Genomic DNA, 226445 nt, shown 5'->3' on the forward strand with positions numbered 1-226445 from the left:
TGTCAACAGGTCGGCCGGTGGGATCGGGAACACCGGCGGGGCCGATGCCTCATTTTCTTTGCTAGCCCACCCGTCCGTTCGCCGGTCCCGCCCCGCGCCGCTCACGAGGCGCTCGCAGCAGTCAGCTCGACGACGTCCTGCACCTCGGGCGACTCGACGTCGAGGGGCACCGTCACCTCCGGCTCGAGCTCGTTGAAACCGGACTTCTCCATCACCTGCAAGGTTGCTCCCGGCAACTTGTCGGCCGGGAGCTCGACCACGAACGAGCCGCGGACCGGGATTCCCGGCGCGAGTTCGGCGCCGCTCAGGGCGGTCTGCTCCAGCCCGGTCCGGTTGGCGCCGAGATAGGCGACGCCGTCCGAGGTCAGGACCCGCACCCGCTTCAGGTACATCGGCTCCCGCAGCGCGGTCGCGGTGGCGTCGATCAGCACGAAGCTCGTCCGGCTCTCGCGGGCCTTCTCGTCGGGCTTGACCTGCAGTTTCTTGGCGACGCGGACGCCGTTGACGGTCAGCTCGAATCGAGGAGTCTTCGTTGCGCTGCCGACGATGCCGTTCACCGGGGTCGGGTCCTGGATGTCCTTCTGGGTCGGCGTGAAGCGGTAGAGCCCCACGATCGCGACCAGGACGGCCAGGGTGAGGCCGGCGTTGATCACCTTGTGTCCGGTCATCCGGCCTTCTTCCCCTTCGTCTTGTCCTCGACCTTGATCGTGCCCTCGGCGACCAGGTCGGTCGGCAGCCACTTCTCGTGGTGGTCCAGCACTGACTCGTCGTAGTGCTCGTAGCCCTGTACGGTCACCTTGACCTCGGCCGGGACCTCGGTGAGCTTGGGCAGTTTGAACACGTACACCAGATCCTCGGCGGCATCCGGCGTCAGGACCGGGGTGATCGTGTCGTCGCTCAGGCTGGCGGTTCCGACCGGGCGGTCGCTGTCCTTGGCGCCCGGTACGCCGATCAGCCGGATCAGGTCCGACGGCGGGGTGGCCCCGGTGTCGTCGGTCACCTTGAGTTTCGCGACGACTGCGATCAGTCCGCTGCCGGGATCCGCGCTGAACACCGGCTTGAAGTCGGGTACGGCGACCACTCGCTGGATCGTCACCTCGAACTGGCCCGCGTCCACCGCGGTGCCGGCCGTCAGTGGCGGATTCTCCGCGTTGGCCTTCGCCAAGCCGCCGAACGCCGCTGAAATCGCCAGGATCGTCGCACCGGCGCCGATTACCCAGGTCTTGACCGGTCGGCCCCGAACCTGGAGGTCCGCCAGCGCCGGAAGCTCCTCTTGCTCAGCGGGCTGCTGATGCGCCCGCCCCGGCGTTCCCATCTCCTGCACGGGGAGAAGCCTAACGAGCCGATGGGGCCAACCAGCACAATAGGTGTCGTGGACAACGGGCTGATCGTGCGACCGGGGGTGGTGGTACCCGAGGCGGAGCTGAGCTGGCGGTTCTCCCGGTCCAGCGGTCCGGGTGGGCAGTCGGTCAACACCACCGACAGCCGCGTCGAGCTGAGCTTCGACGTCGCCGGTACGACGGCGCTGTCCGCGGTGCTCAAGTCCCGGGCGCTGGAGCGGCTCGAGAGCCGGCTGGTCGACGGAGTGCTCACGATCGCCGCGTCGGAGTACAAATCGCAGTGGCGGAACCGGGAGGCGGCCAAGGAGCGCCTGGTCGCGCTGCTCAAGGAGGCGATCGCAGCGCCGCCCCGGCCGCGGCGACCGACGAAGCCGAGTAAAGGCGCGGTACGCCGGCGTCTGGACGACAAGAAGCGCCGCGGCGAGACCAAACGGCTCCGTGGCCGGCCCAACGACTAGCGGTCTGTCCGAGGGATGAAACAGCGGCTGGTGCGGAAAAACCACCGACGTACTCTGGTTTGTTGTGAGCCTAGGTCTGTGGGTGCTGGCCGGCGCGCTCGTCGCCGGAGTGCTGCTCAGCGTGCTCAAAGCCTGGTACGACGGCCGTTTTCGGGGGAAGGCAGAGGTGGACGACACAGTCTCCGCAGCCGAGCTGGGAGCTGAGCTCGGCGAGCGGGCCACGCTGTTGCAGTTCTCCTCCGCGTTCTGCGCCCCCTGCCGCGCGACCCGCCGGACGCTGGCCGAGGTCGAGGGCATGGTGGACGGCGTCCGCCACATCGAGCTGGACGCCGAGGCGCACCTGGAGCTCGTCCGTCGCCTCGACATCCTGCGGACGCCGACGACGCTGGTGCTGGACAGCACCGGAGCGGTCGTCAAACGAGCCAGCGGCGCTCCGCGCAAACCGGATGTGATCGCCGCCCTGGCCACCGCGATCGACCGTCAACCGTCCTAGCCCGCCGATATCAGCCTCCAGGCGGATGGCGGTTCGTCCGGCCGATGGGCGATGCTGTCCGCGTGAGCTTTCAAGCCGGTTGGTACGACGACCCCGAGAACCAGTCCCAGCAGCGGTACTGGGACGGCAGCGCCTGGACCGATCGGCGCCGTCCCAAGTACGGCCAACCGGCGCCGCAGCAGCCGCAAGCGGGCCAGCCGGTTCAGCACGGCCAGGTCTTCGGCGGCGCCCCGCAGCAGGACTGGCCGCAGTTCGGCGCGCCCTCCCAGTTCGGCCAGGCCCAACAAGGCCAGCCGCAGGGCCAACAGCAGTACGGCCAGCAGTACGGCCAGGGCCAGGGTTTCCAGGGCGGCTACCAGCCCTACCCGCAGCAGGCGGGCCAGGGCTACGGCGCCCCCGGCCAGAACCCGAACCGGGTCGCGACCCCGGACGGTCAGCCGCTGTCCGGCTGGTGGCGCCGCGTCTTCGCGTACATCATCGACGCCATCATCACCGGTCTGGTCGGGATGATCTTCGCCGGCTACTTCATGTGGAAGGCGGTGGAGGTGATGATGGACATCTACGGCCCGATATTCGAAGAAGCAGCAGAAGGCGGGCAGCCGACCGCCCCGACGACGCTGCCACCCGAGCTGTACAAGTGGCTCGTACCGGCCGCCCTGATCATCATGGTGATCCAGTTCGCCTACCAGTACTTCTTCCTGACCAAAGCCGGCGCGACCCCGGGCAAGATGCTGCTGAGCATCGCCGTCCGGCTGCGGGACCGCCCCGGGTATCTGCCGCCCGCCGCGGCGGCCAAGCGCGCCGGGTTCTACGTCGCGCTGAACCTGATCGGCTTCATCCCGTTGATCGGGCAGCTGACCAGCATCGTCATCCTGCTCGACTACTTCTGGCCGCTGTGGGACGACAAGAAGCAGGCGCTGCACGACAAGTGGCCGGGCACCCAGGTCGTCCGCACCTGAGCTATTCCAGGATGTGATCAGTTGTCTCAGTAAATGGGACAACTGACCACCCACCTCCCCGCTGTCCGTACTCTCGGAGGCGTGGAGTACACGACTTTGCTGACCAAGCGCCGCGCGGTGGACAACTGCCGCATGCGCTCGTCACTGTGTCGCTGCCGCTGACCAGGCGGCGTCCCGAGCGCTGCGAGACCGGAATCTGAGCCCGGTGTCGCGTACGTCGTCTCCCCGCACACCCGGGCGGGTCCGGCTCGAACCACTCCTTCCGATGGAGTCGGCATGTCCGAACAGACGGCGCCACCACCCCCTCAGGTCGATCCCCGTGGACTGCGGTTCGCAGCTGGGGTGACCGCAGTCCTGCTGGCGTTGACCCTGATCCTCGGGAGCCCGTGGATCCTGGCGGTGCAGACGCTGGTGTTCGCCATCGGAGTGGCCTTCGGCGTCCAGGCGTCGCCGTACGGCCAGTTCTTCAAGCGCGTCGTCCGGCCGCGGCTGGGGCCGCCGAAGGAGCTGGAGGACGCCGCACCGCCGCGGTTCGCCCAGCTGGTCGGGCTGCTGTTCGCGATCGTCGGCCTGATCGGCTACTTCAGCGGCGCGATCGTGCTCGGAGTGGTCGCCACCGGATTCGCCCTGGTCGCCGCGTTCGTGAACGCGGCCGTCGGGCTCTGCCTCGGCTGCGAGGCCTTTTTGTTGATCCAACGCATTCGTACGCCAACCACCGCTACCAACTGAGAGGCAGCACACATGAGCAGGGAATCCGCGCTTGTCTCGGCCGACTGGGTCGAAGAGCACAAGAGCGACGCCAACGTCGTCCTGATCGAGGTCGACGAGGACGTTTCGGCGTACGACGCCGGGCACATCGCCGGTGCGATCAAGCTGGACTGGAAGGACGACCTGCAGGACCAGGTCCGTCGTGACTTCGTGAACCAGCAGCAGTTCAGCGAGCTGCTGTCCAGCCGCGGCGTCAAGAACGACGACACCGTCGTGCTGTACGGCGGCAACAACAACTGGTTCGCCGCCTACGCCCTGTGGTACTTCAAGCTCTACGGTCACGGCGACGTCCGCCTGCTCGACGGCGGCCGCAAGCGCTGGGAGCTGGACAGCCGCGAGCTGACCGACGAGGTCGTCAAGCGCGAGGCCACGGAGTACGTCGCCCAGCCGCAGGACCTGAACATCCGCGCCTTCCGCGGTGAGGTCGAAGAGGCCATCGGCGTCAAGAACCTGGTCGACGTCCGCAGCCCCGACGAGTACGCCGGCCGGCTGCTCGCCCCGGCCCACCTGCCGCAGGAGCAGGCGCAGCGCGCGGGTCACATCCCGACCGCGGCCAGCATCCCGTGGAGCAAGGCGGCCAACGACGACGGCACCTTCCGGTCCGACGACGAGCTGAAGAAGCTCTACGAGGACGCCGGTGTCGACTTCGGCAAGGACACCATCGCGTACTGCCGGATCGGCGAGCGCTCGGCGCACACCTGGTTCGTGCTGCACGAGCTGCTCGGCCAGGAGAACGTCAAGAACTACGACGGTTCCTGGACCGAGTGGGGTTCGCTGGTCGGCGTTCCGGTTGCCCTCGGCGACGAACCCGGGCAGGCCTGAGATGTGCGGCGCGAAGAAGGGCGGTCTCGACCTCAAGGGGGTCGACATCGACAAGGAGGCCGTGATCCAGGGCCAGGTGCTGCGCGGCGAGGAGCCGATCGGCGGCGCGTACGTGCGGCTGCTCGACGCCTCGGGTGAGTTCACCGCCGAGGTGCCGACGTCCGCGACCGGGCACTTCCGGTTCTTCGCCAAGCCCGGCGAGTGGACGCTGCGCACGCTGGCCCCGAAGGCCGACCCGGTCGACCGTCAGGTGGTGGCGCAGTACGGCGCCGTCGCGGAAGTGGCCGTTACCGTCTGACTTCTCGCTCGTTACTGATGGTGCCGCCGTCGCCGGACGGCGGCCCACCCTGAAGTAGTTTCCGAAGGGCCCGGACCTTGCGCGTCCGGGCCCTTCGGCATGCCGGAACCCTTGGCGGGCAAGGGGTTTCGAGCCATCACCGCGAAGTTACGGGTGGCCCGGAGGAATCTCGGTCACCGAGCCCGCAGGTAACGGTTTGGTCTCGGAGCGAGGTCGAGTCGTTACCTACCGCAACTACCTGAGTTGTGTCTGTGTCCTGGCCCGCGCTACGGGTCATGTCATCACTCAGGGAGGAGGGGTCATGGGACCCCGCATCGGATACAAGAAGCTCGCCGCCGTCGGTGTAGCGGCGGTCGTCGGCGTTGCTTCTACGATCGCGCTGACCTCGGGCTCGGCATCGGCCAGCCCGGTCTTCGGTTACAACGGCTACGGCATCGCTGTCGAGGCCACCGGTGGCGTCGTGAACAGCGGCCCGCAGACGCTGAGCACGATCAGCTGCACCACGAACTCGTCGGCCGCCGACACGAACGATGTCGCGACGGCCAACGTCAACAACCACGCGATCGCCAAGACCGTGCGGACGAACACCCACGCGTTCAACAACAAGAACGGCAACGGTGTCACCAGCACCGCCACCGCTGTTGACGTCAAGATCGGCAACCTGCTGCACCTGACCGGTGTGAAGACCACCACCACCGCGGTGTACAAGAACGGCAAGCTGTCCTACACGGGCAACACGACGTTCGCGGGTGTGAAGATCGGCGCCGTCAGCGTTCCGTCGCTGCTCAAGCCGGAGCCGAACACCAAGGTCGCCGTCCCGGGCCTGGGCTACATCGTGCTGAACCGCGTCGGCGGCGTGAAGACCGAGAGCGGCATCTACTCGTACGCGCAGGGCGTCGTCGTCCACGCGAACGTGAAGAACAAGTACATCCCGGAGGGTGTCGACGTCGCGGTCCTCAAGACCCGCGCCGAGATCGCCAAGCCGGCCGTCGGCCTCGTCATCGGCGACGCCTACGTCACCAAGGCCAACGTCGACAAGCTGGTCGTCTCCGGCCCGACGTCGTACCAGGCCACCTGCAAGGGCACCGAGGGCAAGACCATCCGCGCGTCGGTCGGCGAGGTCGTGATCCCGAAGGTCGCCTACGTCGGCGCCGCGTACACCACCAAGAACGGCTTCCAGAACAAGGACAAGGCCGCCGTCCACTTCACCTCGCACGTCGCGGGTGTCAAGGTCGGCAACCTGGCCATCGGCGCGGTGAACTCCGAGGCCAAGGCGTGGAAGAGCAAGGACGGCAAGTTCGGCGTCAGCTCGACCTCGAGCATCGCGTCGATCAAGGTCGGCAACAAGGTCTACCCGGTCAAGACCGGTCAGAACGCCACGCTGGACATCCCGGGGATCGCCAAGCTGACCTTCAACCAGGTCGTCAAGCAGCAGCGCTACATCGCCGTGAACGCCCTGGTCATCGACGTCTACAGCCTGAACACCAAGGTTGTCGTCGGTCACTCGGCCGCCGGCGTCGTCGGCTGAACAAGCTGACAGTCACCGTCTGAGTCGAACCTCACCGTCTCAGAACACCGGCCCCCGGATCCGCACAGGATCCGGGGGCCGGTTCTTCTGTCAGGCCAGCAAGCGCGCGGCGAGCTCGGCGTTGCGCTGGGCAAACAGTTGCCAGGACGCCGGTGTCGCGGCCACCCGATCGCGCGCCGTCCGCTCGGTCATCGCCTGCTGCGTCCAGGTCCGGACCCGGCCGTCGCGCAGCCCGAACCCGACCAGGACGCCGTCCGCCCAGCCGAACACATCGATGTCGTCGGCAACCATCCGCGCGACCTTCTGCTCGGCGACGATCCACTCGAAGGCGGCCAACTCCTCCTGCAGTTTGGCCGCGAACTCGAACCGGAGCGCCGTCGACGCCTGGTCCCGTCGCCGGACCAGCTCCGCCCGGACGGCGGTCACCGCATCCGGCTCCCGAGCGAGGACGGCGTACGTCGCCTGGGTCATCGACTCGCGATCGTCGGGGCTGACGCCGAACAACCGGGCGAACTCGCGCAGCGAGCCGCTGGTGTCGGCCGTGTAGTGCAAGGGGATCACCCGCTGCAGGGCCGAGATCGCCTGCCGGACGCGCAGACCGCCGAGGTACGGGCCGAAGTGCTCGGCCGGCGGCGTGATGGTGTGGGTGAAGCGTGGGCCGCCGGGATCGAAGCGGATGTAGCCGACGACCTCCGCGCCGCCCTTGACCCGGTTCCAGCGGGGTTTGGAGTGTTCGAGCAGGTTTCGTTCGAGCCAGGCGGCCTCGTGTTCGGAGTCGCACCAGACGCTCTCGACCCGGGCGATCCGGTTCACCATCCGGCGCAGCCGGGGCCGGTCGCCCAGGTGAGTCCAGTACGACAGTACGCGGCGGCGCAGGTTCACTGCGCGGCCGATGTAGAGGACCCGGCCGTTCTCATCGCGGAACCGGTAGACGCCGGGCTCCTGCGGCAGTCGCCGAGCGATCAGACGAGCCGGCTCCATCAGGCGTCGAGGATGAGCGTGACCGGGCCGTCGTTGACCAGGGCGACCTCCATGTGCGCGCCGAAGCGGCCGCGCTCGACCTTGGCGCCGAGCTCCTCGAGGGCGGCGCAGAAGGCGTCGTACAGGGGTTCGGAGACCGGGCCGGGGGCGGCCGCGCTCCACGACGGGCGGCGGCCTTTGCGGGTGTCGGCGTACAGGGTGAACTGGCTGATCGCGAGGATCGGCGCCTGCTCGTCGGCGGCGGACCGCTCGCCGTCCAGGATGCGCAGCGTCCAGATCTTGGCGGCCAGGGCCTGCGCCGTCGCGGCGGTGTCGTCATGGGTGACGCCGAGCAGGACGAGCAGCCCCGGCCCGTCGATCGCGCCGACCACCGCGCCCTCGACCGTGACCGACGCGCTGCTGACCCGCTGTACGACTGCTCTCATAGGGCAATCCTGCCGTGCCGGAAAATATCCCGCCAGTTGCCTTCTCGACCGCTGAATCTCCCGGTCTGAGCGGTGTTCTGGCAAGATCTGTGCCATGGCCTCGACCCTGATCACCGTTGCCCCCACCGGCGCCGAGACCGCGAAGGCGGACTGCCCGGCGCTGCCCACGACCCTCGACGAGCTGGTCGAGACGGCGAAGCAGTGTGAGGCGGCCGGGGCCGCGATGATCCACATCCACATCCGGGACGACGAGCACCGGCCGACGCTCGACCTCGGTCGGCTGACCGAGACGGTGGCCGCCGTCCGGGCGAACTCCGGCCTGATCGTCCAGCTGTCCACCGGCGGCGCGGTCACCGACCCGTTCGAGCACCGGCTCCGGGTCCTGGACGCCGCGCCCGACTCCTGCTCGCTGACGATGGGCACGGTCAACTTCGGCGACGACGTCTTCATGAACCCGTGGCCGTTCGTCACCGAGCTCTACCGGCGCACGCAGGAACGCGAGATCGTGCCGGAGTTCGAGCTCTTCGATCTGGGACATGTGGCGGCGCTCGGTCGCCTGCTCGACAAGTTCGGCCTCCCGTACGGCGGACGCGTGCACTGCGACCTCGTGATGGGCGTCCCCGGCGGCATGCCCGGTACGACGGACGCGCTCGTCGCCGCGGTCAACGCGCTGCCCGCCGCCGTCACCTCCTGGTCCGCGACCGGAATCGGGCGGACGTCGCTCACCGTCGCGCTGGCCGCGTTGTCCAAGGGCGGTCACCTCCGGGTCGGTATGGAGGACACGTTGACGCTGGCGAAGGGGGAGCCGGTCAACCACAACGCCGAGCTGGTCGAGCGCGCCGCGGCCCTGGCGACGCTGGCTCAGCGGCCGCCGATGTCGTCGGACGAGGCGCGGGACCTGCTGAACGTGAAGCGCTGAACGCTGAACACGACAACCCCGATCGTCAGGATTATTGCTTCGAGCAACAACCAGTCGCGGAGATAGTTCCGGGGCAGGATCGTCGGATTGGCGCCCTTCCCCTGCCGCAGGAGCAGGGGGATCGCGAGCAATGTGGTGATGCCGACGTACAGGAGCGTCGTCCGCACGGATCCCACGAGGTGGGCGCGGTCGGGGCCGCTCGCCCAGCGAGTGAGGAGCCAACCGGCGCCGATCGTCAGCGGGACGAGGACGACGTCGTCCGCGACGACGGCCCCGCCGAGCCACAGGGGCAGGCGGAGCAGGGCGCGGGACTCCAGGGCGCTCAGCAGGAGCCAGAGGCCCCACAGGCCGAAGCCGACACCTGCCGCCCCGAGCGCGATCCGGGTCTTCATGTCAGGACCTCCAGGCGGTGCACCCATTTGGTTTGCAGGACGCCGGGGCGGTTCGGCGCGATGATGCGGGCCGGGAAGCCGTGGTCGAGTGCCAGCTCGTCGCCGTTCAGGCGGAGCGCGAGCAGGGTCAGGGGATCGGCGGCGAATTGGGGTGGCAGCTCGCTGGTGGCGTAGAAGCCGCCCTGTTCCATCGAGACCACCCGGACTCGCGACGAGGCGGGCGCACCGCAGAGCTGCAGCAGGTCGCGGATCCGGATGCCTTCCCAGCGGGCGCCCTGACTCCAGCCCTCGACGCAGGCGATCGGCAGGTCGGAGCGGTTCTGCGGGAGTTCGCGCAGCTGGTCGAGGCTGTACGACAGTTGCTGCGGGCCAACGACGGTGAAGCGCCAGGCGGCGGTGAGGGGAGTGATCCCGGCGTCGTGCGCCGTCCGATTCACTGGGAGCCCTTGGGGGCCGACGTCCGGCTTGCGGGGTGCCAGGACGGCCAGCGGGCCGAGTGCCGGGGCGGACTGGCCGACTGAGGTGATGCCGACCAGGGCGGCCGCGCCGGCGACGGTTCGGAACAGGCCGCGGCGGGTCAGACCGGTGCTTGCTGGAGGCAAAGGTTCTTTGCGCCACTGGATGACTGGGAGCTTGACGGCGATGTGGACGAGCAGCGCGCCGACGATGATCCAGCCGAGCGCGTAGTGCGTCTGCTTGAAGGGGAACGGCCACGGATACCACTGCAGCGTGTTCAGGTAGCCGATGAAGAGTTCCAGCGCGAGGGCCGAGACCAGCACGAGGATGGACAGGCGTTCCAGCAGCGTTCGCCGTGTCGGCTTCTCGAACAGCTTGGGGTAGACCGTCCAGAGCTTTGCCAGCAGCAACGGTACGGCGATCGTCCCGCTCAAGACGTGCAGGCCCTGGGTGACCCGGTAGAGGGACGCCGGGCGGCTCGGGATGGGCAGCCAGCCGGGGGTCTCCTGCTGGAAATGGCTGAACAGGCCGGTCAGAAAACAGACCAGGACGGCGACGCCGAGCCAGCGGCCCAGGACGGTCGCGACGCGCGGATGGTGCAGCGGCGACCGGAAGGACTGCGCCGTGGGCGGTGCCGGAAGCTTCATGTTTCCACTACAACGCAGATCGCGCCGGTTGAGCGGCGGCGAACGCTTACTGCTCGCGAACGGGATCCGTTTCCGTTTCCGGCACGTCTGTTCTGGGGGTGAGTGCGCCGTAGTGGGCTTAGGGTGGGTAACTCTGGGAGAGGAGTGGGTGGCGGTGAAGACGCAGCAGCGGTCGTCGGACGACGACGAGCGCGCGATGGCGGATCTGGCCGAGGTTTCCGACTGGAAGCCGGTCTGGGGTCCGCCGGGCGCCGGCCTGGAGGCGATTCGGGCGCGGGTCCTGCGCGTCACGGCGGCCACCGGCTGGCAGCCGTGGGCGCCGGGCAACATCGACCCGGAGCGGTTCACCTGGGGGCTGGTCACCCAGCGCGAGACCGTGATGCTGCTGCTGCCGGACGCCGTCCTCCCCGAGAGCCCGCGTAGTGGGTGGTCGGCGTACGAGATCGCGCCGTCCGAGGTCCCCGCCGCGGAAGAAGGGCTCGACGACCACTGGCCGGCCGAGGTCGAGCGGGCCCGCCGGCACTGGGGCGCTCCGGTCTTCGTCGGTCCGGGGGACGACCCGCGGATCCCGCCCGAGTGGCGCGGCCTCCGGCGGCACCTCGCGGTCTGGCTGCGGCCGGGCGCCGAGTTCCACCTGTACGCGACCCGGCCCGGCGCGGAGAATCCGCAGGCCGGGTTCGGGTACTCCGTTTATGCGAGTGAGGTGGCCTGATGCTCGAGGACGAACTGCTCGACGTACTCATCAAGCGGGCCCAGGTGATGATCAGTCACCTGGAGAAGGCGCGCGCGAACGCCAAGGGGGCGGCGTCACGCACGCTGATGCAGGACGTCCTGGATCTGCGCCGGCACCACCCTGATATCGATGAGGGGCTGCGCGGTCCGGCGCCGGCCGATCAGTACCAGCAGCTCGAGCAGCAGCTGCGCGAGGTGCAGCGGGAGCACGCCCAGCTGCAGGAGCGGCGCGCCGCGCTGGAGCGGGCGAACCAGGATCTGAACCGCGACGGTGAGCCCGATCGGTCGGTCAACGACCGGGGCGAGCGGGACGAGGTGACCGACGACCGCGGCGACGAGGACCAGCAGCGCGCCGAGGAGGAGCGCCGCCGGGAGGAAGAGGACCGGCGTCGCGAAGAGGAAGAGCGCCGGCGGCAGGAGGAGGAAGACCGCCGCCGCGAGGAGGAAGAGCGTCGTCGTCGCGAGGAAGAGGAGCGCCGGCGGCAGCAGGAGGGCAACCGGGACGGGCGCAGCGGCGAGCCGCAGGCGGAGAACCTGGGCGCCCCGGTGGCTGGAGCCGCCGCGGGAGCCGCTGCCGGGGCGGAGGCTGCGGAGGCGCGGGCGGAGTACGAGCGGACCGCCGCGCAGATGGAGGCCGAATTCGAGGCCAACGCCGCGCAGAGGCATCAGGAGTTCGAGGCGCGCAGAGAGCAGACGCGCGCGGACTTCGAGGCCAAGAGCGCGCAGATGAACGAGCGGTTCGAGCAGTTCTCGGAGCAGTTCCGGAACGAGGACGGCTCGGTGAACTCGTCCGCGCTCGGCGTCGACGAGCCGAACCAGGCGGACCGGCAGTTCACCCATGAGGACGGGACGGTCAACGAGGCCGGGCTCGGTGTGCAGGAGCCGCAGGCTCAGCAGGAGCGGGAGAGTGAGTTCACCCGCCCGGACGGCACGGCGAACCAGGCCGCGCTGAACGGCGAGGACCGCGCCGAGGAGAACACCGCCGAGCAGAACCGCGAATTCACCAACGAGGACGGCTCGGTCCGGCAGGAGGCGCTCGGCGTCGACCCGGCGCGCGAGGAGCAGACCCGCCAGTTCACCAACGAGGACGGGACGGTCAACCAGGCCGCGCTGAACGGCCAGGACAACGCCGCCGAGCGGGACCGCCAGTTCACCAACGACGACGGGACCGTGAACCAGGCCGCGCTGAACGGCGAGGGCCTGGATCGGCAAGACGAGCAGCGCGATCGGCAGGAGGCCGGGCCGACCGGCGGGTTCCCGACCGGGGGTGACAAGGCGGCGTCCGACCAGGTCGCCCAGCAGACCGACCAGGAGCAGCCGGTCGACCGCATCCTCGCCGAGCAGCGCGCCAACCGCGACAACCAGCGCGCCCCCCAAGAGGGCGGCCCGCGCTCACAGATGTCCCCCGAAGAGATGCGCGCCAACCAGAACGCCTACTCCGCCGGCACGGCCCACCCCACCGGCGCAGCCACCCGCCCCAACGAAGAAGCCCTCAGCGGCGCCCGAGGCGGCCAAACCCCCGCCCAGCGCCACGAAAAATCCGTCAACCGCACCGGCGGCCGCGAATCCGATTCCAACGGCCGCAGCCGCGAGTAACCACCGCGCACCCGCCCGGCCACCCGCCCACCCGCTCACCTCGGCCACCCGCTCACCCCGGGCGCTCACGCCGGGTGCCCGCTCGCCCCGGGCACCCCGGGCGGGCGCTCACGCCGGGCGGGCGCTCCGCGCCTTGAACTGCGCTCGGCTGAGCGCGCGCCTCGCTCCTGAACGGTGCCTGCACCGAGGTGCTCCCGTCAGCGCGGTGCTTTGCATCTCGCTCCGCCCGGCTCGCCCCGGGCGGGCGCACTCGACTTGCCGCGCGGAGCGCGGTGGTTAGTAGACGATTGCTTGGGTGTTGTCGGCGAGGATTTCTTCGGTGAAGGCGGGGGCGCCGGCGATCCGCGTGCCCGGTAGTAGATCGGCTTCGGTGAGGTCGCGGCGTTTGACGCACTGGGTGCAGGCGGTGAGTTGGCCGCCTTCGAGGATGGCGGTGAGGAGGTCGGGGAGGGGGGCTGCGTGCGGGAGGGTGAAGGTTTCGGCGTGGCCGGGGACGGCGAAGCGGACGGCTTCGCCGGTGAGCCAGAGGGAGACCTGGGCGCCTGCGGCGACGGCGGTGGCGGCGACGGTGAAGGCCTGGTTGGCGCGTTCGGGCTCGTCGGCGCCTGCGGTCAGTTTGATCACCAGCGTGCGGGACATCACGCCACGGTAGCCGAACGGCCCGGAACCATCCTCTAGACTGGCGAACGTGCTGCACGTCGTCTTCACCTCGCTGCTGGTCCTGGTCACGATATTCATGGGCTGGTTCTCGGCGTACGTCGTCTACCGGCTGTTCCGCGGCCGTAGCGCGAGCTGAGCGACCCGATGGCGTTCGAGATCCCGCAGAACCTGCACCCCGACCTGATGCCGCTCGCGTGGCTGCTCGGTCGCTGGGAGGGCCGTGGCCACGGCGACTACCCGACCATCGAGAAGTTCGAGTTCGGGCAGCAGATCGACTTCAGCCACAACGGCAAGCCGTTCCTGCACTACGTCAGCCAGACCTTCGTCGTCGGCGAGGACGGTAAGCGTGAGCGCCCGCTGGCCCTGGAGACCGGCTTCTGGCGCCCCAAGCCGGACAACAAACTCGAAGTGATCCTCGCGCACCCGACCGGTTTCGCCGAGATCTGGTACGGCGAGATCGACGGCGCCAAGACCGAGATGCGGACGGACGTCGTCGCCCGCACCGAGACCGCCAAAGAGGTCACCGCCGGCCACCGCCTCTACGGCCAGGTCAAGGGCGAGCTGATGTGGGCCTACGACATGGCCGCCGAGGGCCTCCCCCTCCAGCCCCACCTCTGGGCCACGCTCGTCCGCGTCTAACTCTCCGCGACCCAGCTGTACTCGACTTTCGGGCGGCCGCTGCGGCCGTCGTAGCGCTGCGTGCGCAGGGCCTGGCCCTGGTCGGCGAGGTGTTCGAGGTAGCGGCGCGCGGTGATGCGTGAGGTGCCGAGGGCGGTCGCGATCTCCTCGGCCGTCCAGCCCTCGCGATTACCGAGCAGCTGGACGACGCGGTCCAGGACCGAGCCCGCCAGCCCTTTCGGCACCGACGAAGTCCTTGCCGGATGCAACAATCGGTCGACCTCGTCCTGATCGGCGACGACCTGACCCGCTTCGGCGGCGCGGCGCTGCCGGGCGTACGCCGTCAGCCGGTCCCGCAATGTCTCGTAGGCAAAGGGTTTCAGCACATACTGGACGACGCCGATCCGCGCCGCCGCCTGGACCGCCGCGACCTCGCGGGCCGCGGTCACCGCGACCACATCGGTTTGGTTGCCCTGGGCCCGCATTCGGCGGACGACGTCCAATCCGTGGCCGTCGGGCAGGTTCATGTCCAGCAGGACCAGGTCGACGTCACCGCGGGTGAGCGTCTGCAGCGCGCGGGCCGCCGTACTGGCGATGCCGACGCAGGTGAAACCGGGAAGCCGGTCGACGTAGGTGCGGTGTGCCTCGGCCGCGACCGGATCGTCCTCGACCACGAGGACGCGGAGCTCAGGCACTCGCGCTCACCGCCCGCGGCAGCCGGACCCGCACGGTCAGCGCCGGCACCTCGTCCAGCTCGGAATCCGGATCGACCATCAACGTCCCCTGCCAGCGCTCGACGGTACTGCGGACCAGGACGAGCCCGAGGCCATGTCCTGGTTCGGCTTTCGTGGTCCAGCCGCGCTCGAACATGTGCGCCAGCTCGGCGGCGCCCAGCTCGGAGCCGGTGTTCGTGACGGCCAGGTCGATCGCGTCCGGCGACGTCCCGGCGCGGAGCTCGACCCGGCGGGGCGCCGGGCCGCCGCGGGCGGCCTCGATCGCGTTGTCCAGCAGGTTGCCGACCACGGTGACGACGTCCTGGGCGGGGAGCCGGGTGCTGAGCGACTCCTGGCCGAGGTCGAGGGTGAGCGTGACGCCGCGCTCCTGCGCCTGGGCCAGCTTCGCGAGCAGCAGCGAGGCGAGCACCGGGTCGCCGACCGTGCCGACGACGCGGTCCGTCATCGCCTGCGCGAACTGCAGCTCGGAGACCGCGAACTCGCGCGCCCGCTCGGGTTTGCCGATCTCGATCAGGCTGACGACCGTGTGCAGCCGGTTCGAGGCCTCGTGGTTCTGGGCCTGCAGCGACTCGGCCAGGCTGCGGATCGCGTCCAGCTCGCCGAGCAGCTGCTGCAGCTCGGTGTGGTCTCGCAGGGTCACGATCCGGCCGGCCCGGGCCGGCTGCTGGTTCACGACCAGGACGCCGTTCGCGCCCAGGTGCAGCTCGTCGTACGCCGTCCGGCCCGCGCGAAGCAGCTCGGCCAGCGGCGTCCCGAGGTGCAACTCCTCGATCGGGGTGCCGGGCGGCATCTCGCGCAGCCCGAGCAGCTGGCGGGCCTCGTCGTTCGCGAGCTGGACGCGGCCATCGGCGTCCAGGAGGATCAGGCCCTCGCGGGCGGCGTGCAGGACGCCTTCGTAGAAGTCGAGCATCCGGGCCAGCGACTGGGTGCCCATCCCGCGGGTGGCGCGACGGACGCGCCAGCTGACGAGCGCGTTACCGGCGATCGCGACGCCGAGCAGCAGGCAGGCGACCCCGAGCATCGGGCGGAGATCGATCCGAATCAGCTCCCCCCAGCCGGGCGGCGTCCGCCCCGCGATCGCCGCGTCGCGCTCCGCCTGAGCCCGGGTCCGGCTGACCAGCGCGATCCAGACCATCACGATGAGTACCGTGACCGTGCCCGTCTGCAACCAGAGAACCTGGCGACGAAGCTCCCACGGCCGGTGTTTCACAACCGACAGTCTGCCCGAGAGACGCACTGAGAACGATATGAACGAAATGCGCACTTCTCCTGTGCGTCACGTCACAGTTACTGAAGCTCTCCACAGCCCCGTTCTGCCCACGGCCGATACAGGAGTCCTACATGGCCACGACCGAACCCCGCCCGACTCCGGTCCGCAACGACCGGACGCACTTCCTTTACATCGCCGTCATCGTCGCCGCTCTGCTCGGTATCGGTGTCGGTCTGTTGTTCCCGAGTTTCGCGGTCGAGCTGAAACCGCTCGGCACCGGATTCGTGAACCTGATCAAGATGCTGATCAGCCCGATCATCTTCTGCACGCTGGTGATCGGTATCGGCTCGGTCCGCCAGGCGGCGTCCGTCGGCAAGGTCGGTGGCCTTGCGTTGATCTACTTCCTGGTGATGTCGACGGTCGCGCTGGCCATCGGCCTGGTGGTCGGCAACCTGGTCCAGCCGGGCTCCGGCCTGAACCTGACCGACAAGCTGCGGGAGGCGGGCCAGAAGCAGGCCTCCGGCGCGCACGAGTCGACGACCGACTTCATCCTCGGCATCATCCCGAAGTCGCTGCTGTCCTCGCTGACCGAAGGTGAGGTTCTCCAGACCGTCCTGGTGGCGCTGCTGGTGGGCTTCGCGCTGCAGGCGATGGGCTCGAAGGGCCAGCCGATCCTGAACGGGATCGGGCACATCCAGCGGCTGGTCTTCAAGATCCTGTCGATGATCATGTGGACCGCCCCGATCGGCGCCTTCGGCGCGCTGGCCGCGGTCGTCGGCGCGGCCGGCTCGACCGCGCTGGTCAGCCTGCTGAAGATCATGCTCGCCTTCTACATCACCTGCGCGCTGTTCGTCTTCGTCGTCCTCGGCGCCATCCTCAAGATGGTCACCGGGATCTCGATCTTCCAGCTGCTCAAGTACCTGGGCCGCGAGTTCCTGCTGATCGTGTCCAGCTCCTCCTCGGAGACCGCGCTGCCGCGGCTGATCGGCAAGATGGAACATCTCGGCGTCGGCAAGTCGGTCGTCGGTATCACCGTTCCGACCGGCTACTCGTTCAACCTGGACGGCACCGCGATCTACCTGACCATGGCGTCGCTGTTCATCGCCGAGGCGATGGACACGCCGTTCTCGATCGGTCAGCAGATCTCCCTGCTGCTGTTCATGATCGTCGCCTCCAAGGGCGCCGCCGGCGTCACCGGCGCCGGTCTGGCCACGCTGGCCGGCGGCCTGCAGTCGCACCGCCCCGAGCTGGTCGACGGCGTCGGCCTGATCGTCGGCATCGACCGCTTCATGTCCGAGGCCCGCGCCCTGACCAACTTCGCCGGTAACGCGGTCGCCACCGTCCTGGTCGGACATTGGGTCAAGGACTTCGACAAGGACCAGGCCCGCCAGGTCTTCGCCGGTGAGGATCCCTTCGACGAAGCGGCCTTCGCCGCCGGCGACACCCACGCCGGCGACGTCCCGCAGCAGCCCACGGCTCCCGCCACCACCCACTAGCCACCCTTCCCACCCCCCACACTGCCCGCCGGAGCCACAGCCCGGCGGGCAGTGTCATGCCTGCGCGAACGACAGGACGTAGTCGCCGCATCGCGGCGCTCTCGGCGCCTGCCCCCGCCTGGGCGGCGGCCTGCGTAGATGTGTACGTCCTGTCCTTCATGTCAACGACGTACTCTGGTGATATGTCATCGAAGCGCAGTCCGCTGTTGGACCGGCCCGCGGCAGTTGAGGCCGACGGGATCGACGCGGGGGTTGCCGCGCATTACGGGTCGGATCTGCGGGAGCAGCGGGCGATCGTGGCGGGGCAGGCGTTCGTCGACCTGTCGCACCGGGACGTGGTGACGATCAGCGGGCCGGATCGGCTGACGTGGTTGCACGCGCTCACGAGCCAGTTCTTCGAGGGGCTCAAGCCGGGTACGTCGACGACCGCGCTGCTGTTGTCGCCGACGGGGCATGTCGAGCATGTGATGTACGGCGTCGACACCGGTGAGACCTTCTGGCTGCACACCGAGCCGGGTGCGGCGGCCGCGTTGGTGGAGTGGCTGCAGAAGATGGTGTTCATGTCGCGGGTGGAGATCACCGACGTAACGGCGGACTACGCGATCGTCTGGCGGCCCGGCGCGGCGCAGGGCGAGCACGTGATGCGGAGCGGGGCGGATTCGCTGGGTGGGCACGAGGTGTTCCTGCCCCGGGCGGAGCTGGCCGCGCTGGAAGGGCCGGCGGCAGGAATCTGGGCGTACGAGGCGCTGCGGATCGAGGCCGGTCACCCGCGGTTCGGTTTCGACACCGACGAGCGGGCGATTCCGAATGAGATCGGCTGGCTGGGCATCGGCGTCCACCTGAACAAGGGCTGCTACCGCGGACAGGAGACGGTCGCGCGGGTGCACAACCTCGGCCGTCCGCCGCGGCGGCTGGTCCGCCTGCTCCTGGACGGGTCAGTCGACCACCTGCCGACGCATGGGTACGCCGTCCGCGTCGGCGAGAAGCAGATCGGTTTCATCGGCTCCGCGGCTCGGCACCACGAGCTCGGCCCGATCGCGCTCGCGCTGGTCAAGCGCAACGTCGACCCGGAGGCGCTGCTCGAGGTGACCGCCGACGAGCAGCCGACCGTGACCGCCACCCAGGAGCTGCTGGTCGACCCCGAGGTTGGGTTGCACGTCCGCGCCCGGCTGTGAGCCGGATCATCCGCAAGACCGCTTTTTGCTCCTGACATCCAGGCCGTACAGTTCAGCCGTGACCGAACCTGTGATCCTGGCCGACGTCGTCCGTAGTGGTTTCGTCGAGGGCCACCACCGTGGCTCCGTCGTGGTGACCGATCCCGACGGCAGTGTCGCGTGGTCGGCCGGGATCGTCGACGAGCCGATGTTCCCGCGCTCGTCGAACAAGCCGATGCAGGCGGTCGGCATGCTCCGGCACGGCCTCGACCTGGACGGCGAGCTGCTCGCGCTCGCCGGCGCCTCGCACTCGGGTGAGCCGTTCCACCTGGACGGCGTCCGCGAGATCCTCACTGTGGCCGGGCTCGACGAGTCGGCCCTGCAGACGCCGCCGGCCTACCCGCTCGAGGACGCCGTCCGCGACGCCTGGGTGCGGGCCGGGCACGGCCAGGAGTCGATCGCGATGAACTGCTCCGGCAAGCACGCCGCGATGCTGCTCACCTGCATCCGCAACGACTGGCCGATCGACACCTACCGCGCGGCCGACCACCCGGTTCAGCAGGCCATCCGAACCGCTGTCGAGGACATCGCCGGCGAGAAGGTCTCGTACGTCGCCATCGACGGCTGCGGAGCCCCGATCCTGGCGATCAGCCTGGCCGGTTTGGCCCGATCCTTCGGCCTGTTCGCCGCCGCCCAGCCCGGCACACTCGAGGCCCGCGTCAAGGACGCCTTCCGCGCGTACCCGGAGTTCGCCAGCGGCACTACCCGCGACGAGGCGGCCCTGATGCGCGCGATCCCCGGCCTGTTCGGCAAGGTCGGCGCCGAAGCGGTCTACGCCGTCGGCCTGGACGACGGTCGCGGTATCGCGCTCAAGATCGAGGACGGGACGCCGCGCGCCCGGGCGGTCGTGATGGCCGCCGTCCTGCGCAAGCTGGGGCTGGAGCACCCGGTGCTCGACGAGCAGGAGCAGTTCCCGCTGCTCGGCGGCGGGGAGCCAGTCGGCTCGGTCCGGCCGCACGCGCCGGCCTTCGGTTAACAGCGCATTACCCAGTGCGTGAGTGAGGTCACGGGCTGTCTGCTTGCAATTGCAAGCACGCTGCTAGCACACTGGGGACATGGCCAGGTTGAGTGATCGTGTCGCCGGATCGGTGGGCTCCGTCGGGGAGTACCTCGCCGAGCAGCGGCGGCAGGCGCAGTTGTCGTTGCGGCAGCTGTCCGACCTGGCCGGGGTGTCGAACCCGTACCTGAGCCAGATCGAGCGCGGCCTGCGGAAACCGTCGGCCGATGTGCTGCAGCAGCTCGCGAAGGCCCTGCGGATCTCCGCGGAGACCTTGTACGTCCGGGCCGGCATCCTCGATCCGGACGACAGCCCGGAGGGCAAGAAGGCCTCCGGCGTGGTCGACGCCGTCCTGCTCGACCCCGCGCTGAACGAGCGGCAGAAGCGCGTGCTGCTGGATGTGTACGCGTCGTTCGTCCGTGAGAACCAGACCCCTGAAGAGCCCGCGAAGGGCTCGGCCAAGTAACCCGTTCCTGCTGTGAAATCCCAAGGAGAAGCCTGATGGCTACCCGCACGCCCGTCACCCCGTTCTACGCGCTCGCCGGCGCCGGCGACCTCGCGGTCGAGAAGTTCCGCGCGGTCAGCGTGGACGTCACCGCCCGCGTTGCCAAGCTGGACCAGAAGACCGTCCAGGCCGAGCTGACCAAGCGCCAGAGCGAGCTGACCGCCGAGCTGACCAAGCGCCAGGCCGAGCTGACCAAGCGCTTCGAGGCGCTCGTCGCCGAGGCTCGCACCGCCCCCGCCAAGCTGCGTGAGCTGCCCGGCGTCGCCCAGGCCGGTTTCAGCACCGTGCTCGGCCAGGCCGAGGAGACCTACGAGGACCTGGCCGGCCGCGGCAAGGAGCTGGTCGACCGGATCCGCTCGCAGCAGGCCACCGAGGACCTCGAGGCCGCCGCGAAGACGACCGTGAGCAAGGCCAAGGCCACCCGGACGACGGTCAAGAAGACCGCCGACACCGCGACCCGCAACGTCAAGGCGACCACCACCGCCGCCAAGAAGGCCGCGAAGACCGCCGCCAAGGCGACCACCGACGCGGCCGCCAAGGTTGGCGACTGAGCGTAGTTTTCGCTCCCCGGAGGGTGAAAGTTCGCCCTGAGCAGCCTGCTCCTGTCCAGCACAGGGGTGGGCTGCTCGGTCTTTCGGCTAGGCTCGGTCCATGCTCCCACTCGCCTTCCCGAACCTCTTCCCGGGTTTCGCGGGCCCGTTCGAGATCATCTGGTGGGTGCTGCTCGGTCTCAAACTGGTGGCACTGGCCGACGCGGCGCTGCGCCCGCGAGCGGTGTTCCTCGCCGCCGACAAGCTGACGAAACCCGGTTGGGTGCTGATCCTGGCCGTGTTCTCGCTCAGCCAGATCTTCCAGGGCTGGCTCAGCTTCTTCGGCCTGATCGGGATCGCCGCCGCCGGCGTCTACCTGGTCGACGCCCGGCCCGCCCTGCGTGCCGCCACCGGCCGCGGCCGCGGCGGCTGGGGGATCCGCCGCCGGCGCGGCCCGCGCCCGCTGTAGTCCTACGAGCGGTAGACGATCACCTTGTCGCCGACCTTGATCAGGTCGAAGAGCCGCTTGATCTTGGCCAGGTCCCGGACGTTCACACAGCCGTGTGAGGCCCCGGCGTACCCGCGGGCGGCGAAGTCCGAGGAGTAGTGGACGGCCTGGCCGCCGCTGAAGAACATCGCGTACGGCATCGGGGAGTCGTACAGCTTCGAGACGTGGTTGCGGCTCTTCCAGCCGACCGCGAAACCGCCCTCGCGGGTCGCGGTCTTCACCGCGCCGAACCGGACGTCCATCTGCATCAGAACCTTGCCGTCGACGACGTACCGCAGTTTGCGGGTGGTCTTGTCGATGCAGAGCGCGACGCCGGTCGCGCAGCGCGCGTCCAGCTTCCGGCCGTCGACGACCGGGACCGGCGGGTACAGCTCGGTCTGCGTGGGCTCACGAGTCGCCGCGAGCAGCTGGTCCCAGGTGTTCTGGTCGACGTACCCCAGCGGCGGAATACCCTTGGACTGCTGGAACTTCTTCACCGCGGACCGGGTCATCGTGCCGTACTCGTTGTCCAGGTAGCGCTTCTCCAGCAGCTTCAGCTGGATCAGCCGCGCCTCGAGTTTGCGGACGGTCGTCCCCGTCGAGCCGTACCGGTACAGCGCCTTCGGGTAGATCGGCAGCTGCCCGCTCACCTCGAACGGCACCGGCTGCAGCTCGGCCGGCCGAGCCTGCGCCCGGACGCCGACGCCCGCGAGCACGGCGACGACCGCACCCGCGACCATCCCGGCCACCACGTTGCGAATCATCAGCACGCGCATCGGACACCCCTCGGTCGAACCCTGTCCTCATAGGACGTCCTGGTCCCCAGTTTTGTTGACTACCATCGTAAATTACCCACCGCGCCGCGTAGTGCCCCGGCACTAGGTGAACCAGTCCGCTCGCCCTATGTGACCGGGACGGCGGTTTTCTACCGTCGAAACCGTGATCAGACGACTCGCGGCGATCGGCGCGGTGGCCTTCCTGCTGCTGCTCCCGGCCGGCCTAGCCGCGGCGCACGGCGTCAGCCCGACCGCGGACCTCCAGCTCGCCCAGTCCTTCGCCGGCAACGAGCTGACCGTGGTGATCCGGCGGACGCCGGCCGTCCCCGGCCCCTTGTACGTCGACGTGATCGCGCACGACCCGGTCCGCCCGGTCACGCTGCAGCTCGGCGTCCGCGGGCTGGAGTCGCAGGCCGGCGGGTCCGTACGGCTCTACCGGCTCGGGATGCACTCGGCGCAACTCAGCGTGACGGCGGCCGGCGCCCATGACCTGACCCTGCGGGCGGACGACGAGGTCGCGGTGATCCCGTTCCGGGTGCTCGTGCCGAGTCCAGCAGGCTGGGAGTACTTCGTGTACGGCGGATTCGCCGCGGCCGGGCTGTTCACGCTCGGTGGGATCGCCTGCGCCGTCGTCCGGCGACCGGTTCTGCGGGCCCTCGCCGTACCGCAGGCTGTGCTGGTCGCGGTGGCCGTCATCGCGTCCGGTACGACGGCCGTGCTCTCCAAGGACCTGCCGCCCGCGCAACCGCGGGGTGCGCTCGACCAGCCGCGCGCGTACGCCGATCCCGTCGACGGCTCAGCGCCGAACGGACGCCCGTACGCGAACCTGAGCGTGCACGCCGCCAAGGCCCGCACGGGTGAGCCGTTCCGGCTGGTGCTGCGCGTGACCGACGGGAACACGGGCCGTCCGGTCGACGACGTCGTCGCGCATCACGCCGCGCTGATGCACCTCGTCCTGACCGACCAAGCCGGTAAGGAGTTCCGGCACGCCCATCCGGTCCGGACCGGGCCGGGTGTCTACGCCATCGAGCACACCGCTCGGACCCCCGGCCGCTGGTTCGTGCACGCCGAGTTCGAACGTGCCGACAGCGGCTCCCAACTCGTCACCGGCTCCTTCACGGTTACCGGTCGGCCGCTGCCGGCGGCCAGAACGACCCCGGCCGACGTCCGCCTCGAAACGACCCCGGCCGTTGCCGGTCGACCGATCACGGTTACCGCACGGGTCTCGGTGGACGGCAAACCGGCGTCCGATCTCCAACCCTGGTTGGGGATGGCCGGTCACCTGGTCGTTCGCGACGACAGCGGCGCGTACTTCGGTCATGTCCACGAGCTCACCTCGATGGCGGCCGCGCAGGGCCGCGATCCGGCGGCGGTGCCGGACGAGACCGTCGCCGCCGAGGGGCCTGACCTGCGGTTCACCTTCAGCCTGCCCACTCCCGGGCGGTACGTCGCCTGGGTCCAGTTCGCCCGCGGCTTCCGGATTCACACCGTGCCGTTCCAGATCACTGTCTCGGAGGGACAACCATGACCAAGACCCGCAGGCGCACGTTGGCCCTGGTGCTGACCGGAGTGCTGCTGGCTGCCGTCGCGGCGGTCGCGTACGCCGTCGGCGGCGAGGAGCGGGTGGCCGTCAAGGCCGCCTCGGACCGCTACCAGATCGAGCTGTACCTCGGCGAGCAGCGGACCGGCCCGATCGACGCCGAGCTCGTCGTCCGCGATCTCGAGGGCCGGCCGGCCGAACTCAAGGGCATCACGCTCGCGGGGGTGATGCCGAGTATGGGCCACGCGATGTCCGAGCTCGCCGCGACCACGACCGCCCCCGGCCGGTACGCCGTCCGCGGGGAGCTGTTCACGATGACCGGCCAGTGGGAGGTCGTCGTCCGCCTGGGTGGCTCGCACGAGATCACCGTCCCGGTCGCCGTCACCCGTTAGGAGCTGTCATGGAAGTGACCCGCACTCTGCCCAAGCGCGAGCAAATCGGCGCCTGGCTCCTGCTGCTGGGGACCAGCACGGCCATGTTCGGACTGGTCTTCGACGTGCAGTGGCACGCCGACGTCGGGCCGGACACGTTCTTCACCCTGCCGCACCTCATCCTCTACCTGGGCTCCGCGATCTCCGGGGTCACCTCGCTGACGGTGGTGCTGCTCGGCACCCGGGCCGCGCGGCAACCGCAGTACGCCGACGGAATCCGGGCGTTGACTGTCTTGGGCACGTTCCGGGCGCCGCTGCCGTTCCTGATCTGCGGATCGGCCGGAGCGATCGGGCTGCTGTTCGGGCTCACCGACCTGTGGTGGCACGAGGTGTACGGCTTCGACGTCACCCCGACCTCGCCGCCGCACGTCGGCATGTCGCTGATGTGGTTCTACGACTCGTTCGGGCTGCTGATGGCGTTCATCATGCTCAGGTCGACCCGAGCCGGGCGGATCGGGCTGCTCGCGGCCGCGGCCGCCATCGTCCCGGGGGCGGTCTTCCTGTCGTACTCGATGCCGACGCTGCCCGGCGTCAGCTCGTTCGCGCTCGCTATCGTTGCCGTCAGCACCCTTTTGTTCGGGCTGGTGGCCGGCTCCCTGCGGCGCCCCGGGCTGGTGGCGGCGATCGCGGCGGTCCAAGCGGTCTGGCATGCCGTGCTGTGGTTCTTCGCTCCGGTGGCGACGAAGTGGTATGCCAACAGCCTCGGCCTGGGACTGCGGGATTTCACCGACCAGCTCCCCGCCGTACCGGTGACGTTGCCGTTCGGGTTGCCGGTGGCGGCGTTGGTGTTCGCCGGGGGACTGGTCCTCGCCCGCCGATGGCCGCCGCGGGTGGTCCTGCCGGTCCTGGGCGCGGTCGCCGGGATCGTGGTCGGGGCCGGTTATCTGCTGATCCCGTTGAACTTCCCGGTCCTGACGGCGCTGGTGGCTGCGCCGGTCGGTGCGCTGGCCGCATGGCTCGGCTGGACGCTCGGCTCCCTGGGCCGGGCCGAAAGCTCCGACGTCACGATCGTCCCGCCGGCTACCCCGGCCCGTCTGGTTGTCTCGGAGGCCTGAATGCGTACCCTGCTTGCGATTCTCACCGCCGGCCTGCTGTTCACCGCTGTCGGTACGCCGGCCGCGGTCGCCGGCCCGCCGCCGGTTGACGTCGTCCACTCCGAGGTCACCCAGGTCGGGCCGTACCAGGTCCGGACGTCGTTCAGCGAGTGGCCCTTGCGCTCGGAACGGTCCCTCGACTTCCTGTTCGACCCGGATCTGGGGATCAAGGCGGTCAGCGGGCAGGTGAAGCCGATCGCGCCGTCCGGGAAGGTGCTGCAGCCGCAGTCCCAGTCGACGCGGGACGGCACCGGGTTCGCGCGGCATCCGCGGGCCTTGAACAGCTGGGGTTTCGACATCGTCGCGTTGACCGAGCCGGGGACGTGGCGGTTCGAGTTCGCGCTCGACGGGCCGCGCGGGCCGGGGCGAGGCGTGCTGGAGATTCCGGTCGGGACCCGGCCTGGACCGCCGTCCGAACTAGCCTGGAGCATCGGCCTGCTGCCGCTGGCTGCGTTGGTACCGATGGGAAGCTATCTCTGGTGGAGAACTCGACGGCGTCGCGACCTCAGTCTGAACGCGTGGTCCTGAAGGCCTGGCTGACCGGCCGGCTCGGGCAGGTGCCGGTCGGTCGGGTCCACCATTGGGTCACTGCGGCGATTCCGCTGCTGTTCTCCTGGCTCACGGTCCAGTCCGACGGTAGCGGGCTGGCGGGGGTCGGGTCCGGGCTGGCGCAGACTCTTGCGCTGCTCGGTGCGCGGCGGGCGCCGGTGCTCGCGCTCTTCCTAGTCGGCACGATCGACCTCAGTGCGGCGTACCTCGGTGCTGGTGTGGCTGGGCTCGGGCCGGTGCTGGCGATGTACTACGCCGCGGCCTGGGCCACTGGCCGGCAGCGCGTGGCGGCCGCGGGGGTCGGGTTCGTGTACGCCGTCGCCGTGGCGATCGCGGCTGGGTGGCCGCCGGCGGCGGTCATCGTCGGGCTCGGGCTGGGCGCGTTCTGGATCAGTGGGCTGTTCGAGGCCTCGCAGCGGGCCCGCATCAGCGAGCTGCACGAGCTGGTGGAAGAACGGGCGGTGACCGAGGAGCGGGCCGCCGAACGCGAGCGTGCGCTACTCGCCCGGGAGCTGCACGACATCCTCAACCACTCCGTCACCCGCATGGTTCTGGACGCCGAGGCGGGTGCTGAGACCGTGGCTGACCGGGAGGCGAGCGCCACCCTCCGCCGGGTCGCCGACACCGGCCGCGACTCCCTGGCTGAGCTACGGCGGCTTCTCGGCGTACTGCGGACGCCGAGCCCGGACGAACTGCGTCCACCGCCGCATCTGGGTCAGCTGGACGAGCTGGTCGCGCGGATTCCGGCTGGTGGGCCGCGGGTCCGGCTGGAACGGCGTGGCGACGTCCGTGCGGCGGACACGAGTATTGAGCTGGCCGGGTACCGGGTGGTGCAGGAGTCGTTGACGAACGTGGCCAAGCACGCGGGCGCCGTACCGACGTCCGTGCTGCTGACGTACCTGCCGAACGCATTGGAGATCTCAGTGACCAACGAGTTGCCGGCTGCGCCCAGCTCCGGTGCGCCGGGTACCGGGCTCGTTGGACTGCGTGAGCGCGTCGAACTGCTCGGCGGCACGTTGCACGCCGGGCCCCGCGGACGGCCGGCGTCCGAGTTCGCCGTCTACGCGACCTTGCCGCTGCGCGGTGGCCGATGACGATTCGCGTCCTCGTCTGCGACGACGAGCAACTGCTCCGCGAAGCCCTCGGCCGGATCGTCGACGTCGCGGACGACCTGGAGGTGGTCGGCCTGGCCGAGAACGGCAGCCAGGCCCTCGAGTTGGTCGCCAAACACTCGCCGGACGTCGTCCTGATGGACATCCGGATGCCGGTCCTGGACGGGATCGAGGCGACCCGCCTGATCGTCCGCGCGCACCCGGCGACCCGCGTCCTGATCCTCACCACCTACGACCTGGACAGCTACGTCTACGCCGCCCTCCAGGCCGGCGCCTCCGGCTTCCTCCTCAAGGACGCCCCCAGCGAACGCCTCCGCGACGGCGTCCGAATAGTTGCCGCGGGCAACTCAGTACTCGCCCCCGAAGCCACCACCCGGATGATCGAAGCCCTCCGCCCCGAGCTCCCCGACGAAGCCGACCAGCACCTGCTCGCCGCCCTCGAGACCCTCACCGACCGCGAACGCGAAGTCCTCACCCTCCTGGCCGCCGGCCACTCCAACCAAGCCATCGCCGACCACCTCCACCTCAGCCGCTACACCATCAAGATCCACGTCTCCAACATCCTCGCCAAACTCAACCTCCCCGACCGAATCCAAGCCGTCCTCGCCCACACCCGTCTCCGCCCCCACCTCTAAAAACAAACCAGCGGCCGAGGAGTAGCTCCTCGGCCGCTGGTGGGAAGTGCGGGGTGGATCAGCCGCTGTAGACGACGACCTTGTCGCCGATCTTGGTGGCGGCGAAGATCTTGGCGATCTTGGCCTTGTCGCGGATGTTCAGGCAGCCGTGGGAGGCGCCGCGGTAGCCGCGGGCCTTGAAGTCCGAGCTGTAGTGGACGGCCTGGCCGCCGCTGAAGAACATCGCGTAGGGCATCTTCGACTTGTAGAGCTTGGAGACGTGGTTCTTCGACTTGCGGTAGACCTTGAACTGGCCGTTCCGGGTCGGCGTCCTGGAGCCGCCGAAACGGGCGTCCAGGACGTAGATGGTCTTGCCGTTCACCAGGTAGACCATCTTGCGCGTCTTCTTGTTGGCGCACATGACGCGGCCCTTCATGCACCGCGGGTCCAGGTGGTAGCGACCGATGTACTTCGTCTTCGCGGCCGGCTTCTTCGCGGCGGCCTTGACGGCCGCGGCTTTCGGCGCGACCTGCGGCGCCGGTGCGGCGGCGTTGGCCGCCGTCGTACCGACAGTCAGAGCACCGACCCCGACGACGGCTACGGCGGTCATGGTGGCGCCGAGCTTACGCAGAATGCTCATGTCCTTCGTCCTTCCCCCAACTGATTTTTGCTTCTTCACAAGATCAGACGCCGTAACTCGGCAAGAGGTTGGTAACGACTTTGCACAACCTCTGCGGCGACGGGCCGAGGAACGGTGTATCACACCGCTGTGATTCCCGTCCCGCCGCCGAAGTGCGCGTTGCCGAACCGTGCTCTGAAAAGGCCTGTTACGCCTTGTTCTTGCGGCCGAGCTTGGCCCGCTCGATCTGCGTCAGCGCGACCTTGCGCATCCGGATCGCGTCCGGCGTGACCTCGACGCACTCGTCCTCGCGGCAGAACTCCAGCGACTGCTCGAGGGACAGCTTGCGGGCCGGGACCAGCTTCTCGAACTCGTCCGCGTTCGAGCGGACGTTGGTCATCTTCTTTTCCTTGGTGATGTTGACGTCCATGTCGTCGGAGCGCGAGTTCTCGCCGACGATCATGCCCTCGTACACCTCGGTGGTCGGCTCGACGAACATCGTGCCGCGCTCCTGCAGGTTGATCATCGCGTACGACGTCGCGACGCCCGTCCGGTCCGCGACCAGGGAGCCGCTCGGGCGGGTGCGCAGCTCGCCGAACCACGGCTCGTAGCCCTCGAAGACGTGGTGCGCGATGCCGGTACCGCGGGTGTCGGTCAGGAACTCCGTCCGGAAGCCGATCAGGCCGCGGGCCGGGACCAGGAACTCCATCCGCACCCAGCCGGTGCCGTGGTTGGTCATCTGCTCCATCCGGCCCTTGCGGACGGCGAGCAGCTGGGTGACGGTGCCGAGGTACTCCTCGGGGCAGTCGATGGTCAGCCGCTCGACCGGCTCGTGCCGCTTGCCGTCGATCTCGCGCGTGACCACCTGCGGCTTGCCGACGGTCAGCTCGTACCCCTCGCGGCGCATCTGCTCGACCAGGATGGCCAGCGCCAGCTCACCACGGCCCTGCACCTCCCAGGCGTCCGGACGCTCGGTCGGGAGCACCCGGATCGAGACGTTACCGATCAGCTCCTTGTCGAGCCGGTCCTTGACCAGGCGGGCGGTCACCTTGGTGCCCTTGACCCGGCCGGCCAGCGGCGAGGTGTTGGTACCGATCGTCATCGAGATGGCCGGCTCGTCGACCGTGATCAGCGGCAGCGGCTTCGGGTTCTCCGGGTCGCTCAGGGTGTCGCCGATCATGATCTCCGGGATCCCCGCGATCGCGACGATGTCGCCCGGGCCGGCCGAGTCGCCGGGGACGCGCTCGAGCGCCTCGGTGACCAGCAGTTCGGTGATCTTCACCCGCTGCACCGAGCCGTCGTGGCGGCACCAGGCGACCTGGGAGCCCTTCTTCAGCGTGCCCTCGTGCACCCGGACCAGCGCGAGCCGGCCGAGGAACGGCGAGGCGTCCAGGTTGGTCACGTGTGCCTGCAGCGGCGCGTCCTCGGTGTACTCCGGGGCCGGCACGTTCGCCAGGATCGTCTCGAACAGCGGCTCGAGGTCCTCGGAGTCCGGCAGGCCGCCGTCGGCCGGCTGGGTCAGCGACGCGCGGCCCGCGCGGGCCGAGGCGTAGACGACCGGGAAGTCCAGCGCGCCCTGGTCGGCGTCGTGGTCGAGCAGGTCCAGGAAGAGCTCGTAGGTCTCGTCGACGACCTCGGCGATCCGCGAGTCCGGCCGGTCGACCTTGTTCACCACGAGGATCACCGGCATCCGGCGGGCCAGCGCCTTGCGCAGCACGAACCGGGTCTGCGGCAGCGGGCCCTCGGAGGCGTCCACGAGCAGGACGATCGCGTCCACCATCGACAGGCCGCGCTCGACCTCACCGCCGAAGTCGGCGTGGCCGGGGGTGTCGATGATGTTGATCGTCACCGTCTCGCCGCTGGCCATCTTGTGCCGGACGGCGGTGTTCTTGGCGAGGATCGTGATCCCCTTCTCACGCTCCAGGTCACCGGAGTCCATCGCCCGCTCGTCGACGTGCTGATGCGCGCCGAAGGCGCCGGACTGCCACAGCATCGCGTCGACCAGGGTGGTCTTGCCGTGGTCGACGTGGGCCACGATCGCGACGTTGCGCAGGTCGTTACGGACAGGCATGGGGAAGCGCTCCAAGCAGTAGACTGGGTGTCAGGCGGTGGCTACGGCGTGTTCTGAATCGTGTTCTGAGTCACGGAATCGGCCACTCGACGCAAGGCACAGCCCTCATATCCTACCGGTGACCGAACGTATCGACGAAACTCGCAGCCGGTCAGCGCCCGTCCAGCAGTGCGTTCCCCGACCGCTGCGCCGCCCCGGCCGGTGCGATCCGCAACAGTTGGTCACGCAGCGTCAGTCCCCGCCCGAGATGCGCGCCGAACCGCGCCAGCTGCGCCGACCGCCGGACCAGTAACTGCGTACGCCGATACCGGGCTTCCTCGTAGCGCCGCAGCCCTACCGCCAGCTCGCCGTCCAGCCGGCCGAGCGCCACGCCGTCCTCGAGCGCGGAATTCGCCCCTTGGCCGAGCGTCGGCAGCATCGGGTGCGCGGCGTCGCCGATCAGGACCGTACGCCCCTGGGAGTAGCGCGGCAGCCTCTTCCGGAGTACCCAGACGTCATGCCGGATCAGCTCCTCCGCCCGGGTGGCCGCGATCCGCTCCCGGATGTCGGGAGCCCAGTCGGCCGTTTCGGCGTACGTGCCCCAGGAAACCCGCGCGCGGACGCCGCCGGGCGCCCCGGGTTCGACGGAGGTGACCCGTGCGCCGGTCACGAGATCCGCGCCGGCGGCGGCGTCCATCAGCGCCTGCTGCAGCCTCCGGCGATGGATGCCGACCATCCGCGGCGGATCCGAATCAGGTGCCCTGAGCAACCATTCGCCGTCGGCACGCCGGGTTCCGGCCGGGCGGACGGCGTACCCGGCGCGTACGGCTGTGGAGGTATCTCGGGAGCCTTCCGGTGGGGGATGTTCGGCGGCTGTGGCGACGCCAGAGTGGAGGGCATGGAGACCAAAGGTGTGACCAGGCGACGGTTGCTCGCCGGAAGTGCAGGAGTCGCGGCTGCGGCCGTGTTGGGGACCGGGACGGGCTTTGCGGGCGGCGGAGGGTCGGTTGCGGACTGGGTCCGGGCCAATGCGCGGCCGGTTGGCGACTTGCGGCAGCTGCGGCGGTCGATCGGCGGTGCGCAGATCGTGGGGCTGGGGGAGGCCGTGCACGGGACGGCGGAGCTCACTCGGCTCAAGCTGCGTGTCGTCCGGTATCTCGTGGAGGAGCTGGGGTTTCGGGCGATCGCGTTCGAGGACGACTGGTCGGTGGGGACACAGCTCAACGACTACGTGCTCACCGGCCGCGGGGACTTGCGGACGCTGGTCGGCCAGCTGAGCCGGGAGTCGCGGACACATGAGATCGGTGAGCTATTCGAGTATCTGCGGGCCTACAACGCCACCCACCGCGACAAGGTGCGGTTCGCGGGTGCGGAGTACTTCGCCACCCGCCAGCTCTCGTACGACGCCGTCGAGGACTACGTCGCGCGTCGGGCACCGCATCGGCTGGCCGAGCTGCGGCGCGATCTGAAGCCGATCATCCCGCATCTGACCGATATCGGCGCTTACATCCAGTGGTACCGCAAAGAGGTGCAGAACAAGGAGCTCTACATTCAGCGGGCCACTGCGGTCCACGCGCTCGTGCGGGACCTGCCCAGCAATCGCGAGCAGGCGGTCATCGAGCACCATGCGCGGCAGATCCGCTCGTTCTACACGGCGTTCAGCCTGCCGGACGCCGAGATCTGGGCGTACCGCGACGCCCGCGGCGCCGAGAACGTCCGCTGGTGGCAGGGGTTCACGCGCAGCAAGGTCATCTACTGGGCGGCGTCCGCACACACGGTGAACTCGCCGAACCTCTGGTTCAGCGTCGGCGCCGGGTTCAAGAACGTCGGGACCTACCTGCACGAGTGGTACGGCGATCGCTACCGCTCGCTGGGCTGCACCTTCGACCGCGGCACGGCTCTCGGTCCGGTCGAGCTGCCGCCGGCGGAGCCCGAGTGGTTCGAGCACCAGCTGGGCGCTTCGGCGTCCGAACAGTTCACGCTGGACCTGAGGGGGCCGCAGCCGCCCGCGGTCCGGGAGTGGCTGCGCCGGACCGCGCGGACGAGAGGCCTGCCTGAGGTGCCGGGGTCGTACATGACCGGTGACAGCCTCAGCAGCTGGTTCGACGTGCTGCTGCACACGCGCGAGGTGTCACCGACGCACCGCTACTGAACGCGGTGCACCTTGTGCTGCGCGGCCTGGGCGCGCGGACGGACGGTGATCCGGTCGAGGTTGACGTGCGGCGGGCGGGTGGCCACCCAGCTGACGATGTCGGCGATGTCGTCCGACGTGAGCGGCTCGGCGACACCGGCGTACACGGCGTCCGCCTTGGCCTGGTCGCCCTCGAAGCGGGTCAGTGCGAAGCCCTCGCTCTTGACCATGCCCGGTGCGATCTCGGTGACCCGGACCGGCTGGTCGAAGAGCTCCAGGCGCAGGGTGTCGACGACGGCCTTGGCGGCGTGCTTGGCGGCGACGTACCCGCCGCCGTTCTCGTACGCCACCTGGCCGGCCGTCGAGCCCATCACGATGATCGTGCCGCGCCCGGCGACCAGGGCCGGCAGCAACGACTTGGTGACCGCGGCGACGCCGATCACGTTCACCTCGTACATCCGCCGCCACGCGTCCAGGTCGGCGTCCGCCACCGGCTCTGCCCCGAACGCACCACCCGCGTTGTTCACCAGCAGGTCCAGCCGGTCGCCGACCGTCGCGGCCAGCGCCGCCACGTCCTCCGCCGCGGTGACGTCGCACTGGACCGCGCGGCCGTCGATCTCCTTCGCCAGCGCCTCGATGCGATCCAGCCGCCGCGCGGCCGCGATCACCTCGAACCCATCCCGGGCGAGGCGGCGAGCAGTCGCCGCCCCGATCCCACTGCTCGCTCCGGTCACCACAGCAAGAGGACGCTCAGTCATGCCCCGAGTCTCGCAAACTTCCCCAGGACGTCGGCAGCCTGTCTCATCAGACCGGAGTCGCGTGCCGCGCCCGCTCCGTGATTGGCGCGGTCAGCCGGGCTTTTCTGATCACCAGAGCGAGTGCTGAGCCGGTGAGGACGACGAAGCCGGCGGTCAGGGCCAAGGTCGGAGTGTCGAAGCGGATGACCGAGTGGCCACGGACGGCCTGGAACGTAGTGACGGTCATCAGACCGGTGTAGGCGAAGGCCGCTACGCCGAGGAGCTGGTGGCGGACCCGCTCCGGGCGCAGCCAGGTGATGCGGACGGCGAGCACGGTCAGCAGCAGGACGAGCGCGAGGAGTGCGTGCAGGGCGTGCATGCCGAAGAAGTGCGGGACGCGGAGGTCGCCGCCCTCGGTGCTCCAGCGGACGATCGGTAGTCCGGCGCCGCCGGCTTCGACGCCGACGCCGTGGCTGCCCATCAGCTCGACCGGGCGTCCTTGCGCGTCGGTCACCTGCTGCGGGTGCGCGTCGGCGCCCGACAGGTAGAGCGCGACGGCCATCCCCGCGAAGGCCAGGCCGACGCCGACGCGGATCGCGCGGGTCAGCGGCTTGTCGCCGATCCGCTGGAACAGCAGCGTGATCGCGATCACCAGACTGGCCGTGAACAGGCCCAGGACGCCGATCGAGAAGATCTGCTGCCCGACGGTGTTGAAGGTGTCGGTGTTGTTGTTGAAATGGCTGAACGTGCCACGGGCGGCCTGCACGGCGATGAAGCCGACGTCGATCAGGCCGGTGACCGCGAACGCCGTACCGAGCAGCCAGCCGAAGCGCTTCGCCTTCTGCAGCCGGGACAACAGCCAGGCCAGCGCCGCGCCGTACGCCGCGAACGACATCGCGAACTTGAGCGGTTTCAGCCAGACGGACTCGTTCAGGACTTCGCGGTCGTCGAGTAGCAGACCGACGCCGGCGACCGCTGTCAGCGCGGTCATGACAAGCACCATCAGTACGAGCGGACGGTGCCAGCTCCGTACTTCCCCCAAGACTGTTCGCATGGCTCAATGCTTTCGATCACGCGGTCGTTCGGCAGTGGGCCGAAGTCGCCTGATGAGGTGGTGGTAGCTCCACTTACACCTGTAGGGCAGGCGTACGCTGACCGGGTGACCGAACCGTCCGCCGTCCCTCCGCCGCGTCGGGTCGCGATGATCAGCCTGCACACCTCACCGCTCGACCAGCCCGGGACCGGCGATGCCGGCGGTATGAACGTGTACGTCGTGGAGCTGTCCAAGCAGCTCGCCGAGCTCGGCACCGAGGTGGACGTGTTCACCCGGGCGACGTCGTCCGCGGTACCGGCCCGGGTCGAGCTGATGCCGGGCGTGACCGTGCGCAACGTCGCCGCCGGGCCCTACGAGGGCCTCACCAAGAACGAGCTGCCCGCCCAGTTGTGCACGTTCGCCCGCGCGGTGCTGCGCGCCGAGGCGATCCACGAGCCCGGCTGGTACGACGTCATCCACTCGCACTACTGGTTGTCCGGCCAGGTCGGTCTGCTCGCGCGGGACCGCTGGGCCGTCCCGCTGGTGCACACCATGCACACGATGGCCAAGGTGAAGAACGCGAGTCTCGCGGACGGCGACGTCCCGGAGCCGCCGGCCCGGCTGATCGGCGAGGAGCAGGTGGTCGAGTCCGCGGATCGCCTGCTGGCCAACACCCCGGACGAGGCGCAGGAGCTGATCAGCCTGTACGGCGCGCAGCCCGCGAAGGTCGGAGTCGTCAACCCTGGCGTCGATCTGGAGGTGTTCGAGCCTGGCGACCAGGCGGCGGCCCGGCGCGCGGTCGGCGTACCTGTGGATGCGGTGGTTCTAGCGTTCGTCGGGCGGATCCAGCCGTTGAAGGCGCCGGATCTGCTGATCCGGGCGGCCGCGCGGATGCTGGAGCGCGATCCGTCGCTGCGGTCGCGGTTGGTGGTCGCGATCATCGGCGGGCCGTCGGGGAACGGGATGGAGCATCCCGAGGCGCATGCCGAGCTGGCGCGGGCGCTGGGGGTCGACGACGTCACCCGGTTCGTGAAGCCGATGGAGCGGGCGGGGCTGGCCGAGTGGTACCGGGCCGCATCGGTCGTGTGCGTGCCGTCGTACTCGGAGTCCTTCGGGCTGGTCGCGCTGGAGGCGCAGGCGTGCGGTACGCCGGTTGTCGCGGCTGCCGTCGGCGGGCTGACCACCGCGGTGGTGAATGGTCAGACTGGTTTGCTGGTCGATGGGCACCGGGTGGATGACTTCGCCGACGCGCTGGCGCGGATCGCGACGGATCCGTACACCCGCGAGACGATGAGCCAGGCGGCGGTCAAACACGCGCAGGGCTTCGGTTGGGAGCTGACCGCCCGCAGGACGCTGGCGGCGTACCGGACCGCGGCGGAGACGATGGCAGCTGAGGTGTTCTGAATGAGAGTGTCCGCGGCGGACGTCATCCGTCAGGTGCTGACCGAGAACGAGCTGGAGTTCACGGAGGCGACGCCGGGGGTGTTCACGGCCGACCTGCCGGGGGAGCGCAAGCTCAAGACCACGGTGTCGCTGACCGTCGGGGCGCAGGCCGTCCAGGTGCACGCGTTCGTGGCGCGGCATCCGGACGAGAACCACGCGGCGGTCTATCGGTGGCTGCTGGAGAAGAACCTGAAGATGTACGGCGTCGCGTTCGCCGTCGACCATCTCGGCGACATCCACCTGGACGGGCGGGTGCCGTTGCACGCGATCACCCCGACCGAGGTGGATCGGCTGCTCGGCGCCGTCCTGGAGTACGCCGACTCGTCGTTCAACACGATTCTCGAGCTCGGCTTCGCCTCGTCGATCCGCAAGGAGTACGAGTGGCGGGTCGCGCGCGGGGAGTCGACCCGGAACCTGGACGCGTTCAAGGGCTGGCTCGAGCGTCAGTAAACTGCGGGCATGACCTATCGCCTGATCCTGCTCCGCCACGGCCACAGCGACTGGAACGCCAAGAACCTCTTCACGGGCTGGGTCGACGTCGACCTGAACGCCCAGGGGGTCGAGGAGGCGCACCGCGGCGGTGAGCTGCTCCGCGACCGCGGCCTGCTCCCCGACGTCCTGCACACGTCGCTGCTGCGCCGGGCGATCCGCACCGCGAACATCGCGCTCGAGGTGGCCGAGCGCCAGTGGATCGACGTCCGCCGGTCCTGGCGGCTGAACGAGCGCCACTACGGCGCCCTGCAGGGCAAGGACAAGAAGCAGACGCTCGAGGAGCTCGGCGAGGAGCAGTTCATGCTGTTCCGCCGCTCGTACGACACCCCGCCGCCGGCGATCGAGCGCGGCTCGGAGTTCGACCAGGCCGGCGACCCGCGGTACGCGGCGCTGCCGCCGGAGATCCTGCCGGCGACCGAGTGCCTCAAGGACGTCGTCGCCCGGATGCTGCCCTACTGGTACGACGCGATCGTCCCGGACCTGCGGGCGAACAAGACCGTCCTGGTCACCGCGCACGGCAACTCGCTGCGCGCCCTCGTCAAGCACCTCGACGACCTCGACGAGCCGACCGTCGTCGGGCTGAACATCCCGACCGGCCTGCCGCTGCTCTACGAACTCGACGAGAACCTGAAGCCGATCACCCGCGGCGGCGAATACCTCGACCCGACCGCCGCCGCGGCCGCCATCGAGGCCGTCAAGAACCAGGGCCGTTGACCGCACGCTACGGCCTGCCGTTCGACGCCGAGCGCGCCGTGACCGAGGCGACCGAACTCCTGGTCGCCGACGTCCCGGCCGCCGGCCCGGTCACCGCCGCGGGTGACGCCGACGGCGAATGGGCCCACACCACCGGCCCCGGCTTCCGCCTCATCCCCCTCTGGGAAGGCGGCGGCCTCACCGGTCTCTACGGCCCCGAGTGGGACGCCGAGGTCGCGACCGCCACCGCCCACCTAGAGACCCTCACCAGCTCCTTCTCCGCCACTTGGGGACCGCCCCGCGAGATCTCCATCGACGGCCCCATGCTCCGCCACCAAATGGGCCACCCCGTCGACCCCCTCTACCAAGCCCTCTTCGCCCAAGACCTCTACGGCAACCTAACTCTCTGGGGCCCGATCCAAACCCGCTGGCTAGCCCTGGTCCTAGGCCACAGCGACGGCGACGCCCCCCTAGTCCTAGCCGCCCTAACCACCACCCAAGAAGTCCACCAACCCCCACCCCCCTAAACACAAGTAGCCCCCAGCAACCACCTGATTGCCGGGGGCCCCTTGTTTCACAAGCTGACGCGGGCCTAGCCCCCACCGCCATTGCGCCAGTCGCCTGTCGCGGCCGGGCCGTCCGCCGTGCCCACCCATCCAGCGGCCGCCAGAAGAGCGCTTAGCTCGTGCTTACCCAACCGTGGTTCTGCGCCGGGGGCTCGCCGCGTGGTGCGCTCGCCCCGCTGGGCTGGTTGGCCCGCGGGGCGTGCTGCCGGAGTGGGTTTAGTTGTTGCCGTTGGGGTTGGGGGTGGAGGCGCCGGCGCCGGAGCCGGCGGCGGTGCCGCCGATGGCTACGGGGAGCTCGCCGGTGACGAGGTAGACGACGCGGCGGGCCATGGAGACGGCGTGGTCGGAGATGCGCTCGTAGTAGCGGCCGAGGAGGGCGATGTCGACGGCGACCTCGACGCCGTGCGGCCAGCTGTCGTCCATCATCAGGCGGAACTGGTTGGAGCGGAGCTTGTCCATGTCGTCGTCGGTGGACTCCAGGCGGGCGGCGGCCTCGACGTCCCGGGTCTGGATGACGTCGCCGGCGGCGTCGACCATGGTGCCGGCGACGGTGCCCATCTCCTGGATGACGTCGTGCAGCTCGGCCGGGATCGCGGGCGCCGGGTAGCGCAGCCGGGCGATCTTGGAGACGTGCGCGGCGAGGTCGCCCATCCGCTCCAGGTCGGCGACCATCCGCAGCGCGGCGACCAGCATCCGCAGCTCGTTGGCGACCGGGGCCTGCCGGGCCATCAGCTCGAAGACCTTCTCCTCGACGCCCTCACCGGCCGCGTCCAGCTGGATATCGGCCGCGATGACCTCTTCGGCCTGCCGGATGTCGGCCTCCAGCAGAGCGGCGGTCGACCGGCGGACCGCGGTCGAGACGGTCCGGGTCATCCGCTCCAGCTCGGCCAGGATGTCGTCGAGCTGCTCGTGGTAACTGTCACGCATTGTGTTCGTTTCCGATCTGTGGTCCGGTGCCGGACAGGCCCGTACCCGTCCAACGGTGACCGTACGGCGTCGAGGTTGCCGGGCGGCGACGAGTGGTGAACGCCTGATGAACAGTTGAGACTTGTCCCGGTCAACTGGTGCTCATTCGGTCTTTCCCTGCTGGTTGCCCGCGTAGCATCGATTCCGTGGACCCCACGCTGGCTGCGGTGCTGGGCGGCGTCATCGGCGCGGCCCTGGCCCTGCTTTCACTCGGTGCGATGGTGCTCTCCGAGCGATCCCAGCGCAAGATCCCGGTCTCCCCGGATCCCGCCGTCCCGAGCGGCGTCGCGACCGTCCTGTCCGTCCTGCGTTCGTCCGCGGTCGTGATGGGCCCCGAGGACCAGGTGCTGCAGGCCAGCGCCCCGGCGCACGTGCTCGGCATCGTCCGCGGTGAGCGGCTGGTCGTCGACGACATCCTGACCATGGTCCGGGCGGTCCGCCGGGACGGCGAGATCCGCCAGCAGGAGCTGGAGATCGTCCGCGGCCGGCTCGGCGCCACGCAGTACGTGAGCGCCCGGGTGGCCCCGTTGGGCAGCCAGCTGGTGCTCGTCCTGGTCGAGGACCGGACCCGCGAGCGCCGCCTGGAGGCGATCCGGCGGGACTTCACCGTCAACGTCAGCCACGAGCTGAAGACCCCGGTCGGCGCGCTCATCCTGCTCGCCGACGCGGTCTCCGAGGCCTCCGACGACCCCGAGGCCGTCCAGCGGTTCTCGGACCGGATGCGGATCGAGGCGTCCCGGCTGAGCCGGCTGGTGAAGGAGATCATCGAGCTGTCCCGGCTGCAGGGCGACGACCCGCTCGAGCACCCGCACTCGGTCGACATCAACGCGGTGATCGACGCCGCCGTCGACCGCTGCCGGGTGGACGCCGAGGACCGCGACATCAAGATCGTGGTGAAGACCGAGCCCGAGCTGGAGGTGATGGGCAGCGAGGACCAGCTGTCCATTGCCATCGGCAACCTCGTCGAGAATGCCGTCAACTACAGCCCGGACGGGACCCGCGTCGCGGTCGCGGCGCACCCGATCGGCGACCTGGTCGAGGTGACCGTGAGCGACCAGGGCGTCGGCATCCCGACCGGCGACCTGGAGCGCATCTTCGAGCGCTTCTACCGGGTCGACCGGGCCCGCAGCCGGGAGACCGGCGGCACCGGGCTGGGCCTGTCGATCGTCAAGCACATCGCCTCCATCCACGGCGGCGACGTCCGGGTCTGGAGTGTCGAGGGCCAGGGATCGACCTTCACCGTGCGACTCCCGTTGCGGCTCGACCCCGCACCGGGCCAGACCGGCTCCCTCAGCCAGGAGGAGCCGGCCGTCACCCTGCCGCCTACCCCGTCAGGGCAGATCACAAAGGAGACAGCTTCGTGACCCGAGTGCTGGTCGTCGAAGACGAAGAGAGCTACAGCGACGCCCTGTCGTACGTCCTGCGCAAGGAAGGCTTCGAGGTCGCCGTCGCGGAGACCGGGCCGGATGCCCTGGACGAGTACGACCGGGCCGGCGCGGACATCGTCCTGCTCGACCTGATGCTGCCGGGCCTGTCCGGCACCGAGGTGTGCCGGGCGCTGCGCAGCCGGGGCAACGTCCCGGTGATCATCGTCAGCGCCAAGGACACCGAGGTGGACAAGGTCGTCGGCCTCGAGCTGGGCGCGGACGACTACGTCACCAAGCCGTACAGCCCGCGCGAGCTGCTCGCCCGGATCCGCGCCGTACTGCGCCGCGGCCAGGACGTCGAGCTGCTGCCGGACACCCTGGAGGCGGGCCCGGTCCGGATGGACGTCGAACGGCACGTGGTGACCGTCGGCGGAGCGGAGATCCGGCTGCCGCTGAAGGAGTTCGAGCTGCTCGAGATGCTGCTCCGCAACACCGGCCGGGTGCTCACCCGCGGTCAGCTGATCGACCGGATCTGGGGCGCCGACTACGTGGGCGACACCAAGACCCTCGACGTCCACGTGAAGCGGCTGCGCTCGAAACTCGAGAAGGACCCCTCGAACCCGTCGCATCTGGTCACCGTCCGCGGGCTGGGCTACAAGTTCGAGTCCTGACTCACAACCCGGGCGGCTCGTCAGGAGCTCGCGGGTTAGCTTAGGCTGTCCTTAGTTGAACCGAACTGAGGAGAGTTTCCCGTGTCCCGTCGACTCCGGGCGATCAGTGCGACCGCCGGCGTACTGATCGCGACCAGCTCGCTGGTGGCGTGCGGCCAGTCCGACGACGCGCAGCCGCAGGCGTCCGGAGGTACGGCGTCCGCAGGGTTCCCGGTGACGCTGAAGAACACCTTCGGCGAGACCGTCGTCCCCGCGAAACCGCAGCGGATCGTCACCCTCGGCTGGAACGCGCAGAGCATCGTGCACGCCCTCGGTGAGACGCCGGTCGCGATGCCGAAGGTGACCTACGGGCCGACGGCCGCCGGCGTCAGCGCCTGGGACGCCGACTGGTTCGACGCGTCGAAGACGCAACTGCTCGACACCGGCGACAAGTTCCCGTTCGAGAAGATCGCCGGCCTGAAACCGGATGTGATCCTCGCGCCGTACGAGGGCTTCGACAAGGCGACGTACGACACGCTGACCGGGATCGCGCCGACCGTCGCCTACCCGGGTAAGCCGTGGCAGACCACCTGGCAGGAGCAGACCCTGCTCGTCGGCCAGGCGCTCGGCAAGAAGACCGAGGCGGAGAAGCTGATCAGCGACCTGAACGCCCAGGTCAAACAGGTCGCCGCCGATCACCCCGAGTTCAAGGGCAAGACCATCTCCGTCGGCTCGTTCGGCACCGACAACTGGCTCTACATGCCGACCGACCCGCGGGTCCAGATCCTCACCGAGCTGGGCTTCGTGAACTCACCCGGCGTCGAGGCGCTGCAGAAGCAGAACGCCAAACAGGAGTTCGCCGTCCCGATCAGCAAGGAGAAGATCGCGGACGCCGAAGCCGACGTCCTGGTCGCCTACGTCGACGGCCTCGGCCCCGACAAGTTCGCCGCCGACCCCATCTACGCCTCCCTCGGCGCCGTCAAACGCGGCAGCACCTTCGCCTCCGCCGACCAGCAACTCATCTCCGCCATGAGCTCCGTCAGCGTCCAGAGCGTCCCCTGGGTCCTCGCCAAACTCGTCCCAGCCCTCTCCAAGGCCGCCAACGCCGCCAACTGAACGTCCGCCGGGACCTCGGCCACAGGCCCCGACGGTACGACGAACGGGCCGTCCCGCGCCGGGGCGGCCCGTTCGGCCCGTTCCGGCGCCGGTGACAGGGGGTGAGCCGGCTACTCCTGACTGCTAGCGTGATGCCCCGGTCGGAGCTGGGGGTTATGTGTGCTGGAACTGATGGCGAACGAGGCGGTCAAGCTGGTCGCAGCCGGCCTGGTGAGTGGCGCCGGGGACGCCGTACGGTCGGTGATCCGCCGCAAGCTGGGGAAGCGGCCACCCAACGCCGAGGCGATCGCCGCAGCGGCCGCATCGGATCCCGAGTTCGCCGCAGTGCTACAGACGGCGCTGTCGCACGTGAACACCGGTCCGGCTGATTCCGGACCGGCCGGGATCGCCGACTTCCGCGATCGGCTCGAGTGGCTCGCCGAGCCGCCGGAGCACGGCATCCGGCTGATCAGTGGCCCGCTGGGGTCCGGACGCCGTGAGCTCGCGCGCCAGTTCGCCGACGCCGCGCAGGATCGCTATCCCAGCCGCTTGATCGAGATCGACCTGGCCGAACTGCGCACCGGCGACGTCCTCGACCTGGCGCAGCTGAAGCAGCGCCTCCTGCGTGCGTTCGGGATTGCCGACGCCGAGATCCTGCCCGACGACGCGGGGCTCGACGAACAGGTCCGATCGGCGTTGGCGTCGCGGTCGCGCCGGATCATTCTGACCGAGGTGGTCAGCGCGCGGGATCTGAAGCTGTTCCTGCCTTTCCAGCAGCACAACCTGATCCTGGGCACCACTGCGGTCCTGGACAGAGAGTTCTACGCGGTCGACAGGGCGCCGATCGTCATCCGCGGTCTGGACGAGCCGGGCGCTACCGAGCTGCTGGCCGACCACTGCGGCGGCGTCGAGCTACCGGAAGGCCCGACCAGTGAGCTACTTGATCTGTGCGGCCGGACGCCCGCCGCCATCCAGCAGGTCGGTCGCACTCTGGCCTTGGCCAGCGGTGAGCCGCATCCGGTGGCTGCCTTGGTCGCGCATTACCGGCGCCTTGGGCTGGTCAACGAGGAGGCGGCGGTCAAAGAGCTGGTCCGCCTGCAGTTCGACCGGCTGCACCCAGATGTCGTGACCGGAGTCGTGCTGCTGGCAGCGTTCCCCGGCGGCTGGTTCACTCGCCGCACAGCGGCTGCGTACCTCGGCGACGACAGGCTCTTCGAGCGCATCGTCGATGCCCAGCTGACCGAGCTGCCCGAGGGGGAGTGGCATCGCCTGTCGCCGCTGGTCGCTCAGTACGCGGCTGATCAGGGTCTGGACGGCGAGCAGGCGTTCGCCCGGCTGCTGAAGTACCTCCGTGACCGGACGGTAGCGGCCGATCTCGCGGGTGATGAGCCCGGACGCCGGGGCCGGCTGCGCGAGTACGTCGTACCGGCTGGGCTTACGTGGCGTTCGGAGGACGGCGATCGGTTCGAGTGGCTCGACAGCCACCTGGTGCTGATCGACGCCGTCGTCCGGGCGGCGCACGTCCGCGGCAGGCACAAAGAGGTGTGCCAGCTGGTGGGTGCGATCGAGGTCCTCGTCAACCAGCGCGGGAGGTGGCGCGAGTACGCCGAGCTCAACCAGCTCGCCGTCGAATCGGCGCGAGCGCTGCCCGGTGGGGAGGCGTTGCTCGCCCGAATGCTGATGATGCGGGCCCGGACCAACTTCTTGGCGCGCTGGTTCGACACCGTGGCGGCTGACCTGGCGGAGTCGCGGGAGCTCATTGAGCGAGCCAACGTGTCGGACTGGCGCCGGCAGCGGTTGCAGGCGTCCGCTGCCGAGTTCGAGGCGCGGTTCCGGGAGGAACGGGCCGAGGTCTTCGCCGCGGAGCGGCCGCAGCTACTGGCCGAAGCCGAGACCTGGTTGCAGCTCGCCGTCGGGATCGACTGCGCCCTCGACGACTCTGTTGCCGAGGGCATCCATCGTCGGATGCTGGCCAACGTGCTGGTCGGGTCCGGGCAGCCGGATGCGGCGCTCGGGGAGATCGAGCGGGCGCTGACCGTGACGACCGGGCGCAATCGCGGCCGGGTCGAGATGGTGGCAGCGCGGGCCTGTCTGGCCCTTGGCGATCCGGCCGCGGCCCGGGGCTGGTGGGAACGGGCGCGGGACGGTCTGCTTGCGCTCGCAGCTCAGCAGTACAACTGGGAGCTCAGAGAGCTCGAAGCGTTCCTGCTCGCCGCCGAAGGTGCTGTGGACGACGCCCGGCTGGCCTGGGCGAAGCTGATCGACGACAGCTTCGCGTCGGCGCATCCGCGCGCGAACGAGTACCTCAGCCGGCTGCGATCGCTACCCGAATCACGTGGTCGCCGACGGCGATGAGTTCGGTCGGGCCGAGCTGCCGCAGGTAGCCGAGTGTGGCCAGGAGCAGTGGGTCGATCGTGCTGTCGTCCGCCGAGAGGATGTACGTCGATCCGTCGCGGAGCCGGAGGCGACAGTGGTCCGAAGCACGGGCGGCGACCAGATCGGCGTCCGGCCAGGCACTGAGGGTTTCGGTGGCCCAGGAGGCGAAGTCGGTGCTGTTGTCGGTGAAGACGATGGCCGCGCCGGACAGCTGCCGGAGCGAGGCTCGGGAGGCGTGGGCGACCACGTGCTGGTGGTCGAGCCGGTGCTGCGTCGATGTGGCTGGGTAGCGGACGATCGTGGTTTCGCGGTCACCGGGTCGCGTACCGACGATGAAGGCGGCGATGTCCGCGCCGGGATCGACGTACGGCGGATGGGTCGGGTACTCGGCTGCCTCGGCCGGCTCCGGTAGCCGCATCAGCTCGTAGCAGGCAGACCGGAGTACGGCGGCAGATCGGCCCGGCTCAGCCACCGCGTGGTCGACGATGAAATCGTAAGTCGGCTCGGCGGACGCGGAGCGGAGTTGCGGAGCCGGCTCGGCATCGACGTCCAGCCTGGGGAGGTGCGTGGCCAGGAGGGCTGCTGGGGAGCCGGGCAGGGTCGTGTCCGGGCTGCCGTCGGCCAGGAGTAGTGGGCGGCCGAGTGCGGCGGCGTACAGCGCTAGTGAGCCGGTGTCGGTGATGACGTGATCGGCGGCGATGAGTGCGGCCTGCCATCCGGCCTCGGGTGGGATGACGCGCAGGCCTGCCTGGCTAGCGGCGGCCTGCCAGGCGTTCAGCTGCCAGGCGCCGTGCGCGGCCGCGATCCCGGGGTGCGTCACGAGGCAGACGACGTACTCGTCAGTGGGGAGCTCGGCGACGAGCCGCAACGGCAGCTGGGGATGCGCGCCGAGCAAGGACGCCGGGCCCCAGGTCGAGGCGACGGTGACCACCTGTCGCCGTCCCGCGCCCAGGGCTGCGCGGTAGTCCGGACGCCGGTGCTGGCTCGCCAGGAGGCGATCGAGTCCCGGATCTCCGACCACCTGGGTGCGGTCCGCCGCGGCCGAGCTGACCTGCCGGACCTGCTCCACCTGTTCCGGGTGGCTGACGCCGATCAGAGCCGGGACGACGCGGCCGTCGGAAAGCAGCCGGTTCGGGTCCAGCCCGGCGACTGTCGTCGTCCGCGGGTAGTACTTCTGGAAGGTGACGCCGTGCGGCAGCAGGACGACCGGACCGTCCAGCAGTTGCAGCTCGTCGTTCTCACTGGCGGCCAGGATCAGGTCGAAGTGCCGGGTCACGGCCTGGCTCCAGGGGATGGCCGTCATCCCGAGTCGCTCGAGTAGGGCCGGCGTCCCGGCGCCGAGAACAGCCGGGCGGCGTTCGTCCACCGTGAACACGACCTGCAGGCGGTGGTCGTTCGCCAGCAGGGTCAGGACGTCGACCAGCCGGTTGAGCGTGGTCACGGTCCGGACCACGACCAGCACGCGGCGGTCGGACCGATAGGTCAGCCAGTCCTCGAAACCATCACCGAGCGCGACCGGCGCGGGCGGGATTCGCTCAAATCGTTCGGGGGGGGGTGCCCCGTTTTGAGCCGTCACCCTACCCACGCCGCCGGTCGATCAGTGCCCGCCTTCGCCCTTTTCGGCGTCGTCGCGGGGGGTGGGGGAGAAATGGTCCTCGGTGAGGACCGGGATGTGGGTGGTGATGGGGGCGGCTTTGCCGAAGGTGATGACGACGTCGATCATCGTGCCGGGCTTGCCGCCGGTGACCGAGAACGGCGCGGGGGCGGCGGTGCTCGGGGTGGTGGTGGGGGTGGCCGTCGGCGTGGCGGTGGGGGTGCTGGTCGGGGTGGCCGTCGGGGTGGGCTCGATACCGCCGGTCTGCGGCAGGTTGATCGAGTCGCCGAGGGCCAGCGGGACCGGCTCGAACTTGCCGAAGGTGACGACGACCGGGGCCGGGGGCTGCTCGCCCTCGGCGACCGGGGCGACCGGCTTCGGCGGGGCCTGGGTGATGGAGACCAGGGTGTCGGCGGCGGCGCCGTTGTTCACCAGGACGCCGTGCAGCTCGCCCTTGCCGTCTTCGCTCGCGATGACCAGGAGGTTACGGACGGCGATCCCGGCGGAGTCGGCGTTGGTGCCCTCGGCCGGCTGGTAGGGCTGCGCGGTCTGGGCGTTGAAGTTCGCGCCGCAGGCCCCCAGGACGATACTGAGCGTGGCGGCGGCGGCCGTCAGCGCGGTACGCCGGACGGACCGCGAGGACAACGTGATCGGCACTGGAATCCCTCTCCTGCAAGCTGTTTCGGGGCCCTCGGGCGATGCTCGGGTCGAGGACCCGGCGCACGGCCTCCGGCGAAGCACAGCGTAGTGCCCGGCCGCCCCGGGCCCGACGCCGGGTGGCCCCGCAACGATGTCCTGAGCAACGGTGCCCGCGCGCACGAGGCATGAGCCGTAGCGTTTGTCAAGGCGGGAAATGGCCTCTGACCAGCGCAAACGCCTCAACCGGACCACCGACTGCGTGGTAGGATAGGACTCGGAAAGGGGCACGTGACATATGACTTTCACAGTCGGCGAGACGGTTGTTTACCCCAACCATGGTGCGGCCGTCATCGAGGACATCGAGACCCGTCAGATCAAAGGTGAGGACAAGACCTATCTGGTCTTGAGGATCGTCGCTCAGAACGACCTGGTCGTCCGGGTCCCCGCGTGCAACCTCGATCTCGTCGGCGTGCGTGACGTCGTGGATCAGGCCGGTCTGGAGCGCGTCTTCGACGTGCTGCGGGCGCCGCACACGGAGGAGCCGACCAACTGGTCGCGACGGTACAAGGCGAACCTGGAGAAGCTGCACTCCGGTGACGTGATGAAGGTGGCCGAGGTCGTCCGCGACCTGTGGCGCCGTGAGCGTGACCGCGGTCTCTCCGCCGGTGAGAAGCGGATGCTGGCGAAGGCTCGCCAGATCCTGGTCTCCGAGCTGGCCCTGGCCGAGCACACCAACGAGGACAAGGCGGAAGCCATCCTCGACGAGGTCCTCGCGTCCTGATTCTCAGGTCGAGTCAACACCCGTGATCCTGCTGTCCTGCGTGGTCTCCCGATGAGTACCGCGGCAATCATCCCGGCAGCGGGGCTCGGGTTACGGCTCGGAGGCGAGACCCCGAAGGCGTTTCGAGAGGTCGGTGGCGATTCGCTGCTGGTCCACGCGGTGCGTGGGCTGAAAGCAGCGTCCGCCGCCGACCTCGTCTGTTTGGTGGTCGCTGTCCCGCCGGGCTCCGAGGAGTCGGTGGTCGAGGAGCTCACGCCGTACGTCGGCGGCGTCCAGCTGCTCGTGGTCGCGGGCGGGGCCGAGCGGTCAGACTCCGTGGCGGCCGCGCTCGCCGTCGTCCCGGTCGAGGGGATCGACTGCGTGCTGGTCCACGATGCGGCCCGGGCCTTCGTGCCGGTCGATGCGATCGAGCGGGTGGTCGCGGCGGTGCGAGCCGGCGCCGCGGCCGTCGTACCGGCGTTGCCGGTGACCGACACGATCAAGCAGATCGGGCCCACCGGCGAGGTCATCGGGACTCCGGACCGGTCGACGCTGGTCGCCGTCCAGACTCCGCAGGGGTTCGATCCCGGCGTACTGCGGCGCGCGCACGCGGCTGGTGTGGTCGGGGCGACGGATGACGCGATGCTGTGCGAGCGGCTCGGCGTGACCGTCGTGACGGTCGAGGGCTCGACGGACGCGTTCAAGGTGACCCGTCCGCAGGATCTACTGCTGGCCGAGGCGTTGCTGGCAGAGAGGCGATCGGTGTGAGAGAGAGCAGCTTCCCCCGGGTGGGCAACGGTATCGACATCCACCCGCTGGAGGCGGGCCGACCGATGTGGCTGGCCGGTCTGCACTGGCCGCGCGAGACCGTCGGCGCGGCCGGGCACTCGGACGGCGACGCTGCCGCCCATGCGATCTGTACGGCGTTGCTGAGCGCGGCCAAGCTGGGCGACCTCGGAACGAACTTCGGCACCGACGAGCCCGAGATGGCCGGCGCCTCCGGTGTGACGCTGGTGGCGGAGGCGGCCAAGCGAGTCCGCAACGCGGGCTACGAGATCGGCAATGTGACCGTTCAGGTGGTCTGTAACCGGCCGCGGTTCGCGCTGCGGCGGCAGGAGGCCGAGAAGGTGCTCAGCGACGCCTGCGGCGCCGACGTCTCGGTCAGCGCCGCCACCAGCGACGGCCTCGGCTTCACCGGCCGCGACGAGGGCATCGTCGCGATGGCCACCGCCCTCATCTACGGCCCGGCCACCGGGTCGAACTTCGGCCCTACCTTCTGACCGGCTCCGCGGAGAAGCGCGCCGTCCGCGGGTCCACCTCGTCGCCGCGGACCGTCAGCGGGCTGTAGAGCTCGGGACGGCGGCCGCGCATCCAGCGCTGCCCGGTTGCCAAGGGCACCAAGCCCAGGTCGAGGTCACCGGTCACGACGGCCTCGGCCGGGACCGGCGTTTCCGCGACGATCCGCCCGTACGGGTCGAGGATCATCGCGTTCCCCGTCCGGATCTCGTCGTCGTCCGGGCCGACACCGTTGCTGAAGACCACGAAGATGCCGTTGTCGTGCGCCCGGGCCGGTAGCCACCGCAGTAGCCACTCCCGGCCGTTGCGTCCGTTGGCGGCCGCCTCCGGGTCCTGCTGCCAGAGCCCACGCGAGATCGGCTTCATCCCGTGCGGACTGCGGGAGTTCGTTCCGCCGGTCTGATGCGGCGCCAGCAGGACCGTGGCCCCGAGCAACGCCGTGATCCGCACGTTCTCCACCAGGTTGTTGTCCCAGCAGATCAGGACTCCGGCCCGGAATCCCCACGGGGTGTCGAACACGGTGTACGACGTCCCACTCGAGATCGCCGGATGCTCGAACGCGTGGATCTTGCGGTGCACGTGTACGGCTCCGGTCGGCAGACAGACGGCGTACGAGTTGAACAGCTGTCCGGCGGCCGCTTCCAGGAACCCGACCCCGATCCCGGCGTCCAACTCCTTGGCCAGAGCAAGCACCTGCCCGATCAGCCGCCCGTCCGCCGGCACAGCCAGCTCTGCCAGCCGCTCGGCGCTCTGCCGCCGCAGATGCCAGTAGCCCAGTAGGCACATCTCCGGGAACACCACCAGCCGCGCCCCCTCGGCCACGGCCGCCCGCGCCAGCCGCTCCACCGTCGCGAGATTCTCCGCAGGCTGATCCGGGATCGCCTGAAACTGAACAGTGGCCACGCGAAAAGACGTCATACCGCCATCGAAACCCGGGCCCACCCATGCCGTCCAATGGATGTTTATCGACTTTCTATAGTCTCTGGTTATGGATCTGCGACTGTTGCGGGCGTTTGCGGTGGTGGCTCGGGTGCGGACTTACGGGGGTGCGGCGGCGGAGTTGGCGATGAGCCAGCCGGCGTTGACGAAGCAGGTTCAGGTGTTGGAGCGGCGGGTTGGGGCGGTGTTGTTCGTGCGGGGGCGGCATGGGGCGCGGCTGACGGCGGCGGGGGAGGCGTTGCTGCCGGACGCGCTGGAGCTGCTGGAGCGGGCGGAGGCGTTCGAGCGGCGGGCTGCGCAGGTGTCTGCGGGGCTGGAGGGGTCGCTGGCAGTGGGGTTCGGGTTGTCGGGGATCGAGCTGGCACCGCGGGCGGTGGCGCTGTTCCGGAGCCGGTGGCCGCGGGTGTCGGTGTCGTTGGAGGACATGTCGTCGGAGGTGCAGTACGAGCGGCTGCGGTCCGGGGCGCTGCAGGTGGGGTTTGTGCGGCTGCCAGTGCCAGCGGGGCTGGAGCACATGCGACTGCGCAAAGACCGGCTGGCGCTGGCGTTGCCGGTCGGTCAGGCCGTACCGCGCGACCTGGCCGGCTGGCTGGACGGACGGCCGCTCGTCCGACTCGTACCGGAGCGCGGGCCCGGCCTGACCGCACAGATCAACGGCCTGTACGCCGAGCTCGGCTGTCGCCCTGAGGTGCTGCAAGAGGCCCGTGACGTACAGACCCTGCTGGCGTTGACCGCAGCTGGTGCTGGGCCCGCCGTGGTTCCGCAGTCGGCCGAACGGATCGCCCCGGGGGAGGTCCGCCTCGTACCGCTCCCGGGCCGCGCAGCGAGCTGGTGGATCGGCGCAGCCTGGTCAACTCGGGCACCGCTGACGGAACGCTTCCTGAAGGCTGCTGCCGAGGTAGCGCGGACCTAGCGCTTACGCGCCCGCCGCGGCAGCGCAGGAAGCTCGTAACCGCCCAGCCAGACCGAGAACAGCTCCCGTAACGCCTCTTGGTCCGCTGAGAACTGCGCGGCCTGTGCGACGAAGTCAGCCGTGGTGACCGAGCCGTGCCGGTACTTCTTCGTCCAGCTGCGCAGGAGGTCGAAGAACGCTTCGTCACCGAGGTGCAGCCGCAGCGCGTGCAGAGTGATCGCGCCGCGCTTGTAGAGCCGGTCGTCGAACATCAGCTCCGGCCCCGGGTCGGACAGCAGGAGGTCCTGCGGCAGACCACGCAGCCGGGTGTGCGCCTTCGACACCTGCTGGTCGGCACTCAGACCGCCGGACTCCTCGGACCACAGCCACTCGGCGTAGCAGGCGAAGCCCTCGTTCAGCCAGATGTCCTTCCAGGCTGACGGCGTCAGACTGTTGCCGAACCACTGGTGTGCCAGCTCGTGCGCGACCAGCCGCTCCGACGTCCGCTTCCCGTCGACGTGGTTGCTGCCGAAGACGGAGACGCCCTGGGCCTCGAGCGGGATCTCCAGGTCGTCGTCCGTGACCACGACCGTGTAGCCGCCGAACGGGTAGGAGCCGAAGAGGCGGCAGAACAGCTTCATCATGTCCTGCTGGCGGCCGAAGTCGTGTTTGAAGTCGCGCAGCTGACCCGACGGCAGCAGCGCCCGCGTGGTGACCGGTGCGGTGGCCAGGTCGATCGCGTCGTACCGGCCGATCTGCACGGTCGCCAGGTACGTCGCCATCGGTGCGGCCTGGTCGTAGACCCACGTCGTCCGGCTGGCCTTCACCCTGCGCGACACCAGCCGGCCGTTGGCCAGAGCGTGGTACGGCGAGTCCGTGGTGATGGTGATCCGGTAGTGGGCCTTGTCGCCGGGGTGGTCGTTGCAGGGGAACCACGTGGCCGCACCGCTCGGCTGACTGGCGACGATCACCCCCTCGGTGAGCTCGTCCCAGCCGAGGCCGCCCCAGGGGCTGTCCTCGGGTTTCGGGTTGCCGGCGTACTGGATGTCGACGACGAACTCGGCGCCGTCCATCAGCGCGCTCGCCGGGGTGATGTGCAGCTTTCCGGAGCGCTGTGTGAACCGCTGGACCCGCCGGCCGTTGATCGTCACCTTGGACACCCGCAGGCCTGACAGGTCCAGGGCGAACCGGGTGAGGGCCTGCTCGGCCACGGCGGTGATGCTGGCCTTACCGGTCAGCCGGTTGCTGTTGACGCGGTAGTCCAGATCCAGCTCGTACGACTCGACGTGATAGCCGCCGTTGCCGTGGTTGGGGGTGTACGGGTCGCCTGCGGACGACGCTCCGGCCTGTCCGGTGGAACGGAAGACCATCAGCCCTGCCAGGGAGCGATCGGGTTCCCGGCCCAGCGCGTGCCGTCAGGCACACCTTCACCGCGCATCACGAGAGACACCGGGCCGATAGTAGCCCCCGCACCTACTGACGCCGCAGGCAGGACGATGCCGTGCGGTCCGAGCGTTGCTCCGGGCCCGAAGGTGACAGTGCTCATGGAGAGAACTCGATCATGAAACAGATGCGTCTGCAGCACACAACCGCGATTCACCGTTGCTCCGTCGCCCAAAGTGATCAGATCGGCCTCCGGTAACCAGTACGTCTCGCACCAAACGCCCTTGCCGATCTTGGCCCCGAGGGAGCGCAGCCAGAGCGCCAGCACCGGCGTACCGGCCGCGGCGTTCGCGAACCAGGGGGCGGCGACCAGCTCGACGAAGCTGTCGACGACCTCGTTCCGCCAGACGAACGAGCTCCACAGTGGGTACTCGACGGCGCGCGTCCGGCCGACGATGACCCACTTGGCCACCGTCGCCATCCCACCTGCGACCGCACCGGCGGCGAGAATGACCGCACCGGAGAGCAGCAGCGCCCACCACGGGCCCAGCCAGATGTCGAGCGCCTGGAGCGCGAACAGGACGCCGAGCGCGATCAGCACCGTGCACATCATCGGGACGAACCGGCACAGCTCCACCAGCGCCCGGGCGACCTTCAGCTTGAACGGCGGGTTGAACGTCCGGCTCTGGTCGCCGGCGACGGCCTGGCGACGCAGCTTCACCGGCGGCGAGCCCAGCCACGACGTACCGGCCTTGGACTTCTTGGGCGCTGCGGACAGTACGGCGACCAGACCGTTCTTCGGGACCGAGCGGCCGGGCGCAGTCATCCCGGAGTTGCCCAGGAAGGCCCGCTTGCCGACCTTCGCGCCGGCCACGTGCAGCCAGCCGCCGCCCAGCTCGTACGACGCGATCATCGTGTCGTCGGCCAGGAACGCGCCTTCACCGACCGTGGTCATCTTCGGCAGCAGCAGGACGGTCGAGGCCTCGACGTCCCGGCCGATCTTGGCGCCGAGCGCCCGCAGCCACCACGGCGTCGCGAGACTGGCGTAGAGCGGGAACAGCAGCGTGCGGGCGGAGTCCAGCAGGCGTTCGGTCGCCCAGACCTGCCAGCCGATCCGGCTGCGCACCGGGTAGTGGCCGGGCTTGATGCCGATACCGAGCAGCCGGACGCCGATCAGCGTCAGCACGGCCAGCGTCACGAAACCGACCAGGGTCATCAAGGGAATGGCGATCAGCGCCTGTACGGCCGCCTCACCGAGTGTCTGGGTGCCGCGCAGCGCGTTGCCCAGCACGAGCAGCGCAGCGGCCGCGGCGGCCACCGGCAACAAGGACATCAGTGCCGACTGCGCGCCGTACGCCGCCACCCACCAAGGTGCCCGGGCCGGGCGCTCCTCGGGCCACGGGTGCCGTGCGCGGCCGATCCGAGCAGCTGGGGAGCCGGACCAGCGCTCGTTCGCCGGAACCTTCCCCGAGACCGCAGACCCGGCCATGATCTCGGCGCTGCGGCCGACCTCGGCACCGGGGAGCAGCGTGCTGCGCGAGCCGACCACTGCGTCCGGGCCGACGCTGACCGCGCCGACGTGCAGCTGGTCGCCGTCGATCCAGTAGCCGGCCAGGTCGACCTCAGGCTCGATCGAGGCGCCGCGGCCCATGGTCAGCATCCCGGTGACCGGTGGCAGCGTGTGCAGGTCGACGCCCTTGCCGATCTTGGCGCCCAGTGCGCGGGCGTAGTAGGCGATCCAGGGCGCGCCGGCCAGGTTGGCCGCGCCGGCGGCGTCCGCCAGGTTTTCGGCGGCCCAGAGCCGGACATGCACGTTGCCGCCGCGCGGGTACACGCCGGGCTTGAGACCGCGCAGCAGGATCCGCGCACCGACGACGGCGATCCCCATCCGGCCCGCTGGGGTGATCAGCAGCAGCCAGCCGGCGAGGATCCACCACCACGAGACGGTCCGGACCCAGGGCAGCGGACCGGCGAACTCGGCCAGCAGGTTGTTCAGCGTGAACAGATAGACCAGCCAGCGGACGCCGACCACCGTCTGCAGCACCAAGGTCAGCGCGGTCTGGAGCAGCTGTGTGCCCTTCGGCGTCGGCCGGATGTCGCGTAGCTCGACCGGCTCGGCCTGGACCGGGGTGGACTCGTCCAGCCGGTCAGCCAGCGCACCGAGCCGCGGGTACTCGTAGATGTCGGCGACGGTCACCTCGGGGTAGCGCTCGCGCAGCGCGGACACCAGCTGCGCAGCAGCCAGACTGCCGCCGCCGTGCAGGAAGAAGTCGTTGTCAGGCCCAGTGACCGTCGCACCGAGCACCTTGGTCCACCGGTCGGCCAGCCAGCCCGCAGTCCCCTCCAGCTCGGCCGCAGGGCCGTCGCTCTCCATGCCGGGCAGCGGCCACGGCAGGGCGTTGCGGTCGACCTTGCCGGACGTGCGGGTCGGCAGAGTGTCGACGATCGCCAGCAACGGGACCAGCGCGGCCGGCAAGGCCTCCCGCAGCCGTTCGGTCGCCCCGGCCTTGTCGAAGGACTCCGGCTCCTCCGGTACGACGTACCCGACCAGCAACTGGTTACCCGCGGCACTCGACCGGACTGCGGCAGCAGCGCCGGAGACGCCGGGCAGCGCCTGCAGTGCGGCGTCCACTTCACCGAGCTCGATCCGGCGACCGCCGAGTTTGATCTGCTCGTCGGCGCGGCCTTGGAACAGCAGGCCTGCCGCCTCGTTCTTCACCAGGTCACCGCTGCGGTATGCGCGTTCCCAACCCAGGCTGGGCATCGGGGCGAACTTCTCCGCGTCCTTGACCGGATCGAGATAGCGGGCCAGGCCGACGCCACCGATGATCAGCTCGCCGATCCCACCCTCGGCAACTTCGTTGCCCTCGGCATCCACCACCGCCAGGTCCCAGCCGTCCAGCGGCAGGCCGATCCGGACCGGGCCCTCCCCGGTCAGCTGGGCTCCGCAGGCGACGACCGTCGCTTCGGTCGGGCCGTACGTGTTCCAGACCTCGCGACCGTCGACGGCGAGCCGCTCGGCCAGCTCGGGCGGGCAGGCCTCACCGCCGAAGATCAGCAGCCGGACCTGGTCGAGCGCATCGGCCGGCCAGAGCGCGGCGAGGGTCGGAACGGTCGAGACGATGGTGATGCCCTGCGCGACCAGCCAGGGGCCGAGGTCCATCCCGCTGCGGACCAGCGACCGCGGTGCGGGCACCAGACAGGCGCCGTGCCGCCAGGCCAGCCACATCTCTTCACAGGACGCGTCGAACGCGACCGACAGCCCAGCCAGCACCCGGTCGTCCGGGCCGATCGGCTCCTGCTGCAGGAACAGCCGGGCTTCGGCGTCCACGAAGGCAGCAGCGGACCGGTGCGACACCGCGACGCCCTTGGGGACGCCGGTCGAGCCGGAGGTGAAGATGATCCACGCGTCGTTGCTCGGCTCCGGCCCGTCCTGGCTGCGCACGGGCGCCGCCGTACCGGGATCGTCCATCCGAGCGGAGTACGGATAGTCGGAGTAGCCGTCCGCGTTGTCGTTGGCTGCGGCCGGTGCGGGCTCCGCACGCAGGACGGTGAGCTCCAGCTCGTCGCCTACCGTCGCAGCGACGTCCGCTTCGCCGAAAACCAGCTCTGCGCGCTCATCCGGGTCGTCGGCGTCCACCGGCACGTACGCCGCACCAGCCTCTAGCGTGCCGAGGATGGCGACGTACAGGTCGTTGTGCCCGGACGAGATCCGGACGCCGACGCGGTCGCCGGGGCCGATCCCCGCAGCGGTCAACCGGCCGGCGAACTTGGCCACCTGGTCGAGCAGCTCGCGGTAGCTCAGGCTGACGCTACCGTCGTCCAGCGCCGGCTCATCGGCGTACTTGGCGGCCGTGTCCTGCAGTACGTCCACCAGTGTCCGCGCCGCCGGCGCCAGGTCCCCGCGTCGCAACGTCACGGGCGGATCTTACGCCGCGAGGTTAACGCTCCAGAAACGCTGAACGACCAGTGGACTGCGGCTACTTCACCAGCTCGGCCGGTGCGGCGAACGTGTTGCAGGCCTTGTTGGAGCCGATGTTGAAGCCGTTCTGGATCCAGAAGCCCTGGCTGGTCGCCAAACCGTGGGTGCGCTCCTCTTCGGGCGTCTTGGGCGACTCACCGAAGCTGTTGCTGGACTGTTCCTTGAACTCGTCCATCCGTCCGGTCAGCGGGTACGACTTCTCAACGGCCTTGCTGAACACGCCGGCGTAACAGGACGCCTGCAGCTCGTTGCGGCGCGAGGAGTCCAGCTTCCGCTCGGGGTGCTCTTGCAGGTAGGCCATCCGGGCGTAGAACGTCCGGCTGATGCCCTGCACGTGGTGTCCGTACTCGTGCGCGATCGTCATCAGGTACGCGAGGTCCTGCTGCGGGCCGAAGGCCTTGTTCATCTGCTGTACGTCCGTGTACATCACGTTGTTGCCGTAGCAGTAGAACGCGAGCACGCGGCCGGACAGCGGCGCGAAACTGCCACACGGAGTGACGACGGGCTTGTCGAAGACCACGAGGCCCGGGTCGGGCTTCTCCTCGCCGATCTCCTTGAAGATCGGCCGCCACGCCTCGTTCATGCAGGCGAACAGCTTCTGGTAGTAGACCTTCTGCGCGGCCAGGCTGCCGTCGCCGAGCTTCTCGGCCTTGCAGTCCTGCTCCGGCAGCGGTCCGGTCCGGTAGATCTTCGCGTTCAGCAGGAAGTCCTCGGCGCTGCCCTGCTGCGGGTTCGTCGAGGGGGTCGGCACGATCGACGGACCGGTCACGCCCGGGTTGGCCGTCGAGTCGCCGCCGCGGCCGAGCAGGGCGCCGATGACCGCCAGCGACACGCCGACGAAGACCAGCATCACGAAGCCGAACACCAGCAGCTTGACCGTGTTGCTCCGGCGCGGCGGCGGCTGGAAGCCGTTGAACTGACCGCCGGGCGGCCCGTAGTACGGCTGCGCCCACTGGCCCTGCGGCTGCTGGAACTGCCCCTGCTGCTGGTACTGGCCCGGCGGCGGGAACTGGCCCTGCGGAGGCCCGCCGTACTGGCCCTGCGGCTGCCACTGGGAGGCCTGCGGCGGCGGGAGCACACCGGGTGGGGGACCGAGCCGCTGGTCCTGGGGACCGCCGTACGGGCTGCTCACCGGTCTTGTCCTCCTGTGACTGGGCTGTGGCTGACGATTTGCCTGGACGAACCGGCACGAGACTACTCTCAACCCATGTCACTGAAGCGCCGCCTCCTCCCGGCTGCCCTGCTGAGTTGCCTGACCGTGCCGATCGTTGCCTTCAGCACGTTGCCCGCGCACGCCGCGGACGACCGGATCTCGGCGTACTCCGCCCAGGCCACGCTGTCCAAGGACGGGAAGCTGACGGTCAAGGAGACCGTCGACCTGACCGCCGGCGGTTCGACGTTCAGCCGCACGCTGGCCACCCGGGTCCGCGCCGACTCCGAGCGGGACCGGACGTACGACGTCAGCGATGTCAGTGCGACCGTCAACGGGCAGCCCGCGCAGGGGCTGAGCAACGAGAGCACGGACGACGGCCGCCGGATCACGGTGAACGTCTCCGGTAAGGCCACCGTCGTCTACAGCTACACCGTGGACAACGTGGTCGCCGAGTCCACCGAGGGCCGCGAGGTGAGCTGGCCGATCGTCCAGGGCTTCGCGACCGGCGTGCCGCGGGCGCTGGTGTCGGTCAACGTGCCGTTCGCGACCTGGGTGACCTGCTTCGCCGGGCGCCCCGGATCGGGGATGCCGTGCACCTCGTCGCAGCTGGCCGAGTCGGCCGAGCTGGAGATCCAGCAGAACGGCGTACCGGCTGGTGGCCGGCTGACGTTCCTGACCGGGCTGAGCTCCGAGGCGACGGTTCAGGCCAATGCGACGTACAAGACGCGCTGGTCGCTCGGGAACGCGTTCACTGTCGACGCCAGCACGGTTGGGCTCGCAGTACTCGTCCTCGGCCTCGGTCTGCTCGGTGCGGCCGGGCTGTGGTTCCTGCGCGGCCGGGACGCGGGCAAGGTCGGTGAGGGCGCGCCGGAGCGTCCGGTGCTGGAGGGCGCCGACGGTCCGCAGTTCGCCGCGCCGGACGGGATCCGTCCCGGCCAGGTGGGCACAGTGGTCGACGAGACGGCTGACGTCGTCGACATCACTGCCACGCTGCTCGACCTGGCGGTTCGCAACTACCTGACCATCGTGGAGCTACCGCGGCAGTCGCAGTTCGGCCGGCTGGACTGGGAGCTGCACCGCCAGCACCAGGGCGGTCCGGAGCTGCTGTCGTACGAGAAGGCCTTGCTGGACGCGGTGTTCGCCGACGGTGACACGGTCGTCGTCTCCGAGCTGGGCGCCGCGCTGCGGCCGCGGCTCGGGCTGGTCCGTGAGCAGCTGTACGCCGACGTCGTCACGCAGGGCTGGTTCGCCAGCCGTCCGGACGCCGTGCGGAACCGCTGGACTACTGCGGGTCTGGTGCTGGCCGGTGCGGGCGTCGTACTGACGATCGTGCTGGCCATCGTGAGCAAGTTCGGTCTGGTCGGCTTCGCGCTGATGCTGGCCGGTCTGGCGCTCGCGCTGGTCGGCCAGGTCGCACCGGCGCGTACTGCGCGCGGTGCGGCGGTTCTGGGCCGGGTGGCCGGGCTGCAGCGCTACCTGACCGACGAGACCTCGTCCAGCCTCCCGCAGACGCACCGGCTCGAGTTCGCCTCCCGCTGCCTGCCGTACGCCGCCGTCCTCGGTCTGACCGAGAAGTGGGCGGCCGAGATCGCAGCGACCGATGACGACGACGACCCGGACGCCGGCATCGGCTGGTACTCCGGCCCGGCCGACTGGCACCTGTCCGACATCGGTGAGTCGCTCAGCAACTTCGTGACGTCGTTCGGCGGTTCGCTGGCGAGTGCGCGCCGGCTGTTCTGACCTGCTGAGTACGCCGAAGCCCGGGTCCCCCTCCGTGGGGTGGCCCGGGCTTCGTCGTGTTCAGACTCAGGCGACGCGGTCGCCGCCCGCCTTGAAGGTGTTGCAGCTGCCGGGGCGCTTCGTGTTGAAGCCGGCGATGTTCCACTGGTAGTTGCTCTTCGCGTTCCCGTGGTCGCGCGTGCGGGGGCGCGCGTACTCGTCACCGGTGTGCGAGATCAGGAACCGGTAGCTGGTCAGCAGCGGGCCGGTGATCGGCAGGAACGCGGAGTTGATGCCCAGGTACGCCGCACCGAGGCAGCTCGCCTGCAGCTCACGGCGGCGGCTCTCGGTCAGCTTGTCGGCCGGGGACATCGTCTGCGCGCGCTCGATGGACGCCGTCAGCACACCGGTCCGCTTCTGGATGTGGTGGCCGTACTCGTGCGCGAACGTGCTCAGCCTCAGCGCCCGGGCGTAGACCGGGTCCGACCGGTGGGCGCGCGCGTCGGGGGCGTACGGCATGTAGATGGTCTCGTTGACGCCGCAGTACGCCGCCCGGACGCCGCCCTGCCGTCCGCACGCGGTGTTGATCCGGCCGTTGTACACGGCAACCTTCGGCGCGCGGTACTTGACCTTGATCTTCTTCATCGCGACGCCCCAGGTGATGTTCATACACCCGAGCAGCTGGTTGTAGTAGCTCTGCGCGAGCTGGTACGACGTCGGCGCGAACGGGGGCTCCACGCACTTCGACGGGCCCAGCAGACCGACGCCGTACAGGTTGCTGTTCAGGACGATCGCGTCCTGCTTGGCCGTGGTCGGCGTGGGCTTGGGCGACGGCTGCTCGACCGGCGTGGTCGGTGCGGACGGCGTCGTCGGGCTGGGCGTCTCGCTCGGCGCGACCGAAGGCGAGTTGCCCGCCTGCGGCTCGTCGTCGCCGCCCAGACTGCCGACCAGCAGCGTGATGCCGGTGCCGACGATCAGCACTGCCAGCACGACCAGCCCGATCAACAACACCCGCGGCGTCTTGCGCGGCTTCTTCCGGCGTCCGCCACCCGGCGGCTGCGGAATCGGGATCGGCGGGTACTGCCAGGTGGGCGCCTGCTGCACAGGCTGTCCCATCGGCCCGAGCTGGCCCTTGTTCTCCGTCGGCCCCGGCTCACTAGGAGCCCACAAGTACGACCCCTGCGAGCTGGGCCCACCCTGCGGCGGGCGGCTGTGCGCGCCGGCCGACGGCTGGCTGGAGCCCGGCCCACGCGGAGGCACGCCACCACCCTGAACCGGACGAGACGGCGCCTGCGGCGCACCACCGCCCGGATACGTCGGCCGAAGCCCGCCTCCGTGTGCCGGAGGCTGTGCGCCCGGGTAGGTCGGCCGAGGGCCACCGCCGGTCGCCTGCGGGGCGTTGCCGCTTGTCTGCGATGGTCCAGGCGTACCGCCCGCCGGTCCGCCCTGAGGCGAGCGGGACGGCGCCTGCGGGGTGTTACCGCCTCGTGTGGGGCCTTGGGCGGGACGCGGCGGTTGGGGGGCGGAGTAGGGCGGGCCGGGAGGGGGTGTGGCGCCGGGGCGGTCCGGCTGGGCGTCTTCGGGGCGGGTGGTCCAGCCTTCGCCGAACCAGTTGTTGGGGGTGCGTGGGGTATCGGAGGCGGTCGGGTCCTGGAACTCCCGTTTCGCCTCGCTTCCGGTCCACCACCGGGGCGACTTCCCCTCCCGGCGCTCCGGCGGGCCGGCGGGCTCGCCGTCCGCCGGCTCGTTCCCCCGTGGTGGGTTCCCGCTGTCCGACATCGAAACTCCTCACGACCTTGCTGTGGGTAGCCGTCAACTGCTGCTTCCGGCGCTTCTCGGGGTGCCGAGGCCGCGCACGGTCGATCGGTCCCCCCAGAACACCGCCGTACGCCCCCGGGTCATACTCTGCGTGATCCTGGCGCACTGCGCCAGCCACCGCGGCCGGTCGTGCGTCACTGCACTCTCGGCGGCGACACCGCGAAGGTGTTGCACACGCTCGGGTTCCGGCTGTTCCAGCCGCGCAGTGCCCAGTACTTGTGGTTCACGCCGTCGCCGTGGTCGTTGTTGTGGTCGGTCCAGGCGCCGATCAGGAAGTTCCACTGGAACTTCGACTGCCCGGTGATCGGGTAGCTGCTCCGGTTCGCCCCGATGAAGATGTCACCGAAACAGGAGGCCTGCAGCTCCAGCCGCCGGCTCCACTCCAGCTCCTTGGCCCGGCTCGACGACTCGTACTGCAGCTGGTGGGTGGCGCCCATGATGCCGGTCACGTTCTGCACGTGGTGCCCGTATTCGTGCGCCAGCTGGTGCAGCATCCACATCCGCGCCCAGACCTTGTCGTAGTCGTTCGGCAGCGCATAGTTGCGGGTGTCCTCGGTGAGGTTCATGTAGATGGTGTCGTTGCTCGAGCAGTAGAACGGCGGCCCGGTGTCCGACCAGGCGCCGCACGGCGACTGGACCGTCCCGGTGAAGGTCATCAGCCGCGGCGGGCGGAACTTCACACCGGACCGCTGCACCAGCGCCGGCCAGGAGCGGTTCAGGCAGTTGATCAGGTTCCGGTAGTTCACCTTGGCCCCGGCAGCGGTGGCCGGTCGCGCCTTCGATTCCCGGCAGCCGACCGACCGCATCGTCCCGGCTGACTTGTAGAGCCGGTTCCGCGCCACCCGGTCCAGGTTGGACACCTGAGGTTTCTTCGGCTTCGCCTTGGTCGTGCGGGGCGCTGTCGGTCGGGTGAGCGTCGGCTGCGGCTTGGTCGTCGTCGGTGTGCTCACCGGCGTCGGCGGCCCGGCCGTCGGCGCGGTGGTGGACGGCGAGGTCGTCGGGCTGTACGTGTACGTCGGACTCGGGTCACTCGAGTACGACGAGCCCTTGTCCTTCAGCGCGGCCGACAGGCCGAACATGCCGGCGGCAGCGACCGCGATCACACCGAGCACGATCAGCACCGCAGCCTTGCCGCCGTTGCCCTTCTTCCGTGGCGGCCGCGGCCCCCAGCCGAACTGCGGCTGACCCGGCGGCGGCGCGAAATAGGCCGGCGGACCGCCCTGGTACGGCGGCTGTCCAGGCGGGAACTGGCCCTGCGGCGGCGGGAAATGGGCGGGCTGCTGCGGGTACTGCCCTGGTGGGGGCTGCTGCGGGTACTGGCCCGGCGGCGGGCCCCACTGGTTGCCTGACACGCGCCTGACGGTAGCGGAGCGCTGGCTCAACCTGCGCCCTCCCGCACGGTATGGTGCCTCGGTCAACTGACCCTCTCTTTACGGTGTGATTGGGCGATGCGTCTACGTCTGCTCGGGACTTCCCTGTGTGCTCTCGGTTTTGCCGCTCTCACCGGCGTACCGGCGGGCGCGACCGCTACCCATGCCTCGGCCGACCCGGTCGTGACCAGCTACAACGCCTCGGTCCGGGTCGAGGAGGACGGCCTGCTGCGCGTCGCCGAGACCTGGAAGCTGAGTGACGTGACCGGGACGTTCTCCCGGTTCCTGCTCACCCGGCGGCACCTGCCCGACGACGTCGACCACGTCCAGGAGCTCGGCGACGTCCAGGCGAAGGTCGGCGGCGCCGCCAAGAACGTGGAGCTGAAGGAGGACGGCGACGTCACGTCGATGGCGGTCGGCGACCTCCAGGGCAGCACCCAGCTGGACATCAGCTACACGGTCAAGGGCGCGGTGGCCAAGACGCTGAACGGCACCGAGGTGCAGTTCGCTCCGCTCACCGGGATCAACCTGACCATCCAGCAGGTGCATGTCGAGTACAGCACCCCGCAGGTCAGCCACGTCTCCTGTTTCGCCGGTGCGGTCGACAGCAACACCCCCTGCACGCTGGCGCAGATCGCCGAGACGGCCGGGCCGACGTTCGAGCAGACCGGTCTGCCGCCCGGCAACACGGTGCGGATGACGGTCGGCTTCCCCGCGGACAAGATCGCGGCCAACTCGATCATCGAGTACCGCAAGACGTTCAAGCGCTCCTTCTCCACCGACACCGCGCAGCTGTCGGTCGCAGTGGCGGTGCTGGTGCTCGGTGCGATCGCGCTGCTGCTCCTGTACCGCGTCCGCGGCCGTGACCAGATCGACCCGCGCCGCGTCGTGCCGGCGTCCCTGTTCAGCCTCGGTCCGGACGCTTCGATCGCCTTCTCCCCGCCGTCGGACCTGCGTCCCGGCGAGGTCGGCACGCTGATCGACGAGCGGATCGACCCGGTCGACGTGACGGCGTCCATCATCGACCTGGCCGTCCGCGGTCACCTGACGATCATCGAGCTCGAGCACCGCAGCGAGTACGCCCGTCCGGACTGGGAGCTGCGCCGCGTGGCGAACGCTCCCGCCGAGCAGCTGCAGCGGTACGAGAACGTGCTGATCCGCGCCATCTTCGGGGACTCCGACTCCGTGCTGGTCTCCGAGCTGGGCCGTCAGGTCCGGGCCAACCTCGACCAGGTGCAGGACGCCCTGTACGACGGTGTGGTCAAGCGCGGCTGGTTCAACGAGCGCCCGGACCGTACGCGCTCGCTGTGGGCCACCATCGGCATCGGGACGACCGTGGCCGGCGTCGTGCTGACTGTCCTGTTCGCACTGCTCACCAGCTGGGGTCTGCTCGGTCTGGCGATCACCGCGATCGGTGTCGGCCTGCTGGTCATCGGCCGCTACATGCCGGCCAAGGCGCCGGCAGCGGGCCGCGTGCTCGGTCAGATCGCCGCGGTCCGCGGTGAGCTGCAGGAGATGGACATCAGCGAGCTGCCGACCGACCAGCACGCCGTGCTGTGCGCGCGGGCCCTGCCGTACGCCGTCGTCCTCGGCGGCTCCGAGCGGTGGATCGACGCGCTGGTCGCGACCGACGACGACGCCGACGAGGACGAAGGCTTCTCCTGGTACCGCGGTCCGTCCGGCTGGCACCTGCAGCACCTGCCGGACTCGCTCCGCAACCTCACCACCAACCTGACTGGCGCTCTGTTCGCCCGCTGACGCCCTACTACCAGTTGGCCTGGGGGCCGTGCGGTGGCAGCGCGGTCCCAGCCGGGTGGATGACGTAGACGAGGCCGCCGGAGTGCGGTACCCAGGCGTTCTCGAAGGCTGCGCGGTCGTACGTCGTCCGCACCTCGTCGTTACTCGGGATGAGGTGCGACGCCGGGTCGTTCACGACCACATCGCCGTTCGGCGCGAAGCCGACGATTACCATCAGGTGGCCGTTCGTTCCGTAGCCTGCTCCGGGCAGATCGCCCTTCTTGAACGACAGCGAGGCCACCAGCGGGATACCGGCCTTGATGAACTGCTCAGCCTCGGTCAGTGACCGCAGCCGGGTGACGAAGCTGTCCAGACCGCGCGTACCGGCGTACGCCGTGTTGAACGGCCAGTTCCCGGCGCCGTCGTACGCGTAGTCGAAGACCTGCCGCGCGGCGTGGTCCACCTGTGGGTCGGCGTCCTCAGGGTCGACCCAGGCGGTTTCTGCCGGTGTCGGGCCCGCACCGTAGTAGTCGAGCACCATCGCGGTGGACGTCGCTGAGCACCACGCCTCCCCGCCGCCGTCCCACTGTGGGTAGTGGCCGAGGTGCGTCTCCTGTGAGTACGTCGGAACGTCCAGAGTGATCCCCTGCGCCCCGCCAAGCGGGCTCACGGCAACTTTCGACTCGGACGGCAGTCGGGACGCCATTGCGCCGACCGAACGGACCTGCGGCGCCTGAGTCGTGCCAGCGAGCCGGTAGAGCGTCACCTTCAGCTGCCAGCGGTCGATCCAGCGGTTCTTGGCCGCTACGAACGTGTCCACCGCGACTGAGCCGTTGGCGTCGCCCTGGCGCGGCACCGACGTCCGGTGCATCGTCTCGTCGCCGGCGGCCCAGCGGCCGAGCACGTACCACTTGGTGGCCGTGCCCTGGTCGGTCCGGCCAGCCATCGACACTTCGACCCACGTCCCGGGAGGCGTGTCAGCGTTCCAGGAGGCGATCAGCTCGGTCGCGCCGAAGCCGGTGCTCATCGGCGCCGACGTCCAGCTGGCCTGGTCGTAGCTGCGGGCGGTGCCGTCCCCGAACGGGTCGACGTACGCCGTGGTCCCGGCGGACTGGCCGAAGCGCAGCGTGCCGTCGGCGACTGTGGTGCCGGAGTGGGCTCCGGAGAGGAAGTCGGCGTCCGACGTCCACGTGTGAAAGGCGATCTGTCGCGGTGGGGCTACCTTGACGGCCGCGCTCGGCAGGACTGCGGAGCTCAGCACAACCACACCGGCGATCAGGGCGGCAGCGGTACGAGGGGCGGTCATCTTTCGACGGTAGGCCCGGAGCGCGCGGCTGTCGCGGTGAACGCGTGCCGCGCGCTCTGATTCGCTTGTCAGAAACTTACGAGCGTTTGTCCCACTCCTCGGCGAGCAGCGCGAAGACCAGCTCGTCGGTCCACTCGCCCTTGAGGAACTCGTTCCGGACGAAGTGCGCCTCCTTGCGCATGCCGATCCGCTCCAGCAGCTTCACCGAGCCGGTGTTGCGGCCGTCCAGCCGGGCGATCATCCGGTGGAACCCGAGGTGCTCGAACCCGAGCCGGAGCAGCTCGACCGCGGCCTCGGCGGCGTACCCGCGGCCACCCGACTCCGGGTGGAAGACGTAGCCGATCTCGCCGGTGTGGTGCTCGGTGCTGTTCAGGAACAGCGTGACCTCGCCCAGGTGGACGCCGGTCTCGCGCAGGATCACCGCGAGCGTCAGGGCCTGGCCGTCGGCGTCCAGCGGTACGTCGGCCAGCCGGGAGGCGATCGACTCCCGGACCTGCTCCGGCGTCTTCGCGTCGTACAGCAGGAAACGCGTCACGTCCGGGTTGGACTGCAGCTTCAGCAGGTCGTCGTAGTCGGAATCAAGGTAGCGGCGGATGGTCAGGCGGTCAGTCTCGATCGGCAGGGAATAGGTCACCGACCGAGACTAAGCGCCCATCAGGTTCATCGAACCAGTCGCGGACTGGCCGTGAAGGTGTTGCACTGACCGACGTTGCGCGAGTTGTAGCCGCGGTTCGACCAGTAGGGCTGGATCGCCTTGCTGCCGTGGTCGCGCTTGGTGTCGTACTCGTCACCGGAGTTCGCGTGGCTCCAGACGATCTGCTTGCGGACGGCGCTGGAGACCATCGTGGTGCGGTTCGCGCCGAGGAAGACCTGGCCGAAACAGGTGGCCTGGATCTCCATCCGCCGGTTGATCTCGAGCGCGTGGTCGCCCGTCCGCCGGTACTTGATGTTGTACATCGCGTCCAGGATGCCGGTGACCTCTTGCAGGTGGTGGGCGTACTCGTGCGTCGTCGTGTTCATGCTGGCCGCCCGCACCCAGGCGGTCGCGACCGGGTCCCGCGGGTACTTCTGCCACCAGTCGACCCGGGACTTCGCGTCCATGTAGATCGTCCGGTTGCTACCGCAGTAGAACGACCGCTGCACCATCGAGCCGCACGGGCTGTAGCCGGTTCCCCAGTAGGTGCTGGTGGACACCGGCTTCCATTCGAAGCCGGCCGCGCGGACCTGGGCGGGCCAGGCCCGGTTGAGGCATTTCACGATATCGGCGAAGTACGTCCGCGCGCCGGGCAGCGTGGACGGCCGGGACTTCGGCTCCCGGCAGTTCACCGAGCGCTGGACGCCGGTCGTGTAGAACTTGTTGCGCGCGGTCAGATCGGTGTCGGACGGCGGCGGTGGCGTGGTCTTCGTCGGGCTCGGCCGGTTGACGGTCGGGCGGGTCGGCTTCGGCACTGTCGGGCCGGTGGACGCCGAGGAGCCCGGACCCCAGGTCGGCGCCGGGGTGTTCGTCGTCGGCGTGTAGGCCGGCGTCGGGTTGGCGTAGTTGTCGCGCTGCTGCTTCTGCAGCATCGCGAACAGGTACAGCGACACCACACCGGCGACCAGGAGCACGATCGGCACGATGATGAACGGCGCCTTGCTGCGCTTGCGCTTCGGTGGGAAGCCGTTTCCGCCGAAGCCGAACCCCGGCCCGGGCGGCGGTCCCATCGGCGGGCCCATGGGCGGCCCCTGCGGCGGCGGGCCCCAGTACTGCTGCGGGGGCGGGCCCTGCGGCGGCATCCCCGGCGGCGGACCGTACCCAGGAGGTGGTCCAGGCGGCGGGCCGTACTGCGGCGGCGGACCGCCGTACTGCTGCGGTGGCTGGCCAGGCGGTGGGCCGTACTGGTTCGACAAGGGTCCTCCTGAGGGGGCTCTGCACCATATCTTGTCAAGGACCGGTGCCACTTCCCGTTACCCTTGACCGGTGACACTTCGCTTGTACGACACCGCGACAGCTTCAGTGAGGGATTTCGCGCCGGTCCGCCCGGGCCAGGTCGGGATCTACCACTGTGGGCTGACGGTGCAGGGTGCCCCGCATGTCGGGCACATCTACAAGGAGGTCGTCTTCGACGTGCTGCGGCGCTGGTTCGAGCGCTCCGGCTACCAGGTCACCGTGATCGCGAACGTGACCGACATCGACGACAAGATCCTGGCGAAGTCGGCCGAGCGCGGCGTCCCGTGGTGGGCGCACGCGTACGAGTTCGAGCGGGAGCTGCACTGGGCGTACGAGGTGCTCGGCTGCCGCCCGCCGACGTACGAGCCGCGTGCGACCGGGCACATCCCCGAGATGATCGAGATGATCGGCGAGCTGATCGAGCGCGGCCACGCGTACGCCGCTCCGGACGGCTCAGGCGACGTCTACTTCGACGTCCGGTCCTGGCCGGCGTACGGCGCCCTGTCGCACCAGAAGATCGCCGACATGGAGCCCGCCGAGGACGCCGACCCGCGCGGTAAGCGCGACCCCCGCGACTTCGCGCTCTGGAAGGGCTACACCGAGGGCACTCCGCGGACGGCGTCCTGGCCGACGCCGTGGGGTCGCGGCCGCCCGGGCTGGCATCTGGAGTGCTCGGCGATGGCCGGCAAGTACCTCGGCGACGAGTTCGACATCCACGGCGGTGGGCTCGACCTGCGCTTCCCGCACCACGAGAACGAGCTGGCCCAGTCGACCGCGGTCGGGCAGAAGTTCGCCCGCACGTGGATGCACAGCGCCCTCGTCACCACGGCCGGCGAGAAGATGTCGAAGTCGATGGGCAACGGCGCCGCCGTCCGCAATGTCGTGCAGCGGGTGCGGCCGATCGAGTTGCGCTACTACCTCGTCCAGTCGCACTACCGCTCGGTGGTCGAGTTCTCCTTCGAGGCGCTCGAGGAGGCCGCGAAGAGCTTCCAGCGCGTCGACGGGTTCGTCACCCGCGCGACCGAGGTGACCGGCGGGGTCGAGGCCGCGGCCGAGCTGCCGTCCGACTTCGTCGCCGCGCTCGACGACGACCTGGGGACGCCGGCCGCGGTCGCCGTCCTGCACAACACCGTCCGCGACGGCAACAAGTTGGTCGCCGACGGCGACTCGGCCGCGCTGCGCGAGAGCCTGGCCGCCGTCCGCGGGATGCTCGACGTCCTCGGGCTCGATCCGCTGGCCGAGCCGTGGGCCTCCCGGGCCGCGGCCGGTGACGAGCTCGCCGGTGTGGTCGACGGGCTGGTGAAGGCGTTGCTCGAGCAGCGCGCCGCCGCCCGGGAGCGGAAGGACTACGCCGCGTCGGACGCGATCCGTGATCAGTTGAAGTCCCTCGGCGTCGTCGTCGAGGACACCCCGCAAGGCCCGCGCTGGACGATTGCGGCGGCCTCGAACACCGAAGGACAGTGAAGTAGTGCCAGGCAGCAGTCGGCGCAAGGGCGCCATTCGTAAGAAGACGGGTAACCCGACCGCCGGTTCCGGCGGCCGGATCCGCCGTGGGCTCGAGGGCAAGGGCCCGACCCCGAAGGCCGTCGACCGGACCAAACACCCGGCCCACAAGCGGGCCAAGGCGAAGGCCCGCGCCGAAGAGCGGTCCGGCGCCCGGCGTCCGGCCCGCAAGGACGCCGACGCCACCGTCGAGTGGGTCTACGGCCGCAACCCGGTCGTCGAGGCGCTCCGGGCCGGCGTCCCGGCCGCCGCGCTGCACGTTGCCGAAGGCACCGAACGCGACGCCCGGCTGCGTGAGGCGCTGCTGATCGCCACCGAGCACGGCATCTCGATCCTCGAGGTCCCGCGCCAGGAGCTCGACCGCGTCACCGCCGGCGGCGCCCACCAGGGCCTGGCGATCCAGATCCCGCCGTACGAGTACGCCCACCCCGACGACCTGCTGGACCGCGCCTACAACGCGCACCAGGTCCCGCTGATCGTCGCCCTGGACGGCGTCACCGACCCGCGCAACCTCGGCGCCATCACCCGCTCCGCGGCCGCCTTCGGCGCGCACGGCGTCGTCGTCCCCGAGCGCCGCGCCGCCCAGGTCTCGGCGTCCGCCTGGAAAACCTCCGCCGGCGCCGCGGCCCGCATCCCGGTCGCCCGCGCCACCAACCTCAACCGCGTCCTCAAGTCCTACAAGGACGCCGGCCTCCTCGTCGTCGGCCTCGACATGGGCGGCGCCGTCGAACTCCCCGCCCTCGAGTCCGCCACCGAACCCCTCGTCCTCGTCGTCGGCTCCGAAGGCAAAGGCCTCGCCCGCCTCGTCCGCGAGAACTGCGACCTCATCGTCTCCATCCCCATGACGTCCGCCACCGAATCCCTCAACGCCGGCATCGCCACCGGCGTAGCCCTCTACGAAATCTCCCGCCGCCGCGCTTGACGCGCAGCAAACCGCGCCCCGAACCGGTCCGGTTCGGGGCGCGATTCTTTGTCCGGCGAGGCGTCTGTCAGTAGACGTTGACGCCGTAGCGGGAGAGGACTTCGGGGACGGGGTTGTAGTAGGTGGTGCCGCCGGTGGTGCAGTTGCCGGAGCCGCCGGAGGTTAGGCCGAGGGCGATGGTGTTGGCGAAGAGGGCGCCGCCGGAGTCTCCGCCTTGGGCGCAGACGTTGGTGCGGATGAGGCCGGTGACGGTGCCTTCGGCGTAGTTGACGGTGGCGTTGACGCCGGTGACGGAGCCGGAGCGGAGGCCGGTGGTGGAGCCTGAGCGGCGGACGGCTTGGCCGACGGTGGCGTTACCGGCGGAGGTGATGTCCTGGGTGGAGCCGTTGTAGAGGTTCACGACGCCGGGGTGGTTGGTGTAGGAGGCGGCGTACTTGACGATCGCGTAGTCGTTCCCGGGGAAGCTGGAGCCGGTGACGGTTCCGAGCAGCGTGGTCTTGGCGGAGTTCGCGTACCAGGTGGAGGCGATGTTGCCGCAGTGGCCGGCGGTCAGGAAGTAGTAGGCGCCGGCGTTGTCGCGGACGTTGAAGCCGAGCGAGCAGCGGTACTGCCCGCCGTAGATGGCGTCGCCGCCGGCGATGTACTTCGTCAGCTTGCCGGGAATCTTCTCGAGCGTGATCCGGCCGGCGTACCGGTCGGTGACGCGGGTCAGCGCGGTCAGCTTGGACGCCGTCACGGTGTCGTCGTACGACACGATGATCCGGCCGTCGGGGTTGGTCTGCCAGGCCGTGCCGGGGATGCGGGCGTCGGTGTTCAGCGCCGAGGTGATGTCGGCGGCGGACGGGACGACGGGGGCGGCGGATGCCGATCCGGTCAAGAGACCGGCGGCGACGAGCCCGGCGGTGGCCAGGATCGCGGTGGTGCGGCGGATGTGGTTCACGGTTTCAGCCTCCTCACGATGAGGACGCGCTCGGGGCGGGTGCGTCCTTGACTTCAACCAGGAGCACTCCTACCCGCAAACACCGCAGAGTATTCAACTGAACCCGGAGCGTGACCGATTTTCGGCCACGCCCCGGGCGAAACTCAGTAGACCGCGACGCCGTACGCCTGCAGGGCCTCGACGACCGGCTGGAAGTACGTGACGCCGCCCGGCGTCTTGCAGTCGCCCGTCCCACCGGACGTCAGCCCGTACGCGACCCGCCCGCTGAACAGCGGACCGCCGGAGTCGCCCTGCTCGGCGCAGACGCTGGTCCGGATCAGGCCGCTGATCGGGCCGTCGCCGTAGTTGACCGTCGCGTTCAGCCCGCGGACCCGGCCGCTGCGCAGCCCGGTGGTCGCGCCGGCCCGGTAGACGTACGTCCCGAACGCCGGAGTGGTCGCGCGGGTGATGTCCTGCGACTTCCCGTTGTAGAGGTAGACGCCGCCGCCGGGCTGCTTGATCCCGACCGGGTAGTTGATCAGTGCGTAGTCGTTCCCCGGGTAGCTGGAGTGCTGCCGCGTCCCGAGCTTGGACCGCTTGTTGACGTCGGCGTACCAGGTCGAGGCCTCGTTACCGCAGTGGCCGGCGGTCAGGAACGAGTAGCGGCCCTTGCGGACGACGTTGAACCCCATCGAGCACTTGTACTCACCGCCGAAGATCGACTCCCCGCCGGAGCGGTACTTCTGCAGCTTGCCGGGCAGCTTCTCCAGCTTCACGCCGTCCCCGAGACGGCGCGTCACCGAGGTGAGCTCGCTGAGCTTGGAGCCCGTGACGGTGGAGTCGTAGGAGACCAGCACCGTCCCGTCGGGCTCGGTCTGCCAGGCGGTGCCCGGCGTGTTGACGGTCTTGGTCAGTTTGGCGGTGATCGCCTCCGCGGAAAGCCGCGGCGGCTTGACCGGGTCGGCCTGCGCGGCCGGCAGGACGGCGACAGTGAGTGCGGCCGTGGCGGCGAGCGCCGCACTCCGGCGGATGGTCGAAGATCTCATGCGGATCAACCTCCCATAGCGAAGGGCCCACGGAGCGGTCGTGGCAACAACCGGTCGTCAAACGCTCGACTGAGGGTAACTCAGCGTGCGGCTCAGTATCTGTCGGTCACCGCGCAGCTCCGAGTGGTCCACCTCGACCGCCCACTGCTCACCGGACAGCGTCACGGTCATCGCGCCGTTGCCGAACCACGGGCCGTGCGCGAGCCGCCAGTCCGCCGCAACATCGCGGACGCCGGCCGATCGCGCGAGTCGATGCAGCAGCCACGTCATCCAGCGTGCGTCGAGCAGGTGGTTCGCCCAGCGCACGTGCCGCGGCACCGGGTTCCGGAACGGCGACATCGTCAGCTGCCGGATCGCCGTCCCAGGATGCTCGACGGCGCGCAGCGAGGCCTCAGCGACGTAGCTGCAGTGCACGTCCCCGGACAGCATCAAGATGGACGCCGGTGGGTCCTCAACGCTCACCAGCTCGGCCAATAGCTCGGTCACATCGTCGAACGACCTCCGGAACGACGCCCAGTGCTCCAGATCCATCCCCTGCCGGATCCGCTCGCCGACCCGCGCGCCGCGCGGCCCCCAGGCGCCGGAGGAGATGGCCTCGTCCCAGCCCTCCAGGTGATGCAGGCCCGGCGCGAGCAGGAACGGCAGCGTGGACGCGAGCAGCAGGTGATGGATCGGCCGGTTCGCCTCCAGCGTCACCTTCCGCACCCAGGCCCATTCGTGCGCGTCGACCATGGCCCGCTCGCCTGGCTCCAGATGCCGTGAACACCGCGAGTCCACCGCAAGCAGCCGGACGCCGCGCGCCGCCGAGCCGAAGTCGCGGTAGAAGCTCCACCTCGTCGACGCCGGGTCCTCGTCGGCGGTCCAGGCGAAGCTGTCCAGGTACGCCGTCCGTTCGTCGTCGTCCTCGATCGCCAGCATCGCCCGGTACGTCGCATCCTGGTCGAGCTGCTCGGGCGACAGGTTGCCGAGGTGCTGGTAGACCCAGTACGACGCGTACGCGCCGACGACCCGGTCCCGCCACCAGGGCTGCGCGGTGACCCAGCGCCGCCAGGTCAGCGAGGTGTTCCAGTCGTCACGCAGGTCGTGGTCGTCGAGCAGCATGCACAGCGGCACCGTCGAGAACAGCCACCGGACGGCGGGCTCGAGCCACGCGTCGTCGTACAGCCAGGTGTACTCCTCGAAGTTGCCGATCTCGTCAGCCACCTCGGAGCCCTGCCGCCCGCCATGCGCCTCACGCAGCTGTGCGAGGACGGCGTCCGACGGGTCGTCGGCGTACACCTGATCACCCAGCAGCAGGAGCGCATCGGGCAGCTCGTCCAGCCCGCCCGCGAGCGCGACCAACGCATCCGGCCCGAACCGCTTGAACCCCTCCGCGTCGAACGGCGCCGACCGCCGGCACGACCCGAACGTCACCCGAAACGTCCCGTCCGCCCGCGGCGTCCGAATCACACTCGGCCCGAACTCCGACTCCGCCAGCGGCCACACCACCTCGCCGTCCAGCCGCACCTCGTATGCCGTCTCACTGTCCGGCGCCAACCCCTCGACCCGCACCAACGCGTAGTGATGCCCATGCACCGACCAAGTCCGCGCCTCGTACCCCAACACCTCGACCGTCCCCGGCCCACTCGTCTCCACCCAAACCGTCGCCCGCGTCTCATCCACGTACCGCAACAACGGTCCCAACCGGAGCTCCATGGCGGAAAACTACAAGCTCAGTCCAAGCGCAGCGAATGGAGGACGAAGGAGGCTAGTTCTCGGTAGGCCTCGGCGTCGTTGAGGCCGGTGCGGCGGGCTATGTCGCCGCGCTGGATGGCTTGCATGGTGTGGGCGATCATCTCGGCGGCGAAGGCGATGTCGACCTGGCGGAAGGTTTTGCTGTTGATGCCGTCCTCGATGAGGGTGCGGACGCGGTCGGCGGCGATGCGGGTGTTGCGCTCGTAGACGGAGCGGGCGGGGGCGAAGGTGGCGACGTCGTCCAGGAAGGTGCGGCTGGCCGGGCGGAGGGCGTCGGCGACGGCGTTCAGGTAGGCGGCGATCCGGCGGTCGTGGCGGGTCTGGCGGGCGACCGCGGACTCGACCTGGGCGGTCGCGTTCTTGAAGTAGTGCTTGACCACCTCGACGGCCAGCTGCTCCTTGCTCGGGGCGAGCGCGTAGAGGGTGGTCTTGCTGCAGCGCAGCTCGGCGGCCAGGTCGTCGAGGGTGAAGCGGCTGAACCCCTGTTCGAGAAACAGCGACAGCAGGCGGTCGAGAAGTTCCGCCTGCCTGCGCGTTCGGCGCCCCGGGACGACTGTTGTCATATCGAGACAGCATAGAACGATACTGGGGTCTAGTCGTCAGTATCATTCCTGGTATCGTTCTCGCAGCCGTTGAGAGGGGTGCCTGATGGCTGTCGATCGTCTCCTGCCGACCGAGGAATCCACTGACCTGCTCGCGCTGGTCCGCGACCTGTGCGCGCACGAGCTCGCGCCGTACGCCGCCAAGGCGGAAGAGACCGAGTCGTTCCCGCGCGACGCCTTCCGCACGCTCGGGAAGGCCGGCCTGCTCGGCCTGCCCTACCTGGAGCAGTACGGCGGCGCCGAGCAGCCGTACGAGGTGTATCTGCAGATGCTCGAGGAGATCGCGTCCGCCTGGATGTCGGTCGGGGTCGGGCTCTCGGTGCACACGATGACCAGCTACGCCCTGGCCACCTTCGGGACGGACGAGCAGAAGTCCCGCCTGCTGCCCGGCATGATCGGCGGCGAGTTGCTCGGGGCGTACGCGCTGTCCGAGCCGCAGGCCGGCTCCGACATCACCGCGATGACGACGAAGGCCGTCCGGGATGGCGACGAGTACGTCCTCACCGGGACGAAGGCCTGGATCAGCCACGGCTCGCAGGCCGACTTCTACACGACCTTCGCGCGGACGTCGGACGATCCGAAACACGGTATCTCCGCGTTCCACGTCCCCGCTCCGATCGCCGGGCTGAGCTTCGGCGCGCCCGAGCGGAAGATGGGGATGACGGGGTCGACGACCACGCTGGTCAACTACGACGGCGTCCGCGTCGCCGCCGCGAACCTGATCGGCGCCGAGGGCGACGGGATGCGGATCGCGCTGTCCGCGCTGGACTCCGGCCGGCTCGGGATCGCCGCCTGCGCGGTCGGCCTGGCGCAGGCCGCGCTCGACGTCGCGACGGCGTACGCGAAGGAGCGCGAGCAGTTCGGGCGCGCGATCGCGGACTTCCAGGGCATCCAGTTCCTGCTCGCCGACATGGCCGCGACGGTCGAGTCCGGCCGGGCGACGTACCTGCACGCGGCCCGCCGCCGCGACCTCGGCCGCGGCTTCACCCGCGAGGCCGCGATCGCCAAACTGGTCTGCACCGACGGCGCGATGAAGGTCGCGACGGACGCCGTCCAGGTGCTCGGCGGCTACGGTTACACGCGCGAGTTCCCCGCCGAGCGCTACATGCGCGAGGCGAAGGTGACCCAGATCTTCGAAGGAACCAACCAGATCCAGCGGCTCGTCATCAGCCGCGACCTGCTAGGTGGTGTGGATCGCCGGCTGCTTGGCACCGGCGGCGCCCAGGCGGGCACATCGCGGCGTTAGAGGAGATGCCACGATGAACACCGCATCGAGGCACCTCCTCTGCCTTGCGCTGCACCCACCTGAACACCGCCGGCACTCAAGCATCCGACAATCCACACCACCAGGGAGTGCTTCATGAAGTTTGGCCCGACCGATGTCGCGCTCGTCACCGGCGGTGGTTCCGGGCTCGGCGAGGCGACGGTACGGCGGTTGGCCGCGGACGGGCTCGGCGTCGTGATCGTCGACCTGCCGTCATCCGCGGGCAAGGCGCTCGCGGAGGAGCTGGGCGACCGGGTCGTCTTCGCCCCGGCCGACGTGACCGACGAGGCCGCCGTCGCCGCCGCTCTGGATGCCGCGGCCGCCCTCGGCGACCTGCGCGTCGTCGTCACCTGCGCCGGTATCGCCACCCCCGGCCGGGTCGTCGGCCGCAAGGGCCCGTTGCCCTTGGCAACCTTCCGGCAGGTGATCGAGGTCAACCTGATCGGCACCTTCAACGTCGTCCGCCTGGCCGCCGAGCGCATGCTCACCCTGGACGCCGCCCCCGACGGCGACCGCGGCGTCATCGTCATGACGGCGTCCATCGCCGCGTACGACGGCCAGATCGGCCAGGCCGCCTACGCCGCCAGCAAGGGCGGCATCGTCGGCCTCACCCTCACCGCCGCCCGCGACCTCGCCGACAAGGCCATCCGCGTCGTGACCATCGCCCCCGGCACCATGGAAACCCCCATGCTCGCCGGCCTCCCCGAGGAAACCCGCGAGCAGCTCGGCCAGGTCATCCCGTACCCCTCCCGCCTGGGCAAACCCGCCGAGTACGCCGCCCTCGTCACCCACATCCTCGACAACCAACTCCTCAACGGCGAGGTCATCAGGCTGGACGGCGCCCTCCGCATGCCCCCGCGCTAACGCTTCGGCGGGGTGGTCGGGCCGGCCGGGTCATGCCACTGGCTCGGGTCGAACGGCCGATGCGCACCGCTCTGCAGAGCTCGGACGCCGGGGAGTTGGTTGACGACGCATGGGTCGTAGGAGAAGCGACCGGTCCAGCTCTTCGAGCCGGAGAAGAGCGTGACGACAAAGGTTCGAGCGCCTTTGTCGGCACAGCTGGGTTTCGGAGACGAAGGCTGAAGGTACGCCTCCAGCGCGAGCGAGCGGTCGAGCTGTGCGGCCTGTCTTGGTGAAACCTGTGACGAGGCCACGAGCTTGCCGTTGTAGTACTCGCACACGCTCGCGCGGTCGGCCGGATCGCTCGACGGCAGACTGGTGCGGAGCGTGTCCTTCGGCGTGCAACCGTAGGCATCGGCGCCAGTGATCGGTCGAGCCGTATCCATGATCTGCTGCCGCTGCTTGTCGGTCGGCGCGAGCACACTGACTTTCGTGCCACCGACCAACCGGGTCTCCTCGGACCAGCCGTCGTCGTACCGCTTCACCCCGGGCGCCTGAACGTCGTCGAACCAGACGTACGGCTGCCGTTGTGATGGCGGGAGGAACGCTACCGAGCAGGTGTACCGCTGCCGGTCCTGCCAGTCGTACAGCCGCCCGACCACCGGCTTGTTGTCCTTCATGAACGTGCACGGCGCCGGACCGGCGATGTAGTTCGTCCAGCCGACAGGCACCTGGACGGTCGCCGTCTTGTACGACTCCCACCGCCAACCGGCCTTGGCCGGGCCGACCTGTGCCACCACAGGCTCGCTGCGGAGGGTATTGGCGGCAGTGAAGGTGGTGGCGACGGCGGCTGCGGCCAGTACGGCGGCGCCCACGGCTCGGCCGGTGCTACGGCGGCGCCGACGGCCGTGGAAGCGCGTCAGCAACCCGTGGTCGGACGGCGCGTCGGCCGCGTGGCGGGTGAGGCTCTCCGCGACCTGCTGTTCGGAAACGTCCATCAGCGGTTGACCTCCTCGGTCAGCGTTTCGCGCAGGCTGGCCAGCGCGCGGTGGATCTGGGAGCGGACGGTGGCGGCTGAGCAGTCGAGGATGACGGCGATGTCGGCGTCCGGCAGATCCTCGTAGTAGCGCAGTACGACGGCAGCCCGCTGTTTGGTCGGCAGCGTCGCGCACAACGCCCAGACGGCGTCCTGCTCGGCCTGCGCCGACGCGTGGTCCGGCGTACTGCGTTCCGCCGTCTGCTCGACCGGCGTCTCGCGCCGGAAGAACCGCCGCCAGCGGGAGATGTCGGCGTTCACGATCGAACGCCGTACGTACGCCTCGGGGTCGCCGTCGCGGCTGATCTGCCGCCAGCGCGAGTACGTCGACAGCAGCGCGTCCTGCACCGCCTCCTCGGCCCGCGCGTGGTCGCGCGTCACCAAGTAGGCGAAGCGCAGCAACGCCGCACCCCGCTGGGTGACCCACTCGTCGAACTCAGGCCGTTCCATACCTGACAACACGCCGGACGGACGCCGGACGTTGCATCCGGCCTACGGGTTGTCGGGGACCGTCGGCAGCGCGAGCTTCTCGTCGGGCTTCGCGCTCAACACGTCCTCGACGTACGAGCGGGCCGCCTCCATGGTGTCGACCTCGTGACCGGCCTGCTCGGACAGGAACCAGCGGTGCTCGAGGACCTCGTGGAAGACCTCGGCGGGCTCGAGTTTGCGGTTCAGGTTCCGCGGGACCGAGCGGACGACGGGTTCGAAGACGTCGGTCAGCCACTGGTGGGCGACGATCTCCTCGTCCTCGTTCTGCTGGTCGGTGGCGGCGGCGTACGAGTCCAGGTCGTTGAGCAGCCGGCGGGCCTGGTTCTCCTCGACGTCCAGGCCGGTCAGGCGGATCAGCCGGCGGGTGTGGTGACCGGCGTCCACCACCTTGGGCTGGATGCGGACCTGGCTGCCGTCCCAGTCGGTGATGATGTCGATCTCGGCGACGTCGAAGCCGAGCTCGTTGAGCCGGCGGATCCGGGAGTCCAGCCGGTGCATCTCGTCGGTGGCGAACTCCTCGGGCGCGGTCAGCTCGGCCCAGAGCGCTTCGTACCGGTCCTGGATCGACTGGACGATTTCCTGCGGGTCGAGCGACTCGTCGAGCAGGCCGCCCTCCTGCAGGTCGAGCAGCTCGCCGAACAGGTTGATCTCGGCGGTGTAGAGGTCGTGCGCGCGCTGGCCGCTGGAGATCTCCTGGTGCAGCTCGCCGGTCTCGGCGTCCACCAGGTACGCCGCGAACGCGCCGGCGTCCCGGCGGAACAGAGTGTTGGACAGCGAGCAGTCGCCCCAGAAGAAGCCGAGCAGGTGCAGCCGGACGATCAGCGCGACCAGCGCGTCGATCAGCCGGTTGACCGTGTCGGGGCGCAGCGTGCTGGAGAACAGCGCCCGGTACGGCAGGGAGAACTGCAGGTGCCGGGTGATCAGGATCGAGTCGATCGGCTCGCCGTTGCGGTCGACGCGGTCGGTGATGACGCCGACCGGCTCGACGGACGGCGACTCCAGCCGCTCCAGGTCGCGGAGCAGCCGGTATTCGTGCAGCGCGAGGTGCTCCAGTACCTCCTTGATCGCGTACACCGTCCCGTTGACGCGGACGAAGCGGACGACGTGCCGCGAGATACCCCGCGGCAGCGCGACCAGCTGCTCCTCGGGCCAGTCCTCCAGCGGGATGTCCCACGGAAGCGACAGCAGACCGGTGTCCGGACGAGTGGCGACGAATCGAGGCACGCCCCCAGTCTGTCAGCAAGCTGACCCCTCAGGCAGCTGATTCCACCCAACGTAAGCCGGTGCAAGAATTTGCGTAGACGGGCGTATTGTTTGCGTCATGACTCGACGACTTGCAGAGGTGGCCAAGAAGGTCGGCGTCAGTGAGGCGACCGTCAGTCGCGTGCTGAACGGCAAGCCCGGGGTGTCCGAGGCGACCCGCGAGGCGGTGCTCACCGCGCTCGACGTGCTCGGGTACGAGCGTCCGACGCAGTTGCGCGGGGATCGCGCGCGGCTGGTCGGCCTGGTCCTGCCGGAGTTGCAGAACCCGATCTTCCCGGCGTTCGCGGAGGTCGTCGGGGGAGCGCTGGCGCAGCAAGGTTTCACCTCCTTGCTCTGCACCCGGACGGTCGGCGGCGTCTCCGAGGCGGACTACGTCGACCTGCTCCTGCAGCAGCAGGTCTCCGGGGTGGTTTTCGCCGGCGGGTTCTACTCGCAGGCGGATGCGCCGCACGGTCACTACGAGCTGATCCAGGAACGGAAGCTGCCGACCGTGCTGGTCAACGCGGCCGTCGACCACCTCGGCTTCCCGCAGGTCTCGTCCGACGACCACGTCGCCGCGGAGATGGCGATCGGCCACTTGCGCACGCTCGGCCACCGCCGGATCGGCATGGTGCTCGGCCCGCGCGACCACATCCCGTCGCGGCGCAAACTCGACGCCTTCCTCGCCTCCGACGAAGCGGATCCGAAGCTCGTCGAGCACACCATGTTCTCCCTCGAAGGCGGTCATGCCGCGGCCACCCGGCTGGTCGCCGCCGGTGTCACCGGCATCGTCTGCGCCAGCGACATCCTGGCCCTCGGCGTCATCCGCGCCGTCCGCCGCGCGGGTCTCGACGTCCCCGGCGACGTCTCGGTGATCGGGTACGACGACTCCGCGATGATGAACTGCACCGACCCGCCGCTCACCACCGTCCGCCAGCCCATCGACGCCATGGGCCGGGCCGCCGTCGAGATGCTGATGGCCCTGATCGAACGCGCCGCCGTCCCCGCCGACGAACTCCTCTTCGAGCCCGAGCTCGTCGTCCGCGCCTCCACTGCCCGGCCGCGCAACTAGCTACCGCCGGTAACGCCCCGCTCACGCAGGTGAGTGGGGCGTTTCTGCGTCCAGGCGTGACCACATGTTGAACTAAGTCACGTTTTTGCAATCTTCTCTTGAAGTCTTGCGCCCATGTGTCGACAACCCTACGGTGTGGCGCAGAGTCGAGGGAGAGGGTTGAAGATGACTACAAGGCGCCGCGGGCTCAGCCTGTTGCTGGTGGCGGGACTCGGGCTGGTGGCCGCGTCCTGTGGCTCGGGGGACGACAAGCCGGGGGCCCAGGGCTCCGGTGGAGCGGACGGCAAGGTGACCATCACGGTCGGCTGCCAGCCGCCGAAGAGCAATCCGAAGGAGCGGGAGGGCTGGGACGCCGACGTCGCCGCGTTCCAGAAGCTGCACCCGAACATCACCGTCGAGAGCAAGGATGCGTTCCCCTGTATCAACCCGGACACCTTCCAGGCGAAGCTGGCCGGCGGTACCCAGGAGGACGTCTTCTACGTCTACTACACCGACGTCCAGAAGATCATCAAGGCCCGGCAGGCCGCTGACATCAGCCAGTACGTCGGCGACGTCAAGGCCGCCAAGGACCTGCGCCCCGACGTCCAGGGCGTGTTCAAGGACGGCGACAAGACCTACGGCCTGCCGCGGAACAACTACAACATGGGCCTGGTCTACAACCGCAAGCTCTTCACCCAGGCCGGCCTGAACCCGGACGCCCCGCCGAAGACCTGGGCCGAGGTCCAGGAGGCCGCGAAGAAGATCGCCGGGCTCGGCGCCGGGTACACCGGCTTCGGTGAGTACTCCGCCGGTAACACCGGCGGCTGGCACTTCGCCGCCTCGCTGTACGCGCGCGGCGGGTCGATGGTCGGCGACGACGGCAAGACCGCCGCTTTCAACAGCCCCGAGGGCAAGGCGGTGCTGGAGAACCTGAAGAAGATGCGTTGGGACGACAACTCCATGGGCAGCAAGCAGCTGCTGCAGTGGGAGGACCTGATGCGGATGATGGGTTCGGGCAAGCTCGGCATGATGATCGGCGCGCCGGACGTCGTCCAGTCGGTGAACAACGACTTCCAGGGCAAGTTCGAGGACTACGGCGTGACCGCGGTCCCGGAGTCCGAGGGCAAGTCGTCGCTGAGCGGCGGCGACGGGTACATGTTCAACCCGAAGGCGTCGCCGGAGAAGATCAAGGCCGGCCTGCTGTGGCTGGAGTTCCACGAGCTGACGCCGGGGCAGGGGCAGTTCAACTACGCCCGCGCCAAGGAGCAGGGCCGCCCGGTCGGCCTGCCGATCCCGGACCTGTACGGCGATTCCGCCCCGGGTAAGGAAATTGTTGCCCTGCGCAAGCAGTTCGCCACCGTTCCGGTCGACCACTTCACGCCGTACGTGACCGCGCAGTCGACGATCACCAACAAGCTCGAGCCGCCGAAGGCGCAGGAGCTGTACGCCGTCCTGGACGTCGCGATGTCCGCGGTGCTGACCCGCAAGGACGCCGATATCGACAAACTCCTCGGCGACGCGGAGTCCAAGGCCAACAAGATCCTGGCGAAGAACACGTAATGACTGTCACCCAAGAGCGGGTACGCCGTCCTCAGAACCTGAGGGCGGCGGGCCCGCGCCCGGGCGAGGACCGGCGCGGCGCACTCCGGCGCGCGGTCGGCCGGAACCTGACCGCGTACGGGTTCCTCTGCGGGGCGCTGATCTGTTTCGCCTTGTTCTCCTGGTATCCGATGGTTCGCGAGGTGATCCTGAGCTTCCAGGAGAACAACTTCGTCGACCCCGGGAAGTGGGTCGGTTTCGACAACTTCCGGACCGTCATCGAGGACCCGGCGTTCCGCTCGGCCTGGCTGAACACCGCGGTCTTCAGCGGCCTGGCGCTCATCATCGGGTACGCCGTCCCGTTCGTGCTGGCCGTCGTCCTGAACGAGCTCAAACACGCCGTGGGCTACCTGCGCTTCGTCGTGTACCTCCCGGTGATGCTGCCGCCGGCCGTCGCCGTCCTGCTGTTCAAGTGGTTCTACGATCCGGGCGCCGGCCTGTTCAACCAGGTGCTGGGCGGCCTCGGCATCCCGCCGCTCGCCTGGCTGGACTCGACCAGCACGGCGCTCGTCAGCCTGGTCCTGGTGTCGACCTGGATGAATCTCGGCACCGGCACGCTCATCTACCTGGCCGCGCTGCAGTCCATCCCCGGCGAGCTGTACGAGTCCGCCGAGCTGGACGGCGCCGGCCTGTTCCGTCGCGTCCTGCACGTGACGATCCCGCAGACCAAGCTGATCCTGCTGGTGATGCTGCTCCTGCAGGTCGTCGCGACCATGCAGGTCTTCATCGAGCCGTACCTGCTGACCGGCGGCGGCCCGGAGAACGCGACCGTCACGGTCGCCTACCTGATGTACCAGTACGCGTTCAACTTCGGTGACTTCGGCGGCGGCAGCGCGCTCGGCCTGATGCTGATGATCGTGCTGATGGTCTTCTCCACCATCTACCTGCGGGTCTCCCGGGAGGCGGAGCGATGAGAACCCTGGTCTCCCCACTGGCCCTGCGGACGCCGCTGGGGCGCACGCTCTACTGGACGACGCTCGTCGTCGTGGTGATCGGATTCACCGGCGCGTTCGTGTTCCCGCTGTACTGGATGATCACCGGCGCGCTCAAGTCACCGGACGAGCTGGCGCAGATCCCGCCGAGCTTCTTCCCGCAGAACTTCGACTTCGGCGTCTACCTGGATGCCTGGGAGCAGCTCCAGCTCGGTGTCTTCCTGAAGAACACCGCCCTGTACGCCGGGGGCGCGTGGCTGCTCACCCTGGCGGTCGACGTCAGTGCGGCGTACGCGTTGTCGAAACTCCGCCCGGTGCTCGGGAAGCTGGTGCTGGGCGCGATGCTGGCGACGCTGATGATCCCGCCGATGGTGCTACTGCTGCCGACGTACCTGGTCGCGAAGGACCTGCCGCTGCTGCACTGGGACCTGCTGAACACCCCGTGGGCGATCTGGTTGCCGGCGGCAGCGAACGGCTTCTTCGTCTTCCTGCTCAAGCGGTTCTTCGACTCGATCCCACGGGAGCTGCTCGAAGCCGCCGAGATCGACGGCGCCTCGCCGCTGCGGATCCTCTGGTCGATCATCCTGCCGATCTCCCGCCCGATCCTCGGCGTCGTCTCGATCCTGTCCGTGGTCACGGTCTGGAAGGACTTCGTCTGGCCGCTGCTCGTCCTGCCCGAGACCGACAAGATGTCGATCAGCGTCGGGATCGCCTCGCTGTCCGCGCAGATGCCGCAGAACGTCCTGATCGCCTCCCTGGTCATCGCCAGCCTGCCCACGATCATCGTCTTCTTCATTTTCCAGCGCAGCATCATGGCCGGCCTCACCGCCGGATCCCTCAAAGGTTAAGGAGCTTCGATGGCAGCCGTTTGGTGGCGAGGTGCCGCGATCTACCAGGTGTACCTGCGGAGTTTTGCGGACGGGAACGGGGACGGGATCGGGGATCTGGCCGGGTTGCGGGCGAAGTTGCCGTATCTGGCCGAGTTGGGGGTGGACGCGATCTGGCTGAACCCCTGGTATCCGTCGCCGATGGCCGACGGCGGGTACGACGTCGCGGACTACCGGGCGATCGAGCCGGCCTTCGGCGACCTGGCCGAGGCCGAGGCGTACATCGCCGAGGCGCACGCGCTGAACATCCGCACCATCATCGACATCGTCCCGAACCACGGCTCCGACCAGCAGGACTGGTTCGTCCAGGCCCTGCAGGCGAAACCGGGGACGCCGGAGCGCGAGCGGTTCATCTTCCGCCCGGGCCGCGGTGACCGGCCGCCGAACGACTGGCAGTCGATCTTCGCCGGGCCGGCCTGGACGCAGGTCCCGGACGGGGAGTGGTACCTGCACCTGTTCGCGCCCGAGCAGCCCGACTTCAACTGGCGCAACCCGGAGGTGGTCGAGGAGTTCCACGACATCCTCCGGTTCTGGCTGGACCGCGGCGTCGACGGCATCCGGATCGACAGCGCCGCCGTCCTGTTCAAGGATCTGGACAGTGTTGAGGAGTCCTACACCGACCACGACGAGGTGCACGACGTGTATCGCGGCTGGCGCCGGATCACCGACACCTACGACGGCCGGTTCCTGGTCGGCGAGATGTGGATGCCGGACCAGGAGCGCTTCGCGCTCTACCTGCGCCCGGACGAGATGCACACCGCCTTCAACTTCGACTTCCTGTCCCGCCCGTGGGACGCCGAGGAGCTGAAGGCCTCGATCGACCTCACGCTCGCGACTCACATCCCGATCGGCGCGCCGCCGACCTGGGTGCTGTCGAACCACGACGTCACCCGTCCGGTCACGAAGTACGGCCGTCCGGACACGTCGTTCTCGCACCAGGACCGCAAACACGGGATGCCGACCGACCTGCTCCTCGGCGAGCGCCGGGCCCGCGCCGCGGCCCTGCTGGCGATGGCGCTGCCCGGCGCCGTCTACGTCTACCAAGGTGAAGAGCTCGGCCTGCCCGAGGTCGAGGACCTTCCCGACGCCCTCCTGCAGGACCCGATCTTCGCCCGCTCCAACGGCACCGACCGCGGCCGTGACGGTTGCCGCGTCCCGCTCCCGTGGTCCGGTCAGGAGCCGCCGTTCGGTTTCGGAGCCGGTACGCCGTGGCTCCCGCAGCCCGTCGACTGGAAGAACCTCACTGTCGAGTCCCAGCAGGCCGACCAGAACTCGATGCTCGCCCTGTACCGCAACGGCCTCCGGCTCCGTCGCCACCACCTGGGCGACGGATCCCTGACCTGGCTCGAGTCGCAGCCCGGCGTCCTCGCCTTCCGCCGCGACTCGGGCCTGGTCAGCACCACCAACCTGACCGACGCCCCGGTCGAGCTCCCCGGCACGCTCCTGTTGTCCAGCAACCCACTGGACGGCGGCCTCCTGCCGCCCGACACGACGGCCTGGACCCGCTAGCGATCGACGTCAGTCCGTCGGTGCCGCGAAGACGACCCGCAGGTGGTCGTTGAACGTCACCGACGGATCGGCGTCCCGCAGCTTCAGATAGTCCGCGAACCTGAGCTGCTCCCGCATCGAGCGCCCACTCCGGACGGCGGCAATCTGCCGCTGTTCCGTGGCGTGAATCGCCTCGGCCAGCTCGAACAGCTGCGGCACGCGATCAGCCGGCACGAAGATGACGCCGTCGTCATCCCCGAGGACGACGTCATCACTCGTCACCGTCCAGTCGCCGATCGGCGCCCTGGTCAACGCGTCAGCCGGCACCGCATCCAGCCGCAGCGGAGCACTCGGCATCCCGCCCAAACTGAAGACCGGCAACCCCACCGACCGCAACCCAGCCGTATCCCGGTGCAGCCCCCAGATCACGATCCCCGCCAGCCCGGCGCCCTGCCCCTCAATCGCGACCAGGTCCCCAACACACCCCTCATCGAGCCGCCCCTCATTACCGACGACCATCACATCCCCAGGCTGCGCCGCTTCATAAGCCTCGAGGAAAATATCGACGCTCCCCACATGCTGAACCGGTAACACCCGCCCAGCAACCCGCTCCCCGACCACCGCCGTCAGCGACAGATTCCGCACCGGCACCCCTGACCGCAAACAAGCATCCGCCATGTTCGCCGTCGTGAAGTTCGCGAACCGTTCCAGCATCCCAAGCACTCCCCAGGTCGTAGCGATGTTCTGCCCTTTCGACAGCCCACCCCTACGACCTGTGACAGCGCCGCCTAGCCGCCGAGGGGTTTGAAGGTTCGGAGGCGGAGGCTGTTGGAGACGACGAAGACGGAGCTGAGAGCCATGGCGGCGCCGGCGAGCATGGGGTTGAGGAGGCCGGCGGCGGCCAGGGGGAGTGCGGCCACGTTGTAGGCGAAGGCCCAGAAGAGGTTGCCGCGGATGGTTCGGAGGGTGCTGCGGGACAGGCGGATGGCGTCGGCGGCGGCTCGTAGGTCGCCGCGGACCAGGGTCAGGTCGCTGGCTTCGATGGCGACGTCGGTGCCGGTGCCCATGCTGAGGCCGAGGTCGGCTTGGGCGAGGGCGGCGGCGTCGTTGACGCCGTCGCCGACCATGGCAACGACGCGGCCTTCGGCTTGGAGCTGTTTGATCGCGTCGACTTTGCCGGCCGGTAGGACTTCGGCGATCACCTCGTCGATGCCGACCTCGGCGGCGACCTTCTGCGCGACGGCCTCGTTGTCGCCGGTCAGCAGGACCGGCCGCAGGCCGAGCGCTTTCAGGTCCTTGATCGCCTGTACGGACGTCGGTTTGACCGTGTCGGCGATGACCAGGACCGCACGGGCCTCCCCGTCCCAGCCGACGGCGACCGCCGTACTACCCTCGGCCTCCGCGTGCTCCTTGGCGTGCGCCAGCTCCTCGGGGAGGTGCTGGCTCCAGTCGGCCAGCAGCTGCGTGCGGCCGACCAGGACGGCGTGACCGTCGACAATCCCTTGTACACCAAGGCCTGCGACGTTTCCGAAGTCCTCGACGTCGGGCAGCTTGCCGGCCTCGAGCGCGGCCCGGGCGACCGCCTGGGCGATCGGGTGCTCACTGGAGTGCTCCAGCGCCCCCGCCAGTCGCAGCACCTCGGCCCGCTCCTGGCCCGGCGCGAGCAGGACGTCGACCAGCTCCATCCGGCCCGTCGTGACCGTGCCGGTCTTGTCGAGCACGACCGTGTCGACCTTGCGCGTCGACTCCAGCACCTCCGGCCCCTTGATCAGGATGCCGAGCTGGGCGCCGCGGCCGGTGCCGACCAGCAGCGCGGTCGGTGTGGCCAGCCCGAGCGCACACGGGCAGGCGATGATCAGAACGGCGACCGCCGCGGTGAACGCGACCTCCACCGGCGACCCGTTGCCCAGCCAGAAGCCGAGTGTCGCCAGCGCCAGCCCGATCACGATCGGGACGAAGACCCCGGACACCTGGTCCGCGAGCCGCTGGACGGCGGCCTTCCCGTTCTGGGCGTCCTCGACCAGCCGAGCCATCTGCGCGAGCTGGGTGTCCGAGCCGACCCGCGTCGCCCGGACGACGAGCCGGCCGCCCGCGTTCACGGTCGCGCCGACGACGGCGTCCCCGGCGCCGACCTCGATCGGGACCGACTCGCCGGTCAGCATGGACGCGTCGATCGCGCTGCTCCCGGTGACGATGACGCCGTCGGTGGCGATCTTCTCGCCCGGCCGGACGACGAACTCGTCGCCGACGACGAGCTGCTCGGCAGGGATCCGCGTCTCGGCGCCGTCGCGCAGGACGGCGACGTCCTTCGCGCCGAGCTCCAGCAGCGCGCGCAGCGCGGCGCCCGACCGGCGCTTGGCGCGGGCCTCGAAGTACCGGCCGGCCAGGATGAACGTCGTCACGCCGGCCGCGACCTCGAGGTAGATCTCCTCGGCGCCGCCGCCGCGGGACGGGATCAGCGTGAACGGCATCTTCATCCCCGGCTCGCCGGCCGAGCCCAGGAACAGCGCGTACAGCGACCAGCCGAAGGCGCTGATCACGCCGAGCGAGATCAGCGTGTCCATCGTGGCGGCGCCGTGCCGCAGGTTCGTCCAGGCGGCCTTGTGGAACGGCCAGGCCGCCCACGTCACCACCGGGAACGCCAGCGTCAGCGAGGCCCACTGCCAGAAGTCGAACTGCAGCGCCGGGATCATCCCGAACGCGATCACCGGGACGGCGAGCACAATGCTGGTGATCAGCCGGTGGCGCAGCGGCCGCAGCTCGTCGATCGCCACCTCGTTGCTATCGGCAACCTCAACGACCGGGAGCGACGCGGTGTAACCGGTCTGCTCGACGGTCGCGACCAGGTCGTCGGTGCTGATCCCTTCGGCGTACGTCACCTTGGCCTTCTCGGTGGCGTAGTTGACGGTCGCGGTGACGCCGTCCATCCGGTTCAGCTTCTTCTCCACGCGGGCGGCGCAGGACGCGCACGTCATCCCGCCGATGACCAGCTCCACCGAGTGGCTCATTTGTGCTCCGTCCCCTCATCGTGGCTGTGCGGCTCGGTCTCGGTCGGCAGTGCGGCCGGCGGGACGATCGTCTTGCCGTCGGTGCCGACGTCCACGGTGAACTCGGCCGTGTGGACGGCGCCCGCGTGCTGGAAGTCCAGGAACAGGCGGTACGTGCCCGCGGTCGGGAACGTCGTGCCGAACTTGATCTCCGGCCCGCCCTTCATCCCGACCTCCGCATGCTGGGTCGGATGGTTGTGCAGGTAAGCGAGATCGCCGCTGCGCAACGAGACCAGATGCCCGAAGGCGCCCAGGTACGGCTGCAGATCGGTGACCGGCTTACCGCCGCTGCTGACCTTGAACGTCAGCTCGGACTCCTTGCCCGCGACCGGCGTACCGGCCAGGGTGACGTCGTACGCGTGCACGCTGTAGCTGCTGGCCGGATCGTTCAGCGGGACGGGGATGTAGAGCCCGGAGACGTTCACATCCGTGCCCAGCGTGAGCGTCCGATCGAGACCGGCCGGCTGGAAGTCGGCGTACAACCGCCAGGCCCCACCGGCGGTGAAGCTGAACGGGATCGACCAGGTGCCACCGGCGTCCCGCGTCGGGTGGATGTGATGGAAGCCGGACAGATCCCGCCGGACGACGATCAGGTGCAACTCCTTCTCGTGGGTCGGCGTGTAGCCGGTGACCGGCTTCCCGTCCGGGCCCTTGATCTGGAAGCGCAGCACGGTCTTGCTGTTCGCGGTGAAGAACGTCGTCTCCGGCGCGAACGTGTAGCCGGCGTCGGACACCGCGAGCCCGGGCAGCTGCCCACCCGACGCACTGTGTCCGTCGCCGTGCCCGCCGCCCATCTCGCTCATCTCGCTGGCGGGTTTTTCCGGAGCGGCCGCCGCGATCGGGTCGACGTTCGTGCCGATCGCGAACGCCGCCCCGAAGGCCAGCGCGAGCGCACCGGCGAACGCGCCGAGCCGGAGCGCGACGGCCCGGCTCATGACGCCGCCAGCTCGTAGCCGGCCTCGTCGACGGCCGCGCGGACGGCGGCGTCGTCGAGCGTGGCCGCGCTCGTCACGTGGACGGCGGAGGTGCCGCCGGCGTTCAGGTCGATGGCGACCTCGGTGACGCCGTCCAGCTTGCTGAGCTCCTCGGTGACGGCGGACGTGCAGTGACCGCAGGTCATACCGTTGACGGAGTAGGTGGTGGTGGCCATATCGGGCTCCTTCAGGGTGGGTTAGCTACGGACCAGGCGGGCGATCGCGTCGGAGGCTTCGCGGACCTTCTCCTCCGCCTCCGCGCCGCCCTTCTGCGCGGCCTCGACCACGCAGTGCGACAGGTGTTCGTCGAGCAGCTCCAGCGAGAACGACTGCAGCGCCTTCGTGGCCGCCGACACCTGGGTCAGGATGTCGATGCAGTACTTGTCCTCCTCGACCATCCGCTGCAGGCCGCGGATCTGCCCCTCGATCCGGCGCAGCCGCTTCAGATGGCTGGATTTCTCCGAGGTGTAGCCATGGACGTGGTCGTCGCTCATTGGACAGCCCCTCTCTACCCCCATGGGGTATGTCGACACGCAAAAAGTACCCCCTCTGGGTATAGGAAGCAAATACCAAGAGGGGGTATGTGATCAGAGTCCCAGTTCGGTCAGCCCAGGGTGGTCGTCCGGTCGCGGTCCGGGAGCGTCCCAGTGGAACAGCCGGTCGGCCTCGTCGATCAACTGGTCGTTGATACTCGCGCGCCGGACCCGCATCAGGCCGTGTTCGTCGAACTCCCAGTTCTCGTTCCCGTGCGAGCGGTACCACTGGCCGGCGGTGTCCCGGCACTCGTAGACGAAGCGGACGGCGATCCGGTCGCCGGTGTAGGCCCACAGCTCCTTGATCAGCCGGTAGTCCAGCTCCCGGGCCCATTTCCGGGTGAGGAACTCGACGACCTCGGCGCGGCCGTTGACGAAGGTGTCCCGGTTCCGCCAGAAGGTGTCCGGCGTGTAGGCCAGCGACACCGCCTCCGGATCCTGTTTGTTCCAGGCGTTCTCCGCGGCCCGGACCTTCTGGACGGCGCTCGCTTCGGTGAACGGCGGGAACGGGGGTCGAGCATTCACGACGGACTCCTCTAATCGTCGACAGTATCCATTCAACATTGGACCACACTGCCGGGCGGGTTCGGTGCGAGGATGTGCCTTCGAACGAGAGGGGTGGCATGCCTGACCTGGCGATCAGTACGCGCGGGCTGCGCAAGACGTACCGGACGCGACGCGGCCGGACGGTGGTGGCGGTCCAGGGCCTCGACCTGGACGTACCGGTCGGAGGCGTGCACGGCTTCCTCGGACCGAACGGATCCGGGAAGACGACGTCGATCCGGATGCTGCTCGGCCTGATCCGGGCCGACGCCGGCACGATGACGGTCTTCGACCGGCCGGTCCCGGCGCAGCTGCCGGCGGTGGTCGGGCGGATCGGCGCGATCGTCGAGTCGCCGAAGTTCTTCCCGGCGTTCACCGGACGCCGCAACCTCGAGCTGCTCGCGGGCGCCATCGGCGCGCCGCCGGAGCGGGTCGGTGAGGTGCTCGAGCAGACGTCGCTGGCCGAGCGCGGCAAGGACAAGTTCAAGGGCTACTCGCTGGGTATGAAGCAGCGGCTGGCGATCGCGGCCACCCTGCTCAAGGACCCGGACCTGCTGATCTTCGACGAGCCGACCAACGGGCTCGACCCGGCCGGTATCCGGGAGATCCGCGAGACCATGCGCAGTCTCGGCGACCAGGGCAAGACCGTGCTGGTCAGCAGCCACATCCTGGCCGAGGTCGAGCAGGTCGCCGACACCGTTTCGATCATCGGGCACGGGCGGCTGCTGGCCGCCGGCACGGTGGCCGAGGTGATCGGCGGCGGGACGGCGGCCACCGTCAAGATCGGGGTGGCCGACCGGGAGGCGGCGGCCCGGGTGCTGGCCGCGGCCGGCGTCGCCGTCCGGGCCGATGGCAACTATCTGCTCGTCGACGGGGTGGAGCGGCCGGCCGAGCTGACCAAGTTGCTGGCCGACCAGCAGCTGTACGTGCACGAGCTGGTCCAGGTCCGCGCCGATCTGGAGTCGGTGTTCCTGGAGCTGACCGCAGGGGAGGGGCTGGCATGATCCGGCTGACCGGAGTGGAGCTCCGCCGACTGACCTGGCGCCGGATCACGGCGATCGGCGTGGTCGGGATCTTCCTGATCACGACGTTCATGCTGTTCGTGACGTGGCGGGAGGCGCGGCCGCTGTCCGAAGGTGAGCAGCGGGCGGCCCGATCGCAGTTCGAGATGGCCCATCGGGACTGGGTGGCCAACGCCGAGCGGAACGAGGCCGACTGCCGGGCGGGCTACGACCCGGCGTCCAGCGGCGGGATGTCGGTCGACGAGATGTGCGAGTGGCGTGAGCCCAAGCTCGAGGACTTCGGCAAACCGCAGGCGGTCTTCCAGCGGGTCGCCACGAATCTGCTGCAGGGCGCGTCGTACCTGTTGCTGTTCGTCGCGTTCCTGATCGGGGCGAGTTTCGTCGCGGCCGAGTTCAGCACCGGCGCGATCGGGAACTGGCTGACCTTCGAACCCCGGCGGCTGCGGGTCTACGGCAGCAAGATGCTCGCGGCCGGGGCGTGGTTCGTCCCGCTCGGGATCGTGGTCACCGGCGTCCTGGTCCTCGGCTCGTACCTGATCGCCGCGCGGCTCGGCAGCACCGCGGGGTCGGACTGGGGTGACGTCGTCGGCACGGCCGCGCGCGTGGTCACGACCACCGCGATCGGCGCCGTCCTGGGCGGGGTCGTGGGGCTGCTGCTGCGGCACACCGCGGCCGCGATCGGGCTCGTGATGGGCTACATCGTGCTGGTCGAGGGGATCTTCACGAGCTTCCTGCAGAACGCGCAGCCGTGGCTGCTCGCCAAGAACTTCGATGCCTTCGTGCTGCACGACACGACGTACTACCTGAACAAGTGCTCGACGCGGGCCGATGGCAACTACCTGTGCGACACCGTCGAGAAGACGCTCACCCTCGAGCACGGCGCCTGGTACCTCGGCGTCCTCACGCTGGTCGCCGTCGTCGTCGGCGGGCTGATCTTCCAGCGCCGCGACGTGAACTGATCCGGACAGCAGAAGGCCCGGGTGGACGAACCACCCGGGCCTTCGCGCGTCGTGCGGCGGATCAGGCCGTCAGGCGCTCCTCGGTCGAGGCCGAGAACAGGTGCAGCTTGTCCGGCTGCGCCTCGAGGTGGATCAGCGAGCCCTTCTCGACGTTCATCCGGGCGCCGATCTTGGCCACGATCTGCTGGTGGTTGCCGTCGTGCTCGGCGGTGCCGTAGAGGAACGCGTCCGCGCCGAGCTCCTCGATCACGGCGACCTTCACCGGCAGGCCGGTGTCGGAGACCTTGAAGGCCTCCGGACGGACGCCGACGGTCACGGTCTTGTCGCTACCCGTCTTGCCGAGCACGTCGCGCTCGATCGGGATGACGTAGTCGCCCAGCTTGGCGCCGCCGTCGACCAGGTCCGCGGTCAGCAGGTTCATGGCCGGGGAGCCGATGAAGCCGGCGACGAACTTGTTCTTCGGGCGGTCGTACAGGTTCAGCGGGGTGTCGACCTGCTGGAGCAGACCGTCCTTGAGGACGGCGACCCGGTCGCCCATCGTCATGGCCTCGACCTGGTCGTGGGTGACGTAGACGGTGGTGACGCCGAGGCGCTGCTGCAGCTCGGCGATCTGGGTGCGGGTCTGGACCCGGAGCTTGGCGTCGAGGTTCGACAGCGGCTCGTCCATCAGGAAGACCTGCGGGTTACGCACGATCGCGCGGCCCATGGCGACGCGCTGGCGCTGACCACCGGACAGGGCCTTCGGCTTGCGGTCCAGGTACTCCTCCAGGCCGAGCAGCTTGGCGGCCTCCTGGACGCGCTTGGCGCGGTCCTCCTTGGAGACGCCCTGCATCTTCAGCGCGAAGCCCATGTTGTCCGCGACCGTCATGTGCGGGTACAGCGCGTAGTTCTGGAAGACCATCGCGATGTCGCGCTCTTTCGGCGGCCGGTGCGTGACGTCGCGGTCGCCGATGTAGATCGAGCCCTCGTTGACCTCTTCGAGGCCGGCCAGCATCCGCAGGCTGGTGGACTTACCACAGCCGGACGGGCCGACCAGAACCATGAACTCGCCGTCCTCGATCTCGAGGTTCAGCTTGTCGACGGCGGGAGTGTCGCCACCGGGGTAGATCCGGGTGGCGGCCTTGAAAGAAACCGTAGCCATGACTGAGTACATCCCTTCACCGGCAGGAACGTGCCGGACGATCCGAGTAAAGGCCCCCGGGCGGGGGTGGGCCAATCCTCACCCGGCACGCTGCTCCTGACAAGGGATGTGTCCTGTGACGTTCACTCCCCGGACACCTGGCTGCAAGATCTTGCAGCATCTTGCTGCAATGTCAACGGGCGGTGGGTAAGGTTCCGCGCGTGAGTAGCAGAGCCAGGTTGGCCGATATCGCGGCCAAGGCGGGGGTCAGTGAGGCGACGGTCTCGCGGGTGCTGAACGGCAAACCGGGGGTCGCGGAGGACACCAAACAGTCGGTGCTGACCGCGCTCGACGTCCTCGGGTTCGAACGGCCGACGCGGTTGCGGCGCCGCTCGGCGGGGCTGATCGGGCTCGTGATGCCGGAGCTGCTCAACCCGATCTTCCCGGCGTTCGCGCAGATCATCGAGTCGGCGCTGTCCCAGCGCGGCTTCACGCCGGTGCTCTGCACGCAGTCCCCGGCGGGTGCGACCGAGGAGGAGTACGTCGAGATGCTGCTCGAGCGCGGCGTCTCCGGGATCATCTTCGTCTCCGGCCTGCACGCCGACACCGGCGCCGACCACGAGCGCTACCAGGCCCTGGTCGAGCGCAACCTGCCCGTCGTCTTCGTGAACGGCTGGCTGCCCGAGGTCTCGGCGCCGTTCGTCTCCTCCGACGACAACGCCGCCATGGAGCTGGCCGTCTCACACCTGGTCGCCCTCGGGCACCGCCGGATCGGCTTCGCCTCCGGGCCCGAGCGCTTCCTCGTCGTCCAGCGCAAACTGGCCGGTTACCGCACGATCATGAAGGCCCAGCTCGGCGCGACCGACGACGACCTCGACCCGCTGATCGCGTTGTCGATGTTCGGCGTCGAGGGCGGCCAGGCTGCCGCCCAGCAGCTCCTCGACGCCGGCGTCACCGCGGTCGTCTGCGGCTCCGACATGATGGCCCTCGGTGTCATCCGGGCCGCCCGGCAGCGCGGCCTCGCCGTCCCGGCGGACTTGTCCGTGGTCGGGTATGACGACTCCCCGATGATGGAGTTCACCGATCCGCCGATGACCACGATCCGCCAGCCCGTCCAGGCGATGGGGCTGGCCGCCGTCCAATCGCTGCTCGAAGAGGTTCGCGGCCATGCGACTCCGCGGACGGAGTTCCTCTTCCGCCCCGAGCTGGTGGTGCGGAACACCACCGGCCCGGCGCGGTAGCTCTCAGGAGCCGTGCAGGTCGGTCCAGAACTGCAGATGGTGCTCGGCGACGTAGTCGACCGGGCCGATCGCGTCTGGCTCCAAGGACTGGACGTACGGCACACGCGGCCAGCTCGGTAGGCCCGGGCGGTTGGGGTTGCCGGTGTGCGCGAAGCGGGTCCAGTACCGGATCATCTGGTCGGCCAGGTGACGCTGGGCGGCGGTGAAACGCGGGGTCTCGCCGGCAATCTCGTACAGGTACATCAGCTCCGCGCCGTGGTAGGCGCCGTACGGGAACGGCCCGGGCGGCATCGAGCCGAACAGCGGCGCGTCCCGATCGGCGAACTCGAAGGCGTACGTCGGCACCCGCTGGGCCAGGATTCGCTGGGCGTTCCGGGTCGTGTGCGCCCAGACGCGGTCCGTGCTCAGGTCGGCGTACCGCTGACCGTTGTCATTGGCAACGGCCGGGTACTCGCGGAGCACCTGGGGAGCGGCTGGTCCGAAGTCCTCCTGGAGCAGTCGGCGGTAGTCCGCGTCGGTGAGCGGATCGGGGACGGCGCCGATCAGTGAGATTCGGGATTCGTCCCGGTTGGCCCCGATCAGCACCGGGACGTGGTGGAATCGGCCGGCTTTCAGGGCGACGGCCGGGTCTTCGGGCAGGGTCGGCGTCCCGAAGGCCGGTCCGAACTCTTTCATCCCGCCGAGTAGCTCCGTGGCCGGTTTCGCGCGCAGGCAGGCGATCGTCCGGCAGTCGAGGTCAGCGGCAAATTTGGTGCCCCGGGCAACCAGTGTGTCGAGGGCCTCGAACGGTGTCAGGCCTTGGCCGGATTCGGCGTACGTCGGCCATTCGGTCAGGCAGGTGCCGCTCTGCATGGCCGCTTGCCGGAACAGGCCTTTCGCGGCCGGCGCGGTGAGGTGGGCGCAGGTGCTCATCGCGCCGGCGGATTCGCCGAACAGCGTGACGTTGGCCGGGTCGCCGCCGAAGGCCGTGGCGTTCCGCTTGACCCACTGGAGTGCGGCCTGCTGGTCTTGCAGGCCGAACGAGCCGGCGCCGTTCAGGCCGGGGTAGCCGAGGAAGCCGAAGACGCCGAGCCGATAGTTCGGCGTCACCACGATGACGTCGCCGGTCGCCGCCATCCGGCGGGCGTCGTAGTCGTTCCCTGCGCCTTGGAAGAAGCCACCGCCGTACAGCCAGAGCATCACCGGGCGCGGGCGGGCGCTCGGCCGGGCTGGGGTCGTGACGTTCAGATAGAGGCAGTCCTCGGACTGCGGGCCCGGGACGGCGTCGTCCGGTGCCTGGAGGCAGTTCTTCGCGGCCTGCCGGGCGTCTCGGATCCCCCGCCACGGCGCCGGCGGCTGTGGCGGGCGCCATCTGTTCACGCCGGTCGGGGGCGCCGCGAACGGTACGCCGCGGAACCGGCGGACGCCGTCCTCCGACGTACCGCGCAAGGCGCCGCTGTCGATCCTGACCACCGGGTCGGGACGCGCGGACGCCGACTGGGCCGCGCCGGCCGGGAGCGCGGGCGTGAGCAGGAGCGTGCTGACGAGGAGGGCGCCGATCGCTCGGATCTTGTGCATGGGGTCGTCCTTCCGTCGAAGTAGCACGAGTGTGCTACTTCGGAACAAAGTAGCACGATCGTGCTATAAAGGCTCCATGCCCCGGGTTGTCGACGCCGACGAAAGACGCGCTCTGCTGGTCGCCGCGGTCTGGCGGGTGATCCACCGCGAAGGCCTGGCGCACGCCTCGGTCCGCAAGGTCGCCGCCGAGGCCCAGGTCTCGATGGGCTCCCTGCGGCACTACTTCAGCACCCAGAACCAGCTGCTCCAGTTCTCCCTGCAAGCAGTCGGCGAACGCGTCACCCAGCGCCTCAGCGCCCTCGACCTGTCCGGCGACCCCCGCCGCACCGCCGAACTCGTCGCCCTCGAGCTACTCCCACTCGACGCCGACCGCCGCGCCGAGGTCGAGATCTGGATCGCCTTCTCCGCCGCCACCCTCACCGACCCCGACCTGAAAGCCCTCAGCGACCAAAGTCACGCCGCCCTCCACGCCCTCCTCCGCACTCTCGTCGCCGACCTCCTACCCCCCGACTCCCCAGACCTCGACCTCGAAACCGACCGCCTCCACGCCCTCATCGACGGCCTAGCCCTCCACGGCGCCACCACCCCCACCCAAACCACCCCCACTCGCCTCCGCGCCGCCCTGACCCGCCACCTCCACCACCTCGGCAGTGCCTAGCTGTAGGTCTGGCAGGCCTTGGACTTGAATTCGGCCAGCGTCCACACGCGATTCGGGACGTCGACGTCCTCCGCCGGGGTGTCGGTGGGCAGACTGACCAGCTCGCCCGGCCTCAGCTGCGCGAGTTCCTGCTGGCTGAACTCGAGGTGGGCCGCCGACCAGCTGTTGTCCCGCGTCCAGCCGTAAATGGCGTAGCGCTGCTTCGGATCCCGCGCCTTGAGCACCCCGTCGAGCCGCCAGCCGTCGCCGCCGTCGGTCAGGCTGAACTGCGAGAACCCCGAGACGGCCGGATCGGCGATCCAGCGGCCGAAGGTCTCGTCGTCCGGCTCCTCGCCCTCGGGGACGTCGGGGTCCGGCAGGTACAGCGTGGCGCCGTCGACATGGCCCTCGCACATCTGCACGACGGCGGTGCCGTCGTGCAGCATTCCGACGATGCCGCCTGCCGGCACACCGCAACTCGTCAGCGAGCCGAACCCCACAACCGCTGCCAACATGCCGCCAACCGCTCTCCGCATTTTGTGAGAGTAGGCGGGCAGTTGTCAGAAGGGGTAGTGGAGGGTGGGGGTTGGGTGGGTGGTGTTGGTGGTGGTTAGGGCGGTCAGGTCGGTGGGGGTTAGGGCTTGGGGGTAGAGGCGGAACTCGTCCAGGGCGCCGCGGAGGTTTTGGGCGCCGTCCAGGCGTTGGCCCAGGTGGATTTTGAAGGGGCGTTTGGGGCTTAGGGAGCCTAGGGGTGCTGTGGTGGTGGTTATGGGGGTGCCGTCGATGGCGAGGGTGAAGGTGTTGGCTTGGCGGATGAGGGCGAAGTGGTGCCAGGTGCGGTCGTTGTAGGGCTTGGGGGTGGTGAGGGTGATGGCGGTTTCGCCGCTCTGGACCAGGGCACGGAGGCGGTTCTTGGAGGGTTCGGCGCGGAGCCAGAGCTGGGAGTAGACGTCGCCTTGGTTGTAGGCCCAGAGGATGGGCTGGTCGGCGGTGCTCGCGCCGTAGTTGAACCAGCCGGCCCAGGTGAAGTCGCCGCTGCTGACGGCGAGCTTCTCGGCGAAGGGGAGCTGGACGTGGTCGTCCGAGCCGTCCAGGGCGATCGCCGTCCCGAAGCGGCCGGCGGTCGAGGTCGGGCCGCCGCGGAGGTAACCGGTCAGATTGTTGCCGGAGGCATCGGGTGTGGTCGGGACGCCGGTGGTGTTGCCGTCCGGCAGGCCGAGATCGGCCTCGGTGAACTTGGTGAACCAGATGTAGCCGTGTGACCAGTTGGCGGCGCGTTCGTAGGCGAGGCCGACGGTGTTGTCGTCCAGCAGGGTCATGTCCGTGTACGCCGCCATCCCGCCGTAGATGACGACGCCGCCGCCCGGGTCGACCCATTCGTTCCCGCCCTTGTACGTCGAGCGGATGGTCAGGTTCTCCCGGGTCTCACCCTTGCGGGTCTCGGTCGCCAGCAGAACGCGGTTGTAGCGATCGCCCTGATCGGTCGCACGCAGCTCCAGGGTCGACGCCTGAACAGTTGGTACGGCGAGGCTCTGCTCGGCCGCGCCCGCCCGGAAGCCCTGGGAGAAGCTCTCCCCGGCATCGCTCGAAACCGCGGCGGCCACCGTCGACGAGGTGTCGGTGCCGTTCTCGTCGCGGGCCAGCGCGAACAGCGAGCCGTCCGGCCGCTCGAACACCGTCAACTCCTGCACCTTCAGCGCCGGATCGGCCGCAGCGTCGTGCGCGCCCAGCTGCCAGCTGAGTCCGCCGTCATCGCTGTAGACGAGTGCCCCGCCCCTCGGTCCATCGTTCGCGCCCGTGAAATGCGTGCCGACGACCAGGCGCCCGGCGTGTGGGCCTCGGCGGAGCTGAATGCCGTGCGAAGGCCCGGTCGCGTAGCCGTCCCAGGTCGGCAGTTTCACCGCGCTGGTGATCTCGCGCGGCGCCGTCCAGGTCACGCCGTTGTCGTCGCTGTACTGCGACCAGACCGATTTGTACTGCCGTGTCGTCAGCAACGAGATGCGCCCAGTCCGCGCATCAACCACCGGCGCCGGGTTGTGCGCCGTCACCCCAGAGCCCGCGTGCACGACCTTCGGCGGACTCCAGGTCGCACCTCGGTCCGTTGACCGAACCATCACGACGTCATGCGCTCCGGTATCCCCGCAGGTCGGCTTCCGTCCCTCCGCAAACATCACCAGCGATCCGTCGGACGCCGTCACCAGCGCCGGAATCCGGAAGCAGTTGTAGCCGGCCGTTCCCGGCGACAGCACTGCCTTCCCTTCCAGCCCTACCCCGGACGCCGGCGCCGTCAGACAAGCCCCGATCAACCCCAGTACGACAATCGCCACCCCACGAAGTCTCATGCGGCCAAGTCTTGGCCAACTGGCCCCGGTGAACGATCGCTCACGGCGTGTCGTAGGACGTCCTATGCCTCCGGCTCGGCCCGCCCCCTGCCGGACAGGTCGAGCCGGAGAGCGTGGTTACCGGGCGACGTGGAAGGCGGCGTCCGGGAGGCTGGTCTTACCGTTGGCCCAGAGCTGGTTCACGCGGGCGCGCTCGTTGGCGTCCGGGTTCGGGTTGGTGCAGGACGGGCCGGGGCCGCCGCCGGACATCAGCTCCGAGCAGGGGCCGGAGTAGTGGTCCGGGAGACCGAGGACGTGACCGGTCTCGTGGGCGGTGATGCGCAGCGAGTCGTACTGCTGGGACTGGGCGTAGTCCAGGAAGATGTAGCCGCTGCCGTGGCCGTTGGTCGAGGCGTACGAGCCGCGCGGGTCGTTGCCCTCGGTGTAGTAGAAGTCGTAGTTGCTGCCCTCGACGAGCTGGACGTTGCCGACCGAGGAGTTCCAGATCTGCGTGCTGGAGTTGATCTGCGAGCGGAAGGTCGGCGCGTCGACGGCGTAGGTGACCGTGACGGCGTCCAGCTTCTGCCCGGCCTTGGCGGCCTTCGCCCGCTTGGCGGCGACGGACTTCATCACCGCGTCGTAGAACGCCTTGGTGGCGGCCTCGTCCTGCGGCGAGCCGGTGTACGCCGCCCGGGTGGCAGCGGTGGAGACCGACGAGTCGGCCGGGGCGGGAGCCGGCGCGGCCGTGGCGAGCGTCGGGACGGCGAGTGCGGCGGCGGCGAGCCCCGCGAGGGAAGTCAGGATGCGGCGATGCGACATGGGAGGGCCTCACTCCGGATCTGTGGCGGAAAGCGACCGGCGGATTACTGATCGCTACAGATCGGGAGCCTGCCCCCGTCACCGATTTTCCGCACGCCCTCGGGAAGAAGTCGGGGGTTAACCCGCGAAACCCGATCGCGGTTCTATGAGATGCATAACCGCGCGGTTATGAGCTCACTCGCCGGGGATCCCCACGTTCAGGATCCGGGCGCCGGGACCGCGGTCGGCGAGCCGGTCGGACTTGTTGTAGAGGTTGCAGCGCTGCAGGCTGAGGCAGCCGCAGCCGATACAGCCGTCCAGATCGTCGCGGAGCCGCTCCAGCTCGGAGATCCGCTCGTCGAGCCGGCTGCGCCACGTCTTCGACAGGCGGCTCCAGTCGGCGCGGGTCGGCGTCCGGTCGTCGGGGAGCGAGTCGAGCGCCTCCCGGATCTCGGCGAGCGCCAGGCCGACCCGCTGGGCCGCCTGGACGAACGCGATCCGCCGCAACGTGCTGCGCTGGTACTGCCGCTGGTTCCCGGCCGTCCGCCGGGAGCCGATCAGGCCCTGGTCCTCGTAGAACCGCAAGGCCGACGCGGCCACCCCGGACCGATGTGCGATCTCCCCGATCGAGAGCCAGTGCTCCTTGCTGGGAATGTTCTCCTCCGCCACGCCACCACCCTAGGACCGGAGGCCAAGGACTCAAGCACACTTGAACTGCGGTCCGCACACAGTTCGGGGACCAGTACGCCGACTGGTCTGCTGTCACCCACCGTGGTCAGGGGTGCGGCCCGGATCGGGTACACTTGTGGGGTGTCGGTGCGCGCGTCGCGTCACCAGAGTTCTTTCCAGGCGCTCCGACCCGTCGGTCTCGGCAACCGCTGAGAAGTCCGGCGCCGAGGGTGCAACGCGATAGCACCCGCAGGTCGATGCCTAATCTCCTGCCTGTATGTGACAGACCGGTCAGTTTTTGCTGACCGGTTTACGCGTGCGGGTCGTGCGGTGTCGTCCGCGATTTTTCGAGAGAGAGTTTAGTGAGTCAGCACCACCAGCAGGACGACCCGAAGTTCAAGAAGCCCCGCCACAAGAAGTTCCAGAACCAGTCGTACGGCGAGCGGATGGGCCAGAGCCCGTCGACCGCGCCGGCCGGCGGTGACAACGTGCGGGACGACACCCGCAACGAGCGTCGCGGCGGCCCGTCGCAGTACTCCGACCGCGGCACGCGCGGCGACGACCGCCGTCCGGTGAAGGGCTACCGCTCCGAGCGCGGCGGCCAGTCGCGCCGCGACGACCGTCCGTCGTACTCGCGGGACGAGCGTCCCTCGTACCAGTCGCGCGACGACCGCGGCTCGTTCCAGAAGCGCGACGACCGCCCGGCGTACGCCAAGCGCGACGACCGGCCGACCTACCAGCAGCGCGACGACCGCGGCTCGTACCAGAAGCGGGACGAGCGCCCGTCGTACCAGTCGCGGGACGACCGTGGCTCGTACCAGCGTCGTGACGACCGTCCGCAGTACTCGCGGGACGAGCGTCCGTCGTACCAGCGCCGGGACGACCGGCCGGCGTACGCCAAGCGCGACGAGCGCCCGTCGTACCAGCAGCGCGACGACCGCGGCTCGTACCAGAAGCGGGACGAGCGTCCCTCGTACCAGTCGCGGGACGACCGTGGCTCGTACCAGCGTCGCGACGACCGCCCGCAGTACTCGCGGGACGAGCGTCCGTCCTACCAGCGTCGCGACGACCGTCCGGCGTACCAGCAGCGCGATGACAAGCCGCAGTACGAGCGTTCCTCGTACCAGCGCCGTGAGGACAAGCCGTTCGTGAACCGGGAACGCCCGAACTACGTCCGTGACGAGCAGCCCGAGGACCTCGGGACCGTTGCCGCTGACAACAAGTTCGCCGCCCTCGGCCTCGCGCCGCGGCTGGTCCAGCGCCTCGCCCGGGACGGGATCGACGCGCCGTTCCCGATCCAGGCCGCCACCATCCCGGACGCACTGGCCGGTAAGGACGTGCTCGGCCGCGGTCAGACCGGCTCCGGCAAGACCCTCGGCTTCGGCCTGCCGACGCTGATGCGGCTGTCCGGCGGCCACACCGAGTCGCGCCGGCCGCGCGGGATGATCTTGGTCCCGACGCGCGAGCTCGCGATGCAGGTGCACGACGCGCTCGAGCCGCTCGCCCACGTGATGAACGTGTCGCTGAAGCTGATCGCGGGCGGTCTGCCCTACCCGAAGCAGATCGAGGCGCTGCGCCGCGGCGTCGACCTGCTGATCGCCACTCCCGGCCGGCTGATCGACCTGTGTGAGCAGGGCGCCGCCGACCTGGGCGCGGTCGAGATCGCCGTCCTGGACGAGGCCGACCACATGTGCGACATGGGCTTCATGCCGGCCGTCACCACGCTGCTGGACATGACGCCTGCCGACGGGCAGCGGCTGCTGTTCTCGGCGACGCTGGACAATGACGTCTCCACGATCGTGAAGACCTACCTGAAGGACCCGGTCACGCACTCGACCGAGTCCGGCCAGGCCACCGTCTCCACGATGGAGCACCACCTGCTCGTCATCGAGCCGGGTCACAAGCAGTCGCTGACGGCGGAGCTCGCCAGCCGCGACGGCCGGACGATCGTCTTCGTCCGGACCAAGCTCGGCGCCGACCGCGTCGCCACCCAGCTCCGCGACCGCGGCGTGATGGCGGCCGCGCTGCACGGCGGCCTGACCCAGGGTGCCCGGAACCGGACGCTCGACCAGTTCAAGGACGGTTCCGTCCCGGTGCTGGTGGCAACGGATGTCGCGGCCCGCGGTATCCACGTCGACGACGTCGGCCTGGTCGTCCAGGCGGACCCGCCCGCCGAGCACAAGGACTACCTGCACCGCGCGGGTCGTACCGCGCGCGCCGGTGGCAAGGGCGCCGTCGTCACGCTCGTCCTCCCGCACCAGCGCCGTGGCATGGTCCGCATGGCCGAGACCGCGGGTGTCGAGGCCGAGCCGGTCCGGGCCCGTCCCGGCGACGAGCTCGTCACCGGCCTGACCGGCGGCAACACGCCGTCCGGCTACCCGGTCAAGCTCCCTGCCCCCAAGCCCGTCCGCGGCGGTGGCGGCCGTCGCTTCGGCGGCGGCGGTAACAACCGCCCGGGCCGCGGCTACGAGGGCAACCGCGGGGGAGGCGGCCCGCGCCGTACCTCCTCCAACGGCCCCCGCAAGTCCTACCAGCACTAACCAGCGCCACCCAAAGCCCCGGTTCCCCTGTGTGCACAGGAGAGCCGGGGTTTTGTCATGTCAGGAGGGCCTGGAGGCGGGTGAGGATGGTGGCTAGCTCGGGGTCGGTGAGGGGGACGAGCTCGAGCATCAGTTCGTCGGCGTGGGCCTGGTCGGTCATGACGTAGATGGAGGGGCGGCCGGCTTCCAGCTCGGTGGCGATGCGCTTGGCGTCGGGGAGGTGGAGGCGGACTCGGGAGACCTGGAGGCCGGTGGGGTCAGGGACGACGTCCGCGTGGACGCCGGGGATGCGGGCGGCCGCGTCGGCGAAGGCGTTGACCTTCGCCAGTTGGTCGGCCTCCCACTTCATCCGGTCGAACGCCTGCCATTCCTCCAGGGCCGCGATGACGCCGATGACGGCTTCTTTGGTGGGCTTCATGGTCCGGCCGATGCCGTGCTCCTGGGCGCGGACGGCCTGGACGAGCGGCCGGCTGCCGGCGATCAGGCCGGCGGTGGGGGAGCCGAGGTATTTCTGGCCGCTGACCAGGACGAGGTCGGCGCCGGTGGCCAGCAGGTCGGCGATCCGGGGGAACTGGGCGGCGCCGTCGATGATGGCCGGGACGCCGCGGCGGTGCGCGGCCCGGACGGCGGCGACCAGGTCGATCGGGTCGCCGTGCGCGAGCCGGGAGGATACGAGGACCAGGCAACAAATGTCGGGGCCGTCGAGCTCGGCCTCCAGATCGGCAAGTGTGCAACGGGTTTCGGTGCCGGCCAGGTCGACGTGCGCGCCGGCCAGCCGGATGCCCTGCAGGTTGGAGTGCCCGTAGTCGACCACCTGGCAGGCCGGCAGCACCACCCGGTTGTGCAGATCGGTTGTGTCGGGCAACGAGGCGATCCGGCGTGGATCGGCGCCGGCCATCGTCGCGGCGACGGCGAGTGTCAGCCCGGCCGCGGTGCAGTGCACGACGGCGCCGGCCGGCGCGCCGGTGACCTGGGCGATCGCCTCACTCGCCCGGTCGCCGAGCTCGGCCATCACGAAGAACTCGGGTAATGCCTGTGCGACGGCCGCCGCCACCCCGTCGGAACTCCGTGACACCCCCAGCGGGGTGTAGGTGCCCCTGGCGTTGATCACCGCACTCAACCGATACCGATCGTGAATGCTCATGGTCCCGCCGAGCGTAGTGGTCACCGACAGCGATGGCGAGAGCTGAGTGACGAGATCTTGACCCAAAGCTACTAGTGAGTCATTCTCAGTTTCTCCGACCGAGGGAGGACTCCGTGCCCCGCCCCGCACCCAGAACCCGTGCCCTCCGGCAGACGATCGCGGCGCTCGCCGTCACCGCCGTGCTGGCCACCCTGCCCGCCACGACCACCCAGGCCGCTCCGGACGCCGCGCCACCCAAGCCGGCCGCCGCCGCGCCGCCGGTCGACTACTGCGTCGGGCAGTGCCGCGACATCCTGCCACCCGGCCAGAACGGCAACGCGACCTTCACCGACCTCCTCGGTTTCAAAGCCTTCGGCATCCGTCCGCCGCATTTCAGCGACACCGTGAAGCCCTACCAGGATCTGGTCTGGAACGCCCAGGGCATCACCGACGACGCCCTCGCGCCGTACTTCGACGACGCCTCCTTCGGCGTCAAGCCGAACGATGTCGCGAGCACCTTCCAGCCGCGCCCGGACGTCACGATCGTCCGCGACAAGTCGCGCGGCATCCCGCACATCACCGGCACCACCCGCCAGGGCACGATGTTCGGCGCCGGGTACGCCGGCGCCCAGGACCGCCTCTTCGTGATGGACGTCTTCCGCCACCTCGGTCGCGGCCAGCTGACGCCGTTCGCCGGTGGCGCGCCCGCGAACCGCGCGTTCGAGCAGGAGTTCTGGCGGACGGCGCCGTACACCGAGGCCGACCTGCAGCGTCAGTACGACGACGCCGACGAGCTCTACGGCGCCGAGGGCGTCAAGATGCAGCAGGACATCCAGGCCTGGGTCGACGGCGTCAACAACTACATCAACACGATCGGCATCGCGTACCCCGGTGAGTACGTCGCCCTCGGCCTCGACTGGCCGACCGCGCCCTGGAAGGTGACGGACGTCGTCGCCACCGCGGCCGTGGTCGCCGGCATCTTCGGCACCGGCGGCGGCTCCGAGGTGAACTCGGCCCTCGCCCTGCTCGAGGCCCAGGCCAAGTACGGCGTTGCCCAGGGCACCAAAGTCTGGGAGTCGTTCCGCTCCCAGAACGACCCCGAGGCCAGTACGACGGTGCACAACGGCGCGAGTTTCCCGTACGGCGTCACCGGCCCGAACCCGGCCGGTCGCGCGCTGCCCGACCGCGGCTCGGTCACCAAGGAACCCGAGGTGATCAACCAGACCGCCAACAAGAAGGCCGCTGCCAAGCCGGCGCCCAAGGGATCCGGCCGGCTCAAGGGCATCTTCGACGCCGGCGTCTTCCCCGAGGGCTTCGGCAAGAAAGCGATGTCGAACGCGCTGCTCGTCTCCGGCGCGCACACCGAGAGCGGCAACCCGGTCGCGGTCTACGGCCCGCAGACCGGCTACTTCGCACCCCAGCTGCTGATGCGCCAGGAGTTGCAGGGTCCCGGCGTAAGCTCGCGCGGAGTCGCCTTCGCCGGCCTGAACTTCTACACGCTGATCGGTCGCGGCCCGGACTACTCCTGGAGCGCGACGTCCGCCGGGCAGGACATCACCGACACCTTCGCCGTCCCGCTCTGCGAGCCGAACGGCGGCACCCCGACGAAGAACTCGACGTACTACGTGTTCCGCGGCGAGTGCACGCCGATCGAACGCCTCGAGCGGCACAACGCCTGGTACTCCAGCCTCGGCTCGTCCGAACCGGCCGGCTCGTACACGCTGGTCGCGCTGCGGACGAAGTACGGCATCGTCACCCACCGCGGCACGGTCGGCGGGAAGCCGGTGCTGTTCACCAAGAACCGCTCGACCTACGGTAACGACGCGGGCTCGGCGCTCGGGTTCATGCAGTTCAACGACCCGGACAAGATCAAGTCCGCGGCCGACTTCCAGAAGGCCGCGCAGAACATCGGCTACACGTTCAACTGGTTCTACACGGACAAGTCGACGATCGCGTACTACAACTCCGGTGACAACCCGATCCGCAAGTCCGGCGCCGACCCGAACCTGCCGACCTGGAGCACCTACGAATGGCAGGGCTGGAACTCGTCGACCAACCGTGCGACGTACACTCCGCCGAACGAGCACCCGCAGGTCGTCAACCAGGACTACCTGACCAGCTGGAACAACAAGCAGGCGCCGGGCTTCTCGGCGTCCGACGGACAGTGGGGTTACAACGGCCTCTACCGCGACCAGCCGCTCGACGATCGGATCAAGGCGGTCATCAACGGCGGGCAGAAGTTCACCCGCGGCAAGCTGGTCGAGGCGATGGAGACGGCAGCGACCGTCGACCTGCGAGCGGACTACGTGCTTCCGTACCTGCTCCGCGTTCTGAAGAGCGCGCCGATCACCGACCCGGCGGTCGCGGACGCCGTCGCCAAGCTGACCGCCTGGAAGCAGGCCGGCAGCCACCGCAAGTCGCCGAACGCGACCTCGAAGACCTACGACCACGCGGACGCGATCCGCATCCTCGACGCCTGGTGGCCGATCCTGGTCCCCGCGCAGTTCAAGGACCTGGGACCGGACCTGTACGCCGCTCTGGTCGCGAACCTGAAGATCGACGAGCGGCCGAGCGCGCAGGGTTCGGCGTTCCAGAGCGGCTGGTGGGGTTTCGTCCAGCGTGATCTGCGCAAGGTGCTCGGCGACCCGGTCAAGGCCGCGCAGCCGGTGACGTTCTGCGGCAGCGGCGCGCTCGCGGCCTGTCGCTCGGTGCTGACGGATTCCTTGCTGGCGGCAACCAAGGTGCCGGCGGCGACGACCTACCCGGGGTCCGCGGACTGCGCGGCGGGTGACCAGTTCTGCGCGGATCAGATCTCCCACAACCCGATGGGCGGGATCACGCAGGACCGGATGGCCTGGGTGAACCGGCCGACGTACCAGCAGGTGATCGAGTTCCCCGCGCGCCGGGGTGACGACGTCAGCAACCTCGCCCAAGGGAAGACGGCGACCGCCAGTAGCCACGAGACCGGCGCCTACAACTCACCGCCGCCGAACGCCGTCGACGGCAAGCTGAACACCCGGTGGGCCAGTGATTGGTCGGACGCACAGTGGCTGTCGGTTGACCTCGGTAGCACCCAGCAGGTCGGCCGGGTGGTGCTGAACTGGGAGGCGGCGTACGCGAGGGGCTACCGGGTCGAGGTGTCCACGGACGGGACGACGTGGCGGCAGGTTTACGCCACGACGACCGGGAACGGCGGGGAGGACGTCGTCCGCTTCCCGGCGACGCAGGCCCGGCACGTGCGGCTCGTGGGCACCCAGCGGGCGACGTCGTACGGATACTCGGTGTTTGAGTTCGGGGTGTTTCGCCAGTGATGTCAGGATGAGTGCATGACGCAGACCTTCCCTCCGAACCCGAACCAGCCCTACCCGCCGCAGCAGCCCGGTTACCAGCAGGGTCCGCCTCCTGGTTACCAGGGCCCGCCGCCGCAGCAGGGGTACCAGCAGGGGCCGCCGCCGCAGGGCTACGGCCAGCCGGCTCCGGGGTACGGGCAGGCGCCGGGCAACTACCAGACGGCGCCGCAGAACGCTCCGCACGTGGCTCCGCAGGGGTCGCCGTACCCGGTGCTGGTCTCGACCATGAACGACCTGCCCGGGTACACCGCGGAGAAGGTGTTCGGCGAGGTCTTCGGGCTGACTGTCCGGAGCCGCGACTTCGGGTCGAACTTCACCGCCAGCTTCCGCTCGCTGGGCGGCGGTGAGGTTCCGGAGTACACGCAGATGCTGGCCGAGTCGCGGCACGTCGCCGTGATGCGGATGTGCCAGATGGCGCAGCAGATGGGCGCGAACGCGATCCTCGCGATGCGGTTCGACTGCACCGAGATCGCGAACACGATGAGCGAGGTCGCGGCCTACGGGACCGCGGTGATCGTGCAGAAGACCGTCGAGCCGGCGCAGGACAAGACTGATGAGGACGATGCGGGTGACAGCTGAACTCTCCTTTCCGCCCGGATTCCGCTGGGGTGTCTCCACCTCGGCGTACCAGATCGAAGGGGCCGTGGCCGAAGGTGGCCGCGGTCCCTCGACCTGGGACACGTTCTGCGCCGAGCCCGGTCGCGTGCTGAACGGCGAGACCGGTGCGGTCGCCTGCGACCATTACCACCGGTACGCCGAGGACGTCGCGCTGATGCGGGAGCTCGGAGTCGACACCTACCGGTTCTCGTTCTCCTGGCCGCGGATCCAGCCGGACGGGACCGGCCCGGGGAACGCCGCCGGTCTGGACTTCTACGACCGGCTGATCGACACGCTGCTCGGCGCCGGGATCCAGCCGGCGCCGACGCTGTACCACTGGGACACCCCGCAGCCGCTCGAGGACGCGGGCGGCTGGCTGTCCCGCGACATCACCGACCGGTTCGCGGACTACGCCTCGGTGCTGGCCGCGCGGTTCGCGGACCGGGTGCCGCTGTGGATCACGATCAACGAGCCGATGGTGATCACGCTGATGGGCTACTCGCTCGGAGCGCATGCCCCGGGCAAGCAGTTGATGTTCGACGCGCTCCCGGTCGCGCATCACCAGCTGCTCGCGCACGGTCGCGCCGTCCAGGCGCTGCGGGCCGGTGGCGCTACCGGGATCGGGATCGCCTCCAACCACGCGCCGACCTGGGCGGCCAGCGACAGCGCCGAGGACGTCGAGGCGGCCGGCCTCTACGACAACCTGATCAACTGGCTGTTCGCCGATCCAGTCCTGCTCGGCAAGTACCCAGCGGGGTTCGAGGCCGCGATGCCGGGGCCGGTCGACGAGGACCTCAAGGTGATCTCCACGCCGCTGGACTGGTTCGGGATCAACCACTACGCGCCGGCCTCGGTCGGGGCGGCGACCGGTCAGGCCGACACCGCCGCGACCGACGGCATCCCGCTGCCGCCGGGGCTGCCGTTCGAGCCGAAGGAGCTGACCGGCTACGAGCGGACCGACTTCGGCTGGCCGATCGTGCCGGACGCCTTCGGCGAGATCCTGCGGACGTTCAAGCAGCGCTACGGCGATCGGCTGCCGCCGATCTACATCACCGAGAACGGCTGTGCGATCAACGACGTACCGGTCGATGGGGTGGTCGACGATCAGCGTCGGATCGCCTACCTGGATGGGTATCTGCGGTCGTTGCGCTCGGCAATCGACGACGGCGTCGACGTCCGCGGGTACTTCCAGTGGTCGCTGCTCGACAACTTCGAGTGGGCCGCGGGCTACTCACAGCGGTTCGGTCTGGTGCACGTCGACTTCGAGACCTTGGAGCGGACGCCGAAAGCGTCGTACCACTGGTTCCGCGACGTGATCGCGCAGCATCGGGGATGACCGCGCTCGCCGAGCCGACGGAGCGGGTCCGGGCCGGATGGACGGCGACCGTCGTACTGGCGAATGTCGGGGTGTTCGCCGCCTGGTTCGGGCCGATCCAGGTGCTGCTGGCGAAGCAGTCCGAGGCGGTCGCGCCGGGGAACAAGGAGTTCGTCTTCGGGCTCGTCACCGGGATCGGCGCGGCGGTGTCGGTCGTCGCTGCGCCGATCTTCGGCGCCGTCTCGGACCGGACGACGTCGCGGTTCGGACGCCGGCGGCCGTGGACGCTGGGTGGGGCGCTCGGGGCCGCGGCCGGGCTGCTGGTGCTCGCAGGCGCGCAGGGCGTTGCGTTGATGCTGGTGGGTTGGTGTCTGGTGCAGCTGTTCGGCAACGCCGTCCTGGCCGCGCAAACGGCGACGGTGCCGGATCGGGTGCCGGTTGAGCAGCGTGGCGTGGTTGGCGGCTGGGTCGCGGTCGCTCAGGTCCCGGGGGCGCTGGTCGGGACGGCATTGGCGACCGTTGCCGGTGGCATCGGCTTTGGGTACGTCGTTTGTGCGCTCTTCGTCGTGCTGTCAGTCGTGCCCTATGTCCTGCGTGGGAAGGACACAGCGCTTGCGGCCGCGCCGCCGCCGTTCGTCCTGCGGGAGTTCGTGCGCGGTTTCTGGGTGAGCCCGCGGCGCTACCCGGACTTCGGGTGGGCGTGGCTGACCCGGTTCCTGTTCAACGTCGGGAACTCGCTCGGTCTGCTGTACCTGTTCTACTACCTGCAGGACGAGGTCGGCGTCCCGGACGCGGCCACCGCCGTCCTGATCCTGACCGCGATCTACAGCGCCTGCGTGCTCACCACCGCGATCATCTTCGGCAGCTGGTCCGACCGGAGCGGCCGGCGGAAGATCTTCGTGATCGGCTCCGGCCTGGTGATGGGGGTCGCGGGGGTGATCCTGGCGGTCTGGCCGACCTGGCCGGGGGCGATCCTCGGCGCGGTCGTGCTCGGGATCGGCTTCGGCGTCTATCTGTCGGTCGACTTCGCGCTGATCACCGAGGTGCTGCCGAACGCGCGCGACCGGGCCAAGGATCTCGGCGTGATCAACATCGCCAACTCCTTCCCGCAGGTCATCGCGCCGGTGATCGCCGCGCCGATCGTCAAGCATTTCGGCGGCTATCCGGTGCTCTACCTGCTGTCAGGGCTGGTCACCGCGGTGGCCGGCGTCCTGGTCAGCAGAGTCCGCTCGGTGCGCTGACCTTTGCCAGGCCGAGCCACTCCGCCATCAGGCGCAGCTCGGCGGCCAGCGGCTCGGTGAAGTCGGGCGCGCCGGGCTCGGCGGTGACGGTGGGGACGACGAGAGTGGACGTCGCCCGGTCGGCCTTGAGGTCGACGCGGGCGACCAGGCGGTCGCCGAGGAGGAACGGCAGCACGTAGTAGCCGTGGATGCGCTCTGCCGCGGGGGTGTAGATGCTGATCCGGTAGAAGAAATCGAAGTAGTGCTGGGTGCGGTCGCGGTTCCAGATCAGCGGATCGAATGGCGAGATCAAGGCCCTGGCGTCGACGGGTGCGTCTGTCGCCGCATGCCAGCGGTAGGACTGCTGTTTCACACCCTCGACCTTGGCCGGGATCAGCTCACCGGCTTCGGTCAGCTCGGCGACGATCCGGCGCGCGGTGGCCGTCGGCAACTTGTAGTGCCCGCGGGCGCCGCAGAGGTCGGCGGCGGTCCCGATCCCGATACTGCGGGCCGCGATCCGGACCAGCTCGCGCTGCGGATCGTCGGGCTCCGCACCCGGCACCGGGAGGACTCGCTCGGTGAGGTCGTACTGACGCTCGAAGTTCTTCCGGCCGGCGATCGTCACGTGGCCGGCGGCGAACAGGTACTCGACGGCGATCTTCGCGTCCTGCCAGTTCCACATCTTGCCAGTGCCCGGATCCGGATCCGGGTCGGTGCGCTTACGGCGTACGTCGTCCGGGACGATCTGGCCGGCGGTCAGCGGGCCTCGCTCGGCGATCGTGGCCAGCACGCGCTCTACGAAGCCGGGCCGGTCCTTCTGAAGGCGTTGCATACCGACGACCACGGACCACGGCGCCGAACCGACGCTCCAATCCTGTTGCTGGGCGGCGCGCATTCGGTGCTGGAGCAACGGGAAGTATGCCAAGGGCAACAATGCGGCCTTGTGCGCCCAGAAGTACTCGAAGAGTTCGCGATCCGGGCCCCAGCTGAGCTGGTCGAGGCGGTCGCGGGAGTAGGCCCCGAGCCGGGAGAAGAGCGGCAGATAATGGGCGCGGGTCAGCACGTTGACCGCATCGACCTGCAGGACGCCGACGTCCGCGATGGCACGCCGCAGCTGCCGGACGTCGATCCGGCCCGCCGGGCGCCCGATCGCGAACCCCTGCGCCCCGAGCGCGATCCGGCGAGCCGCGGCGACCGGCACGTCGTCCCCGATCAGTCTCATGAACCGAAGCTACCGCCTGCCGCCGACAAGCGCGGCGGTTACGCTGGCAGGTATGGCCGTACTGCAGTCGTCGAAGCTTGCGAACGTCTGTTACGAGATCCGGGGGCCGGTGCTGGAGGAGGCTCAGCGGCTGGAGGCGGCCGGGCACAAGATCCTCAAGCTCAACACCGGGAACCCGGCCGCGTTCGGGTTCGAGTGCCCGCCGGAGATCCTCGAGGACATCGTTCGGCATCTGGCCGATGCGCACGGGTACGGGGACGCGAAGGGCCTGCCGGCCGCGCGGCGGGCCGTCGTCCAGCACTATCAGCCGTGGGGCGTGCATCTCGACATCGAGGACGTCTACATCGGTAACGGGGTCTCCGAGCTCATCCAGATGGCGGTGCAGGCGCTGCTGGAGGACGGCGACGAGGTGCTGATCCCGGCGCCCGACTACCCGCTGTGGACGGCGGCCGTCGCGCTCGCCGGCGGGAAGGCCATGCACTACCACTGCGACGAGCAGTCCGACTGGATGCCGGATCCGGCCGATATCGAGGCCAAGATCACCGACCGCACCAAGGCCCTCGTCGTCATCAACCCGAACAACCCGACCGGCGCCGTCTACGACCACGACCTGCTCGTCGCGCTCACCGACATCTGCCGCCGGCACGGCCTGATCCTGTTCGCCGACGAGATCTACGACAAGATCCTGTACGACGACGCCACCCACACCCCGCTCGCGTCGCTGGCGCCCGACGTCCTCACGCTGACGTTCAACGGCCTCTCCAAGGCCTACCGGGTGGCCGGCTACCGCTGCGGCTGGCTCGCCGTCAGCGGCCCCAAACACCATGCCACCAGCTACCTCGAGGGTTTGACGATCCTCTCCAACATGCGCCTCTGCGCCAACATGCCCGCCCAGCACGCCGTAGCCACCGCCCTGGGCGGTCACCAATCCATCAAACCCCTGGTCCTCCCCGGCGGCCGCCTCCTCGAGCAACGCGACACCGCCTACGACCTCCTCACCCAGATCCCCGGCGTCACCTGCGTCAAACCCAAAGGCGCCCTCTACGTCTTCCCCCGCCTCGACCCCGCCGTCTACCCCATCAAGGACGACCGCCAACTCGTCCTCGACCTCCTCCGCACCGAAAAGATCCTCATCGTCCAAGGCACCGGCTTCAACTGGCCCACCCCCGACCACATCCGCATCGTCACCCTCCCCCACAAAGACCAACTAACCGACGCCCTAACCCGCTTCGCCACCTTCCTCACCACCTACCGCACCCGCTGACCAACTCGCCAAAGGACACCGCTTCGCGGCGGCTGTCGGTTGGCACCCTGGAGCAGCCCGCAGTCCCACCGACGCCCTGACCCGCTTCGCACCTTTCTAACCACCTACCGCACCCGCTGACTCGCGATAACCGCGCACGCCGAGCACCGCGCCCGGCGGACCGATGAACGGGTAGTAGTCCGGTCATGGGGGTGGACTGCGGAGGGCGGCGGGGCGCCGAGCGCCACCTTTACCCGTTGGTCGGTGCGCCAAGAAGCAGGCGGGGCAGGTGAGCAGGATCAGGCGGGTTGTTTGGTGTGGGTGGGGAGGTGTTTGGAGATGAGGGGCCAGAGGAGTAGGGCGAGGATTGTGGCGTAGATGAGGTAGGAGAGGGGGCCGCCGAGGAGGCCGTGGGGGTCGCCGTTGGAGAGTTGGAGGGAGAGGCGGGCTTGGCGTTCGGCGATCGGGCCGAGGATGACGCCGATGATGAGGGGGAGGACGGGGAGGCCGAAGCGGCGGAGGGTGAAGCCGAGGAGGCCGAGGAGAAGCAGGAGGAAGAGGTCGAGGGGCTGGGCGTTGACGGCGTAGGCGCCCATGGAGGCGAAGAAGAGGATGCCGGCGTAGAGGTAGGGACGGGGGATCTGGAGGAGTTTGGCCCAGGCGGGGGCGAGGGGGAGGTTGAGGAGCAGGAGCATCAGGTTGCCGATGAAGAGGCTGGCGATCAGGGCCCAGACCAGGCGGGACTCGCGCTCGAAGAGCAGCGGGCCGGGCTGGATACCGTACGAGGTGAAGGCGGCCAGCATGACGGCGGCGGTGGCGTTGGTGGGTAGACCGAGGGCGAGCATGGGGACGAGGGTTCCGGCGGCCGAGGCGTTGTTGGCCGCCTCCGGCCCGGCGACGCCTTCGATGGCGCCGTGGCCGAACTCCTCGGGGTGCTTCGACAGCTTCTTCTCGGTCGCGTAGGACAAAAACGTCGGGATCTCCGCCCCGCCGGCCGGCAGCGCGCCGATCGGGAACCCGTACGCCGTCCCGCGCAGCCAGGGTTTCCACGACCGCCGCCAGTCCGCGCGTCCCATCCACGGCCGTCCGACCGGGATGACGGTGCCCGGCGTCCGCCGCAGGTGCGCGGCCACCCAGAGCGCCTCGCCGACCGCGAAGATGCCGACGGCAACCACGACGACATCGATGCCGTCGGCAAGCTGTGGGACGCCGAACGTCAACCGCTGCTGGCCGGTCACCTTGTCGATCCCGACCAGCCCGATCACCAACCCGAGCAGCAGCGCCGCGATCCCGCGGATCCGCGACGACCCGAGCACCGACGTCGCCCCGGCGAAGGCGAGCAACATGATCGCCAGGTAGTCCGGCGCACCCAGGCTGATCGCGAACCTGACCACCTGCGGCGCGACCAGCGCGAGTAGCAGCGTCCCGATCGTCCCGGCCACGAACGACCCGATCGCGGCCGTCGCGAGCGCCTGCGCGGCCCGCCCGGAGCGCGCCATCTTGTTGCCCTCGATCGCCGTGACCACAGACGCCGACTCCCCGGGAGTGTTCAGCAGGATCGACGTCGTCGATCCGCCGTACATACCGCCGTAGAAGATTCCGGCGAACAGGATCAGCGCCTGCACCGGCTCCAGCCCGTAGGTGATCGGCAGCAGCAGCGCGACCGTCATCGCCGGTCCGATCCCCGGCAGGACGCCGACCGCCGTGCCGACCGTCACGCCGAGCAGCGCGAGCAGCAGGTTGACCGGCGTCAGCACATCGGCGAAACCGTTCAGCAGGTCCATCACAAGATCCCTTGCAGTACGCCGGCCGGCAGGTTGACGCCGAGCCCGATCGCGAACAGATAGAACGTGGTCAGCGACAACCCGACGGCGATCAGCAGGTTGCGCAGGTGGTTCCGGCTGCCCAGCGCGTACGCCGAACCCCAGAACAGCAAGGCTCCGCTGATCACCCACCCGGCCGGCTCGATCAACACCAGGTTCACTGCGAACGCCGCGATCAGCAGCAGCACGGTCCGCCAGTCGACCGGCGAGGCCGGGTCGACGTCCTCACCGCCCTCGGCCTCGCCGGTCCCGCCGCGGGCGACGTCGACGGCGTACAGGACGGCGACCACGAGCAGCAGCGCGCCGAGCACGATCGGGATCGGCTTCGGACCGATCGGATCGTTGCTGTTGGCAATGTGCCGGATCCGCACCGCGTCGGCGATCACCAGGCCGCCCACGATCGCGAGGAACCCGCACACCCCGTACTGCGCCCGGTCCGCCCGAGCAGCCGTCACGCGGCCAGACCCAGCTTGGTCAGGACGTCGGCGACCGCCTTGTCCTGCTCGGCCAGGAACGTCCCGAACGCGTCACCGGTGACGAAGGCGTCCGTCCAGCCGTGTTTGACCAGCTCGGCCTTCCACTGCTCCGAGTCGTGCATCCGGGTCAGCGCGTCGATCCAGAGCTGCTTGTCGGCGGCGCTGATCTCCGGCGGCGCGACGATCCCACGCCAGTTGGTGAAGACCAGATCGATTCCGGACCCCTTCAGCGTCGGGACCGCCTTCAACGCGTCCACCGGCTGCTCGCTGGTCACCGCGAGCACCCGCAGCTGGCCGCTCTCGACCTGGTCGAGGAACTCGCCGAACCCGCTGGCGCCGAAGGCGATCTTGTGACCCAGCAAGGCGGGCAGGAGTTCGCCGCCGCCGTCGTAGGAGATGAAGTTGACCTGCTTCGGGTCGATCCCGACCGCCTGCGCGAGCTGCATCGGCAGCAGGTGGTCCGGTCCGCCGGGCGACGAGCCGCCGCCGACCGCGAACGACTTGGGGTCCGCCTTCCAGGCCGCGACCAGGTCGCCGATCGTCCGGTACGGCGAGTCCTTCGGGACGACGATCGCCCCGGCCTCCTCGATCAGCTTGGCCAGTGGGGTCGTCTGGGTCAGCGTCGCCTTCGACTTCGAGGTGTACGTCGCCCCGACCACGCCGAGGCCCATCTGCAGGGCCAGCTTTCCGTTGCCCTTCTCGTTCACCGTTCGCTGCAGGCCGACCGTCCCACCGGCGCCGGGCAGGTTGAACACCTGGACGCCGGTCGCGATCTTGGCGTCGTCCAGGACCTTCGCCGCGACCCGGGCCGTCGTGTCGTACCCGCCACCGGCCGTGTTCGGCACCATCAACCGCAACCCGGTCACCGGCTTGTCACTGCCGGTGGTCGCGGAATCGCCCTTCTCCGCCGTCGCTCCACAGGCGCTGACCCCCACCAGCGCCAGCGCCGCAATCCACACCTTGAACCTCATCAGCGGAGTCCTCTCATGCCGGGGATGTGGTCGAGATCGTGGCCGGGCAGGCGGGCCGCCGTCTGCGTTGTGGCCGCAGCGGAGGTTGAGTTCATTGTGGTCACGACTCGTTTCGCGTCGAGGGGTGGCCTCGGGGCGGCTCCAGCGGTGATCATGCGGCCGTGGCGTTGCGAATCGGAAGGCGGCCGACCCTGGCCGGCCAGCTGCTGGTGCTGCAGCTGGCGATCGTGGTGGTGGTGCTGGTCGCCGTCGCCGCGGTCTCGCTCGCCCAGTCGGCGGCCACGTTCAACCGGGTCGAGGGTCGCCGGGTGACCGCGCTGGCCGAGCAGGTGGCCGGGAATCAGACGCTCCGGTTCGGGATTCGGCATCCGGCCCCGGCCGAGGTGCTCGCGCCGCTGCTGCAGACCACGCTGACCCAGTCCGGCGTCACCTCGATCACGGTCGCGGACGCCGACGGCAAGATCATCGCCGCCACCAACCCGACGACGATCGGGAATCCGATCACCTTGGGTGATCCCGGCGTCGCGGCCGGTCGGGGCTGGTCGGGCGAGCTGCGGGTGGACGCCGAGCCGGAGCTGGTCTCCCAGGTCCCAGTGCTCAGCCAGGACACCGAGGACGGCTCGCTGGGCGCCCGGATCGGCACGGTGATGGTCGGCGAGCGGGTGCCGTCCGTCCTCGAACGGTTGCGTGGGGCATCGTCGTACCTGGCGATCTATCTCGGGATCGCCTGCCTGCTGGGCCTGCTCGGCTCCTGGATGCTTGCCCGGCGCATCAAACGCCAGACGCTCGGGCTCGAGCCGCGCGAGATCGTCGGCCTCGCCGAACACCGCGAAGCCATGCTCTACGGACTCGCCGAAGGAGTGGTTGCCCTCGACCCGCACCTGCGCGTGACGCTGGTGAACGACGTCGGCCGCCGGCTGCTCGATCTGCCGGACGACGCGGTCGGCCGCAGCCTCCGCGAGTTGAACATCGTCGGCCGGCTGTTCGAAGTCCTCGCCGGGGAGCACGAAGACACCCGGGACGCCGTCGTCGTCCGCCGTGGCCGGGTCCTGGTGATGAACCGGATGCACGTCACCAAGGACGGCCGCTCACTCGGCTCGGTCACCACGCTCCGCGACCGGACCGAGCTGGCCCAGCTGGAGCGCGAGCTCGGCTCGTTCCGGTCGTCCGCCGAGCTGCTCCGCGCGCAGACCCATGAGTTCGCCAACCAGCTGCACACGATCTCCGGCCTGATCCAGATCGGCGAGTACGACGAGGTCGTCACCTACGTCGGCGCCCTCAATCGCTACCGCGAGTCGCTCGACCTGACCGTCACCCGGCGCGTCCACGACACCGCTGTCGCGGCCCTGCTGATGGCGAAGTCGAGTGTGGCGGCCGAGCGCCGGGTCGAGCTGCGGGTCTCCGAACGCACCACGCTGCAACGCCTCGCGCCCGAGCTGTCCGCGGACGTCGCGACCGTCGTCGGCAACCTGGTCGACAACGCCGTCGACGCGGCCGCGCAGTCGGGGACGCCGTTGTCGCCCGCCTGGGTCGAGGTCGAACTGCGTCAGGACGCGAGCAGCGTCGAGATCGAGGTCCGGGACTCAGGTCCCGGGGTCGCGCCCGAGCTGGCGCAGGAGGTCTTCGCACACGGCTTCACCACGAAGGCCGCCGCCGAAGGGGAGCGCGGGATCGGGCTGGCGATGATCCGGCTGATCTGCCGGCGCCGCGGCGGCGAGGTCGCGGTCACCAACCTGGCCGACGGCGGCGCGGCGTTCGTCGCGCGGATGTCCGTCCAGCCGCTGCCCGAGGGGGCGAGATGATCAAGGTCCTGGTGGTCGACGACGATTTCATGGTCGCCCGGATCCATCGCGGGTTCGTCGACCGCGTGGACGGTTTCGAGGTGGTCGGGACGGCGAACTCCGGCGACCAGGCCCTGACCGCGATCCGCGAGCTGCGCCCCGATCTGGTCCTGCTCGACCTCTACCTGCCGGACATCTTCGGCATCGACCTGATCGCCCGCCTGCGGGCCGCGCAACCCGACTGCGACATCCTCGTCATCACCGCGGCCCGGGAGGCGGACGCCGTCCGCGGCGCCGTCCGGCAAGGGGTGGTCAACTACCTGCTGAAACCCTTCGGTTTCGAGGACCTGCGGGCCCGGTTGCAGCAGTACGTGCGGCAGCGCGCGAGCGTCCCCGATCAGGTGACCAGCCAGGCGGACGTCGATCGCGTGCTGACGCCGACCCGGCCGCCGGCCAATCGGCTCCCGAAAGGGCTGAGCCAGGAAACCGCCGTCCTCGTGGCCGCGGCGCTGCGGGGCGCCGACAGTCTGTCGGCGGCCGAGTGCGCGGAGCAGGTCGGGCTGTCCCGAGTCAGCGCGCGCCGCTACCTGGAGTTCTTCTGCACCCGGGACCAGGCGGCGGTCGCGTTACGGTACGGCACGACAGGCCGGCCGGAACGCCGGTACCACTGGCGCGCGTAGGCTCCGGCGTATGCCGCTGTTCTCGTTCGAAGGTAAGAGCCCGACCGTCCACCCTGACGCGTGGATCGCGCCGACGGCGACGTTGGTGGGTGATGTGATCGTCGAGGCCAAGGCCTCGATCTGGTACGGCGTGGTGATCCGGGCTGATCTGGGCACGATCACGATCCGCGCCGGCGCGAACGTGCAGGACAACTCGGTGATCCATTCCAACCGTGACGGCTGCGAGGTCGGGCCGAACGCTACGGTCGGTCACCAGTGTCTGGTCCACGACTGCGTGATCGGTGAGCAGGCGCTGGTCGGGAACGGCGCGATCGTGCTGGACGGCGCCGTCGTCGGCAGCCGCACGCTGATCGCGGCCGGGGCGACCGTGACACCGGGTTCGGTGATTCCGCCGGAGTCGGTCGCGATGGGTAGCCCGGCGAAGAAGATCGTCCCGCTGGCCGGGACGCCGAAGCTGTTCGTCGATCACAACGCCGCGATCTACCACGAGCTGGCTCGTCGGCACGCGGAGGGCGTCGTTCAAATCGACTGAAAATGTTGGAGTGGGACCCCGGGTATGAGGCAGCATCGCATCCGATGCGTCGCCCCACCCCGGGAGTCCCACTGTGGGCTGGCTGCTCAACCCGTCAGAACTCCAGTACCCATTGCGCTCCAAAGGACACAACGGAGGAAACGTGACCGAGATCGCGAACACCGGCGCCCATGTCATCAATCGCGCCAACGGCCAGGAGGACGGCGAAGGCTGGGAGGAGAACTACACAGAGTTGCCGGGCGGTGCCGGGGTGTCACTGATCCTGGAGTCCACCACGCAGGAAGGCGTCGGCCCGCGCCTGCACATGCACCCGTACGCCGAGACCTTCATCATCCGCCGCGGCTCCGCGACCTTCACCGTCGCCGACCAGCAGGTCGTCGGCCGGGCCGGCCAGATCCTCGTCGTCCCCGCCGACACCCCGCACAAGTTCCGTACCGGCCCCGGCGGTTACGAAGCGTTGCACATCCACGCCAACCCCAGCTTCGAAACCACCTGGCTGGAGTAGGTCACCCCAGCGTGAACGTCGCCGCGACCGGGAAGTGGTCGGAGGCGAAAGTGGAGGGGACGGACGCCGCCGTCGCCTTCAGCGCGGGGCTGTGGAGCTGGTAGTCGATGCGGCGAGTGGGGATCGGCACCGAGCTCGTGTTGCCGAGGCCGATGCCGACCTCGGTCCAGGTGTCCTTCCAGCGGGCCGTCAGCGTCTTGATCTCGGCCGCGCTCGGGACGGCGTTCAGGTCACCGACGAGCAGCGTCGGCTCGGTCGCGCCGCCGAGCAGGTTGACGATCGCGGTTGCCTGCTGCTGGCGCTCGGCCGGGGTCGCGTTGTTCAGATGGGTGTCGGCGAACCGCACCGGCGTACCGCCGACGTCGATCACGGTCTCGAGCAGCCCGCGCTGCTCCTCGGTTCCGACCTTCGGCAGCGGCGTGTTCCGCGAGTCCAGGATCGGGTATTTCGACAACACCAGGTTCCCGTACTGCCGCCGCGGCTTGCCGGGCTCCGGCGGATCCCAGTCCAGGTTGGGCGCGAACACGTAGTTCATCCCCAGCCGCGCGGCCAGCCAGGCCGGCTGGTCCACCCAGTTGCTCCGGGCATCGAAGAACTTGTCGACCTCTTGCAGGCCGACGATCCCGGCCCCGGAGGCCTCGATCGCCTTCGCGGTCCGCTCCAGGTCGAGCTTCCCGTCGCTGCCTTGCCCGTGGTGGATGTTGAAGGTCAGCGTCTTCACCGTGGTCGCCTGTTCCGCGGCCTGCGCCGTCGCCGGCGCAACCGCCAGCAAACAGCCCAGAACCACCGCTCCGATTCGTCTGTACACGGCGAGCAGTATTCAGCCCCCAAGGGCCATTACGGGAGCCGGATCGTCACCAGCTTGGTCTCGATCTCGCTGTCGACGAGGTTGCCCTGGACGTCGAAGGCGGCGGGCCCGTCGGTCATGCCGAAGTCGTTGTCGTTGATCACGGTCAGCGTGTGCCGCGAGGTGAGTGCAACGCCCTCGATCTTCTTCGGGATACCCGGGATCGTGTTCAGGTCCAGGAAGAGCTTCTTGGGCAGGACCGGGACGCCGGCCGCGGCCGGGTCGGGCAGGGACTCCAGCGACGGCGCAGTCGCGACGTCGTCCCAGCGGCTGCCGAGGACGTCGTACGACGACCGCAGGACGACGCGATGCAGCCGGGCCGCGTTGTCGGTGCGCTCCTGGACGAGCAGGGTCTCCGGGCCGGCGGCGATCACCGAGGAGATCTTCAGCTCGGCCGTCTCGTCCTCACCGGGGTCGACGACGCCGACCGGGTCGAACCGGTAGAGGTACTCCGCGGTGACCTTGCCGCGGCGAGGGGAGAAGCGGACCAGCCGGGTGGTGCGTGAGTTCTCGCCGACCTTCTTGGTCGGGTTCAGCAGCGGGCTCTGCAGGGCCAGCACGAGGTCGCCGCCGGGCAGCTGCGCGAGCCCCTCGAAACCGCGGTTGATCTTGCGGGTAAGGAAGATCGCGGGCAGGGCCTCGAGCACCGGGTAGTCGGCGCCGGTCAGCTTGAGCCCCTTCGGCACGTACCGGGCGAGCACCCGGCCGCGCGCCGAGACGTGCACCAGCGAGGGGCTGTACTCGTCGACCAGCCAGAACGTGCCGTCGTGGGCGCGGACGATGCCCTCGGTGTCCAGGCCGTTCGGGTTCAGGGCCAGCGGCGTCGCGGCGTCGTACGTGTACGGCAGTTCGTCGCGCGCCGCCTGGTTGGACAGGCCGGTCGCCGCGGCGCCGTGCCGAGTGGTGATCGGGATCGCCGACAGCACCCGAAGCTTGCGGCCGTCGACCCGCACCTTCACGATCGCCGGGTCGAATCCGGGAACGGGGAAGGTCCGCCGGTTCGCGCCGTCGATCTTGATCTGCCCGTTCGGCCCGCGGTCCGTCACGGTCCAGAACTCACCGGGCCGCCCGGCCGGGTAGAGGTCGCTGCCGATCCCGCCGAGGTCGACCTTGCGGTCGTTATGCACCGAGCCCCGGATCAGCGCGTTCGAGAACGCGCCGAGCGGGATGTCGCCCAGCGTCGCCGTCCCGATCACCTTCGGCTCGCTCGGCCGATGCGCCTGCGCCCCCGGCGTCACCAGCGCCGCGACCAGCACCGCCGCCGTCCCCACCCCAACCAGCCTCTTCACCATGCCGCGACCTTCGCCGCAAGGGATGAACGCCACCTGACCGACCGATGAACGACCGCGAAAACCCATCAGCCCTAGGGCAGGAGGAATTTCTGGCCGACGCCGGTGTGGCAGGTGTAGATGTTGACGGGGGTGCCGTCGGTGCTCTTGCCGTTGGCTGCGTCGAGGCAGAGGCCGGATTGTTTGTTCAGCAGGGTGCCGTCGGTGCGGGCGGTCCACTTCTGGCCTGGGCTGCCGTCGCAGGTCCAGACGGTGGTGGCGCTGCGCGGGGTGGTGTTGCGTGCGTCCAGGCACTTGCCTTGGGAACGCACGGTCCCGTCGTCCTGGGCGATCCACTGCTGTTGGGCGGTTCCGTTGCAGGTGAAGAGGCGGACGGCGGTGCCGGCCACGTCGACGCACTTGCCGGCGATCCCGGTGAGCGATCCGGTGTCGCCGTACACGCCGAACTCCCAGAGGCCGTTGTAACTTCCGGCCACGCCGCGTGCGGTGATGTTGATCCGGACGTAGCGCGCGTAGTTCGGAGTGAAGGCGACGCTGTCGATGAAGCCGTCGCCGGTTGTCGTCGAGTAGACCGTCTTCCAGGTGCGCCCGCTGCCGGAGACCTGAATCTGGTAGGCCTTCGCGTACGACGTCGACAGCCAACTCAGCAGCGCCCGGTCCACCAGCTCGACTCGGCCGAGGTCGACCCGCAGCCATTGCGGATCGCTGCGGGCGCTCGACCAGTACGTCGATGCCGAACCGTCGACCGCATTCGCACCCGGCCGGTTGAGGTAGACACTGGACGTCGCCACCGGTTTCTTCAACGCCAGATTGCGTTTCGGCACGTAGGTCGCGGTGTACGTCGTCGGCGCGTCCGGTGCGACGAAGTTGTGCACCCGCGCTCCGCCGTCCGACCAGGAGGCGAATCGGTGCAGGTTCGTGCCCACCGGCTGTGCCGCCTCGGCCGCTAATGTGCCGGTCGACCCGTTGATCGTCGTACCGATGGCCGGGGTTTTCACTGTGCGGTCGAGATACGTCAGTGACAGGCCGGACGGCTGGCTGGCGAAGGAGAGCTTGGTCGTCTTCGGGTCGAGCCGGACGCTCTTCACATCCGTGAGCTGACCGGCGTCCGTCGCGGTCAGCCGCAGCTCCAGGTACGACGGGTACTCGTGATCCGGTGCCGCGAAGGTGCCGCTCGTGCCGGTGAACGAGGTGATTGTGTGCTGATGGCAATCACTTGGGCAGTGATGCATGATCAGCGTCCATTTCAACGCCGACCCGGGCAGTGTGCCCTGCTCTGCATCGGACGCCGAACCGGAGAAGCTGATCGCATCGCCGACCTTCCAGGCCAAGGCTGGGCCGGGACCGGTGATCGTTGCCGTCGGCGCCGTGTTGCCGACGTTGATCCGGGTCGAGGTGGTCGCCGTCCCGCCCTGGCCGTCGCTGACCCGGAGGCGAACCGTCACCGGTCCGTTGGTCGGGTAGCTGCGCTGCACGGTCGCGGCGGTGGAGTCGTCGTACTGGCCGTCGCCGTCCAGATCCCAGGCGTAGCTGAGCGGATGGCCATCGGCGTCACTGGAGGCTCTACCGTCAAAGGTCACCTGCAGCGGCGCGTTGCCGCTGGCCGGATCGGCCTGGATGACCGCGGTCGGCGGGTTGTTGGTCGCGCTGTAGACGTAGCGGCGGATCGTGCCGGTGTCGTAGTCCACGGTGAACAGATCGCCACCCGGGCCGGTCTGCAGCCGGGTCGAGCCGTAGCCGGAGGCGAACTGGACGATCTTGGTCTTGTCCGGCAGGCCGTCCGCGCCCGGCAGCATCGCCCAGACGCACTTACGGCTGTAGTCGGAGAAGAACAGCGCGCCGTCGTACTCCGCCGGATAGTTGCCGCCGGCATAGAACGCCATCCCGGACAGCGACGAGCTGCCGACCGAGCAGGTCTCGTTCGCGGTGACATGGGCTCGGTGCTGATAGGCGAAGTACGGCGCGGCGACGGCCGGAGCGCCGGCGGCGTAGAGGTTCTCGCAGATGCTGACGTTGACCGAGTCGTACGCGTTCGAGCGGCCGGCGCCTTCGTAACAAGGCCAGCCGAAGTTCGCGACGCCGGTGGCGGGCAGGACGAGCCGGTTGATCTCCTCCCAGGCGGAGTAGCCGACGTCGCCGATCCACAGCTCGTTGGTGCCGGGGCGGAACGCGAAACGCATCGGGTTCCGCAGTCCTTCGGCCACGATCCGGCGGGCGTTCAGGTCGGCGTTGGAGAGCAGCGGGTTACCGGGCGCGGCCTGGCCGGTGTCGGGGTTGATCCGGATGATCGAACCGTCGAGGGTGACCGGGTCGCCGCTCGTCCGCAGGTCCTGGGCGCGGAGCGCGCCGCCTTCGGCCGTCGGGGGCGTGAGCTGCGCGCCGACCGGCGCCGTCCCGTCGGCACAGGCGTTGTCCGGTGTGGTGTCGGAGTCCGGGAAGCCGTCCTGGCCGTAGTCGGTGAAGGTGAAACTCGCGCCGTCGCCGCCACCGGCGTACAGCATGCCGTCCGGGCCGAACTCGATCGAGCCGATCGAGTGGCTCGGGTAGACCTGGCACCAGTCCTCGATCAGGACCTGCTCGGCGACGGCCGAGCCGGTCGACGTCAGGACCGACAGTCGCGCGCTGACCTGGCAGCCGTCGCTGGTCGGGCCGGGCGGTGACGGGCACGGGTCGTCGGAGGCGTTCGCCGTCCCCCACTTGGGCGCTTGCGCGCCGATCAGCGCGTCGTGCGTGTAGAGCACGTAGACGCGCGGATCGGCCGGGAAACCCGGGTGCAGGGCGAGGCCGAGCAGACCGCGGTCCCAGAAGTTGTGCACCTTGGTCCGCAGGTCGGCGAACACCCTCGGCGTCGGGTCGTCGAGCGAGTCGAAGACCTTGATCAGGCCGCTCTTCTCGGCTACGAAGACCTGGCCGTCCGCCGCGAACGCGACGTTCGTCGGGTTCGTCAGCCCCTCGAACACGGTCTGCTCGGTGAACCCGCTCGGCGTCGCGACAGCCCGAGCCGGCTCGGACGCCGTCAACGGCACGAGCAGTAGTACACAGATCACAACCAGCACACGCCGCAGCGCATCGGCGGAAAAACGCATGGAAATAAGCCCCCAGCCCCCACTCGGCCCCACCCCCGTGAGTTTCGCCAGGATGCGGCCTGGACCGGGATCTGCGCAAGAGTGCGTTTTACATTCGTTTCAAACGACCTGGGAGGAACGCATGACATTCGCGGACTGGACTGCGGTCACGAAGGCCCCCGGCAGGCAGCGCAGCCGCTCGATCAACGCCGAGAACCCGACCGGCGCGCCGGGGATGGCGGCGCGGACGGCGTCCGCCCTCGGACCGTCCCGAAAGGGCAGGCCCGCGATCGGCCTCGAGCCGGGGGAGACCGCCGTCCTGGCCGATATCGAGGGGCCGGGCGTGATCCGGCACATCTGGATGACCGTCCCGTCCGGCACGGCCGCCGGGCCGTGGGTCCTGCGGGATCTGGTGCTGCGGATGTGGTGGGACGACGCCGAGCAGCCGGCCGTCGAAGTACCGCTCGGCGACTTCTTCTGCAACGGCTTCGGGCAGCGAGCGTTGGTGACGTCGGTCCCGATCGTGGTCGCGCCGACCGGCGGGATGAACTGCTACTTCCCGATGCCGTTCCGCCAGCGGGCCCGGATCGAGCTGGCCAGCGAGCACCCGGGCCAGGTCGACGGCATCTACTACCAGATCGACTACACCGTGGGCGACGAGCTGGGCGACGACACCGCGGTCTTCCGCGCGCAGTGGCGGCGCAGCAACGCGTCCACCGCCCCGGCCGAGGATCACGTCATCTTGGACGGCGTCGTCGGCAGCGGCCATTACGTCGGCACCTACATTGGCCTGACCGCACTCGAGCGCTACTGGTGGGGCGAGGGCGAAGTGAAGTTCTATCTGGACGACGACGACGCCTACCCCACCCAATGCAGCACCGGCCTGGAGGACTACGCAGGCGGTGCCTGGGCCTTCCAGGACGCCCTCCGCGTCGACCCACCCCCAGTCGCCCTGACCTTCAGCGCGCCCTACTGCGGCTACCCGTTCTACTCCGCCGAAGACCGCACCGGCGCCTCTCCCTTCCTCACCAGCACCCTCCAGTCCCATGGCATGTACCGCTGGCACCTACCCGACCCAGTCATCTTCCACACCAACCTCAAAGTCACCCTCCAACAGATCGGCGCCTGGGACCACGGCCACTTCGAACGCTGCGACGACATCTCAACCGTCGCCTACTGGTACCAACCCCACCCCGACGCCAACCGCACGCCACCCCTCCCGCCCACCACCCACCGCCGTCCGCGCTGAGGGTCTTGATCCATGGGGAGCAGGTTCGCTGGGTGGCCGCAACTAATTCTTGACGTGGTGAAAACCACGAATGAGCGGGGGTACGGGCCGGTAGGCTGGCAGTGGCGTGGAAAGTGACCGTGATCGACTAGTGCTGTGGCCCGAAAGGGGTGGGGATCCGTCGTGGGGAGTAGCCGGAAAGGTGCTGCGGCGGCGGCCGAGGCGCGGTTGATGGAGCATGTGGATCGGCTGGGGGAGGAGCACCCGCCGATCCCGCTGGACAGCGCGGATTTCACGATGCGGCGGCCGGATCTGCTGGCGAGCCGCTTCGGCGGCGTCCTGGCGTACATGACGCGGGTCGAGCTGGAGGTCGAGCGGAACGTCCTCGAGCTGAATCTGCTGCTGCCCGATCCGCCGCCGGTCGACAAACACTTCTACGCCGACGTCTGGTCGCCGCAGGAGCTGCACCACGGCGTCCTGCTGGATCGGTTGCAGACCCTGGCCGGCCTGCCCGTCTCCGAGCCGAACGTCGACAAGATCTCCTTCCAGTTGCGCTTCCTGGGCGCGCTCGCGCACCTCAGCGCGATCCAGGACGTCAGCCGGATGCTCTACTACCTGACCGGTGTCGCGACCGAGCAGTCCGCGATCCTGGCGTACAACCTGCTGCACAAGGGGTTGCTGGAGCTCGACGAGCAGGCGGTCGCCTCGACGATCATCGCGCCGATCCGCCGCCAGGAGCCCGGCCACTTCGCCTACTACAAGATCGCCGCGCGTGGTCTGTGGAGCGAGATGGCGCCCTGGCAGAAGTGGCTGGTCCGGCTGTTGCGCAAACAGTCCTTCGAGGTCGTCGGCGCCTACAACAAGAGCCAGCGCGCCGAGTTCGGCGGCGTGATGGAGGCGCTGCACATCACCGACGGCGGTGACGAAGGCCTGCAGAAGTACGCCCAGCAGATCGGTCGCGTCGAGCTGGAGCTGCTCTGGGCGCAGAAGCAGGGGTTGCGCTTCCCCGGCTACGTCCTGGACTCGCTGCGCAGCTCGGTCAACCTCTACCGGCGCTGAGGCGCGTCAAGGCGTCAACCGGAGAACTCTGGGTTCCGAGCGGCCCAATTCTGATCGGATTCGAATTCTTTCGCTCGTGAAGTATGTACTGACGTGGGGTTGATCTGTCATGGTTCGACAGCGTTGTCTTCCCGCCCCGAAGGAGCGTCCATGACAGATCAGTCCCGTGTCCGCCGATTGACCCTCGGCGTGGTGATCGGCACGGCAACCTTGCTGGTGGCCACGACGGTCGCGGCCTACGCCGCCCCGCCGCCGAGCCTGCCGCAGAACGCGAACGGCTACGAACAGTCCTTCTCCCCGGCCTTCGACTACGACGGCGACGGCTGTTACGCCGTCCCGGCGATCGGCGCCGACGGCACCCTGAACCCGGGCCTGAACACGACCGGCGCCGTCAACGGCAACTGTCGCGACCAGTCCGACCTCGACAACTCCCAGACCTACGCACGCTCGAAGTGCAACAACGGCTGGTGCGCGGTGGTCTACGCCGCCTACTTCGAGAAGGACCAGGCCGTGGCCGGCAGCGGTCTCGGCGGCCACCGGCACGACTTCGAACATGTCATCTCCTGGATCAACCAGGCCAGCAACCAGGTTGAGTTCGTGACCACGACCCAGCACTCCAGCCAGGTGACCTACCCGCGGTCGCAGGTCCGCTTCGACGGCTCGCACCCCAAGATCGTGTACCACAAAGACGGCGCCAGCACGCACTTCTTCCGGCTTGCCAACGGCAACGACGAGCCGCCGGAGAACCACTACCACAACTGGCGCTACCCGCCGCTGGTCGGCTGGGACGGCTGGCCCAGCACCGGCCTGCGCGACACCTTGATGAACGCGAACTTCGGCTCCGCCACCATCAAGATCACCGACAAGGACGACCGCTTCCGCTACCTGCTCAACGTCTCCAAGCCCAGCGGCATCCCCTTCAACCCCTACGCCTGACGCCGGAACGCTTCGGCGCAGACGGGGAACCGGGTGACCTCCCGGGGCGTCAAGATGAGCAGCTCATCGACGCCCCGGAGAGGACCTGAATGCCCGAGTACGACGCCCGCCAGCGCGACCGTCTTCCCGAGGCGACCCGGCTGGCCGCAGAGGTCCGCGAGTTCGCCGCGTATCCGCAGGCCAAGGTGCTCGTGCTCACCCGCGACACCCCGGAGTGGCGCCGGTACCAGGAGCTCGCCGAGCGGGCCTTCGCCGACACCGACCAGCCCTTCGAGGCGGCGGCCAAGGGTCTCGGCGGATCGGCAGCTCACAAGGAGCGGAGCCCGGTCTGGCAGGCGCGGAACGCCGCGCTCGGGGTCTTCAACAGCCCGGCGCAGCACGCCGTCGTCGCGGCACTCGGGGACAGCAGTCTGTTCACCGTCGCAGGCTTCGAGCGCAAGGGCTCGGAGTTCCGGATCGTCGGCGCCGGGTCGACCCATCCGACGATCGGGGCCGATGGCAACCACGGCGTCCCGACGTCGGCGCACTTCGGCGCCGCCGCCTGGTACGCGGTCAACCATCTGGCCGCCAAGGAGTCGCGCGCGGTCGTCGAAGCCACGCCCTCGGCCACCTGGCGGGTGCCGGCGCCGGAGCCGATCAGCCTCGACCAGCCGATCATCATGAGGCTGAACACCGCCGCCGCGCAGACCCCTTGGAACGCCCTGGAGGTCGAGGACCTCGCGGCGTCCACCCGCAGTCGGCTGCCCGAAGAGCGGAACCCCTTCGAAGCGCTCGACCAGCCGTTGGACAGCAGTTCCAGCTACCGCGACTGGGCGCTGGACATCCGCCGCGCGCTCGACAGCGGCCAGACGACCACGGTGCTGTCGGTCGATGATCAGGGCGCCGTGGATCCGGACCGTGGCCAGAGCCCGCCCGGGCTGCGCGCGGTCATGGTCAACGACCCGAGCGGGACGCCTCAGATCACCGGCGTGGTCGGCCGCGCGGCCGATGGCCGGGTGGTGGTGCGGGATGTCGAGGGCGCCTCCCGGGACGCCCGGACCACGCTGATTCTGGTCGGGATGCGCGAGGCCGAGGCGCTCGGTGTCGGGCTCGATTTCCAGGGCGCGACGCCGTACCGGACGAGCGCCAACCTGGGTGAGCTGATGGATGACGTGAAGGACGTCCTCGGCCCTCGGATGGCGGAGATCCCCGGTCTCGGCTGGGAGAACGCCGGTACGCCGGGAGCGCCGCGGGCCGAGGTCGCCGCCGCCGTGACCCGATTCAGCGACGCCGGCGGCGACGTCCTGCAGTTCACTCCGGACGACCCGCGCTTCACCGCCCTCCGGGGCCAGGTCGCGGACCGGCTCACGGCCGCCCTGCAGGTCCCGATGGACGACGACGCACTCCGCCGGCTGGACGGCGCCGATGCGGCCGGCCGCGAGGTCGACCCCGAGCTGGCCGCCCTGTGGCAGGCCATGAACCCGTCGACCGGGACCGCCACCGAGACCGGGATCCCCGGTGCCGAACCGGCGTACGCCGAGGGCACGCAGGTCGCGGTGGCCATCGATCGGGACGGTACCCCGCTGGCGGCCGCGACCTTCCGCAAGACCGACGAACGGATCGAGCTCGGCGCGGCCGGCGGCCAGGCCGACGCGGTACGGGCTGCGATCGTCGACGGACCGTTCCGGCAGTTCGACAAGCCGGCCGGCGCCTTCGTCGGCGCCGACGTCGCGGAGACCTATCAGCAGGCCGGTGCGCGGATCGGCGGCACGCCGGCCCTCGACGCGGAATGGCTGACCAACGTCGAGGTCCGCCCCGACGAGGCGTCCCGGCTCTACTACGCCGCGGATCGCGCGCGGAACGGACAGACCCCGGAGCAGCTGAACGATCTGAACCGGCAGCTGACCAGAGCGCAAGCTGCCGGCACGGAGATTGTGGTACTCGATCATTCCGACCCGTCGGCGCGCAACCGCGCCGAGCAGCTCGCGGCGCGGATGCCCGGTTGTGTAGGTGCGGTCGAAGGCCCTCGGGACGACGCCCATCGGGCCACGATCGCCGTCGTCCAGGGCGGCCAGGTGAGCGCCTGGGCGACGGTCGACACCACGCCGGACCGGCCGATCGAGGTCGCCGAGCTGAGCAAGGGAATGACCGGAGAGCAGGCCGTGCCGGTTGAGTGGTGGGTGTCCAATCACCAGGAACGTCTCGACCGCGAGGTGCAGTGGTCGGAGCCGCTGGTCCGCGCGGTGTACGGGCCCAACGCCGACCCTTCGACGTATGTCTGGGACACCGACGGCAGCAAGTCCCGCATCAACGGCATTCACCATCGCTCCGGGGACAGCTTCGACGCCATGGTCGCCCAGGCCGGGAGTGAAACCCCCGGCCGCAGCGCGGACTCTCAACCCCAGCAGCAGGCAGCGCAAGGTGAAGCCGCCCAAGGTCAGCGCCCGGACACCCACCGCGGCCCAGGTACCCGAGGCCCCGACCGCGGCACCGGCCGCTGACCGCGGTACACACCGCGGTCAGCCGGCCCGCCGGTTACTCGGTGAGTCTCAGGTAGTCGAGGTTGAAGCCGCCGCTCTCGCAGTAGACGGTGATGAGTTGGTCGCCGGCCGGAAGAGTGACCGTCGTGTTGACGGACTGGTAGGTCGCCCAGCCGGTCGTGTCGGGGACCGAGACCTTGGTCAAGACGTTGCCTTCGGCATCCCGGATGGAGATCGCATCCGGGGCGACGGCGCCGGTGCCGTTGGCCACGCGCAGTTCGAGGTTGTACGTCGCGGCCTTGGCCAGGTCGACGCGGTACTGCAGCCATTTACCAGTGTCGGTCCAGCCGATGTTCTTGCCGCCGCTGGCCGAGCCGTTGCTCTCGACGAAGTTCGCGCCGCCCTCGGTCCAGCCCTGCTGGGCCACGTAGGACTCCGCTTCGACCCGCTCGCCGACCGGCGTCCCGTGCGGGGTGACGGTGATGTTGACGGTCGACTCGTCGTACGCCGCGCCGTCCGTCACGCGAACCTTGACGGTCTGCTTGCCGGCGGTGGTCGGGCGGAGGGTGAGCAGGCCGGTGCGGGCGTCCAGGGTGACGCCGCTCGGCAGGTCCTTGGCGTAGAAGGCGAGCCGGTCCCGATCGCGGTCGGTCGCGGACAGTTGGACCTGCGTGGTGGCGTACTGGTCGGCGGTCACGTCGGCGACGTCGCGCAGGACCGGCGCGCGGTTGTGGTGCGCCGAGGGGACGTCGCCGTGCCAGCGGTACGTCGCGAACGAGTTCGCCGGAACCGTGGTGGTGAAGGACTTTCCGGCCAGGACGACGCGCACCTTCTTCGCGACCGGGTTCGAGTTGCCGACGATCGCGACGAAGTTGTCCCGGCGGTCCTTGAAGGTCACGTTGCTGATGCCGTGCGCCGTCCCGCTGGACTCGACCCGGGTGTGCTCCGGCCCGAGGTACTTGGCGAACTGGCCCATCGCGTAGAGCTCGTCGCGGACCGTGAAGGTCTTGGACGTCGTGTTCACCTTGACCAGCCGGTTCGGCCACTTGGTGGTCCGGCCGACCTCGGCCCAGTCGAGGTTGTTGTCCCGGGCCGGCGTCCAGTGCAGCGTGCCGCCGTCCTGGTCGGTGGCTTGCGCCCACATGATGTACGACGACGCGTCCAGCCGGAAGTAGTCGAGGATCGTGGCCGGCGACAGATTGCTCGTCTCGGTCATGTGCACCGGCTTGCCGGTCTGCTCGTAGGCGTCCCGCATCACCGTCGGGTCACCCCAGTACGGGTGGAACGCGATCGCGTCCGAGGCCTTCCTGGTTGCCGGGTCGTTGAAGATCCGGTGGTAGTTCTTGGTCTCGGTGCTGTTCGGGTCGCGCCAGTCCCAGAAGTTGAAGTCGTGCACGTACAGCTCGGTCCGCAGCCCGGCCTTCCGCACCTCGCGCTTGATCGCGACCGCGAGTTTCTGCTGCTGCTCGATGCTGATGTCCATCGCCGGGTAGACGACGTCGATCCCCGGCTCGTTCAGCAGCGTCAGCGCGTCCACCTTCACGCCGAACTTGGCCATCGCCTGGATGTACTTCACGTAGTACCGCGCGAAGACGTCGATACAGTCGTCGCGCAGCTTGCCCACCTGGTAGTACGACGTGGTGCTGCCGGGCTTGAGCGCGACCTCGCCGGTGAACCGGTTGTTGGTCTTCATCCAGGCCGGTGCGCTCCAGGCCGAGGCGAAGAAGGTCGCCTTCGGGTTGTAGCGCTGGATCAGCTTGGCCGTCTCGACGATATGCGTCTCGACATCGCGTTTGATCGAGAAGTACTTCAGGCCGAAGTCCTCGGTGACGCCCGGCGGCAGCTCGTCGTACGACCAGAACGGCAGGTGCTCGATCAGGTCCGGGCTGCCGATCGTCAGCCGGAACCGGTCGAACCCGGCGCCGTGCTTGGGGTCGACGAGCAGCCGGATCGCCCGGTCGCGCTCGGCCGGCGTCAGCTTCCACAGGTTCGACACGCTGGTCTCGTCCAGCGAGAAACCGACGCCGCTGTACTGCTGGCGAAGTGTGCTGGGATCGATCACCACAGTGGCATCCGCGGCACCCGCCTGGTCGTTCCCGACGTACGTCGTCGGCAGCGGTTGCCACGCCTGAGCGGGGCCACTCGAATACGTCCCGGTCACGGCCGCACCACGGTCCGGCCGCCCTGCACTGGCCGGCAGTCCGACACTCACCAGTCCACCGGCGAGCGCCGTCAGTACGACCGCCACCCCAACAGTTCGCCTCACGAAGCCTCCTAGTTCCACGGAAAGCGCTTACTACTCGCGGACCCTACCTGCGGGAATACGCATGCACAGCCCCCTGCCGGTTCCGGAACTTCTTTTGTCGGCGGAACGCGCCATACTGCGGAATGTGCTGACCGTACGAGCTCTGGACGCCGAGACCTGGCCGGCCTTCGCCGCGCTCGCCGAGGCGAACAACGGCGTCTGGGGCGGCTGCTGGTGCGTCGGCTTCCACCTGAAACTCAAAGGCCGCACCGCCGCGGAGAACCGCGCCGAGAAAGAGCGCCGCGCCCACGACGGTACGACGCACAATGCCCTGGTCTTCGACGGCGACCAGTGCCTCGGCTGGTGCCAGTTCGGCTCGCCCGAGGAGCTGCCCGAGATCAAGAGCAAACGCCTGTACGACAAGGGATTGACCGCCCTGCCGGACTGGCGGATCACCTGCTTCTTCACCGGTAAGGGCCACCGCAACCAGGGCGTCGCCGACGCCGCCCTGGCCGGCGCCCTCGAGCAGATCGCCGCGCTCGGCGGCGGCGTCGTCGAGGGCTACCCCGAAGAAACCGACGACCGCAAACTCTCCGGCTCCTTCCTCCACACCGGCCCGATGGCCGCCTTCGAGAACCACGGCTTCACCAGAACCCGCCCGATCGCCCCCCACCGCTGGGTCGTCACCCGCAGGATCTGACCCGGGGGCGAGGCCAGGGAGTAACCCTGGTGCGATCGACGGCAGGCGCGCGCAGCGTGGAGACATCACTCATCCCGCGCTGCAGGAGGTTCTCATGGCGATCAGCACACAAGCCCCGGCCACCACCGACAGCAGGATCCGGCCGTTCCGGATCGAGGTTCCGCAAGCGGATCTGGACGATCTGCGCGCCCGACTGCGGGCGACCCGCTGGCCGGACCGGGAGACCGTCGCCGACCACTCGCAGGGGACGCCGCTGGCCACCGTCCGGAAGCTCGTCGACCACTGGACGACCGACTACGACTGGCGGCGCTGCGAGGAGCGGCTGAACGCGTTCCCGCAGTACCTGACCGAGATCGACGGGCTCGACATCCACTTCCTGCACGCCCGCTCGCCGCACGACGACGCGCTGCCGGTGATCGTCTGCCACGGCTGGCCCGGCTCGATGGTCGAGCAGCTCAAGATCGTCGCGCCGCTGACCGACCCGACGTCGTACGGCGGCGATGCGGCCGACGCGTTCCACGTCGTCGTCCCGTCGATGCCGGGGTACGGCTACTCGGGGAAGCCGACCGAGCCCGGCTGGGGGCCGGACCGGATCGCGGCCGCGTACGTCGAGCTGATGCGCCGGCTCGGCTACACCCGCTTCGTCGCCCAGGGCGGTGACTGGGGTGCGATCGTGGTCGACCTGATGGCGGTCGACGCCCCGCCCGAGCTGGCCGCGATCCACAGCAACATGCCGTGCGTCATCCCGGCCGAGATCGACCAGCACCTGGCCGGCGGCGGCGCCGTCCCCGAGGGGCTGTCCGACGAGGAGCGGACCGCCTGCGAGCAGCTGAACTTCTTCTACAAACACGTCTACTACGCCTATTTCATGGGCGATCGGCCGCAGTCCCTGACCGGGATCGCGGACTCCCCGGCCGGTCTGGCCGCCTTCATGCTCGACCACGACGCGGCCTCGCTGGCGATGATCGCGCGCAGTGTCGACGGCGTCCCCGAAGGGTTGTCACCGGACGACGTCCTGGACAACATCACCCACTTCTGGCTGACCAACACCGGCATCTCCGCGGCCCGCCTGTACTGGGAGAACAAGTTCCCGTTCTTCACCGCGAAGGGCGTCGAGATCCCCGTCGCGGTCAGTGTCTTCCCCGACGAGCTGTTCGAGGCGCCGCGCAGCTGGGCCGAACAGGCCTACCCCAACCTGGTGCACTACAACCGGCTCCCGAAGGGCGGCCATTTCGCCGCCTGGGAGCAGCCGGACGCCTGGGTGAACGAGATCCGCACCGGCTTCCGCTCGATCCGCTGAGCCGCGCCACCCCGCCGGGACAGTTGTCTCGGCGGGGTTGGGCGGGAATGCTGGTGCGGTGGCGGATCGGGAGCTGCGGGGACGGGCGCGAGAACTCGCCGTACTGGAGCGGTTGGTCGAGGCTGCTCGGGGCGGGCGTAGCGAGGTGTTGGTGCTGCGTGGCGAGGTCGGGGTCGGGAAGTCGGCGTTGCTGGGCGTTCTGACGGCGGACGTTCGGGGGTGCCGGGTGACTCGGGCCGATGGGGTCGAGTCCGAGATGGAGTTGGCCTACTCGGGGTTGCACCAGGTGTGTCAGCCGTTTCTGGAGCGGATCGGGCGGCTGCCGGAGCCGCAGTACGCCGCGTTGGGGACGGCGTTCGGGTTGCTGGTCGGGCCGCCGCCGTCGCTGTTCCTGATCGGGCTCGCGGTGCTGAACCTGCTGGCCGATGCTGCGGCGGAGGAGCCGGTGCTGTGCGTGATCGACGATGCGCAGTGGATCGATCTGATGTCGGCGAAGATCCTCGCGTTCGTGGCGCGACGGCTGGAGGCCGAGTCGGTGGTGATGGTCGTCGCCGTCCGGGAGGGGAGCGAACACGAGTTCGGCAGCCTGCCGGAGCTTGAGGTCGGCGGGCTCGCGGACGCCGACGCCCGGGCGCTGCTCGACTCCGTCCTGCCCGGGCCGGTCGATCCTCGGGTTCGGGACCGAATCGTCGCGGAAACGCACGGCAATCCGCTGGCGGTGCTCGAACTGCCGCAGGCCTGGACGGCGGCCGAGCTGGCCGACGGCCTCAGCACCGGCACGTTGACGAGCCGGATCGAGGACAGCTTCGTCCGACGCCTCGACGTCCTGCCGACCGACACCCGGATGCTGCTGCTGGCGGCGGCTGCGGAGCCGGTCGGGGACGCGACCGTATTGTGGCGGGCCGCTGAGCTGCTAGGGCTTGGCGACGGGCCGGCGGCGTCCGCGATCGAGTCCGGGCTGATCGACTTCGGGCAGCATGTTCGGTTTCGGCATCCGCTCGTCCGGTCGCTGGCCTACCGGATGGCGTCCCAGCCCGAGCGGCAGGCCGTGCACCGGGCGCTGGCCGAGGCGACGCCTGAGGCCGACCGCCGGGCCTGGCATCGGGCCCAGTCGACCTCACTTCCGGACGAGGAGGTCGCCGCTGAGTTGGAGCAGGCGGCGAACCAGGCGCGCGATCGCGGTGGCTTTTTCGCCGGGGCCGCGTTGCTGGAGCGAGCTGTGGAGCTGACACCGGACCCGGCCAGCCGGGCACGCCGCGCGTTGGCAGCCGCCGTCGGTAAGCATCGTTCCGGCATGCTGGAGTCGGCGCTCGCCCTGCTCGGCGGCGCCGCGGCTGGTCCGCTCGAACCGACCGAGGCCGCGGCGGCGGATCGGTTGCGCGGCGAGATCGCTTTCGACCAAGGCCATGCGCGCGAGGCGGCGTCCATCTTGCTGGACGCCGCGGGACGGGTCGGGCCGGCGGAGGCTCGGGACGCCTACCTGGAGGCGGTTTCTGCGGCGATCTGGTCCGGCGGTCCGGATACGGCCGAGCTGGTCGCGGCCGCGGTTGCTGCCGCGCCGCCGGTGACCTCGGCCGACCCACCGGCCGACCAGCTGTTGCACGCGCTCGCCGTCCGCGTCACGCGCGGGTATGCGGCCGCCGCGCCGCAGCTCGCGGCTGCCCTGGCCGGTGCGAGTACGGCCGAGCTCAGTACGGCGGACGCCGGGAGCTGGCTCTGGCTGGCGGGGAACCGGGCCGGTGGCATCGTCGCGGTCGAGCTGGCCGATCTCGAGACCGGGCTGGCTGTTGCCGCCCGGCAGGACGCGATCGCCCGGCGTACGGGCGCGCTCGTACAGCTACAGGTCGCGCTGGATTTCCGGGCCGGTTTGCTCTGCCTGGCTGGTGATCTGGAGACCGCGGCCAGACTGGTCGACGAGGACCGCCGGATCGCCGAGCTGACCGGGACCCATCGGCCCGGCGCCGGTCGGATGATCCTGGCGACGTACCGGGGTCACGAGGCGACCGCGCAGGAGCTGATCGCTGAGCTGTGGCGTACGGCGAACGAACAGGGCCAAGGCCGGTTGGCGTCGTTCGCGAGCCATGCGACCGCCGTCCTGCACAACAGCCTGGGGCACTACGAGATGGCCCGGGACGCCGCCCAGCGCGTCTTCGAGCAGGACGTCGTCGGGTACGGCGTCCTGGTCGCCGGAGAACTCGCCGAAGCCGCCTCGCGGACCGGCGACGTCAAGCTGGTCGAGGTCGCACATGCCTGGCTGACCGACCGGATCGCGGTCACCCCGACCGACTGGGCGCTCGGCCTGGCTGCGCGCGTCCAGGCGTTGCGGGACGGCGACGAGGCGGCGTACCTGCGCTCGATCGACCACCTGAGCCGGACGCCGGTGCGGGTCGAGACCGCGCGCAGCCGGCTCCTGTACGGCGAATGGCTGCGCCGGGAGGGGCGTCGCGTGGACGCGCGCGAGCAGCTCCGGCCCGCGCACGACCAGCTGACCGCGATGGGCCTGCAGGCGTTCGCTGACCGGGCTCGCCACGAGCTGCTCGCCACCGGCGAGACCGTCCGCAAGCGGACGCCGGACACCCGGACCGACCTCACCGCCCAGGAGGCGCAGATCGCCGGCCTGGCCCGCGATGGCCTGACCAACCCGGAGATCGCCGAGCAGCTGTTCATCAGCCCGCGCACGGTTGAGTGGCATCTGCGGAAGACCTTCGCGAAACTCGGCATCACGTCCCGCCGACAGCTGCGGACGGCGCTCGTCCGACGCCAGTGATTTCCCCTGGTGCGAAGACCCGTGCTCGAGCCCGACGCTAAAGGTCCATCAGCGAAAGGCGGACCATGGACGGCTCCCAGCTCGGCACCTTCGACCAGCGGATCGAGGTGCTGATCATCCCGGTCTCGGACGTGGAGCGGTCGAGCGCCTTCTACCAGAGCCTCGGCTGGCGGCTGGACGTCACGCCGCCGGGCGTCGTCCAGCTGACACCGCCCGGCTCCTCGGCGTCCGTCCAGTTCGGCGCGGGGCTGAATCCGGCTCAGCCCGGCTCGTCGTCGGCGTACCTGGTGGTGGCCGATCTGGTCGCTGCGCGGGCGGCGCTGGTCGCGGCCGGGGTCGAGGTGTCGGACTACTTCCACCGCGGTCCGGACGGTTTCATGCCGGGTCTCGACCCGGAGCGGCGGACGTACGCCTCCCGCGCGACCTTCGCCGATCCGGACGGGAACACCTGGATCCTGCAGGAGATCACCACCCGGCTGCCGGGCCGGGAGTGAGACGCTTCCTGGACAAACCGGCCTGTTTCCCCGGAACCTGGGTGCGTGCGCGGTAGTGAGGTAGAACTCGGTACGACGTATCTCGTCGAGGTCCCGCAGACGCTGGCGGACGATCAGCGCCTGACCTTCGGCGCGCTTCGCGGCGCCCGTTTCCCGCTGACCGTGACCGCGATCGAGGAGGCCGCGGTGGAGGGCATCCGCTCGGTGCTCAGCCCGACCACCGCGGTCACGCTGACGGCCGAGCAGTGCCGCGAGCTCGGCCTGCCGGACGGCGTCTACGAGATCATCGGCAACCTGCGCAAACCGGACGGCACCCCGATCACGCTGCCGCGGATCCAGACCCTGTCGGTGCCGATCGGCTGGCTGCTGCCGCTGTCCGACGAGCCCTCCGAAGGCCACTGGGACGCCACCGGCTCGCTCTGGTAACTCGGTGGCGCCGTCCGGGCCTCCTGGTTACCCTCGGCTCGTGCCGAAAACAGACACCGTGCGCCGTCGTCACGAGCGACGGCGCTGATCCCGCGACAACGCCGTCGCTCCTGACGCCCGGTCAGGAGCGCCTTCGCGGCGCTCGGATTTCTCATCTCCGGAGCGCATCTCGTGTTTGTCCTGTCTGTTCGTCATCGGCGGCGCGTCCTGTTCGCCGCCCTCGTCTCCACCGCGGTCTTCCCGCTGGCGATCACCGGCTCGACCGCCGTCGTCCCCGAAGTCACCGCCCAGCTTCCCGGCGCCGACGTCCTCGGCCCGTGGATCGTCCTTGGTTACAACGGTTTGTTCGCCGCTGCCCTGCTGCTGGCCGGTCTGGTCGCGGACCGGATGTCGCGGACGGCGTTCTTTGCCGTCGGCAACATCGTCGTCGCGGCGACCGGCGTCCTGTCCGCTTTCGCGCCGGACCTCGGCACGCTTGTCGCGCTGCGGACCGCGGCCGGGATCGGCGCCGCGATGTGCGCCGCTGGCGGCTCGTCGATGGTGCTCGCCGTCTACCCGCCCGAAGAGCGGCGTCGCGTCTACGGCTACACCGGCGCCGTACTCGGCAGCAGCCTGGCGCTGGGCCCGATCGCGGCCCAGGCCCTGATGTCCGTCGGTGGCTGGGAGCTCGTCTTCGTCGTACCGGCCGGCATCGCGGCGCTTGCCGTACTGAGCACGATTGGCCTGCCCAGCTTGCGGACCCGCCAATCTGGCGCTTTTGACCTCAAGGGCGCCGTCCTCTTCGGGGCAGTCATCGCCGCAACCGTGACCGCCTTCGGGTTCGCCTTACCCCTTTGGGGCACGCTTGCCCTGCTCGTCGGCGCCGTGGTCGGGTCCGTCGTCCTGCTCCGCATCGAGCGCCGGGCGGTCGAACCGGCGATTCCCGTTGATCTGCTGCGGATTCCGTCGTACCGGGCTTATGCGTTGGCGACCGGCGCCTTCATGGGCATGCTTGTGGTTGGTCTGGCCGTGCTTCCGCAGTTGGGCGCCGAGCATCGGCTGGGTGCCGGTGGCGCCGGGCTGCTGCTGAGCCTGCTGACGATCCCGTCGACGGTGTTGCCGTTGGTTGCCGTGCGCATCGCCCGTCGGTGGGCCGTGCAGCTCGTGCTCAGCACGCTGTTGGGGTGCGTCGTCACCGCGATCGTCTTGCAGGTCAGCGATTCCGTGGTGGTGCTCTTCGTTGGCGCCGCCGTGCTCGGTGTGTGTCTGGGGCTCACCGAAGGTGTGCCGGACGGGCAGGCCCTGAAACACGTCCCGTACGAACGTGGCGGTGCCGGGGCCGCGTTGTTCAGCACGACCCGGATGACGGTCGAGACGCTGACCCTGGCCGCCGCGATCGGGACGATCACCGTCGCCGGCTCCGCGGCCGGATTGATCGCTCCGGCGCTGGTCTGCCTGTTGGCAGCCGGCGTCCTCGCTCGCGGACGCTGAATTCCGCGCTTTGGTTGTTGTGAGCTTCGGCACGGGAGCTCACAGCAACTGGGAGCGTACTCCCGGGCGTCTCCCAGAGACATTTCGAAAGTTTCTGGGGGACTTTTCAATGAATACGCTGGAAGTGGTGCTGCCCGCTCCGGATCCGCTGGTCAAGCGGGTCTGGAAACATCCTCGGCTGATGCCCAGCCATCGCTTGACGTTCGGGGTGCTCGCGGTGAATCTCGCGGTCCTCGGCTGGGGGATTCTCGATGGTTTCCTGGGGAACGTCGAACAGCTCGCGCTGATCGCCCAGGTGAATTTCGCGGTAGGTATTCTGGTTCGCCAGCAGTATTTGGTGAACTTTCTTTCCCGGCTGGTGATGAGAGCGCCGAAATCCTGGCCGCTGCGGGTCCGGTGGGCGCTCGCGAAGGGGTATCACCTCGGCGGCTTGCACGTCGGGGGCTCGGTCGCCGGGACGCTCTGGTTCCTCGCGCTCGTCGTCGTGGCCGTCGGGGACGTCGGCTCGGATCTGATGGCGGTCTACTGCTTGCAGGCCGCGTTGCTGATCGGGATCGTCGTCACCGCGCGGCCCTCGATGCGAGCCAAGCGGCACGACCTGTTCGAGCGGGTCCATCGCTTCGGTGGCTGGGGTTTGTCGGCGCTGTTCTGGACGGGCGCCGTCCTGCTCGCCGAAGAACGCCGGGGGAGCGCGAGCCTGCTCGCCGCCCTGGCCGGTACGCCGACCGTCTGGGTGCTCGTGCTCACGACACTGAGCTCGGCACTCCCGTGGCTGCTGTTGCGCCGCGTCCCGATCGACGTCGTCCGTCCGTCCTCGCACGTCGCCCTGGTCCGCACCACCGGCCGCGGGACGCCGCTCGCCGGCTCGACCCGCTCGGTCGCCCGCCACCCGCTCAAGCAGTGGCACAGCTTCGCCGTCATCCCCACGCCCGGCCAACACGGCTTCCGGATGGCCGTCTCCCGCGCCGGCGACTGGACCGGCGACTTCATCGACAACCCGCCGTCCCACCTCTGGGTCCGCGGTATCGCCACCGCCGGCATGGCCAACTACGGCACCATCTTCACCCGCGTCGTCTACATCGTCACCGGCAGCGGCATCGGCCCCGTCCTCGCCCACATCCTCGCCAACCGCACCCCCGCCACCCTCGTCTGGGTCACCCGCGACCCCGTCAAAACCTACGGCCAGCCCCTGGTCGACGAGATCCGCGCCGCCCAACCCGAAGCCCACATCTGGGACACCGACGCCCACGGCAAACCCGACATGGTCAAACTCGCCTACGCCGCCTACCGCACCACCAACGCCGAAGCCGTCATCTGCGTCTCAAACAAAAAAGTCACCTGGTCCGTAGTCCACGGCCTGGAACAACGCGGCATCCCCGCCCTAGGCCCCATCTGGGACAGCTAGCCTGCACCGCATGGACAACGAGACGGCGAAAGACCTCGTCCGCCGCGGCTACGACGTACTCGCCGCTCGCTACGACGAAGCCTTCGGCAGCGAGACGAAGTACGCCGACTGGCTCGCCGATCTGGTCGCCCAGCTCCCGCCCCGCAGCCGGGTCCTCGACCTCGGCTGCGGCTCCGGCGTCCCCGTCGCAAGAACCCTCGCCGCCGCCGGGCACCAGGTTACTGGCGTCGACTTGAGCGACGTCCAGGTCGCCCGGGCGCGGGAGCGCGTGCCGGGTGCGACGTTCGTCCAAGGTGACATCACGAAGCTGGAGCTGCCGGCGGGTTCGTTCGACGCGGTGTTGTGTTTCTACGCGCTGATCCACGTGCCGGTGGATGAGCAGGCGGGGTTGCTGCGTCGGGTCGGGGAGTGGCTGCGGGCTGGTGGGTTGTTCGTGGCGACGCTTGGGACGGACGACTGGACCGGCTCGGAGGAGAACTGGCTCGAGGGTGGGGCCGCGATGTGGTGGAGTCATGCGGATCTGGCGACGACGCGTGGGTGGGTCGAGGCGGCCGGGTTGGTGGTGCGGCGGGAGGAGTTCGTGCCGGAGGGTTCGGGTGGGCACGGGCTCGTGTGGGCGACTAGATTGGGGTGACTTACTGACGCGAGAGGTGCCGCCCATGCATCGAGCTCTTGCTGTTGTGGTTGCGTTTTTGGTGGGGGTGGTTGGGCCGGTGGTTGCGGTTGCGGCTGATTCGGATGCTGCGCGGGGGGAGTTGCGCGGGATCGTGGAGGACGTCGCGGGGGCTACTGGGAAGCGGTACGACGTTCGGGACGATGCCGGGCATGTGATGGACACGGTGAAGATCGTGGCGGATCCGGCTGGGGGGTATCTGGCGGTTTCGCACCATTTGGCGGCGGACGGGAAGTTCCGGGTGAACCTGGCGACGTCGTCCGATCTGCTCAACTGGCATTGGGTTCGGGAGTTGGCGGGGAGCAACACCGGCCCGGCTTCGCAGCCGACGATCGCGCAGGCTTCGAACGGCGGATTCCTGCTCGCGTGGGAGCAGGAGCGGCCCGGCGGCGGTGACAACCATCTCGCGTTCCGGTTCTTCGCCAATCGGGCGGATCTGCTGGCGGGTAAGGTGCAGCGCGCGTTCGACGCGCCGCGCCGGTTGTCGTCCTGCGCGGAGGGGACGCCGAACATCTACCGGATCACGCTCGCCCCGAATATCGACCACTCGACGATCGACATCGGCGGCCACTATTGGTGGAACTGCGACCGCGACCGCCAGCAACGCGGGACGCTGACCAACTTCAAGACCTGGACGACGACGGCCCAGCCGACCTTCGACAACGCCTTGCTGCACTGGGGTGTCGGCGGCAATATCGGCGACCGCGACCAGACCACTTTCCGCGGTTACAGCTTCGGCCTGATCGAAGGCCAGTACACCAAGGGCGACTTCGGCTCCTGGCGCACGTTCGTCCACGACTACCAAACCGGGAACGCCGACCGCACCACGATCCGTACGGACGCCGGCAGCACGGCCTTCGCCAACCCGACCATCACCGCTCTCAAGGCCCCGAACGGCCGGCCGGCCTTCGTCATCACACTGTTCATCCCCAGCGAAGGCGCCGCCCCCGGCGAAGCCGGACAGCTGATCTACTACCGGACCTACTGACGGGTGAGGCGGTCGATGCGGTGGCCGTCCTCGCCGAAGATGTGCAGTTTGGCGGTGTCCACGGCCAGGCGGATGGGGTCGCCGGGCCGGAGGCCCTCGTTACCGGGGACCTCCAGGATGAGGTCGGCTCGGCGGTGAGCCGGGGCCGGGTCCTCGGGCGGAGGCTCGACCGGCGTCCGGCGGAGCGCGTGGCGGAGTTTGTCGAGAAGTGATTCGTGCTCCGCCGCGTGCCGGGTGTGACCGTTCTGCATCCGGCGGACGGCGGTCGGCGGCCGGACGCCGACGAGGTCGGGGTTGACCAGTTCGAGGCCGCACTCGACGAACGCGATCCACTGGTTGCCGTGGAACTCCAGCGTGCGCAGGGATCCGGCCAGCTGGGTGTCGGCGTCCTTGGTCAGCGTGAAGGCGTCCGAACGGGCGCCGACGATGACGCGGGCGCCGTCGTGCCGGTTCAGGATCAGCGACCGGCGGTCCGTCGGCGGGAGCGCGATCGACTGGGCGCCGAGGTCGAGCGTGACCCGGTGATGCGCGGTCACCTTGACGGTCGCCGACATCAGGTTGATCCGCGGGCTGCCCAGGAAACCGGCCACGAACGCGGTCGCCGGATCGTTGAAGACCTCTTCCGGCGTCCCGATGTCCTCGATCCGGCCGTCGCGCATCACCGCGACCCGGTCGGCCAGCGTCAGCGCCTCGATCTGGTCGTGGGTCACGTAGACGGTGGTGACGTCGAGGTCGCGGACCATCGCGCCGAGCTCCTGGCGCAGCTCGGTCCGCATCGTGGCGTCCAGGTTGGACAGCGGCTCGTCCATCAGGAACACCCGCGGCTGCCGGACGATCGCCCGGCCGATCGCGACCCGCTGCCGCTGACCGCCGGACAGCGTCCGCGGCAACCGGTCCAGGGTCGAGTCGATCTGCAGGATCCGCGCGACGCCGACCGCCTTGGCGTTCGCCTCGGCCGGCTCCTCCTTGGCCATCTGCAACGGGAACAGGATGTTCTCGCGGGTGGTCCGGTTCGGGTACAGGGCGCCGTTCTGGAAGACCAGCGCGACGCCGCGCTCCTTCGGCGGCAGCATGGTGATGTTGGACCGGCCGAACCAGATGTCGCCCGCGGTGATGTCCTCGAGGCCGGCGATCATCCGCAACAGCGTGGTCTTCCCGCACCCCGACGGGCCGAGCAGGACGAGGAACTCGCCGGCCGGGACCTCCAGCGAGACGTCGTCGACCGCGAGGTAGCGGCCGTCGTACACCTTCGTCACCGAGTCCAGTCGGATCCCGGTCATGCACACCTCCGTGGGGCGGGTCGAGGCGAGTACACAGCCCGGCGCGGAGCTTGTCCAGAGGTTGACGGCGTAACAGTAACGAGAACTACTCGTTGTGATTGGGTCCGTACGGGGCCTGACAGGAAGACATGACATGCGTCGTGAGCACGCGGAGAATCTGGTCGGAGAACTGTACGACTCGTTGGTGTTCGTGGCCTTTCAGGCCACTTCGTCCCGCCTGGGCCGGCATCGACGGGTGCTGATCGCGCACAGCGTCGTGCAGCGATTGCCCCAATTGGTCCACAACGACTCGGCCGCGGAGTTGTTCGGCGTCGCGATCCGGGAGGCGTTGCGGGCCGACGAGAAGCGCCGCTGGGTGCGGATCCGCGGTCTGCAGTTCTTCCCGATGAGCGAGGCGCTCGAGCCGCTGCAGATCGAGGAGAGCCTGCGCGTCCTCGCCCCCGAGGTGCGCGCGGCCTGGGCGCTCCAGCAGCGCGCCGGGGTGGACGACGGCACGGCGCTGGCGATCCTGCACACCGCCGGGGTGAGCGCGGCGACCGCCGTCCTCACGGCCGCGCGGCAGGTCTCGACGCCGATCGACCAGGTCTTCGACCCGTGCGCGGTCAAGCTGGTCCCCGAGTGGCAGCCGCCGAAGCGGCGCCGGCCGTGGATCCTCGCCCTGCCATTGGTGTTGATCGCCGGCGGTCTGAGCATCTGGGGCCTGTCGCGGGACGCCGACCGCCCGGCCACCGCCGCGGAGCCGGTAGCGCAGAAGTTCAGCACCACCCAGGCCGACCTCTGGCGGCGGACGTCGAAGCTCGACTTCAGCGCCTGGTCGACCCGCGGAGAGCTTGCCCGGGACAACGAGCTCCAGGAGCGCGTCTGGCGCTTCTGGCAGGCCGGAAAGGGCGTCACCTCCGCCGACGGGACGACGCCGTCCGCGCCCGCCGAGCGCCCCAACCTCCTGTACGCCGGTCGCGTGGGTAGCGCCCTCGTCGTGCTGATGTACGACGGCGCCCGGGTCGCCCGCTATCGCCAGACCGCCGCGGCGGAGGAGCTGCGCGTCGATCGCGTCGACTCCGCCGATCTGATGACGTCGGCCGCCGTCGTCCTGGAGCGGACGCCGGCGGGCCCGCGCTACCTGCTCGCCCCGTGGATCGCCGGCGTCGCCGTCCGCGATCTCACCACCCGCGGCGCGTCGCGACCGCTCGTCGTGAAGGACGGCGTGACCAGTGCCGTTCGGGACGGCGGCCGTGGTTGCCGCAGCCGGAACGTACTCGAGCTGCGCAGCTCGCCGGCCGTCGCGGAGAAGCATGCCTTCGTGCTCGCCGATCTGGGCGACCTGATGCCGGCGCATCTGACCTACATGCCATTGCCGAGCCGAGGCGCCGCCCGCTCCCCGCGCGAGGTGCTCAGCCGCGACGCCCGAGCGTCCTGGGCGCTGCATGCCTGCGGTCTGGATGCCTGGCACAACCGCGGCGTCCGCCTCGTCAACAGCTGGCACTTCGCCGAGCAAGAGCTGCCCACCGGCGGGACGGCGCGGTGGACCTGTCTACGCGTCGACGGCTGGTCGGGCCGCGGCGACGCGTCGATCCGGCTCGAGCCGCCCACCGGCCCGGCCCAGCCGGTCGCGACCGCGGCGAACACCAGCAATTGCAGCCGCTTTGCGCAAAACATCGCTGCGGCGACCATCTGGCGAAACTACGTCATCGCCGCCGGCAGCCGACATGTCTCCCAGCTACGTTTCGAGACCAGTCGCGGCACGAGCGCGCTCACCCCGCCCGCGGCCTTCCCGCTCCGGGCCGGGACGACGATCTCGTCCGTCCGGGCCCGGCTCGACAACGGCACCTCGATCACTGCGTTGACGAGCCCGGCGCTGCGGCCCTGAGCGCTCGCAGTTTGTCGGCGTCCACGCTGTCGGGGTCGGCGGTGAAGACCGCGAGGAATTGCGAGCGATCACTGTCGACCACGTAGTCGCTGTTCAGCTCCAGGGCGCCGACGGTCGGGTGGTTGAGATGCAGGCGTGGCCAGTCCTGTTCGAAGACCGGGTGCTCGGCCCAGATCTCGGCGTACTCCGGGCTCTTGGCAAGTAACTGCTCGACCAGGGCGCAAGCCTCGGGGTGCGTCGGGCCGGCGCTGTGGGTGGCCAGGACCTCGGCCACGATCGCCCGGGAGATCCGGGCGTGGTCCTGGGGCGCGTAGAGCAACCGCTCCGCGGGCTCCAGGAACCAGCGATACGCCCAGAACCGCCGGACGCCGCGGAACCGGGCGTGATCGCCGAAGACCGCGATCGACAACGCGTTCTGGTGCAGGGTTTCGCCGAGGTGGCTGCAGATCTGCGCCGGGGTGTGCTCCAGCTGACGAATCACCCGCAGGAGATGCTCGGCCGGCCGATCGTGCAAATGCCTTGGCGGATTGGGGAAACCGGCCAGCCGGAACAGATGATCGCGTTCGTCATCGGTCAGCCGGAGGCTGTCGGCGAGCGCGTTCAGCAACTGCTCGGACGGGCGTGGTCCGCGCTGCTGCTCGATCCGGCTGTAGTAGTCGGCCGAGATCCCGGCCAGCTCCGCGACCTCTTCGCGGCGCAGGCCGTTCGACCGGCGGCGCGGCGCGCGCGGCAGGCCGACGTCCTCCGGCTGCAGGAGGGCTCGGCGGCTGCGCAGGAAGTCGGCGAGCATCGCCCGATTCGGTGCTGTGCCCTGGATCACAGGACAAAGTATCCCTGGTAGCCGATCGGCGGCCTTGATTCGGTGGTCACCATGAAACGAATCCTGACGATGGTCGCGGCGGTTCTCCCGCTCGCCGTCCTGCTGCCGGCGCCGGCCGGCACGGCGGCAACGAGCACCGGCACGACTGCCGGTACCGCCTGCTCGAACCTGACGGTCGCACCGCCGTCCGGCGCCCGCGTGGACTCCGTGACCGCGGTCGACCGGCCCGGCGGCACGGTCACCTTCCCGCCGAACCCGCCGTTCCCGAACGAACCGGTCGACGGCGTTCCGGCGTACTGCGAGGTGACCATCCAGCTCAGCCACGCCGACGATCACGTCAAGACCGTGGTCTGGCTGCCGAAGACCGGCTGGAACGGTCGCTTCCAAGCCCTCGGCGGCAGCGGCTACTGGGCCGGCGAGTTCGGCGCGCCGTGGGCCAAGGCCGTCAAGGCCGGGTACGCCGTTGCCTCGACGGACGCCGGCGTCGGGCCGTCGCCGTTCACCGCGGACGACTGGGCCCTGAAAGCGGGCAAGGTCGACCGCACGCTGCTGACCAACTTCGCCTCCCGCTCCGCGCACGATCTCGCCGTCGTCGGTAAGGCCGTCACCAAGCAGTACTACGGCCGCGCGGCGTCGTACGCGTACTGGAACGGCTGCTCCACCGGCGGTCGTCAGGGGTACGTCGAAGCCCAGCAGCACCCCGACGACTTCGACGGCATCCTGGCCGCGTCGCCCGCGATCAACTGGGAGCGCTGGACGGTCGCCGCGATCTGGCCCGCCGTCGTGATGAATGCCGAGCGCAACTATCCGACCAAGTGCGAGTTCGACGCGTTCGCCGACGCTGCCCGCCAGGCCTGTGACAACGACCAACCGCAGAACTGTCGCTGGGCGCCCGAACGCCTGATCGGCAAGACGATCCTCTGCGAAGGCAAGCCGGTCACGATCACCGCCGCCGACGCCAAGGTCGTCCGCAAGATCTGGGACGGCCCCCGCGGCCTCTGGTACGGCCTCACCCGCGGTACGTCGTTCGACGGCCTGGCGGTCACCAGCGGCCAATCCGCCGTCCCGTTCGCCGTCCCCGACAGCTGGGTGCGCAACTTCCTCAAGCTGGACCCGAAGTTCGACACCAGCACTCTGACCTACACCCAGTTCGCCAAGCTCTTCCGCCAGTCCCAAGCCCAGTACAACCGCATCATCGGCAGCGACGACCCGGACCTGTCCGCCTTCCAGCGCTCCGGCGGCAAACTCCTCTCCTGGCACGGCCTAGCCGACAGCCTCATCCCCGCCCAAGGCACCATCAACTACCGCCAACGCGTAGAACGCGAACTCGGCGGCCCCACCCGCACCAACACCTTCTACCGCCTCTTCCTCGCCCCCAACGCCGGCCACTGCGGCGGCGGCACAGCCCCCACCGACCCCTTCGCCGCCCTGGTCACCTGGGTAGAACACAACAAACCCCCAGCAACCCTCCCCGCCGCCAACCCGGACGGCAGTGAATCCCGCAATCTCTGCGCATATCCGAAACACTGCCGCTGAGTTTTGCCGCTGAGTTTGCCGGTGGGCCGTCGTACGGGGGTACGACGGCCCGTTGGGTCAGTGGGGTGGGCAGATCCAGGGTTCGGTGTTGACGGTGGCGGTGAAGACGGGTTTTTCGGCTTGGGTTGCGGTGACTTGGACGACGGTGTGGTCGGTGGGGACGGCGGTGACGAAACAGGGCTGGTCGAATTCGACGTAGCGGAAGAACTGGGTGTCGAAGCCGGTGGTGGTGACCGGGATCGGTAGGCAGGCTTGGGCTGCTTGGGCGGCGGCCTCCAGGAGGACCATGCCGGGGACGTGGTCGTGGGGGTGGTCGAACAGGACGTTGTGGGTGGTGTCGACGCGGAGCTGCCAGGTGTGGGCGTCCTCGGTGGGCGAGAGGACGACGTTGCCGGTGTCGCCGCGGCCGACCAGAGCGGCGGGAACGGCTGCTGGGACGGCGATCGCGCGCCGGAAGGCGTCCTTGGCGTCGGCGTACGGGCCGCGGAGGCGGTTGTAGATGGCCGGCGGGTGCGCGCTGTAGTGGACTTCGGCGCCGCCGGCGTGCAGGCCGCCGATCAGCGCGTCGATCCGGGAGACGAGATAGGTCGAGCCGAGCCGGCGGCGGGTGACGGACGGGTGGGTGATCTGCAGGGTGACGACGTCGGCCTCGCCGACGACGAGCGCGGCCGAGTTGATCCAGGAGCGGATCCGCTCCCAGCCGAGGCGGTGCCCGAGCGGGATCTCGTGCACGTCGTGACTCAGTAACGCCAGCGCCTGGCGCAGGGTCTCGGTGAAGATCAGCGGGGTGTAGCGGTCCCCCTCGGTGTAGAAGCTGTGCCGTTGCGGCCAGCGCACGGTGACGTGCTGGACCAGGTCCGGAAGCGCGCGCCAGTCCAGCACCAGCGCTTCGTCCTGCTTTTCCTTACGGACAAGCGTTTGAATATTCATGACTTTCCCCCCTGTGGGCGACAGGTGTCTCTCGCGTATAAATTAAAGAATGTTGTTCTTTTCGTGAAGCCTGCAATTTGTGATCGCGGGATTTCAGCGAGTGACGGGCGAGAGAGGTGGGTATGGCGGGACGAGCGGTGAAACAGGCGCGCGCGGAGCGGACGCGCGCGGCGGTGCTGGAGGCGGCGGCCGAGGTGTTCGCCGAGCTGGGGTTCTCCGGGGCCAGCGTGATGAAGATTGCCGACCGGGCCGGGGTGACACTCGGCGGCGTGTACTTCCACTTCCGGTCCAAGGAGGAGCTGGCCCGGGCGATCGTGGCCGGCCAGCCGGAGTTCGTCGTCCCGCCGAAGGCCTCGACCGGGCTGCAGCGCGCTATGGACGTCACGCTGGTCTGGGCCGGTCAGCTCGCGGAGAGCCCGATGCTGCGCGCCGGGGCCCGCCTGGTCTGGGAGCAGGACCGGTTCATGGGCACCGTGGAGAACTCCCACGAGCAGTGGACGGCGATCGTGGCCGCCGATCTGCAGGCCGCGCAGGACGAGGGCGAGCTCCGTCCCGGCGTCGACGTCCAGGCGGTCGCCCGCCTCGTCGTGAACGCCTGTACCGGCGCGCAGATGCATTCCTACGTCGAGACCGCGCACAAAGATCTGCCCGAGCGGGTCGAGGAGATCTGGCGTTGCCTGCTCCCGGCCCTGAAGAACTGAGGGGACGACGCAGTGCGGAATCTGCTCGCGGACAAGACGATCATGATCACCGGGGCGTCGAGCGGGATCGGCGCCGCCGCGGCCCGGCTGTTCGCCGCTGAGGGGGCGGCCGTGGTGCTGCTCGCCCGTCGCAAGGACCGGCTGGACGAGGTCGTCGCCGAGATCCGCGCCGCCGGCGGGCGAGCGGTCGCGACACCGGGTGACGTCGTCGACCCGGAGGCCGTCCGGCGCTGCGTCGCGACCGCGGTCGCGACCTTCGGCGGCCTGGACGGCGCTTTCAACAACGCCGGCTGGGGGACGATCGGCCCGCGCATCCACGAGACGGACGACGCGCTCTTCGAGCAGATCATGGGCGTCAACGTCCGAGGCACCTGGAACTGTCTCCAGCACCAGCTGCCGGTGCTCAATTCCGGCGGCTCGGTGGTCAACACCTCCAGCACCGCCGGCGCCTTCGCGACCGGCGCCATCTCGCCGTACGTCGCCGCCAAGCACGCCGTCCTCGGGCTGACCCGCGCGGCCGCCGCGGAGTACGGGCCGCGGGTCCGGGTGAACGCGCTGATCGTCGGCACCGTCCGGACGCCGTTGATGGACGAGGCGATCCGCGAGCTGCCCGCGCTCGAGCAGGGCTCGGTCGCGCGGCAGATCCAGAAGCGGATGGCCGAGCCGATCGAGGTCGCTCGTGCCGCTGCGTGGCTGCTCAGTGACGAAGCGTCGTTCATTACCGGCGGAGCTGTCCCCGTCGACGGCGGCGCGTCGGCAGTTTAGGCCGATCGACGCGGTGTGACGTCCCGAACTCACGTGGTGAGAGAGTTTCGTTGACCTTAAAAAAAAGATCACTATCATTTTAGTGTCCTGGGGGGACGCTGCCAGTTGATGTCTCGTTGCGATGACATGTGAGGTGGAGCAGTGGCACAGGGGACAGTGCGGGTGCTGGTCGTCGAGGGAGCCTCGGCGGAGATCGAGGCCCGAAGGCAGGAGCTGCGCCGGCAGGGGTACGCCGTCAGCAGCGTGGACACCGGGGCGAAGGCGCTGCAGGCGCACCGGACGTCGGATTTCGTGCTGCTCGATCTCGACCTGCCCGATATCGACGGGCTCGAGGTGTGCCGGTCGATCCGGGCGGCGGGGAACAAGCCGATCATCTCGGTCTCGACCGGTGCCGAGACCGACCGGGTGCTGGCGCTCAAGGCCGGCGCCGACGACTGCGTCGACGCGCAGTGCGGTTCGCGCGAGATGCTGGCCCGGATCGAGGCGGTGCTGCGCCGCTCGCTGCCGTGCAAACAGCCCGGCCGGATCATCCGGGTCGGCGATCTGAGTATCGACGCCCAGACGCACGAGGCGCGGCTGCGCGATCGGCCGGTGTCGCTGACCGGCAAGGAGTTCGAGCTGTTGCACAAGCTGGCCTCGCATCCCGACGAGCCGGTGTCACGCAAACAGTTGATGGCCAGTGTGTGGGAGACCAGCTGGGCCGATTCGAGTCGCACGATCGACACCCACGTGCGGAGCCTGCGGGCCAAACTCGGCGCGAGTTCCTGGATCATCACTGTCCGCGGGGTCGGGTACCGCATCGGTCGTGGCTGACAGAGGCCGTGTCCGCCCGCGGGTCGCCCCGGACCGGACACGGCCTCGCCGGCGATCAGGCTGCGTTTGGTCGCCGGGTCGGGAAGCCGTGCTTGCGGGCGCCGATGACGACCAGCAGCACGGGCACCATCAGGGCCAGCACGCCCCACGCGAAGGATTTCGGTCCCAGCTGGGCGAGCAGGATGCCGCCGACGGCGCCGCCGCCGGCCATGAACGAGTTCCAGGTCGTGACCAGCAGCGCCTGGCCGCGGTCACCACCGGCGTCCGTGACAGCCGTCTGCAGCAGCGTGGTCACGCCGCCCCAGCCGAGCCCCCACAAGACGACGGCGACGTACACGACGAGGGCATTCGTCGCGAGCAGTCCGAGGGCGACCGCGGAGACGACGACCAGGCCGGCCGAGACGATCGTCAGCGTGCGCAGCTTGCGGTCGACCAGGGCGCCGGTGAGCACGATGCTGATCACCGAGGCGATACCGAAGACCAGCAGCACCAGATCGCGCCGGTTGCCCATCCCGTACTCCTCGAGGAATGTCGAGATGTAGGTGTAGAGGATGTTGTGCGACAGCACCCAGGCCGCGACGGTGAACAGGACGGCGACGACCCCGGGCAGTTTGAGCGCCTGCAGGATCGGCTCGCGCTGACCGAGCTTCTGGCCGGCCGCCGCCGGGACGGAGACGGCGATCCAGCCGAGCAGCAGCACGGAGATCACGGCCACCAGGCCGAAGGTGAGCCGCCAGCCGAAGATGTTGCCGAGGAACGTGCCGACCGGGATGCCGAGCGCCAGCGCGAGGGGGACGCCGGCCATGGTCACCGAGATCGCTCGGCCTTGCAGATGCGGTGGCGCCAACCGGCGCGCGTAACCGACCAGCTCGGCCCAGACGGCCGCGGCCGCGATACCGGCGAGCAGGCGGAAGCCCATCGTCAGGATGTAGCTGGACGACAGCGCGGTGACGATGTTCGCGATCGCGAAGACCGAGACCGCGAGCAGCAGCAGCTGCTTACGGCCCCAGGTGGCCGTGGCCACCATCAGCGGGATCGCCGAGACGCCGGTCGCGATGGCGTAGATGGTCAGCGACTGTCCGGCCGCCGACTCGCTGACGCCGAGGCCGCGAGCCATCTCGGGCAGGACGCCGGCCGGCAGCGCCTCGGTCAGGATGCCCATGAAGGCGGCGGTGCTCAGCGCGAGCAGCGGCGACCACGGGAGTTTGTTACTGGTGGCATCGGGTGGGGTGGGAGTTGGGGTCTCAGTCTGGGAAGCAGCCATGGCAGTATGGTCAAACCTTTTCATCTATGTGAAGGTCAAGGTCAACGGAAGTGAGGTGGGCCACATGAGGATCGGAACCCTGGCGGAGCGCACCGGGACGTCCCGGCGGCTGTTGCGCTACTACGAGGAGCAGGGCCTGATCGGCTCGCGCCGCAGCGACAACGGCTACCGCGACTACGCCGAATCCTGTGTGGACAAGGTGATCCAGATCCGCGGTCTGCTGGACGCCGGCCTGCCGACCCGGGTGATCCGGGAGGTCCTGCCGTGTCTGGACACTCCGCGGGCCATTCAGATCTCGGCGGCGACGAGCGAGACGATCGAGCTGCTCGAGGCCGAACGCGATCGGATGAGCGAGCGCATCCGGTTCCTCGAGCGCAACCGCACCGCGATCTCGGCGTACCTCACCGCGATTCGCGAGGCTCAGTCAGCGGCAGCCCCCCAAGCGCTGAATCCGGCCGAGGCCGCCGTCTCCGCCTGAGCGGCCTGGCGGACGTCGTTGGCCAGGACGACGCCGTGGCTGGCGATGTCGAAGACGATCCGGTCGCCGTCCGCGATCCGGTAGCCGGCGTGCCAGCTGGCCTTGTCCGAGCCGAGCAGCAGGTAGTTGACCAGGCCGGGCCGGCGCATCCCGGCGTAGCCGAAGAGGTTGTCGACCATGTCCGGCACGCGCTGGAAGATCGAGTCCGCGCCGGCCGAGAAGTCGCCCTTCCAGGCCACCGCGCCGTCGCGCTCGATGATGATCTGCCCGGTCACGGTGGTCGGCGGCTCGCCGAGGAACAGCCACGGCGTCAGCGAGGTGTCGCAGAGTTTCGCGTACGGCGTCCAGCCCCACGGGTTCTGCAGGTGCAGACCGATGTCGTTGAGGTCGTTGCCGAACGTGTAGCCCGCGTAGTGCGGGTTCCCGTCCGCGTCGTTGACGAAGACCAGCCCGACCTCGGGCTCCTCCAGCAGCTCGACCGCCGTCGACGGCACGGTGAGCGGTCCGCCGTTGGTCTCCAGCCAGGAGCCGAACCCCTTGATCAGCCAGTTCGGCGCCTTGAACTCCTCGTCCGGCGCGGGCGGCGCCGGGAACTTCGAGCGGTGCGTGCCCATGAAGCCGGTGACGAGCGAGTTGTTGGACGCCGGCAGCAGCGGCGGCAGGAAGCGCACCTCGGGGTCGCCGGCCGAGACAGTGACGGTCTCGGTCCCCGACGTCAGCGAGTCCAGCAACGCCTGGGTGCCGCCACCGGCCAGGACGGCGTTCCGCAGCTGGTCCTCGGCGACCGGGAACAGGGTGACCGGCGCGTCGGTCGGCAGCCCCACGCCCGCGTAGCGCTGCCCGCGGTACTCAACTTCGAAGATGACGGTGGACATTGCTCTCCTTGGTTAGTTCGGTCAGGACTTCGGTCAGACGGTCGACGGCCGCCCGGATCCAGGGCAGGGTGAGCGGATCCGGCGCCGCCAGCGCGGCTGCGCGCTCCGCGTCGGTATCGCCGTACAGTCGGCTCGTCGCGGCCCGGATCCGGAGGGCGCGCGGGTCTTCCCCGAAGGCCGTCCCCGGGAGCAGGGCGACGCCGTACCGGGTGCTGAGCAGGTGCGTGAGTTCGTTGCTGCCAGCAACATCGAGCTGTTCGCGGAGCGGCTCGAAATCCGGGTAGAGGTAACAAGTGGCCTGCACCGGCGCGAGTTCCGCGCCGGCCATGGTGAAGACGTCGGCCACCCGGCGGACGACGCGTTCGTGCAGCCGGCGGGCGGCCGCGACGTAGCGGACCACCTCCGGCGGTTCCGCCAAGGCGTACGCAGCCGCCGCCTGGACGGGCGCCGCCGTACTCGACCAGATCTGGCTGGCGACGCCGATCAGCCGGGTACGGAGTGCTTCGGTCGGTAGCCGCGCAACGCCCAGCCGCCAGCCGCCCACGGCCAGGCTCTTCGTCAGCCCGGTCGTCACCACCGTCCGCTCCGGCGCGAAGTGCGCCGGAGAGACCGCCTGATCGGCCGGAACGAAGGCCAGGTCGCAGTAGATCTCGTCGGAGATGATGACCAGATCCAGCTCGCGCGCCACCTCACAGAGCGCACGAACCGTCTCGGGTCTGGCGATCGTCCCGGTCGGGTTGTCCGGCAGCGTCACCACGACGCTGCGCGGATCGCCACCGGCCGCCCGCGCCTGCCGGACCGCCGTCCGCAACTCGTCCGGGTCCGGTACGCCGCCCTCGCCGGGCCGTGTTCGGACCGGAATCGACCGCAGCCCGCCCAAGGACGCCTGGGCCGCGTAGCTCACCCAGGTCGGTACCGGGACGACGACGTCCCCGCCGACAGCCAGCATCAGCGCGAACAGCAGCGGCTTGCTCCCCGGACCGCAGACGACGTCCACCGGATCGGTCGGCAGGCCGCGGCGACTCCAATAGCCCGCCGCAGCCAGTCGTACGTCGGCCGATCCGGCGACCGGCCCGTAGGCGTTCCGGCTGGACGCAGCGATCAGCTGCTCCCGCAACTCCGAGAGCACCGGCAACCCGATCTCGCCGGTCGCCAGGAACAGGACCTGCTCCCCGGCCGACCGTCGCCGTTCGAACTCCTCGTCGGCGGCGAGGGTCGCCGACATCTTCATGCGTAGAGCTTTCGGAGCTCGACCTTGCGGACCTTGCCGGTCAAGGTCTTCGGCAGGACGTCGACGACCTCCAGCCGCTCCGGATAGAACCGCGGGTCGTGGCCCGACGACCGCAGGTGCGCCTGGATCTCCTGCAGGGTCGGACGGACGCCGTCCGGTGCGACAGCGACGGCCAGGATCGGGTCGTCGGCCTGGCCGCGCGTCCCGACCAGAGCGGCCTCGGTGACCTTTGGATGCTGGGAGATGACGGCTTCCAGCTCGGCCAGCGGTACGACGATGCCGTCGCGCAGGATGGTGTCCTTGGCGCGCCCGAGGATCCGGATGCCGCCGCGCCCGTCCTCGCGAGCGACGTCCCCGGTGTCGAACCAGCCGTCCTCGGACACCTCGGCGTCGAACGCGTCCTGCTGTTTGTAGTACCCCAGCGCCTGCGAGGCGCCGCGGACGCGCAGCCGCCCGACCGGCGCCCGCTTCGACGGGTCGTGACACAGGTCGACCCGGATCTCCATCGAGTCGATCGGCCGGCCGTGGCTGTGCGCGGCCCAGTCCTGGTCGTAGTCCAGCCGGGTGATCGTGATCGGGCCGAACTCCGACATCCCCCAGACCGAGTAGGTCCGGGAGCCGAACGTCGTCCGCATCTCGTCGACGAGCCCCTGGAGCACCGGCGCGGCGCCGGTGACCGTGTGCTGCAGACTCGAGACGTCGTGCGGATCGGCCTGCTGGACCCGGGCTACCCCGCTGAGGGTAGGAGGGGGTCCGTACAGAAGGGTGGCGCGATAGCGCTCCACCAGGTCCAGCAGGCCGGCTTTGTCGGGACCGTCCTGGAAGGCGACCGTCCCGCCGAGCAAGACGCTGGCGAGCACCCCCTGGCCGAAGCCCGAGTAGTGCACCAGCGGCGTGGTGTTCGCGACGACGAGATCGTCGCTGAGCATGAACGCGTCCACGTATCCCCGGACACCCGAGTGCACGGTGTTCTGGCTGTGGACGACGCCCTTCGAGAAACCCGTCGTACCGGAGGTGAACAGCACCACGAACGGCTCGTCCGGCCGTAGCTGCCGGCCCTTCAGATCCGCCGTGTCCTCCCAGCGTGTGCTGATGAAGTGGTCGTGGAACTCCGGGCTGTCGAGCAGGAACAGCTGCTCGACCTGCAGGTCGGCGACCTCTTCCGCGGCGATCAGGAGCTTCGCCTCGGTCAGCGCGAGCCGGTGGCGCAGCTCATCGCCCTGGCACTCCGGAGCGATCGGGACGATCACCGCTCCGACCGCCATGGTGGCGAACATCAGCGGCACGATCTCCCACCGGTTCGGCGTCTGGACGGCGACCCGGTCCCCGCGCTCGATCCCCAACTGCAGAAGGGCTCCCGCGAATCTGTCGGTCAGCCGCGAAAGTTCCGAGTAGTCGAGGGTGTCGGTGTGGGCCTCTTCGAGCCGGCGACCGGCGATGGCCAGTTTGCGGGGCCGTTCCCTGGCCTGCCGGCGCAGGTCGTCGAGGAACGTGTCGTCCCGCCACCAGCCGCGACGCCGGTACTCGTCGGTCATCGGCCGCGCTCCGCACGCCGTACGGCGAGCAGCTCGGGCAGCGGGTCGCCCGCGCCTGCCCTGGCGATCTCCAACAGGGCCTCGGTGTTCAGCTTGACCCGGTTACCGATCCAGTCGAAGACCCACGCCTTGCGCGCGTCCGCGGCCAGCTCGAACGGCACCACCCGGGTGACGGCCAGCGCCGCCGAACCCGCGCCGCCGATATTCGCGATCACGCCCGGCACCAGGACGGCGCCGGCCCCGCGAGCCTTCTCCTGAGCCACGGGCGTGGAGGCGATGTTGGCGCCCTCGACCACGAGCTCGGCCCGCAGCCGGTGCACGTTGTCGTCGTTCAGCGCGCGCTTCTGCGCCGCGAGGATGAGGAGGTCCGCGTCGACGTCCAGCCAGGCGTCCGGCTCGGTCGACTGGGATACGCCGTCCGGCAGGCGCGACCGGTCGATCCGGCCGAACTCGTCGGTGATCGCGATCAGGTCGTCGACCGGCAGCCGGTCGGCGCTGACCGTGCCGTCGATGTCGGCGACGCCGACGACCACGTGACCGCGCTCCTCCAGGAACTGCGCCACGGCCCGGCCGACCGCGCCGAAGCCCTGGACGACGACGCGCGCCTGCTTGCGGCCGCTCGCCTCCAGCGCGGTGACCGCGGCGACGCCGACACCGTGGCCGGTGCAGTCGATCAGCGGCTCGTAGTAGGTGCGCCAGTCGATCGGCATATCCGGCGCGCCGAGGCGGTAGCGCGGGTCGTACTTCGCTTCCTCGAAGAAGATCGCCCGGTCGGCCGGCGTCACGCCCATGTCGATACCGAGGTGGATTCCCCCGTGCAGCAAGGGTTTCACGGTCCGGCCGAAGGTCTTGAACGTCGTCTCCCGGTCGGTGCCGTCGGAGACGATCCCGGCCTTCGCGCCGCCGATCGGCAGCCCGGCGAGGGTGAACTTGTGGGTCATGTCGCGGGCCAGCCCGGCGACCTCCTCCTCGGTGACCCCGGTGGTCATCCGGGTGCCGCCCATGGCCAGGCCGTCGTACAGGGAGTCGATCACCACCCAGCCCTGGAGGTCGCCGCCGGCGCCGTTCAGGTGCACGGTGAGAGCGGGTTTGTCGTGCTCAGTCATTGCCATGTCCTTTGGGGTCAGAGGAAGAGTTGGGCGAAACCGCGGAGGATCTCCCGGCCGTCGTCGCGGAACTCCAAGTGGGCCTGGGATCCGAAGATGCGGCCGTCGTCGGAGCGCAGGAACTCGACCGGCGCGTGGTCGGAGCGGCCGATCGACCGGAACCCGGCCGGCGCCGCCTGCAGGTAGAGCGTGTGCCGGTGGAAGACCGTCACGGTCGGCTTCACGAACGTGAACAGCGGCTCGCTCTTGTCCACCTCGGCCTCGTGCCCGCCGACCCGCTGCTGACCTTCGGCCAGCTCGGCGCCCTGTGAGACCGCGATGATCTGCATGCCGCCGCAGATCCCGAAGACCGGGACGTCCGACGTCATCACGAGGTCGATCAGCGGCTGGTAGTACTCGGTGTCGTAGGCGCGGACCTTCGTCCCGCTGAGCACGATCGCCTGGTGGCTGCCGTTCAGCTTCGCCGGGACCTCGGTGCTGCTGACCACGTCGGTCGCGGCGCCGAAGTCCTCGAATCGCTTGCGGAGCTGGGGAAGTGACAGCGTCTTGTTGTTCACGACCAGGACTCGGGGTTGGGCCATGTTCACTGCTCCTTGTCTCTGGTGATGACCGTGCCGGTCCGGCCGGCCAGCAGGTCCGAGACCGGGGCGCTGCCGATGACGACCTCGCGGACGCCGTGCTCGAGCGCCTCACCGGCCGCCCGCAGCTTCTTCCGCATCCCGCCGCGCGCGCCACGATCCCGGAAGGCCGCGGCCGCCTCGGCGTCGATCCGGGCGACCGGCTCGTCGTCGATCAGCAGGTGCGAGACATCGGTGACCAGGACGAGGTCGTCGGCCCCGACGGCGCCCGCGATGGCAGCGGCCGCGCGATCGGCGTCCGTGTTGACCTCCTGGCCGGCCTCGTTCCGCGCCAGCGGGGTGACGAGGTACGCGTGACCGGCCCGGAGGTTCTTCAGCACCGAGGCGTCCACCTTGGTGATCGGGCCGACCAGGTTCTCCAGCTCGACCAGCTGCTTGCCCTGCCACCACCAGCGCTCACCCTGACCGGCGTGCACCAGGCCGTCACTGCCCAGCACGCGCTCGACGGTGATCCCGCGGTGCTCCAGCCGGGCGATGACGTCGTCCGCCATCACGGTGCTCACGGTCTTGATGTCGTCGAGGACGTCGGGCGTCGTCCAGCGGCTCTGGTTGCCGTAGCGGTCGCGCAGGATCGCGGACGGGTCGCTGTAGCGCGAGCTCAGCTCACGCAGCGGCTTGGACCAGCCGTGCACCAGGATCAGCGGGTGATCCGCGGCGTGCACGGCCAGGTCGTTCCACCATTCGCCGGCCAGGTCGTCCAGGCAGCTTCCGCCCAGTTTGACCACGATCGGGCGGCTCATGCGGGCATCACCGGTTGCATCGTCAGACCCGTCTCCTCGGGAAGGGAGAATCGCAGGTTCGCGGCCTGCACGGCCTGGCCGGCGGCGCCCTTGACCAGGTTGTCCAGGGCGGCGAGGGCCACGATCCGGCTGTTCTCCTCGTCGTACAGAACCGTTACGTCGCAGTAGTTCGAGCCCAGCACCGCCTGCGGGTCGGGCACCGGGATCAGCGTCTCGTCGTGCCGACGGACGCGGACGAACTGCTTGCCCTTGTAGAAGCGGGTGTAGGCCCGGTGCAGATCGCGCTGGGTGACCTCCGCGTCGGCGTACACGTAGCTGCTGGTCATCAGGCCGCGGACGTGCGCGACGCCGTACGCCGACATCGCGAGCGACCCGATCGTGCCGGGTTTGCTGCGCTCGAAGAAGTCGCGCACCTCACCGGCATGGCGGTGGCCGGTGGGCGAGTACGGCGCGATCGCGCCGTTGCGCAGCGGGTGCAGGTCGGTGGTCCGCAGGGACAGGCCACCGCCACTCGACCCACTCTTGCCGTCGACAACCACTGTCTTCAGGTCCAGACCCAGCTCGAGCGTGAGCGGCGCCAGGGCCAGCGTCATCGACGTGGCGTAGCAGCCGGGCAGCGAGATCAGATTGGCGTCGGCCAACTGGTCGCCGATCAGCTCCGGTACGCCGTACACGAAGCGGTCGGCCAGCTCGGTCGTCCGCTGCACCTTCGGGTACCAGCGGGCGTGCAGCTCCGGAGTCCGGATGCGGAACGCGCCACTGAGGTCGACGATCACGGGCACCTTGTCCGCGAGCAGCTCGGCCAGCTGCGCCGAGACCGGCGCGGGCGTGGCCAGGAACAGGACGTCGACCTGATCGGCGACGTCCTCGGTCACCGGCTGTACCGTCAGCCCGACGTCGAACCGGAGCCCCGGGTGGAGCTGGGCCAGCCGCTTGCCGAGGTTCGAGGATCCGCCCAGGAAGGTGAGCTCGAACTCGGGGTGTTGCGCGATCAGGCGGATCAGGTCGCCGCCGGCCAGCCCGGAGGCGCCGACGACTCCGGCGCGGATCATGACAGCACCTCCTTCACGTAGCCGCCGATGGCCGCCGCGACGTTCGCGCCGGTCGCCTCGGCCACCCCGCGGAACCCGGGGGCGTGGTTGACCTCGTTGACGACGAACCCGTCCTTGGTCCGGAACAGGTCGATGCCGTAGATGCCCGGGCCGAGAACGTTCAGCACGTTGTCGACGACCTTCACGACCTCGGGGTCGTGGGCCGCGGCCTGGCTGGTGTTGCCGAGGGCGGCGTTGTTGCGCCAGTCGCCGCCGGCGGTGGTGAACTCGGCCGCGCCGATCAGCTCGGAGCCGATCACCAGGCACCGCACGGACGCGCCGCCGGCGAGGAACGGCTCGACCAGACAGGCCTGTTCGAAGGCGTGCCCGAGATCCTCGACGTAGTCGTAGACCGAGTTGGCCAGATCGGCGTCCCGGATCAGCGTGACCCGCTTGCCCATCCCGCCGTACACGGGTTTGAGTACGACCGGCAGCTCGAACTGGGTCAGCGCCTTGGCGAAGTCGGCCCGGGAGACCACGAGCCGGAAGTCGGGGACCGGCACCCCGGCCGCCCGCAGGGCAGTCCGGAGCACGGCCTTGTTCTCACACAGGTTGATCGCGCGGGCCGTGTTGATCACGCGCGCGCCGGCCTCCTCGGCCAGCGTCGCGATCAGGCCGCCGCGGGTGTAGCTGCGGCTGCGCAGCAGGACGGCGTCGTACGCCGCCAGCGCGGGCGCGTCCGGATGGCCCAGAGCCAACGACTCGTCGTTGATCCAGGTGATCGACAACCCGAGGCCGGGCGCCGCCTCGATCAGGCGGCGCTCCTCCCAGGCGATCCGGTCCGCGACGATCGCGACGGACGTCGGAGCAGCCATCTCACTGACCCCAGTCGCGGAGCTGCACCTCGACCATGGACAGCTGCAGCTGACCGGCCTCGACACCTTCGACGCGCAGCGTCAGCATGCATTCGGGGCAGGCGAACGTCTCACCGGTGACGACCGGCGGAACCGTCAGGTCGGTTTCGCATTCGGGGCAAATACCGGAAACAGTGGCGGTGGACACAATGAACTCCAAAAGAATTTGAGGGGTAATTTCAGAGGGACTGGAAATCGACGGCGGCTTTACGCACGCCGTCCCGGTCCAGGAGTTTTCGGCCGGTTTCTTCCTGGCGGGTGATCAGCCACGGGGTGAAGGCGTCGACATCGACGGTGAGGCCGGAGTCCAGCAGCGCCCAGCGCACCAGGGCCGGGGTCAGTCGGGTCCGGACCAGCAGCTCGCGGGAGTTGCCGACCAGCTCCGCGGGCACGGTCTCGTACGCCTCGGGGTTGGTCAGCTGGCCGGGCAGCTCGTAGGCGAACGCGTTCGGCGACGTCGGGCCGGACTGGAACGCCGTACCGAGGCCGGCGCCCTCGAGCGCGACCCGGGACAGCTCGGTCAGGTGCGAGAGGTCGAAGCGGGTGTCGCCGTACGCGATCCGCAGTGCCATCAGCAGCTCGGCCAGCGGCGCGTTGCCGCCGCGTTCGCCGATCCCTCCGACGGTCGCCGAGATCCACTGGGCGCCGGCGCGGACCGCGGCGAGCGAGTTCGCCACGGCCATCCCGAGCATGTTGTGGGAGTGGATCTCGATCTCGGAGCCGTCGATCTCGGTCAGGCTCGCGATCTGGTCCTGCATCTGCCAGGGCGTCAGGTAGGCAACGGTTTCGGCGACCCGGAACCGGTCGGCGCCGACCTCGAAACCGGCGGTCACGTACGGGACCAGGCGCTCCTTCGGCGTCCGCGCGCCGTCCTCGCCGCTGAACGTGACGTGGAACCCGCGGTCCTTGGCCTGGGTGATCGCGGACTTGGCCAGCGTCTGCAGGAACTTCGCGCTGGGCGACCCGAGTTTGAGCTGCGCGTGCTGCTCGGACGTCGGGATCGAGTACATGATGTGCTTGACGCCGAGGCGCTCGGCCTCGTCGAGCGCCGTCGCGACCTGCTGGCGATCGCGGACCACGACGAGCGACATACTCCGCTCCGGCGTGATCGCCTCGTGGGTCGCGAGGATCAGGTCGGCGTCCTTGCTGTTCGGTCCGGAGATCATGCCGACCTCGACCAGTTCGATCCCGGTCTTCACCAGCAGGTCGGCGATCACGGCGGCGTGCCGGGGGCCGAACTCGACCCCGGCCATATGGGCGGAGTCGCGCAGGGTGGCGTCGGACAACCGGGGCGGAGTCCCCGGACTTTCGGCGGTGGTCATGGCGATTTTGCTCCCTCAGGTGGTGGGCGGCAGGTGAGCCGTCAACAACCTTGAAGTCGGTCCGCCAGGTGGCACAAGCGACTTCGTGTCAGGGATTGTGAACGCGTGTGCGGCCCTTTGAACGGGCGTGTCGATTCATGCCGAGGCGTGCCTTTCTGTGTGGCCGGGGTATTTCTCCGGTGGCCCCGACCTACCGTTCCGGAATCGGTTTTTCTCCGACTGAAGGGAATGCTGATGTATTCGACAGAACGGGTCCGCTATCTCGCGCGGAACCTGGCTCGCGGTACCGCCGCCGAACGCGACCGGCGGCGCGAGTGGGACGAGCCGCTCTTCAAGGCGCTGACGGTCCCCGGCACGTTCGGCGGCGAGCTGACCGCCGTCCAGACGTGCGGGTTGCTGGCCGCCGTGGGGGAGGGATCGCACGACCCCGGTCTCGCGTTGGCGGTGACGACGTCCGCCGTCCTGACCAAGCACCCGGTGCGGACCTTCGGGACGCCCGCCCAGCAGGAGCGCTACCTGCCGGACGAGTCGCTCGGCGGGCTGTCGCTGCAGCAGACCCGCGGGACGGCGGCCACGGTGACGGTGCGGCCCGACGGCGCGGGCTGGCGACTCTCCGGCGTCCTCGATTTGGTTGCCCTTGGCCCCAAAGCCCGGTACTTCCTGGTGATCGGCGAACATGACGACGGAGCGCGGACGGCGTTCGTCCTGGACGCCGACGTCCCGGGACTGCGGCTCGAGGAGATCGAGCCGGCGGCGCTGCGGACCTGCCCGTGGGGCCGGGTGACGCTCGTCGACTGTCACGTCTCGCCGGAGGCGGTGCTCGGCACCGTGGGCGGCGCGGCCGGTGAGACCGAGCCGCTGCTCACCGCGCTGGATTGGGTCTTCACGAGTGCGTCGTGGGTCGGGATCCTGCGGGCGCTGGCTGAGGAGGCTCTGGAGACGGTCCGGACTCGTGAGGTGTTCGGAGCGCCGCTAGCGCACTCGCAGGCTGCTCGCTTCGTGCTGGCCGACATCGCCACCCAGAACGAGTTGGCCGCCGGTCTGCTCGACCACGTGGCCGCGCAGTTCGACGGTACGTCGCTGCCGTCGCATCAGGACGCCGCGTCGGCTCGGCTGTTCATCGGCTCCGCGGTCCGCGCGGTCATCGACGGCGCCGCGCAGCTGGCCGGCCCCGGCGGGTCGGAGCTGGTCGAGCGCGCGCATCGCGACGCGCTGTTCTTCACCTCGTCGGGTGGCGGTGCGGATGTGTTGCGGCCGGTCGTCGCCGGCGCTCTGCTCGGGCTTGGAGGAATGAAATGACCACGACCTTCGCGGGGATCGCGTCCCGCGCCACGCAGACCGACGCCACCGCCTCGGTGCCGGTCGAGAACTGGCAGGAACTCAAGGAGTCGGGCTACTTCGGGCTCTTCCACCCCGAGCACCTCGGGGGCAGCGGCGCGGACGCCGCGGCCCAGGTGCAGGCGATGGAAGCGCTCGGCCGGGCCTGCTCAGGGACGTACTGGACGGCGACCGTCTCCGCGCTGCTCTGCGGCAACCTGATCGCGACGTACGGCGACGAACGGCACCACGACCTCGTTCGGGCGCTGGCGACGGGGGAGAAGCTGGCGGCGTTCGCCATCGTCGAGACGGCGGCCGGGAGCGACGCATCGACGTACCAGACGCTGGTCCGGCGGACCGGCGGCGGCTACACGATCAACGGGGAGAAGTCCCGGATCACCAACGCGCCGCGGGCCGACATCGCCGTCACGCTCGCTCGGCGCGAGCGGGCGGCGGGGGACGACGGGCCGGAGTGGTGCCTGGCGTTCGTCGAGCTGGATCAGCCGGGTGTCCGGCGGTACGACATCCCGCACATGGGGCTGCGGGCGATGCCGTGGGGCGGGCTCGTCTACACCGACGCGCACGTCGACGAGGCGAACGTGATTCCGGTGCCGTTCACCGAGCTGGCCGAGGGGATGACGTGGGGTTGGCTGCTGGTGTCGATCGCCGCGATCGCGACGGCCGAGTCGGCGCTGGCGGCATCCGTCCGGCACGCGTCGGAGCGGGTGTCCTTCGGGCGGCCGCTCGCGCATATGGAGGGCGTGCACGCGCAGCTGGCCGACTCGCGGGCGCAGCTCGACGCGGCGCGGGTGCTCGCGTTGCGAGCGGCGACCGAGCGGGTCGCGGGGAACTCGGCCAAGGACCTGATCGGGATGCTCAAGGTCTACGCGACCGAGATGGCCGTCGAGGTGACGCAGCGCGCCGTCCAGATCCACGGCGCGTTCGGCGTCACGCAGGGGCACGAGGTGGAGCGGCACTATCGGGACGCGCAGATGAACGTCGTCGGCGCGTTCGCGACCAACCGGCTCCGGGAGCAGCTGGCCGAGAACCTCGGGCTCGGGCCGGCCGTCTACCGCTCGTTCGACTGGCTCACGCCGAGCGCGGCGCCGGAGTCGCCCCCAAAAGCGACGATCACCACGGCCCCGTCGTGGTGGGTCCCGTACGCCGGCTACTGAGGAAGCTGGTCGGCATCGAGACCCCGCTTCCGATTCTGGGGGCTTGAGGTTGACACTGTGACAAGGTCTTCACTTGGAGCAGGAGGTGGTTCCCATGACCGCGACCCAGCGGCAGACCCTGGACCCCCGCCTGCTCGAAGCGCTGACCTCCAGTGACTCGTCCAGGCGGCTGAAGACCGTGCTCACGCTCGGAACGGAGTCCGATCCGGCTCTGGTCGAGGCGCTGATCGAGCGTTGCGCCGTCGAGCCGGACTTCTTCGTCCGGGACATGCTGACCTGGGCGTTGGTGCGGTTACCTGCCGACCGCACCGTGCCCAGGCTGCTGGCTGAGCTGCGGTCCGAGCTGCCGCAGGCGCGGAGCCAGGCCTTGCACACCTTGTCGAAGATCGGCGCGATGTCGACCTGGCCGGCGATCACTGGCGAGCTGCTGCATGACGCGGACGACGAGGTTGCGCGCGCTGCGTGGCGGACGGCCGTCGTCCTCGTCCCGGCTGGTCAGGAGGCGGCGCTGGCTGCCGAGCTGGTGACGGAGCTCGGGCGAGGTGGACGCGACGTCCAGCTGAGTTTGTCGCGGGCGCTGATCGAGCTCGGTGAGGTCATCCTGCCCGCGCTGGCTCCGGCGCTGGCTTCCCGGGCGGACGCCGTCCGCGCGCACGCTCGGGCGACCGAGCAGCTGCTCGCGGACCCGGAGTCCACCTTCGCGGTGGACGAGGCGAAGCGGGTGTACGCGATGGGGCCCGATGCTGATCGGTGAGGTGGCGCGCCGCTCGGGGGTGAGTGCCCGGATGCTCCGGCACTACGACACCCTCGGGCTGGTGCGCCCCACCGGCCGCTCGGACGGCGGCTACCGGGAGTACTCCGCCGAGGACATCCGCCGGATCTTCCACGTCGAGAGCCTGCGTTCGCTGGGCCTTTCGCTCCGTGAGATCGCCCGAGCCTTCGAAGAAGAGTCCTTCGAACCGGCCGCCCTGGTCGCCGACCTGATCCGCCGCACCCAAGAACGCATCACCCAACAGCAAGAGCTACTGGACCGCCTGCAAGCGGTCGACGCCTCCGCCCCCGCGGACTGGCAATCGGTCCTCCGCATAGTCGCCCTCCTCCACGGCCTCAACTCCCCGAACGCCGCCCGCCGGCAGCAGGCCGCCCTGACCCCCGCCGGCGACGTCGACCCCAGCCTGCTGGCCGCCGCCGTCCTCACCGAACCCGACCCCAACGTCGCCGGCGCCCTCCGCTGGGCCCTCGCCCGCACCCCCGACGAAGCCCTTCCCACCCTGGCCCAAGCCATGACCGCCCCCGACCCCCAAACCCGCCGCCGAGCCATCGTCGCCCTCATCGAACTCGACGCCCCCACCCCCATCCTCACCGCCGCCCTCGACGACCCCGACCCCCAAGTCCGCAAACACACCGCCCTGGCCCTGGGCGCCCGCCAAAACCCCAAAGCCATCCCCGCCCTGATCACCCTCGTCATAGAAGGCACCAACGACGTAGAAGCCGCCGAGTCCCTAGCCGCCCTGGCCACCACCCACCCCCACCCCGTCCTCAACGCCTTCACCACCCACCTAGCCACCGCCACCCCACCCGCCCGCCTCCGCCTAACCCAAGCCCTCATAGAACTCCCCACCCCCCTAGCCACCCCCCTCCTCCACCACCTATCCACCAACCCCCACCGCCCCACAGCCCTAACCGCCACCGCCTACCTCAACCGCGGCAACCAGCGCGGCTAGGCTCCGGGGGATGGGGCTCTTGAGGTTCTATCCGGCTGCGTACCGGGAGGCGCACGGGGAAGAGATCCTCGCCGTCCATCGGGAGCTGACGGCTGACTTGGGGCGAGTGAACAAGCTTTGGGCGGACGCCGACCTCGTGAGCCACGCGATTCGGCTGCGGGTAGGGCTTGACGCGGCCGCCCCGGCGGGCCGGCTGTTCGCGATGGCTGGACCGATCGCGGTCGGGGTTGCGACGGCGTACGCCGCCATCCAGCTCATGAGCTGGTACGCCGGCGTGGTCATCTCGCCCGGCTCGACGTGGAGTCAGCTGACGACGACCGACCTCCGCCAAGGCCTGCAACTCACATTCCTGGCGCTGATCTGCCTGGGCGGGTACCGGGCCCTCCGCGCCGGCCGCCCGACCGCGATCACGCTCGGCCTGCTCGCGTACGCCGCCGAGTGGCCCGCGGCCCCCGGCCTGTACGACGCCCCGGCCGTCCCGCTTGCCGCCGTGCTGACGGCGATGGTCATCAAAGCCGCCCCACCCGACAGCCAGGAGCGACGGCTCGCCGCGCTGGCCGGCGCCATGGCCGCCGTCGCCTGGTTCCCCAGCGCCCTGATCCTGACCCGCAACTTCGTCGCCAGCACCGACTACGGCCTCTGGCCGCTCCTCACCCTCGCCCTGACCGCGATCACGCTCGCGATCACCCGCCGCTCCCTCCTCCCCGAGCTGGCCGCCGCCGCACTCGCCGCCCCGCTCTTCCTCACCTACGCGATTCACTGAAAATCCAATAGGATGCAGGATCGTGTCAGTTATCGACGTCACGGACTTCGGGTCCGACCGCACCGCCGCCGTCGAGGCGGCACTCGCCCACGCCCGCACCCTCGACGGCCCGAAACGCCTGGTCTTCCCACCCGGCCGCCACGACTTCTACCCGGACCGGGCGACCCCACATGAGCTGTACCTCTCGAACACCGCCGGCGCCGACCCCGCCGTCCGCCACAAGCGCTTCGCGTTCTTCGTCGAGGGCATCGACGACCTGACCATCGACGGCCAAGGCACCCACTTCCAGCTACACGGCCAGCTGGGCCTGTTCGCCGTCCTGGGCTCGAGCCGCGTCACCCTGACGAACTTCGCCTTCGACCACACCGCCCCACGCGTCGTCGACCTGACCGTCGTCGAGACCGGCCCCGGCTACCGCATCCTGCAGCTCCCCGCGGACAGCCCGTACGACGTCGACAACGGGCTCACCTTCCGCAGCGACCTCAGCCCGTACGACGGTACGCCGTACTGGCAGTTCACCGCCGAGCAACTCGACTACCAGCAGGTCTTCGACCCCGAAGCCGGCCTGACCACCCGGCGGCACCCGGCGCTCTTCGCGGACGCCGTCTCGTTCGTTGACCTCGGCAACCAACATCTCCGGGTCAACTACGCGACCGACGCCACCCCCGGCGGCCTCGGCCTGGTCTACGCGCTGCGCGAGACCACCCGCGACACCGCGGCCGGTTTCATCTGGGAGTCGAACGACGTCACCATCGCCGGCCTGACCGCGCGTTACCTGCACGGCTTCGGCATCCTCGGCCAGTTCAGCACGGATATCGTGGTCTTCGGCAACGAATTCGCCGCCGATCACGCCGCCGGCCGGGTCACCGGCGCCTTCGCGGACTTCGTCCAGATGTCCGGCGTCAAGGGCAAGATCTCGATCGTCGGCAACACCTTCGACGGCGCGCACGACGACGCGATAAACATCCACGGCACCTACCTCCCGGTCACCGCGGCCGCCGGCCGCACGCTGGAGCTGCGCTACGCCCACCACGAGACCGCCGGCTTCCCGCAGTTCTACGTCGGCGACGAGGTCGAGATCATCCATCGCGCCTCGCTCCAGCCGGTCGGGACCGGTGTCGTGACGGCCGTGACCGGCCCGACCGGCCGGGACTCGAACTCCTTGACCAGTATGAGCATCATGCTCGCGACCGACGTACCGAGCGAGGTCGTGCGGCAGCCGGCCGACTACGCCGTCGAGAACACGACCTACACCCCCGAGGTCCGGATCGCCGGCAACACCTTCCGCAACCTCGCGACCCGCGCGATCCTGCTCACCACCCGCGGCGCCTCGGTGATCGAGGACAATATCTTCGACGGCATCGACATGGAGTCGATCCAGGTCGCCGTCGACGCCTCCGGCTGGTACGAATCCGGCCCGGTCCGCGACCTGACGATCCGCCGCAACACCTTCCGCCGGCCCTCGCCGCGCGCCGCGGTGATCCGCATCCACCCGGAGAACACCGTCGTCGACCCCGAAACGCCCGTCCACCAGAACATTCGCGTCGAGTCCAACACTTTCGAGCTGGCCCCCGACGCCCTGGTCCTGGCGGCCAAGAGCACGAGAGATATTGCCATTAGCAACAACCTGATCATCCGTCCCGGCAGCCCGGACGCCCCGCTCTACGACTTCATCGCCAGCACCGGCATCACCGAGGAGAACAACACCTACCGCGACTCCTAGGAGGCGGTCAGCTGGGCGGTGGCTCGGTCGAGCAGCCGCCGGAGGCCGCGGCGGGTCGGGGCTTGCGGAACGAGGGGCGGCAACTGCCGGACGTCGTCCAGGATGGCGATGACATTCGCCTTGAGAGTGGGCGGCGGCCGGGTGGAGACCTGGCCCGCCAGCCGGCCGGCGGTCTCGCGTAGTTCTTCGACCTCGGTCGCGCAGTCGACACAGGCGGCCAGATGGCCTTCGAAGGCGAGCCGATCAGCGTCCGGGAGTGCCGCCAGGACGTAGGGGCCGGTGAGGGAGTGCACGTCGATGGTCGTCATGGCTCCCTCCCCGAGTTCGTCGTGCAGGACCGGTGCTGTCGGCTGACAGCACCGGTCCGGGACTGCAGCGAGATCAGGCCTTCGGGGGCATCAGGACGGTGTCGATCAGGTAGACCGTGGCGTTGGCGGTCTTGACGCCGCCGCAGACGACGTTGGCGTCGTTGACCTTGAGCGCGTCGCCGGAGCCGGTGACGGTGACGTCCTGCTTCTCGACGGTGGTCTGCTTGCCGACGACGGCGGTCGGGTCGAGCTGGCCCGGGACGACGTGGTAGGTCAGGATCTTGGTGAGCAGGGCGTCGTCCTTCTTGAGGACGTCGATGGTCTTGGCGTCGATCTTCGCGAACGCGGTGTCGACCGGGGCGAAGACGGTGAACTCGCCGCCGTTCAGGGTGGAGACGAGGTTGACCTTCGGGTTCAGCTGGCCGGACACGGCCGCGACGAGGGTCTTGAGCAGCGGGTTGCCCGAGGCAGCGGTGGCCAGGGGCGCGGCGGCCATGCCGTCGATCGAGCCGGCGCCGTCCGGGTTGGCCTTCGCGTAGTCGGCGCAGCCGGGGCCGACGAGGCCGGCGGCGTTGTCCATGGACGGCGCGCTGGTCGGGGCGGACGTCGGCTGCGAAGCGGGGGCGTCGCCGGAGTTGCTGTCGCCACCGCCACACGCTGCCGTCGCGAGGACGAGGGCCAGGGCAGACGCGGCAAGGCCGGCGCGGACGAAGTTCTTGGGCATGACGATCTCTCTTTCGATCTGTGAGGTAGCGACTACACCGGTACTTCGCCGCTCCCCGAACCCCGGATGGGTCGATCGGCAGAATTTTTCTCCGCGCCCATCCGCGCCGCCGTCCAGGACCGAAGAAGCGTTGTCCCGCTCAGGTTCCGGCCGCGGCGAAAAAAGTTCGCCGGGCCGTGAACGCCGCCGATGACTTCGCCGTACTCACTCGCGTCAATCACCGGATCCAAGGGAGCCTGTCATGAAGAAGTCGCTGGCCGTGGTCGTTGCCGTCGGCACTGTGTTGGCCGCGGGGGTGACGGCCGCACCGGCCGCGTCGGCGTCCAGTCGCGGTACGACGCCGGATGTCTACCTGCTGGAGAAGGACGGCACACTGAGCGTGCGGGACGCCGATCTGCCCTTGCTGGCCCAGCACCGGGTCAAGGTCCGTGGGCTGAAGGCGCATGACCGGCTGGTCGGCATCGACGTCCGGCCCGCGACGGGCGCGCTCTACGCGGTCGCGAAGTCCGGTCAGCTCTACACGATCGCGGTCAAGACCGGCCGGGCGACTGCGGTCGGTACTCCCGCCGCCGGTGCGGTCGGGACGGCGGTCGGCTTCGACTTCAACCCCACCGTCGACCGGATCCGGCTCGTCACCAGCAGCGGGCGCAACCTGCGCCTGCACCCCGACACCGGTGCGGTGGCCGCGACCGACGTCCCGCTCGCTTACCCGGCCGGTGGCGCCGCGCCGCGGGTCGCGGCGGCTGCGTACACGGACAGCTTCGCGGGTGCGACCAGCACCGGGCTCTACGCGCTCGACGCCCACCGCGACACGCTCGTCACCCAAGGCACGCTGCCCGGCGCCACGCCCGCGGTCTCGCCGAACACCGGCCAGCTGTTCACCGTCGGCCGCCTCGGCCGCGACATCAGCACCGTCAACGGGTTCGACATCAACGGCAAGGGCCGGACGGCCGGCTCGTACGACGCCCGCGACTACCGCGCGATCGCCGCGGTCGAGGGCGGTCTGCTGCACGGCTCGCAGCTCGTCCGGGTCGATCTGAGGACCGGCCGGACGACGCCGCTGCTCGCGCTCGGCCTCGGGGACGTCGTCGGTCTCGCGTACGCCGCTCGCTGAGGACTCCGACCCGTGCCGCACTCACGTCGCGCACCGCGAATCGATCACGACCTGAGCCGGGACGACGGCATCCGTGCCGCGTACGCCGAACACGGCGCCGAGCTCTACCGCTTCGCGGTGCGGCAACTCGACGACGAGGGTGCGGCACGGGACGTCGTCCAGGAGACGTTCGTCCGCGCCTGGCGCGCGGCCGACCGCTTCGACCCGTCCGTGGCCAGCCTGCGGGTCTACCTGTTCGCCATCGCCCGCAATCTCGTCATCGACGAGACCCGCCGCAGAGCTGCCAAACCGGCCACCCTGCACCCGCCCGAGCTCCTGACCGAGCTGGTCCCCGCGATCAGCGGCGCCGACGACCAGGCGGTCCTCGGCTGGCTGGTCGAGGAGGCCCTCGGGCGGATCCGGCCCGAGGCGCGCTCGGCGCTGGTCGAGACCTACCTGCGCGGCCGCCCGTACGACGAGGTCGCCGCCGAGCAGGGCGTCCCGGTCGGAACCCTGCGCAGCCGGGTCTTCTACGGACTGAAAGCCTTGCGGCTGGCCATGGACGAGATGGGAGTGGACCTGTGAACACAGCGGAGCATCGCCGGCTGCGGGAGCTGCTCGGCGCCTACGCCCTTGGCCAGCTCACCCCCGCCGAACACGCCGCCGTCCAGGCCCATCTCGACGGCTGCGCGGACTGCCGCGACGAGCTCGCCGCGATCGCGCCGCTCGCCGCGCCGCTGCGCACGATCGACCCCGACCGTCTGGACGACGTACCGGCGGCACCGCCCGCCTGGCTCGAAGAGTCCATCCTGGCGGCGATCAAAGCCGAGCCCCGCCGTCGGCGTCCATCTTGGCTCTTGGCCGCAGCGGCAGCGTTGCTGATCGGCGGCATCGGCATCGGGTACGTCGCTGCGCCGAACCCGCCCAAGATCCCACTCGAACCCGTCGAGGTCACGACCGTTGCCGCCGGCATCCGCTCCACCGCGGACGTCGTCCCGCACACCTGGGGGATGGAGATCAAACTGGTCGGCAGCGGATACGAAGCAGGTAAGCGCTACCACGTCGTCGTCCTCGACACCCAAGGCCGAATCGCCCCCGCAGGCGAGTTCATCGGCACCGGCACCCGACAGCTCACCTGCAATCTCAACTCGTCCGTCCTGCGCCCCGACGCCCGCTCCTTCGAAGTCCTCGACGACGCCAACCGCGTCGTCCTGAAAGGCTCGGTCTGACCCCCGCGGCCCGGCCTTCCCATCGGGGAAGACCGGGCCGCGCCGCCGTCAGTAGGTGATGGCGGCAACGACCTTGTCAGGGTCGACCAGGAACGGCGCGACCGCCGTCAGCGTGCTGCTCTTCGAGGCAGGTTTCTCGAACGCGCCGTTGTAGACACCGCCTTCGGCCTTGAGACCGAGGAGGTTGCCGACGACGGCGGCGTGCCGGGCCTCGACACCGAAGATCCCGGCCGCAGCCTGCAGGATCATCTTGTCCTTCACGAAACCGGCCGCGCCCAGATAAGCGCCGACGCCCTTGTTCTCGAAGACGTGCGCGGTGGTCAGGTAGCTCTTCCGGCTGTCGAAGGCGCCGCCGAAGTCGACCGCCGGCGCGCCGACCGGCGTCCCGCCCAGCTTCTGGATGGTCGCGGTCAACGTGGCCACGTGCGAGGCCTCGTCGGCGCCGATCTGCATCAGGTACTGCTTCTCCTTACCGGAGACCAGATTCGCCTTGTTGCCCTGCCGGTAGAACTCGGCCTCCAGGTACTCCAGCGTCAGCGCGTAGTTCAGGACGTCGATGTCGTTGCCGAAGTCCTTCGCACTGGCCAGGTGGAAACCGTTGTTCAGCGCGCCGAGGGCGACCCCGGCCGGGACGGCGGCCGCGTTGCCGTGGATCAGATCACGTGTCGTGTCGGTCATCGGTGCGCTCCCTACTTCGCGATGAACGGCATGGCGGCCTTGAGCACCGGAGCCATCCCGAGGTTGGCCTCGATCGGCGCCGGGAACGGGTTCCCGCCGCTGACCTGGGCGATGATCGCCGCGTGCCGTGACTCGACCCCGGCGATCGACGCGGCGGCGCCGAGCAGCTCCGGGCTCTTCACCAGCGGAACCTGACCGTGGTACGCCTTCACGCCGAGCTCCTCGAAGGTCGCCGCGGTCTTCAGGAACGCGGCCCGGCTGTCGAACGTGCCGGCCGGGAACTTCACCTTGGGCTGGGCGACCGGCCGGCCGCCGAGATCGGTGATCGTCGTCCGGACCGCCTTGACGTGATCGGCCTCGTGCTGCTGGATCGGGTCGATCAGCTCCAGCTCGCGGCCCTTCAGCAGTTTCGCCTTCAGCCCCGCGGTGTAGAACGCGGCCTCCAGGTACTCCAGCGTCAGGGCGTAGTTGAGGATGTCCAGATCGCTCGCGTTCGCGTCGGTCTCGGCGTACCCGCGATCGGCGTTGCCGAACGCGAGCGGATCACCCAGCTGGGAGGCGACGTACGTCGCCCCGACTCCGACCAGCGCCGCATTGCGCAGAAAGCTGCGCCTGCTCTGCTCATCGCTGAACTCGAGGACCGGACGGCCCCCGAACAGTGCCTTGATACCCATGACTCTCCTTGTGCTCGTTGTCGTGCATCAGGGTCGTGCTGGGATCAGGAGGTACCGCCTCCTCAGGCGACGCGCGCTTGGACGACGATGCGCTGGTAATGGGCCGTGATCGGATGGCAGGCGAACAAGGTCAGGACCTTGTCCCCCGGCTTGGCGGGCTGGCGCAGGACGAACTTCACGTACTCCGCCTGCGGCACGATCGTGGTCTTGAAGACCTTGTACGTCGTGCGCCGGTCGCCCACCGTGACCGTGATCGGGTCACCTGGCCGTAGCCGGTCCAGGTACAGGAACGGTTTCTCGTTGGTACTGCGATGGCCGCTGATCACTGCGTTGCCGGCGCTGCCCGGTATCGGCGTACCGGGCCAGTGCCCGACGCCATTCACCAGCGCGGCCTCGTCGACGCCGTTGTTCAGCTCGTCGTCCAGCTTCAACCGGGGGATCGCCAAGCGACCGAGCCGCAGCTGCTCGCCGGGCCGTGCCTTGATCGCCTCGATCGGCACGCCGTCGGCCGGGTTCCCCTCACCGGGCGCGAACTGCGACTCGACCGGCTCGCCGTTGCGCAACTGGTCGAGCATCCGGTTCACCATCGCCTCCGGCTCGGCGGGTGACGCGCTCGGCGCCGCCACGTTCGGCGCGCTCGAAGGCGGTTGTCGGCCGTCGGGGCCGAAGATGATGACGGCGATGGCGACCAGCAGTGCGAAACCCGTACTGGCCGCCAGCCATCGATAGACCGGTTTCCAGGTCTTCATACGCTGACCATCTCCTCACGAGGTCGGTCATCAGCAGTACTTCGGAACCCGGGCCGATCCAGATGGGTGTTACCGCAGGATCAGGACGATCTTCTGCCGAATCCGGCCGGACTCCAGTGCGGCGTGGGCCTCGGCGACCTTGGCCATCGGGTAGGTGACGGAGTCGCGGAGGCGGAGTTTGCCGGCGGCGAGGAGGTTCAGGACGGTGGTGACGCCGTCCGGGGCGCTGTCGGGGCCTGGAGTGCTGAGGAGGACGCCGTTCTCCTGGGCGCCGCGACCGTCGGCCAAGGTGAGAACGCGGTCCGGGCCGCCGGCGAGCTCGACTGCTTCGGCGAGGCCGCCGTGGCCGGCCGCGTCGACGACGGCGTCGACCTTCGAGGTGACCGCGCGGACGTTGGTGAGCAGGTCAGCGCCGTACCGGACCGGGGTGGCGCCGAGCTCGCGGAGTAGTTCGTCGTCCGCGGCGCCGTTGGCGCTGATCACCTTGGCGCCGGCGGCGAGGGCGAGCTGGGTGAGGATGACGCCGACGGCGCCGCCACCGCCGAGGATCAGCAGCGTCTCGCCGCTGCCGACCTTGAGCTGGCGCAGGACGCGGACGGCGGCCTCGGCCGACGCGGGGAGCGCAGCGGCGTCGACCCAGCTGACGGCTTCTGGTTTCGGTGACCAGAGCGCGGTGACGACGTACTCGCCGTACCCGCCGAGGTTCGGTAGCCAGGCGGCGACGCCCTGGCCGACCTCGACGCCGGTCACCTCGGGGCCGACGGCGTCCACGACGCCGGAGACCTCGTAGCCGATCACCGCGGGCAGCCCGAGGAAGGGCAGCTCGCCGCGGCGGATCTTGAGGTCGGTCGGGTTCAGGCCGGCGGCGTACACCTGGATCCGGATCTGGCCCGGCCCCGGCTCGGGCCGCTCGACCTCGGACCAGACCAGCACCTCCGGCTCGCCGTACCGGGGCAGCACAGTTGCAGACGACATCGGAACTCCTCCAGGTAGATTACGTGATATGTCACGTAACGGGTATGCGGGAGAATTCATTCCCATGCCGAGCGAACCGGTCTGGCTGACCCCTGATCAGCAGCGAGCGTGGCTTGCCTACATGCGCGTCCAGCTCCGGCTGAACTACGAGATCAACCGGCAGTTGCAGGCCGAAAGCGGGCTCTCGTCGACCGACTACGACGTCCTGACCGCGCTGTCCACGGCGGACGACGGCCGCAAGACGATCACCGCCCTGGCGAACCAGATCGGCTGGGAGCGCAGTCGCGTCTCCCATCACATCCGCCGGATGGAACGCCGCGACCTGCTCACGCACGGTCCGTCGGCCCAGGATCGCCGGGTCACCGAGGTCACGCTGACCGCCGCGGGCTGGGCGACGCTCCGAGCGGCCGCGGTCGGCCACGTCGACCACGTCCGCAGCCTGTTCTTCGACGGCCTCCCGGCCGAGCTGCTCGACCCGCTCGCCGATGCGCTGGAGCACATCTACGAGCACGTCCTGACCCACGGCACGCTGCCGCGGCCGGAGTGAGTCAGGAGTTGCGGTAGGCCCGCGCGACGGCGGAGCGGATCCGGGCCGGCCGGTCCGCGACGAAGTGATCGATCAGCGCCAGCAGCGGCCCGGACGACGCCAGCGTCCAATCGGACTGCTCGTCGAAACCGCCGTTCAGCAGCGACAGCCCGATCGTCTCCAGGTTGTCGACGCCGATGTCGACGTACGAGCGGGTGGTGTCGCGCAGCGTCCGCAGCCGGAAGGTGACCTGGACGCGGTTCCGGCCGCGGACGGCGGCGGTGACGTCGACCGGGCCCATCATCCCGTCGCCCTGCGTCCAGACCGGCCAGTTCTGCTCGGCGATGTCGATCTCCCAGACGACCTCGTCGTCGATCAGCAACTCCAGCCGATGGATCCCCGGCCGGACGCCGTGCGCGTGGAACCAGCGGTGGTACCAGAAGGAGATCTCGTACCGCGGTGACGTCGGGTCGACCGCGACGACCTGACTCGCCGTCGCGGTGGCGCCCGCGCCGATCGGGCCGCGCGGCGCGATCAGTGCGAGCCGGCCGACGCCGTACATGGCCTTGTTGTCGGAGGCGGGCGTCGGCGCGTCGTCCAGCTGGGTGCCGTAGGCGATCACGCCGTCGATCCGGCCGTCAGCGGCGTACTTCGCGGCGATGCCGAGCGCGGCGGCGACGTACTCCTCGGTCGGTGCGAGCGGCGCGTCCAGGTAGCGGCCGGTGTAGATCAGCGGGATCAGCTCGAGATCGCGCGGCCTGGTCAGCTCGAGGATCGAGTCCAGGCAGTCGCCGAGTGAGCCGGCGACCGAGGTGTTCTCGCGGTCGCCGTCCAGGAACGGATAGATGATCCCGTCCAGGTATTCGCCGTACTTGTCCAGGAACTCCGCGCTGGTCGCGGCCGCGTGGAACGCGCACGTGTAGAACCGGAAGTCCGGATTCACCGCCCGGGCCGCGTCGACGAAACTCTGCAGGTACTCCGGGGTGAACAGCTGCGCGTTGAACTCGAACTCGAACTCGTCGATCGCCCAGGCCACCAGGTTCTTGTGCCGCGTCGACAACTCCGCCAGCTCGGTCGCCCAGGTCACGAAGTTCAGCAGGAACGGCCGCGACGCCCGCCCGGTCGCGTTCGTCTCGGTCGGCGGCACCAGGTACGGGATCACGTCGATCCCCGCCGCCGCGGCCGCCGGCAGGAACTCCCGCCGCAGATCGTCGAAATCCGTCGGCGAGTCCCAGATCCCGAACAGGTACGTGTCCGCCGCCAGATCCCGCAACCGCCGCACCAGCGCGGGCGTGTCGATATGCCGGAACCCGTCCACCCGCGGCTCCCGCTCACGAACCATCGCCCCGACCGTGTTCCCCCCGACCAGCAAAGCCTTCATCCGGACATTCTAACTATCCAGAAACATCTTCGCCATACCGAAAACACCCGAAGTCGGCGGGCGACGCCGGATTGACCTCCGGCGCCCCCGCCGACCCCGGTACCTCCCCAGCCGCCCCTGGCTCGGTTCCCCAGTCCCCCCGAGAGACAGTTCATCGCAGTGCGGTGGGTGCGGGCCTCGGTCTGGTGGGGGAAGTTGTTCACTCTGCAGAGGGTGGCCGGGGCGGTCTGGGAGACTGCGGGGATGAGTGGGCCGCTGCGGATCGAGCTGCTGGGGCCTCTGGAGGTGCGCTCGGCGGGCGCGGCTCTGGAGGCGGGGCCGTTGCGTCAGCAGGCGTTGCTCGCGGTGCTGGCTTTGCGGGTCGATCGGGTCTGTTCGGCCGAGGAGCTGTTCGATGCGGTGTGGGGCGACCGGCCGCCTGCGAGCGGGTTGCGGGTGTTGCCGTCGTACGTTTATCGGTTGCGCAAGGCGCTGCCGCTGGACGGGGTGCTGGAGACGACGCGCGACGGATACGCCTTGCGGCTGCCCGCGGAGGCGGTTGACGTCGGGCGGTTCGAGGCTGCGGTGCGCGCCGGGCAGCGGGCCGGAGATGCCGGCGCTGCGGCGGCGAGTTACGCCGAGGCGTTGGAGCTGTTTCGCGGTGAGCCGCTGAGCGGGTTGCCCGGGCCCTATTTGGCGACGGAGCGCCAGCGGTTGCTGGAGCGGCGGTACCAGGTGCTGAGCGATCGGATCGACCTCGACCTGGCCGCGGGACACCACGCCGATATCACTCCGGAGTTGGTAGCCGCGGTTGCCGATCGTCCGCTCGACGAACGGTTGGCGGGGCAGCTGATGCTTGCCCTGTACGCCGGTGGCCGGCAAGCGGAGGCTCTGGCCGTGTACGCCGCCGCGCGGACCACTCTGGTGGCCCAGCTCGGTGTGGAGCCCGGTCCGGCCCTCCGTGCCACCCAGCAGCGCATCCTCCGGAACGAGAACGCGGCACCGCCGACCAAGGACGAGCTGCCGTATCAGGATGCGACGTTCATCGGGCGCAGCCAGGAGCTGAAGGCGGTCGTTGCCGCGCTGACTCCGGCCGACCGGACCGCGCCGCCGGTGGTCGCCCTCGACGGGATGGGCGGGGTTGGCAAGACCGCGCTCGCCATCCACGCCGCACGCGCGGTCGCGGATACCTACCCGGACGGCCTGCTCTACGTGCAGCTGCACGGCCACACCCCCGGACGCGCGCCGCTCGCGACCCAAGCCGCGCTGGATCACCTGCTCGCGGGCATCGGCGTCGATCCGGAGCAGATCCCGCGGGATCTCGACAGTCAAGCCGCGTTGTGGCGGTCCGAAGTCGCCGGGCGGCGCGTGCTGATCGTCCTGGACGACGCTCCGAACAGCCAGCTGATCACCCCGCTCGTGCCAGGGTCTGCGACCTGCGGCGTACTGATCACCAGCCGTCGGCAGCTGACCGGGATCGACGCACCACATCGGTTCGCGCTCGGCGTCCTCGAGGCGTCGGACGCCGCTGGGCTGCTCGCCGAGGTGGTCGGCGCCGACCGAGCGGCCGAGGTGCTGGCGGCGACGCGTGAACTCGTCGCGCTCTGCGGCCACATGCCATTGGCGATCCGGATCGCCGGTGCGCGGCTCCGGCACCGCCCGGCCTGGACGATCGGCCACCTCAACCAACGGCTGCAGGACCACGACCGTCGCCTCGACGAGCTCAGCGTCGACGGCCGCGGCGTCCGATCGACTTTCGCGATGTCCTACGAGCAGCTGGACGCCGAGCAGCAGCGGCTGTTCCGCGGTCTCAGCTTGCTGCCCGGGCGCGACCTGGATCGGTACGGCGCCGGCGCGCTGGCCGGCATCGACCCACTGGACGCCGAACCGCTGCTCGAAGACCTGCTGGACGCGAACCTGCTGCTCCAGCCCGCGCCGGACCGCTTCCAGCTGCACGACCTCCTCCGCGAGTACGCGACCGAGCTGAGCCGGCAGACCGAGTCCGAGGCGGATCGCCGGACGGCGGTCGAGCGGTTACTCGAGTTCTACCTGCAGACCGGCCACCGCGCGGTTTCCCTGCTGACCAAGGCGCAGTACGTCGATATCAGCGACCGGCCGCTGGTCGCCGGGCCACAGCTGGCCACCTCCCAGGACGGTCAGTCCTGGGGTGACATCGAGGGCGGCAACATCTTCGCGGCCCTGCAGCATGTTGCTGGCGCGTTCGGCGACGACCAGAGCTGGCTGATCGCCGCCGCCTTCGCCCGGCACCTGCACGAGCGCAACCAGGTTCGGCAGCGGGATGCGATGCTCGAGCTCGGCCTGGCCGCGGCCCGCCGGCTCGGCGACGTCGAAGCGCAGGCGCGGCTGCTGCAGCGGATGGCCAACGTGATCAAGGTCCAGGAAGGCCCGTTGCGCAGTATCGAGCTGGTGCGCGAGGCCCTCAAGCTGATGCCCCCGGACGGCGACGCCGTGCTACATGTGGAGCTGCTGAACGGGCTCGCCCAGCTGCTGCGGCTGGTCGATCCGGGCGACGAGGCGATCGCCGCGCATCGGGCGGCACTCGATCTGGCGCAGGCGATCGGCGACGAGCGGATGAAGGCCTACGCGATGATGGAGCTCGCCATCACCGAGGGCGCGCGTCAGGAGCACCAGAAGGCGCTGGAGTCCTACCGGCTCGCCTTGGCGATGGCCAGAGCGTACGGCGACCGCTCACTGCAGCCGCATCTGCTGAACGGTATCGCCGAGTCCTGCAACGGGCTCGGCCGACCGCAGGAAGCCATCGACGCCGTGACCGAGTCCCAGCAGCTGGCCGCCGAGATCGGCATGCGCTACAGCCGGATGGACTCGCTCTGCCAGCTCGGCGCCGCGCATCGGCTGCTCGGCGACTACCCGCAGTCCATCGAGATCCTGCAAAACTCGCTGAACATCTCCCTGGAGCTGGCGGACGTCTACGGCATCGACGAGGCGCGGCTGCAGCTCGGCCGCACCTACCTCGCGGCGGGCCGGCTCGCGGACAGCCGCGCCGCCTTCGGTGCGGTGGTCGACAGCGCCCAGGACAGCCATCGGGATCGGATCGCCGCGCTCGGCCTCGATGGGCTGGCCTCGTGTGCGGAGACCGAAGGCGCGGACGCCGACGCGGCCGCGCTCCTCGATCAGGCGCTGCGGCGACTCGGCTCGATGACCCCGCTGCACGCGGCCGACCTCCGGCGGCGACGGGCCGCGATCGTGCGCTCCGCCTGACATAGTGTCGGCGCCATGAGCAGGGGTGAGCTGCGGGTGGCGGCGGTGCAGGCTTGTCCGGTGGCCGGGGACGTCGAGGCGAATGTTGCCACGGCTGCGCGGGCGGTGCGTGCGGCCGGGGCTCAAGTGGTGGTGTTTCCGGAGAAGTTCTTGTCGGGGTACGAGCCGGGGTTGATCGCTCAGGATTCGGAGGGGCTGGCGCTGGCGGCCGACGATGGGCGGTTGGGGCCGTTGGTGACTGCTTGTCGGGAGGCGGGCGCGGTCGCGGTGGTGGGGACGGCGACGCGACGCGCGGAGCAGCTGTTCATCTCGTCCGTGGTGCTCGACGGGGATGGCGTGCGGGCGCAGTACGACAAGCAGCACCTGTTCGAGAGCGAGCAGGATCTGTTCACCCCCGGCGCCGGTGGGCACACGATCGAGGTCGACGGCTGGCGGCTCGGCCTGGCGGTCTGTTACGACTCGGGGTTCGCGGAGCACGCGCGAGCCGCCGCCGAGGACAGCGCCGATGCCTACTTGGTGAGTGCGCTCTTCAGCGTGGGCAACGGGTACCAGGAGTCGCGCAGCTGGTTGCCGGCGCGGGCCCGGGACAACGGGATGTACGTCCTGCTGGCCAATCACGTCGGTAGCACCGGCGGGTGGCAGACCTGCGGATCGAGCGCGGTCTGGGGGCCGGACGGCGAGTTGATCGACGAAGCGTCGGCGACCGAGGCCGGCGTCCTCGCGGTGACCCTGAAGCGCTAGCGCCGTGTACACCCGTTGCTCACTTCGCGTTTGAGGTGGTGCGGAACCCTGTGCCGATGGCTACCAGGTGGGTTCCGGATCTGAGTCGGAGTTTGTGGCGGGTCGGGGGATTCCGGGATCTGTGGCTGTCGCAGACGGTCACGTTGGTCGGGACCAACGTGACCCTGCTGGCCCTCCCGCTGGTCGGCCTGTTCTTCCTGGACGCGTCGGCCTTCGAGGTCGGTCTGCTCTGGGCGATCGAGTACGTGCCGATCATGCTGGTCGGCCTGCCGGTCGGCGTCTGGGTCGAGCGGTTGCCGCTGCGGATGGTGATGATCGTCTCGGACGTCGGTCGCGCGGCCGCGCTGCTCGTCGTCCCGGTCGCCTTGTGGCTGGACTTCCTGAGTATGCCGCTGCTGTACGGCGTCACGTTCGTGATCGGCCTCGGGACGCTGTTCTTCGACGTCGCCCAGCTCTCGATCCTGCCCGCGATCGTCGAAGAGGACCGGCTCGTCGACGCGAACGGCAAACTCGAACTCTCCCGGTCGGTCGCCCAGATCGGCGGCCCGGGCCTCGGCGGCGGCCTGATCCAGTGGCTGACCGCGCCGCTGGCGATCCTCGCAGACCTGTTCACCTACCTGGCGTCGGCGTACTTCGTCATGCGGCTGCCCAAGACGCCGCGGCCGGAGCCGGCGACGGAGAAGTTCAGCCTGCGCAGCGAGATCGTCGACGGGATGCGGTTCGTCTTCGGCCACTCACTGATCCGCCCGCTGTTGCTCTGCGCGACCCTGGCCGAGCTGGCGTTCGCCGCCGTCCTCGCCCTGCAGGTCGTCTTCGCGGCCGACGAGCTGCACCTGAGCCCCGCGGTGATCGGCATCGCCCTTGCCGTCGGCAACGGCGGCGGCGTGGTCGGCGCGCTGCTCGCCGAGCCGTTCGCGCGCAAACTCGGGACCGGTACGGCGTTCATGGTCGCGATCGTGCTGTTCACCGGCGGCTCGATCATCCTGCCGCTGTCCCAGGGCGCGGTCACGTTCGCGGCCGGGATGTTCGTCGTCTACCTGGGCGCGTACATCTTCAATGTCCTCCAGGTCAGCCTCTGCCAGGCGGTCACGCCGACCAACCTGCTCGGCCGGATGAACTCGGTGTTCCGGTTCGCGACCTGGGGCGTGATCCCGATCGGCGCCGCCGGCGGCGGTCTGCTGGTCGACTCGATCGGGTTGCGGAACGTGTTCTGGATCGCGGCCGCGCTGAACGTGCTCTCGTTCCTGCCGCCGCTGTTCTCCGCGATCCCGAAGATGCGCAACTACATCGACGACTCAGCCTGAGTGCTGCGCGACGATCACGTGCGCGTTCGTCCCGCCGATCCCGATCGCGTTCACCCCGGCCACCCGCGGGCCCGGCCAGGGCTGCGTCTTGGTGTTCACCACGAACGGCGAGGACGCGAAGTCGATCTCCGGGTTCGGGTCGGTGAAGTGCAGGCTGGCCGGGAGGACGCCGTACTCGACGCAGAGCACGGTCTTGATCAGCGCGCTGACGCCGGCCGCCGCGTCGGTATGGCCGATATTCGACTTCACCGAGCCGATCCGGCAGGAGCCGACCGCGGCCGTGGTCTCCCGGAATGCCCTGGTCAGCGCGGCGATCTCGATCGGATCGCCGATCGGCGTCGCCGTCCCGTGCGCCTCGACGTACCCGATCTCGTCAGCCGTCACATCGGCCACCAGCTGCGCGGCGCGGATCGCCTCGGCCTGCCCGAGCACACTCGGCGCCGTGAACCCGACCTTGGCCCGGCCGTCGTTGTTCACCGCCGTCCCCCGAATCACCGCGTGGATGTGGTCGCCGGCCGCGATCGCGTCGGCGAGCGGCCGCAGGACGACCAGCCCGACCGCGCTCGCGCCGACCGTCCCGTCACCGGCCGCGTCGAAGGGCCGGCACTGGCCGGACGGCGAGAAGATCCCCTCCGGGTCGTATCGCACGCGCGGCGCCCCGACGACCACACTTGCGCCACCCGCGAGCGCGACCTCGCAGTCCCCGGCGAGCAGGGCCTGGACGGCGAGATGGACGGCGACCAGCGACGACGAACAAGCCGTGAGCACCGTCAAGGCAGGCCCGGAAAGCCCTAGTTTGTAAGCGATCCGACTGCTCAGGTAGTCGAGGTCGTTGCCCAACCGGATCCGGCTCTCGGCGACCCCGTCCGCACGCAGCCGCGCCGCGTAGTCGGACGCCGAACCGCCGACGAAGACCCCGGTCACCGGGCGCTCGGCGCCGTACCCAGCGCTCTCCAAGGCGTCGGCCGCGGTCTCCAACAGCAGCCGCTGTTGCGGATCGATGACCGCCGCCTCAGCCGCGGAGTACCCGAACCGCTCCGCGTCGAACGAGTCAGCCCCGGCGAGGACGCCGTACGCCGGCAGCAGCTCCGGGTCGTCGTGGTCGAGGCGCGTGATCCCTTCGCGCTCGTCGACCAGGTGCTGCCAGAACTCGGCGACGTTCGCCGCCCCCGGGAACCGGCCGCTCATCCCGATCACCGCAATGTCGCCGCTGTCGTCGGTCATCGCGCGAACCTACTTCCGGGGAGGAGACGGCGCGTGAACACCAGCTGGCCGGTGCCCGAATCCCTTGACAGGCTTGACGATGCGCCCCCTACCGTGTCGAGGCATGGACAACTCCGCACTCCTGCCGGGTCGACCACCAGCCGCCGCGCGCACACTCCTCGACATCCTCGACGCGACCGTCGCCGCGTATCCGGACGCGCTCGCGATCGACGACGGCGAGACCGTCCTCAGCTACGCCGAGCTCGCCCGGCGCGTCGCCGAACTGGCCGCTCGGCTGCGGTCGGACGGCGTCGGCCCGGGGGACCGGATCGGCGTCCGGATGCAGTCCGGCCGGGCCGAGCTCTACCTGACGATCCTCGGCGTCCTCGCGGCGGGCGCGGCGTACGTGCCGGTCGATCGCGACGATCCCGAGGAGCGTGCCGCCGCGGTGTGGGACGACGCCCAGGTCTGCGGGGTCTTCGATGACGAGTTCGTACTGCGCTCGGCCACGCACGGCCCGGGCCGTCCCGGACCGGACGACGACGCCTGGATCATCTTCACCTCCGGCACGACCGGTCGCCCCAAAGGCGTCGCGGTCAGTCAGCTATCAGCGGCTGCTTTCGCGGACGCCGAAGCGCGGTTGTTCACCCCGCTCGGCCCGGGAGACCGTGTGCTGGCAGGCTTTTCGGTCGCCTTCGACGCCTCGTGTGAAGAGATGTGGCTCGCCTGGCGCAGCGGCGCCTGCCTGGTCCCCGCGCCGCGGGATCTGGTCCGGTCCGGTGCGGACCTGTGCCCGTGGTTGGCCGAGCGCGGGATCACCGTCGTCTCGACCGTGCCGACGCTCGCCGGTCTGTGGCCGAGTGGCGGGCTGCCCGGCGTCCGGTTGCTGATCTTCGGTGGCGAGGCCTGCCCGCCCGAGCTGGCCAAGCGGTTCATCACACCTGATCGCGAGGTCTGGAACACGTACGGCCCGACGGAGACGACGGTGGTCGCCTGCGCCTGGCGGATGGTGGCCGACGAGACTGTCCGGATCGGACTGCCGCTCGACGGCTGGCAGCTCTCGGTCGTCGATGACGCCGGTCATCCGGTGGAGTGGGGTGCGACGGGCGAGCTGGTGATCGGCGGGGTCGGAGTCGCGCGCTACCTCGATTCGGAACTGGAGACCGGTCGGTTCCAGACTGCTCCGCGGGCCTATCGCAGCGGTGATCTCGTCCGCGCCGAGCAGGCCGGTCTGGTCTTCGTCGGGCGCAACGACGAGCAGGTGAAGATCCGCGGGCATCGGGTCGAGCCGGCCGCGATCAGCGCCGTCCTGACCAGCCATCCCCAGGTCGCGCAGGCGCACGTGGGTGTCGCCGGCGGCCGGTTGATCGCGTACGTCGTCCCGCGGAAAACTCTGGAAACGCCGGAGTTGCGGCGGTTTCTCGGCCGAAGCATGCCCAGGGCAATGGTTCCGGACGACTTCGTCGTCCTCGCGGCGCTGCCGGTGACGACGAGCGGGAAGATCGACGTCCGCGCGCTCCCGGTTCCGGAACCGGCGGCCCCGGCGCCGATCGCGCCGGACGCCACGACCGAAGAGGTGGTGACGGCGATCTGGTCCGAGGTGCTCGGCGTCGCGGCGATCGGGCCGAACGACAGCTTCTTCGACCTCGGTGGGCACTCGCTGTCCGTCACGCGGGTCCGCGACCGGCTGAGCGCCGTCCTCGGCCGTCCGGTCGCGACTCTCGACCTGTTCACCTACCCGACCGTCCGCGAACTCGCCGCGCGGCTGCGGGATCCCGCCCCGGCCAGCACACTGGAGACACCCCGCCGTCCCTCCGGCGGCGCCGCGAGGAAGCGGCTGTCCAGGCGTCGTGATCGGTTGTCGGAACCAACTGATCCGCCGTCCTGAAGTCATGCCCGGATACTGAGATTCGCCTTGTTTACAAGGCGATTCTCTGCGGCTACCGCAGAGTTGGCCAACTGCTCGACCGGTTAAGTTCACTTGCCATTGCGGCGGGGGTCGTCCGCGCTGGATCGAATGCTCGGCAGCATCCGGAGCATTCGATCCAGAGGAGAGCCATCATCGACAGCATCGAGTCAGCCATCCGGTCGATTCTCGTCACCGACCTTTTCGTCGAGACCCCGGCGGACCGGATCGGTCTGGACGACCGCCTGCGCGCCGAGCTCGGGCTGGACTCGCTCGGCTTCGTCGAGCTCCGCGTCCAGGCCGAGAACACGTTCGGCGTGACGATCTCCGACGACGACTTCAGCCCGGAGAACTTCACCAGCATCCGGACCGTTTCCACGCTGGTCCGCGACCTGCAGTCGCGCGCCCAGGCCTGACGCCCGTCCCCACCGTCCGCCCGCGGAGAGGAAGTTCTCGCATGTCCGTCACCTGGTTCGACCGGGAAGCGCAGCTCGACCATTACGGCGGTTCCCGGCTCCCGTTCGGGTGCACCGGCGCCAGCGGGCTCGTCCAGCAGTTCGTCGAGCTCGACTCCGGTCGCGCGTTCGACGTCCTGGATGCCAGTGGTGGTTACGGATCCGCGTGCCTCGGCGCCGGGTCGCCGGTGGTCGCTCGCGCGCTGGCGGACGGCGTCCGCAGCGCCGGTTATGTGACGGACGAAGTCGCGTCGCACGAGCGTTCGGCGCTGCTGCACCGGCTCTTCGCGCCGGGCGGGCTGTTCGCCGACCGCTTCCCCGCCGACGAGTACGTCGTCAGCGGGCGCAACTCGGGCTCGGAGGGGATGGAGCTCGCGCTGCGGATCGCACTGGAGTCGCGCTTCGACGGACGGCGGCTGCGACCGGTCGCCGGTGCCGAAGGCCGTGACCTCGTGCTGGCCTTCGAAGGCGCCTGGCACGGCTGGTCCGGTGGTTTGGTGCCGCTGCTGAACCGGCGGCACTACCGCATCGGCCTGCCTGCGGTGGCTCCAGAGCCGTTCGGGCTGACCGTCGAGCACATTCCGTTCGGTGAGGCTGACGCCGCTCGCGAGTGGTTCGCCCAGAACGGCGAGCGCGTCCTGGCCGTCGTCGTCGAGCCGGTCCAGGGGGACGCCGGCATCCTGGTGCCACCGGAGGGCTACCTGCGCGAGCTGGCCGGGTTGGCCACCGACAGCGGTGCATTGCTGATCGCGGACGAAGTACTGACGTTCGCCAAGACCGGCCAGTGGTTCGCGATGACGGATGAGCAGGGCGCGATCCCGACCGACGTCACCGTGATCGGCAAGAGCCTCGGCATGGGGGCGTTGTCGACGTCCATGGTGATCGCACGGCGCGGTCTGGAGATCCGGGCGACCGGTGCGGTTGCGACGTCCGATCTGCGGCCGCTGACCTGCACGGTGATCCGCGCCGGTCTGAACCATCTGGTCAGCGAGGAGCTGCTCCAGCGCTCGGCCACGGCCGGTGTGGAGCTGGGCGAGCTGCTCGACAAGCAGCTGGTGACAGCGTTCCCGGAGATCTTCACCGAGGCCCGCGGGGCCGGCTTCCTGCGTGGTCTCGAGCTGACCGAACAGGCGGCGGACCGCCGGACCGAGCTGCGCGAGTGCATGATCCGCGCCGGTGTGTACGTCGAGCTGATGTCCGGTGCCGGACGCCGGACGCGTGGTCTGCGCTACCTGTACCCGACGATGCGCGTCGCGCCGCCGCTGATCGCGACCCGCGCCGACCTGGAGACCATCGTGGACCGCATGGTCGCGGGCGCGACGGCCTTCGCCTCATGACCGCCTTCCTCCCCGTGCTCCGCAAAGTGGAGCATGTGGACACAGACGCGTCCGGTGTCGTGCATTTCGCCCGCTACGCCTCGCTGATCGAGACTGCGCTGCTGGACAACCTGGAGCGTCTCGGCGCCGGCCTCGACACTCTGGCCGCCGCTGGCGCCGAGCTGGTCGTCAGTGAGCTGCGGCTGCGCTACCTGGCTTCCGCGCGCTATCCCGACGAGCTGAGCCTGGAGGCGTCGGTCGACCACGTCGGTGCGGCTCGGGCCCGCATCGCCGGCACCGTACGCCGATTCGCGGACGGCGCCGAGCTGGCCACGGGGACGCTCGTCGTCGGTCTGGTCGACCGCGCCGACGGCTCCCCGCGCACGCTGACCCCCGAACTGCTCGACGTCCTGACGGAGGCCGGAACCCATGCAGCCCACTGAGACCTCAACCGCCACCCGCACGATGGGGTTCACCGAGATCAAGAGCTGGCTGCGGCACCGGCACCCGATGCTCTACCTGGACCGCATCCTCGACTACGAGCCCGGCGAGCGGATCGTGGCGAGTCTCGCGGTGTCGGCGCAGATGGACGTGATCGCGGGCCACTTCCCCGAGCGCGCGATCTTCCCGGCCAGCCACCTCAACCAGGCGTTCGCGCAGGCCGGCATCATCCTCTTCCAGCTCAGCACGTCGAAGCTGCAGGACGACGAGCTGACGCTGGTCGGCGCGATGAACTCGCGCTTCCTGAAGATCGTCGTCCCCGGCGACCATGTCGTGATCACCGTGACCGCGGACCGGTTCGTCGGCGACACTTTCTTCTTCTCCGGACGGGCCACGGTCGAGGACACGACCGTCGCGGCGTTCCGGGCCAATCTGGTCCGGCGCAACGTCGCTGACATGGGACAGCAGTGGTGGTGACCAGCCGGGTGCTGGTCACCGGCATGGCGTGGGACACCGCGCTGGGTGCCGGCCTGGACGAGGTCTGGTCGGCCCTGCTGGCTGGGGACTCTGGCATGCGGCCGGTGCCGAGTGCGCACAAGGTGCGCAACGAGCTGGCTGCGGTCGTGCCGGACCTGCCGGAGGACTACCGGGAGCGGCAGCACGCGCTGGGTCTCCGTGCGCTGACTGCCGCAGTTACGGACGCAGGTCTGGAGCTGGGCGACCCACGGCTACAGCTGGTGGTCGGGACGAGCTACGGGCCTGACCTGGATGCGCCTGACTCGCTGGCCCGCTGGGGTGCCGAGCTCGGTGCTGCAGCCGGCGTACCGACTGTGACGGTCAGTACGGCCTGCTCTGCAGGATCGGACGCCGTACTGGTTGGGGCTGCGTTGATCGCGGATGGTGCGGCGGACATCTGTGTGGTCGGTGGCGTCGACATCCTGACTCCGGCCAAACGGCTCGGCCACAGCCTGCTGGGGACGATGTCGCCGACAACCCTGCGAGCCTTCGACACTGCGCGGGACGGCATGCTGCTGGGCGAGGGTGCGGCGTTCCTGGTGCTTGAGTCGGCAGAGTCGGCCGCGCACCGTTGGGCCCGCGTGTATGGCGCGGTTTCCGGTGCTGGGTCGGCTAACGACGCGCACGGCGCCACTGCGCCCGATCCGTCCGGCGACACCGTGGTCCGGGCGATTGAGATCGCGCTACGCGCTGCTGGTCGCGATGCCGGCGAAGTGGCGGTTCTGAACGCACATGGCTCGGGGACGCCGGTGAACGACGATGTCGAGTCGCTGAGCTTTCGGCGTACGTTCAAGCCCGCTCCGGACGGGCCGGTGGTGTTCGCCACCAAGGGTGCTTTCGGGCACACGCTAGGTGCGACGGGCGCGATGGAAGCCGTGGCGGTGCTGATGGCGTTGCGGGACCAGCGTGTCCCGGCGGTGCCTGGGCTGACCGATCCGCTGCCGGACTTCCCGCTGCAGCTGCCCGTCGGCGAGCCGCTGGCGTTCAGCGGAGCCGTCGGTCTCAGCGTCACGCTGGGGTTCGGCGGTTTCAACACCTGCCTGGTCCTGGAAGCACCATGACGAGCACGCGGCGGATCCCGTCCATGTACGTCGACCCGGTCGCCTGGCTGGTCCTGGAGTCGATCGAGCAGACGATCACTGCGCCGCTACCGGCAGACACCGGCGTCCTGGTGCTCAGCACACACGCGACGCGGGACACGATGGAGCAGCTTGCGGGGATGGCGCAGAACGGGCAGATGTCCCCGCTGCGCTTCGCTGGGGCAAACCCGGGTGCGATCGCCGGGCTGCCGTGCCTGCGGCTTGGACTGCGCGGTCCGAGCCTGCTGCTGACCAGTGACGCCGAGCACAGTCTGCCCGTGGCCGAGGTGGTTGCCCGCTCCTGGCTGCGGTCGGGTGCGGCGAGCCGGGTCGTGCTGAGCGTGCACTCCGGTGATGACGTGCGCACTGTCGTCCTTGGGGGCGAGTGAATGAACGTCGAGCAGCTCCTCGCGTTTCTGGAGCGGACCGTCGATGCCGACCCGGCGACTGTGGACCCGGCGCAGATCTTTGCCGCGGTGGCTGCTCTCGACCTGGAGCCCGGAGCGCCGGTACTGATCGCGCTGCCGAACGGCCGGACCATGCTGTCGACCTTCTTCGCCGTTCTGGTCGCCGGCGCCGTGCCCGTCCCGCTGGCACCTGCGTCAACGGCCTTCCGCATCTCATCAGTCGCGGAACGACTCGGTGCCTCGATGCTGATCGCGCCTCGGATCGATCCGGGGCGCTACGGCGCTACGCAGGCCGCTGTGTTGCCCGGTGCGGAGGCGGTGCGTTTCACCGGCGTCCAGCAGCGGTACGAGTCGGGCGACGTCATCCTCATGACATCCGGCACGGCTGGGGTCGGTACCGGCTGCCTGCACAGCTACGACGCCCTACTGCGGAACGCGACCTGGCACGCGGATGCGATCGGCCAGCGGTCGACGGACACCGTGCTGCTCTGCCTTCCGCTGCACTACTCGTACGCGTTGGTGGCACAGGCCTTCGCCGCGTTGGTGCGTGGCTCCCGGCTCGTCATCTCCGGGCCGCCGTTCACCGCACGGGCGTACGCCGAAGAGGTGGCAGCGCACGGCGTCACGGTGTCGTCGCTGACCCCGAGTGCTGCAACCCGGCTGGAGCAGGTCCCGTCGTCGCTGCGAGTGCTCACGGTCGGCGGCGATGCTCTCGACCCGGAGCGGATCAAGACGCTGCTGGACGACGATCGAGAGCTGTATTTGACCTACGGCCTCACCGAGGCCGGTCCGCGCGTCAGCACGCTGGCTGTGCACGCCGAGCCCGAACATCGGTGGACGTCGGTCGGTCGTCCGCTCCCCGGCGTACAGACCAGTCTGGTCAACGACGAGCTGCACGTGGTTTCGGACACGGTCCTGCGCCGACGCCTGCCGGACAGCGCTCCGAGCCCGCTGACGGCCAGCGGCGCCGTCGCGACCGGGGACCGGTTCGAGATCGATGCCGACGGCTACCACTTCTTCCGCGGCCGGCTGAGTGACTCCGTCGTTGTCGGCGGAGAAAAGGTTTGGCTGCCTTCGGTGCGGCGGATCGCCACGGCTGTGCCGGGCGTGCAGCACTGCCGGACCACCGTGTACCGCGATGACCGTGACCAACTCCGATACGACCTGGAGGTCTCAGTGGATGACCCAGGCCCGCAGCAGGCCGCAGAGATCCAGCGTGCGCTGAACCGGATGCTGTTGCGCAGCGAACGCCCGCACCGGATCACCATGCGGGCCGCTGCCGACGAGGGGTGGCACAAATGACCGCCGTCGTACCAGAACTCGAGGCAGTGCTGGAGCAGGTCGCACTACGGCCCGACGACGCCGCTGTGACCTTCCAGGGTGAGGTCATCAGCTACCAAGAGCTGTGGGACCGGGCCGGTCGGGTCGCGGACCACGTGCGGGATCTGGGTGTCGCCAGGGCCGGAGTCCATCTGGAGCGGTCGATCGACCTCGTCGTCGCGGTGGTCGGGTTGCTGCGGGCGGACTGCGCCGCCGTACCGCTGGATGTCGGCTATCCGGTGGAGCGGTTGCGCTTCATGTGCGCGGATGCGGGCGTCCGGACTGTCGTCGGACATGCCGAGCCGTTGGCCCGGTTGGGTGGGTTCACCGCCGTTCAGCACGACGGTGCGCTGGTCTACGCGGTCGACGAGTCAGTGCCGGTCCAGCCGGCGGAGGCCGAGCTCGCGTACGTCGTCTACACGTCCGGCTCGACCGGCCGGCCCAAGGGCGTCCGCTACGCGCATCGCAACCTGGCGAACCTGATCGCCTGGCAGAGTGAGGCGTCGAGCTGTGGCGCGGGTGACCGGACGCTGCAGTTCGCGCCGTCGTCGTTCGACATCATCTACCAAGAGGTCCTGACGACTCTTGGCGAAGGCGGGACCGTCGTCTGCTGTACCGAGGACGAGCGTCTCGACCCACAGGAGTTGTGGGACCTGATCGAGCGCGAGCAGGTCAACCGGATCTTCGTGCCGTTCGTGATGATCCAGTCGCTAGCGTTGTTCGCGGCCGACGTGAGTCCTTCGACGCACCCGCTGCGGGAGATCCTGACCGCGGGTGAGCAGGTGCAGGCCAGTGAGCGGATCCGCGCGATGTTCACCCAGTTGCCCGCCTGCCGGTTGGTCAACCAATGGGGGACGACCGAGACCCACGTTTCCACGTCGTACGAGCTGCCCGCCGACGTGTCGGCCTGGGAGGACTTGCCCTCGATCGGTACGCCGATCCGCGACACCCGAGTGCTGGTGTGCGACGAGAGCGGCCATCCGGTACCGGACGGCGAGGTGGGTGAGCTGTGGGTCGCTGGGACAGCAGTGGGTCCTGGCTACCTCGGCCTGCCGGAGCGGACGGCGCAGAGCTACGTGCCGGATCCGCAGCGACCGGACGAACCGGCGTACCGGACCGGTGACCTGGGCCGCGTCCGTCCGGACGGCCTGCTGGAGTTTCTGGGCCGTCAGGACACGCAGGTGAAGGTGCGCGGTTTCCGGATCGAGCTGGGCGAGATAGAGACCGTACTGAACTCGGACCCCGCTGTGGCCCAAGCTGTCGTCTCAGTGGCTGGTAGCGCGGCTGAGGAGCGCTACCTGCGTGCGCACGTGGTCCCGAAGACTACTGGGGACGACAAACTGCCTGCGGCCTTGCTGGCGACGCTGCGCGAGCGGCTGCCCGCCTACATGGTGCCGACCGGGATCGAACTCGTCGCGACCCTCCCACTGACGGCCAGCGGCAAGATCGACCGGCTTGCGTTGCGGGGTGCCCTATGACACTCACCCCCTTCCAACGTGCCTTGTACGTCGTGGAACAGCTCCGTCCCGGCACCGGGATGAACAATGTCCCGGTCGCAGCCCGGTTCCAGGGGCCGCTGGACGTCGTTCGGCTGCGGGCCGCGATCAGTCAGATCGTCGCTCGGCATGCGGCGCTGCGGACGACGTTCCCCGGTCCGGAGCAGGTAGTCGGCATCGGTCGCGTGGATCTGCCGGTCACTCAGGTTGACGACGAGCGCGCAGCAGCTGAGCTGGTCCGCAGCTGGGCCGGTGAGCCGTTCGACCTTGCCAGTGGCCCGCTGCTGCGGACTCGGCTGGTCCAGCTGGCATCTGACGACCACATCCTCGTCGTCGTGATGCACCAGCTCATCACGGACGGACCGTCGCTGCAGGTCTTCTTCGACGAGCTGGCCGATGGCTACGCCGGGCTGGGGCATCGCACCCAGCCTGCCGCCTGGGTGCCTGACCAGACCGTTGCCGACGACGACCTGAAGTGGTGGCAGGAGCATCTGAGCGGCGTCCCGACCGTACTGCGGCTGCCGACTGACCACCCACGGCCGCGGGTCGCCACCTCACAGGGCGCCAACCATGTGCACGTCGTCCCGGCCAAGGTGATGACTCCGGTGCTGCAGCGCGCGCAGGAGCTTCGGGTCACCCCACTGGTCCTGATGCTGACGGCGTACGCCGCTCTGCTCGCGCGGCTCGCCGGTCAGGAGCAGGTGCTCGTCGGCGTCCCGGTCAGCCGACGAGACCGGGTCGAGCTCGAATCGGCGATCGGCCTCTTCGTCAACACCTTGCCGGTGCTGGTCGACACGACCGGCGACCCCGGATTCGGCGACCTCTGCCGCCGCGTCCAGAGTGAGCTGCTGGACATCCTCGAGTACGCCGACGTCCCGTTCGACCGGATCGTCGCCGAGCTCGCGCCGGAGCGCGACCTCGGCCATGCGCCCCTTGTGCAGACGTACTTCTCGTTCGAGTCCGCGCCGATCGTGACACCACGTCTCGGCGGGGCGACGGCGACCGCGATCGAGTGTCCGCAGGACGACGCCAAGGTCGACCTCGACCTGACGATCTTCCGCGCCGAACCGGAGAGCGATGACTTCCGGCTCACCTTCACCTACCGCACCGACCTGTTCGCGGCCGGCACGATTGCCGCGCTGGCTGGGCAGCTGGAGCAGTTGCTGGCTTCCGCGGCGGCTGACCCGACCTTCCGGTTGCCGACCGTCCGCAAACGCGATGTGAGCGCCGCCGCGCCGCCTGTGGCCGAAGAGGCCGCAGTGCCGGCACAGCCGGAGTTCGAGCGCGAGCTGGTCCGCATCTGGCAGGACGTGCTCGGGCGGACCGAGGTCGGTCTGCACGACAACTTCTTCGACCTCGGCGGGACGTCGTTCACCTTGCTGGCAACGCAGTCCCGGCTGCGCGAGCTGACCGGTACGGCGCCGCCACTGGTCGCTCTGCTCGAATACCCAACAGTGGCGGCCTTGGCGGGCTATCTGGGCGGTGCGGGTGTCACAGCGCCCGCGGAGCAGCCGACTGAGCGGTTGCTGGCCGGGCGCGATCGCCTGCGGCAGCGTCGGCGGACGGCGCGAGCCGACAACGCGGAGTCGACATGACCGATGACGCGTTGGCGATTGTCGGCATGGCCGGCCGATTTCCCGGTGCGAACGACGTCCAGGAGTTCTGGGCGAATCTGTTGTCCGACAGCGACCAGATCACGCGCGGGCCGGCGGATGCTGCCGGGCGGGTGCACGGTCACGGCGTCGTCCCGGAGGCCGATGGCTTCGACGCGGCCTTCTTCGGGTTCTCGCCGCGCGAGGCGACGATCCTCGATCCGCAGCACCGGGTCTTCCTCGAATGCGCCTGGAGTGCGCTGGAGAACGCCGGGTACGACCCTTTCGGTTACTCCGGCGCGATCGGTGTGTACGGCGGCTGCGGGTTCACCGACCACCCAGCTGCTCTGCAGACGCATCGCCACCGCTTCCCCGGCGCCACGAGCTGGGAGCTGCGCAACGGTTACGGTTCCGACTTCCTGACCGGGCGAGTGGCCTACAAACTTGGCCTCCGCGGACCAGCGGTGTCTGTACAGACCGCCTGCTCCACCTCCCTGGTGGCAGTGCATCTGGCCGGACAGGCGCTGTTGGCGGGGGACTGCGATATCGCACTGGCTGGTGGCGTCACCGTCCACGTCCCGCAGCCGCAGGCGGCCGAGGGCGACGAGGACGTGTTGTCAGTGGACGCCCGCTGCCGCTCATTCGACGCTGATGCCAACGGTACGGTCGCGGGTGATGCGGTGGGCATCGTCGTCCTGCGTCGCCTGGACGACGCACTCGCGGACGGCGACCGCGTGCTGGCCGTCATTCGCGGCTCCGCGGTCAACAACGACGGCGCCGGCAAAGTTGGCTTCTTCGCGCCCAGCGTCACCGGACAGACCGAGGCGATCCGTACTGCGCAGCTCATCGCCGGTGTCGACCCCCGCACGATCGAGTATGTCGAAGCGCACGGAACCGGCACCGAGGTTGGCGACCCGATCGAGGTCCGCGCACTGGCGAAGGCCTTCGGAACCGCGGAGACAGGCTTCTGTCGACTGGGCTCGGTCAAGGCATCCGTCGGTCACACCGACGCTGCTGCCGGCGTGACCGGGCTGATCACCGTCGTCCTGGCACTGCAGCACGGTGTCATTCCGGGCACGCAGCACTTCCGACAGCCGCATCCCGATCTGATGCTGGCGGACACCCCCTTCACCATCAGCGCAGAGCCGCTGGCCTGGCCGCAGCGAGACACGCCCCGCCGGGCGGCGGTGAACTCACTCGGCCTGGGTGGCACGAACGCCCACGTCATCGTCGAGGAGGCTCCGCACCAGGCCGCCTCCGTGCCGGACGGCCGACCGCAGCTGCTCCCACTGTCGGCCAGGACGCCTGCAGCGTTGGCCGCGGCGACTCAGCGCCTGCAGAACGCACTGCCCGACACACCGCTGGCCGATGTCGCCTGGACGCTGCAGACCGGACGCCGTGACTTCGCGGAGCGGACAGCAATCGTGGCGTCCGACCACACCGACGAACTGATCACCGGCCGAGCCGAGGACGGACGAAGCGTCGCATTCCTCTTCCCCGGCCAAGGCGGTCAGTACGTCGGTATGGGCGCCGACCTCTACCGGGACGAACCGGTGTTCCGGGCAGCGATCGACGCTGCGGCCGACTGGGCCGGAGCCGACCTGGGCCTCGACCTCCGCGCGGTCCTCTACCCAGACCGAGAGGCCTGGGCACAAGAGCAGCTGAACACCATGCGGGTTTGCCAGCCGGTGCTGTTCGCTGTGCAGCATGCACTGTCTGAGGTGTGGAGAGCGCGTGGGGTAGTACCTGCCGCTGTGCTTGGGCACAGTCTCGGTGCGTATGCAGCAGCAACCACCGCTGGTGTTCTGGCGCCGGAAGATGCGATGCGGCTCGTGCTGACCAGAGGCCGGCTCCTCGACGACCTGCCGGCCGGATCGATGCTCGCAGTGCCACTGGAGCCCGCAGTGGTCGAGCCACTGCTCACAGGGCGGCTCGCACTGGCTGCAGTGAACAGCCCGGACCAGTGCGTGGTGACTGGACCGGCTGATGAAGTAGAGCAACTCCACAAGCTGCTGGAAGCGGACGGCGTCGACGTCCGGCCGCTCCGGATCGCTGCGGCTGCGCACTCGACGTTCGTTGACGCAGTCCTGCCGCAGTACGCCGCTGTGGTCGAGAACGTCCCGCGAAAGCCCCCGGCGATCCCGTGGATCTCGGACCGCACCGGTCTGGTGAGTTCAGCGGCCGACGTCCAGGACGTGAGCTCGTGGACGGCGCACTTGCGCCACACTGTGCGGTTCGCGGACGCCTTGTCGACATTGTTCGCCGAAGGCAGCCATGCGTTGCTGGAGCTCGGACCTGGTCACACCCTCAGCACACTGGCCCGCCGACACCCCGACTGTGATCCGGACCGGCCGATCGCGCAGAGTCTGGCGGCGGCCGGCGTACCCGACCGCGACGGTGGCGCGCTCAGTATGTTGCGCGGCGCCGGCCGGTTGTGGGTGTCCGGCGTGAGCCTCGACTGGACGGCGTTGCACCAGGGCCGGCACCGGCGCCGGGTCGAGCTGCCGACGTATCCGTTCCAGCGCACGCGATTCCGGCTCGAAGAGGAGTTTCAGCCAGTCGAAGCGGAGTTGGCAGCTTCACCTACCAGAACGCTCACTGCGACCGAGCAGCTGCTGGCTACCGCCTTTGCCGACGCACTCGGCCTGCGGACGGTCAGCGCCGACGACAACTTCTTCGACCTCGGCGGCGACTCGTTGATCGCCTCTCGGATCCTGGCCGCCGTCCGTGGACAGCTGGGCGGTGAGCTGACACCGAAGTCCTTCTTCCAAGCCCCCACAGTGGGTCGGCTGGCCGCGCTGGCTGATGCGCCGCGTGCGGCCGTCGTACCAGTGCTGGGTAAGCAGTGGCTGCTGCGTCGCCGGCAGCGGCCCGCAGCGCCGCTTCGCCTGTACTGCTTTGCCCACAGCGGCGGTTCACCCGGCGAGTTCCTCGCCTGGACCGACCGGTTGACCGACGTCGAGCTGTGGGCAGTGCAGCTGCCAGGGCGCGGCAGCCGGATGGCAGAGCCGCCGTACACCTCGATGGACGAGTTGGTGACGGACCTGGTCGCTGCGGTCGATTTCGAACCGCCTTTCGTGTTCTTCGGGCACAGCCTCGGCGCACTGATCGCGTACGAGGTAGCCCGCCGACTGCGCGATACCGGCGAGCCAGGGCCCGAAGCGCTCTTCCTGTCCGCAGCACGCGCTCCGCACGTGGATCGACTGAGCGACGGCGTCCACGAGCTGGAGAACGCCGAGCTGGTAGAGGCGATCGAAGCGCGCTACGGACGGCTGCCCGGCGACCTCCGCGGCAACACCGAGATGCTCGACCTGATGCTCCCCGTACTGCGGGCAGACCTCGCTCTGGTCGCCAACTACCGCGCACCGGACGCCGCACCGCTGGACTGCCCAGTCACCGCGTTCGGCGGCCTTGACGACACCGAGGCGACCGAAGCCCTGGCTGAGTGGCAGGCGTACACCACCGGGCCATTCGACACGCAGACCTTTGCCGGCGATCACTTCTACTTCCGGGAGCGGACCGATGACTTCCTCCGACACCTCGCCGAGCGTCTTGGCGGAGCTGTACGCCGGACGGGTGCGCACGGACCTGCTGACCCCCTTCCCTGAGCAGGAGCCAGACGACTTCCAGGCCGGTACGGACGCCGTCGCGCTGCTGACTGATCTGCTGGCCGATCATCTCGACCCAGAGGCAGTCGAACTGACTGGAGAGTTGCCCGACGGACTGCTGGAGAAGCTCCAAGGCGCCGGCCTGCTACGGCTGATGGTCGAGCCCGCATTGGGCGGTCTCGGCTTGTCGTGGCTGAACGCCTGCCGCGTCGTCGAAGCGGCCGCACTGCGTTCGGTCGCGGTCGCCTTCGTGCTGTCCATCCAGAACGGGTTCGGATCCGCGACCTACCTGCCTGCCCTGAGCGACGGGCCGCTACGTGAGCTGATCGCGGAAAAGGTTGCTAGCGGCATCGTTTCGGCGGCTGCCGATGCCGAGCCAGCCGGGGCCGCGAACGAGAGCCGGCAGACGGTCGCCGTCCCGGTCGAGGACGGCGCCGCCTACCTGTTGACCGGGGAGAAGTTGTTCATCGGGAACGGCGCCGTCGCGGACTTCCTGGACGTGTCCGCCACCGTGCTCGACGGCACTTCGGCGGTGCGTTTGTTCTTCGTGGACACGAGCAGCCCGGGTTTCGAGGTCGTCGCTCGGCACGAGTTCATGGGTTTGCGAGGTGCTCCGTTCGGGATGCTGCGGCTGACCGACGTCCGGGTGCCCGCTGAGCAGCTGATGCCGGAGTCGGCCGACCAGGACTGGCGGATGCGACCGGACGGCGCCGTCCGGGGCGTCGACGTCGAACGAGACCTTGGACTGCGGGCCGCGCTCGGCCGGCATCTGGTGATCGGGCCGCCGTCGCTGGCGATCGCGCGACTGGCGCTGGAGTGGGTCCGCGAGTTCGTCGGCCGACGTGCGATCGACGGTCGTCCGCTCGGCGAGTACGAGGAGATCCAGCGGTCGGTCGGCGAGATCGCCGCCGAGATCGACACGATCGAGACCGTGCAGCAGTGGTGCATTCTCGGGACGGCCCGGGCGAACACCGAGCCCGAGCTGACAGCGGCGAAGAACATCACCTCGCTCGCGGCCGGACGCGCGATCGATCGCGCCGTGGCGATCCTCGGCGGGGAAGGCTACGAGACCGCGCGCAGCAAGGCGGCCCGCGACGTCCCGCCGCATCCCGTCGAGCGCTGCTTCCGCGACGCCCGCGCGCTGCGGGTCGCCGGCGGCGTCGACACGATGATGGACCGCTGGTCCTTCCAGGCAAACCATCGGCCGACCGCTCTCGCCGCGCCTGGCGACTCCTACCTGGAGATTCAGGCGCACCGGTTCGCCACTACCTGTCAGTCGCTGGCGGAGCCGACGCAACGGCAGTCGGCACTACTCGGGCGGCTGGGCGGTGAGCTGCTCACGTTGACCTTGCTGACAGCGCGGAGCGGTTTCCCGGCTGCCGAGGAGCAGTCCCGGCGTCGGCTGGAGCTGCTCTGGACGGCCGTGGACGACGAGCTCGAGCCTGGCGCGAGCCCCACCGCCCAGCTCGGCAAGCAGTTGCTCAACCCCACCGAGGCGATCGTCACGGCGCTCTGGATCGAGGCGTTCGGGACGGCGGACGGCGACTTCTTCACGTTGGGCGGGCATTCGATGGTCGCGGTCCGGCTGGCCGCGCGGTTGCGGGAACGACTCGGCGTCCGGGTGCCGGTCCGGGTGATTCTGGAGAAGCCGACGGTGGCGGAACTGGTTCGTCATCTGAGCGAAGGAGACCACCGTGAGTCATGAGGTTGTTGTTGTAGGCAACGGATCGCTGGGTCTGTCGCTCGGGCTGGTGCTGGCCCGCCGCGGCGTCCGGGTCGCGGTACTCGGGCAGCCGCATCGCCCGGCCGCCGCGTCGGCCGCCGCCGGCGCGATGATCGGCACGTTCGGCGAGGTGACCACCACCCTGCTGGCCAGCGACTACGGGCGCACGAAACTCGACTGGGCCTACCAGGCCGCGAAACTCTGGCCCGACTGGCTGGACTCGATCTCCCCGGACACCGACGGCAGCGAGCTGCTGACCGCCGACGGCACGGTCGTGATGCTGAACACCGTCGGCCTGCCGGAGATCGACACCGAGAACTACAAGGCGATCCGGCGCGCGCTCGGCGAGTACGACGAGAAGTTCGAGGACGTCGACCCGGACGACATCGATTGGCTCGACCCCGAGCCGACGGCTCGCCCGCTGCAGGCGATGTTCCTGCCGAACGAGCATGCGGTGAACGCGCACGAGCTGCTGATCCGCCTCAACCAGGCCTTCGTCGCGGCCGGCGGCGTCCAGATCCCGCAGGAGGCGGTCGCGATCACCCGCGACGGTGATCGCGTCACCGGTGTCACGCTGGCCGACGGTACGGTGCTCGCGGCCGAGCAGGTCGTCCTCGCGGCCGGTGCCGCGACCCAGGCGGTCCTCGACACGCTGCCCGACCAGGCCGCCGTCATACCGCGTCTGATCAGTGGGTACGGCGTTTCCGCGCTGGTCGACACTGTTGACGGCCAGAACGCGCGCAGCGTGATCCGGACGCCGAACCGGGCGTTCGCGTGCGGACTGCATGTCGTACCGCGCGGCCCGGGCCAGGTCTACGTCGGCGCGACCAACGTCATCTCACCCGAGCCGCGGACCAAGGCGCTCGTTTCCGACGTGCTCTTCCTGATGGACTGCGGCGTTCGGCAGGTCCGCCGGAACTTGGTCCGCAGCCCGTTCCGCAAGCTCCAGGTCGGGAATCGCCCGGTAGCCCTGGACGGCATGCCGCTGCTGGGTCAGACCGGTGTCGCCGGGCTGTGGATGATGACCGGTACCTATCGGGACGGTCTGACGCTTTCGCCGCTGCTGGCTCGGGAGATGGCCGCGCTGCTCGTCGGAGAGCAACCCGCTGTCGACCTCCAGCTGTTCGCGCCGGTTCGGCGTCCGATCCAGCCGTTCGAGCGAGCGGCCATCGTGAACACCACAGTCACGCACATGATGGCGACCGGCTACGAGACCAACTGGACGCTACCGGCCGAGCTGCCGCTCACGATCGAGCACTACCTGCGGCTCGCCTACACCCGGATCGCCGACGAGTTCGATCCGGAGTTCACACCGCCGCCCGAGCTGCTGGCCGCCTCCCGCATCCACTTGCCCATCGCCCAGTCGCTGCGCGACTACTACTCGGCCGTCTGACGGCGGGGGAGGAACACTCATGACGTACGACGTTCTGGTCGTCGGCAACGACCTGCTCGGGTTGTCCCTCGGCCTGGCGTTGGCTCGCCGCGGCACTCAGGTCGCCGTGGTCGGCGCTCGGCGTCCGGAGTCCGCTGTCGAGCTCGTGGAGACCTTCGGCGGCCTTACTGGCACGGTCGAGCCGACCAAGCTGGCCTGGAGCCGTCAGTCGGCGCAGCTGTGGCCGGAGTGGCTGAACTCGCTGGACAGCGACGTACAGACCGCAGACGGCAGCCTGCTCATCCTCAACACGATGGGGTTGCCCGACGTCGACACTGCGAACTTCGCTGCCGTTCACGCTGCGCTGGAGCAGTACGGCGAGCCGTTCGAGGTAGTGGATCCGGAGGAGTTCGACTGGCTCGATCCGGAGCCGACTGCCCGTCCGCTGCAGGCCCTCTATCTGCCCAACGAGTTTGCGGTGGATACGGCCGAACTGCGGGCTGGCCTCGAGCATGCCTTCCAGTCCGCGGGCGGCGTGTTGATTGCCGAGGACGTCGTTCAGGTTGGCCAGGAGGTCCAGCTGGCCTCCGGTACGTCGCTGAGCACCGGAGCCGTCGTTCTGGTCAACACGGCGGCACCTGCGGCGGCCGAGACGGTACAGACCGTCAGCAGCGGTGAGGTCTCCGTGCTGGTCGACACTGAGGACGGTACGGTCCCGCCGTACGTGGTCCGGACGCCGCGGCGCGCGTTTGCCGCTGCAACGTACGTCGCGCCGCTGGGCGCCGGTCAGGTCCAGCTCGGTGGCACCGAGGTCGTGGCAGCTGAGCCGGCGAGCGCTGCGCCGGTCGGCGACGTCCTGCACGTTCTGAACACCGCCGCCCGGCAGCTTCGCCGCGACCTAGGCGAGAGCAGCATCCACGAGATCCAGCTAACCAACCGTTCGGTTGCCGTTGACGGCCTACCGCTCATCGGTGCGAGCGCGCTTCCCGGGGTTTGGCTGCTGAATACTTCCGACCTCACGCTGGCCCCGCTCCTCGCCGAAGAACTTGCCACCGCACTCCGCGGCGAGGAGCCGACCCTCGACCTGAGCCCGTTCCGGCCGACCCGCGCTCCGATCGGCGCCCTGACCCGAGCCGGTGCCGTGGCCACCACTGTCACCCAGCTGCTCGCCAGCGGCTACGAGTCGAACTGGACCACCCCGGTCGAGTGGCCGGCCCTCCTCGAAGCCACCCTGGTCACCGAACTGCACCGCAACCCGCCAGACGTCACGACCGCGCTACAGGCCCGGCTGCGCTAGCTGCGCGGTAGCGGAAGCACCCGACCGCCGACAGCTACGACCACGGCGCCGACCACGACGTGCATGACCATCAGAGCGATCACAGCGCCCCAGCTGGTGCCGGGGAACGAGTCGTTGACGCCGACGACGACGTCCGGCACCCAGCTGACGCCGATGACCGCTGGGACCAGCACGCGCATCAACTGCCGAGGCTTCGACGCACGAGCCCGGACGACCGCCCATCCGGTGAAGCCGGCCAGGACGCCGACGATCGTCCACATGCTGTACGCCGACAGCTGGAGCGGCTGGAAGTCGGCGGAGGCGCCGGCGGCCAGGGTGATCGCGGCGACGCCGGCATTCAGCGCGATGGCGGCGGCCGCGGCGCCAACGATGCCAAGGGCAATGATCCCGGTCGAGCTGCGGGCGGGGCGAACACTTGCGGACTGGGTGGACATCAGGATCCTCCTACGGGCTGACGGTTGACTGGGCGGCGGCGGCCATCGTCCGGCCGGAGATCCGCCGGGACATCGAGGCCGGCAGGCTGTTGAGGACCCGGGCGGTCAGACCGGGCGTCACCTCGACGTCTCCGGCTTTCAAGGCCTTCAAAGCGGTGGAGACGGCGTTGTGCACCGTCGTCCCACCGGTCTCGGGCAGCGAGCGGCGGCTCTGTAGCTCGGTCCGGGTCGGACCAGGGGTGAGCACGGTCAGGTTGAGCCCGCGCTCGGCGAACTCGGCGTGCAGGCCGCGCGCGAGGGTGTTGGTGTAGGCCTTCGCGGCGGCATGAGCCGCCAGCCACGGGATCCCACTCTCCGCGCCCGCGGCACCGACGAGGAGGACGCCGCCGGCGCCGCGCTCCGCCAGCCGCCGTCCGAAGTGATGGGTCAGCACGAGATGGCTGGCGGCGTTGAGCTGCCAGGAGTCGAGGGCGTACTGCAGTTCGCGGCCCAGAAACTCACCGGGAACCAGATCACCGGCGTTCGAGATGAGCAGCCCGACGTCGAGGTCCGCGGTGGCCTCGATCAGCCGTTGCGGCCCGTCCGGTTGGGACATGTCGGCGACAACGGCCCGGTGCCGGACGTCGTACCGCTGCTCGATCTCCGCCGCGAGCTCGGCCAGCGACTCCGCGCGGCGGGCGCTGATGACCACATTCAACCCACTGGCCGCCAACTGCCGGACGAACTCACGCCCGATCCCGGCCGACGCCCCGGTCACCACCGCCCACGGCCCGAACTTGGCCATCGGCAACTCGACATCCGTCATTGGTCTGCCCCTTTCACGGACAAGTACCGGACTCCGGTCAGTTCCTCGGCAGCCGCCCAGAGGCGCCGGCCGGCACTCGGATCGCTCGCCTGCGGTGCCAGCCGGGCCCGACCGACTGGACCGCGCAGTTCCCCGAGCCCGGACGGGCCGAAGAAGTCGCCGCCCCGCACCGACGGATCAGTTGCCGCATGCAATTGAGGCAGGACGCCGCGTTCCACCGGCTGCCCCGCGAGCAGGACGGCCCGCGAAACCAGCCATCCGGCCCGGCCGTGCTGCTCCAGGGCGCGCGGCGTCAGTTTCGTCCGCGTCATACCCGGGTGGGCGAGCACGCTGAGCACCGGCGATCCGGCGGCTCGCAGCCGTCGATCCAGCTCCACCCCGAACACCGTCGCCGCCAGCTTCGACCGCGCGTACGCGTCGTTGGCCCGATACCCCCGCTCGAACATCAGGTCGGCGAAATCGAGCTGCGCTCCCCGATGGGTCGCCGAGCTGATGTTCACCACCCGCGCGGCCTGCAGGCTGCCCAGCAGCAATCCGGTCAACGCGAACTGTCCCAACACGTTGGTCGCGAAGTGCAGCTCGTGCCCGTCGACCGACGTCCGCCGCGGCCCGAGCATCATCACCCCGGCGTTGTTGACCAGCAGATCCAGCACCGGGTGGTCGGCGATCAGCCCGGTGGCGAACGCGCGGACCGACGCCGCCGAAGCCAGATCCAGCTCCCTGACTTCGATCGACCCACCGAGCCCGCGCACCGCCTCCCGGCCGGCCGAAACGTTGCGCGCAGCAACCACTACCCGCGCGCCCCGCTCGACCAGCCCCCGAACCGTCGCCAGCCCGAGCCCCGAATTCCCACCCGTGACTACTGCAACACGTCCACTGTCCATGGTCCGAAACTAGGCCCGCGGCCGCGGGCCTCGATCGCACCGATTTCCCTAGGTTCCGCAGTCCCACCCTCAGGCGGGCTGATTGCTCAGAGTTTGCGGACCAGGGTCTGTGTGCCGAAGGTCCCGCCGCTGCCAGGTACGCCGAGGAACTGGGTGTAGGCGGCGAGGGTACCGTCGTCGCTGGTGTCGGCCATGACGACTGAGTTGCTCGGCGCGAGCAGGCTGGTCGAGGCACCGGCGCGGTTGAAGACGTAGCCGGGATGCGCGCCGGCGCCGCTGCCGATCCCGACGGTGAAGAGGATCTTCGTCCCGTCGCGGTTGAGGTTCATCGGCGTCACCAGTTGGTCCCCGGCGTAGTTGGCCCGGACGGACTGCGCAGTGATCCGACTGGCGCCGACGGGTACGACTGCCAGACCTTCGTTGCTGCCCGCGGCATTGGTGTAGGACGCCGTGATGTAGCCACCGTCGTCCGAGATCTTTGGGCTCTGGGCCTGTTCGAGCTCGACCGGCTGCGACAGGAGATCGGTGGCGGTGCCACCGGACCAGCGCCGAACATGACAGTTGCGCGTCGGACCGCCGCAGGTTTCCCAGACCAGTGTGTTGCCGGAGCCGTCCATGTCGAAGTACGGAGTCTCGCTGTCGTCGGCGCAGCTGATGAAGCAGCCGGCGATCTCCGTCGCCGTCCCGCTCACCCCGGGCAGGGCTCGGTAGATGTTGGCATCGGGAGCCCTGCTGGGCTTGGCCGGCAGCCGGGTCGAGAAGGCGAGGACGGTGCCGTCGTCGTTGAGCTTGACGCTCTCCAGGGTTTGGCCGGTCGCGAGCGGGTAGCGCCCGATGATGCGCCCGGAGGGGAGGTCCCGGACGACGACGTCACCGGTCCAGTGCGGGGTCCGCCACTCCTGGTAGGCGACGCGGGCGCCGGTGCGGCTGACGCCGATCGCGACCCCACGCTGCCCCGGGAACAGCATCGGCCCCGGATCGATCGCCTGCGGGGTCACTCCATCGGCAGCTCGCGAGACGAGCTCGATCCGGCCGGTCCCCAGACTGCGGCGAACCAGGTACGGGTAGTTGAGACCGTTGCGAGCCTCCAGTGGGACCACGTTGGAGTTGCCGCCGGCAACGAAGTAGACGTATTGGCCGTCACCGGACAGCTTGAACGCCATGTCGTAGGCGTGACTGTTCGGCACGTTGAACTCGGTGGTGTTGACGTTCAGCGCGGTGCCGGTGATCGTCAGCCCGAGGCTGGCCGGGACGACCTCGGCGCTGAGCGGGCTGAGTGGGCCCATCCCCAGGCTGCTGAGCGCGGCGACCTGGACCCGGTACGTCCGGCCCGGGGTGACGCCGAGCAGTCGCGCCGTCCGGGCCGGAGCCTCGACCCAGGTGGTTGCGGTCGCGGGAACCGTGGTGATCGCGTACCGCAGGATCGGAGATCCGCCGTTCGCGGGCGCTCGCCAGGAGACGTTCAGGGAGCCGGCGCCGGGTTCGGCGTACGGCGCGGCGGGCGCCGCCGGGGGACCGCTGCCGACCAGGATGCCGACCTCGAAGTTCAGCTCCGGACTGGCCGGGGTCTCGTCGATATGCGCCCGGACCAGGGCGGCGCCGGGGTCGGGGGAGACGTAGGTGCCGTCGGCCGCGACCGATCCCGGCCCCTGGACGACCGACCACTCCACGTTCTGCGGGGTCGTCGGCACCCCGCCGACGATCAGGGTGGGCGTCAGTTTCAAGGGCGTGTTGGTCGCGATCTCCGCCTTCGCCGGTTCGACCTTCAGCCCGGTGAACGGGCCGCCCGCGTGCGCGATCGTCATCTTGACCTCGAAGAGCGAGTCGTCCTCCCAGCCGAACTCCTGGCCGAAGATCTTCTTCATGTCGTCGCTGATCCCGAGATAGGCGCCGAGCTGGACGCCGAGATCGAGGGTCCACCAGGGATCCTGGCTGAGATCGACCTCGAGCTCGGTGAACGGGCTGGCCAGGATCCCCGGGCCGCCGACGTCCCACAGGTACACGTAGAAGCCGATCATCGGCGCCGCCAGCCGAGCGGTCGCGGCCGCATAGAGCTGGACGTCACCCGCGTTGACGTCGTACGTCCGGTTGATCACCTCGGGGGTGACCTTGGTGCCCTCGGTCTTGATCTTGGCCCCGATCTCCCGGCCGTAGCTGTACCGGAGCTGGACGCCGACGTTCCCCTCGACATCGAGCCGGATCATCACCTTCAGCTCGGTGGTCAGCACGATCGGCACCGGCCCGGCCATCACGACGACCCGCGGCCCGCGGATCCGCTGTACCTCCCACTCCTTCGAGAGCAGTTTCGCGACGAAGCCGGCCCGCCAGCGGACGTCGGCATGCGCGTCGACCGTGTAACCCCATTCGGTCCTGGTCGGCGTCCCGAAGTCGATCTTGGTGATCAGGTTCGGTTTGACGCTCACCGAGCCCTCGACCGCGCCGGCGAAGCCGTTCTCCGCGCCCACCTCGGCGAAGAACGTGAACGTGTACTGCCCGTCCATCAAGGTGACCTCGCCACCCTGGAGCTTGTTGGCCTGCTCGCGCCGGGGCGCGCCCTGCTGCCGGGTCTTGCCGTCGATGAGCGGCTGGGAGCGTTTGGTACCCGGTGCGCTCATCAGCTCGGTGGTGGAATCGTTGGTCAGGACCTGGTCCGAGGTGATTCCGCCTGCGGTCAAGAGGCCGCCGAGCGGCATCTGTTCGGTCGACAGGACCACCGCGGGCCCCTGGGTGGCTCGGTTGGTGACGCGGCGCATGATGCCCAGCGGAAGCTTCGCGTCGGGCAGCGAAGCGACGACGTCCCCGGCCTTGAATGCCGTGACCTGCGCCGACGGACGGTCGAAGACCAGCGTGCCGTCGGTGCGGTACTCGGTCAGCCCGGCCAACGACTCGGCCGACAGCAGGTTCGGTGTGACGCTGGTGGCCGTGACCGAGGCCCGCGTCGGCTCGGATACCTCAGCCGTACCGGCTCCGGCCGCGTTGGACGCCGTCGTCCGCACGGTGTAGCTCGTCGCGGCATCGAGCCCGGTGATGGTCGCCGTCCGGGCGGTGGCGCCGACCGTCGCGCTGCGGCCGCCGGGCTCGGCGGTCACGGTGTAGCCGGTGACCGCGGTCGAACCGGGATCGGTCGGCGGCTGCCAGGTGACCACCAGACTGCCGCTGGCGATACTCGAGACGCTCACGTTCAGCGGGCGGCCCGGCGCTCGGGTGGCGACCGGAATCAGACCGGTCCTGGTCGCCGGCTCACTCGTACCAGCCTTGTTCACGGCCACCACGCTGGCGCTGTACGACGTACCGTTCGTCAGATTCACAAAGGCCGCGACCGTGGTGTCGGCCTCGATGATCTGCTCCTGACTGCCTGGCGTCAGCCGGACCCGGTACGACGTGATCGGCGCACCGCCGTCCGCCGGCGGCGCCCATTGCACATCGATCCGGTTCGGCCCCGGGACGACGCTGTCCAGCACGGGCGGCATCGGAACCTCCGCGGGCCGGGTCGTGACCGGCCTGGACAGCGGCGACGCCGTACCGGTCCCGTGTGCGTTCGTCGCCGCGATCGTGAACCGGTACGTCGAACCGTTCGTCAACCCGCCGACCCTCGTCGAGGTCGCATCCGCGGGCGCTTGGACGGTCCGGCCGCCTGGCTGCACGGTGATCGTGTACGACGTGATCGCACCGGCCGTCTCCGGCGGCGGTGACCAGTCCACCTGGACCGCTGAGTCCATCCCGGCGACTCCGGTGATGATCGGGGCTCCTGGCGGACCTGCTGTGGTCGGGGTGACGCCGGCACTCGGCTCGGAGGGCGCCGACGTCCCGGTCGCGGTCCTGGCCGTCACGGCGAAGGTGTACGCGGTGCCGTTGTCGAGGTTCGGGATCGTCGCAGTGGGCGTGCTGGTTGCGATCTCCGCACCGCCGGGCCGGACCTGCACCGTGTACCCGCTGATCGGGAGGTCGCCGGTGTCCGCTGGGGCGGTCCAGGCGACTGTCGCCGAGCGGTCACCGGCCTGCGCGGTCACGTTCGTGGGCGCTTGAGGTTTGCCCGGAGTGACCGCGTAGCCCTGGACCTCGACGTACAGGCGGGCGCCGGCGTTCGTCCGGTTGGCGATGGTGATGTCGCCGGAGGCGTTCGGCCGGACCCACAGCTGGTTGAACTGATGCGGGCTCGGCGCGAAGATCACATCGGTCGCCGGAGGCGCCGACGCGCCCGCGGCGTAGACCCGGAAGTCGCCCGACGTGGCCGTTCCGGACGCGATCAGGTTGATCGCCGCGGCCGAGACGTTGCTCGTCGGCACCCCGCCGACACCGGTCACCCGCAGGTTCACCGTGGCCCCGGCCGCGATCTGGGTGCTGCCCGTGTCGAGGATCCGGCGCGGAGAAAGCGGGACGACGCGGCTCGACGCCACGGTCGCGTTCGACGCGCTGGTGAAGTAGCCGGTCACCTCGACCGTGAAGTGCGTCGTACCGCTCGAGTTGTTGGTCAGCGACAAGCGTCCGTCGGCCGCGAGCTTGACGATCGAGCTGCCACTCTTCGGCCGGGTCTTCAGGTGCACGCCGTGGTTCACGCCCGGACGGGTGGCTCCGGCCGGGAACAGGGTCCAGCCCCCGATAGCCGACGGGACCAGCGCGGTGACGTTCACAGCGACCGCGGCGATCGACCCGGCCGCAGGCAGGCCGCCGAGCCCGGCCACCTGGAACGTGATGGTCTTGTCGGCCCCCACCGGCGTGGTGCCGGGGACGCCGACCTTCGCGCGGGTGTCGACGATCCGGGCTTGCCGCAGCGGCACGAATCGCGCACCGGCCGTCGTCGCGGTCGCACTGGTGAAGTAGCCCGTCACATCGACGCGAATGCGCAGCGTTCCGGCGCTCTTGTTGGCGAAACTCGCCTGACCGGACGCATTCAGCCGAATCACCGCCGACGCCGACATGTAGCTCATATTCGCCGTGAACAGCAGCCCGGACACCGTCGGCATACTCTCGCCGGCCGGCCAGGCGGGCAGTGATCCACCCGCAGTCGGGTTGAAGACCTGGACCGTCGCGGCGATCGCCGATACGCCGTCCGCCGGTATCCCGCCGAGCCCGGTGAAGGTGACCGTCTTCGTCTCCTGCGCCTGGACGAGCGTCGTCCCCGAATCGTAGAGCCGCTGACTGGTCGCGAGCGGCACGTACAACCCCGCTCCCGCTCCCGGCGCGGCCTCCGCCGCACCGGTCGCCGTCACATGCAGGCCAGTGACCAGCACGGCCAGAACCACGAAGTACCCCAGCAAACGCCGCACTGGGTCGATTGACTTACGCATCCGGAAATACCTCCAGTACGGGCGGACGGACCGGCGGGTGTCGATTGTGATCACCACACTCGACACCCCGCTGCCCGTACTCCGCCCGTACCTACCACTCGCCGACAGGCAACCTTTCGCTGTTCGGCGGTGTTCAGTTCCGCGAACCGACATCTCGATCGCACGTCACCAAAAGGAGAAACCCTGTGCGCACTTCTCGGCTGATGATCGGCGCCGTCGCCTCGCTGACAGCGCTGCCCCTCGTCGCACCGACAGCCATGGCAGCGCCGAGCGGGCAGCTCGCCGGCAGCGTTCGGATCTACGAGCACGCCAACTACCAGGGCGGTAGCCACTACCTTCCCGCCGATGGCGGAGGTTGTGTGAATCTCCCAGCCTGGCTGAAGAATCAGGCCAGCTCCGCGCAGTTCTACGGGAACGTCGTCATCGGCCTCTTCAACGGCGACGACTGCAAGGGCGGGATGGGTGAACGAGGTCCGGCCAACTCTCCGCAGTTCACCATCGACAACGACAAGGCCAACTCGGTCCGGGTCTACGCCGTCTGACCACCTGCCGGGGCCCGCTGTGCGTCGGCGGGCCCCGGCAGTTCAGGAAGTCAGCTTGTAGGCATGGATGACGGTCTGTTCGGATTTGTTGCCTGCGGCATCTTTCGCGGTGGCTCGGAGGGAGACGTAGCCGTCGCCGCGGGGGTGGTCGAGGAGGGCCTTGGTTCCCTGGAGTTTGGCGGGGCGCCAGGTGGCGCCGTCGTCGTAGGAAGCCTCGACCGAGGTGAGGGTGCCGGAGGTGAGCTGGACGGGGACGGCGTACCGGACGCCGCTGGGCGCCTGGTTGCGGTTGTCGAGTTTGGGGGCGAAGCGGATCAGTAGGAGGGGGAGTGGGGTGGGTTTGGCGGTGGTGTCGGAGCGGAACGTCCAGGCGGCCGACTGCCGGGTTGAGAAGGGCGTGATGCTGCGGGAGCTCTCGACCTCCAGGCGGTACGTCGCGGGTCCTGCCGGTACGTCGGCCGCCAACTCGCCGGGATAGTCCGCGGCAGCGATCTCGGTGCCGTCGCGGAGCAGTCGCGTGCGGCCGGAATCGAGCAGCGAGTCACCGGTGTGGTCGACGTCCTGGTCGGAGTACATCCGGAGCTGGACGTCGATGGTGTCACCGATTCGCCGGCTGCCGCGGTCGGCGTCGTCGGCCGGCATGAACGGCCCGACGTTCCAGCGGGCAGGGGGCGCCACGCCCTTGGTGGCAAAGAATCTGGGCGTGATCTTGCTCTGGCTGAACAGCAGCTGGCCGTCCTCACTTCGGTGGGTCAGGGTGCCTGGCTCGAACTCGTAGCCCGGTGAGTAGCGTTCGACGATCGTTCCCGGTGCGCTGATCGCGGTGACCATGTCCTTCGTGATCACCTCGCCGGGGACCTGGGCCGCGATGATCGACGTCTGCTCGGCCAGATCGCGATCCCGGAACCGGCGATCCAGGGTGCGCGGTACCCGGCCGTCCTGATGCCACTTCAGGTGGTATTGGTACGGACTGCCGGACCAGCCGCCGTGGCCGTCCAGTTTGGCCAGCAGGGTCTGGGCGCTGAAGAAGTACTCACCCGGCGCCGACGTCTGCGACGGCCGGACGCGGTTGTCGTTGGCCATCGGAAAGGACTCGGTGCCGCCGACCGAGGTGCCCACGGACGCCTTCCCGCCGTACGGCGTGTCCCGCCAGCTGTCGAAGCCCAGCGCGGCCACATCCGCCTCCGGGCGATCGCTGCGCAGCACGAGCGGGACGGCGTCGCGCGCGTCGAGGGTCAGCGTGGTGTCCTTCGCGATCGCGAAGTTCGGCTCGAAGAAGTGCTCCGAGGCGAACGCGATCGGTTGCTCGCTGAGCATCCGCTCCTGGAACCCCTCCCAGTAATACATTCCCTTCGGCAGTCGCAGGACGAACGGCTCCTGGGATCCGTCCCGGACGGCGAAGCCGGGCCGCGCGACGTTGGCGATCATGAAATGGGACAGCGGCGCCGGCTTCCCGGCGTGATCGAGTGCCCGGACGGTGACGTCGTAGCTCTCGGGTTCGCGATAGAGCGCGACCGCGGTGCGGACCCGGGTGCTCCCGGCGGTCGCCACGACGCCGCCCTGGTACGTCCCGTCCGGGCCGGTGACCGCGGGGTTCGCGACCACGTCGACCGTGGCCGAGCCGTGCGCCGGCACAGTCACCGTCGGCGCCGACAGTACGAACATCCCCGCGGGGACGGCGGCGCCTTGCGGGCCTTTGATCCCGTCGACCGAGAGGGTCAGCGTCACCGGCTGGTCGCCGTCGTTGCGGTAGTTGACCGTACGGCGTACCGGCTTGTCGTCGTCGTGCGGCCAACGGGCCTCACCGAAGTCGACGCTGCCGACGTCCGCCCGGATCTGCTGGGTCACCGCACGTCCGACGTCCGCCCGGCCGGCGCCTTGCTGGTAAACCGTGAGCGTCGGGCTCGGCTCCGCACTGCCCATCAGCGCGGCCTTCAACTCGCCGGGCTTCCACTCCGGATGCTGGGCCGCCAGGATCGCCGCCGCGCCGGCGACGTGCGGTGCGGCCATCGACGTACCGCTCATCGACAAGTAGGACGCATCGACCGGCGTACCGATCACCGCGTCCTTCGCCCGGGCCGCCACGATCTCGACGCCGGGCGCGGTGATGTCGGGCTTGATCGCAGCATCCCCGATACGGGGCCCCCGCGCCGAGAACTCGGCCAGCCGATCCTCTCGGTCCACCGCTCCGACGGCCAACGCCGTATCAGCAGCTGCCGGACTGCTGACGGTCTGACTGTCAGGACCATCGTTGCCAGCCGCAACGACAAACAACGCACCCGACTCCGCAGTAAGCCGGTCCACCGCCAGATCGAGCGGACTCTTGCCATCAGTCGGAAATTCCGAACCCAGACTCAGGTTCACCACCTCGGCGCCCTGCGCCGCGGCCCACTCCATCCCCGCCAGCACCGCGGACTCCGACCCATCGCCGTCGTCCCCCAACACCTTGCCGTTCAACAGCTTGGCCCCCGGCGCAACACCCAGATACTTCCCACCCGAAGCCGCGCCACTGCCCGCGATCGTCGAAGCCACATGAGTCCCATGCCCCGACCGATCCTCCGTCCCCGACTCGCTCCCAGTGAAATCCTGAGCCTGGACGACGGCGCCCACCAAATCCGGATGCGTCGCGTCAATCCCCGAGTCCAACACGGCAACCTTCGCCCCAACCCCACTCTGCCCAGCCCGCCAAGCCACCGGCGCACCAACCTGCCGCACACTCCGATCCAGCGACCCCCGCACCTTCCCATCCAGCCAAACCTTCGTAACGCCCGCCTTGGACGCCCCCTGCAACCCCTCCCAAAACTCACCCGCCCGACTCTTGAGCTCCCGCCGAACACCCATCCCCGCCCGCGCCTTCCCCCGCGCCCCCTCAACGATCAACGGAATATCCGCCCGCGCCCGATCCCCATACCCCAGAGCCGCAAGCTTCGTGACATTGAACAACCGCCGATCCACCTTCCCCGCCCCGGTCAACCCCAAAGCGTCATACGGCACCACATACGTATCCCCACCCACCTTGCTGATCTGAAACCGCATCCCCCCACGCCCCGCCCCAGCCCTAACCACCGGCAACCGCGAGCCACGCAAAACCACCTTGTCACCAGTGATCAACGTGATCGTCTCGGCAACCTCCCCCGCCCCGCCCCCCTCCGCGACAGCCACCCCAGGCCCGGCCAACCCCCCGCCGACAACCCCAACCACCAACCCTCCAGCCACCCACCGAACGACCTGCCTCAACCCCTCAGCACCCACAGCCACACCCTTCAGCTCGGACTAAACACCCCTTTCGATGCCGAACCGCCCCCCGATGTCACACCCAACCCCAAATCCCCGCCCGCCTAGCCGGCGAGCGCCGCCGGGGTCAGCCAGAGGAGCAACAGAACGCCAACTGCCGCCAGGCCGAACAGGGCCAGGCCCACCACCCAAGTCCAGTAGCCGGGCAGCCACCCCAGCGGGCCGGCGAACTCCCGACCCCGACGGGCTCTGAACGCATCTCCGTGAACCACGAATCGGTCGTCGTCGGCGAACGCTTCTCGCTCGACCTCTTCGAGCCAGCGAGCGTCACAGCGCTCGCCCTTTCGGTGCCGGGACATGAGTTGAATCGAGATCAACGACGCGATCAGCGACAGGACGGCGGCGAGCCCGCGAGCTAGCCGGCCGCTGTCACTCCCCAGCGCGATCGCGAAGAGGAACGCCTGTGCGGTGAGGCTCAGCACGGGGACCTGCCAGAGAAGATTGTCGAACTGCAAACGCCGGGTGGCGACGGTCTCGTAGATCTGATCTTTGCTCGGCACGATCCACCTCCAGATTGACTCCTGTTCTCTGAGACTCCGCGATTGCGTGTTTGGATCCCGGTGTCGGCAGGTGATTTTCTCGGGGTATTTGTGGGGTGCTGTCCGGCGAATTTTGGAGTGTGGTCGGGTGAGCTGTTGCGTGCTGTGATGCGGGAGTGGAACCTGGCGACGTGCTGACTTACTACACGGCGATGGACACCGCGCTGGTGGCGCATTCGAGCGAGTTGGAAGAACAGAAAAAGGTTGCGGTCAATAGTGCGATGGCGACTGCGGCGCTGATGGACGGATTGTTGCTCCGGGGGAGTACTCCGGTCCTCTCGCAAACTCAAGCGTTTGACAATTCCGTACTGCTGGCCTCGACGGGGAACGTCGCGGAGGATCCGAATGCGCGGGCATTGTTGCGGCTATTTGCGCAGGGCCGGATCCAGGTCCGGTTGTTGGCGGACCGGGCCGGTCCTGGGCGGGCGACTCTGCTCCGCGCGTTCGAGGCGAAGGTCCGTGATCCGGCTTTCATCTTCTCGGCCTGGCCCGAGTTGGCACACCAGGACATGCGCGATCGGGTTCTCGCGGACCTCGCCGGCGAGCGCAACGCGACGCCTGCGATGGTCGCGGCGCGGCTCGAGGCACTACGCAACCTGGACCACGTCGTACGCCGAAGCAACACGGCGGCCGAGATCACCGGCCCACCGGCCGGCCTCACGCTCGCGGTGCTGTGCCGACGGCAGCTCGACCTGTTGTCGATCGATGACGAACACTCACTCGCCGCGCGCCAGTCGTTGTACGCGGACATCGCAGGGCAGCCGCCTGGTGAGCAGAACAAGCGTGGCGCCTGGTACACCGCCATCCAGCGCGGACGGGACGAACATCCCGAGCTCGGTCGCTTCTACGACAAGGTCAAGCTGGTCGTGGACGTCGCCTACAACGAGGTCATCTTCGCATCGCTCGGCATCGAGGACATGGTCTTCGCCACCGACACCTCCGCGGTCGTCGCCAGAGATGTGTCGGACGACTCCCCGAGCCTGGACTACGCCGTCAACGAGCGCCAGGCAGTCCTCTACGACCCCGCGCGGACAGGCGGATGGCTGGACTGGCAGCAGACCGCGAAGCTGCTCCCTGAACTTGACCTGCTCGCAGGGGTCGAATCGCGAACGGCCTTCCTCAGCCGCCAGCGCGGTGACGCGCTGATCAAGGCCGAGCAGAACAACAGCCACTACCTGTACCTGTTGACGCAGGCTCCGTCCGAGGTTGCCATCAACCTGGCCGCCGCGGCCGTCGCCGTAGCGGCCGCAGGCCAGACCGAGGGGGCCGGCCCAGCCGTGGTCGCCGCCGTCGTCGGACCTGTGGTGGGCCTCTCGATCACCCGTCGGCTGGTCAGCTGGCTGCGCGACCGCGACGAGGCCTTTCGCCGCGCCCACCTCGAAGGCCGGCAAACTATCCTGACCTCGGGACGGCGGACCTGGATCAAGAGATTGAGGAAGAAGTGACTTCTCTGCGGAAGCCCGTCGAGCTGGTCGAGGAACGCGAGGTGTACCGCAACCAGTTCATCGCGGTGTACGACGACGAGGTCGAGTTCGCCTCGGGCGCGCACGGCAGCTACGTACGAATCGTCGAGTCGGACGGCGAGCCAGGCGTCGTCGCCGTGCCGATCTGCGGCGACCTCGTCGGCCTCGTCAAGACCTACCGCTACGCCCTGCAGCGCTACGAATGGAGCCTGCCGCGCGGTTTCGCCCACGCACCTGACACGTCTCTGACCGTCCTGGCGGAGCTCGAGGAAGAGCTGGGCGCCGCCCCTGTCCGCATTCGGCGACTGGGTGAGCTGACGCCGAACAGCGGTCTCCTGTCCTCGACCGTCCACGTCTACGCGGCGTACTACGCCACCGCCCCGACATCGCCCAAAGACACCGACGAAGTCTCGGACATCACCTGGCTGCCGATCGCCGAGCTGGTTCAGGAAATCCGGGACGGTTGCATCGTCGACGGCTTCACCCTGTCCGCGCTCTGCCTCGCGCAGGTGGCCGGAATCGTGTCGTTATCAGCCGAGTAGCTGGCCCGGGGGCTGATTTAGGGTCGGGGTATGGGAGAGACCAAGTCACGTAAGGCGTTGCTGGCGACACTGGGTGTGTTGGGTGCGGTTCCGGTGGCGAGTGGGCTGAGTGGGATTTTGGGGGGTCCTGAGGCGGCGCCGGGTGGGGGGTCGACGACGGCCAGCGTTGATAGTGAGTACCGGTTCGTTAATACGTTCTGGGCGATGGCCGGGTTGGTTTTGTGGTGGTCGATTCGGCGGCCGGAGGAGCGGGCTACGGTGACGCGGGTTGTGTTGGGGACGGCGGCTGTGGGTGGGGTGCCGCGGCTCATTTCGGCGCGTCGGGCGGGGAAGCCGCATGCGGTGTTCCGGGCTGCGACGGTGCTGGAGCTGGTGATCGTGCCGATCGTGATCGGGTGGCACGCGGCCGTCGTCCGGCGGCAGGACAAGACGGCTGGTCGGACAAGCGATTGATTGGGTATTTGGCCCGAAACTGCCTAGACCTCTGACAACGTCGTCGTCTTCTCGGGTGCGGTAGTTCGACCTAGCGTGAGCCTCGTCCATGCGTGTTCAGGGGAGGGGCTTCACTGATGAGAGATGTCCGAAGAGGTCTACTGGCGACGGCCGGGGCGTTCGTCCTGGTGGCCGGTGCGGTGGTGGCGCCGATCGGCGCTGGTGCGGAGGTCGCTGGGGGAGAGACCGAGTACCTGGTTCTGCTCGAAGAGGGCGCGAATCAAGGGCAGGCTGTTGCCGCGGTCAAGGCTGCCGGTGGTGAGGTGGTCAAGGAGAACGCGCAGCTGGGCACGTTGACCGTGCGGGCGGCGGCGTCCGGTTTCGTCGGCCGGGTCTCGGCGTCCAGCGTCATCGAGGGTGCGGCCAGGAGCCGGCCGATCGGCGTCACGCCGCAGCAGAAGCCGCGCACGGTCGAGCAGGAGAACGCCGGGACGAGCCGGAAGGGCGTGGCCAAGCGGCCCGTCGGGATGGACCCGTTGGACGGGCAGCTGTGGGGTCTGCGGATGGTCCGCTCGGACCTGGCCCGCAAGGTCCAGCCGGGCAAGAAGTCGGTGAAGGTCGGCGTCCTGGATTCGGGGATCGACGCCCGCAACCCGGATATCGCGCCGAACTTCGACTGGAAGCTGTCGCGCAACTTCGCTCCGGACATCCCCGAGATCGACGGCGTCTGTGAGTTCAGCGGCTGCGTCGACCCGGTGGGCTGGGACGACAGCGGTCACGGTACGCACGTCGCCGGCACGATCGGCGCCGCGGCGAACGGCGTCGGCGTCTCCGGCGTCGCGCCGAACGTGACGCTGGTCCAGATCCGCGGTGGTCAGGACAGCGGGTACCTGTTCCTCGGCCCGGTCACGGACGCGCTGACGTACGCCGGTGACGTCGGGCTCGACGTCGTCAACATGTCCTTCTACGTCGACCCGTGGCTCTACAACTGCACGGCCAACCCGGCCGACAGCCCGGAGGCGCAGGCCGAGCAGCGCACGATCATCCGCGCGATGACCCGAGCGCTGAACTACGCCCACAAGCGCGGCGTGACGCTGGTCGGCTCGCTGGGCAACAACCACGAGGACCTCGGCAAGCCGCGGATCGACCTGTCCAGCCCGGACTTCCCTGCGGGCCAGGAGTACCCGCGCACGATCGACAACGCGACCTGCCTCGACCTCCCGGTCGAAGGGCCGCACGTGATCGGCGTCTCGGCCCTCGGCCCGACGAGCACCAAGGCCGACTACTCCAACTACGGCACCGAGCAGATCGAGGTCTCCGCGCCCGGCGGCTGGTTCCGCGACTACTTCGGTACGCCGCAGCACCGGACGAACGGCAACCTGATCCTGTCGACGTACCCGGTGAACAAGCTGCAGGCGAACGGTCACGTGGACGCCGCCGGCGAGCTCACTGCTGCTGGTATCGCAGCGGGCGCCCAGAAGCAGTGCCCGGCCGGAGTCACCGACTACACCCGCTGTGGCTACTACTTCGTCCTGCAAGGCACTTCGATGGCCTCCCCGCACGCCTCCGGTGTGGCCGCGCTGATCGTCAGCCAGTACGGCAAGAAGCACCGGGGCGACTTCGGAATGGACCCGGACAAGGTCGGCCGCATCCTGATGGACACCGCCCAGCCCCGCTCCTGCCCGAACCCGCCGCTCCTGACCTACACCAACGAAGGACGGCCGGACGAGTTCAACGCCCTCTGTGAGGGCAGCCGGAACTTCAACGGTTTCTACGGCCACGGCATCGTCGACGCCTGGTCCGCGGTCACCCGCCGCCGCTGATCCCCAACCACTGCAGGGCGTCGAGAGTCCTTCGGCGCCCTGCAGTGCCCTATCGCGAGGGTGGGGCGGTGGAGGCGCGTGGGACGAGTTGAGTGGCCAGCTCGAGGTGGAGCTGCTCGGGGCGGTGGTTGTTGAGCGAGCGCATGAGTTGGGTGACGGAGATCCGGCCCATCTCCTGCAGGGGCTGACGGACGGTCGTCAGCGGCGGGTCGATGGCGCCGCTGAGGTCGATGTCGTCGAAGCCGGTGACCGAGAGATCGGTAGGAATGGCCAGCCCGCGGGCGCGGGCGGCGTGATAGGTGCCAACGGCAACTTTGTCGTTGAAGCAGACGATGGCGGTCGGTCGGATCGGCGCGTCGAGCAGCTCGAGAGCGGCCTGCCGGCCGTCCTCGACCGTTGGGTGGGTGTAGCGGATCCGCTCGGGCGGGAGCAGGGTGCCGGCGGCGGCGAGGGCCGCGCGGTGGCCGACCATCCGGGCGTCGGTCGCCAGCCACTCCTCGGGGCCGGCGATGACGGCGATGTCGCGGTGCCCGAGGGCGGTCAGGTGCGCCACGACCGCGTTGGCGCCGGAGGCGTGCGCGGCGGAGACGGCGGCGATATCCGGCGGGAGGATCTCGCGCGGGTCGACGACGACGAACGGGAAGCCGGAGCGGGACAGCGCCTGCAGCGTCCGGGCCGGCTCGGGCGGCAGGATGAGGATCGCGCCGTCGATACCGTCCTGCGCGGGTAATCCGGTCAGGACGTCGTTGTCCTGGCCGGCCTCGCCGGCGTCGAGGACCATCCGGCGTCCGTGCAGCATCAGGGTCTCCGCGATCGAGGACACGATCAGGCCGAAGTAGTCGGTGAGCAGGTACGGGCAGCGGACGTAGACCGCGCCGGCGGCCGCGTCACCCGAGTTACGCCGGGCGACGGCCTGCAGGACCAGATCGCGCGTCCGGGGAGCGACGTTCACGCTGTCGTTCAGCACCCGCGACACGGTGGCGATCGACACGCCGGTCTCCGCGGCGATGTCGCGCAGCGTCGCGCGGGGCTGTTCGACCGTCGCCGGACCCCGGCGCCCCCGCGGCTCGCTCATCACCGCAGTCTAGCCGAGCCGTTGACGCCGCCGGGCACCTGTTGTTTCATGATGTAAATAAAGTTTGCAGGATGGTTCAGGTCCTGCAGCAGCGCATGACACCCCAGACCACCGACCGCCCTGCGGTGGTCGATCCGCCCCCTGAAGGAGGGTCATGTTTTCATCCTGGAAATCCGGTCGGCGTGCCGTCGGACTGACCGCGGCTGCTCTGGTGACGGCCGCCGGTCTCACGATCCCGGCGGCGCAGACCGCGTCGGCCGCGCCGAATGTCGCGGTCTGGCTGACGACCGCGAACAAGTCGAGCCTGCTCGGCCGGCAGCCCGACACGAGCTTCGGCTCGGGCGGCGGCAGCGGTCCGACGATCTCGGTCAACCCGAACACGACGTACCAGTCGATGGTCGGCTTCGGCGCCTCGTTCACCGACGCGGCGGCCTGGAACATCTTCAACTCGCCGCGGCGCAACGAAGTCATGAACGGGCTCTTCAACCGCGGCAGCGGGATCGGCCTCAGCTTCCTGCGGCAGCCGATCGGCTCCACCGACTTCTCCCGCAACTTCTACACCTACAACGACGGCGCCGCCGACCCGAGCCTGTCCCGGTTCTCGATCGCGCACGACAACGCGTACATCCTGCCGCTGGTCAAGCAGGCGCTGGCGCTGAATCCGGAGATCTCGGTGATGGCGTCGCCGTGGAGTGCGCCGGCCTGGATGAAGGACAACAACAACCTGATCGGCGGCTCGCTGAGTGACAGCCGCGTCGGGGTGTACGCCGACTACCTGGTCAAGTTCACCCAGGCGTACGAGGCGGCCGGCGTCCCGATCGACTACCTGAGCGTGCAGAACGAGCCGAAGTTCTCGCCGCCGGCGTACCCGGGGATGTACATGACCACCGGTCAGCAGAGCAACATCATCAACAACCTGGTGCCCAAGCTCCGCGCGGCCGGGCTCGACGCGCGACTGCTCGGCTACGACCACAACTGGGACGACACGTCGTACGCGCAGGTCGTCAACAACGCGACCGGGAACAACACCGTCGGGTCGGCCTGGCACTGCTACGGCGGTAACCCGTCCGGTCAGTCCGTCGTCCGCAATGCCCAGCCGAACAAGGAGATCTTCTTCACCGAGTGCTCCGGGACGAAGTCCGGGGACGACGCCGCCACCTTCCGCGACTCGCTGCGCTGGCAGGGCATCAACCTGGCCATCGGCGCGACGCGGAACTGGGCCCGCACCGTCACCACCTGGAACATGGCGCTCAACAACGCCAACGGTCCCGTCATCGGCAGCTGCGGCAACTGCACCGGCGTCGCGACCGTCGACGGCAACAACCTGCAGTACAACGCCGAGTACTACGTCCTGGGACACCTGAGCAAGTTCGTCCGACCGGGCGCCGTCCGGATCGACTCCACCGGGTACGGCGAGGGCGGCATCCAGAACGTCGCCTTCCGCAACCCCGACGGCACGATCGCCCTGGTCGCGATCAACAGCGGCGGCACCCAGAACTTCCAGGTCGCCTTCGGCGGCCAGACCTTCGGCTACCAGCTGCCCGCCGGCGCCATGGCGACCTTCACCTGGCCCAACACCGGCGGCAACCCGCCCACCGGCAACACCGGCCCCATCACCGGCCTGGCCGGCAAATGCCTCGACGTCACCAACGGCTCCACCGTCAACGGCAACCAGCCCCAGCTCTGGACCTGCACCTCCGGCCCCAACCAGCAGTGGACCGTAGGCTCCGACGGCACCGTCCGCGCCCTCGGCAAGTGCCTCGACGTCACCGGTAACAGCACCACCGACGGCGCCGCCGTCCAACTCTGGGACTGCTTCGCCGGCCCCAACCAACGCTGGACCGCCACCAACGGCACCCTCGTCAACACCGGCTCCAACAAATGCCTCGACGTCCGCAACAACTCCAGCGCCGACGGCACCCGCCTCCAAATCTGGACCTGCACCAACGCCCCCAACCAACGCTGGACCACCCCCTCCTAAACCCCCCAAGCGCCCCGGCCCAGCCGGGGCGCTTCGGCGTTGGCGTGTGGCACGATCCCGGCATGGATCACGACCGGAGACGCCTGGTGGTCGCCGCGCTGGCGGACCTCGCGACCAGCGACGACTCCCTGGACCGTGCCGACGCCGGCCGCGCGCTGGCCCAGTTCGCCGACGCCCCGGAATCGCGCGAGCTGCTGCTCCGCCGGCACGACCGGGCCGGTCTCGAGATCGTGGCCGAGATCAGTCCGGTGCTCTATCCGCTGGAGCCTCCGAGCTGCTGACGCCGGGGTGCTTTTGGTTGGTGGGGTGGCCAGTTTCTGACAACGAACGACAAAAGTTCGGGTCAAGGTCTTAACAATCGGGTGCTGGCTACATAGGGTGCTGGCTGAACTACGCCTGGAGACACGCGTTCCCGCCCGAACGGAGTCCCTTGATGGTTGAGCATGCCCGAAAATCGCGGTTGTCCCGCCGCTCGGTGTTGGTGACGCCGGCCGCGGTGGCCGGCGGTGCGGTGCTGAGTGGAGCGGCGGCCGCGCCGGAAAGAGCCGGCGCGGTGCGCCAGATCACCTTGTACGCCGAGCCGTTGCCGGGAGATCTGTACGGCTACGGGTTGGCGCCTGGGGAGGCGACGATCCCTGGTCCGCTGCTGGAGATCTACGAGGGGGACACCCTCGAGATCGAGTTGGTGAACAACACCGACAAGCGGCTGTCGATTCATCCGCACGGCGTCGATTACGACGTGAACTCCGACGGCAGCCCGCTGAACGCCTCGTTCAACGCGCCGGGGGAGACCCGGACGTACGTCTGGCGCACCCGGAAGCAGGTTGACATCGGTGGCAACCGGTTCCTGCCCGGTAGCGCCGGCTACTGGCACTACCACGATCACGCCCTAGGGAACGACCACGGCACGATCGGCATCCAGAAGGGCCTGTACGGCGGTCTGATCGTCCGTCGCCGCGGCGACCTGATCCCGGACCGGCAGTTCACGGTCGTGTTCAACGAGATGCTGATCAACAACAAGAAGGCGCCGGACACCCCGATGTTCGAGGCCCGGCAGGGGGAGCGGGTCGAGTTCGTGTGTATCGGGCACGGCAACCTCCCGCACACGTTCCACCTGCATGCCCACCGCTGGGCCGACACCCGGACCGGCATGCTCACCGGCGCGAACGACCCGAGCCCGGTGATCGACAACAAGAACCTCGATCCGGGCAGCTCGTTCGGCTTCCAGGTGCTGGCCGGCGAAGGCGTCGGGCCGGGGGCGTGGATGTACCACTGCCATGTCCAGATGCATTCCGACCAGGGGATGGTCGGCCTGTTCCTGGTCCGCAACCCCGACGGGAGTATGCCGCCCGGCGCCCAGGCGGCGATCGACCGCTTCCATCAGCATCACGTGGCCGGGCCGCAGTCCGATCACTCCAACCATCACGGCTGAGGGGGAAACGATGAGGCTCAACCGTCGGCGGCGTAGCGCTGCCCTTCTGGTGATCGCAGCGCTGGTACTCGGCACCCAGGTGGCCCAACCGGGCAGTACGCCGCCAACCGCGCAGGCAGCACCGGTTGCCAAGACCGCCGCCACCGACGTGGCGGTCAACGTACTCGTGTTCCGCGGCGAACCCGACGACCAGCTGGATCCGGTCGAGCGGGCGACCGACGCGATCGCCGGCCTCGGCCAGGCGAACGGGATGACCGTGCACGTCAGCTCGGACCCGGCCGTCTTCACCCCGGCGAAGCTGGCGACGTACCGCGCGGTGGTGTTCCTGTCCGCGCAGGGCGTCGTCCTCAGCCGGGAGCAGGAGACCGCGCTGCAGAACTACATCAAGGCCGGCAACGGCTACCTCGGCATCGCTGATGCGTCCAAGTTCCAGCCGGACTCCGAATGGTTCACCGGTCTGATCGGCGCGCGCCCGGTCGGCGCTCAGCTGCCCGCTCCGCGCCCGGTCTCGGCCGTGACGGCCAGCGCGGAGAACCCGCCGAACGAGACCAAGGAGAAGCTGACCGACGCGAACCCGAACACCAAGTGGCTGGCGTTCGCGACGACCGGCTGGGTCGCGATGAAGCTGGCCGAGCCGGCGGCGGTCACGAGGTACTCGCTCACCTCGGCCAACGACTTCGTCGGCCGCGACCCCAAGAACTGGACACTGCAGGGCTCGAACGACGGCGGCGCCTGGACGGACCTGGACACCCGCAGCAACGAGGTCTTCGGCGAGCGGCTCCAGCGGCGCGTGTTCACGATCGCGAACCCGACGGAGTACGCGCACTACCGGCTGAACATCACCGCGAACGGCGGTGAGCCGCTGATCCAGCTCGCCGACCTGCTCTTCTACACCGGCGACTCACAGCCGCCACCCGAGCCGACGCCGCAGCGCGCGGTCGTCAACCTCCTGGACCGCCAGCACCCGGCGAACGCCGGTCTGCCGCTGAACCTGACCCGGACCGACAAGTGGCGCAACTGGGCGACCAACCCGATCGGCACCGTGCACACCGTCGCCCAGGTCGAGGAGCGGCACTACAACCCCGGTCCGGGTGCCAACGGCCCGTTCCACCCGATCTCCTGGTGCCGCGACTACAACGGCGGCCGGGCCTTCTACACGGGCATGGGCGGTACCGACGGCAGCTACGGTGAGTCCGCTTTCCGCAAGCACCTGCTCGGCGCACTGAAGTGGACGACGGGAATGGTCCGGGCCGACTGCCAGGCGACGATCGCCGCGAACTACACGGTCGAGCGGCTGACCCCGCCCAACCAGACCGGCCAGCTCGACCAGATCGGCGAGCCGCACGGGATGACGATCGCGCCGAACGGCAAGGTCTTCTACGTCGGCAAGGCGGCCTGCCCGACCGGTCCGGTGGTCTCCTGGGACAACCCGAACGTCGGCCTCGGCTGCGGCACCATCCACCAGTGGGATCCGGTCGCCAAGAAGGCGAAGCTGCTGGCCACCCTGCCGGTGATGGGCAACCGCGGCTCGGGTGACGAGCTCGTCAAGAACGAAGAGGGCCTGCTCGGCATCGTGCTGGACCCGAAGTTCGCCGACAACGGCTGGTTCTACGTCTACTGGATGCCGCACGACACCGTCGACCGAGTCCGGCACACCGGCAAGCGGACGGTCTCGCGCCTGACCTACAACGCCACCAGCCAGACCATCGACCTGGGCAGCCGCAAGGACCTGCTGCAGTGGGAGGTCCAGCAACACAGCTGCTGCCACGCCGGCGGCGGTATGGCCTTCGACTCCAAGGGCAACCTGTACGTCGGTTCCGGCGACAGCAACTCGTCCGGCGGATCGGGCGGCTACTCCGGTAACAACTGGACGCAGGAGTTCGGCGGGCTGTCGTTCCAGGACGCCCGGCGGACGTCGGGTAACACCAACGACCTGAACGGCAAGATCCTCCGGATCCACCCGGAGGCCGACGGTACGTACACGATCCCGGCCGGCAACCTGTTCGCGCCGGGCACGGCCAAGACGCTGCCGGAAATCTACGTGATGGGCGTGCGGAACATCTCCCGGCTCGCGATCGATCCGGAAACCGACTGGTTGACCGCCGCCTGGGTCGGTCCGGACGCCGGTACGCCGGACCCGGAGCTCGGACCGGCGAAGTACGAGACCGCGACGATCATCACCGAAGCCGGCAACCACGGCTGGCCCTACTGCATGGGTAACCGGCAGCCGTACCGGAACCGCAGCAACACCGACGCATCGGTGCTGACCGGCTGGTACGACTGCGACAACCCGCTGAACACCTCGCCGCGTAACACCGGCCTGGTCGAGCTGCCGCCGGTCAAGGACAACATGATCTGGTACTCGCCGGGCGGCGGCGGCCCGGTGTTCCCGAAACGCCCGGGCAGCTCGATCCCGACGTACAACGACGCTGAGGCGACGTACACGCAGCAGTACTTCCGCGGTGGCGGCGGGCAGGCTGTGATGTCCGGGCCGACGTACCACTACGACCGGGTGAACACCAAGAGCGGTGTGGCCTGGCCGAAGTACTGGGACGACAAGTGGTTCATCGGCGACAACTCGACCCCGACCCGCCGGGTCGCGGTGACGGTCGACCCGGCCGGCGTCCCGACCGCGCAGGCGCCGGCGTTCGGTGAGACGTTCCAGCAAATCATTGCCGGGGGCAATGGAGCCAACCAGGTCCAGAGCTGGATGGACGCCCGGTTCGGGCCGGACGGCGCCCTCTACGTCCTCGACTACGGCGGCGGGTTCTTCACCCTGCACCCGAATCAGAAGCTGGTGAAGGTCAGCTACAAGGGCGGTGCGCCGACGCCGCTGCCGAAGGCCTCCAGCGTCGCGGTGCAGAACAAGCCGCTGACGTACGCGTTCAACGGGGCCAAGGCCGGCGGGGTGTCGTACGCCTGGACGTTCGGCGACGGCGCGACCTCGACCGAGGCCAACCCGCGGCACACCTACGCGAGCCCGGGCCTGCAGACCGCCAAGGTCACCATCACGTACGCCGACGGCACGACCGCGGTCGCGACGACAGCGGTGAACGCCGGCTGTGTGATGGCGGATCAAGGTGCGCAGGTGACGATCGGGGACACCGCCACGACAGTGCCGAACCGCAATGCGGGCGGCGGCTGCAAGGCGGACGACCTGATCGACGACGAGAGCACCTGGGCGACCCACGCGTTGTTCGTGACGCACGTCCAGCAGGCCACTAAGCAGCTGCGGCAGCGCGGGATCATCACCGTCGCCGAGCGGGACAACCTGATCGCCGTCGCTCGCGCATCGAATATCGGCAAGCCCGGGGTGACCGGTTACGAGCCGCTGTTCGACGGCACGAACGAGTCGTTCTACGGCTGGGCGCAGGCGCCGTCGGGCGAGTTCGCCATCCAGCCGGACGGATCGCTGAAACCGTCCGGTGGGCTCGGCATGCTCTGGTACGCGAAGAAGCCGTACGGCGACTTCTCGCTGAAGCTGCAGTTCCGCGACGTCGCACCGGACGCCGTTCGCGCCAACAGCGGCGTGTTCGTCCGCTTCCCGGATCCGCGCACACCGCTCGACCAACGGCCGCTCGGCAGTTGCGGCACGGTCGGTTCGGCCCGCACCTCACACGCCTGGGTGGCGATCTTCTGCGGTCACGAGGTTCAGCTGTACGACGGTGAACCGGGCGAGCCGCAGAAGACCGGATCGATCTACAACTTCGACCCGAACCCGCTGACCGCGGCCCGGCCGACCCCGAAGGGGCAGTGGAACGAGTACGAGGTCAAGGTGATCGGGCAGCGCTACACGATCATCCGCAACGGCGTGGTGATCAACGAGTTCGACAACGCCCCGGGGCAACAGTCCTCGCGGGCAGGCGATCCGCCGACCGACCTGCGGCAGTTCGCCGAGGGCTACATCGGGCTGCAGAACCACGGCAACAGCGACCTGATGGAGTTCCGCAACATCCGGCTGCGGACCCTCTAGGAGGCTGCGATGCGACGACTCATAGCCGCGCTCACCGCGGTACTGGTGATGCTGGCGCCCCAATCGGCGCTGGCATCCACACCGGCCGAGCCGGCCGCCGTCCAGGTGCTGACCTGGACGGCGGGCAACAGCGTCACGGCGTACACGACCGCGCCGACCCAGGCGGTCGCCGGCGCGACCACGATCGTGTTCGAGAACAGCGAGGCGACCGGTAACACCACCGACATGTCGCACACG

At 69.5% G+C, this 226445-nt stretch carries 201 protein-coding genes (1 of these 201 running past the window's edge); 117 read left to right on the forward strand and 84 right to left on the reverse strand.

The window, feature by feature from the left end; translation table 11 throughout:
- Positions 1-101: 101 nt before the first annotated feature.
- Both ACZ6ZD_RS12755 and ACZ6ZD_RS12760 read right to left on the reverse strand, forming a co-directional pair.
- Positions 102-668, reverse strand: a complete 567-nt coding sequence (locus ACZ6ZD_RS12755) for a hypothetical protein (RefSeq protein ID WP_465671308.1) — start codon at positions 666-668, stop codon at positions 102-104.
- A complete protein-coding gene (locus ACZ6ZD_RS12760; RefSeq protein ID WP_465672692.1) occupies positions 665-1315 on the reverse strand; it encodes a hypothetical protein in 651 nt (216 codons plus the stop codon). Before ACZ6ZD_RS12760 ends, ACZ6ZD_RS12755 begins: the two co-directional genes overlap by 4 nt.
- 57 nt (positions 1316-1372) lie before the next feature.
- On the opposite strand from ACZ6ZD_RS12760, the gene arfB reads away from it, so the two are divergent.
- The 7 genes from arfB to ACZ6ZD_RS12795 all read left to right on the forward strand — a co-directional run bounded on the left by arfB (position 1373) and on the right by ACZ6ZD_RS12795 (position 6666).
- Positions 1373-1798: an alternative ribosome rescue aminoacyl-tRNA hydrolase ArfB gene (gene arfB / locus ACZ6ZD_RS12765; protein ID WP_465671310.1), complete on the forward strand. Its 426-nt coding sequence runs from the start codon at positions 1373-1375 to the stop codon at positions 1796-1798.
- A 64-nt stretch (positions 1799-1862) separates the two neighbouring features.
- Positions 1863-2291: a TlpA family protein disulfide reductase gene (locus ACZ6ZD_RS12770; RefSeq protein ID WP_465671311.1), complete on the forward strand. Its 429-nt coding sequence runs from the start codon at positions 1863-1865 to the stop codon at positions 2289-2291.
- A 62-nt stretch (positions 2292-2353) separates the two neighbouring features.
- Positions 2354-3250: an RDD family protein gene (locus ACZ6ZD_RS12775; protein ID WP_465671313.1), complete on the forward strand. Its 897-nt coding sequence runs from the start codon at positions 2354-2356 to the stop codon at positions 3248-3250.
- A gap of 276 nt (positions 3251-3526) precedes the next feature.
- Complete coding sequence (locus ACZ6ZD_RS12780; protein WP_465671315.1) at positions 3527-3979, forward strand: DUF4395 domain-containing protein; 453 nt, start codon at positions 3527-3529, stop codon at positions 3977-3979.
- 12 nt (positions 3980-3991) lie between these two features.
- Positions 3992-4840, forward strand: a complete 849-nt coding sequence (locus ACZ6ZD_RS12785) for a sulfurtransferase (protein WP_465671317.1) — start codon at positions 3992-3994, stop codon at positions 4838-4840.
- A gap of 1 nt (position 4841) precedes the next feature.
- Positions 4842-5138 carry a DUF1416 domain-containing protein gene (locus ACZ6ZD_RS12790; protein WP_465671319.1) on the forward strand — a complete coding sequence of 99 codons (297 nt, stop codon included), beginning with the start codon at positions 4842-4844 and terminating at the stop codon, positions 5136-5138.
- 301 nt (positions 5139-5439) lie between these two features.
- Positions 5440-6666, forward strand: a complete 1227-nt coding sequence (locus ACZ6ZD_RS12795; protein WP_465671321.1) for a choice-of-anchor P family protein — start codon at positions 5440-5442, stop codon at positions 6664-6666.
- Between the two features lie 90 nt (positions 6667-6756).
- Here ACZ6ZD_RS12795 and ACZ6ZD_RS12800 read toward each other — a convergent pair whose 3' ends face one another.
- Together ACZ6ZD_RS12800 and dtd are read right to left on the reverse strand one after the other, a co-directional pair.
- Complete coding sequence (locus ACZ6ZD_RS12800) at positions 6757-7647, reverse strand: GIY-YIG nuclease family protein (protein WP_465671323.1); 891 nt, start codon at positions 7645-7647, stop codon at positions 6757-6759.
- Positions 7647-8072, reverse strand: coding sequence for a D-aminoacyl-tRNA deacylase (gene dtd / locus ACZ6ZD_RS12805; protein WP_465671325.1), 426 nt, complete (start codon positions 8070-8072; stop codon positions 7647-7649). The genes ACZ6ZD_RS12800 and dtd overlap by 1 nt, the downstream gene beginning before the upstream one ends.
- 94 nt (positions 8073-8166) lie before the next feature.
- Between dtd and ACZ6ZD_RS12810 the strand changes: the two genes are divergently transcribed.
- Positions 8167-8991, forward strand: coding sequence for a beta-keto acid cleavage family enzyme (locus ACZ6ZD_RS12810; protein ID WP_465671327.1), 825 nt, complete (start codon positions 8167-8169; stop codon positions 8989-8991).
- Here ACZ6ZD_RS12810 and ACZ6ZD_RS12815 read toward each other — a convergent pair.
- Positions 8934-9383 carry a hypothetical protein gene (locus ACZ6ZD_RS12815; RefSeq protein ID WP_465671329.1) on the reverse strand — a complete coding sequence of 150 codons (450 nt, stop codon included), beginning with the start codon at positions 9381-9383 and terminating at the stop codon, positions 8934-8936. The two genes, ACZ6ZD_RS12810 and ACZ6ZD_RS12815, sit on opposite strands and share 58 nt — an antisense overlap.
- Complete coding sequence (locus ACZ6ZD_RS12820) at positions 9380-10486, reverse strand: molybdopterin-dependent oxidoreductase (RefSeq protein WP_465671331.1); 1107 nt, start codon at positions 10484-10486, stop codon at positions 9380-9382. Before ACZ6ZD_RS12820 ends, ACZ6ZD_RS12815 begins: the two co-directional genes overlap by 4 nt.
- A gap of 154 nt (positions 10487-10640) precedes the next feature.
- On the opposite strand from ACZ6ZD_RS12820, the gene ACZ6ZD_RS12825 reads away from it, so the two are divergent.
- Positions 10641-11198, forward strand: coding sequence for a hypothetical protein (locus ACZ6ZD_RS12825; protein WP_465671333.1), 558 nt, complete (start codon positions 10641-10643; stop codon positions 11196-11198).
- On the forward strand, positions 11198-12814 hold the full coding sequence (locus ACZ6ZD_RS12830; RefSeq protein ID WP_465671334.1) for a hypothetical protein: 1617 nt from the start codon (positions 11198-11200) through the stop codon (positions 12812-12814). Before ACZ6ZD_RS12825 ends, ACZ6ZD_RS12830 begins: the two co-directional genes overlap by 1 nt.
- Positions 12815-13090: 276 nt before the next feature.
- On the opposite strand, the gene ACZ6ZD_RS12835 is transcribed toward ACZ6ZD_RS12830, so the two are convergent.
- Positions 13091-13453 carry a DsrE family protein gene (locus ACZ6ZD_RS12835; protein ID WP_465671336.1) on the reverse strand — a complete coding sequence of 121 codons (363 nt, stop codon included), beginning with the start codon at positions 13451-13453 and terminating at the stop codon, positions 13091-13093.
- Positions 13454-13618: 165 nt separating this feature from the next.
- Here ACZ6ZD_RS12835 and ACZ6ZD_RS12840 point away from each other — a divergent pair, with 165 nt between their 5' ends.
- Positions 13619-14113, forward strand: coding sequence for a heme-binding beta-barrel domain-containing protein (locus tag ACZ6ZD_RS12840; protein WP_465671338.1), 495 nt, complete (start codon positions 13619-13621; stop codon positions 14111-14113).
- Here ACZ6ZD_RS12840 and ACZ6ZD_RS12845 read toward each other — a convergent pair.
- Positions 14110-14787 (reverse strand): response regulator, encoded by a 678-nt coding sequence (locus ACZ6ZD_RS12845; RefSeq protein WP_465671340.1) that lies wholly within the window; start codon positions 14785-14787, stop codon positions 14110-14112. The two genes, ACZ6ZD_RS12840 and ACZ6ZD_RS12845, sit on opposite strands and share 4 nt — an antisense overlap.
- Positions 14780-16036, reverse strand: coding sequence for a sensor histidine kinase (locus tag ACZ6ZD_RS12850; protein ID WP_465671342.1), 1257 nt, complete (start codon positions 16034-16036; stop codon positions 14780-14782). The genes ACZ6ZD_RS12845 and ACZ6ZD_RS12850 overlap by 8 nt, the downstream gene beginning before the upstream one ends.
- Before the next feature lie 131 nt (positions 16037-16167).
- On the opposite strand from ACZ6ZD_RS12850, the gene ACZ6ZD_RS12855 reads away from it, so the two are divergent.
- The 6 genes from ACZ6ZD_RS12855 (at position 16168) to ACZ6ZD_RS12880 (ending at position 21247) form a co-directional block, all read left to right on the forward strand.
- Entirely contained in the window at positions 16168-17532 is a 1365-nt protein-coding gene (locus ACZ6ZD_RS12855) for a cation:dicarboxylate symporter family transporter (RefSeq protein WP_465671344.1), read from the forward strand.
- Positions 17533-17714: 182 nt separating this feature from the next.
- On the forward strand, positions 17715-18707 hold the full coding sequence (gene ygfZ, locus ACZ6ZD_RS12860) for a CAF17-like 4Fe-4S cluster assembly/insertion protein YgfZ (RefSeq protein WP_465671346.1): 993 nt from the start codon (positions 17715-17717) through the stop codon (positions 18705-18707).
- A gap of 58 nt (positions 18708-18765) precedes the next feature.
- Complete coding sequence (locus ACZ6ZD_RS12865; RefSeq protein ID WP_465671348.1) at positions 18766-19722, forward strand: asparaginase; 957 nt, start codon at positions 18766-18768, stop codon at positions 19720-19722.
- A gap of 79 nt (positions 19723-19801) precedes the next feature.
- Positions 19802-20209 carry a helix-turn-helix domain-containing protein gene (locus ACZ6ZD_RS12870; RefSeq protein WP_465671350.1) on the forward strand — a complete coding sequence of 136 codons (408 nt, stop codon included), beginning with the start codon at positions 19802-19804 and terminating at the stop codon, positions 20207-20209.
- A gap of 35 nt (positions 20210-20244) precedes the next feature.
- Positions 20245-20799 carry a hypothetical protein gene (locus tag ACZ6ZD_RS12875; RefSeq protein WP_465671352.1) on the forward strand — a complete coding sequence of 185 codons (555 nt, stop codon included), beginning with the start codon at positions 20245-20247 and terminating at the stop codon, positions 20797-20799.
- A 100-nt stretch (positions 20800-20899) separates the two neighbouring features.
- Positions 20900-21247, forward strand: coding sequence for a DUF2516 family protein (locus ACZ6ZD_RS12880; RefSeq protein WP_465671354.1), 348 nt, complete (start codon positions 20900-20902; stop codon positions 21245-21247).
- A 2-nt stretch (positions 21248-21249) separates the two neighbouring features.
- Here the strand turns inward: ACZ6ZD_RS12880 and ACZ6ZD_RS12885 are convergent, their stop codons facing one another.
- Entirely contained in the window at positions 21250-22041 is a 792-nt protein-coding gene (locus ACZ6ZD_RS12885) for a L,D-transpeptidase family protein (RefSeq protein ID WP_465671356.1), read from the reverse strand.
- Between the two features lie 163 nt (positions 22042-22204).
- Here ACZ6ZD_RS12885 and ACZ6ZD_RS12890 point away from each other — a divergent pair, with 163 nt between their 5' ends.
- From ACZ6ZD_RS12890 to ACZ6ZD_RS12915, 6 genes are read left to right on the forward strand one after another with little or no spacing between them, the layout of a single operon-like run.
- Positions 22205-23569, forward strand: a complete 1365-nt coding sequence (locus ACZ6ZD_RS12890; RefSeq protein WP_465671358.1) for a hypothetical protein — start codon at positions 22205-22207, stop codon at positions 23567-23569.
- Positions 23566-23973: a hypothetical protein gene (locus ACZ6ZD_RS12895; RefSeq protein ID WP_465671360.1), complete on the forward strand. Its 408-nt coding sequence runs from the start codon at positions 23566-23568 to the stop codon at positions 23971-23973. The genes ACZ6ZD_RS12890 and ACZ6ZD_RS12895 overlap by 4 nt, the downstream gene beginning before the upstream one ends.
- Positions 23974-23981: 8 nt before the next feature.
- Positions 23982-25067: a hypothetical protein gene (locus ACZ6ZD_RS12900; protein WP_465671362.1), complete on the forward strand. Its 1086-nt coding sequence runs from the start codon at positions 23982-23984 to the stop codon at positions 25065-25067.
- A complete protein-coding gene (locus ACZ6ZD_RS12905; RefSeq protein ID WP_465671364.1) occupies positions 25068-25634 on the forward strand; it encodes a hypothetical protein in 567 nt (188 codons plus the stop codon).
- Complete coding sequence (locus ACZ6ZD_RS12910) at positions 25625-26749, forward strand: sensor histidine kinase (RefSeq protein ID WP_465671366.1); 1125 nt, start codon at positions 25625-25627, stop codon at positions 26747-26749. Before ACZ6ZD_RS12905 ends, ACZ6ZD_RS12910 begins: the two co-directional genes overlap by 10 nt.
- Complete coding sequence (locus tag ACZ6ZD_RS12915) at positions 26746-27402, forward strand: response regulator (RefSeq protein ID WP_465671368.1); 657 nt, start codon at positions 26746-26748, stop codon at positions 27400-27402. The genes ACZ6ZD_RS12910 and ACZ6ZD_RS12915 overlap by 4 nt, the downstream gene beginning before the upstream one ends.
- Positions 27403-27460: 58 nt before the next feature.
- Here ACZ6ZD_RS12915 and ACZ6ZD_RS12920 read toward each other — a convergent pair whose 3' ends face one another.
- The 3 genes from ACZ6ZD_RS12920 to ACZ6ZD_RS12930 all read right to left on the reverse strand — a co-directional run bounded on the left by ACZ6ZD_RS12920 (position 27461) and on the right by ACZ6ZD_RS12930 (position 30786).
- On the reverse strand, positions 27461-28021 hold the full coding sequence (locus ACZ6ZD_RS12920) for a L,D-transpeptidase (RefSeq protein ID WP_465671370.1): 561 nt from the start codon (positions 28019-28021) through the stop codon (positions 27461-27463).
- A gap of 187 nt (positions 28022-28208) precedes the next feature.
- Positions 28209-30071, reverse strand: coding sequence for a translational GTPase TypA (gene typA / locus ACZ6ZD_RS12925; protein ID WP_465671372.1), 1863 nt, complete (start codon positions 30069-30071; stop codon positions 28209-28211).
- 151 nt (positions 30072-30222) lie between these two features.
- A complete protein-coding gene (locus ACZ6ZD_RS12930; RefSeq protein WP_465671374.1) occupies positions 30223-30786 on the reverse strand; it encodes an FAD-dependent oxidoreductase in 564 nt (187 codons plus the stop codon).
- A 162-nt stretch (positions 30787-30948) separates the two neighbouring features.
- Here ACZ6ZD_RS12930 and ACZ6ZD_RS12935 point away from each other — a divergent pair, with 162 nt between their 5' ends.
- A complete protein-coding gene (locus ACZ6ZD_RS12935; RefSeq protein ID WP_465671376.1) occupies positions 30949-32202 on the forward strand; it encodes an erythromycin esterase family protein in 1254 nt (417 codons plus the stop codon).
- Here ACZ6ZD_RS12935 and ACZ6ZD_RS12940 read toward each other — a convergent pair.
- Together ACZ6ZD_RS12940 and ACZ6ZD_RS12945 are read right to left on the reverse strand one after the other, a co-directional pair.
- Positions 32196-32939 carry an SDR family NAD(P)-dependent oxidoreductase gene (locus tag ACZ6ZD_RS12940; RefSeq protein WP_465671378.1) on the reverse strand — a complete coding sequence of 248 codons (744 nt, stop codon included), beginning with the start codon at positions 32937-32939 and terminating at the stop codon, positions 32196-32198. The genes ACZ6ZD_RS12935 and ACZ6ZD_RS12940 overlap by 7 nt on opposite strands.
- Positions 32940-32985: 46 nt before the next feature.
- Positions 32986-33909, reverse strand: a complete 924-nt coding sequence (locus ACZ6ZD_RS12945; RefSeq protein WP_465671380.1) for a hypothetical protein — start codon at positions 33907-33909, stop codon at positions 32986-32988.
- 168 nt (positions 33910-34077) lie between these two features.
- Between ACZ6ZD_RS12945 and mshA the strand changes: the two genes are divergently transcribed.
- From mshA to ACZ6ZD_RS12965, 4 genes are read left to right on the forward strand one after another with little or no spacing between them, the layout of a single operon-like run.
- Positions 34078-35355 (forward strand): D-inositol-3-phosphate glycosyltransferase, encoded by a 1278-nt coding sequence (mshA, locus tag ACZ6ZD_RS12950; RefSeq protein WP_465671382.1) that lies wholly within the window; start codon positions 34078-34080, stop codon positions 35353-35355.
- The gene (locus ACZ6ZD_RS12955) at positions 35356-35844 is read left to right on the forward strand and encodes a type III secretion system chaperone family protein (RefSeq protein WP_465671384.1); all 489 of its coding nucleotides are present in this window, start codon (positions 35356-35358) and stop codon (positions 35842-35844) included.
- Between the two features lie 9 nt (positions 35845-35853).
- Positions 35854-36600 carry a phosphoglyceromutase gene (locus tag ACZ6ZD_RS12960; RefSeq protein ID WP_465671386.1) on the forward strand — a complete coding sequence of 249 codons (747 nt, stop codon included), beginning with the start codon at positions 35854-35856 and terminating at the stop codon, positions 36598-36600.
- Complete coding sequence (locus ACZ6ZD_RS12965) at positions 36597-37106, forward strand: hypothetical protein (protein ID WP_465671388.1); 510 nt, start codon at positions 36597-36599, stop codon at positions 37104-37106. The genes ACZ6ZD_RS12960 and ACZ6ZD_RS12965 overlap by 4 nt, the downstream gene beginning before the upstream one ends.
- 255 nt (positions 37107-37361) lie before the next feature.
- On the opposite strand, the gene phoU is transcribed toward ACZ6ZD_RS12965, so the two are convergent.
- The gene (phoU, locus tag ACZ6ZD_RS12970) at positions 37362-38072 is read right to left on the reverse strand and encodes a phosphate signaling complex protein PhoU (RefSeq protein WP_465671390.1); all 711 of its coding nucleotides are present in this window, start codon (positions 38070-38072) and stop codon (positions 37362-37364) included.
- A gap of 185 nt (positions 38073-38257) precedes the next feature.
- Between phoU and ACZ6ZD_RS12975 the strand changes: the two genes are divergently transcribed.
- The 4 genes from ACZ6ZD_RS12975 (at position 38258) to ACZ6ZD_RS12990 (ending at position 43578) form a co-directional block, all read left to right on the forward strand.
- Positions 38258-39475: a sensor histidine kinase gene (locus ACZ6ZD_RS12975; RefSeq protein ID WP_465671392.1), complete on the forward strand. Its 1218-nt coding sequence runs from the start codon at positions 38258-38260 to the stop codon at positions 39473-39475.
- Positions 39472-40149 carry a response regulator gene (locus ACZ6ZD_RS12980; protein ID WP_465671394.1) on the forward strand — a complete coding sequence of 226 codons (678 nt, stop codon included), beginning with the start codon at positions 39472-39474 and terminating at the stop codon, positions 40147-40149. The genes ACZ6ZD_RS12975 and ACZ6ZD_RS12980 overlap by 4 nt, the downstream gene beginning before the upstream one ends.
- A gap of 81 nt (positions 40150-40230) precedes the next feature.
- On the forward strand, positions 40231-41244 hold the full coding sequence (locus tag ACZ6ZD_RS12985; protein WP_465671396.1) for an iron-siderophore ABC transporter substrate-binding protein: 1014 nt from the start codon (positions 40231-40233) through the stop codon (positions 41242-41244).
- A gap of 159 nt (positions 41245-41403) precedes the next feature.
- Positions 41404-43578 carry a hypothetical protein gene (locus ACZ6ZD_RS12990; RefSeq protein ID WP_465671398.1) on the forward strand — a complete coding sequence of 725 codons (2175 nt, stop codon included), beginning with the start codon at positions 41404-41406 and terminating at the stop codon, positions 43576-43578.
- Here the strand turns inward: ACZ6ZD_RS12990 and ACZ6ZD_RS12995 are convergent.
- Both ACZ6ZD_RS12995 and ACZ6ZD_RS13000 read right to left on the reverse strand, forming a co-directional pair.
- Entirely contained in the window at positions 43529-45040 is a 1512-nt protein-coding gene (locus tag ACZ6ZD_RS12995) for a hypothetical protein (RefSeq protein WP_465671400.1), read from the reverse strand. The genes ACZ6ZD_RS12990 and ACZ6ZD_RS12995 overlap by 50 nt on opposite strands.
- Positions 45041-45196: 156 nt before the next feature.
- A complete protein-coding gene (locus ACZ6ZD_RS13000; RefSeq protein WP_465671402.1) occupies positions 45197-45850 on the reverse strand; it encodes a hypothetical protein in 654 nt (217 codons plus the stop codon).
- Between the two features lie 277 nt (positions 45851-46127).
- Between ACZ6ZD_RS13000 and ACZ6ZD_RS13005 the strand changes: the two genes are divergently transcribed.
- From ACZ6ZD_RS13005 to ispF, 3 genes are read left to right on the forward strand one after another with little or no spacing between them, the layout of a single operon-like run.
- Positions 46128-46613, forward strand: coding sequence for a CarD family transcriptional regulator (locus ACZ6ZD_RS13005; RefSeq protein WP_012918679.1), 486 nt, complete (start codon positions 46128-46130; stop codon positions 46611-46613).
- Between the two features lie 51 nt (positions 46614-46664).
- Positions 46665-47360, forward strand: coding sequence for a 2-C-methyl-D-erythritol 4-phosphate cytidylyltransferase (gene ispD, locus ACZ6ZD_RS13010; RefSeq protein WP_465671404.1), 696 nt, complete (start codon positions 46665-46667; stop codon positions 47358-47360).
- On the forward strand, positions 47357-47872 hold the full coding sequence (gene ispF, locus ACZ6ZD_RS13015; protein WP_465671406.1) for a 2-C-methyl-D-erythritol 2,4-cyclodiphosphate synthase: 516 nt from the start codon (positions 47357-47359) through the stop codon (positions 47870-47872). Before ispD ends, ispF begins: the two co-directional genes overlap by 4 nt.
- Here the strand turns inward: ispF and ACZ6ZD_RS13020 are convergent.
- A complete protein-coding gene (locus ACZ6ZD_RS13020) occupies positions 47862-48806 on the reverse strand; it encodes a nitrilase family protein (RefSeq protein WP_465671408.1) in 945 nt (314 codons plus the stop codon). The genes ispF and ACZ6ZD_RS13020 overlap by 11 nt on opposite strands.
- Positions 48807-48876: 70 nt before the next feature.
- Here ACZ6ZD_RS13020 and ACZ6ZD_RS13025 point away from each other — a divergent pair, with 70 nt between their 5' ends.
- Positions 48877-49740 (forward strand): LysR family transcriptional regulator, encoded by an 864-nt coding sequence (locus tag ACZ6ZD_RS13025; RefSeq protein ID WP_465671410.1) that lies wholly within the window; start codon positions 48877-48879, stop codon positions 49738-49740.
- On the opposite strand, the gene ACZ6ZD_RS13030 is transcribed toward ACZ6ZD_RS13025, so the two are convergent.
- The 3 genes from ACZ6ZD_RS13030 to ACZ6ZD_RS13040 all read right to left on the reverse strand — a co-directional run bounded on the left by ACZ6ZD_RS13030 (position 49737) and on the right by ACZ6ZD_RS13040 (position 56216).
- Positions 49737-51089 (reverse strand): M1 family metallopeptidase, encoded by a 1353-nt coding sequence (locus ACZ6ZD_RS13030; protein ID WP_465671412.1) that lies wholly within the window; start codon positions 51087-51089, stop codon positions 49737-49739. The two genes, ACZ6ZD_RS13025 and ACZ6ZD_RS13030, sit on opposite strands and share 4 nt — an antisense overlap.
- Positions 51089-55021 carry a Pls/PosA family non-ribosomal peptide synthetase gene (locus ACZ6ZD_RS13035; RefSeq protein ID WP_465671414.1) on the reverse strand — a complete coding sequence of 1311 codons (3933 nt, stop codon included), beginning with the start codon at positions 55019-55021 and terminating at the stop codon, positions 51089-51091. The genes ACZ6ZD_RS13030 and ACZ6ZD_RS13035 overlap by 1 nt, the downstream gene beginning before the upstream one ends.
- A gap of 61 nt (positions 55022-55082) precedes the next feature.
- On the reverse strand, positions 55083-56216 hold the full coding sequence (locus tag ACZ6ZD_RS13040; protein ID WP_465671416.1) for a neutral zinc metallopeptidase: 1134 nt from the start codon (positions 56214-56216) through the stop codon (positions 55083-55085).
- Between the two features lie 75 nt (positions 56217-56291).
- Between ACZ6ZD_RS13040 and ACZ6ZD_RS13045 the strand changes: the two genes are divergently transcribed.
- The gene (locus ACZ6ZD_RS13045; protein ID WP_465671418.1) at positions 56292-57977 is read left to right on the forward strand and encodes a DUF2207 domain-containing protein; all 1686 of its coding nucleotides are present in this window, start codon (positions 56292-56294) and stop codon (positions 57975-57977) included.
- 66 nt (positions 57978-58043) lie between these two features.
- Here the strand turns inward: ACZ6ZD_RS13045 and ACZ6ZD_RS13050 are convergent, their stop codons facing one another.
- Together ACZ6ZD_RS13050 and ACZ6ZD_RS13055 are read right to left on the reverse strand one after the other, a co-directional pair.
- Complete coding sequence (locus ACZ6ZD_RS13050) at positions 58044-59072, reverse strand: neutral zinc metallopeptidase (RefSeq protein WP_465671420.1); 1029 nt, start codon at positions 59070-59072, stop codon at positions 58044-58046.
- A gap of 836 nt (positions 59073-59908) precedes the next feature.
- Positions 59909-61126, reverse strand: a complete 1218-nt coding sequence (locus ACZ6ZD_RS13055) for a neutral zinc metallopeptidase (RefSeq protein WP_465671422.1) — start codon at positions 61124-61126, stop codon at positions 59909-59911.
- A 96-nt stretch (positions 61127-61222) separates the two neighbouring features.
- Between ACZ6ZD_RS13055 and ACZ6ZD_RS13060 the strand changes: the two genes are divergently transcribed.
- On the forward strand, positions 61223-62902 hold the full coding sequence (locus ACZ6ZD_RS13060; protein ID WP_465671424.1) for a DUF2207 domain-containing protein: 1680 nt from the start codon (positions 61223-61225) through the stop codon (positions 62900-62902).
- A 7-nt stretch (positions 62903-62909) separates the two neighbouring features.
- Here the strand turns inward: ACZ6ZD_RS13060 and ACZ6ZD_RS13065 are convergent, their stop codons facing one another.
- The 3 genes from ACZ6ZD_RS13065 to ACZ6ZD_RS13075 all read right to left on the reverse strand — a co-directional run bounded on the left by ACZ6ZD_RS13065 (position 62910) and on the right by ACZ6ZD_RS13075 (position 66077).
- Positions 62910-64187 carry a peptidase C39 family protein gene (locus ACZ6ZD_RS13065; protein ID WP_465671426.1) on the reverse strand — a complete coding sequence of 426 codons (1278 nt, stop codon included), beginning with the start codon at positions 64185-64187 and terminating at the stop codon, positions 62910-62912.
- A gap of 76 nt (positions 64188-64263) precedes the next feature.
- The gene (locus ACZ6ZD_RS13070; protein WP_465671428.1) at positions 64264-64821 is read right to left on the reverse strand and encodes a GNAT family N-acetyltransferase; all 558 of its coding nucleotides are present in this window, start codon (positions 64819-64821) and stop codon (positions 64264-64266) included.
- A gap of 26 nt (positions 64822-64847) precedes the next feature.
- Positions 64848-66077, reverse strand: a complete 1230-nt coding sequence (locus ACZ6ZD_RS13075) for a neutral zinc metallopeptidase (protein ID WP_465671430.1) — start codon at positions 66075-66077, stop codon at positions 64848-64850.
- Between the two features lie 70 nt (positions 66078-66147).
- On the opposite strand from ACZ6ZD_RS13075, the gene cysS reads away from it, so the two are divergent.
- Both cysS and rlmB read left to right on the forward strand, forming a co-directional pair.
- Positions 66148-67581: a cysteine--tRNA ligase gene (cysS, locus tag ACZ6ZD_RS13080; RefSeq protein ID WP_465671432.1), complete on the forward strand. Its 1434-nt coding sequence runs from the start codon at positions 66148-66150 to the stop codon at positions 67579-67581.
- 4 nt (positions 67582-67585) lie between these two features.
- Positions 67586-68542: a 23S rRNA (guanosine(2251)-2'-O)-methyltransferase RlmB gene (gene rlmB / locus ACZ6ZD_RS13085; protein WP_465671434.1), complete on the forward strand. Its 957-nt coding sequence runs from the start codon at positions 67586-67588 to the stop codon at positions 68540-68542.
- Between the two features lie 67 nt (positions 68543-68609).
- Here rlmB and ACZ6ZD_RS13090 read toward each other — a convergent pair whose 3' ends face one another.
- From ACZ6ZD_RS13090 to ACZ6ZD_RS13105, 4 genes are all read right to left on the reverse strand, one after another.
- Positions 68610-69482 carry a S1 family peptidase gene (locus ACZ6ZD_RS13090; RefSeq protein ID WP_465671436.1) on the reverse strand — a complete coding sequence of 291 codons (873 nt, stop codon included), beginning with the start codon at positions 69480-69482 and terminating at the stop codon, positions 68610-68612.
- A gap of 143 nt (positions 69483-69625) precedes the next feature.
- Positions 69626-70507 (reverse strand): S1 family peptidase, encoded by an 882-nt coding sequence (locus tag ACZ6ZD_RS13095; RefSeq protein WP_465671438.1) that lies wholly within the window; start codon positions 70505-70507, stop codon positions 69626-69628.
- A gap of 57 nt (positions 70508-70564) precedes the next feature.
- Positions 70565-72202 carry a DUF7800 domain-containing protein gene (locus ACZ6ZD_RS13100; RefSeq protein ID WP_465671440.1) on the reverse strand — a complete coding sequence of 546 codons (1638 nt, stop codon included), beginning with the start codon at positions 72200-72202 and terminating at the stop codon, positions 70565-70567.
- Between the two features lie 17 nt (positions 72203-72219).
- Positions 72220-72804, reverse strand: a complete 585-nt coding sequence (locus ACZ6ZD_RS13105; protein WP_465671442.1) for a TetR/AcrR family transcriptional regulator — start codon at positions 72802-72804, stop codon at positions 72220-72222.
- An 85-nt stretch (positions 72805-72889) separates the two neighbouring features.
- Between ACZ6ZD_RS13105 and ACZ6ZD_RS13110 the strand changes: the two genes are divergently transcribed.
- Together ACZ6ZD_RS13110 and ACZ6ZD_RS13115 are read left to right on the forward strand one after the other, a co-directional pair.
- Positions 72890-74089, forward strand: a complete 1200-nt coding sequence (locus ACZ6ZD_RS13110; protein WP_465671444.1) for an acyl-CoA dehydrogenase family protein — start codon at positions 72890-72892, stop codon at positions 74087-74089.
- A gap of 114 nt (positions 74090-74203) precedes the next feature.
- Positions 74204-74971 (forward strand): SDR family NAD(P)-dependent oxidoreductase, encoded by a 768-nt coding sequence (locus ACZ6ZD_RS13115; protein WP_465671446.1) that lies wholly within the window; start codon positions 74204-74206, stop codon positions 74969-74971.
- Here the strand turns inward: ACZ6ZD_RS13115 and ACZ6ZD_RS13120 are convergent.
- From ACZ6ZD_RS13120 to ACZ6ZD_RS13130, 3 genes are read right to left on the reverse strand one after another with little or no spacing between them, the layout of a single operon-like run.
- A complete protein-coding gene (locus ACZ6ZD_RS13120; protein ID WP_465671448.1) occupies positions 74968-75945 on the reverse strand; it encodes a hypothetical protein in 978 nt (325 codons plus the stop codon). The two genes, ACZ6ZD_RS13115 and ACZ6ZD_RS13120, sit on opposite strands and share 4 nt — an antisense overlap.
- A complete protein-coding gene (locus ACZ6ZD_RS13125; protein ID WP_465671450.1) occupies positions 75945-76433 on the reverse strand; it encodes a SigE family RNA polymerase sigma factor in 489 nt (162 codons plus the stop codon). The genes ACZ6ZD_RS13120 and ACZ6ZD_RS13125 overlap by 1 nt, the downstream gene beginning before the upstream one ends.
- A 42-nt stretch (positions 76434-76475) precedes the next feature.
- The gene (locus tag ACZ6ZD_RS13130) at positions 76476-77696 is read right to left on the reverse strand and encodes a DUF4032 domain-containing protein (protein WP_465671452.1); all 1221 of its coding nucleotides are present in this window, start codon (positions 77694-77696) and stop codon (positions 76476-76478) included.
- 97 nt (positions 77697-77793) lie between these two features.
- Here ACZ6ZD_RS13130 and ACZ6ZD_RS13135 point away from each other — a divergent pair, with 97 nt between their 5' ends.
- The 5 genes from ACZ6ZD_RS13135 to ACZ6ZD_RS13155 all read left to right on the forward strand — a co-directional run bounded on the left by ACZ6ZD_RS13135 (position 77794) and on the right by ACZ6ZD_RS13155 (position 83692).
- Positions 77794-78786, forward strand: coding sequence for a LacI family DNA-binding transcriptional regulator (locus tag ACZ6ZD_RS13135; RefSeq protein WP_465671454.1), 993 nt, complete (start codon positions 77794-77796; stop codon positions 78784-78786).
- Positions 78787-78951: 165 nt separating this feature from the next.
- Positions 78952-80325, forward strand: a complete 1374-nt coding sequence (locus tag ACZ6ZD_RS13140; protein ID WP_171675318.1) for an ABC transporter substrate-binding protein — start codon at positions 78952-78954, stop codon at positions 80323-80325.
- Complete coding sequence (locus ACZ6ZD_RS13145; RefSeq protein ID WP_465671456.1) at positions 80325-81278, forward strand: carbohydrate ABC transporter permease; 954 nt, start codon at positions 80325-80327, stop codon at positions 81276-81278. Before ACZ6ZD_RS13140 ends, ACZ6ZD_RS13145 begins: the two co-directional genes overlap by 1 nt.
- Positions 81275-82144 (forward strand): carbohydrate ABC transporter permease, encoded by an 870-nt coding sequence (locus ACZ6ZD_RS13150; RefSeq protein ID WP_465671458.1) that lies wholly within the window; start codon positions 81275-81277, stop codon positions 82142-82144. Before ACZ6ZD_RS13145 ends, ACZ6ZD_RS13150 begins: the two co-directional genes overlap by 4 nt.
- Before the next feature lie 9 nt (positions 82145-82153).
- On the forward strand, positions 82154-83692 hold the full coding sequence (locus ACZ6ZD_RS13155; RefSeq protein WP_465671460.1) for a glycoside hydrolase family 13 protein: 1539 nt from the start codon (positions 82154-82156) through the stop codon (positions 83690-83692).
- Positions 83693-83701: 9 nt separating this feature from the next.
- Here ACZ6ZD_RS13155 and ACZ6ZD_RS13160 read toward each other — a convergent pair whose 3' ends face one another.
- From ACZ6ZD_RS13160 to ACZ6ZD_RS13185, 6 genes are all read right to left on the reverse strand, one after another.
- Positions 83702-84385: an RraA family protein gene (locus ACZ6ZD_RS13160; RefSeq protein ID WP_465671462.1), complete on the reverse strand. Its 684-nt coding sequence runs from the start codon at positions 84383-84385 to the stop codon at positions 83702-83704.
- Between the two features lie 74 nt (positions 84386-84459).
- The gene (locus tag ACZ6ZD_RS13165; protein ID WP_465671464.1) at positions 84460-86679 is read right to left on the reverse strand and encodes a heavy metal translocating P-type ATPase; all 2220 of its coding nucleotides are present in this window, start codon (positions 86677-86679) and stop codon (positions 84460-84462) included.
- Complete coding sequence (locus ACZ6ZD_RS13170) at positions 86676-87653, reverse strand: hypothetical protein (protein ID WP_465671466.1); 978 nt, start codon at positions 87651-87653, stop codon at positions 86676-86678. The genes ACZ6ZD_RS13165 and ACZ6ZD_RS13170 overlap by 4 nt, the downstream gene beginning before the upstream one ends.
- Positions 87650-87868: a heavy-metal-associated domain-containing protein gene (locus tag ACZ6ZD_RS13175; RefSeq protein WP_465671468.1), complete on the reverse strand. Its 219-nt coding sequence runs from the start codon at positions 87866-87868 to the stop codon at positions 87650-87652. The genes ACZ6ZD_RS13170 and ACZ6ZD_RS13175 overlap by 4 nt, the downstream gene beginning before the upstream one ends.
- Positions 87869-87889: 21 nt before the next feature.
- Positions 87890-88186 (reverse strand): metal-sensitive transcriptional regulator, encoded by a 297-nt coding sequence (locus ACZ6ZD_RS13180; protein ID WP_465671469.1) that lies wholly within the window; start codon positions 88184-88186, stop codon positions 87890-87892.
- A gap of 93 nt (positions 88187-88279) precedes the next feature.
- Positions 88280-88750: a nuclear transport factor 2 family protein gene (locus ACZ6ZD_RS13185; RefSeq protein WP_465671471.1), complete on the reverse strand. Its 471-nt coding sequence runs from the start codon at positions 88748-88750 to the stop codon at positions 88280-88282.
- Positions 88751-88848: 98 nt separating this feature from the next.
- Between ACZ6ZD_RS13185 and ACZ6ZD_RS13190 the strand changes: the two genes are divergently transcribed.
- Both ACZ6ZD_RS13190 and ACZ6ZD_RS13195 read left to right on the forward strand, forming a co-directional pair.
- Positions 88849-89772, forward strand: coding sequence for an ABC transporter ATP-binding protein (locus ACZ6ZD_RS13190; RefSeq protein WP_465671473.1), 924 nt, complete (start codon positions 88849-88851; stop codon positions 89770-89772).
- Positions 89769-90749 (forward strand): ABC transporter permease subunit, encoded by a 981-nt coding sequence (locus ACZ6ZD_RS13195; protein WP_465671474.1) that lies wholly within the window; start codon positions 89769-89771, stop codon positions 90747-90749. Before ACZ6ZD_RS13190 ends, ACZ6ZD_RS13195 begins: the two co-directional genes overlap by 4 nt.
- 61 nt (positions 90750-90810) lie before the next feature.
- On the opposite strand, the gene ACZ6ZD_RS13200 is transcribed toward ACZ6ZD_RS13195, so the two are convergent.
- The gene (locus ACZ6ZD_RS13200; RefSeq protein WP_465671476.1) at positions 90811-91890 is read right to left on the reverse strand and encodes an ABC transporter ATP-binding protein; all 1080 of its coding nucleotides are present in this window, start codon (positions 91888-91890) and stop codon (positions 90811-90813) included.
- Positions 91891-92090: 200 nt separating this feature from the next.
- Here ACZ6ZD_RS13200 and ACZ6ZD_RS13205 point away from each other — a divergent pair, with 200 nt between their 5' ends.
- Positions 92091-93110 (forward strand): LacI family DNA-binding transcriptional regulator, encoded by a 1020-nt coding sequence (locus ACZ6ZD_RS13205; RefSeq protein WP_465671478.1) that lies wholly within the window; start codon positions 92091-92093, stop codon positions 93108-93110.
- Between the two features lie 3 nt (positions 93111-93113).
- Here ACZ6ZD_RS13205 and ACZ6ZD_RS13210 read toward each other — a convergent pair whose 3' ends face one another.
- Positions 93114-94667: a carboxylesterase/lipase family protein gene (locus tag ACZ6ZD_RS13210; RefSeq protein ID WP_465671480.1), complete on the reverse strand. Its 1554-nt coding sequence runs from the start codon at positions 94665-94667 to the stop codon at positions 93114-93116.
- A 76-nt stretch (positions 94668-94743) separates the two neighbouring features.
- Between ACZ6ZD_RS13210 and ACZ6ZD_RS13215 the strand changes: the two genes are divergently transcribed.
- A complete protein-coding gene (locus ACZ6ZD_RS13215) occupies positions 94744-95325 on the forward strand; it encodes a TetR/AcrR family transcriptional regulator (protein WP_465671481.1) in 582 nt (193 codons plus the stop codon).
- Here the strand turns inward: ACZ6ZD_RS13215 and ACZ6ZD_RS13220 are convergent.
- The 4 genes from ACZ6ZD_RS13220 to soxR form a co-directional block, all read right to left on the reverse strand.
- Positions 95322-95840 carry a hypothetical protein gene (locus ACZ6ZD_RS13220; protein WP_465671483.1) on the reverse strand — a complete coding sequence of 173 codons (519 nt, stop codon included), beginning with the start codon at positions 95838-95840 and terminating at the stop codon, positions 95322-95324. The genes ACZ6ZD_RS13215 and ACZ6ZD_RS13220 overlap by 4 nt on opposite strands.
- A 24-nt stretch (positions 95841-95864) precedes the next feature.
- Entirely contained in the window at positions 95865-97646 is a 1782-nt protein-coding gene (locus ACZ6ZD_RS13225; protein ID WP_465671485.1) for an exo-alpha-sialidase, read from the reverse strand.
- Positions 97647-97763: 117 nt separating this feature from the next.
- Entirely contained in the window at positions 97764-98444 is a 681-nt protein-coding gene (gene snpA, locus ACZ6ZD_RS13230) for a snapalysin (protein WP_465671487.1), read from the reverse strand.
- Positions 98445-98618: 174 nt separating this feature from the next.
- Positions 98619-99092 (reverse strand): redox-sensitive transcriptional activator SoxR, encoded by a 474-nt coding sequence (gene soxR, locus ACZ6ZD_RS13235; protein WP_465671489.1) that lies wholly within the window; start codon positions 99090-99092, stop codon positions 98619-98621.
- Positions 99093-99454: 362 nt separating this feature from the next.
- On the opposite strand from soxR, the gene ACZ6ZD_RS13240 reads away from it, so the two are divergent.
- Entirely contained in the window at positions 99455-101632 is a 2178-nt protein-coding gene (locus ACZ6ZD_RS13240) for a DEAD/DEAH box helicase (protein ID WP_465671491.1), read from the forward strand.
- A 55-nt stretch (positions 101633-101687) separates the two neighbouring features.
- Here ACZ6ZD_RS13240 and ACZ6ZD_RS13245 read toward each other — a convergent pair whose 3' ends face one another.
- Positions 101688-102776, reverse strand: a complete 1089-nt coding sequence (locus ACZ6ZD_RS13245; protein ID WP_465671493.1) for an aminotransferase class V-fold PLP-dependent enzyme — start codon at positions 102774-102776, stop codon at positions 101688-101690.
- Between the two features lie 113 nt (positions 102777-102889).
- On the opposite strand from ACZ6ZD_RS13245, the gene ACZ6ZD_RS13250 reads away from it, so the two are divergent.
- From ACZ6ZD_RS13250 to ACZ6ZD_RS13265, 4 genes are read left to right on the forward strand one after another with little or no spacing between them, the layout of a single operon-like run.
- Positions 102890-106066, forward strand: a complete 3177-nt coding sequence (locus tag ACZ6ZD_RS13250) for a penicillin acylase family protein (RefSeq protein ID WP_465671495.1) — start codon at positions 102890-102892, stop codon at positions 106064-106066.
- Between the two features lie 15 nt (positions 106067-106081).
- Positions 106082-106684 (forward strand): YbjQ family protein, encoded by a 603-nt coding sequence (locus tag ACZ6ZD_RS13255; RefSeq protein WP_465671497.1) that lies wholly within the window; start codon positions 106082-106084, stop codon positions 106682-106684.
- Positions 106674-108038 carry a GH1 family beta-glucosidase gene (locus ACZ6ZD_RS13260; RefSeq protein ID WP_465671499.1) on the forward strand — a complete coding sequence of 455 codons (1365 nt, stop codon included), beginning with the start codon at positions 106674-106676 and terminating at the stop codon, positions 108036-108038. Before ACZ6ZD_RS13255 ends, ACZ6ZD_RS13260 begins: the two co-directional genes overlap by 11 nt.
- The gene (locus ACZ6ZD_RS13265; protein ID WP_465671501.1) at positions 108035-109258 is read left to right on the forward strand and encodes an MFS transporter; all 1224 of its coding nucleotides are present in this window, start codon (positions 108035-108037) and stop codon (positions 109256-109258) included. Before ACZ6ZD_RS13260 ends, ACZ6ZD_RS13265 begins: the two co-directional genes overlap by 4 nt.
- Here ACZ6ZD_RS13265 and ACZ6ZD_RS13270 read toward each other — a convergent pair.
- Positions 109233-110459, reverse strand: a complete 1227-nt coding sequence (locus ACZ6ZD_RS13270; protein WP_465671503.1) for a winged helix-turn-helix domain-containing protein — start codon at positions 110457-110459, stop codon at positions 109233-109235. The two genes, ACZ6ZD_RS13265 and ACZ6ZD_RS13270, sit on opposite strands and share 26 nt — an antisense overlap.
- Before the next feature lie 52 nt (positions 110460-110511).
- Between ACZ6ZD_RS13270 and ACZ6ZD_RS13275 the strand changes: the two genes are divergently transcribed.
- Positions 110512-111723: a pyridoxal phosphate-dependent aminotransferase gene (locus ACZ6ZD_RS13275; protein ID WP_465671505.1), complete on the forward strand. Its 1212-nt coding sequence runs from the start codon at positions 110512-110514 to the stop codon at positions 111721-111723.
- 278 nt (positions 111724-112001) lie between these two features.
- On the opposite strand, the gene ACZ6ZD_RS13280 is transcribed toward ACZ6ZD_RS13275, so the two are convergent.
- Genes ACZ6ZD_RS13280 through ACZ6ZD_RS13290 form a run of 3 tightly spaced genes read right to left on the reverse strand, consistent with a single transcriptional unit; the run spans position 112002 to position 114972 of the window.
- Positions 112002-113486, reverse strand: coding sequence for a tripartite tricarboxylate transporter permease (locus ACZ6ZD_RS13280; RefSeq protein WP_465671507.1), 1485 nt, complete (start codon positions 113484-113486; stop codon positions 112002-112004).
- On the reverse strand, positions 113486-113980 hold the full coding sequence (locus tag ACZ6ZD_RS13285) for a tripartite tricarboxylate transporter TctB family protein (RefSeq protein WP_465671508.1): 495 nt from the start codon (positions 113978-113980) through the stop codon (positions 113486-113488). The genes ACZ6ZD_RS13280 and ACZ6ZD_RS13285 overlap by 1 nt, the downstream gene beginning before the upstream one ends.
- Positions 113977-114972: a Bug family tripartite tricarboxylate transporter substrate binding protein gene (locus ACZ6ZD_RS13290; RefSeq protein ID WP_465671510.1), complete on the reverse strand. Its 996-nt coding sequence runs from the start codon at positions 114970-114972 to the stop codon at positions 113977-113979. The genes ACZ6ZD_RS13285 and ACZ6ZD_RS13290 overlap by 4 nt, the downstream gene beginning before the upstream one ends.
- Positions 114973-115133: 161 nt before the next feature.
- Between ACZ6ZD_RS13290 and ACZ6ZD_RS13295 the strand changes: the two genes are divergently transcribed.
- The 4 genes from ACZ6ZD_RS13295 to ACZ6ZD_RS13310 all read left to right on the forward strand — a co-directional run bounded on the left by ACZ6ZD_RS13295 (position 115134) and on the right by ACZ6ZD_RS13310 (position 118470).
- A complete protein-coding gene (locus ACZ6ZD_RS13295; protein ID WP_465671512.1) occupies positions 115134-116774 on the forward strand; it encodes a sensor histidine kinase in 1641 nt (546 codons plus the stop codon).
- Complete coding sequence (locus ACZ6ZD_RS13300) at positions 116771-117433, forward strand: response regulator (RefSeq protein ID WP_465671514.1); 663 nt, start codon at positions 116771-116773, stop codon at positions 117431-117433. The genes ACZ6ZD_RS13295 and ACZ6ZD_RS13300 overlap by 4 nt, the downstream gene beginning before the upstream one ends.
- Positions 117434-117443: 10 nt before the next feature.
- On the forward strand, positions 117444-117965 hold the full coding sequence (locus ACZ6ZD_RS13305; RefSeq protein ID WP_465671516.1) for a gamma carbonic anhydrase family protein: 522 nt from the start codon (positions 117444-117446) through the stop codon (positions 117963-117965).
- Between the two features lie 142 nt (positions 117966-118107).
- Positions 118108-118470, forward strand: a complete 363-nt coding sequence (locus ACZ6ZD_RS13310) for a cupin domain-containing protein (protein WP_465671518.1) — start codon at positions 118108-118110, stop codon at positions 118468-118470.
- A gap of 1 nt (position 118471) precedes the next feature.
- On the opposite strand, the gene ACZ6ZD_RS13315 is transcribed toward ACZ6ZD_RS13310, so the two are convergent.
- The 3 genes from ACZ6ZD_RS13315 to ACZ6ZD_RS13325 form a co-directional block, all read right to left on the reverse strand.
- Positions 118472-119278, reverse strand: a complete 807-nt coding sequence (locus ACZ6ZD_RS13315) for an endonuclease/exonuclease/phosphatase family protein (RefSeq protein WP_465671520.1) — start codon at positions 119276-119278, stop codon at positions 118472-118474.
- A gap of 29 nt (positions 119279-119307) precedes the next feature.
- On the reverse strand, positions 119308-120609 hold the full coding sequence (locus ACZ6ZD_RS13320; RefSeq protein ID WP_465671522.1) for an esterase-like activity of phytase family protein: 1302 nt from the start codon (positions 120607-120609) through the stop codon (positions 119308-119310).
- Between the two features lie 71 nt (positions 120610-120680).
- Positions 120681-123692, reverse strand: a complete 3012-nt coding sequence (locus tag ACZ6ZD_RS13325; RefSeq protein WP_465671524.1) for a PQQ-dependent sugar dehydrogenase — start codon at positions 123690-123692, stop codon at positions 120681-120683.
- 121 nt (positions 123693-123813) lie between these two features.
- On the opposite strand from ACZ6ZD_RS13325, the gene ACZ6ZD_RS13330 reads away from it, so the two are divergent.
- The 4 genes from ACZ6ZD_RS13330 (at position 123814) to ACZ6ZD_RS13345 (ending at position 129374) form a co-directional block, all read left to right on the forward strand.
- Positions 123814-124920: a glycoside hydrolase family 172 protein gene (locus ACZ6ZD_RS13330; RefSeq protein ID WP_465671526.1), complete on the forward strand. Its 1107-nt coding sequence runs from the start codon at positions 123814-123816 to the stop codon at positions 124918-124920.
- A 162-nt stretch (positions 124921-125082) separates the two neighbouring features.
- On the forward strand, positions 125083-125958 hold the full coding sequence (locus ACZ6ZD_RS13335) for a GTP-binding protein LepA (RefSeq protein WP_465671528.1): 876 nt from the start codon (positions 125083-125085) through the stop codon (positions 125956-125958).
- Positions 125959-126108: 150 nt separating this feature from the next.
- Positions 126109-126894 carry an NPP1 family protein gene (locus tag ACZ6ZD_RS13340; protein ID WP_465671530.1) on the forward strand — a complete coding sequence of 262 codons (786 nt, stop codon included), beginning with the start codon at positions 126109-126111 and terminating at the stop codon, positions 126892-126894.
- Between the two features lie 89 nt (positions 126895-126983).
- Positions 126984-129374, forward strand: coding sequence for a hypothetical protein (locus ACZ6ZD_RS13345; RefSeq protein WP_465671532.1), 2391 nt, complete (start codon positions 126984-126986; stop codon positions 129372-129374).
- 34 nt (positions 129375-129408) lie between these two features.
- Here the strand turns inward: ACZ6ZD_RS13345 and ACZ6ZD_RS13350 are convergent, their stop codons facing one another.
- On the reverse strand, positions 129409-131619 hold the full coding sequence (locus ACZ6ZD_RS13350; RefSeq protein WP_465671534.1) for a carbohydrate-binding protein: 2211 nt from the start codon (positions 131617-131619) through the stop codon (positions 129409-129411).
- A 124-nt stretch (positions 131620-131743) separates the two neighbouring features.
- On the opposite strand from ACZ6ZD_RS13350, the gene ACZ6ZD_RS13355 reads away from it, so the two are divergent.
- From ACZ6ZD_RS13355 to ACZ6ZD_RS13395, 9 genes are all read left to right on the forward strand, one after another.
- Positions 131744-132298: a GNAT family N-acetyltransferase gene (locus tag ACZ6ZD_RS13355; protein WP_465671536.1), complete on the forward strand. Its 555-nt coding sequence runs from the start codon at positions 131744-131746 to the stop codon at positions 132296-132298.
- Between the two features lie 94 nt (positions 132299-132392).
- Entirely contained in the window at positions 132393-133598 is a 1206-nt protein-coding gene (locus ACZ6ZD_RS13360; protein ID WP_465671538.1) for an epoxide hydrolase family protein, read from the forward strand.
- Positions 133599-133656: 58 nt separating this feature from the next.
- Positions 133657-136365, forward strand: coding sequence for an ATP-binding protein (locus ACZ6ZD_RS13365; protein WP_465671540.1), 2709 nt, complete (start codon positions 133657-133659; stop codon positions 136363-136365).
- Positions 136366-136430: 65 nt separating this feature from the next.
- Complete coding sequence (locus ACZ6ZD_RS13370) at positions 136431-136859, forward strand: VOC family protein (protein WP_465671542.1); 429 nt, start codon at positions 136431-136433, stop codon at positions 136857-136859.
- A gap of 45 nt (positions 136860-136904) precedes the next feature.
- Positions 136905-137285 carry a hypothetical protein gene (locus tag ACZ6ZD_RS13375; protein WP_465671544.1) on the forward strand — a complete coding sequence of 127 codons (381 nt, stop codon included), beginning with the start codon at positions 136905-136907 and terminating at the stop codon, positions 137283-137285.
- A 171-nt stretch (positions 137286-137456) separates the two neighbouring features.
- A complete protein-coding gene (locus ACZ6ZD_RS13380; RefSeq protein ID WP_465671546.1) occupies positions 137457-138755 on the forward strand; it encodes an MFS transporter in 1299 nt (432 codons plus the stop codon).
- 109 nt (positions 138756-138864) lie between these two features.
- Complete coding sequence (locus ACZ6ZD_RS13385) at positions 138865-140160, forward strand: ferredoxin reductase domain-containing protein (protein ID WP_465671548.1); 1296 nt, start codon at positions 138865-138867, stop codon at positions 140158-140160.
- Between the two features lie 10 nt (positions 140161-140170).
- The gene (locus tag ACZ6ZD_RS13390) at positions 140171-140794 is read left to right on the forward strand and encodes a class I SAM-dependent methyltransferase (RefSeq protein ID WP_465671550.1); all 624 of its coding nucleotides are present in this window, start codon (positions 140171-140173) and stop codon (positions 140792-140794) included.
- 25 nt (positions 140795-140819) lie between these two features.
- Positions 140820-141821, forward strand: a complete 1002-nt coding sequence (locus ACZ6ZD_RS13395; RefSeq protein WP_465671552.1) for a hypothetical protein — start codon at positions 140820-140822, stop codon at positions 141819-141821.
- On the opposite strand, the gene ACZ6ZD_RS13400 is transcribed toward ACZ6ZD_RS13395, so the two are convergent.
- A complete protein-coding gene (locus ACZ6ZD_RS13400; protein WP_465671554.1) occupies positions 141815-143101 on the reverse strand; it encodes an ABC transporter ATP-binding protein in 1287 nt (428 codons plus the stop codon). The genes ACZ6ZD_RS13395 and ACZ6ZD_RS13400 overlap by 7 nt on opposite strands.
- 133 nt (positions 143102-143234) lie before the next feature.
- Between ACZ6ZD_RS13400 and ACZ6ZD_RS13405 the strand changes: the two genes are divergently transcribed.
- Positions 143235-144968, forward strand: coding sequence for a hypothetical protein (locus ACZ6ZD_RS13405; RefSeq protein WP_465671556.1), 1734 nt, complete (start codon positions 143235-143237; stop codon positions 144966-144968).
- Here the strand turns inward: ACZ6ZD_RS13405 and ACZ6ZD_RS13410 are convergent.
- Complete coding sequence (locus ACZ6ZD_RS13410; RefSeq protein ID WP_465671558.1) at positions 144934-145788, reverse strand: helix-turn-helix transcriptional regulator; 855 nt, start codon at positions 145786-145788, stop codon at positions 144934-144936. The genes ACZ6ZD_RS13405 and ACZ6ZD_RS13410 overlap by 35 nt on opposite strands.
- 51 nt (positions 145789-145839) lie before the next feature.
- Here ACZ6ZD_RS13410 and ACZ6ZD_RS13415 point away from each other — a divergent pair, with 51 nt between their 5' ends.
- The gene (locus tag ACZ6ZD_RS13415; protein WP_465671560.1) at positions 145840-147324 is read left to right on the forward strand and encodes a tannase/feruloyl esterase family alpha/beta hydrolase; all 1485 of its coding nucleotides are present in this window, start codon (positions 145840-145842) and stop codon (positions 147322-147324) included.
- A gap of 57 nt (positions 147325-147381) precedes the next feature.
- On the opposite strand, the gene ACZ6ZD_RS13420 is transcribed toward ACZ6ZD_RS13415, so the two are convergent.
- The gene (locus ACZ6ZD_RS13420) at positions 147382-148254 is read right to left on the reverse strand and encodes a ScbA/BarX family gamma-butyrolactone biosynthesis protein (RefSeq protein WP_465671562.1); all 873 of its coding nucleotides are present in this window, start codon (positions 148252-148254) and stop codon (positions 147382-147384) included.
- Positions 148255-148376: 122 nt separating this feature from the next.
- Here ACZ6ZD_RS13420 and ACZ6ZD_RS13425 point away from each other — a divergent pair, with 122 nt between their 5' ends.
- The 3 genes from ACZ6ZD_RS13425 to ACZ6ZD_RS13435 all read left to right on the forward strand — a co-directional run bounded on the left by ACZ6ZD_RS13425 (position 148377) and on the right by ACZ6ZD_RS13435 (position 150533).
- Positions 148377-148955, forward strand: coding sequence for a ScbR family autoregulator-binding transcription factor (locus ACZ6ZD_RS13425; RefSeq protein ID WP_465671564.1), 579 nt, complete (start codon positions 148377-148379; stop codon positions 148953-148955).
- A gap of 12 nt (positions 148956-148967) precedes the next feature.
- A complete protein-coding gene (locus ACZ6ZD_RS13430) occupies positions 148968-149720 on the forward strand; it encodes an SDR family NAD(P)-dependent oxidoreductase (protein ID WP_465671567.1) in 753 nt (250 codons plus the stop codon).
- Positions 149721-149861: 141 nt separating this feature from the next.
- Positions 149862-150533, forward strand: coding sequence for a response regulator transcription factor (locus ACZ6ZD_RS13435; protein WP_465671569.1), 672 nt, complete (start codon positions 149862-149864; stop codon positions 150531-150533).
- A gap of 55 nt (positions 150534-150588) precedes the next feature.
- Here the strand turns inward: ACZ6ZD_RS13435 and ACZ6ZD_RS13440 are convergent, their stop codons facing one another.
- A complete protein-coding gene (locus ACZ6ZD_RS13440) occupies positions 150589-151797 on the reverse strand; it encodes an MFS transporter (RefSeq protein ID WP_465671571.1) in 1209 nt (402 codons plus the stop codon).
- A gap of 64 nt (positions 151798-151861) precedes the next feature.
- Here ACZ6ZD_RS13440 and ACZ6ZD_RS13445 point away from each other — a divergent pair, with 64 nt between their 5' ends.
- The gene (locus ACZ6ZD_RS13445) at positions 151862-152275 is read left to right on the forward strand and encodes a MerR family transcriptional regulator (RefSeq protein ID WP_465671573.1); all 414 of its coding nucleotides are present in this window, start codon (positions 151862-151864) and stop codon (positions 152273-152275) included.
- Here ACZ6ZD_RS13445 and ACZ6ZD_RS13450 read toward each other — a convergent pair.
- Genes ACZ6ZD_RS13450 through ACZ6ZD_RS13495 form a run of 10 tightly spaced genes read right to left on the reverse strand, consistent with a single transcriptional unit; the run spans position 152218 to position 161667 of the window.
- Positions 152218-153150, reverse strand: a complete 933-nt coding sequence (locus ACZ6ZD_RS13450; RefSeq protein WP_465671575.1) for a hypothetical protein — start codon at positions 153148-153150, stop codon at positions 152218-152220. The two genes, ACZ6ZD_RS13445 and ACZ6ZD_RS13450, sit on opposite strands and share 58 nt — an antisense overlap.
- Positions 153125-154381 carry a pyridoxal phosphate-dependent aminotransferase gene (locus ACZ6ZD_RS13455; RefSeq protein ID WP_465671576.1) on the reverse strand — a complete coding sequence of 419 codons (1257 nt, stop codon included), beginning with the start codon at positions 154379-154381 and terminating at the stop codon, positions 153125-153127. The genes ACZ6ZD_RS13450 and ACZ6ZD_RS13455 overlap by 26 nt, the downstream gene beginning before the upstream one ends.
- Complete coding sequence (locus ACZ6ZD_RS13460; protein ID WP_465671578.1) at positions 154378-155916, reverse strand: AMP-binding protein; 1539 nt, start codon at positions 155914-155916, stop codon at positions 154378-154380. Before ACZ6ZD_RS13460 ends, ACZ6ZD_RS13455 begins: the two co-directional genes overlap by 4 nt.
- Entirely contained in the window at positions 155913-157022 is a 1110-nt protein-coding gene (locus ACZ6ZD_RS13465; protein ID WP_465671580.1) for a Glu/Leu/Phe/Val dehydrogenase dimerization domain-containing protein, read from the reverse strand. The genes ACZ6ZD_RS13460 and ACZ6ZD_RS13465 overlap by 4 nt, the downstream gene beginning before the upstream one ends.
- A 17-nt stretch (positions 157023-157039) precedes the next feature.
- A complete protein-coding gene (locus ACZ6ZD_RS13470; RefSeq protein ID WP_465671582.1) occupies positions 157040-157603 on the reverse strand; it encodes a glutamine amidotransferase-related protein in 564 nt (187 codons plus the stop codon).
- Between the two features lie 2 nt (positions 157604-157605).
- Positions 157606-158400, reverse strand: coding sequence for an amino acid kinase family protein (locus ACZ6ZD_RS13475; RefSeq protein WP_171675266.1), 795 nt, complete (start codon positions 158398-158400; stop codon positions 157606-157608).
- The gene (gene argC, locus ACZ6ZD_RS13480; RefSeq protein WP_465671583.1) at positions 158397-159452 is read right to left on the reverse strand and encodes an N-acetyl-gamma-glutamyl-phosphate reductase; all 1056 of its coding nucleotides are present in this window, start codon (positions 159450-159452) and stop codon (positions 158397-158399) included. The genes ACZ6ZD_RS13475 and argC overlap by 4 nt, the downstream gene beginning before the upstream one ends.
- Positions 159449-160306 carry an ATP-grasp domain-containing protein gene (locus ACZ6ZD_RS13485; protein WP_465671585.1) on the reverse strand — a complete coding sequence of 286 codons (858 nt, stop codon included), beginning with the start codon at positions 160304-160306 and terminating at the stop codon, positions 159449-159451. Before ACZ6ZD_RS13485 ends, argC begins: the two co-directional genes overlap by 4 nt.
- A 1-nt stretch (position 160307) precedes the next feature.
- Positions 160308-160493: a lysine biosynthesis protein LysW gene (locus ACZ6ZD_RS13490; protein WP_171675263.1), complete on the reverse strand. Its 186-nt coding sequence runs from the start codon at positions 160491-160493 to the stop codon at positions 160308-160310.
- A gap of 31 nt (positions 160494-160524) precedes the next feature.
- Complete coding sequence (locus ACZ6ZD_RS13495) at positions 160525-161667, reverse strand: hypothetical protein (protein WP_465671587.1); 1143 nt, start codon at positions 161665-161667, stop codon at positions 160525-160527.
- Between the two features lie 234 nt (positions 161668-161901).
- On the opposite strand from ACZ6ZD_RS13495, the gene ACZ6ZD_RS13500 reads away from it, so the two are divergent.
- The 6 genes from ACZ6ZD_RS13500 to ACZ6ZD_RS13525 all read left to right on the forward strand — a co-directional run bounded on the left by ACZ6ZD_RS13500 (position 161902) and on the right by ACZ6ZD_RS13525 (position 168369).
- Positions 161902-162966 (forward strand): acyl-CoA dehydrogenase family protein, encoded by a 1065-nt coding sequence (locus ACZ6ZD_RS13500; RefSeq protein ID WP_465671589.1) that lies wholly within the window; start codon positions 161902-161904, stop codon positions 162964-162966.
- Positions 162963-164159, forward strand: a complete 1197-nt coding sequence (locus ACZ6ZD_RS13505) for an acyl-CoA dehydrogenase family protein (RefSeq protein ID WP_465671591.1) — start codon at positions 162963-162965, stop codon at positions 164157-164159. Before ACZ6ZD_RS13500 ends, ACZ6ZD_RS13505 begins: the two co-directional genes overlap by 4 nt.
- Before the next feature lie 94 nt (positions 164160-164253).
- Entirely contained in the window at positions 164254-164913 is a 660-nt protein-coding gene (locus ACZ6ZD_RS13510; RefSeq protein WP_465671593.1) for a HEAT repeat domain-containing protein, read from the forward strand.
- A complete protein-coding gene (locus ACZ6ZD_RS13515) occupies positions 164900-165883 on the forward strand; it encodes a HEAT repeat domain-containing protein (RefSeq protein ID WP_465671595.1) in 984 nt (327 codons plus the stop codon). The genes ACZ6ZD_RS13510 and ACZ6ZD_RS13515 overlap by 14 nt, the downstream gene beginning before the upstream one ends.
- A 10-nt stretch (positions 165884-165893) precedes the next feature.
- Positions 165894-166646, forward strand: coding sequence for a hypothetical protein (locus ACZ6ZD_RS13520; protein WP_465671597.1), 753 nt, complete (start codon positions 165894-165896; stop codon positions 166644-166646).
- 22 nt (positions 166647-166668) lie between these two features.
- Positions 166669-168369, forward strand: a complete 1701-nt coding sequence (locus ACZ6ZD_RS13525; RefSeq protein ID WP_465671600.1) for an alpha-1,3-galactosidase-related protein — start codon at positions 166669-166671, stop codon at positions 168367-168369.
- Here ACZ6ZD_RS13525 and ACZ6ZD_RS13530 read toward each other — a convergent pair.
- Both ACZ6ZD_RS13530 and ACZ6ZD_RS13535 read right to left on the reverse strand, forming a co-directional pair.
- Entirely contained in the window at positions 168366-168677 is a 312-nt protein-coding gene (locus ACZ6ZD_RS13530; protein WP_465671602.1) for a zf-HC2 domain-containing protein, read from the reverse strand. The two genes, ACZ6ZD_RS13525 and ACZ6ZD_RS13530, sit on opposite strands and share 4 nt — an antisense overlap.
- Positions 168678-168750: 73 nt before the next feature.
- Entirely contained in the window at positions 168751-169401 is a 651-nt protein-coding gene (locus ACZ6ZD_RS13535) for a fasciclin domain-containing protein (protein ID WP_465671604.1), read from the reverse strand.
- A 241-nt stretch (positions 169402-169642) separates the two neighbouring features.
- Here ACZ6ZD_RS13535 and ACZ6ZD_RS13540 point away from each other — a divergent pair, with 241 nt between their 5' ends.
- The 3 genes from ACZ6ZD_RS13540 to ACZ6ZD_RS13550 are packed head-to-tail and all read left to right on the forward strand — an operon-like array spanning position 169643 to position 171723.
- Positions 169643-170515: a DUF4394 domain-containing protein gene (locus tag ACZ6ZD_RS13540; RefSeq protein WP_465671606.1), complete on the forward strand. Its 873-nt coding sequence runs from the start codon at positions 169643-169645 to the stop codon at positions 170513-170515.
- A gap of 12 nt (positions 170516-170527) precedes the next feature.
- On the forward strand, positions 170528-171079 hold the full coding sequence (locus ACZ6ZD_RS13545) for a sigma-70 family RNA polymerase sigma factor (RefSeq protein WP_465671608.1): 552 nt from the start codon (positions 170528-170530) through the stop codon (positions 171077-171079).
- Positions 171076-171723, forward strand: a complete 648-nt coding sequence (locus ACZ6ZD_RS13550) for an anti-sigma factor family protein (RefSeq protein ID WP_465671610.1) — start codon at positions 171076-171078, stop codon at positions 171721-171723. Before ACZ6ZD_RS13545 ends, ACZ6ZD_RS13550 begins: the two co-directional genes overlap by 4 nt.
- 48 nt (positions 171724-171771) lie before the next feature.
- Here ACZ6ZD_RS13550 and ACZ6ZD_RS13555 read toward each other — a convergent pair whose 3' ends face one another.
- From ACZ6ZD_RS13555 to ACZ6ZD_RS13570, 4 genes are all read right to left on the reverse strand, one after another.
- Entirely contained in the window at positions 171772-172401 is a 630-nt protein-coding gene (locus ACZ6ZD_RS13555; RefSeq protein WP_465671612.1) for a ferritin-like domain-containing protein, read from the reverse strand.
- Positions 172402-172412: 11 nt separating this feature from the next.
- Positions 172413-173075 (reverse strand): ferritin-like domain-containing protein, encoded by a 663-nt coding sequence (locus tag ACZ6ZD_RS13560; protein ID WP_465671614.1) that lies wholly within the window; start codon positions 173073-173075, stop codon positions 172413-172415.
- 62 nt (positions 173076-173137) lie between these two features.
- Complete coding sequence (locus ACZ6ZD_RS13565; RefSeq protein ID WP_465671616.1) at positions 173138-173824, reverse strand: class E sortase; 687 nt, start codon at positions 173822-173824, stop codon at positions 173138-173140.
- A 69-nt stretch (positions 173825-173893) separates the two neighbouring features.
- Positions 173894-174799 (reverse strand): NADP-dependent oxidoreductase, encoded by a 906-nt coding sequence (locus ACZ6ZD_RS13570; protein WP_465671618.1) that lies wholly within the window; start codon positions 174797-174799, stop codon positions 173894-173896.
- Between the two features lie 64 nt (positions 174800-174863).
- Between ACZ6ZD_RS13570 and ACZ6ZD_RS13575 the strand changes: the two genes are divergently transcribed.
- The gene (locus tag ACZ6ZD_RS13575) at positions 174864-175346 is read left to right on the forward strand and encodes a MarR family winged helix-turn-helix transcriptional regulator (RefSeq protein WP_465671620.1); all 483 of its coding nucleotides are present in this window, start codon (positions 174864-174866) and stop codon (positions 175344-175346) included.
- A gap of 1 nt (position 175347) precedes the next feature.
- On the opposite strand, the gene ACZ6ZD_RS13580 is transcribed toward ACZ6ZD_RS13575, so the two are convergent.
- Positions 175348-176706 (reverse strand): hypothetical protein, encoded by a 1359-nt coding sequence (locus ACZ6ZD_RS13580; protein WP_465671622.1) that lies wholly within the window; start codon positions 176704-176706, stop codon positions 175348-175350.
- Between the two features lie 243 nt (positions 176707-176949).
- Here ACZ6ZD_RS13580 and ACZ6ZD_RS13585 point away from each other — a divergent pair, with 243 nt between their 5' ends.
- From ACZ6ZD_RS13585 to ACZ6ZD_RS13595, 3 genes are read left to right on the forward strand one after another with little or no spacing between them, the layout of a single operon-like run.
- Positions 176950-179925, forward strand: a complete 2976-nt coding sequence (locus tag ACZ6ZD_RS13585) for an AfsR/SARP family transcriptional regulator (RefSeq protein WP_465671624.1) — start codon at positions 176950-176952, stop codon at positions 179923-179925.
- Between the two features lie 15 nt (positions 179926-179940).
- Positions 179941-180666: a carbon-nitrogen hydrolase family protein gene (locus ACZ6ZD_RS13590; RefSeq protein WP_465671626.1), complete on the forward strand. Its 726-nt coding sequence runs from the start codon at positions 179941-179943 to the stop codon at positions 180664-180666.
- Positions 180667-180722: 56 nt separating this feature from the next.
- Positions 180723-181970: an MFS transporter gene (locus ACZ6ZD_RS13595; RefSeq protein WP_465671628.1), complete on the forward strand. Its 1248-nt coding sequence runs from the start codon at positions 180723-180725 to the stop codon at positions 181968-181970.
- Here the strand turns inward: ACZ6ZD_RS13595 and ACZ6ZD_RS13600 are convergent.
- Positions 181962-183194, reverse strand: coding sequence for a beta-ketoacyl synthase N-terminal-like domain-containing protein (locus ACZ6ZD_RS13600; RefSeq protein WP_465671630.1), 1233 nt, complete (start codon positions 183192-183194; stop codon positions 181962-181964). The two genes, ACZ6ZD_RS13595 and ACZ6ZD_RS13600, sit on opposite strands and share 9 nt — an antisense overlap.
- Positions 183195-183297: 103 nt before the next feature.
- Between ACZ6ZD_RS13600 and ACZ6ZD_RS13605 the strand changes: the two genes are divergently transcribed.
- The 14 genes from ACZ6ZD_RS13605 (at position 183298) to ACZ6ZD_RS13670 (ending at position 201701) form a co-directional block, all read left to right on the forward strand.
- Complete coding sequence (locus ACZ6ZD_RS13605; RefSeq protein WP_465671632.1) at positions 183298-185061, forward strand: non-ribosomal peptide synthetase; 1764 nt, start codon at positions 183298-183300, stop codon at positions 185059-185061.
- A gap of 203 nt (positions 185062-185264) precedes the next feature.
- On the forward strand, positions 185265-185495 hold the full coding sequence (locus ACZ6ZD_RS13610; RefSeq protein WP_465672694.1) for an acyl carrier protein: 231 nt from the start codon (positions 185265-185267) through the stop codon (positions 185493-185495).
- Between the two features lie 41 nt (positions 185496-185536).
- Entirely contained in the window at positions 185537-186871 is a 1335-nt protein-coding gene (locus ACZ6ZD_RS13615) for an aminotransferase class III-fold pyridoxal phosphate-dependent enzyme (RefSeq protein WP_465671634.1), read from the forward strand.
- A gap of 35 nt (positions 186872-186906) precedes the next feature.
- Positions 186907-187293 carry an acyl-CoA thioesterase gene (locus ACZ6ZD_RS13620; RefSeq protein WP_465671636.1) on the forward strand — a complete coding sequence of 129 codons (387 nt, stop codon included), beginning with the start codon at positions 186907-186909 and terminating at the stop codon, positions 187291-187293.
- Complete coding sequence (locus tag ACZ6ZD_RS13625; RefSeq protein WP_465671638.1) at positions 187280-187768, forward strand: 3-hydroxyacyl-ACP dehydratase FabZ family protein; 489 nt, start codon at positions 187280-187282, stop codon at positions 187766-187768. The genes ACZ6ZD_RS13620 and ACZ6ZD_RS13625 overlap by 14 nt, the downstream gene beginning before the upstream one ends.
- On the forward strand, positions 187765-188868 hold the full coding sequence (locus tag ACZ6ZD_RS13630) for a beta-ketoacyl-[acyl-carrier-protein] synthase family protein (protein WP_465671640.1): 1104 nt from the start codon (positions 187765-187767) through the stop codon (positions 188866-188868). Before ACZ6ZD_RS13625 ends, ACZ6ZD_RS13630 begins: the two co-directional genes overlap by 4 nt.
- Entirely contained in the window at positions 188865-189275 is a 411-nt protein-coding gene (locus tag ACZ6ZD_RS13635) for a hypothetical protein (RefSeq protein ID WP_465671642.1), read from the forward strand. The genes ACZ6ZD_RS13630 and ACZ6ZD_RS13635 overlap by 4 nt, the downstream gene beginning before the upstream one ends.
- Positions 189276-190595 carry a class I adenylate-forming enzyme family protein gene (locus ACZ6ZD_RS13640; RefSeq protein ID WP_465671644.1) on the forward strand — a complete coding sequence of 440 codons (1320 nt, stop codon included), beginning with the start codon at positions 189276-189278 and terminating at the stop codon, positions 190593-190595.
- The gene (locus tag ACZ6ZD_RS13645) at positions 190592-192091 is read left to right on the forward strand and encodes an amino acid adenylation domain-containing protein (protein WP_465671646.1); all 1500 of its coding nucleotides are present in this window, start codon (positions 190592-190594) and stop codon (positions 192089-192091) included. The genes ACZ6ZD_RS13640 and ACZ6ZD_RS13645 overlap by 4 nt, the downstream gene beginning before the upstream one ends.
- The gene (locus ACZ6ZD_RS13650; RefSeq protein WP_465671648.1) at positions 192088-193704 is read left to right on the forward strand and encodes a condensation domain-containing protein; all 1617 of its coding nucleotides are present in this window, start codon (positions 192088-192090) and stop codon (positions 193702-193704) included. Before ACZ6ZD_RS13645 ends, ACZ6ZD_RS13650 begins: the two co-directional genes overlap by 4 nt.
- Entirely contained in the window at positions 193701-197309 is a 3609-nt protein-coding gene (locus ACZ6ZD_RS13655; protein ID WP_465671650.1) for a type I polyketide synthase, read from the forward strand. The genes ACZ6ZD_RS13650 and ACZ6ZD_RS13655 overlap by 4 nt, the downstream gene beginning before the upstream one ends.
- Entirely contained in the window at positions 197224-199014 is a 1791-nt protein-coding gene (locus ACZ6ZD_RS13660) for an acyl-CoA dehydrogenase family protein (RefSeq protein ID WP_465671652.1), read from the forward strand. The genes ACZ6ZD_RS13655 and ACZ6ZD_RS13660 overlap by 86 nt, the downstream gene beginning before the upstream one ends.
- A complete protein-coding gene (locus ACZ6ZD_RS13665; RefSeq protein ID WP_465671654.1) occupies positions 199004-200425 on the forward strand; it encodes an NAD(P)/FAD-dependent oxidoreductase in 1422 nt (473 codons plus the stop codon). Before ACZ6ZD_RS13660 ends, ACZ6ZD_RS13665 begins: the two co-directional genes overlap by 11 nt.
- 19 nt (positions 200426-200444) lie before the next feature.
- On the forward strand, positions 200445-201701 hold the full coding sequence (locus ACZ6ZD_RS13670; protein WP_465671656.1) for an NAD(P)/FAD-dependent oxidoreductase: 1257 nt from the start codon (positions 200445-200447) through the stop codon (positions 201699-201701).
- Here the strand turns inward: ACZ6ZD_RS13670 and ACZ6ZD_RS13675 are convergent.
- From ACZ6ZD_RS13675 to ACZ6ZD_RS13690, 4 genes are all read right to left on the reverse strand, one after another.
- Positions 201698-202135 (reverse strand): DUF6069 family protein, encoded by a 438-nt coding sequence (locus tag ACZ6ZD_RS13675; protein ID WP_465671658.1) that lies wholly within the window; start codon positions 202133-202135, stop codon positions 201698-201700. The two genes, ACZ6ZD_RS13670 and ACZ6ZD_RS13675, sit on opposite strands and share 4 nt — an antisense overlap.
- Positions 202136-202145: 10 nt before the next feature.
- Entirely contained in the window at positions 202146-202940 is a 795-nt protein-coding gene (locus ACZ6ZD_RS13680; protein WP_465671660.1) for an SDR family NAD(P)-dependent oxidoreductase, read from the reverse strand.
- The gene (locus tag ACZ6ZD_RS13685) at positions 202937-203824 is read right to left on the reverse strand and encodes an oxidoreductase (RefSeq protein ID WP_465671662.1); all 888 of its coding nucleotides are present in this window, start codon (positions 203822-203824) and stop codon (positions 202937-202939) included. Before ACZ6ZD_RS13685 ends, ACZ6ZD_RS13680 begins: the two co-directional genes overlap by 4 nt.
- 86 nt (positions 203825-203910) lie before the next feature.
- The gene (locus ACZ6ZD_RS13690) at positions 203911-209112 is read right to left on the reverse strand and encodes a fibronectin type III domain-containing protein (RefSeq protein ID WP_465671664.1); all 5202 of its coding nucleotides are present in this window, start codon (positions 209110-209112) and stop codon (positions 203911-203913) included.
- A 185-nt stretch (positions 209113-209297) separates the two neighbouring features.
- Here ACZ6ZD_RS13690 and ACZ6ZD_RS13695 point away from each other — a divergent pair, with 185 nt between their 5' ends.
- Entirely contained in the window at positions 209298-209654 is a 357-nt protein-coding gene (locus ACZ6ZD_RS13695) for a hypothetical protein (RefSeq protein WP_465671666.1), read from the forward strand.
- 42 nt (positions 209655-209696) lie between these two features.
- On the opposite strand, the gene ACZ6ZD_RS13700 is transcribed toward ACZ6ZD_RS13695, so the two are convergent.
- On the reverse strand, positions 209697-212690 hold the full coding sequence (locus tag ACZ6ZD_RS13700) for a S8 family serine peptidase (RefSeq protein ID WP_465671668.1): 2994 nt from the start codon (positions 212688-212690) through the stop codon (positions 209697-209699).
- A 302-nt stretch (positions 212691-212992) separates the two neighbouring features.
- Complete coding sequence (locus ACZ6ZD_RS13705; protein WP_465671670.1) at positions 212993-213448, reverse strand: hypothetical protein; 456 nt, start codon at positions 213446-213448, stop codon at positions 212993-212995.
- Between the two features lie 170 nt (positions 213449-213618).
- On the opposite strand from ACZ6ZD_RS13705, the gene ACZ6ZD_RS13710 reads away from it, so the two are divergent.
- The 4 genes from ACZ6ZD_RS13710 to ACZ6ZD_RS13725 all read left to right on the forward strand — a co-directional run bounded on the left by ACZ6ZD_RS13710 (position 213619) and on the right by ACZ6ZD_RS13725 (position 217747).
- Positions 213619-214932: a hypothetical protein gene (locus tag ACZ6ZD_RS13710; protein WP_465671672.1), complete on the forward strand. Its 1314-nt coding sequence runs from the start codon at positions 213619-213621 to the stop codon at positions 214930-214932.
- Positions 214929-215492 (forward strand): NUDIX hydrolase, encoded by a 564-nt coding sequence (locus ACZ6ZD_RS13715; RefSeq protein ID WP_465671674.1) that lies wholly within the window; start codon positions 214929-214931, stop codon positions 215490-215492. The genes ACZ6ZD_RS13710 and ACZ6ZD_RS13715 overlap by 4 nt, the downstream gene beginning before the upstream one ends.
- A 30-nt stretch (positions 215493-215522) precedes the next feature.
- Positions 215523-215945, forward strand: coding sequence for a DUF4345 domain-containing protein (locus ACZ6ZD_RS13720; protein ID WP_465671676.1), 423 nt, complete (start codon positions 215523-215525; stop codon positions 215943-215945).
- Positions 215946-216061: 116 nt separating this feature from the next.
- On the forward strand, positions 216062-217747 hold the full coding sequence (locus tag ACZ6ZD_RS13725) for a S8 family peptidase (protein WP_465671678.1): 1686 nt from the start codon (positions 216062-216064) through the stop codon (positions 217745-217747).
- A 49-nt stretch (positions 217748-217796) separates the two neighbouring features.
- Here the strand turns inward: ACZ6ZD_RS13725 and ACZ6ZD_RS13730 are convergent, their stop codons facing one another.
- The gene (locus ACZ6ZD_RS13730) at positions 217797-218822 is read right to left on the reverse strand and encodes a LacI family DNA-binding transcriptional regulator (RefSeq protein WP_465671680.1); all 1026 of its coding nucleotides are present in this window, start codon (positions 218820-218822) and stop codon (positions 217797-217799) included.
- A gap of 154 nt (positions 218823-218976) precedes the next feature.
- Here ACZ6ZD_RS13730 and ACZ6ZD_RS13735 point away from each other — a divergent pair, with 154 nt between their 5' ends.
- The 5 genes from ACZ6ZD_RS13735 to ACZ6ZD_RS13755 form a co-directional block, all read left to right on the forward strand.
- A complete protein-coding gene (locus ACZ6ZD_RS13735; protein WP_465671682.1) occupies positions 218977-220803 on the forward strand; it encodes an RICIN domain-containing protein in 1827 nt (608 codons plus the stop codon).
- A gap of 62 nt (positions 220804-220865) precedes the next feature.
- A complete protein-coding gene (locus ACZ6ZD_RS13740) occupies positions 220866-221084 on the forward strand; it encodes a hypothetical protein (protein WP_465671684.1) in 219 nt (72 codons plus the stop codon).
- A 152-nt stretch (positions 221085-221236) separates the two neighbouring features.
- Positions 221237-222235: a multicopper oxidase domain-containing protein gene (locus tag ACZ6ZD_RS13745; protein ID WP_465671686.1), complete on the forward strand. Its 999-nt coding sequence runs from the start codon at positions 221237-221239 to the stop codon at positions 222233-222235.
- Positions 222236-222245: 10 nt separating this feature from the next.
- Positions 222246-226208 (forward strand): ThuA domain-containing protein, encoded by a 3963-nt coding sequence (locus ACZ6ZD_RS13750; RefSeq protein WP_465671688.1) that lies wholly within the window; start codon positions 222246-222248, stop codon positions 226206-226208.
- A 9-nt stretch (positions 226209-226217) separates the two neighbouring features.
- Positions 226218-226445, forward strand: the start of a protein-coding gene (locus tag ACZ6ZD_RS13755; RefSeq protein WP_465671690.1) for an OmpL47-type beta-barrel domain-containing protein. It continues 1335 nt past the right edge of the window; the window shows 228 of its 1563 coding nt (coding positions 1-228); it begins with the start codon at positions 226218-226220; its stop codon lies off the right edge, out of view.

It is taken from the genome of Kribbella sp. NPDC104218, from assembly GCF_055584105.1.

Excerpts from the sequence above, each read along its gene's own strand:
- ACZ6ZD_RS12755 (WP_465671308.1), bottom strand. The coding sequence starts at position 668 with ATGACCGGACACAAGGTGATCAACGCCGGCCTCACCCTGGCCGTCCTG.
- ACZ6ZD_RS12760 (WP_465672692.1), bottom strand. The coding sequence starts at position 1,315 with ATGGGAACGCCGGGGCGGGCGCATCAGCAGCCCGCTGAGCAAGAGGAG.
- ACZ6ZD_RS12780 (WP_465671315.1), top strand. The coding sequence starts at position 3,527 with ATGTCCGAACAGACGGCGCCACCACCCCCTCAGGTCGATCCCCGTGGA.
- ACZ6ZD_RS12785 (WP_465671317.1), top strand. The coding sequence starts at position 3,992 with ATGAGCAGGGAATCCGCGCTTGTCTCGGCCGACTGGGTCGAAGAGCAC.
- ACZ6ZD_RS12790 (WP_465671319.1), top strand. The coding sequence starts at position 4,842 with ATGTGCGGCGCGAAGAAGGGCGGTCTCGACCTCAAGGGGGTCGACATC.
- ACZ6ZD_RS12795 (WP_465671321.1), top strand. The coding sequence starts at position 5,440 with ATGGGACCCCGCATCGGATACAAGAAGCTCGCCGCCGTCGGTGTAGCG.
- ACZ6ZD_RS12800 (WP_465671323.1), bottom strand. The coding sequence starts at position 7,647 with ATGGAGCCGGCTCGTCTGATCGCTCGGCGACTGCCGCAGGAGCCCGGC.
- dtd (WP_465671325.1), bottom strand. The coding sequence starts at position 8,072 with ATGAGAGCAGTCGTACAGCGGGTCAGCAGCGCGTCGGTCACGGTCGAG.
- ACZ6ZD_RS12810 (WP_465671327.1), top strand. The coding sequence starts at position 8,167 with ATGGCCTCGACCCTGATCACCGTTGCCCCCACCGGCGCCGAGACCGCG.
- ACZ6ZD_RS12815 (WP_465671329.1), bottom strand. The coding sequence starts at position 9,383 with ATGAAGACCCGGATCGCGCTCGGGGCGGCAGGTGTCGGCTTCGGCCTG.
- ACZ6ZD_RS12820 (WP_465671331.1), bottom strand. The coding sequence starts at position 10,486 with ATGAAGCTTCCGGCACCGCCCACGGCGCAGTCCTTCCGGTCGCCGCTG.
- ACZ6ZD_RS12830 (WP_465671334.1), top strand. The coding sequence starts at position 11,198 with ATGCTCGAGGACGAACTGCTCGACGTACTCATCAAGCGGGCCCAGGTG.
- ACZ6ZD_RS12835 (WP_465671336.1), bottom strand. The coding sequence starts at position 13,453 with ATGTCCCGCACGCTGGTGATCAAACTGACCGCAGGCGCCGACGAGCCC.
- ACZ6ZD_RS12840 (WP_465671338.1), top strand. The coding sequence starts at position 13,619 with ATGGCGTTCGAGATCCCGCAGAACCTGCACCCCGACCTGATGCCGCTC.
- ACZ6ZD_RS12855 (WP_465671344.1), top strand. The coding sequence starts at position 16,168 with ATGGCCACGACCGAACCCCGCCCGACTCCGGTCCGCAACGACCGGACG.
- ygfZ (WP_465671346.1), top strand. The coding sequence starts at position 17,715 with ATGTCATCGAAGCGCAGTCCGCTGTTGGACCGGCCCGCGGCAGTTGAG.
- ACZ6ZD_RS12870 (WP_465671350.1), top strand. The coding sequence starts at position 19,802 with ATGGCCAGGTTGAGTGATCGTGTCGCCGGATCGGTGGGCTCCGTCGGG.
- ACZ6ZD_RS12875 (WP_465671352.1), top strand. The coding sequence starts at position 20,245 with ATGGCTACCCGCACGCCCGTCACCCCGTTCTACGCGCTCGCCGGCGCC.
- ACZ6ZD_RS12880 (WP_465671354.1), top strand. The coding sequence starts at position 20,900 with ATGCTCCCACTCGCCTTCCCGAACCTCTTCCCGGGTTTCGCGGGCCCG.
- ACZ6ZD_RS12885 (WP_465671356.1), bottom strand. The coding sequence starts at position 22,041 with ATGCGCGTGCTGATGATTCGCAACGTGGTGGCCGGGATGGTCGCGGGT.
- ACZ6ZD_RS12895 (WP_465671360.1), top strand. The coding sequence starts at position 23,566 with ATGACCAAGACCCGCAGGCGCACGTTGGCCCTGGTGCTGACCGGAGTG.
- ACZ6ZD_RS12900 (WP_465671362.1), top strand. The coding sequence starts at position 23,982 with ATGGAAGTGACCCGCACTCTGCCCAAGCGCGAGCAAATCGGCGCCTGG.
- ACZ6ZD_RS12905 (WP_465671364.1), top strand. The coding sequence starts at position 25,068 with ATGCGTACCCTGCTTGCGATTCTCACCGCCGGCCTGCTGTTCACCGCT.
- ACZ6ZD_RS12915 (WP_465671368.1), top strand. The coding sequence starts at position 26,746 with ATGACGATTCGCGTCCTCGTCTGCGACGACGAGCAACTGCTCCGCGAA.
- ACZ6ZD_RS12920 (WP_465671370.1), bottom strand. The coding sequence starts at position 28,021 with ATGAGCATTCTGCGTAAGCTCGGCGCCACCATGACCGCCGTAGCCGTC.
- typA (WP_465671372.1), bottom strand. The coding sequence starts at position 30,071 with ATGCCTGTCCGTAACGACCTGCGCAACGTCGCGATCGTGGCCCACGTC.
- ACZ6ZD_RS12930 (WP_465671374.1), bottom strand. The coding sequence starts at position 30,786 with ATGGTCGGCATCCATCGCCGGAGGCTGCAGCAGGCGCTGATGGACGCC.
- ACZ6ZD_RS12935 (WP_465671376.1), top strand. The coding sequence starts at position 30,949 with ATGGAGACCAAAGGTGTGACCAGGCGACGGTTGCTCGCCGGAAGTGCA.
- ACZ6ZD_RS12940 (WP_465671378.1), bottom strand. The coding sequence starts at position 32,939 with ATGACTGAGCGTCCTCTTGCTGTGGTGACCGGAGCGAGCAGTGGGATC.
- ACZ6ZD_RS12945 (WP_465671380.1), bottom strand. The coding sequence starts at position 33,909 with ATGACCGCGCTGACAGCGGTCGCCGGCGTCGGTCTGCTACTCGACGAC.
- ACZ6ZD_RS12955 (WP_465671384.1), top strand. The coding sequence starts at position 35,356 with ATGAGAGTGTCCGCGGCGGACGTCATCCGTCAGGTGCTGACCGAGAAC.
- ACZ6ZD_RS12960 (WP_465671386.1), top strand. The coding sequence starts at position 35,854 with ATGACCTATCGCCTGATCCTGCTCCGCCACGGCCACAGCGACTGGAAC.
- phoU (WP_465671390.1), bottom strand. The coding sequence starts at position 38,072 with ATGCGTGACAGTTACCACGAGCAGCTCGACGACATCCTGGCCGAGCTG.
- ACZ6ZD_RS13005 (WP_012918679.1), top strand. The coding sequence starts at position 46,128 with ATGACTTTCACAGTCGGCGAGACGGTTGTTTACCCCAACCATGGTGCG.
- ispD (WP_465671404.1), top strand. The coding sequence starts at position 46,665 with ATGAGTACCGCGGCAATCATCCCGGCAGCGGGGCTCGGGTTACGGCTC.
- ACZ6ZD_RS13020 (WP_465671408.1), bottom strand. The coding sequence starts at position 48,806 with ATGACGTCTTTTCGCGTGGCCACTGTTCAGTTTCAGGCGATCCCGGAT.
- ACZ6ZD_RS13025 (WP_465671410.1), top strand. The coding sequence starts at position 48,877 with ATGGATCTGCGACTGTTGCGGGCGTTTGCGGTGGTGGCTCGGGTGCGG.
- ACZ6ZD_RS13030 (WP_465671412.1), bottom strand. The coding sequence starts at position 51,089 with ATGGTCTTCCGTTCCACCGGACAGGCCGGAGCGTCGTCCGCAGGCGAC.
- ACZ6ZD_RS13045 (WP_465671418.1), top strand. The coding sequence starts at position 56,292 with ATGTCACTGAAGCGCCGCCTCCTCCCGGCTGCCCTGCTGAGTTGCCTG.
- ACZ6ZD_RS13050 (WP_465671420.1), bottom strand. The coding sequence starts at position 59,072 with ATGGGACAGCCTGTGCAGCAGGCGCCCACCTGGCAGTACCCGCCGATC.
- ACZ6ZD_RS13060 (WP_465671424.1), top strand. The coding sequence starts at position 61,223 with ATGCGTCTACGTCTGCTCGGGACTTCCCTGTGTGCTCTCGGTTTTGCC.
- ACZ6ZD_RS13065 (WP_465671426.1), bottom strand. The coding sequence starts at position 64,187 with ATGACCGCCCCTCGTACCGCTGCCGCCCTGATCGCCGGTGTGGTTGTG.
- ACZ6ZD_RS13095 (WP_465671438.1), bottom strand. The coding sequence starts at position 70,507 with ATGAGATCTTCGACCATCCGCCGGAGTGCGGCGCTCGCCGCCACGGCC.
- ACZ6ZD_RS13100 (WP_465671440.1), bottom strand. The coding sequence starts at position 72,202 with ATGGAGCTCCGGTTGGGACCGTTGTTGCGGTACGTGGATGAGACGCGG.
- ACZ6ZD_RS13105 (WP_465671442.1), bottom strand. The coding sequence starts at position 72,804 with ATGACAACAGTCGTCCCGGGGCGCCGAACGCGCAGGCAGGCGGAACTT.
- ACZ6ZD_RS13110 (WP_465671444.1), top strand. The coding sequence starts at position 72,890 with ATGGCTGTCGATCGTCTCCTGCCGACCGAGGAATCCACTGACCTGCTC.
- ACZ6ZD_RS13115 (WP_465671446.1), top strand. The coding sequence starts at position 74,204 with ATGAAGTTTGGCCCGACCGATGTCGCGCTCGTCACCGGCGGTGGTTCC.
- ACZ6ZD_RS13120 (WP_465671448.1), bottom strand. The coding sequence starts at position 75,945 with ATGGACGTTTCCGAACAGCAGGTCGCGGAGAGCCTCACCCGCCACGCG.
- ACZ6ZD_RS13125 (WP_465671450.1), bottom strand. The coding sequence starts at position 76,433 with ATGGAACGGCCTGAGTTCGACGAGTGGGTCACCCAGCGGGGTGCGGCG.
- ACZ6ZD_RS13135 (WP_465671454.1), top strand. The coding sequence starts at position 77,794 with ATGACTCGACGACTTGCAGAGGTGGCCAAGAAGGTCGGCGTCAGTGAG.
- ACZ6ZD_RS13140 (WP_171675318.1), top strand. The coding sequence starts at position 78,952 with ATGACTACAAGGCGCCGCGGGCTCAGCCTGTTGCTGGTGGCGGGACTC.
- ACZ6ZD_RS13145 (WP_465671456.1), top strand. The coding sequence starts at position 80,325 with ATGACTGTCACCCAAGAGCGGGTACGCCGTCCTCAGAACCTGAGGGCG.
- ACZ6ZD_RS13150 (WP_465671458.1), top strand. The coding sequence starts at position 81,275 with ATGAGAACCCTGGTCTCCCCACTGGCCCTGCGGACGCCGCTGGGGCGC.
- ACZ6ZD_RS13155 (WP_465671460.1), top strand. The coding sequence starts at position 82,154 with ATGGCAGCCGTTTGGTGGCGAGGTGCCGCGATCTACCAGGTGTACCTG.
- ACZ6ZD_RS13160 (WP_465671462.1), bottom strand. The coding sequence starts at position 84,385 with ATGCTGGAACGGTTCGCGAACTTCACGACGGCGAACATGGCGGATGCT.
- ACZ6ZD_RS13165 (WP_465671464.1), bottom strand. The coding sequence starts at position 86,679 with ATGAGCCACTCGGTGGAGCTGGTCATCGGCGGGATGACGTGCGCGTCC.
- ACZ6ZD_RS13170 (WP_465671466.1), bottom strand. The coding sequence starts at position 87,653 with ATGAGCCGGGCCGTCGCGCTCCGGCTCGGCGCGTTCGCCGGTGCGCTC.
- ACZ6ZD_RS13175 (WP_465671468.1), bottom strand. The coding sequence starts at position 87,868 with ATGGCCACCACCACCTACTCCGTCAACGGTATGACCTGCGGTCACTGC.
- ACZ6ZD_RS13180 (WP_465671469.1), bottom strand. The coding sequence starts at position 88,186 with ATGAGCGACGACCACGTCCATGGCTACACCTCGGAGAAATCCAGCCAT.
- ACZ6ZD_RS13190 (WP_465671473.1), top strand. The coding sequence starts at position 88,849 with ATGCCTGACCTGGCGATCAGTACGCGCGGGCTGCGCAAGACGTACCGG.
- ACZ6ZD_RS13195 (WP_465671474.1), top strand. The coding sequence starts at position 89,769 with ATGATCCGGCTGACCGGAGTGGAGCTCCGCCGACTGACCTGGCGCCGG.
- ACZ6ZD_RS13200 (WP_465671476.1), bottom strand. The coding sequence starts at position 91,890 with ATGGCTACGGTTTCTTTCAAGGCCGCCACCCGGATCTACCCCGGTGGC.
- ACZ6ZD_RS13210 (WP_465671480.1), bottom strand. The coding sequence starts at position 94,667 with ATGCACAAGATCCGAGCGATCGGCGCCCTCCTCGTCAGCACGCTCCTG.
- ACZ6ZD_RS13215 (WP_465671481.1), top strand. The coding sequence starts at position 94,744 with ATGCCCCGGGTTGTCGACGCCGACGAAAGACGCGCTCTGCTGGTCGCC.
- ACZ6ZD_RS13220 (WP_465671483.1), bottom strand. The coding sequence starts at position 95,840 with ATGCGGAGAGCGGTTGGCGGCATGTTGGCAGCGGTTGTGGGGTTCGGC.
- ACZ6ZD_RS13225 (WP_465671485.1), bottom strand. The coding sequence starts at position 97,646 with ATGAGACTTCGTGGGGTGGCGATTGTCGTACTGGGGTTGATCGGGGCT.
- snpA (WP_465671487.1), bottom strand. The coding sequence starts at position 98,444 with ATGTCGCATCGCCGCATCCTGACTTCCCTCGCGGGGCTCGCCGCCGCC.
- ACZ6ZD_RS13245 (WP_465671493.1), bottom strand. The coding sequence starts at position 102,776 with ATGAGCATTCACGATCGGTATCGGTTGAGTGCGGTGATCAACGCCAGG.
- ACZ6ZD_RS13255 (WP_465671497.1), top strand. The coding sequence starts at position 106,082 with ATGACGCAGACCTTCCCTCCGAACCCGAACCAGCCCTACCCGCCGCAG.
- ACZ6ZD_RS13265 (WP_465671501.1), top strand. The coding sequence starts at position 108,035 with ATGACCGCGCTCGCCGAGCCGACGGAGCGGGTCCGGGCCGGATGGACG.
- ACZ6ZD_RS13270 (WP_465671503.1), bottom strand. The coding sequence starts at position 110,459 with ATGAGACTGATCGGGGACGACGTGCCGGTCGCCGCGGCTCGCCGGATC.
- ACZ6ZD_RS13275 (WP_465671505.1), top strand. The coding sequence starts at position 110,512 with ATGGCCGTACTGCAGTCGTCGAAGCTTGCGAACGTCTGTTACGAGATC.
- ACZ6ZD_RS13280 (WP_465671507.1), bottom strand. The coding sequence starts at position 113,486 with ATGGACCTGCTGAACGGTTTCGCCGATGTGCTGACGCCGGTCAACCTG.
- ACZ6ZD_RS13290 (WP_465671510.1), bottom strand. The coding sequence starts at position 114,972 with ATGAGGTTCAAGGTGTGGATTGCGGCGCTGGCGCTGGTGGGGGTCAGC.
- ACZ6ZD_RS13300 (WP_465671514.1), top strand. The coding sequence starts at position 116,771 with ATGATCAAGGTCCTGGTGGTCGACGACGATTTCATGGTCGCCCGGATC.
- ACZ6ZD_RS13305 (WP_465671516.1), top strand. The coding sequence starts at position 117,444 with ATGCCGCTGTTCTCGTTCGAAGGTAAGAGCCCGACCGTCCACCCTGAC.
- ACZ6ZD_RS13320 (WP_465671522.1), bottom strand. The coding sequence starts at position 120,609 with ATGGTGAAGAGGCTGGTTGGGGTGGGGACGGCGGCGGTGCTGGTCGCG.
- ACZ6ZD_RS13325 (WP_465671524.1), bottom strand. The coding sequence starts at position 123,692 with ATGCGTTTTTCCGCCGATGCGCTGCGGCGTGTGCTGGTTGTGATCTGT.
- ACZ6ZD_RS13330 (WP_465671526.1), top strand. The coding sequence starts at position 123,814 with ATGACATTCGCGGACTGGACTGCGGTCACGAAGGCCCCCGGCAGGCAG.
- ACZ6ZD_RS13340 (WP_465671530.1), top strand. The coding sequence starts at position 126,109 with ATGACAGATCAGTCCCGTGTCCGCCGATTGACCCTCGGCGTGGTGATC.
- ACZ6ZD_RS13345 (WP_465671532.1), top strand. The coding sequence starts at position 126,984 with ATGCCCGAGTACGACGCCCGCCAGCGCGACCGTCTTCCCGAGGCGACC.
- ACZ6ZD_RS13360 (WP_465671538.1), top strand. The coding sequence starts at position 132,393 with ATGGCGATCAGCACACAAGCCCCGGCCACCACCGACAGCAGGATCCGG.
- ACZ6ZD_RS13370 (WP_465671542.1), top strand. The coding sequence starts at position 136,431 with ATGGACGGCTCCCAGCTCGGCACCTTCGACCAGCGGATCGAGGTGCTG.
- ACZ6ZD_RS13385 (WP_465671548.1), top strand. The coding sequence starts at position 138,865 with ATGAATACGCTGGAAGTGGTGCTGCCCGCTCCGGATCCGCTGGTCAAG.
- ACZ6ZD_RS13390 (WP_465671550.1), top strand. The coding sequence starts at position 140,171 with ATGGACAACGAGACGGCGAAAGACCTCGTCCGCCGCGGCTACGACGTA.
- ACZ6ZD_RS13395 (WP_465671552.1), top strand. The coding sequence starts at position 140,820 with ATGCATCGAGCTCTTGCTGTTGTGGTTGCGTTTTTGGTGGGGGTGGTT.
- ACZ6ZD_RS13400 (WP_465671554.1), bottom strand. The coding sequence starts at position 143,101 with ATGACCGGGATCCGACTGGACTCGGTGACGAAGGTGTACGACGGCCGC.
- ACZ6ZD_RS13405 (WP_465671556.1), top strand. The coding sequence starts at position 143,235 with ATGCGTCGTGAGCACGCGGAGAATCTGGTCGGAGAACTGTACGACTCG.
- ACZ6ZD_RS13415 (WP_465671560.1), top strand. The coding sequence starts at position 145,840 with ATGAAACGAATCCTGACGATGGTCGCGGCGGTTCTCCCGCTCGCCGTC.
- ACZ6ZD_RS13420 (WP_465671562.1), bottom strand. The coding sequence starts at position 148,254 with ATGAATATTCAAACGCTTGTCCGTAAGGAAAAGCAGGACGAAGCGCTG.
- ACZ6ZD_RS13425 (WP_465671564.1), top strand. The coding sequence starts at position 148,377 with ATGGCGGGACGAGCGGTGAAACAGGCGCGCGCGGAGCGGACGCGCGCG.
- ACZ6ZD_RS13440 (WP_465671571.1), bottom strand. The coding sequence starts at position 151,797 with ATGGCTGCTTCCCAGACTGAGACCCCAACTCCCACCCCACCCGATGCC.
- ACZ6ZD_RS13445 (WP_465671573.1), top strand. The coding sequence starts at position 151,862 with ATGAGGATCGGAACCCTGGCGGAGCGCACCGGGACGTCCCGGCGGCTG.
- ACZ6ZD_RS13450 (WP_465671575.1), bottom strand. The coding sequence starts at position 153,150 with ATGTCCACCGTCATCTTCGAAGTTGAGTACCGCGGGCAGCGCTACGCG.
- ACZ6ZD_RS13455 (WP_465671576.1), bottom strand. The coding sequence starts at position 154,381 with ATGAAGATGTCGGCGACCCTCGCCGCCGACGAGGAGTTCGAACGGCGA.
- ACZ6ZD_RS13460 (WP_465671578.1), bottom strand. The coding sequence starts at position 155,916 with ATGACCGACGAGTACCGGCGTCGCGGCTGGTGGCGGGACGACACGTTC.
- ACZ6ZD_RS13465 (WP_465671580.1), bottom strand. The coding sequence starts at position 157,022 with ATGACTGAGCACGACAAACCCGCTCTCACCGTGCACCTGAACGGCGCC.
- ACZ6ZD_RS13470 (WP_465671582.1), bottom strand. The coding sequence starts at position 157,603 with ATGGCCCAACCCCGAGTCCTGGTCGTGAACAACAAGACGCTGTCACTT.
- ACZ6ZD_RS13475 (WP_171675266.1), bottom strand. The coding sequence starts at position 158,400 with ATGAGCCGCCCGATCGTGGTCAAACTGGGCGGAAGCTGCCTGGACGAC.
- argC (WP_465671583.1), bottom strand. The coding sequence starts at position 159,452 with ATGATCCGCGCCGGAGTCGTCGGCGCCTCCGGGCTGGCCGGCGGCGAC.
- ACZ6ZD_RS13485 (WP_465671585.1), bottom strand. The coding sequence starts at position 160,306 with ATGGCTGCTCCGACGTCCGTCGCGATCGTCGCGGACCGGATCGCCTGG.
- ACZ6ZD_RS13495 (WP_465671587.1), bottom strand. The coding sequence starts at position 161,667 with ATGACCACCGCCGAAAGTCCGGGGACTCCGCCCCGGTTGTCCGACGCC.
- ACZ6ZD_RS13500 (WP_465671589.1), top strand. The coding sequence starts at position 161,902 with ATGTATTCGACAGAACGGGTCCGCTATCTCGCGCGGAACCTGGCTCGC.
- ACZ6ZD_RS13505 (WP_465671591.1), top strand. The coding sequence starts at position 162,963 with ATGACCACGACCTTCGCGGGGATCGCGTCCCGCGCCACGCAGACCGAC.
- ACZ6ZD_RS13510 (WP_465671593.1), top strand. The coding sequence starts at position 164,254 with ATGACCGCGACCCAGCGGCAGACCCTGGACCCCCGCCTGCTCGAAGCG.
- ACZ6ZD_RS13515 (WP_465671595.1), top strand. The coding sequence starts at position 164,900 with ATGCTGATCGGTGAGGTGGCGCGCCGCTCGGGGGTGAGTGCCCGGATG.
- ACZ6ZD_RS13520 (WP_465671597.1), top strand. The coding sequence starts at position 165,894 with ATGGGGCTCTTGAGGTTCTATCCGGCTGCGTACCGGGAGGCGCACGGG.
- ACZ6ZD_RS13530 (WP_465671602.1), bottom strand. The coding sequence starts at position 168,677 with ATGACGACCATCGACGTGCACTCCCTCACCGGCCCCTACGTCCTGGCG.
- ACZ6ZD_RS13535 (WP_465671604.1), bottom strand. The coding sequence starts at position 169,401 with ATGCCCAAGAACTTCGTCCGCGCCGGCCTTGCCGCGTCTGCCCTGGCC.
- ACZ6ZD_RS13540 (WP_465671606.1), top strand. The coding sequence starts at position 169,643 with ATGAAGAAGTCGCTGGCCGTGGTCGTTGCCGTCGGCACTGTGTTGGCC.
- ACZ6ZD_RS13555 (WP_465671612.1), bottom strand. The coding sequence starts at position 172,401 with ATGACCGACACGACACGTGATCTGATCCACGGCAACGCGGCCGCCGTC.
- ACZ6ZD_RS13560 (WP_465671614.1), bottom strand. The coding sequence starts at position 173,075 with ATGGGTATCAAGGCACTGTTCGGGGGCCGTCCGGTCCTCGAGTTCAGC.
- ACZ6ZD_RS13565 (WP_465671616.1), bottom strand. The coding sequence starts at position 173,824 with ATGAAGACCTGGAAACCGGTCTATCGATGGCTGGCGGCCAGTACGGGT.
- ACZ6ZD_RS13570 (WP_465671618.1), bottom strand. The coding sequence starts at position 174,799 with ATGTCGTCTGCAACTGTGCTGCCCCGGTACGGCGAGCCGGAGGTGCTG.
- ACZ6ZD_RS13575 (WP_465671620.1), top strand. The coding sequence starts at position 174,864 with ATGCCGAGCGAACCGGTCTGGCTGACCCCTGATCAGCAGCGAGCGTGG.
- ACZ6ZD_RS13580 (WP_465671622.1), bottom strand. The coding sequence starts at position 176,706 with ATGAAGGCTTTGCTGGTCGGGGGGAACACGGTCGGGGCGATGGTTCGT.
- ACZ6ZD_RS13585 (WP_465671624.1), top strand. The coding sequence starts at position 176,950 with ATGAGTGGGCCGCTGCGGATCGAGCTGCTGGGGCCTCTGGAGGTGCGC.
- ACZ6ZD_RS13590 (WP_465671626.1), top strand. The coding sequence starts at position 179,941 with ATGAGCAGGGGTGAGCTGCGGGTGGCGGCGGTGCAGGCTTGTCCGGTG.
- ACZ6ZD_RS13595 (WP_465671628.1), top strand. The coding sequence starts at position 180,723 with ATGGCTACCAGGTGGGTTCCGGATCTGAGTCGGAGTTTGTGGCGGGTC.
- ACZ6ZD_RS13600 (WP_465671630.1), bottom strand. The coding sequence starts at position 183,194 with ATGACCGACGACAGCGGCGACATTGCGGTGATCGGGATGAGCGGCCGG.
- ACZ6ZD_RS13605 (WP_465671632.1), top strand. The coding sequence starts at position 183,298 with ATGGACAACTCCGCACTCCTGCCGGGTCGACCACCAGCCGCCGCGCGC.
- ACZ6ZD_RS13615 (WP_465671634.1), top strand. The coding sequence starts at position 185,537 with ATGTCCGTCACCTGGTTCGACCGGGAAGCGCAGCTCGACCATTACGGC.
- ACZ6ZD_RS13625 (WP_465671638.1), top strand. The coding sequence starts at position 187,280 with ATGCAGCCCACTGAGACCTCAACCGCCACCCGCACGATGGGGTTCACC.
- ACZ6ZD_RS13635 (WP_465671642.1), top strand. The coding sequence starts at position 188,865 with ATGACGAGCACGCGGCGGATCCCGTCCATGTACGTCGACCCGGTCGCC.
- ACZ6ZD_RS13640 (WP_465671644.1), top strand. The coding sequence starts at position 189,276 with ATGAACGTCGAGCAGCTCCTCGCGTTTCTGGAGCGGACCGTCGATGCC.
- ACZ6ZD_RS13645 (WP_465671646.1), top strand. The coding sequence starts at position 190,592 with ATGACCGCCGTCGTACCAGAACTCGAGGCAGTGCTGGAGCAGGTCGCA.
- ACZ6ZD_RS13650 (WP_465671648.1), top strand. The coding sequence starts at position 192,088 with ATGACACTCACCCCCTTCCAACGTGCCTTGTACGTCGTGGAACAGCTC.
- ACZ6ZD_RS13655 (WP_465671650.1), top strand. The coding sequence starts at position 193,701 with ATGACCGATGACGCGTTGGCGATTGTCGGCATGGCCGGCCGATTTCCC.
- ACZ6ZD_RS13660 (WP_465671652.1), top strand. The coding sequence starts at position 197,224 with ATGACTTCCTCCGACACCTCGCCGAGCGTCTTGGCGGAGCTGTACGCC.
- ACZ6ZD_RS13670 (WP_465671656.1), top strand. The coding sequence starts at position 200,445 with ATGACGTACGACGTTCTGGTCGTCGGCAACGACCTGCTCGGGTTGTCC.
- ACZ6ZD_RS13675 (WP_465671658.1), bottom strand. The coding sequence starts at position 202,135 with ATGTCCACCCAGTCCGCAAGTGTTCGCCCCGCCCGCAGCTCGACCGGG.
- ACZ6ZD_RS13680 (WP_465671660.1), bottom strand. The coding sequence starts at position 202,940 with ATGACGGATGTCGAGTTGCCGATGGCCAAGTTCGGGCCGTGGGCGGTG.
- ACZ6ZD_RS13685 (WP_465671662.1), bottom strand. The coding sequence starts at position 203,824 with ATGGACAGTGGACGTGTTGCAGTAGTCACGGGTGGGAATTCGGGGCTC.
- ACZ6ZD_RS13690 (WP_465671664.1), bottom strand. The coding sequence starts at position 209,112 with ATGCGTAAGTCAATCGACCCAGTGCGGCGTTTGCTGGGGTACTTCGTG.
- ACZ6ZD_RS13700 (WP_465671668.1), bottom strand. The coding sequence starts at position 212,690 with ATGCGGTTTCAGATCAGCAAGGTGGGTGGGGATACGTATGTGGTGCCG.
- ACZ6ZD_RS13720 (WP_465671676.1), top strand. The coding sequence starts at position 215,523 with ATGGGAGAGACCAAGTCACGTAAGGCGTTGCTGGCGACACTGGGTGTG.
- ACZ6ZD_RS13725 (WP_465671678.1), top strand. The coding sequence starts at position 216,062 with ATGAGAGATGTCCGAAGAGGTCTACTGGCGACGGCCGGGGCGTTCGTC.
- ACZ6ZD_RS13730 (WP_465671680.1), bottom strand. The coding sequence starts at position 218,822 with ATGAGCGAGCCGCGGGGGCGCCGGGGTCCGGCGACGGTCGAACAGCCC.
- ACZ6ZD_RS13735 (WP_465671682.1), top strand. The coding sequence starts at position 218,977 with ATGTTTTCATCCTGGAAATCCGGTCGGCGTGCCGTCGGACTGACCGCG.
- ACZ6ZD_RS13740 (WP_465671684.1), top strand. The coding sequence starts at position 220,866 with ATGGATCACGACCGGAGACGCCTGGTGGTCGCCGCGCTGGCGGACCTC.
- ACZ6ZD_RS13745 (WP_465671686.1), top strand. The coding sequence starts at position 221,237 with ATGGTTGAGCATGCCCGAAAATCGCGGTTGTCCCGCCGCTCGGTGTTG.
- ACZ6ZD_RS13750 (WP_465671688.1), top strand. The coding sequence starts at position 222,246 with ATGAGGCTCAACCGTCGGCGGCGTAGCGCTGCCCTTCTGGTGATCGCA.